This window comes from Chryseotalea sanaruensis (genome assembly GCF_003990915.1).
GTDB classification, from domain to species: Bacteria; Bacteroidota; Bacteroidia; order Cytophagales; family Cyclobacteriaceae; genus Chryseotalea; species Chryseotalea sanaruensis.
On sequence record NZ_BHXQ01000002.1, the window covers coordinates 346,029 to 576,714 of the forward strand.

Genomic DNA, 230,686 nt, shown 5'->3' on the forward strand with positions numbered 1-230,686 from the left:
ACACCAATTAAAAAGTTAATGGTGTGCGAAGCAATGCGTTTGTTTACATCGCTGATGGATCCCTGAAACACCAACTCACCGCCATGCGATCCTGCGTCCGGACCAATATCAATAATCTGATCGGCTGCACGCATGATTTCTTCTTCATGCTCAACAATAATTACCGTATTGCCTAAGTCGCGCAGGGACTGCAGAACCTCTACCATTCTCGCTGTGTCTTTAGGATGAAGACCAATGCTAGGTTCATCTAATACATACATAGACCCAACCAAAGCACTGCCAAGTGATGTTGCCAGTTTAATGCGTTGGTATTCTCCACCAGATAAAGTAGAAGTAACCCGATTGAGTGTTAAATATCCCAGTCCCACCTTTTCCATGTACTCAAGGCGCGAGCGAATTTCAGTCAGTATGCGGTCTGATATTTTCTGTTCGTAAACCGGAAGCTTCAATGTTTGAAACCAGGTTAATGCCTCCTCTATCGGCATCAACACAATATCAGTAATGGAAGTGTCTGCAATTTTTACATACTGGGCATCTTTACGCAAACGTGTTCCTCTGCAGTCAGGGCAGGTAGTTCTGCCACGATAGCGCGAAAGCATAACGCGATACTGAATTTTATGTGTTTTGGATTCGAGGTATTTGAAAAAACCATTAATGCCATCAAAATACTCGTTACCAGTCCAGAGCAACTCACGTTGTTTTTGTGTCAGTTCGTTGTAAGCCCTATGTATCGGAAAATCGAACTTGATTCCATTTTTCAACAAAGGTTTTTGCCATTCGCTCATCGCTTCACTTCTCCAGGGAGCAATGGCCCCCTCGTACACCGACAAAGATTTGTCAGGAATAACTAAGTCTTCATCTATACCAAGCACTTTACCAAAGCCTTCACAAGTCTGGCAGGCTCCATAAGGATTGTTGAAGCTGAAAAAATTAACGGATGGCTCCGTAAAGGTCATGCCGTCCAATTCAAAACGGTCGGTGAATTTTACTACGTTGCCACCTTCTATATACAAATGGCAATCACCTTCGCCTTCAAAAAAGGCAGTTTGCACGGAATCCGATATACGAAATACGGTGTCTTCGTCTTCTGCATTAACCGAGGCGCGATCGATCAGAATTTCAACCACCCCCGTAGGCTCACTTACCTTTTTAGGAGCGGCTTTCTTTTTTGTTTTAGTTACCTCTTCAACAGGTGCTGGTGGGTTCAGTATTTCTTCAATAAACTTCACCTCACCATTCATGAGTATACGTGCAAATCCTTTACTTAATAAAAGATTAAGTTCTTCACTCAGCTTACGACCCTTCTTAATATGTAAGGGGCAGGCCACCATTATCCGTGTGCCTTGTTTTAATTTGTTTACCTGATTAATTACTTCCGTTACTGTATCGCGCTTTACCTCCTTGCCGCTAATAGGCGAGTAAGTTGTGCCAACGCGTGCGAAAAGTAATTTCAGATAGTCATAAATTTCTGTTGTGGTGCCTACCGTTGACCGTGGGTTGCGCGTATTAACCTTCTGCTCGATGGCAATGGCTGGCGAAACTCCCTTTATATAATCCACATCGGGTTTTTCCATACGCCCCAAAAACTGGCGGGCATACGAGCTAAGGCTTTCGACATACATACGCTGGCCTTCAGCAAAAAGCGTATCGAAGGCCAAAGAAGATTTACCAGAACCTGACAAGCCGGTGATCACCACCATCTTGTTTCTGGGAATAGCTACACTGAGGTTTTTAAGGTTATTAACACGGGCTCTCTTAATAATGATAAACTCCTTAGGGTCGAGTTGGTCGATGTCCTGTTCGATGGTTAAACTTTCTTTTTTCATTGAATTCTTGAAGGCCTTTACCCGATTCAATCAAATCGGGTTTAAATCTGAGTGGCGAAGATGGTTTAAACACAAACACCATCCTTTCAGATGGTGTTCAATTTAAATCAAACTTTTAAGGAAATAAGCAAAGGAGCAGTATTAACCGCCCGAAATTGCTGGAGTGGTTTAGTCAAAGTCAGGATCGTAGCTGGCTTCTTTACCCCCACGTTTTCCTCCTTCATAATCGTCATCGTCACCGCCACCACCGGCTCCATAACTGTCATCCGTGTCGTTGCCATAGTCGTCATCGCTATCGCCTCCTCCTGGTGCATTGTCCCCAAACTCATCGTCTTCCTTCTTCTCAACATCGTACTCACCATCGCTGTTTTTTACAGCAGGAACCTTAATCAGGTAGGTGGCATCTTCTGTCTCCAGTGGGAATACAAAAATGGGTTCTTTTTTAGCATTGGTAATACGGGTAATGCTTCCCTCGTATCCTGCTGGGTATTGATCCTTCAATAATTCCTTTAGATCATCCGTTAGGTTATCTAAACTCTTAATAACGCGCTTCTTACTCGTGGCCATAGTTGGTTAAAACTGCAAATCGGGTTCAAATAGGGCGATAAAAATCCTAGTAGGCAAGATTTTTTAAAAAATTTTTTGCGCAATTTCAGAAAGTTTATACCTTTTCACTCTAATCACTCACCAAAACCCCATACTATCGAGCTACATTTCTACGTTACCTAAAAGCAAAACAGATGATTAATAAAGGATGTAGTGACAGTGAATTAGTGTCACTTTATCAGGACGGTAACGATGGGGCTTTTGAAATTCTCCTACACCGACACAAGTCACGCTTGTATACGGCCATTTATTTAATAGTAAAAGACCGTTATAGGGCTGAGGACCTATTGCAGGAAACCTTTATCAAGGCTGTAAACACTATTAAAGGTGGACGCTATAATGATGAGGGTAAGTTTTCTGCCTGGATTGGCAGAATAGCACATAACCTGGCAATAGACAGCTTCCGTAAGCAAAAACGCTATCCGGAAATTGTGTTGGAAGATGGCAGTAAGGTTTTTAACTCAATGGAATTTGCGGAAGCTTCCATGGAGGACAAACAGGTGCTACAGGAATCTAAAGCAAAACTTCGTATGCTGATAAAGGAATTGCCTGTTGAGCAAAAGCAAGTGTTGATTATGCGGCATTATTTAAACATGAGTTTCCAGGAAATTGCAGAACGTACAGACGTGAGCATAAACACGGCCTTGGGACGCATGCGTTACGCACTCATCAACCTGCGTAAGAAGATGATTAATAACAGAGCCTATGATAAAAACTTTTACCCAGAACGACCTGATCCGGTTTTTGTACCACGAGACTACGGAGAAGGAGACGGAGGAAATTAAGCACGCATTACTTTCCGATCCGGAATTGAATGAGCAATTCAATCAATTATGTTCAATGACCAAAGAGCTTGATGGAGGCTTACTAAAGCCCTCTTCAGCCACTGTGTTGAATATATTGAGTCATGTGAGAAGTGTTTCTTCAGTGAAACGCTAATAGTAATTACGCGCTCATCACTCCTTACAGGTAAGGCAGCCCTCGCTACCGAAATGTTCAGTAGCGAAGGTTTTCATTGCCTGATGTAAAATTTATTGCTTTTAATCCGTGTATTGAAGCTCCCAATGGATTAGCCCCTCATCGCGGCTTACCTCCTTAAATCCATTTTTCTCCAAAACCCGATGTGAGCCCCAGTGTTCCAACGGTGTGTCTGCTGTTATTGCTTCTAAATCCGGATTTTTAAATGCCCAATCTACCATAGCTTTAAGCGCTTCAGTGGCATAATTCTTTCCGAAATAAAAACTATTTAACCCATAGCCAACCATCACCTTACCCTCTTGTGGTAAGCCTGTAAAGCCAATACCACCAATAGCTATTGATTCTTGTTTAATAATAATCAGCCAGTTGGTGTACCAGGCAAAATGCTGAGGGTGTTTTCGTGTACTTTCAATCCAGAATTCTATTGCCTCTTCCAAATGAGGTAGTGTTTCCGGATCATCATGTGGTTCAATAGCATTGATACTAAGATCCTTTGCTAAAATCTGTCGTTGATTCTTATAGAGGTGTAGTTGCTCATGCGATAAAGGCAAAAGCACTAGTCGTGCTGTTTCTAACATGGTAAGATTTAGTTAATGAAAAATAAAAAAACATGGCGCTAAGATTAAAGCGCAATAGGTGTCAAAGTGATTTGACGTTTAGGCCGGAACAATTCCAGGCTTGATAGGATGTATTTTATTCTTTTTCAGAGGCGTTTGCTCTTTACAAAGGTATAGAAAAAAATGAGTGTACGCAGCTATGGTGAACTTTCAAAAGTTCGCTGCTATTTTGCATCGTGAAAATTCTCCTTGTCCACCAGCACTTTAATACTCCCGAAAAGGGTGGAGCCCTGCGCTCCTATTTTCTGGCTTCGGCATTGGTGGAGCATGGCCATAATGTTGTAGTCATTACAGGTCACAATCAAAGCACATCACTACATGAGATTCATAAGGGCATCTCTATTCATTATTTACCTGTGCCATATGATAATGCCTTTGGTTTTTATAAAAGGATCCGCTCTTTCCTCACGTTTATACTATTAGCATGCAAAACTGCCGTTGCGCAACAACAGGTGGAGCGGTGTTATGTAATGTCTACACCCTTAACCGTTGGGTTGGTGGGTATTTGGCTGAAGTGGCGAAGAAGGGTGCCTTTCATTTTTGAGGTCGGTGATCTGTGGCCAGAGGCGCCCATACAACTTGGCTTTATTAAAAATCCAATTCTTAAATTTTTATTAAGAAGACTGGAGTATTTTATCTACAAGCAGAGCCATGCAGTGGTGGCCTTGTCAGTGCCGATGAAAAAAATTATTGAACAACAAATGCGCGGCAAAACAGTGTATTTATTGCCCAACATGGCCGATCTGGATTTTTTCAGGCCTGAGCATAAAAAGGAAGCACTTGAGCTAAAATTTGGCGTGCAAAATCGTTTTGTTATGTCTTACATCGGCTCGATTGGTTTTGCGAATGGCTTGGAGTTCATGTTAGACTGCGCCAGAATCACAGAACAATCAAACTTACCAGTAACGTTTTTATTTTGCGGAGATGGCGCTGTGCTGGAATCGCTTAAGTCTACCACAAAAAATTTAGCAGTTAATAATGTAGTCTTTGTCCCCTTCTCTAATCGTGAAGGTGTTAGGGAAGTGATGAACGTAACTGATGCCGTATTTATTTCTTATCGTAATAAACCGGTTTTAGAAACTGGTTCACCAAATAAATATTTTGATGGTCTGGCGGCTGGCAAATTGGTTATTACAAATTTCAATGGCTGGATTAAAGAAGACATTGAAGCACACAATTGTGGTTTTGTTATTGATTACAAAAGGCCTGAAGATCTTGTGAAGCATTTATGGCCTTATCTCAATGACAAAAATATTTTGCGTAGAGCACAAGAAAATGCACACGAACTATCAAAGAAATACAGCAGGAAAAAATTGGGAGAGGAGTATGTTGAGCTGATGGTTAAGTAGGTAGTGTGATTTAAACTATCGCTAACCAACGCTCCCTAAATACTCAGTAAGTTTTTCCGTATCCGAAAACTGTACTACTTCAAATCCTTCTGCCACCTGGCTTGATCTTCCCTTGATGTTGTTTCCTGATACTTTTGACAATATTTCTGATGGATCAACTACTTGTGCGTGATAAAGCATCTTACCATTTAAATGTTTTACCATGCCCGGAAGCAAATTGGCAACTACCCAATTCTGCGAGGCAACACTGATGATGCCCATCTTGCGAATATCAGCTACAAACTTCTGGGTATTCAATTTTGTAAAGGCTGCCAACACGGCAGTGTTGATGGTAATAAATTGCTGGTCGTTTTGAACCTTGCCCGTGTAAACCAAAAAGAGTGTGTTCAACGCTGCATCATAATACACCTGCGCGCTTTTGTCTTTAAAAAACTCCTGCATACCTAAACTTGTCTGTCAATCAGGTCTTCGGCAAAAGTGCGTAATGCTGTTTTGGCTTTTACATTTCCTTTTACGGCATCCAGACTTTTAAAGCCCTTGTTAAAGTAGCTATTAATTTTTTTATTGGCCAGCGCAGGAATGCTTAAATCGCCATACACTTTCTTAACAGCCTCAACTTTTTCGTTTTTATTGAATTTTGTAAGCGATAGCCAATGCGCTAATGTTTGCTTCTGCTGCTCATTAGCCTTTTCAAAAGCCTTGATCAACAAATATGTTTTTTTGTTTGCAATAATATCTCCTCCTACCTGCTTACCAAATTTATCAGGATCTGCGTAAGCATCTAATAAATCATCTTTTAACTGAAAGCCTATGCCGATGTTGACACCGAAATCGCGTAAAGCCTTTTGTTGCTTTTCATTGGCATTCGCCAAAATAGCTCCCAACTCTAAGGCAAAGCCCAACAGTACTGCTGTTTTCAACTTTATCATGTTGATGTATTCTTCCTCGGTTACACCATCACGTTTTTCGAAGTCCATGTCGAGTTGCTGACCTTCGCACACCTCTGCTGCACACTTATTAAAAGCCTTTAAAACCTTCTTTAACTTTGTATCTGGTAAGGTCATGAACATATCATAGACCTTTACCAACATCACATCTCCGGAGAGAATAGCTGTGTTAACATCCCACTTTTTATGAACAGTAGCCTTACCCCTTCGTAAGGGAGCCTTATCCATAATGTCATCATGCATTAGGGTGAAATTGTGAAATGCCTCAACCGCCAATGCGTAGGTAGTGATGGATTTCACATCCTTTTTATAAAGTGAATAAGCCAGCAGAGTGAGTAGCGGACGCATCCGTTTGCCACCAATGCTCATGATATAGCGAATGGGTTCGTAAAGAGACTCCGGATTTTTACCAAACTTCTGTTTGGTCGCTTCTTTTTCTATTAGTTCAAAAAAATTCACAAGTCGTATTTAAGGAATATTGTTTAACAAGCACTTTTAAAAAATGTTTAGCTGAGTATATGTAGTTTATTTGCCACAGACGCGCCTACCGGACGGGCAGGTTACACAAATTTTCGCAGATAAAAGTACAGCATCTATTTAAAATCTATAGCTGTTAAAACTTAAAACAGTATTACCGGGGTCACCTTTTCTTCTTCTTCCTGTTTGCCAATGATTCTGGGAAGTCAAGATCATCACCAGCCTCAGTATACTTTCTAGGTGCTGGTGCTTTATTTGAAAGAAGCTGTGTATCTGCAAAAACCAAATCAATCAGTCGCTTATCAATATCTGTCTTTTTCACACGTACCATTAATTTATCGCCTAGTGTAAAGCGCTTATGGTTTCTACGGCCCACTATGCAATAATTTCTTTCATCAAACTCGTAATAATCATCATCCATGTCCGACATGCGGATCATACCCTCACATTTCGTTTCGATGATTTCTATATACAAGCCCCACTCGGTTACACCTGAGATAATGCCTTCGTAGTCACGCTTCTCAGCGGAAGCCATAAACTCAACTTGCTTGTATTTAATCGAAGCACGTTCAGCGTCAGCGGCACGCTTCTCACGTTCCGATGAATGCAAGCATTTTTTCTCAAACTCTGTCTGATCGACAGAAGCCTTACCATCCAGATAATGTTGCAGCAAACGATGCACCATCATATCGGGATATCTTCGAATGGGTGATGTAAAGTGTGAGTAATGCTCGAAAGCCAAACCAAAGTGCCCTTTAGCTGCTGTGGTGTACTTGGCCTTGGCCATAGCACGCACTGCTAAACTCTGTAAAACATTTTGCTCAGGCTTACCTTCAATTTCATCCATTAAACTATTCAATGATTTAGAAATTGATTTTTCCTCCACATCCATAGCATGACCAAATTGCTTTGCGAAAGTGGCAAAGGTTTGGATTTTTTCTGGATCTGGGTAATCGTGTGTACGGTAAACAAAGGTATTTTTCTGCTCACCCTTTTTCATTTCGTAAACAAAAGTGGCCACGCGCTTATTGGCCAGTAGCATAAACTCTTCAATCAACTTATGTGCATCCTTTCTAACCTTAGGAATAACGGCCAGTGGCTTACCTTTTTCATCCAGCTTAAATTTTACCTCTGTGGTTTCAAAATTTACTGCTCCTTTTTTAAAGCGCTCTTTTCTTAATTTGTGTGCGTAATCATTTAGCAGTGTTAGCTCTTCAGCGAAATCGCCCTGCTTCGTCTCTAGCACAGTTTGCGCTTCTTCATAAGAGAAACGTCTGTCGGAGTGAATAATGGTTCTTCCAAACCATTCTTTAACAATTTGCGCCTGCGCACACATTTCAAACACTGCGGCAAAGGTAAGTTTGTCTTCGTTAGGCCTGAGCGAACAAAGTTCATTACTCAGTCTTTCTGGTAACATCGGAATCGTTCTGTCAACCAGGTAAACAGAAGTGGCTCTTTCAAAAGCTTCATCCTCCAACAGACATTTCTCTTCAATGTAGTGTGTTACATCGGCAATGTGTACACCTATTTCATAATTGCCGTTCTCGAGTTTGCGAATAGAAAGTGCATCATCAAAATCCTTAGCATCTTCCGGATCTATGGTGAATGTTGTGATTTCTCTGAAGTCTTTTCGCTTCTTAATTTCGTCCTGTGTAATGCCCTCCTCAATCTTTTTAGCTTCTTTAATCAGTTGTGGTTGAAACTCGAAGGGCAAACCAAACTCTGCCATGATGGAGTGAATCTCAGCTTCATTCTCACCAGCTTTACCAAGTACATCGGTTACTTTTGCTTCAGGACTTTTCTCTGGTGAACCCCAAGCCACAATTTCTACTACTACTTTATCATTTGTTCTAGCTCCGTTGAGGTTGTCAGGATAAACAAAGAAATCTTGATGCATCTTTCGATAATCAGGTACCACAAAGGCATAGTTTTTGGAAACCTCAATGCGTCCGACATAACGTGTTCTGCCTCTTTTAATTATTTCTACCACCTTGCCTTCAGGATGTTCACCATGTCGTGTTTTAAAAACACTGACTGCTACTGTGTCGCTATCGAGTGCCGAACCAAGGTCTTTGGATTTTACATAAATATCTGGTTGATCTTCACCTATGCGGATATAAGCAAAGCGTGAGCTGACATGGTCAACAATGCCTGTAATGGCATTCAAGCTTCCAACTGCTGCATAGTTTCCGTCACTGATTTCTTTTATCTGACCTTGCAATTCAAGTTCATAAATGAAATTAGCAACAAGCTTCAGCTCATCTTTCTTTTTTACCTGCGCTTTACGTGCAATTTGTTTGATACTATATCCTTTTCCAGGATTTTCTGAAAAAACCGAAAGGATAATTGCTTTAATACGTGAAAAGGAATCATTCCCTTTCGTTGTTTTTGTTTTCTTATTTTTTGACATTCTTAAGTCGTAATAACATTCTCGTCTTTCACTAATGGAAGACTTTTCATTTTTAAAAATAGCTGTGCTAACACCAAAACATCAGCTGTACAATAATTTTTTATCTTCTCCAGATCGCCCAGTTGGTAGTAAACACTATTCACTTTACTCCCGTCAATATCACTTTTGCTTGAAGCAATATTAAAGATTGAGGCAAGGAGATCTAAAGAAGTATAGTGTTTATAATCGCCAAACTTCCACATCTCCATGGTGTCCATGTGTTCTACTTGCCAGGATTTTTTACCTGCCAGATTTAAAGAGGCTGGTAAAGCGATATTATTCACCAGCATTCTCCTGCACATATAAGGAAAGTCGAACTCTTTACCGTTATGTGCACAAAGCTTTACGTTATCGCCCAGTTTCACAAGCATTTCTTTAAACTCCTCTAGCAAAGTCGCTTCGTTATGGCCGTAGAAAGCTTTTGTTTTTAAGCCTAACTCACCACTTTCATGATCGAAAAGTTTACCAACAGAAATACAGATTATCTTACCAAACTCTGCATAAATACCGGCACGCTCATGAAAAAGTTCCTCATCACTTTGATCGTCACCGCGCTTCAGAAAAGAGGCTTTCCTCGACCATTGAACTTTTAATCTTTCATCAAGGGATTGAAAGTTGTTAGTTATGGCAACTGTTTCAATGTCCAGAAATAGTATGTCGCGTAATTCAGGAATCATTTTCTCTACAATTCTCCTTCAAAATACGCAAATTCCTGTTGTTAATGGCAATCTCATCTCAGGAGTGTAGTACAGCCTCCATACCAAGCTCTTTTACGAAAGTCAGATTGCCCTCACTGATGCTTTCAGGAACGAACACAAAACGTTTATCGTAGATTTTGCTGCCAATGTAATAGCTTACCCAGTATTCATTATTCAGGTGAAAAACACCTTTATCAATTGGCTCAATTAACGCTGAGCCTTTTGCGGGTACTGTCTGTAGGTAATGACGTAAAATAGAAGTCTTTTGTTGTTCTCCATCTTTCTCTCCATATCCATTACTGGCTACAAGTGTATTCTCTATTGGAAACTCATTGTTGTTCAATAAATACACGAGCCACTCATCGCTTTCTCCTATCGTTTTCTTACAGGCTACGGCAATAGTAACATTAACAACCGTAGGTATTTCTAAGTCCTTCTTCATTTTTATTGCTGACTAAACCATTCTCTCATGACTACTTCTGCGGCTTTACCCTGTGGTGTAAAATCAATAAGTGCATTTCTTCTTGCACCTTGTGGATACCACTTCCAAAAATACACACCTTCCATCCAACTTTTGTTCCAACATTGTTTAAAGAATGCTTCATAGGCGTTAGCTTGTGTTGCATCTGAAATTCTTTCGTGATGTTCTGTATCTGGCCACGTCCAAGGTTCTATCGTTGCATCATGCGTGCTTTTGTATCCCAGCTCTGTAAAAATAACAGGCTTTCGGATTTTCCCATGCAATGCTTCAATTTGTTTCAATGGCTGCTCCCATCCCGCAGCAACTTCTGCAACAGTTGGGTGTGAATTTTTTGTTAAGGGGAAATAACCTTGTATACCAATAAAATCTAACAGTGCCCAAAAGGGTATTTGCTCAAACTCATTAAAATTAGCAGCATAAGTAAGTCTGCCTGTATAAACACTTCTTACATTTTTTATTACTTCAAACCACTCAGGTCGATGAATCGTTTTTTGTAATTCCGTTCCTATGCAGAGTATTTCAATTTGTTCTTGTTGCGCCAGTTCAGCATAACTCATAATAAAGTCATTGTAATGCTTAAACCATTTCTTCCAGCCCTCTTCACTAGCCATTTCTATTTCTCCGGGCCACGATTGCCTTAACCAGATGTGCGGCTTTAGTATTGTTTTAATGTTTGCAGCTTTTGCCAGTCGAGTGGTTGCGGCAATACCTTCAAACGATTCTCCCCACCATGGTTTGCGCTGCGTGTTTTTCTCAAATAATAAACTTGTATCACCAGGTAGTTGTTGCCAGCCAAATGGTGTTTGAGAAATCCAGGTGACACCAACTAATTTTAGTTTGTCAATATCTTCCTGAACCACGGGTTGCCGTGTGCCTACCCAACAAACGCCCTTCTGTCTTTCGCGTTTACTGTCAGTTGCTTCTTTATTGATCAGGAATACTGACAGAAGTAAGATTGGAAGCGCTATGATGGTAAACAGTTTCATATGTTCCTATTCATACTCGAACTAGTTGCATACCAAATAATGAAGTCAGGTGTTTCTTCATGTGCTGTTTTACTTCTTCCATGTCTATAGGCCTGCCAAGTTCCTGTTGTAAAGAGGTTACAGCTTTATCATCTATGCCGCAGGGCACTATGTGATTAAAATAACTCAGGTCTGTATTTACATTGAAAGCCAAACCGTGCATGGTAACCCAACGGCTTGTCTTTACACCCAGAGCAGAAATTTTTCGCTCATTTTCATTAGCAGCATCTCCTAACCACACACCAGTAAGTCCGGCAATTCTTCCACTCTCTACACCATACGTCTGACAAGTAAGGATAACAGCCTCTTCCAGTAAACGCATGTATTTGTGTATGTCAGTAAAGAAATTCTCCATATCAATTACCGGATAAACGATTAGTTGCCCCGGGCCGTGGTAAGTAATATCTCCTCCACGGTTAATATGGTAATAGCTGGCATTTACTTGTTTCAGTGCAGTCTGATCCAACAACAAATTTTTTTCATCACCACTTTTACCTAAGGTATATACATGCGGATGCTCGCAGAATAGCAGGAAGTTCTTTGTTATAGCTTGTTCTTCTTCGGGCAAATTTCTGTTGCTACTCTTGATAGCTAAAATATCGTTGAACAAAGAAGCCTGGTAATCCCAGGCCTCTTTGTAATCAATTAATCCAAGATCAGTAAATGTGGTGGCACTATTTGTTTTCGCGTTCACTTGATTTTTTCCAGTTCTGATTTCAAATAAACAATGGGCTCAATTGTATCCGGATCTACTCCGTTTTCTTTCGCCAGGTAAAACGAAATCCAGTCGGTAAGGTGAATGAGGTAATAGTATTGCTCTAGTAAAGAAGCACCTTCTCCAATCATGTCGATGATCGGATTTGATTTTTTCTCTAATAGATCGCGGCAAATTTCCATGCGCTTTTCTACCCTTTCATGATCATGATCTGAATACATGTAAATGGGTTGAAGCATAGGCATCAGTGGCTCAGGAAATTTCCAGCCTACCAATTCATTATGATTCATCTCCGGAAAGGTATTAACGTGTGCGAACTGTTTTGAGTTCTCGTTAATCTGCTGTTGAAAGCGTAATGCCATTGCATGCAAACGCTGATCACAATAAATAATGGGTAATCTGCCTTTAAGTTTTTTAGCAATCAGTTCTGCTTCTGATTGAATCCCCTTCTCTCCACGATTTAGAAACTCAATAGCATTTTCAGTTTCTTTAATAAAAGCAGAGCCAATCAGGTTGGTGTGGTATAACAATGATAAAAGTGCAATCATATTATACCCCAACATTGCCCTGGGGCTATCAGAGCCGGCCGGAAGCTGAATGTAAAAAAGATTATACTCGCGTGCTATGTCCAGAATTTTTCCGCCTGAGGCAATTACTATACAATGGGCCCTCTTTAACAATGCTTTGTTAAGGGCAGCAATGGTTTCTTCTGTATTACCGCTGTATGAACTTGCAACAAAAAGCGTATGAGGACTAACAAACTGAGGAATATTGTAGCTCTTTACCACCGTCATCGGAATAGGAATGCGGCCAAAAGTAAGTGAGTCTACCAGGTTTGCACCAATTCCAGAACCACCCATGCCTGCTATAACGATATTGCGTATATCGCTGCCTGGTCTCACCAAATCAAGACCTTCTCCTATCTTCAAAGCTTCCGCAAGCTGGCGGGTAAATCCTTCAATGTATTTTTTTGTTGTTGACACAGTCGTAAATTTTGGCTTCAAAGGTAGAACATTTGCATGAGCGATAAAATTAAAACAGGGAACAAAGGTGAAGAACTGGCTGCTAATTTTTTAGTTGCCAAGGGTTATGAGATCGTAGCCAAAAACTATCGCTATAAGCATGCAGAAATTGACCTGATTGTCAGCAAGGATAAGTGGCTGATATTTGTTGAAGTGAAGACCCGCCACTCGGCTGCATTTGGTGAGCCTGAAAGCTTTGTCACAAATAAAAAGGCGGCTAAGGTTATTGAGGGAGCAGAGCAGTTTGTGTTTGAACAGCAATGGGATGGGCCTATTCGTTTTGATATTGTTAGTATAAAATTGGGGAAGAACCTGGAGATTGAACATTTTGAAGATGCATTCTATTAATAAATCTAGTCGAATTATTATCCGGTTTTTTTCTTGATAATTCTATAATCTTGAGATAACTGTGATTCAATTGAAAGCCACTAATTTCGGTTCATAACCTAACCCCCAAACTATGAAAAATTTTAGCAAGCTGCTGCTCGCTTTTGTGCTGCTCTTTGCAGTCATTTCCTGTTCCGATGATGAATCGATTAAACCCTTTAGCCCGAGAGCTGATGATGCTTATGTTCCACAAGAGGACATTGCCAATGGAAGAAGTTCTGGAGAGAATTTAACGATGGGAAATCCGAGTGGAGCCGTTGCCAACAGTTCAAACTATTGGAATTATCTGGTTACAAAATACCAATTTGCTATGTCGTACCACCGCGACAGAGGTACACCAAACTGGGTAAGCTGGCATGTAGATAACACATGGTTGGGAAGTGCCCCTCGTCAAGATGATTTTCGCGCTGACACCTCTTTACCTAGCGGTTGGTATCGTGTAAGCAATACTGATTATTCAGGAAGTGGTTTTGACAGAGGCCATAATTGCCCTTCAGCAGATCGCACTTACTCCGTTAGCGATAACTCTGCAACCTTCTTTATGACAAATATGATTCCACAAGCGCCCACTAATAACCAACAGACATGGGCAAGATTAGAGAGCTATTGCAGAACACTAATTAACCAAGGAAATGAATTATATGTAATTATGGGCAGCTATGGAACAGGAGGAACAGGTAGCAACGGTTACAAAACAAAAATTGCTAATGGAAAAGTGACTGTGCCAAATCGCGTTTGGAAAGTAATACTTGTTATGCCTAAAGGCACCAATGATGTTTCGAGAGTTACCACTTCAACACGTATAATTGCTGTTGACATGCCGAATTCAAATAGCATCAGTACGTCATGGGGAACCTACAGAACTACAACCGATGCAATTGAATTAAGAATGGGGTATAATTTATTTTCTGCCTTACCATCTAACATTCAAAGCGCCATTGAATCAAGAGTCGACAACGGCCCAACACAATAAGCATACATAAAAACCTTCTTTAAAAGTCCCTGAACTTTAATGTGCAGGGGCTTTTTATTTTAAATGTATAAAGGCTGATCGATAAAGAATGCTTAAATTGATTCATGAAGATTCTTTTATCTACTCTAACTATAATGTCTTTTTGCCTTACATCCCTTGCACAGTCCGGTTCTGAGATTTATATCTTAGATCTTAAAGAGAAGAAAGGCAAAATCACCCTATCTAATCCACGAAACATTACTAACCGCATTGGTTACGACAACCAGCCATCCTTTCATAAAACTGAAAAAGTATTATACTTTTCATCATTCGATGAAAGTGGACGAGCTGATCTTAAAAGCTATAACCTGAAAACAAAAGAAACTAAAAATGTTACAACAACCCCAGAGCGCGAATACTCACCAACCCTAACTCCTGATGGAGATTATCTCTCATGTATTATTCAACGTGATAACGGTGCGCAAGATTTAGGAAAATATCCGGTAGAGGGAGGGGAAGCCATTGCAATTATTGATAATATGATTGTTGGTTACCATGTTTGGGCTGACAACAGTCACTTGGCACTATTTGTTTTGGGGAAAGATGGAGCTCCTAACTCACTTCATTATCTGGAACTACCTACCAGAGAAGATATGGTGTTGGCTGAAAACATTGGTCGTTCTTTACATCGTATTCCTTCTGAAGAAGCGATTAGCTATGTTGCAAAAGTTGGTGCTGATAACTGGGAGATCCGAAAATTAAACTTAGATAAATTAGATAGCGAAAAAATTGCAACTACTTTGCCAGGCAAAGAAGACATCTGCTGGACTGCAGCGGGTACTTTGCTTTCCAGCGATGGCGAGAAAATATATATGCTACAAAATGAAAAATGGATTCCATTACCAATAAAAGGATTGAAACTTCCATTGAAAGGCATTACCAGATTAGCAGTAAATGCTCAGAATACTACTTTGGCGATTGTAATAAGTGAGTAATTATCACTTATCTTTTTCTCCCAATAGATGTGCCTTCGCCTTTTGCAATTCCTCTTTTTGTTTTTCGCTCACAGTCGGATAGCTAAATTCAAGCTTTTCAAACTGACGGTGAATAATAGCTGCAATACTCAGGCGAGCAAACCACTTATCGTCTGCTGGTATTACAAACCATGGCGCATATTCTGTAGAAGTTGCACTCAAGGCTTCTTCATAGGCCTTTTGGTAATCATCCCAGAAGCCCCTTTCTTTTAAATCACTTAATGAAAATTTCCAGTTTTTGGTTGTGTCGTCTATGCGCTCCAAAAAACGTTTCTTCTGCTCCTTCTTTGAAACATTCAGAAAGAACTTAAGAATGATCATACCATTATCGGTAAGGTTCTTTTCGAAACGTCTAATCTGCTTGTAGCGTTGTTCCCAAAATTTTTTGTCAATGTCGTCAATAGAATCAATGCCAGGGATGTTTTCAGCCAACACATACTCAGGATGCACTTTCGTTACCAATACATTTTCGTAATGTGATCTATTATGTATGGCTATTTCTCCTCTTGCTGGTAATGCTAATTGATGTCGCCAAAAATAGTCGTGGTCTAGCTCGTGCGAATTGGGGGCTTTAAAACTATAAACCTTTACCCCTAATGGATTAAAGCCAGACATTATGTGTTTTACGGCACCATCTTTACCTGCTGCATCCATTGCTTGAAAAATAATCAAGATACTGAAGCGATTATGGGCATAAAGCTTGTCTTGCGTTTCTGATAATTGTTTTCGCCCCTTTTCCAGCAGCGCTTCTGCTTCTTTTTTATTTAACTCCTCACCCTTGTACTTTGTGTCAAAATCTTTGAGTTTGATCTTCGTTTCAGGCTTGACTAACAGGTCTTTCACACGAATAAGTTTTTCATCGCTAAGCATAACATTGGATTTTATGGATGTGAATCCAGTATAAGTTCTAAAAATTCCTTTGCCTCAGGTTACACCAATATGCACAGATAACAGCTGATTCGTGTGAATCCATATTTTCTTGGAAGCAAGGTATTTAAGACTGATACAAAGATTAATGAAACTAGTAAAGTCTAACTAAGTCCGAAATGATTTAAATCAGTTGATCAAACTTTAAGAAGGCGTACCATCACGTAGTGCTCGCCTTAAAATCTTTCCAACATTGCTCTTAGGCAACTCCGTTCTGAATTCTATATACTTAGGCCGTTTGTAGTTAACCATCTGCTCTTTGCAAAAGGCTTTCAATTCATCTTCTGTTAGCGATTCATCTTTTTTAATTACAAAAAGTTTCACTGCTTCTGTTGAATGTTCATCCGGTACGCCAATGGCCGCTGCTTCCAAAACTTTTGGGTGTGTTGCTACAATCGCTTCTATTTCATTTGGGTAGACGTTAAATCCCGAAACCAAAATCATATCCTTTTTACGGTCTACTATTTTAAAGAAACCATCAGGTTCCATGATGGCTACATCACCTGTTTTAAACCATTCTCCTTTATAAAACACCTCACTGTTGTCTTTCTGCCAATACCCTTTAAACACTTGTGGCCCTTTCGCGCACAGCTCACCTGGTTCACCAGCAGGGAGTGGGTTGCCATTATCATCAGCAATCATAATATCGGTACTGGGAAAGGGAACACCAATACAACTGGGTCTTTCACTTCCCAATAAATTAATGGTTAACATAGGCGATGTCTCACTCAACCCATAGCCTTGTGTTATAAACTGTCCAGTCAATTGTTTCCAACGTTCACTTACTACATCTTGTATGGCCATACCTCCACCAATAGTTGCTTTTAATGGCGTAAAATCTACTTCTTTAATTTTAGGATGATTGAGTAAGGCATTGAAAAGTGTGTTAACGCCAATCATAATGTTATATGGTTGTCTTTTCAACTCTTTAATAAATCCCGGCAGGTCTTTAGGATTTGTAATCAACACAGATTTAAAACCAAACTTCATAAAAATAAGCGTGCCATATAGTGCAGTAATATGGTATAAGGGCAATGGCACAAGCGCAGTAGCATTTTTAGGGAAGTACATTTTTAAAAATGCTTCACCTTGCATCAAATTAGCCGACAAATTTCTATGCGATAACTCTGCTCCCTTTGATAGGCCAGTAGTGCCCCCTGTATACTGAAGCAAAATCGTATCCTCTGGCTTTCCTTTTACTTCTGTATATGAAAGTGTTAAACCTTCTGCTAAAACATTATTAAAGGATAAAGCCCCCGGTAATTGATAAGGGGGAACCATTTTCTTAATACGTTTTACTACAAAGTTGACAAGGTGTTTTTTTAAACCACCTAACATATCTCCCAACTCAGTAATAATTACTGTTTTGATTTGAGTCTTTGAAAAAACTTTTTCCAGATTATAGGCAAAGTTGGCTGCTATCACTATTGCCTTTGCTCCACTATCACGAAACTGATGTTCCATTTCGCGTGGTGTATACAATGGATTTGTATTGACCACAATTAAACCTGCACGCAAGGCTCCGATAAATACGATAGGGTATTGCAAACAGTTTGGCATCTGCACAGCAATTCTGTCGCCTGGTTTCAAATCAGTTTTGTGCTGAAAGTAGGCCGCAATAGCTTTTGATTGCCGATCAAGCTCATCAAAGGTCATAATCTTACCCATATTTTCGAAGAGGGGCCTTCCCTTGTATTTTTGGAAAGATTCATCAAACATGTCTAATAAAGTAGGGTAATCTGCGGGATTGATTTCAGCAAGCATCCCCTCGGGATAACTTGAAAGCCAAGGACGGTTATTCATAGTCTTAAATTAATTAAAATAGCTAAACAACAACCGTTTGCAATGCTAATTCTTATAGTATATTGTCTTAAAATAGAACCCCGATGGCAACCAACGACCTATTAGATTTTGTTAAACTGCGCAATGCGCATGAACCTGAATTTTTACAAGCTGTAGAGGAAGTAGCACTTTCCGTTTTACCAGCGCTAGAAAAACACGCTGACCTGAGAAAACTTAAAATCATTGAGAGAATAACTGAGCCTGAAAGACTTATCTCTTTTCGTGTTACCTGGTTAGATGATAAGGGAGAAACACAAATAAATCGCGGCTACCGTGTGCAAATGAATAGCGCCATTGGCCCTTATAAAGGTGGTCTTCGTTTTCATCCGTCTGTTAATCAAAGCGTACTTAAGTTTTTAGCATTCGAACAGATTTTTAAAAATGCACTTACCGGTGTTCCCATGGGCGGTGGTAAAGGAGGTAGCGATTTCGATCCGAAAGGAAAAAGTGAAAATGAAATCATGAAATTCTGCCAGGCATTTATGAGCGAACTGGCGCGCCATATTGGCCATCGCTTAGATGTACCTGCCGGTGATATTGGTGTGGGAGGAAGAGAAATTGGTTATTTATTTGGCGCTTATAAAAAAATAAGAAATGAATTCACTGGTGTATTAACCGGAAAAGGAATTGGATGGGGCGGTAGCTTAGTTCGCCCAGAAGCTACAGGTTATGGCCTGGTTTATTTTGCTGAAAATATGTTGCAGACAAAAAAAGAATCGCTCAAAAATAAAGTTTGCCTTGTTTCCGGCTCTGGTAATGTGGCGCAATATGCTATAGAAAAACTAATTCAGCTTGGCGCAAAGGTGGTTACTGCTTCTGATTCTAACGGCTATGTTTATGATGAAGCTGGTTTTACAGTTGAAAAGCTCGCGTTCTTGATGGATTTAAAAAACAACAAACGTGGACGCATAAAAGAATATGCAGAGAAATTTAAAAATGTTGTTTACAAAGACATTGATGATAAAGCTGATCATAATCCTTTATGGAGTATAAAAGCTGATTGTGCTTTCCCTTGCGCAACACAAAACGAAGTCAATGAAAAAGATGCTAACAACCTTGTTAAAAACGGTGTAAAATTGTTAGGTGAAGGATCGAACATGCCTACTACGCCCGAGGCGATAAATGTGTTAATTGATAATGGAATCATGTACGCTCCAGGCAAAGCCAGTAATGCTGGTGGTGTTGCTACTTCGGGTTTAGAAATGACTCAAAACTTTATGGGTACCAATTGGACACGTCAGGAAGTGGACGCAAAATTGGTTGACATCATGAAAAATATTCACGAAACATGTTTAGCTGCCGCAGCTGCCTATGGCAAGCCCGGCAACTATATGCATGGTGCTAATATTGCGGGCTTCTTAAAAGTTGCAAGAGCTATGCAGGCACAGGGAGTAATTTAATTTTGGAATTATAAGATTTCAGATTCAACATTCGAAGTTTATAGATACTTCGCGAATGTTGAATCTTTTTATTGGCATCTCATTCAATCACATTCTCCACCTCATCCAACTTCTTAGTTGAAAACTTACCTGAGGTTGCGTATATAATTTTGCCTTCTTCGTCAAGTACAAAAAAGTAAGGAGTGTCTTTCTTTTCGAAATCTAGTGCTTCTTTGTATTGTTTTAACTCTCCCTTATAAAACAGAATGTTTGGCAACACTTGTGGATCAATATTTTTCAGCGCCTTCTTTTTGGCGGTTCCTGTAGCTGCTGCGTTAACTCCTGTAAACATGGGGACAAAGTAAACGTTAACATCGTAGCCCATACCATCAAACAATGAACCAGTATTCTTTCTTACAAATTTTTCAAAAACAGGAGAAAACCATGAGTTCAATTCGTCCTCTGCTTTTTTTGAGTATGCCAAACCTAAAAGTGTATACTTGCCCTTTACATCATCCGGCAGTTTCACTTTTTTGTCCTCTACTGTCTCTGCCTCCATGGCTGGAAAAGGTTTCCCTACAACCTGAGCCATAGAAAAGCCTGATACAAGCAACAAAAGATACAATACTAACGTTTTTTTCATATTGGGTAGATTAATAAGGTAAAACTGCATGAATGTTTGCGTCTTTTCAAACCTTCTTCGTCTATTAAACGGATAGATTCGACCAATCGTATATGAATAGCCTGCATCACGACCTTTATCAAAAAATTAAACGCTATGTACTCAGTCATGTGCGTGACAAACAAGATGCAGAAGATATTGTGCAGGATATTTTCATAAAAATTCAATTGCAACAACACCAGGTGCGCAACCCTGAAAAATTAATTGGCTGGATGTACCGCATTGCAAAAAATTCCATCATTGATCATTACCGGCTTAGAAAAAAAGAGCAAACAGGTATGCTTGTAGAGGTGACAGACGACAGGCACATTTTTAACGAATGCGTTGAACAATGCTTGATGGAACTAGCTAAAACCTTGCCTTCCCCTTATCAGGAAGCACTTGAGTTATCAGAGAAACAAAATATTTCGCAAACTGAATTAGCCAAGCGCTGGAATATTTCTTACTCGGGTGCCAAATCGAGGATACAACGTGCACGCCAAATGCTAAAGGGAAAATTGCAAACACTTTACCGCATTGAAACTGATGCTTACGGCAACATACTTGTTTGCGAAAATCGAGAACACTGCAGCTGCAACGCTGCGCATACTTTACAAGAAGAGTTAAATCGCATCATTTAAAAATTGTCAGGACATCAGTGATGCCCTGACAATTCGGTTTAGCAGCAGCCTCCGCCACCACAACCATCACCATCAATTGAGTGTGTTTTCATGTTCGTATAGTTTAATGTGAAACATTTTTTGTAGCAATCTTTTATTGCCTGTAGTAATGACGTGGACGTTATCAAAAGACGCAGCCTAACTCACTTTTATTTCTTGCGTCTTTTTCTTCTTGATCCGTCATCAGGATAAAAACATGAAAAAATTTTTACTCTTAACATTACTGCTGAGTGTTTTTAACTCACTAGTCTTTGGACAAACCTCATTAAATAATGATGTCGCAAGGGGGCATTATAAACAGCTCAACAACTTCTCAGGTAAGGCAAGTGGTGACCACGCCATTGACACACTTCATTTCATTTATGATGCAGCACTTGCAGAAAAAAGGCTGAGTCTGAAACCTCATTATTTAACAGCCATAACCGAAAAAGATTTTATACTGCCAGATATGCCAGCTAATAGCGCTGCAAAAACAAAAGCAGAACTCAATTACTTGATGGCTTTGCAACAACAACGCACAGAACTAGATGTGAAGACAAGCTTGTTTATGGCCAATGTTTACTTTAATCCACGAGCAAAACCAGAAGACGCTAACTATAAAGTCTACCGTGATAATTTATTCTTTATTGGCCGCTCAATAGGTACCTGGTTTAATGCACAAAACCTGCCCATGACTGCTAAACTGATGGCCACCGTATGGCAAGACGCCAGCTACTTTATCTGGACATTCAAATATAAATATGCCCGCATTCGCCCATACATTTTAGAACCTGCTCTTAACAACTTAGAGGAAACCAACTGGCCAGCGTATCCGAGTGGTCATGCAGCTAACTCATATATTAACGCTTATATCTACAGTGCTTTGGCGCCAGATTTTAGCGATGTGTTTTTAAAAGATGCATATGATATGGCCCATTCGCGCGAAATACTGGGTGTACATTATCCGAGTGATTCAGAAAGTTCACGTTTGTTGGCTCAACAATTCGTTAGTATGTTGTTTAAGAATAAAGAATTCCTAAAAGATTTTGAAAGCGTGAAAAAAGAATGGGCTGAGAAAGCCAAAGAAGATTTTACTACACCTTCATCTGTAGAAAAGACAACGGTTGAAACAGAAGCCTGTGCTAAAAAATGCGATGGATAAAAACAAAAGCAGGGGCTTACAAAATAAGCCCCTGCTGTTTATTGTAACCTGTTTGTGTTTTTTAATACCTCCATACTTTTACCTAGCTGTTCAGTTGCTTCAGGTGTACGAAGTGTGCTAACATACCACCACTCGGCTTTTGCTTTATCAGCATTGGTGTACAATAGCAAATAACCATGATCGCGAGCGTTACCGTATTTAAGATGCGGATTAGCCTTCATTAAAGTTTGCTCACCCATTTTTACAGTATCGTCACTCGTGTATTCATTCCAGTTGGATGAGGAAATACTTGGTGTACCCAATTCAATAGCATAAGCGCCCGCAGCAGTTTTTGGATTATACTTTTTAAGATCCGCTACTTCAAATGCCCAGGAGGCGTGTGTATCTCCTGTAATAAAAATGACATTCTTCAATGCCTGCTCTTGTAGGTAATCGGCAATATGTTTCTGTTCGTAAGGATAACCATCCCAACTATCAAGGTTGCGTGGTGCAGAGGGGAATGGGCCCGATTGATCTACTTCAGAAAATATAACCTGGTTGCCAATTATTTTCCAGGTTGATTTGGATTGTGCCAGTGTGGTTTTAAACCAATCCAATTGTGCTGCACCAAGCATGCTTTGTGCTTCACTCTTGTAAGCCGGATCGCTTAAACTGTCAACTGGTTTAGTTCTTCCTTCCAGTCTTTCATCCAACATAATCAGATCAGCAATATTCCCAAATGAGAATGAACGGTAATGGCTTTTACCCTCTCTTATGGGCAACCACTCATAATACGCTTGGGTAGCAGCTGCTTTTCTGGCAGCAAACTCGCCTTCATCTTCCTGATGATTCTGTGCACCTTCTTTAAAAACATTATTCGCTACTTCATGATCGTCCCAAATGGTAATGAAAGGATGTTGTCGCCTTGCTCTTTGCAATCCCTTGTCTAAGTGGTATTGCGAGTAGCGGGTGCGATAATCTTGTAGTGTTACTATTTCATGTGCAGGTAAATGCTTACGGCCTATCGTTGTATCGCCATAGCCACCCACAGGATATTCATAAATATAATCACCTAAATGGACGACTGCATCCAGTTCACGTTCAGCAATTTTTTGGTAAGCATTGAAATAACCAAACTCCCAGTTACTGCAACTTACAACAGCAAATGCAGCACTGTCAGTTTGTACTGCAGCGGTTTTTGTTCGCCCGGTCATAGATGTTGTTCCTAATGCTTTAAAGCGATAGTAATAGAATCTTCCTGGTTTAAGTCCGTCAACATCTGCTTTAACAGTGTAATCACGGGCGGGTGTTGTTGTAATAGAATCTGATTTATAAACTGAAACAAAAGCGGGGTCCTCTGCAATCTCCCACTGCACAACTACACTATTTAGAGAATCTTCAGGCGTAACTCTTGTCCAGATTATGACGCGGTCATGTAGCGGATCGCCTGAAGCAACACCATGATAAAAAGGTTTTTGTGTTGCCTCGAAAAATGGAGTGACTTCTTCAGTTAACTTTTTGCTTTTTTCGGTCTTGCTGCATCCCATTATCATTAGGAGCATCAGTATGGCGTAGCTTTGTTTCATAGGTTTAGATCATCACAATTAATAATACGAATCTAGGTTTTTCTTTCTTCGAAATTCTATTACAAATTCCTGTGCATTGTTATAAAATTGTTGTCTTTTTTATTGAATTCACCGAATAAAAATTTGGTCAAAGGTCTTAATCGAAGCACTGTAGGTTAAACACCACATTTTCAGTATCTTGCGCCACTTTTGCACCAAATGCAAGAGAAATGTGTTTTAACATTGCATAAAAACAATAAGAATCATGGGAAGACCCCCTATTTTACCAAAGAAGAAAAAAGACGGTTTTTATATAGAAATTCGCAATAAAGGCGCTAAAACTGGCACAATCATCATCCGCGACACAGAAGAAGCGATGATGCAAGCCGTTCGTCAATACCAGGCCACTAAAGACATTATCATCATGGGCGAGCACCGCAATGGTAAGAAAGTTGAAGGTGCCGCTAAGAAAGGTCGCGCTAAATCAGCTGAATAATTTATTAAGAATCGGTGTTGTTGCTTTGTAGTTAGCTTCACCGATTTTTAAATTCAATACTCCGCCAAAACTTCTTCAATTGTTTTGCCTGAGCCTACGCACTCAAGCAAACGTAGCATTACTCTGTCCACCAATGTATCAGGACAAGAAGCACCACTCGTTAACACAATTTTAAGGGGATGCTTAGCGGGCAGAAAGCCTTGTGCCACTTCTTTCTTTTTCTGTGGATAGTTATAGTGATGTATTTCTGTAGTTGATTTAATCTCCTTTTCTGAATTTATAAAATAGGTTGGAAATTTTCGCTCACACAATTCAACAATATGCGAAGTATTCGAGCTATTGTAACCTCCTACTACTATCGCTACGTCTGCATCCGTTTCTAGTAATTGATATGTTGAATCCTGGTTGTCGTTAGTTGCATAACACAAAGTATCGCGCGTGTCAGCAAAGTGTTGTTTAATATCGGCCTCTCCGTACTTCTCTATCATTACCTTTCTAAAATAATCGGCAATGGCTTGGGTCTCCGTTGCAAGCATGGTAGTCTGATTCACCACGCCAACACGCTCTAAATCTTTTGTTACATCAAATCCTTCAGAAAAACGACCTGCAAATTCCTCGGTAAACTGTACAGCATTTTTCTTTCCGGTTACGTAAGCTGCAAGCTGAACCGCCTCCTCCATATCACGCACTACTACTGATTTTGCGTTGGCGGCTGAGTGAGAAAATGTTGCCCGAGTCTCTTCGTGTTTGGGTTTTCCATGTATGATAACGGTATGGTTTTCCTTCCCCAGCTTCTCCGCTCTATTCCATACCTTCTCTACAAAAGGACAAGTAGTGTTATATTTTTGCACTTCTACACCTTTATCCAATAAGAAATTTTCAATTTCAATGGTGGTACCAAAAGCCGGAATAATCACTACATCATCTGCGTTAATTTTCTCCCAAGGAATAAACTGTGATCCATCAGTATCCATTATAAATTCTATACCACGGCTTTGCAGATCGTTGTTCACTTCCTGGTTGTGAATCATCTGACTAAGGAGGTAGACTTTTTTATCTGGATTTTCTTCGATAGCGCGGTAAGAAATTTCAATGGCGTTTTCTACACCATAACAAAAACCAAAATGACGTGCCAGTATAAATTGTACGCTGCCAAAATCAAGTATAGTAGGTGTAAAGTCTTGCTTACGCAAATCTTTAACACGTCTTGATTCTTTTATCTTGCCGGTAATGGAAGAACGGTAATAAGCGGGTATGTCGAACTTTTTGATAGCTGTAAATTTATCTACAAAGTAAACACAAAAGAGGGCTTGTGGTTCCGTAAAAAAATAAAAAGGCAACACTCCTGAGTAAATCAGGAACACTGCCTTTCCATCTTAAAAGAAAACCGGCTTATGCAGCCTTAGATAACTTATCTTCTTTTACAGTATTGGTTCTAACCTCTTTTGATTCGAGATCAAACCACTTTACTTCAACGATGTTGTTCTTAATATACCTTAACACTTCCATCACTTTGCCGTCTACCTTGTTGCGAACACGTTCGCCCTTCTTGAACAATTTCCTCATATAATACAATAACGAATTTGTTAATTTTAAACCAAAATACGAATCAAAACTTAAAAGTCAAGTGTTTGACTGGAATGCTTTTGATGACACTAATCACTTACATCCTGAAAGCGTAGTTAAATTCTCTAGGGAAGTCATCGTAAGTCCCACTTAAAATAACGAGGTCACCTGCTTTTTTGTTCTTTAATTCTTCGTTAAATTCTTTAACGGATTTAACCTCGGTATCGTTCACCCTGGTAATGATGAAGCCCTCCCTCATTTCTGTATAACGAGCCAATTTACCATTGCCCAAAGATTTTACCCTTACACCATTTTCCAAATCTAGTTGCTTCAACACCTTGGTGTCTATTTCTTCTAGCTCTATTCCTAAGGCAACAAGGCTACTTCGTTCTTCGGGTTTTATTATCTCTGTGTTACCATTACGCCCTATCAAGGTTACGGTATACTTCATCTCTTTCCCTCTTCTATTCACCGTAACTTCTACTTTGTCACCAGGACGTTTAAGTCCAATGTACTCTGTTAAAGCGGTACTGCTTTTAATTGAGGTGTTATCTAGTTTAATTACAACGTCACCTTCTTTAATCCCCGCATCCTTTGCTGCACTCTTTTCAGCAAAACCAGACACATAAGCTCCTTCAATAATATCCAGGTCGTACTGCTTTGCCAAATCCTTGTTAACACTCGCCACAGATACACCCAACCAACCACGTTGCACTACTCCAAACTTTATAATGTCTTCTACAATTTTACTCACAATACCAGAAGGTACAGCAAAACCATAACCAGAATAAGAACCTGTTGGACTCGCAATCGCTGTGTTGATGCCTAACAATCCACCATTCAAATCCACCAATGCTCCACCGCTATTTCCAGGGTTAATGGCAGCATCTGTTTGTATAAACGATTCAATGGCTGTGCTTCCTTTTTCTGTAATCCCCTCGCGATTCACAATGCCAATGTTTCTTCCTTTGGCACTAATAATTCCTGCAGTTACAGTGGAGTTCAAGTTAAAAGGATTGCCAACTGCCAACACCCACTGCCCTACCTTTGCCTGATCTGAATCTACGAAAGCCAAAAAGGGAAGATTGGTTTCTTTCACTTTTAACACAGCCAAATCTGTGTCAGGATCTATGCCAACTACCTCTGCATTAAATGATCTATTGTCATTTAGGGTCACTTCAACTATGTCAGCGTCTTTAACAACGTGATTGTTGGTCACTATATAACCATCTGCATTAATAATAACACCTGAACCGGTTGATTGACTCGGTTGACTACCGCGACCTTGTGGAGATGGTGTGCCGAAAAATTCTCGAAATGGATCAAAAGGCTGTTGGTTCTCTCTTGTGCTTTGTTTTTGTGTTGAGCGAATGTGCACCACAGCCTTCGTTACTTTTTCTGCTGTTGTTGTAAAATCTAGTGGCACTGCCTCTCCGTTTTCATTAAAGGAGTATGCTACTTTTGTAATGGGTGTGCCATTTACATATTGTGTTTTACTCACATCATCGTTACCTAACCAACGGTAAGCGGCTATCGTAAATACACTGCCAAGCACTGCGGCAAAAAAGATTGATGCAAATTGTTTCATGTGTTTATAATTTTAGTTTAATGTCACATGGAATGGCCATATAATTATTTGTGATTTGTGAGGATCATATACATGACCATTTCATAGTTCTATCTGATTTTTTAATGTCTATTTATCCTCAAAAATCAGGCAAGTCAGCAAAAAATGAAATTTTGTCAGTTTGAGAAAGTCAAAAATTCCTTCCAACGCCTTCATGCCTTCTAATTAATGCTACAACGTTTAATTAATCAAATGGGTTCTTAAATACTTAATGTGTGGCATTAGTATGCGTAATTTGCAGGATGATCATCAGCGGTATAATAGTTTTAAAAAAAGGTAAAGAAATTTCTTTACAGCGTTTCCACCCATGGCTGTTTTCTGGTGCCATTCAAAAAATGGAGGGCCTGGTTAACGATGGCGTTTGGGTAGAAGTTAGGGATGCCAATAATAAAACCCTTGGCTTCGGCCATTATCAAAACGGGAGCATTGCTGTGCGCATGCTTACCTTCGATTCAGTTACCCCTGATGAATCTTTTTACACTAAAAAATTAGCTCAAGCTTTATCGCTCAGAGCGTCCGCTTATCTACCCTCCATGCATACCAACTGCTTTCGCCTTGTACATGGTGAGGGCGATGGTTTAACAGGACTTGTTATTGATTATTATGATGGGGTCGCGATTGTACAGGCCCACTCTACAGGAATGCATGCTGATCGGGAAGCGATTACAGCGGGCTTGCAAGCAGTACTAAAAGACAAATTGAAGGCAGTTTACTATAAAAGTCAGGGAACGCTGCCCGGAAAAATACGCGATGAAAAAAGCGATGGATATTTATTCGGGATGACCAGCGTGCCTCATATAGTGAAAGAGCATGATCAAAAATTTTTAATTGATTGGGAGAGTGGGCAAAAGACCGGCTTCTTTTTAGATCAGCGTGAAAACAGAAAACTGTTGGCCGATTTCTCCAGAAATAAAAAAGTGCTCAATACTTTTTGTTACACAGGAGGCTTTTCTGTTTATGCTTTACATGCAGGTGCTGCTACAGTTCATTCTGTTGATTCTTCTGAAAAGGCTGTTGAGTTAACTAGAAAAAATATTGAACTAAACGGGTTCGATACGCAACAGCATGAATGCTTTGCGATGGATACTTTTGATTTCTTAAAAGATAAAAAAGATCAATACGATGTAATTATTCTTGATCCACCTGCCTTTGCGAAACACCGCGATGCAAAACATCAGGCAATGAAGGGTTACCAAAGACTGAATGCTGAAGCTATGAAGATGATTAAATCTGGTGGCATTATTTTTACCTTCTCATGCTCACAGGTTATTGATCGCAAACTTTTCTATGATACTGTTACTTCAGCCGCTATTCAGGCTGGCCGTGATATAAAAGTTTTGAGTCACCTATGCCAACCCGCAGATCACCCTGTTTCCATTTTCCATCCGGAAGGGGAGTATTTAAAAGGTTTAGTGCTAAGTGTGGTTTAAATTCCTAAACTTCACTTGCAATAGATTTCGCCATCATTCCAACTCCTGAAGTATAACTTGTGTCTAATGAAAAAAATAAACACATGAAAGCATTCGTATCTATACTCGCTATCAGCTTTATACTTAGTGGGTGTTCTGAAGAAAATGTAGGCACATCAACTTGTTTGACTCCAGCTACACTTCGTGATATGAGTGGTTTAGATGGATGTGGTTGGGTTTTTGAATTGAATGATGGCACAAAATTGAGTCCTTATTGGATAATGTTTTGTGGCACACCTCCCCTTCCTAAAGAAGTAACTGAAGATCCTCTTTACAATTTCGAATATGTAGATGGCAAACAGGTTATGATTAACTACGAAATCATTCCCGACATAGTCACAGCCTGTATGGCTGCTGAGGTTGTAAAAATCAAATGCATAAGCGATCGTCCTTTGCCAGGGAATGAATAAATACCACAGCTTAGGTGAGCGAGCATCATCCTGATCTGATTATTTTTATACATGATCTCCGCTTACCTAAGAACAAGATCTTTAGTCAAAGCAATTTTATTTTCTGGTTTATGTATTGGAGTCGCTGATGGTATTGCAGCGGTGCTCTCTAATTTTTTGATGAAGAGCGTTAGCCCGGATCGGGTTTTCAAATTTGTGGCCAGTGGCGTATTTGGCATGAAGGCCTTTGCTGGAAATACTGAAATGGTGGCTGCTGGCTTATTCTTTCATTTTCTAATTGCCATGTCTTTCACTGCATTTTTCTTTGTTGTAGCCACCACCTTTAAAAATTTACGCAACAATGTTTTAATAACCGGCACTGGTTATGGCTGTGGCATTTGGCTTATCATGAATTTTATTGCGATACCACTCTCCAATACCCCTCCCCTTTCCTTTGAAACCAGTTCAGTCATTGTGGGTATCATCGTTCATATTTTTATTATCGGTATCCCAATTGTATGGCTAGCCAAGCAGCACTTTAGCTCCGCTCAATCATCCGCATAAGCTTTTCTTCACTTGCAGGTACTCTTCCCAAATCTCCCTTACTATTTCTGCTGCGGGTTGAATCTTGTTAATACTTGCTGCTACCTGCCCGATTTCCAATTCTCCTTCCTCCATATCTCCTTCAAACATGCCCTTCTTTGCTCTCCGTTTGCCGAGCAAAGCCTCCATTTCCTGACTTGTTCCTCCTCTTTTCTCGAGTTCAATTACATCTTGAAAAAACTTATTTCTTAATAAACGAACTGGGGTTAACTTTTTCATGGTTAACAAAGTCTCTCCTTCACCAGCAGCCACAATTTTATTTTTAAAGTTTTGATGGGCTGAGGATTCGGCCGAGGCGGCAAATCTGCTCCCAATTTGCACTCCATCAGCCCCCAAGGCCTCAGCCGCTAACATACTTCGGCCATTAGCAACACCTCCCGCTGCAATCAATGGGATTGATATCGCTTCTCTCACCATAGGTATCAAAACGAGGGTTGTGGTTTCTTCCCTTCCATTATGCCCACCTGCCTCAAAGCCTTCCGCCACTACAGCATCAACACCCGCCAATTCTGCTTTTTTGGCAAATTTCACGCTGCTAACTACATGTACAACTGTAATTCCGTGCGCTTTTAAATGGCTTGTCCAGGTGGCAGGGTTACCAGCAGAAGTGAAAACAATTTTTACATTTTCCTGAATGATAAGGTCTATAATTTCCTTCATTTCGGGGTAAAGCATGGGCACGTTTACAGCAAATGGCTTAGTAGTGGCAGCCTTACATTTTTGTAAATGCTCCTTGAGGGTTTCGGGGTGCATAGAGCCAGCCCCAATAATACCCAAGCCTCCGGCATTGCTAACTGCAGCGGCCAATCGCCAACCACTGCACCAGATCATACCCGCCTGAATGATGGGAAACTCAATGTTGAAAAGTTGTTGAATGCGTTGGTTCATGACTAAAAATGGCTTGTATTGCGTTGAAAATCTGAAATTTAACTCAGGCGCTCCGGAAGGCCAAAAAATAGTGCTTTAGAGTTGTCCACAAACTCAAGATTTAATTTTAGGCACTTAAAATACTGTAATTCAGATGGTTAATCATTTTCAAAAGAGTCGTGTGGATAACTCCAAAAAATTGTGGAAAACTATTTCTTCTCTTTTTTGGATCATTTTCCCGTTAATCGTATACAAATAACACTCTATCACAAAAAGTAGCTCGTTGGCATAATGATTGCCAAATTGATAAACTTACAAACCGTATTTTCGTTTTCCCTATTTATGAGACGTATACTCCTTTTCAGCCTTTTATCTTTTTTATTCACAAACCTTTCTCTAGCACAAACCAAGGTTATCAAGTTTCCTGCGCTGGAAACGATGCTGCAAAAGAAAGACGGGCCAATTCAGGTTATTAATTTCTGGGCCACCTGGTGCGGTCCATGCGTTAAAGAATTACCCATGTTTGAACAGGTGAACACAAATAATACGAACGTAAAAGTTACCTTGGTTAGTCTGGATTTTGCCGATAAACTCGACAAGGTTGATGCCTTTATTGCGCGTAAAAATATGAAGAGTGCAGTGTTGCTGCTTGATGATATTGATTACAACAGCTGGATTGATAAGGTTGAAAAAAGCTGGGAAGGTGCAATTCCTGCAACACTTATCTATAATCCGACCAACGGCAAGCGCGTGTTTACACAACATGAGCTTAAAGAAGGCGAACTCGAAAAACTAATTGAATCTGTACAATAACAAACTAAATAAATAAAACCATGAAGTACTTCAAATCACTTATTGCAGCCGCTTTCGTAGCTGTTCTTTTTGTTGCAGCTAAACCGGCAGGGTATGGCGTTGGCGATACCGTTGCTGACTTTAAACTTAAAAATGTTGATGGTAAAATGATTTCTTTAGCCGATTTCAAAAGTGCTAAGGGAGCCATTGTAATTTTTGATTGCAATACCTGCCCTTACTCACAAAAATACAATGACAGAATTATTGCGCTTGCTAAAAAGTATTCAAGCACTTTCCCAGTTGTAGCCATCAACTCCAACTCTCCCGAAGTATCCCCTGGCGATTCTTTTGAAGAAATGGTAAAGTATGCAAAAACCAAAGGTTATACTTTCCCTTATTTATTTGATGAGACACAAGAAGTAGCCCACAACTATGGTGCTACCAATACACCACATGTCTATGTGCTGAAAAAGGAAGGAGCCACTTTCAAAGTAGCCTACATTGGCGCCATTGATAACAACACTAAAGATGCCGCTGCCGCAGATAAAAAATATGTTGAAGAAGCAGTTGATGCTTTGATTGCCGGAAAGGCAGTGCCCACTGACAAAACAAAAGCAATTGGTTGTACCATTAAGTGGAAGCCTGCTTAATCATTTATTGAACTGCTTTTAAAAGAGGCTGTAAAGGATCTCGGTAAATCCAAATGGGTTCACCAGGCCAATACAGCCTCTTTTTATTTCAATTCGGTTGCTGCAGTTGTTAAACCGTTTTCATGATTTCCATCATGGAAACCCAAAACAGTTTTTGTTGCGAATCTGCGTTGCGGACGACTAGATTTCACAAATTTTAACAAAGAGCAAGTTCTTAAAGGCTACACAAGAATCCATTTTTAACGAAACAGGGCTCCTTTGAACCTTTAATAGACATTGTCCTAATAGAATTCTGTCATTATTCATTAGAGCAATTTTTATTCTAAGCTGCGTATTTTCAAAAAAAGGAAATTTGGAGTAGCGGGATATTTTTTGAGTTATTTTTTGTTTTGTGATGCCTACGCGTAATTTTGCGCAACTTTTTACCAAACACTCGGAATTATATGGCGAAGTCAACCAAAAAGGCGAGCCCTAAAAAAGCAGCTAAAAAACCCACAGCTAAGCCTGGAGCAAAGAAACCTGTAAAAGCAGCCAAAAAAGCTGCACCTAAAAAGGCAACCAAACCAGTAGCTAAAACGGCTAAATCCGCGAAAAAAGTAGCGGCTAAAAAAGCTGTAGCACCTAAAAAAGTGGCTAAACCAGCGCCAAAAGCAGCTGTAAAACCAGCAAAAACACCGACTCAACCAGTAAAAGCAGCTCCGGTTAGTGCCCCACCAGCTCCTAAGCCATCGCTTGCACATACTGTTTTCCCTAACGTTACGCAACAAAGACCTGTGGCACATCGCCCTGCCAATGCTGCTGCCTCCTCTGCCTCAGATAACAGAACACGTTATTCTGAAGAAGAATTGAAGGAATTTGAAACACTTATCAATACAAAACTTGATAAGGCACGCAGCGAATACAAAATTTTGAAAGACACCCTCAACCGCAATAATGACGAGGGTACCGATGCAACCTCAGGCGGCAATACCAAAGTTTTGGAAGATGGCGCTGAAACCGCTGAAAAAGAGAATATGAGCCAATTGGCTGCTCGTCAGCAAAAGTATGTTACCAACCTTGAAAATGCCTTGGTTCGCATTAAAAATGGCACTTATGGCATTTGTTCTGTAACAGGTAAACTTATTTCTAAAGAACGTTTAATGGCTGTTCCGCATACAACTCAATCTATTGAGGCTAAAATGCAGCAACAGGACTAATTGTATTTTCTAAACCTATCCTATAAAGACCCCGTTTACGGGGTTTTTTCTTTTATACAGAGACTTAATAAAAACGTACCTTTGTGGAAAATAGTAATACCGTGGATTTCCTACAAAACCATATCGAAGCACTCATCTTCTGTGCGCCTCACCCAGTAAAAGTAGCTGATATACATGCTTGCCTTTCAGAGATGTTTGGAGCAGATGTGCCCGAAGATGATATCAAAGGCGCAATTGAACGTATTGAACAAAAATTTTCTGCTGAAGAGTTTTCCTTCCAGCTCAATAAGGCTGCCGGTGGCTACCAGTTTTTAACCAAACCAGCTTATCAAGCCAGCATCGGCATTTTGCTAAAACAACAGTCGAAAAAGCGTCTTTCCACAGCAGCAATGGAAACACTTTCCATTATTGCTTACAAGCAACCTATTTCCAAAACCGAAGTGGAAAATATTCGTGGTGTAAACTGTGATTATGCCGTTCAGAAATTAATGGATAAGGGACTTATTGAAATAAAAGGAAAAAGCGAAAGTGTAGGCCGCCCCATGCTTTATGGCACAACCACAAAGTTTATGGAGTATTTCGGCATTAACGATTTAACTGAAATGCCTGTTCCTAAAGACTTCACGCAGGAAGTAATTAGCACCATAGGAGAAAGCACAGACTCAAAAGAAACAACAATAAACAACAATACAGAAACAGATGGCCAAGCGTAAATTATCGCGTACTGATCCGCGCACAAGCGGAAGCGATGCAGGCCGCAGATCTTCTAAAGGCACAAGTAAAAAAAGCGCTTCAAGAAGTTCTTCTAACTCCCGTAGTGAGAGAACATCTGCCCCGCGCAAAGTTTCAGATAAACCTAGCGACAAAAGACGTTCTTCCCGTTCAGGAGAAGAAAGTCGTGAAGAAAGACCCAGAAGAGGTTCTTCTACCAGAAGTGCACCACGCGCTGAAGGAAGAGGTGAAAGATCTTTCGATAAAAAAAGAACAGGTGGAAGACCTGAACGTGGAGGTAGCAGACCTTTTAATGCAGATGCAAAACCAAGAAGAGGTTTTCCTGAAGGCTTTAAACGAGATGATGATGAAAGACCCAGACGTACATCAAGACCAGATGGCGAACGTCCCTCTTTTCGTCAACGTAGCGATTCCCCTGAAAAACCATTTAGAGGCAAAACCGATAATCCCTTTCCCCGCAAACGCGAATTCGATAAAGACGAAAATCCTGAAAGGAGAAGTAGTGCTGGCAGAAGTAGACGTGATGATAGTGAAAGACCTGCTCGAAGAACTTTTTCAAAAGATGAAACTGCTGGTCGCTCCGACAATCCTTTTACGCGTAAACGTAATGCCGATGAGACAGAGCGTCCTGTAAGAAGGGATGAGGATAGTAGCGATAGAAGCAGTGATGAAGAGAGACCTGCTCGTAGAACTTTTTCGAGAGAAGAGCCTACAGGAAGATCAGATAATCCATTTACGCGCAAGCGAAGAGCGGAGGAAGATGAGAGACCTGCAAGAAGAGATGATGATTCAAGGGACAGTCGCGATAGAGATGACACTGAAAGAAAACCTTTCGGTAAAAGGAAGCCTTTTGAGAGTCGTGAGGTAAAAAATGAACGTGGTGAAAGAAGACCACGCAAATCTTTTACAGAAGGAAAAACAATTTCATCCAGAGGTTTCAAGGACAGAGGAGATGCTGTTGAAGAAAAGCCTGAGAAAATGCGCTTGAATCGTTACATCGCCAACAGTGGTGTAAGTTCACGCAGAGAAGCTGATGAAATTATTAAAATGGGTTTGGTTACCGTTAATGGTAAAACCATAACAGAAATGGGTTATCAGGTTCAGCCTGGTGATGTTGTTAAGCATGAAGGCAAAATGCTTCGTGCCGAAAAGCATGTTTATGTTTTAATGAATAAACCCAAGGGCTATCTAACTACCACTCGCGATCCTGATGATCGTATGACAGTAATGCAGTTAGTGGCTTCTCATATAAAGGAAAGAATTTATCCGGTAGGCAGATTAGACAGGAACACCACGGGCCTTCTACTTTTAACCAATGATGGCGCATTAGCCGAACAGCTTTCACATCCTTCTTATAATGTAAAGAAGATTTACAAAGTAGAACTTGACAGACCTTTGGCAAGACAAGATTTTGAAAAGATCGGACAAGGTGTACAGTTGGAAGAGGGTCGTGCTATGGTCGATGACATCGCGATGGTATCAGACGATGGCAAAACCGTTGGTCTTGAAATTCATATTGGATGGAACAGAGTAGTTCGCAGAATTTTTGAATCTCTTGAATACCAGGTGATGAAACTCGATAGAACAATTTATGCAGGTCTCGATAAAAAAGATTTGCCAAGAGGTAATTGGAGACATTTGAGAGAAGAGGAAGTTATTCGCCTTAAACATCTTAAGAAAGGTACCTGAGATGTGGTATAAAAGTTAAACAAAAAAAGATGGTGCCATTCGGTGTCATCTTTTTTTGTTTTTATTCACCAATGAAAATACCAAAGTTTAGGTATTGCGCAACGTAGTGTCTACGGGATACATTGCAGAAAATAGTTGGTATGAAATATTTAGTAAAAATTCCAAGATTTATTTCTGTCTTAATTCTATTGGTCTCATTGATGGCCAGCACGTGCGAGCCGGATATTCCTGAACCTCCTGTAACTAGTGGAAATGGAGGAAACGGAGGAGGAGGAAGTGCGGTATGTTCCGGTAGTTACAGAAGTCCTGTTAGCGATGTACAGCTTGATTCATTTTGTGGTACTGCTTATGCTTACCGTTGCTTAAGTGGTTTACCGTTAAACTCTACTGAAGTTCAAAGTGTCTGCTCCATTTATAATAGTCTTAAAGAACCGGGCACACCCAATTGCCCTTACTGTCAATAACATTTCAAATAACGGATATGTATATGAAATCATTCAAAAGGTTATATTTCGTTTCAATATTTTTAATGATCTCTTCTGCAGCGATTGCACAAGACTTGATTATTAAAAAAGATGGCTCTGAAATCAGTGCCAAGGTTGTGGAGGTTGAAGATTTAAAAGTAAGGTATAGAAGATTTGATCAGGGTACTACTGGTCCTATATACTCCCTTGCCAAGGCCGACATTTTTATGATTCGTTATGAAGATGGAACCAAAGATGTTTTTGGTGCGTCTCAAACAGGTATAACAAGTCCTACTCAAACACCTGCTCCTGCTAACACAGCAGAGCAGCCAGTAAAGACAGCTCCAGTTCAAACAAATACTACTTCTGTATTAAGTGCGATGCCTCAAAATACTTATTCACCAGCCAGTAGTAGTGGTGCAACCTCATCGCGCTTTTTTGTCAGCTATGCGCCCGGCACCTTTGCTGATCTCGGTATTAGCATGGGTACTTTATCAGACAAGGGAGCGCTTTATTTTACGGGGCGCTTTTCGAGTAATTCTTTTGGTGAAGTTTCCATCTATGAAATGACCGATGCCGATGGGATAGATGATGACTTTTGGATCTGGGACTATACAGGCAACTATGAATATAGGCGTGGATCATTCTTAGTTGGTTATATGGCTAATATGGGAGGTAACCTGGATGGCACAAGCATTCATGGATACTTTGGTGTTGGCTACGGATATGCCAACTATATGTATGAATATGAACAGATCGGTTCTTCTGGTACTTCTTATGGCTATGAATTGATCAAATACACCGATGTAAGCAAGTCTTCTGTTGAGGCTGAATTTGGTATGCTGGTTGATTTTAATGGCTTTAACCTTAGCATTGGATATTCAACACTTGCCTTTTCTGAGGGTATGCTGACTTTTGGCGTTGGGTTGTCTTTTAAGCGCTAATCGCTGAGAAAAGATTTTCTAGTTAAAGATTGGCTGATGGCCTAAAAGCAAAAAAGGTGTCTTTTCAGACACCTTTTTTTGTGGTGATGGAGGGAATTGAACCCCCGACACAAGGATTTTCAGTCCTTTGCTCTACCAACTGAGCTACATCACCTTAAAACCACCCAAATAACGGGTAGCGGGGCACAAAAGTAGATAAATTTACTTTCCGACCAAAAATGCTATCAGAAATATTCTTCTTTTATCAATCTCACAAGCTTCTTTCTAAAACTCATTCTAAATTGTTTACAAAATTGGAATTATAACGATTGAAGCTTAACCTCGTGGTATGATTCAGCAAATTGCATTTGTCATTACACTCGGCATTGCCGCCTTCTTAATCCGTAAGCGTACTTTACGTATTCGCGATAACATTAAGCTTGGTAAACCTAACAACATTAAGGACAGGCCATCTGAGCGCCTCCAGAATATGCTGTTGGTAGCTTTTGGCCAGAAAAAAATGTTTAAAAAAGTAATACCTGCTCTACTGCATTTCTTCATCTATGTTGGCTTTTTGGTAATTAACCTTGAAGTACTCGAATTTGTGGTTGATGGTGTGTTGGGAACGCATCGTGTGTTTGCTCCTTTTCTGGGATCCTTCTATGGCGTTCTCATGAATGTTTTTGAATTTCTGGCAGTAGCTGTTTTGTTGGCATGTGTGTTTTTCCTGCTCCGAAGAAATGTGATGAGCATCCCTCGGTTTCAGTCTGCTGAGTTAAATAAGTGGCCCCGCCTTGATGCCAATCTGATTTTGATTACAGAGATTGTTTTAATGACGGCCATCCTTAGCATGAATGCGGCCGACCAGCTTTTGCAAGGTCGTGATGAGCATTATGTGGCAACCGGAAATTTATTCTTTAGCTCTTTTCTCATTCCACTTTTTGAAAACCTGAGCACTTCTACATTAATTCTTGTTGAGCGTTTTGCGTGGTGGTTCCATATTATTGGTATTCTTGGCTTTGCTGTTTATGTAACGTACTCCAAACACCTTCATATTTTTCTTGCTTTCCCTAACACTTATTATGGAAAGTTGGAAGCCAAGGGTCATATCAATAACATGCCTGTGGTTACCAATGAAGTAAAATCAATGTTGGGTATTGGTACTGACGCACCGGCCACTCCTGCTGAGCCCGGCCGTTTTGGAGCAAAAGACATAAACGATTTAAGCTGGAATAGTTTAATGGCTGCTTATTCATGTACAGAGTGTGGTCGTTGCACAGCAGAATGTCCTGCAAATCTTACCGGCAAAAAATTATCGCCTCGTAAAATTATGATGGATACCCGCGACCGGATGGAGGATGTAGGCAACAGTATAGCTGTAGGTGGTGCCGGCTTAAATGATGGTAAGTCATTACTTGGCGATTACATTACAAAAGAAGAAATCAATGCTTGCACCAGCTGTAATGCGTGCGTGGAAGCTTGTCCGGTTCTGATTAATCCATTAGAAATTATTGTAGAGTTGAGACGTTACGTTTCTATGGAGGAATCTGGTGCACCAGCGTCATGGAACAACATGTACCAAAACATTGAAACAAATTTTGCTCCGTGGAAATTTTCACCCAGCGACCGATTTAATTGGTCGAAGGAGGGATAGTGTGCCTGCGAAAAATTGAAGTTTGCTAACAACTTACCTATTTACTATGGGGTATTTTGAGATCAAAAAAAGAAGGGATGGCCAGATACTGCTTAATTTGAAATCAAGTAACAGTATGACGATACTGACTACCGAAGGTTACAACAGTGCCGAGGACTATGCTGAAAGCATGGAGGCCATAAAAAAAAATGCGATCAATGATGCTTGCTATGTCATTAAAGAAACAGCAGACCGAAAGTTCTACTTTGATCTTAAGGCAGCCAATGGTAGCGTTATTGGTAAAAGTGGGATTTACATGACTAAAGCTGCAGCGGGCCGGGGGGTTGATGCTGTAAAAAGAAATGCCCCTGATGCACACTTAAAAGAATGACCTTGAGTTTAAATTATATTTTCTAAAATTATGAATATACCTGTTGTTGCCGATTTAGCCGCCAAAGGAGAAAGTCCGGAAGTATTGTTTTGGGTTGGCTGTGCGGGATCGTATGACGATCGCTACAAGCGAGTAACCAAAGCATTTGTTAAAATCATGAATGCTGTGGGTACAAATTTCGCAGTATTGGGCACCGAAGAAAGTTGCACAGGCGATCCTGCACGAAGAGCCGGAAACGAATTCCTGTTTCAGATGCAGGCAATGTCGAACATACAGGTACTAAATGGTTACGGCATAAAAAAAATTGTAACTGCTTGTCCGCATTGTTTCAACACTATTAAAAATGAATACCCGGAACTTGGCGGAAACTATGAAGTGATTCATCACTCCACTTTTTTGCAACAGTTAATTAACGATGGGAAAATTAAACTGGAAGGTGGTGGTTCATTTAAGGGTAAAAAAATTACTTATCACGACTCATGTTATTTAGGCCGCGCTAATAATATTTATGAAGCCCCTCGTCAGGTACTTGAAGCACTTGATGCTGATTTGGTTGAAATGAAACGCTGCCGCACTACTGGATTATGCTGTGGAGCAGGTGGAGCACAGATGTTCAAAGATGCTGAAAAAGGTAAAAAAGAAATAAATGTTGAGCGTGCTGAAGAGGCATTGTCAACAGGAGCTAAAACCATTGCTGTGGCTTGCCCCTTCTGTATGACTATGATGACAGATGGTGTTAAAAACAAAGAGAAAGAAGCCGAAGTTTCAGTAAAAGATTTAGCGGAACTGATTGTAGAGGCAAAAGGTTTATAATCTTACGTTGTAAACCAATACACAGCTAATTTTTATGATTGTACCATTTGACGCTTTACCAGAAACAGCAAGGGTTTGGATATACCAAAGCGACAGGTCCCTACAGCCTGGTGAGTCAGACATAATTAAAAGTCGAATCTCCGGATTTTTGGAGAAATGGACTGCACACGGCAACACGCTCCACGCTGGGGTTGACATTGTACATGCTCATTTTATTATCATTGGCCTTGACGAATCTTTATCTGGTGCAAGTGGTTGTTCAATTGACAGTTTATTCCGCGACCTGAGTGCATTAGGTAAGGAGCTAAACGTTGATTTTTTCAATCGTGAACTCATTGCTTTTTTTGTAAATAATAAGGTTAAGTTGATACGAAGAGGAGACCTTAAAACGTTCTTTACTGAGGTAAATGCAGAGGTGTTAACTTTCAATAATCTTGTGTCTACCAAAGGAGCACTGGAGCAAACCTGGTTGCAGGCTGCTAAATTCGGCTGGCTAAAGCGGTACATGCCCACGGTTACGGTATAAAAGACTGCCTGCTTTTTTGTAGTTTTCGAAATTAGTCATAAAATATGCGTTATCTATCCTTCATTCTTGTACTATTATTGGCGGTGTCATGCAGCGTGGAGAAAAAAGCTATGAAGGCTTTTAATCGTGGTGAGTACCAGAACGCAATAGGTCTCTACCAAAAAACACTTTCAAAAAACCCAGGTAAAGCAAATTACTTTATTGCAGAAAGTTACCGTTTGTCGAACCGCATTAAAGAGGCTGAACCATTTTATGCCAATGCCAAGGGGATAGGAATAGATAAGGATACTGTTCAATTTTACTATGCACAGTCGTTAAAAGCCAATGGTAAGTACAATGAAGCCCTTACACAATTAAATAGCCTGGCCGAAAATGCTAGCAGCGACAAGCTAAAACGTCTTGCAAACGCACAGGTTAGTGGCATTCAGGAATTAGAAACAATTAAACAAAACAAAAGCTACTACCGTGTTAGAAATCTCGATGCACTAAATACCCCTTCAGCAGAATACTCTCCAGTATTTCTCAATAATGAACTGTATTTTACTTCAAATCGTGGCTCAGGCAAAATCTATGAAGCTGAGGGCAAACCCTTCTCAAATATTTATAAGGTTGCCTCGCGAGGAGCCAATGTCGATTTAAATACACTAGCACCCTTACCCTCCTCTATTAACACCGAAGGAATTAATGACGGTTGTGTTACATTTTCTCCTGATGGAAAAGTAATGGTCTTTGCAAAAGGTAATACCGGTAAGAAAAAAGGTGCTGAAGATGTAGATCTGTATATTGCCCGTTTTAGAAATGGCGAGTGGACTGCTGCTCAGCGTATAACAGGTAGCGTAAACACTCCTGGTCATTGGGAGTCAACTCCATCTTTCAGCCCTGACGGCAGAACTTTGTATTTCTCTTCCTCACGTCCGGGGGGCCAGGGTGGTTTAGATATTTACTCTGCACGTATGGATTCACGCGGTCGCTTTTCTCAGATAAAAAATCTTGGATCTGAAATCAATACTCCTGGGGATGAGTATTTTCCTCATATGGCAGAAGATGGTAAACTATACTTTGCTTCTGACGGACATGCTGGCTTTGGTATGCTGGATATTTTTGTAGTTAACCGTGTTAATGGACGCAACATCATACAAAACCTGGGTGAGCCTGTAAACTCAAATGCTGATGATTTCGGTATGTTTCTTTTTAAACCTGATCGTGGGTTCTTCACTTCCAATAGAGCAGAAGGAAAGGGAGATGATGATGTTTATACGTTTGTAAATGAAGATCCCAATCTCAAAATCATCAATTACTATTTAGAAGGCATTGTTTACTCACCTGATAAAGAAGGTAAACTTCAGTTATTACCTAATACCAAAGTTAGTTTGCTCGATAACAAAAGAGAGAGCATGACTGACTACGTAACTGGCAATGATGGTAAGTTCTTATTCCGAGTTTATGGTGATGAGGACTATGAATTATTTGGAGAGTTGGATGGCTATTTAACAAAACGTCAACCCTACACTACGAAAGGAAAATCCGTTGATCCGGCCACTTTAAAAGAACTCGTTACCAATATTACACTAGACACCATTATGGTGATGGATCGTATTGAGCTCAATAAAATTTTTGTGCTGGAAAATATCTATTTCGACTTTGCTAAATCCGATATTACACCTACAGCTGCAAAAGAACTAAACAAATTAGTAGAGATCCTTAAGGATAATCCTGAGATCAAAATTGAAATGGGCTCGCATACCGATAGTGTAGATACTTATGAGTACAATCTTTTGCTTTCTCAGCGCAGGGCTGAGTCTACAGTTAAATATTTAGTAAATAATGGTATCTCACAACAAAGACTAACAGCTAAAGGTTATGGTGAAACTACACCTATTGCCCGCAATACCAATCCAGATGGTAGCGATAATCCGGTAGGACGTGCCCGCAACCGCAGAACGGAGTTCAAGATCGTTGAAATCGGTGATGTGGTGAGACCTGTAAGTGAGGAGGCTGAATTTGATGAAGACAAATATTTTAAGGGAGATGGGAATTAATCGTGTAATACCTTTTAAAAAAATAATCTGATAAATTTCTCTCAAATATTTACCTTCATCGCTTACTTCCATAGCGATGAAAGCCACTAGAAATATTCAGCAGTCTCTGTTTTGTCTAACGCTAATTCTAGCATTTGCTTTTAATGCACATGCACAACAAAAAATCAACTTCGATAACGATTGGCGTTTTCATTTTGGGCATGCAAATGATCCTGAAAAGGATTTCAATTATAGCTTATCCACTATTTTTTCGAAATCCGGAAGTGCTGTTGGCACTGCTATTGACCCTAAATATAACGACAGCCTGTGGCGTAAACTAAATGTACCACACGATTGGGCTGTAGAGCTCCCTTTTGTTAACAAAGACAACTTTGATGTTCAATCACATGGATACAAACCTGTTGGTGGTTTCTTTCCTGAAACCAGCATAGGTTGGTACCGCAAGCATTTCAATATAGATAAGTCAGATTCTGGCAGTCGATTTCAACTACAGTTTGATGGTATTTTTCGCAATGCCAGTGTGTGGGTAAATGGTTTCTATCTCGGTACAAATGATAGTGGCTATGTTGGCGTTACTTACGACATAACTGACTACATCTATTTCAAAAAAGAAAATGTTGTAGTGGTGCGAGTTGATGCCACTCAATACGAAGGCTGGTTTTATGAAGGTGCTGGCATTTATCGTCATATATGGCTTAATAAATTGAATAACCTGCATTTTGCAACAGGGGGAGTATTCGCTTACTCAACGGTTCAGGATAAGAATGCTACCATCTCGATTGAAACAACTATTGAGAATCAAAATCTAGCTCCGGCCAATTGCACTGTTTTTTCTTACTTAACTGACCGTACTGGTAGAAAGCTTGCACAAACAAAAGAGCAGACGCTTAACCTGGCCGTTAATGCACAAGGCAAACTCATACAAAAAATTACAGTTAACAACCCAAGGCTATGGTCTTTGGAAGATCCTTATCTCTATAAACTGGTATCAGTTATTAAAAGCAATGGTAGCATTGTACACACCAACAAAGAGCGAATCGGTATTCGCACAATAAAGATTGATGCCAAGGAAGGTTTTTTTCTAAATGGAAAGCATATCAAATTATTAGGAACAAATAACCATCAAGATCATGCGGGGTTAGGTAGTGCCCTACCTGACTATTTACAATTCTACCGTATTCGTCTCCTAAAAAATATGGGTTCAAATGCATATCGTGCAAGTCACCATGCACCTACACCGGAGTTATTAGATGCCTGCGACAGTTTAGGTATGCTTGTGATGAACGAACAGCGCTTATTGAACAGCAGTCCGGAGTATATGGATCAGTTTACTAGGTTAATCCTGCGAGACAGAAATCATCCTTCAGTATTTATGTGGTCTATTGGCAACGAAGAAGGATGGATACAAACTAACTCAGTAGGTAAACGTATTGCCCAAACCTTGTTAGCTAAACAAAAAGAACTTGATCCTACACGAACCAGTATCTATGCTGCAGATCTTGCCAACGTTTTTAATGGTGTAAATGAAGTAAGTCCTGTCAGAGGTTTCAACTATCGTCAGTTTGCAGTAGCAGACTATCATCGCGATCATCCAACACAGCCTATTATTGGCACTGAGATGGGCAGCACCGTAACTACGCGTGGCATTTATCATAAAGACAGCATTCGTGCTTATGTGCCCGATCAGGATATAACAGCACCGTGGTGGGCTAGTAAAGCTGAAGATTGGTGGACACTGGCAGCTAATTCTAAATTTTGGTTAGGTGGTTTTATCTGGACAGGGCTGGATTATCGTGGAGAGCCAACACCTTATAAGTGGCCTAATATTAATTCGCATTTTGGTGTAATGGATGTATGTGGATTTCCAAAGAACATTTATTACTACTATCAAAGTTGGTGGACTAATCATGACATTCTTCACATCTCTCCACATTGGAATTGGCCTAATAAAAGAGGTGAGACTATCGATGTTTGGGTTAATTCAAATGCTGACGAAGTAGAGCTTTTCCTAAATGGAAAAACATTAGGTAAAAAAGTAATGCCGCGTAATAGTCATTTAAAATGGCCGGTTGTTTACGAGCAAGGTAAATTAGAAGCTATAGGTTATAAAAAAGGAAAAGTTTTAAAAACAAAAGTTGAAACAACCTGGCAACCATTTGAAGTGGTGTTAACACCTTACAAAACAACCATGCTGGCCGATGGAAAAGATGCTACTGTTATCAACATTTCTATTATCGATAACCAAGGACGTGAAGTGCCTACGGCTGATAACATGGTTCGCTTTGAAATAAGTGGTGATGCAAAAATTATTGGTGTTGGAAACGGAGACCCTAGCAGTCATGAGCCCGATAAATGTGAAGAAGGGCGTTGGCAACGCAGTGCTTTTAATGGCAAATGTCAGGTAATAATACAGGCCGGCACTAAGCCTGGTATTATCAGGTTTGAAGCAAAAGCAGCCGGGCTTTGGTCAGGTGCTACCGATATCATCACTGTGTCACCAGGAAGTGTTGCCTCAATAACACGAGATAAAACTTATGACCTGAGCGGTGAATCGGCCAAGGGTCGCGAAGTAACAAAAATGATGGGAGCAGACATTTCTTTTTTGCCTGAGTTAGAAGCACGAGGTATCAAATTTTCAGACAAGGGTGTTGAAAAAGATGCCATTCAGATCTTGAAAGATCATGGTTTTAATTATGTACGCCTGCGCATCTTTAATAATCCTGCTCATGAAAAGGGTTATTCACCAGACAAAGGCTTTTGTGATTTGCAAAACACTTTAGTTATGGCAAAGCGCGTAAAGGCAGCGGGCATGAAGTTGCTATTGGATTTTCATTATAGTGATTATTGGGCTGATCCAGGCAAACAATATAAACCTGAGGCCTGGAAAGATTTAGGGTTTACCGATTTGAAAAAATCTGTTTACAGTTACACCAAAGAAGTAATGACCGCCTTGAAGGAACAGGGCACAACACCTGACATGGTGCAGGTAGGTAATGAAATTAATCACGGAATTATCTGGCCCGAAGGAAGTGTAAGTCATTTGGATAGTTTGGCACAACTCATACGTGCAGGAACCGCAGCCGTAAAAGCTGTTGATCCGACTGTAGTTATGATGCTACATGTTGCATTGGGCGGACAACATGATGAGTCTGCATTCTTTATTGATAACATGGTGGCACGTGGTGTACAGTTTGATGTAATTGGCGAATCATACTATCCTAAATGGCATGGTACCTTAGATGATCTACGTGATAATTTAAATGATTTAGTGAAGCGGTATAATAAAGATGTGATTGTTGTAGAGTATTCCCATCGTAAAGAAGAGGTAAATAAAATTGCTTTTGAGGTAGAAGGTGGACGAGGAAAAGGTACTTGCATTTGGGAACCTCTTAGTACATGGGAATCTATCTTTGATAAAGAGGGAAAATCAAACGAGCTTATTGAACTCTACGATGTCATGAGTAAGGCTTATTTAAAAAAATAGAAATACTTTAGAAGCTAACTTTTATCAACATTTATACCTGAACTCATGGATCAGCTCTTACAGACCAGCGACTATATTGTTTTCCTTATCTATTTTGTTCTTGTTTCCTCCTACGGCCTGTGGGTTTACAATAGAAAAAAATCGGCTGAATCGTCCACCAAAGATTACTTTTTGGCAGAGGGTTCACTAACCTGGTGGGCAATTGGCGCTTCTTTAATTGCTTCAAACATTTCTGCTGAACAATTCATAGGCATGAGTGGTGAAGGTTTCTTCGCTGGCATTGCCGTTGCTGCTTACGAATGGATAGCCGCCATTGCGTTAATCATTATTGCTGTGTGGTTTATTCCTGTTTATCTCAAAAACAAAATATACACCATGCCTCAGTTTTTGAAGCAGCGTTATAATGAAACAGTGGCCATTGTAATGGCTGTGTTTTGGTTGTTCTTATATGTTTTTGTAAACCTTACCTCCATACTTTATTTAGGTGCTATGGCCATTAGTGGTCTGGCTGGTGCTGAGTATTTTTATGCTATTGTGTTAGGGCTTGCTGCCTTTGCTTTTGTTATTACCATTGGGGGTATGAAAGTAATCGGTTATACCGATGTTATTCAGGTAGCAGTTCTTATACTAGGTGGTTTTGTAGCCGTCTATCTTGCGCTTTATACTGTTGATGAAGCCTTGAATCAGGGCAGTAGTGCCTTTAACGGATTCTTAACCCTCATGAAAAAAGCACCAGATCATTTCCATATGATTTTTGATAAACCAACAGCCAGCAGCAGTGGTGATTATGTCAGTAAATACATCGCTCTTCCAGGTATCACCATGTATTTTGCCGGTCAGTGGATTGCTAATTTAAATTATTGGGGTTGCAATCAGTACATTACACAACGCGCGCTTGGGGCAGATTTAAAAACAGCACGCAACGGTATCCTATTCGCAGGTTTTCTAAAGTTATTCATGCCTGTAATCGTTATGCTGCCTGGTATTGCTGCATATGTTTTATACCAACATGGTTATTTCGATGGAGCGGTTTTTGATGGTAAAAAAGATGGAGCGTATTCTGCTATTTTAAGCTTACTGCCCGCAGGCATGAAAGGCCTTTCAGCTGCTGCTTTAACAGCCGCCATTGTTGCCTCACTGGCCGGTAAAGCCAATAGTATTTCAACCATTTTCACACTGGATATCTACCACAATTACTTTAACAAAACGGCTAGTGAAAAACAATTGGTTTGGGTGGGTCGTGTTACTGTATTAGTAGCCATGCTTATTGCTATTTTCTGCACCTGGGATGATCTGTTGGGCATTGGTGGCGAGGGCGGATTCACCTTTATCCAAAAGTACACTGGCTTTATCAGCCCCGGTGTTTTTGCCATGTTTATACTTGGCATGTTTTGGAAAAGAACAACTGGCACCGCAGCCATTGTTGGTGTGTTGTCAGGCTTTTTACTCTCTGTTTTTTTCAACAACTATGCACCCTCCGTTTTAGGTAACGAAACATTACTGTATACAGCCTATCCTGACGGTAAAGGTGGATTTGAGATACCCTTCCTCATCAACATGGGATGGTCATTTTTCTTTACGATGATATTAATGGTAGTGATCAGCTTGGCGGGGCCTAAGGTTAACCCCAAAGCTTTTGCGCTTGATAAAGCCATGTTTAAAGTAAGTCCATCCAACACCGTTTGGATCACTATTATTTTAATGGTTGTTATAGCCTTGTATGCTAAGTTTTGGTAGCTCATTTAACACATAAGTATTAACCAAATTCTATACTTTTGCCATCATCTAAAATTTAAAACACTATGAGTTTCCGCATCGAGAAAGATACCATGGGCGAAGTACAAGTACCCTCCGATAAATATTGGGGTGCACAAACTGAACGCTCTCGCAATAATTTTAAAATTGGCCCTGAGGCCAGTATGCCTAAAGAAATTATTTACGCATTTGCCTACCTCAAAAATGCTGCAGCTCAGGCCAACCATGAACTCGGTGTGCTAGCCGCAGATAAAAAGGATCTTATCGCAAAAGTTTGTGATGAAATATTAGCGGGCAAACTCGATGGTGAATTCCCATTGGTAATCTGGCAGACCGGTTCTGGTACACAAAGCAATATGAATGTAAACGAAGTTATCGCTTACCGTGCCCATGTGCTAAGTGGTGGTAAACTGACTGACGATAAAAAGGTGCTACACCCTAATGATGATGTAAATAAATCACAGTCCTCTAACGATACCTTTCCAACAGCCATGCACATTGCAGCTTATAAGCAAGTGATGGAGGTTACCCTGCCGGGAATGGAAAAACTTCGCGATACTTTAGCCAAGAAAGCAACTGAATACAACAACATCGTAAAGACTGGCCGTACCCACTTCATGGATGCTACACCGCTAACTTTAGGTCAGGAGTTTTCAGGGTATGTTCAGCAGATTACTAACAGCATTCGTACCATTAAAAATGCACTAGAGATTGTATGTGAATTAGCGCTTGGTGGTACTGCTGTAGGCACAGGTTTAAATACACCAAAAGGCTACGATGTATTAGTGGCTAAAAAAATTGCTGATCTTACTGGCTATCCCTTTATAACTGCTCCTAATAAATTTGAAGCCCTTGCCGCACATGATGGCATGGTGGAATTATCAGGTGCATTAAAGCGTGCAGCAGTGGCTTTAATGAAAGTTGCCAACGATATCCGCATGTTAAGCTCTGGTCCTCGCAGTGGTATTGGTGAAATTATCATTCCTGATAATGAACCGGGTTCATCTATAATGCCTGGCAAAGTAAATCCTACACAGCCCGAAGCACTTACTATGGTTTGTGCACAAGTAATGGGAAATGATGTAGCTGTTTCCATAGGCGGCTCAATGGGGCATTTCGAATTAAATGTATTTAAGCCAGTAATTGCTGCCAACGTATTACAATCTGCCCGCTTGATTGGTGATGCCTGTGTTTCCTTTAATGATAAATGTGCAGTTGGTATTGAGCCTAACCTGGCCATCATCAAGCAGCACATGGAAAACTCTTTGATGTTAGTAACGGCTCTAAACACGCACATTGGATACGAAAATGCTGCCAAAATTGCCAAGACTGCCCACAAAGAAAACAAGACCTTGCGTCAAGCTGCAGTTGACCTAGGTTTGGTAACAAATGAACAATTTGACCAATGGGTAAGACCTGAAAAAATGGTGGGTAGCCTAGATAAATAAGATCAAATTAATGTGCCGGTTTTACGCAAGACCTACTCACTAAAAGGTCTGATGTACGGCCGGTACTTAGTATTTAAAAATATTTTGTACTTTTATTACTGATTAAACCAAACGCACAATGAAAAACAGACTAGTATTATTTTTTTGTCTGGCGTTAATGGCGGCCTCCACAGCCAGCTTCGCGCAACTATCCAAGAAGGAAAAGAAGGAGTGGAAAAAGAAAGCCAAAGAATACGCTAAGAATCCCGAGGTTCTTAAAACGCTTACTGAGGACAAGCAGGTTGCTGATAATTCAGTAGGTGACTTAACCAATCAGGTAAAGTCTCTTCAAAGCCAGTTGGCTCCAAAAGATGCTAGAATAACAGAATTGGAAGATGAGCTTTCACGCGCCAACAGCCAACTGTCTGCCACGCGTGCAGAATTAGCTCAAATGAAATCTTCTCCGGCCGCTCCAGCACCTATGGATTTCTCAAAAGGTGTGGTTTTCAAGGTTCAGATCGGAGCCTTCAAAAACAAAGATTTATCAAAGTACTTCGAGAACAACCCGAACTTTGGTGGTGAAGCTGCTAAAGGTGAGGCTGATCCTCAGAAGTTAACCATCGGTGTTTTCCGCGATTATTGGGAAGCTGATACTTTTAAAAAATACATGCGCGAAATGGGTGTGAAGGATGCCTGGATCGTTCCTTACAGAGATGGTCAGCGCGTTGAAATTAAAGACGTACTTGAGGGCGTAACTACAGATAAACCTGCAGAAGCCACCAATTAATAATCTACTCGACAAAAGAAATGGCGGTGTCACAAAATGACACCGCTATTTTTTTATACTTGTACCAGCATTCCACTAAACTGGTTCTCTCCTAAATACTTGTCATGCAAAAACGCTGGGTTAAAAAAGCTGCACCATCAGAAGATCAGGTAAAAGCATTAAGCCAGACGCTTAACATTAACCCACTGTTAGCAAGTATTCTAATTCAAAGAGATATTGATACTTATGAAAAGGCAAAGGCGTTCTTCAGACCAACGCTAGATGATCTTCATAATCCATTCCTCATGCAGGATATGGAAAAAGCCATTGAGCGTTTACACAAAGCCATCAGAGCAGAAGAAAAAATTCTGATTTATGGTGATTATGATGTTGACGGCACTACAGCTGTTGCTGTGGTTTTTAGTTATTTGTTTAGTTTTTACAAGCACTGCGAATATTATGTACCTGACCGCTACAGTGAAGGTTATGGCGTTTCACAAGCAGGTATTGAATATGCGGCTGCAAACGGTATGACACTTATTATTACGCTTGATTGTGGAATTAAAGCTTCTGATAAAGTAACACTGGCAGATTCGCATGGTATTGATTTCATTATCTGCGATCATCACTTGCCCGATGCCAATATACCAACTGCTATTGCAGTACTCGATCCTAAACGTGAAGACTGCACCTATCCTTACACAGAATTAAGTGGTTGTGGCCTTGGTTTTAAGTTCATACAAGCTTATGCACAAAAGCATCGTGACGAGGAAGAGGTTTTTCAATACCTCGATATGGTTGCCGTTAGCATTGCCTCTGATATTGTACCCATTACCGGAGAAAATCGGGTGTTAACTGTTTTTGGTTTAAAGAAACTAAACGAAAATCCTTCACCAGGGCTAAAGGCTTTGAAAGAGATTTCAGCCATTCGTAATGAGCTTGATGTTTCCGGTATTGTATTCACCATTGGCCCTCGCATAAATGCTGCCGGTCGTATTGCACATGCTACAGGTGCTGTTAAACTTTTAATTGCTTCAACCGAACAAGAGGCACTTGATCTCGCCTTTGCGATTAATGAAAAAAATGATCAACGCAGGGTTGTAGACCTCGATATAACTGGCGAAGCATTGGCCATGATTGAAGCGGATGAAAGAATAAAAAATGCGAACTCAACTGTTTTATATAAGAGCACCTGGAGCAAAGGTGTAATTGGCATTGTCGCCTCGCGTTGTATTGAAAAATATTACAGACCTACTATTATTCTAACTGAATCCAATGATAAAATAACAGGCTCAGCCAGAAGTGTGCATGGCTTTGACTTATATGAAGCTATAGAAGCATGTGGTGACTTACTCGATAAGTTTGGTGGCCACCGCCATGCGGCAGGATTAACTTTAGATCATGAAAATTTAGATGCTTTTATTCAGCGTTTTGAAGAAGTGGTTAGTGCAAGAGTAACTGACGAAATGAAAAGCCCTGTGATAGATATAGACGCTGAAATACAACTCGATACTATTACCCCCAAATTTTTAAACATACTAAAACAAATGGCTCCCTTCGGGCCAGAAAATCTAAACCCTGTTTTTGAAGCGCATCATTTACATATTGCGCACTCACTTTCCGCCTTTAAAGATAGACACATACGCTTTTTTGTTAAGCAAGAAAACACCAGTAACGTGTTGGCCGTTGTTGGTTTTGATATGATTAAACATTACGAAAGCTTAGTTAGTGGTAAACATTTTAGCATGGCTTTTACTGTTGAAGAGAACGTCTTCAATGGAAACACCAGCATTCAATTGAAAATCAAAGATCTGTTGGTTAACGACTAATGCTACTCCTGTCTTAGTGAACTCACGGGATTAGCAATGGCCGCTCTAATTGTTTGCGTACTTACAATTAATAAAGTTAGTAGTAGTGCAATAGCGGAAGTATACATGAAAATAAGAGGATTCATCTCCATTCTATAAGCAAAGCCTTGTAACCATTCTTGCGCAAAGTACCATACTATTGGTACTGCAAGGCCATTAGCCAGTAACACAAGCAATAAAAACTCCTTAGATAACATGCTTGTGATGCTCATTACATTTGCACCCAACACCTTTCTGATGCCTATTTCTTTGGTACGTGTTACTACCATAAATGAAACAAGACCTAATAAGCCAATGGTAGCAATAATCAATGTAATGGTTGAGAACATACCCAAAACTTTCGCCAGCCGTTGCTCCGCCTGATATTGTTTCTCAAAGCTTTCATTCAAAAAGAAATAGTTGAAATCGTAACCTTCAAATTTTGTCTTCCATAAACTCGATATCGCTTCAATAACTTGTTGTGTTTCTTTAGTTTGATAGCGCACTGCAAAGAGATAACTATACTCTGGCGCATAGTCCATAGTGATGGGCCTAACCTTGCGCTGCAAACCTGACTGATGGTAATCTTTAACTACTCCAATAACTTCTCCTTCCGGTGTGCTCGAGGGTGATGTGATTGTTTTGCCAAGCGCTTGTTCTGGAGAGCCCCAACCAAATTGTTTTACCGCAGTTTCATTCAGAATCAATCCGTTTGCCAATTCCTGCGTGCGGCTTTTATCAAAATTACGTCCTGCAATTAGTTCAAGATCAAGCGCACTAATGTATTTCTCATCTACAGCCATGTACTCTACACTAACAGTTTCATCCCCATCCTTTCCTTCAGGGTATGCAATTTGTCCTACCCACCCAGGGGTACCAGGTAATGCATTGGTATAACTTACAGCACTAACAAAGGCAAGGTTCTCAAGTTCTGTTTTAAGTGCTTCGAAAGCATTGGGTTCGCTTGCGTTTACTCTGGCACTGTTAATCACAAGCACTTGGTCTTTTGAAAAGCCTAGTGCTTTTTCTTGCATAAAATTAAGTTGCTGAATAACCACAAAGGTTCCTGTAAGAAATACAACAGAAATAACAAATTGAAAAACAACTAATGCTCTTCTTAAATGAGTTCCTTGTTTATTGTTTTGCAGTTTACCTTTAAGAATAGTCGCTGGCTTCATTCCCGACATAATAATAGCAGGGTAATACCCGGCAAGTAATGTTATCAACAACACAAGTATTGTAACTCCGATTATAATGTTGCTATTCAAAAGCGCAGTCAGGTTGTACGCTTTTGCTAATAATGAATTAAACAAAGGCATAAATACGCCTAGCAATCCCAAGGCAATAAATAATGCCATGGCAGTCAGTACAAATGATTCACTTAAAAATTGTACAACAAGGCCACCCCGTGTAGAGCCAACTACTTTTCTTAATCCAACCTCCTTTGCTCTGTAAACAGAACGTGCTGTTGCGAGATTAACAAAATTGATACAAGCAAGCAGAATAACAAAAGCTGCGATACCAATTAGCATATACACTCTTTTGATACTTCCTAAAGTACCCATGCCATTGCCGGCTTCACTTTTAAGATAGATATCACGCATGGCCTCAAACTCTACATAAGCAGTAGTGCCCCAGCTTTTCATCATGTCACCTACCCGATCCATGTAAATGCTTTTAGCCTTGGTAAAAAATGCTTGTTCCTCAACTCCCTCCTTTAGCAACACATAGTTTCTCATGTTAATATTGCCCCAGCCCTCATCGAAAGAAAATGATTCGAGTTTTTGATAGGTCGCAAATGATACAAGCATGTCAGCCTGAATATGTGAGTTATTCGGAATATTCTCCATTACACCCGTAACAACAAACTGTAAGGTGTCGGCCATTACCAATGTCTTATTAAGTGCCTGACCATTTGGGAAATATTTTTCCTGCATTGCTTTTGATATAACAACGCTGTAAGGATCATTAAGCGCATTGTTACTATTGCCTTCAATAAGAGGGAAGGAAAATAATTTAAAAAATTCTGGTGTAGCGTAATGCAGTGACTGACGAATACGTTTATCGTTATAATTAATGGTTAAATAGGAAGCGCTTCTTGTATAGAGCACTGCCTCTACCTCCGGAAATTCCTTTTCTAAAACTTTACCAACAGGCCATCCGTTGGTTTCATTGGCTGAGCCTTTTGTGGCACCCAGATCATAAAAGCTTGTGTTAACCCGATATATCCTGTCTCCCTTTACGTGAAAATTATCGTAAGACAGTTCATCTACTACAAAAAGCATGATGAAAATTCCAACCATCAGACCCAGTGATAAGCCTGCAAGGTTTATGGTCGCGTAAGCTTTGTGTTTTAATAAACTGCGAAAGGCGATTTTAAAATAATTGCTCAGCATCAGGTTTTTTTCCTTAGACTATTGAAAAACTATGCCAATCAAAAATCCGCAAATACAGGGCGCAAAAGCTATTTCAAATTTTGGAGGTTGATTAATTACGAACAATCTTGTTCGTTCACGGACACCCACGTAACTACTTTTGCGTGAGGTTGGAAGTCTGTTGAGGCAGCGGCACAAACTCTGTTTCGCCAGGCACAGGAATAAAGCTTTGGTTAAGCCAGCGCTGTTTTGCCTCTTCAATTTTCTCTTTGCTGCTGGCTACAAAATTCCAATAGATAAATCGTTCTTCTGGAAAAGTTTCGCCACCAAAAATGTATAGTGTTGTGTTTGCACTGATATCAAATTCACATAACGTGCTGTCTTTACTCACCAAAATATGCTTGGGTTCGTACACATGACCTTCGCTTTGTATGCTGCCTTCTAAAATGTAAAGGGCAGATTCTCCATACAGCTGATTACCAATAGATATTCGTTGGGCTGTTGTGCTTTTTATCTCAATAAAATATAGCGTGCTGTAAACAGGCACTGGCGATTTTCTGCCAAAGGCTTCGCCTGCAATCAGCTTATACGATACCCCATGCTCTTGCCAAGATGGAATGTCTTGTTCATCTACATGATGAAAAGCCGGATGCATATTCTCTAAATGCTTCGGTAACGCCACCCAGATTTGCAAGCCATGTACTTTCTTCTCTTTGCCGCGCAGACGTTGGGGCGTTCTTTCGGAGTGTACTATACCGCTGCCGGCTGTCATCCAGTTTACCTGACCAGGATTAATTTCAACCTCAGTCCCTAGACTGTCTTTGTGCATGATGCTGCCTTCAAACAAAAAGGTTAACGTGGATAGGCCTATGTGCGGATGAGGCGGAACATCCATATTTTCTTCAGCACCTAAAGTAGCTGGGCCCATATGATCGATAAAGGCAAATGGCCCCACCATTCTTTTCTCACGAAAAGGAAGCAGTCTGCCAACCATAAAATTACCAATGTTGCGGGGGCGCTCTTCAATAATTAAACTGATGTTCGACATACATTCTCATTTTACTAGTTCAATTTCTTTTGGTAAAGCTTCCTTATTCATCCTCTCCTTGGGAGAGGACTGCAATTGAGGCCAATAAAAAAGGCTTAACTAAACATCATTGCTTTACGAATATACAAAATGCCTGATTTATTATTGCCCTACAATTGTTCTGAAAGTAAGATTGATGCGAGGGCGTTTTACTTTGGTAGTGGGCGGCAGACGATGTAACCAGTAGTCCTGCGTTGCGCCTTTCATAATCAACAAGCTCCCGTGTTCTAATAGCAACGAAATAGTTTCGGCTGTCTTTTTATGTTTAAAGGCAAATTTTCTCTCTGCTCCAAAGCTAAAGGAAGCGATAGCACCATGTTTCTTTAATGTTTTCTCGCCATCACTGTGCCAAGCCATTCCCTCCTCGCCTGTATGATAAAGATTTAGTAGACAGGAGTTATATGTTTCTCCTGAGAGCTTCTCCGCTAATGTTTTTAATGATTGGAGTTCTTCCGTCCAAGGCAAAGCTTCTTTAGTTGTGTTTGAATAAGAATAGGAAAACGGTTTGTCTCCATACCAAGCAACCTTTCTTTTAGTCACATAATGCTTACCATAGATAACAGCCTCATCATTTCGCCATTCAATTGTGCTAAACAGGCGATTGAAAAAAATCAGCGCTTCAGCATCACTCATGATCTTACCAAAATAATTAACCACACCATCAGCAGGTAAAAGGTTGGTGGAAATATCGTTGTTGAAAAGATTCATTTGAATTTTATGTCAACAACAGTCACTAATTGTTTTTGTTTTATCATTCCCTTCTAATCGCCTCCACCGGATCAAGACGTGAGGCCCGAATGGCTGGGTAGGTGCCAAAGATAATACCTACAAGCAAAGAAATTACACCTATCACTAACATAGTGTTAACAGTGTAGGCTGCTTGAAAAGGCATTTCTGTAATTGCTCTCACAATTGGAATGAAGGCCATGGTGCCTAACACTCCAAGGGTTAAACCTATTAAACTTCCAAAAGTTGAAACCGTAACTGACTCAGATAAAAATTGCAGCATGATATCGGTTCTGTTAGCGCCAACAGCCTTTCTTATACCAATCTCGACCGTTCTTTCTGTTACCGAAATCAATAATACATTCATAACACCAATACCTCCAACCAAAACTGAGATGCCAACAATCATACCCATGATGATTCTGAAAAGTAGGAAGCCTTGTGAAGCTTGCTTCACACGCATCTCGTTTGTTTGTATGGAAAAATCCTTTGTTGAACCATATTTTGTCTTCAAAAAAGTCATTACCTCTTCTTTTAAAAGCACTACATCTTCTACACTTTCTGCCTCAATGATCAGCTCTGGAGCATTTGCTTTTAACTCAGCCTCTGTCAACAAGGTTATGGGTACTAAAAGATGAGGAGACGTTGAGCGATCATTTTCTAAAACGCCATGAACAGTTAATTGGTGTGTGCCTACTTGCAGTGTTTTACCTAATAGTGTGTTGAGGGAATCCTTTGGCCAGGCTTTTTTGGCAAAGTGTTCGTTAATCAAAACTATTTTATTTTCTTCTTTTAAATCCTTAGCAGAAAAAAGCCTGCCATGTAGTGCCTTTATACGAGGATGTGTTTTTTCTCCTGTTGCCCAAATGTTAGTTCCTATTGTACTGTCGCCCACCGCAATAGCATCCACCGAAACTCTGGTCAAATAATAATGGGCGGGTTTAGAAAGATTGAGTTCTGCCAAATCAGCTGAGTGAAGAATTGAAAAGCTGTCTTTCCTTATTCGCACATTATTAATGGTCTCATAAGCATTGCTTCTTACAGCAATCGCCTTCAAAGAAGTTGTTTGTGTAATTTGCTGATTGGCATATTCTTCCATACCATCAATAAGGGAAAGAATTGCTACTAAAGACGCTACACCAATAACAATCCCTAATACTGACAGAAGTGTATGAAAAAAGTGCGAGCGAATGTTTTGAATAGCTAGTAAGAAAGAGCTGCTGATCTTTTTTAGCATATGAAGTTTTTTGTTGAAAGACTTTTAGGATGATATTTTGTTACAATCATCGTACTAAAATAAACCATCATTGTGCCTACTTACTGAAATAGTGCTAATCAGTATTCAATTTCTGCAGCAAAACCAATTGACCTAGGTGATAGCTTTGGTGATTGGTTCGGTTTATCAACACATTCAGCTTGTTTCGGTGCGGCTCTTTTACAAAAATCTCATCACTTACAGAGGTGTGTTTTAAAAACCATGCTTCTGGTTCCATCTTTCCAAAGTTACTGGCGAGTGCTTCATTTACCTGTCTCCAATATTTTTTTAATTGCTCTAAAGATGGAAACTCATGACCTGATTTATCAGGGGTACGGATAAACATGTGCTCCCATTCAGGATGCAAGCGGTCACTGAACTCAAACAACGAAAGCATGTAATCATTTACTGCCGCGAGGTGACCCAAAATATAAATACCTCTGTTTTTACCGGGCGCTATTTCGCTCATCCATTGCTCGTCAGTAAAGCTTTCTATTAATTTATCCATTTGTTTCACCTGAGAATCCCAGGCACTGATAGCCATTTTTACAAAAAGTGCGGGGGTCGCTTGAACTGTTGTCATTGTTTCGGTTTTAAAGTCTTATCTACAAATGATTTCTGTAGGCCAATGGTTCCTTACTTTAGAATTAAAAACTAATTCTTATTTCTAATCATTTCCGCTGCCTTCTCTGCTATCATAATTACAGGTGCATTTGTATTACCGCTACAGATCACTGGCATTATGGAAGCATCAACCACACGTAAATTTTCCATGCCTATTACTTTTAGTTGCGGGTCGACTACAGCCATCTCATCAACACCCATTTTACATGTACCCACCGGATGGTACACGCATTCGGCACTGCGTTGGATGTGCTCTAGTATTTCATCATCTGAAGTGCGTTTTTCCGGAACGTGGTTGCGAATTCTGTAAGTATCAAAAGCATTTTGGTCCAAGGTTTCAAGCGCATGTCTTGCGGCCTTCACCATAACCTCTCTGTCTTTTTCATTACTTAAATACTTCGGATCAATAAGCGGTGCTGCATTCGGATCGTTTGAAGAAAGGGATACTTGTCCGCGACTTTCTGGCCTTACTTGCGTTGGTAAAATTGTATAGCCATTCTCGGTTGGAAAAGTATCGAGGTTAAAAATGTCATAACTATAGTTATCACCGGGTTGTGTTGGTGTAAACTGAAATTGAATATCCGGTCTTGTTTGTGCTGCATCTGATTTCAAAAATGCCACTGCCTCCAGTGGGCCGATGGATAATGGCCCGCTTCCAGATATAAAGTATTTACCCAATGCTACAGCGCGCATGTGCATAGGCACATAATGATTATTGGTATTAACATTACTCAAACTACTAACGGCATAAAATAAATGGTCTTGAAGATTTTTGCCAACGCCTTCTAATTCATGTTGCATCGCTATCCCATGTTTTTGCAAGTCATCTTTTGAGCCAATGCCCGACAGCATTAAAATCTTGGGTGATTCAAATGCACCTGCTGTTACGATTACTTCATTTTTTGCTCTGGCGGTTAATGTACTACTACTTTTTGTCATGAAATCAACACCGATTACCCGGGTGTGTTGCAACACTAGTTTTTTACAGACTGCTCCCGTTATTATAGTCAGGTTGCTTCGTTTCATTATTGGGTGAAGAAATGCCTTGGCTGTGCTTTGTCGCTTCGATTGCTTCATCGTGTACTGCAACCAGCCTGCACCGTCTTGTGTGGCACCGTTAATATCCTGGTTAAGTGGTAACCCCTTCTGAACACATGCTTGTATAAAAGCTTCACCAACTTTTGTATGGTACCAGGTGGCTTGTGTTACATTCAGTAGGCCGCCTTTACTGTGGTATTCGTTTTCGTATTGTTCGTTATGCTCAGATTTTTTAAAGTAAGGCAATACATCCTGATACGACCAACCCTTACAACCTAAAGCGGACCAGTTGTCATAATCTTCGCGCTGTCCTCTTACATAAGCCATGGCATTAGTTGAGCTTGATCCTCCTAATACTTTACCACGTGGGTGATAGATTTTTCTGTTCTGTAAAAAAGGTTGAGGTGTGGTGTAATAACAATTCCAATCTACTTTACTGTGATGCAACATAGAATAACCACCAGGAATATGAATGAAGGGATGAGAGTCCTTCCCTCCCGCTTCCAGCAGTAATACACTTGTATTCGGATTTTCCGAGAGACGATTTGCCAGCACACATCCGGCAGAACCAGCCCCAATAATGATGTAGTCGTAAGTCATAAAAGAATGTACGACCTAAGGTAGAAGATTTAATATTAAAAATAACCTCCATTAACCACCGAGGTCTGTTTGCTGTCGCAAACAGACCTCGGTGGATTGGTGGTGGTGTAAAAAATCCTTTTTACTGAACCATCTTCGCGATTTTATCTACCGGGATGGTGTTGGCCCATTTCAATACTTCGGTCTCGTTGCTTTTGTCTGCATACAAGGTTAAAAGTGTTGAATTCATCGGAATTTGTAATGTGTAGTTTTCAACATTAGTTTCGCTGTCCACACTTTTCTGTAGTATGCTTTTGTATCCGCCAATTTTTACCACTTTTTGTGAGCCATCTCCTGAGTTACCCATAAAAGGCATGGCCAAAATTGCATTTAGCGAAGCAACAAGTGGTGAGTTACTCATGATTTCAATTCTTGCCTCTTTTTCCTGTGAGCCATATTCACGATGAATAAGACAACCTGCTAAGCCTGTATTAGCCGTCACATTATCATTGATAATATTGGCGTTCAGTGCATCCATTTTAGTTGGCAAAAGTGCTAATACCTCCTTACCAATTTGCACATCAAGTTCTGTCATTAATTGTTGCATGGCAAAGCGTGATGCTTCCAGATTGCCTTTGGCGTATTCAGCTTTTGCGGTGGCTAAATGGGTATCAAACTGCGCAAATACAGTAGTTGCACAGGTCAAAAGTATAAGTGTTAATAATTTTTTCATGTTCATCAGTTTTTTCAGATGGAATCTTTTTCCGCTGGCTTATTGTTCGCCTAGCTTGTTTTTAATGGCATCTATATCAAAAGCTTCTGCTGCCTTAGTTATCTCTTGTTCGTTGGCAAAATTTATACCCTCCCAAACAATAATAGAAGATTGGCCTATACCAACGCTTATTTTATAGCCACTTGATTCACTGTATTCAATTACACCTCTATAGCCTTTTACTTTTATTTGCTTGAACTGTTGTTCGCCACCAGTTGTTTGCCCGTAGCCAGCATTAGTCATATACATATTATAGGAAGCCATCCAAACAGAATTATTCGCCACAGTAACTGTCAATTGTTTATCGTCCTTTAAATATTCTCTGTGTATGGTTAGTCCTACCCATCCATAGCCTGTGCTGGTAACCTGGTCTGCACTTTCTTCTTTAGGTAAACCAGAAACAGACTCAGGTAAGGATTTTAAAATGTCATTGCCAATTTCCATTTCTACACCAAGCATAGCCTGCTGAACCGCGTAACGTGCCTCACCATAGTTTTTGGTTTTATAGGAGACTTCTGCATCACTCAGGTTCTGGCTAACATCCGGAGGCGTGCTGATTAGTCCACCACCACCCTTATTATTAGGGTTACTGCTATTATTTGAAGGATTGTTGTTGCCGTTATTAGCATTGTCTCCTGTGTTTTTTGTGCCTTGCTTTCCACTCAGTTTCTTGTCAATGGCTCTATCGGCTGCTTGTTCTGCTTTTTGTTTAAGCTTGTTAAGCACCGCTTGACCGTTCGATTGGATGGCAAACAGGCTCACAAAAAGAATAATAATGAAGGGCTGTTTCATTTTATTGGATTTGGATTGTTATTTGAGTTCTAATTTAATAATTCTCATTAAAACGGAGACACATGATTCATGCCGAAGATATAGTTCAGGCTCATTTGCGCATTAAACCCTTTATTCATCGTACGCCAATTCTCACGTCAGAACGCATTAACCAGCAAACAGGTTGCCAACTTTTTTTCAAATGTGAGAATTTTCAAAAGGTGGGTGCATTTAAAGCAAGAGGTGCCATGAATGCTGCCTTACAAGTACCTGCAAGTCAGCTAGCCAACGGACTGGCTACGCACTCTTCTGGCAATCATGCTGCTGCGCTGGCACGTGCTGCCTCTATTGTGGGCACTGAAGCATTTATTGTAATGCCTAAAACAGCGCCAGCCATAAAGAAAAAAGCTGTGCTTGGATATGGAGGAAAAATTTTTGAATGTGAACCTACTTTGGCTGCACGCGAGGAAACGCTGCGAGAAGTTGTGTTGAAAACGAAAGCCACGGAGATACATCCGTTTAATAACGAACATGTAATAACAGGCCAGGCAAGTGTGGCCAAGGAATTACTGGAAGACATACCTAAGCTTGACGCACTCATTGCCCCAGTGGGGGGAGGTGGATTATTAAGTGGCACTTTATTATCAGCACACTATTTTTCACCGAGTACTTTGGTTTATGCCGGTGAACCTGAAGGTGCTGATGATACATTTCGCTCACTCAAATCCGGAAAAATAGAAAGCTCACAAGCCAACACAATCGCTGATGGATTGTTAACTTCCTTGGGCGATAAAACCTTTCCCATCATTCAGCAACATATTAAAGAGGTATTAGTTGTAAACGATATGGAGATTATTGAAGCCATGCGGATCGTTTGGGAAACAATGAAGATAATTATTGAGCCTTCTTGTGCTGTGCCTTTTGCGGCAGTCATAAAAAATAAAGATAAGTTTGCAGGAAAACGGGTGGGTATCATCTTATCCGGAGGGAATGTTGATTTAGAAAAAGTTTTAAAATTATTTGCTGCTTAAGTCATGTTATTAGAAAACGGTAGGTATACCATTCAAGGTCTTTCAGTTGAGGAAATCGCAAAGCAATTCGGTACACCGTTATATGTGTACGATGCCTCAAAAATCATTACACAAATTAAAACCCTGCGTTCAGCCTTTACTGGGGTAGACCTGCGCATTAAATATGCAGCGAAGGCGCTTACCAATGTTAATATTTTGCGGGTGATGAAGCAGCAAGGCATTGGTGTGGATGTTGTTTCTGTAAATGAAGCCAGACTAGCCATGCATGCTGGCTTTACTTCTGCCGATATTATGTTCACACCGAGTTGTGTTGATTTTGAGGAAATAAAAGAAGCCGTTGACCTTGGCTTTGCCATCAACCTTGACAGCTTGCCTGCATTGGAGAAATTCGGACAAACGTATGGCCATTCGAAGCCTTGTGCCATTCGGATTAATCCTGGTGTAATGGCAGGTGGTAATTATAAGATTTCAACAGGTCACATTCATTCAAAGTTTGGTATTTCAATTCAGCAGTTACCGCAGATTCTTGAGGTGGTTAATAAATACAATATTCACATCAACGGGCTACATGTACATACCGGTAGCGAGGTTGTTGATGTAGATGTGTTCTTAAAAGTTGCAGATATTTTATTTCAAACTGCTTTACATTTTAAAGCTTTAGACTTCATTGATTTTGGTGGTGGCTTTAAAGTAGCTTATAAAGAAGGTGACAAAATCACTGACATTGCAGCATTAGGTAAAGCCATCTCCAATGCGCTTCAAAATTTTTCCAAAACATACGGAAAGCCGCTACAGGCTTGGATAGAGCCAGGAAAATTTTTGGTTAGTGAAGCGGGTGTCTTGTTGGTTAAGAGTACAGTTGTAAAAGAAACTCCAAACCTAACTTTTATTGGTGTAAACAGTGGCTTGAATCACCTGATCAGGCCAATGATGTACGATGCCTACCATGATGTCAGCAATGTTTCCAATCAACTTGCTGCAACGAAACAATACAATGTTGTTGGTTACATCTGCGAGACTGACACCCTGGCTGCTGAGCGGGATTTGCCTGAGGTGCGTGAGGGTGATATTTTGGCAATACACAATGCAGGTGCTTACGGTTACTCTATGGCTTCTAATTATAATGCCAGATTCAAACCTGCCGAAGTGCTCGTTGAAGATGGAAAGGCCAGGTTGATTCGTAAGCAGGAAAGCCTTGAGGATTTACTGCGAGGTCAGATACTTTAACAATTACTACATCTTTATACAAACGGTCTTTTCCTATTCAGGATAAAGGTTGATTTTTATTATCCTTATGAAGGCATGCACTTTCTTTTAAAGAAAGGTAGCGTGTCATAATCATTCGATTCTTTAATAGAAAACTATCATCACATGAAAAAAATTATTTCCCTTCTATTATTACTTCTTTTTACTGCAAGCTTCAGCTTCGCACAAAAAAAGAAAAGTACACCTGTTGTCAAAAAACCACTCACCCCCGATGTATACGATGGATGGAGGGATATTAATTACAAAGCATTAACACCAGATGGAAATTATGCAGCCCTTTTAATCAACCCGCAAGACGGTGATGGCAGAGCTGTTTTCTATAACCTTAGCAGTTTCAAGGAAGGCTCGGTGCAGCGGGCGGCTGAGCTAACACTTACATTCGATAGTAAGCAGGCTGTTTTTAAAATCAAGCCGCAAAAAGAAAAGGTAAAAGAATTGCGCAGACAGAAAAAGAAAAAGGAAGATTTACCGAAAGATTCATTAGGCATTTTCAACTTTAGCAGCAGAGCCGTAGAAAAAATAGCGGATGTGAAATCCTTTAAGGTTCCCGAGAAGGCTGGCAACTGGCTCGCTTATACGCTGGAGGCTAAAAAGGAAGAAAAGAAAACAGCTGATAAGACAGACACCACAAAGAAAAAAGAAAGTGTAAAGCCTGTTAAAAAAGCAAAAAAGAATGGCGATGATAATGGCTACACCCTTGTACTAAGAAGACTCAGTGATAAACAAGAAGTAACATTTTCTTACGTGAAAGATTATGCTTTCGCAAAATTTGGACAAGGGATTGTATTCACCTCGACTGGTAACGATACCACACAAAAGGCTGGTGTGTATTGGTACGATTTGCAGAAGTCGTCACTTCAGCAAATTCATGAAGGTCATAAGAAATTTAAGTACAAAGGATTAAGTATAAATGAGGATGGAAATCAGCTAGCCTTCTTATTAGATAGTGATACTACCAAGGCTTTGCTACGTCAATTTTCCCTATACCATTGGCAAACATCACAAGATAAAGCTAAAGAACTTATCAGCACTCAAACATCAGGAGTACCAAGTGAGTGGTTGGTGAGTGAGCATTACACCCCGCTTTTTTCACAAAACAGTAAGACACTTTTTGTTGGCCTTGCGCCAAGACCCCTATTACCCGACACAACCAAGCTTGATGAAGAAATAATTAAGGTAGATATCTGGAACTGGCGCGACAGTGTTTTGCAAACACAACAAGCCAGACAGTTAGAAAATGAAAAGAAACGCAGCTACCTGGCTGCCTATAATTTGCAAAACAATACGCTTAAGGCTTTGAGTAATGAGCATCTGCCAAGTATTACTTTAACTGACGAAGGCAATGCTTTATATGCCTTGGCCATAAGCGACAAACCTTATCGTTGGAGTAACTTTTACGATATCAATACACCACAAGATGCCTATGTCATAAACATTCAATCCGGAGAACAGAAGCAAATTGGCAAGGCCTTGAAAGGAGATACCTTTATTTCTCCAAAAGGAAATTACATCTACTGGTACAGTCAGATCGATACAGCATGGTTCTCTTTTTCTATAAACAGTAGCCAAATACACAGTCTTACAAAGTCTCTCCCTGTAGCTTTTGCTGACGAAGAAGATGATCATCCGGATTATCCTTCCGCTTATGGGCGCCTTGGTTGGACAGAAGGCGACCAGCAGTTTCTGGTTTACGATCGTTATGATATCTGGTCGCTTGATCCTGAAAACAAACGCGCTGCTATCAACCTGACAAAAGTAGGCCGCAGTCAGAAAATTGTCTTCCGCTATATTAAATTAGATCCTGAAGAAAAATTTATAAAAGCTGACGCTCAACTATTGCTTTCGGCCTTTAATGAAGTAACAAAAGCATCAGGTTACTACAGCTTAAACCTGAAGACGAATGAACTCAAAAAGTTATTGTCTAGTGACAATCGCTATGCCGGTACCGTAAAAGCCATGCAAAGTGATAAGATTTTATTTACCCGCGAATCATTCACGGAGTTCCCTGATGTTTGGGTAAGCAATCTTTCATTTCAATCTCCAAAAAAATTAACCAACGCTAACCCACAAATGAAAAATTACAAATGGGGAAGTGTTGAGCTGGTAAAGTTTACATCGTTGGATAACGTGCCCCTAGAGGGATTGCTTTATAAACCTGAAAACTTTGATCCGACAAAGAAGTACCCAATGCTGGTCTACTTCTACGAAAAAAGTAGTGAACAATTGTATAGCCACTTTAAGCCACAACCTGCATGGTCAATTATTCAACGCGTTATGTGTGTAAGCAACGATTACCTGGTGTTCATACCCGATATTGTTTATAAAATTGGATTGCCTGGAGAAAGTGCTTACAACAGCATTATGCCCGGTGTTACCAGTATGATTGCGAAGGGTTTTGTGGATGAAAAAAACATTGGCATACAGGGACAAAGCTGGGGCGGTTATCAAACAGCGTACATAATAACACGCACAAATTTATTTAAAGCTGCAGGGGCCGGGGCAGCCGTTGTTAACATGACCAGTGCCTATGGTGGAATTCGTTGGGGAAGTGGTTTAAGCCGAATGTTTCAATATGAACAATCGCAAAGTCGTATAGGTGGTACGTTGTGGGATAAGCCACTCTACTACCTGGAGAATTCTCCATTATTTACTGCTGATAAAATTCAGACCCCTGTGCTGATTATGCAAAACGATAAAGATGACGCTGTACCGTGGTACCAGGGAATAGAGTTTTATATGGCTTTGCGCAGGTTACAAAAACCTGTTTGGATGTTGGTTTATAATGACGAAGTACATAATCTTCAACAAAGGCAAAACAGAAAAGATTACGATATAAGATTGATGCAGTTTTTTGACTACTATCTAAAAGGTGCAGAAGAGCCGCTTTGGATGAAACAGGGTATAAAAGCAACTGAAAAAGGAATCTTAAAAGGTTTTTAATGAAGATTAAACAAATAAAAGAAACCTGTATTTACACACAGGATTTAGAGACAGCTAGGCTTTTCTACTGTGAAAAGCTTCGCTTACCTCTTATCAGCTACTTACCTGATAAGCATTTGTTTGTAAGGGTAGGAAATTCAGTGTTGCTTTGTTTCAATCCGCAGGATTCGCAGCAAAAAAAAACGCCACCCGGTCATTATGCTCAAGGCAAAATTCATTTTGCTTTTGAGGTAGATGCCGATGACTACCAAAAAACAAAACAGGAGATAATTGAAATGGGGATAACGATTAGTGATGAAGTAACCTGGGAAAATGGTCAACAATCCTTCTATTTTGAAGATCCGTCAGGCAATGTGTTAGAAGTTGTGCCTGTTGGTATTTGGATAGCCTAAAGTTTGTTAACCAATAACTGGCTAACAGGATGGCTTTGTTGCCTAACCTCTTCACTCATTTTTGGTATGCGCAAGGAATTATACCACAACTCATATTGGCTATACTGAAGGCAGGGGCCAACTACTTTATCTTCAATGAGTATTTTAATATAATCAGCTTCTTTATAGTGAGACAATAATAATTGCTGCTCCTGTGGCAAATCTTTTACCTCCACGTACTCTATTTCTCTAAAATATTTTGCTTTAACCTTCATACCTCACTAGCTCTCCTTTATTACAAATCATTTACCTAAGTAACCCTACATTTCTGGTTTAAAACCCCGAACAGTGTTAATTTTCCACACAAATTACAATTAACATACGAAGCGCGCGGTTATGGCGGATTTTTTTAGCACTTCTATTGAATATTTAAAAGGCGTGGGACCGCAGCGCGCTGCATTACTCAATAAAGAATTGAGTGTTTTTACTTATGCCGATCTGTTACAACACTATCCATTTCGGTACGAAGATCGCACCAAATTTTATAAGATCAACGAAATAGTTGATGAAATGCCCTATGTACAGCTTAGGGGTATTATTAAGAGCAAAGAGCTTGTTGGCACTGGCTTTAAAAAGCGACTTACAGCCCATTTTGAAGATGGTACTGGTAGTCTTGAGTTAGTATGGTTTCAAGGTATCAACTGGGCAACGGAGAAGATAAAAACCAATACAGAGTACGTTGTGTTTGGGAAACCGGCTCGCTTTGGAAGTAAATTCTCAATTGCACATCCTGAATTCGATGTTTTTACTGAAGCGACAACACGAACACAAACTTTACGCCCTGTTTACCCACTAACCGAAAAACTTAAAAGTAAACATCTTGATAATAAGGTTATTTCGCGATTACAACAGGAAATTTTAATTGGTGGGAAGGACTCTATTCGCGAAACACTACCGGTTGATTTATTACAAACTCATTCGCTTATCAGCAAGCGAGAGGCGTTAATTAACATACACTTTCCTAAAAATCACGAAAGTTTAAGTAAAGCACAACAGCGTATTAAGTTTGAAGAGCTCTTTTATGTTCAGCTAAAGCTAATTCGTCTTAAACACGTCAGAAAAGTTTCATACAAAGGTCAGGTGTTTAACGATTCCTCGCTACTAATTGAGTTTTATAAAAATCATTTGCCTTTTGATTTAACCGATGCACAAAAGCGAGTGATTAAAGAAATTTATGCTGATATGAAAACCGGTAAGCAGATGAATCGATTGCTGCAGGGGGATGTGGGTAGTGGAAAAACGATTGTTGGTTTCATTTGCATGCTGTTGGCCATTGGTTCGGATGCTCAGTGCGCTTTAATGGCACCTACAGAAATTTTAGCACGACAACACTTTACAGGACTGCAGCGCTACGCTAATAAAATGAATCTTAGTATTGAAATCTTAACTGGTTCAACAAAAAAATCAGAGAGAAAAATAATTCATGAAAACCTGCTTTCTGGTGAGTTGAAAATATTAGTTGGAACACACGCTTTACTGGAGGATGTGGTGCAGTTTAAAAATTTAGGCTTGGCTGTTATCGATGAGCAACATCGTTTTGGTGTGGCACAACGATCTAAGCTTTGGAAAAAAAATGAGGCGGTTATGCCTCATGTGTTGGTGATGACTGCTACTCCAATTCCACGCACGTTGGCTATGACGCTTTATGGAGATCTTGATATCTCTGTTATTGACCAGCTCCCAGCGGGGCGTAAACCGATTAAAACTGTTCATCGTTTTGATTCGCATCGTTTGCAAGTAAATCAGTTTTTGCGCGAACAAATTGCTTTAGGCAGACAAGTATATGTTGTGTATCCGCTTATTGAGGAATCGGAAAAACTTGATCTAAAACATTTAATGGACGGCTATGAAAGTATGGCACGGGCTTTTCCTGATATTGCTCTCAGCATTGTTCATGGACAAATGAAAGCAGCCGATAAGGAGTACGAAATGCAACGCTTTAAAAAAGGCGAAACAAAAATTATGGTTGCCACTACTGTAATTGAGGTGGGGGTTGATGTTCCCAATGCTTCCGTAATGGTAATAGAAAATGCCGAACGCTTCGGTTTGTCTCAACTCCATCAATTAAGAGGAAGGGTTGGTCGTGGTGCAGAACAATCGTTTTGCATTTTAATGACTAACTATAAACTAAGTCAAGACTCAAAAGTGCGCATCAATACTATGGTTAAAACCAATAATGGTTTCGAAATTGCGGAGACAGATTTGAAACTTCGTGGGCCTGGTGATCTCACTGGCACACAACAAAGTGGTGTACTTGATCTTTTGTTGGCAGATTTGTCTAAAGACCAAATTCTATTGCAGCAAGCGAGGGAATCGGCCATTAGTATTTTGGAAAGCGACCCAAACCTTGAAAAAACAGAAAATGCCTGTATAAAAAATCAGGTTGTCGCTGCTAAAAGGTCTGGTTTAAGCTGGAGTAAAATCAGTTAAGACTTTAACATTCATTAACCTGATTAACTACCAATTGTCCTGCTTTTTCACCCCGCATGGATTTGCTTCAACTATCTAAAACCCAAACACTTATTTCGCGGTTCAATAAGGAGAAATATAATTACATGAAAACGCTTTTAACCTTAACACTTGCCCTGCTCTCATTTTTTAGCATGGCTCAAATTCCTCAAAGCCCTGGTGGTGGCTCGCGAAGCTCCATGCCAGTAACTACAATTGACGGCAACGGAAAAATTTCTGGTACCGTTGTAGATGAAGAAAGCAATGCGCCTGTGGAGTTTGCAACGGTAGCACTGCATGATGCAGCCACTGATAAGGTGGTTAATGGCACTGTTGCCGATGGCAAAGGTAAGTTTACCATTACCAAAATTGAAGATGGAACATACAATGTTGTAATTTCTTTTATAGGCTACGAAACACAAACCATTAGCAAATTAAAGATTGAGGGCAAAGACAACGACTTGAATGTTGGTACTATTAAATTAAGTACTGGATCAAAAGTACTGAATGAAGTAGTAGTTGAAGGTAAAAAGGATCTTATAGAGGAGCGTGTTGACAGAACAATTTATAACGCAGAAAATGATGCAACTGCAAAAGGTGGTGATGCAACAGATGTATTAAAGCGAGTACCACTATTATCAGTTGATATGGATGGAAACGTTAGTTTACGTGGTAGCAGCAACATCATGGTTTTAATTAATAACAAACCATCTACAATTATGGCCAGCTCTGTTGCTGATGCCTTAAAACAAATTCCTGCAGATCAGATTAAAACAGTTGAGGTTATTACCTCACCATCTGCCAAATACGATGCAGAGGGTTCTGGTGGTATCATTAATATCATTACAAAGAAAAATACACTAGAGGGCTTAAATTTAAATATTAATGCAGGTGCGGGCTATCGTGGTTCCAATCTTGGACTTAATGGTAATTACCGCAGAAAAAATATGGGGTTTTCCTTAGGTGGGTGGGGTCGTGCCAACTACAATATCAATGGTAACTTTGAAAATAGTCAGCTAATAAGTGGCTCCCAAGAAAGACAAACTATTCAGCGTGGGGAAAACAGGGGTAATGGACTATTCGGAAATTATTCTTTAGGCTGGGATTATGACATAAACAAAAAAAATACACTTGCTGCATCCGTGAGATACGGGGTGCGCAATAACAACAGCTATCAGGATAATCTTGAGCGCTTAACTATTGTTGATGGCGTTGCTCAGCCTTCTAACTTAAGTGATAATAAGACCCTAAATGGTTCGGGAACCGTTGATGCAAACTTTACCTACACTCATTATTTTACAAAACCACAGCAGGAATTAAGCGTGTTAGCATCCTTCAGCAGAAATGACAGGAATAATGATTTCTTTACGACTAATTATAGTGGCTCAAGTGTACTTAATCAATTTAAAAATGAAAATGATGGTATAAATGAAGAAATAACAATTCAGGCAGATTACCAAATGCCTATTGGTACTACCCAAATTTTTGAAACTGGTGTTAAGCAAATTCAAAGAGTTGTTACTAGTAATTTTACTACACTTTCAGATTTAGACGCTGACGGTTTCTACGAAACTGTTTCGTCAAATTCTAATCAATTAAACTATAATCAGGATGTAAGTTCTGCCTATGCATCTTATACTTACGCGGCAAAAAATGGATACAGTTTAAAAGGAGGAGTCCGTTATGAGTATACAACAATCAATGCCTTTACTAGAACAGAAAGCGATATTGATATTCCAGAATACAGTGTTGTTGTTCCAAGTATTAATGCTTCGCGAAGATTAAAGAACGGCAATACTGTGAAGCTCTCTTACAACAGAAGAATTCAGCGTCCGTCTATTCAATTTCTTAATCCTAATAAGCAACAGAATAATAATGCTTTGAATCAAACTATTGGTAATCCGGTTTTAGATCCAGAATTCACTGATAATTATGAGGTGGGGTATACTACTTTTATAAAGGGTGTTTCCTTAAACTTTTCTGGCTTTTATAGAAATTCTAATAATGCCATTCAAAGTTTGAGAACGTTCTCAGGTGATACCATTGTAACCCGATATGCGAATATTGGTAAAGAAGAAGCTTATGGTACGAGCCTTTTCGTTAATGTTAATCTTGGTAAGCTTACACTAAGCGGTGGTGGAGATGTTTTTTACAATGTGCTTGATAACAATGTGCCAAATCCTGATGACAGAGCAAGCAACGAGGGCTGGGTTTACAGCGGTCGCCTTTTCGGGGGATATACACTTGAAAAAGGTTGGGCATTACAAATGTTCGGATTCTACAGAGGCAAACGAGTACAGCTTCAAGGAGAGCAAGGTGGATTTGGCTTTTATAGCTTAGCTGTTCGTAAAGATTTTGCTAACAAGAAAGGAAGCATAGGTCTTGGACTAGAGAATTTCCTTGCAGAATCTATTACTATTAGAAATGAAACAAAAACAAATAGTATCACACAAACAGGATTTACAACACAAAATAATCTTGGCTTCCGTATAAACTTTAGCTACACCATTGGAAAGATGAGTTTCGACAATCAGCCTCGCAGAAGACGCTCTATCAATAATGACGATATGAAAGATGGTGGCGATGGTGGTGCTGACATGGGTAACATGGGTGGTGGAAATATGGGTGGTGGACAGCGTGGTGGTGGAATGCCTGCAGGCGTTAGACCAACAGCACCTGCAACAACAAATACCAACACACCAGCAGTTGATCCAGCCGCGGTAGTAAATGCTGAAGGTAAGTGGACTTACACTTTAGAAACACCACAAGGTGCCAGCAACGGAACCCTTACCATTATAAAAGATGGTGAGACTTATAAAGGTACTATCGTTAGCACTCGCAGTCCTAAAGAAACAGCACTTTCATCTGTTGTTCTCAATGGCAATGAGTTAACCGTTACCTATGAGGTTTCTTTCGGTGGCAATACTGCAAGTATTGAGATGAAGGGAGTTATTACGGGAGATGAAATGGAAGGGAAAATAACAATGGGTCAGTTTGGCTCCTTCCCTATGAAAGGGAAAAGAGGAGAATAATTCGTTAAACACCTATTCAAATAAAAAACCCTGACGAAATTCGTCAGGGTTTTTTGTTGCTGAGACTAAAACAATTTTATTTTTTTACTGCCTGTTGTTTACTCTTAAAAACCATAACAATAGCAACAATAAAGAGTAGGAGTAAAAAAGGGCTGACCATAAAATTAAACGGATGCATATCAAAATCGAAAAGCCCATCGAATATCCAGCCCACAAAACCAAACATGCCGCCAATCAGTCCGGCAAATAAACCAAAGGCGCCTGCAATAAGACCTATTACTAAACCGAAAGCGCCTGCAACAAGACCTATTATGCCTCCAGCTATACCAATCCAAAATGGAAAGGTTAGTATTAAAATAATAATAACAAGTGCGGTGTTGTTGGAAGAGCGTGCCATACCGAATATTTTTAATGAAATATTCAAAAATAGAGCCACTTCGCCCAAGGTTGAAACAAGGCCAAAAAGACTGCTTTTATTTTTACTTTTCTAAATTATGTTCATTCATGAACAATAGCGTTGTACGCTTTTAGTACAACCTATTATGTAGTGTCATTCATTTCTACATACGTTCTGTTACTTCAGTGAAAAGCGTCTTAGATCACGCTAATCCATTAGTTGGTGATTTGTTCTTAAAAACTGAAACAAATAATTGTGCTTTGCGTATTTAGGCTAAACTACTATTAGATGAAAGTTTATTTAGGAGAGTTGGAAGAGCTCGTGTTATTAACCATCAGCGTACTAGGCGACAATGCTTATGGTGTATCTATTCAACAAGAACTAGAGTCACGCTGCAATAGGACAATTAGTATTGGTGCGCTACACTCCACAATTACAAGGCTTGAAGAAAAGGGCTTTCTAAAATCATGGGTGGGTGGCGCAACCGCTGAAAGAGGTGGACGGAGTAAGCGCTTCTACGATATTACACAAGCCGGCAAGAAAGCGTTGACTGAAGCCAAAGATTTGCGCGATCAACTGTGGGATTTGTCTAAGATAAAACTTGCCTCGCGATGAAAATCGAACCGCCTAAACTTGCTCAAAAGCTTTTTGATTGGTACGCTGGCTTCGCCAAAGTAGATGATCTAAGGGGCGACATGGACGAATGGTTTTATCATAATGCGAAAACCAAATCCATTAGCATTGCCAGACGCATTTATTGGAAGCAGGTACTCTCCCTTATTTTTTCATATGCGCTTCGTAAAAGAAAAAGGAACTCTCAATCTGGTATTTATTCTTCTAATGCTATCTCCTTGTCTATGATCAGAAACTACATTAAAGTTGCCATGCGCAATTTGTACCAGTATCGTTACTTTACCTTACTAAATGCTTTTGGTTTAGCCATAGGCATGTCTATTAGTCTGCTGCTAATTTCTATGTACGGTTACATAAGCACTAGCGATAATTTTCATACCAATGGCGATCATATCTATACTATTATTAGTAAAAAAACAGAGGGTTTCGAAGAAGGAAATTTTGCCTCCTCGCCAATTGTACTGGCTGAAAAACTTAAAGAAGAATTTAATGACGCTAGAGAAGTTGTGCGTGTCAATGCTTCTTTTGAAGGCGAAGTTGTTCGGGAAAAAGAAAATATCCACATCCATGGTTATTTCGTTGATCAAAGTTTTCTGAGCGTCTTTACTTTCCCAATCCTCAGTGGCAATATGGAAAGCGCTTTGAGCAAACCCAATACAGTTGTGCTCACTGAAAGTGCTGCGATAAAATTTTTTGGCTCTATTGATGTGGTGGGAAAGGTTATTGAACTCAAAGAGCAAGGTAGTTACGAAATAACTGGTGTCTTAAAAGATTATTCGAAGAATACACATTTTAAATTCGAGGCACTTGTCTCTTATGCAACACTTCCCCCAACTCAAAGTTTGAGTATTGATCAGTGGACTGAATATCGGGATCAGTTCATTTATGTGTTGCTAAAGGATAGTGCCCCTATCAAGGGATTACAATCTTACCTTTCACAAATAGAAAAGAATATCTACAGTAACAGTTCAGTAAAAGTAAATTTTAGTCTGCTGGCTTTAGATGAAATCATTACAAGCGATCTTTATAATGCTTTAGGTCCTAAGTGGGAAACTTCCGGCTTTATTGTTTTCGGTGCTATTGCCTTACTCATTCTCTTGCCTGCCTGTTTCAATTACACTAACATTTCAATAGCCCGTGCACTCAAACGCTCCAAAGAAATTGGTTTGCGCAAAACAATGGGCGGTGTTAAAAGTCAGATATTCTTTCAATTTATTACTGAAACGGTTGTGATCTGTTTAATCTCGCTGGTAGGAGCCTGTGGTCTGTTTCTATTGATGCGGGATGAGTTTCAAAGCATGCTGGTAGAAGCTTCAGTACTTGACTTGAGCATAACATTAAAAACCGCCACACTCTTCGTTGCATTTGCCTTGCTAACCGGATTAATGGCCGGCTTATTCCCTGCCATGTATTTCGCAGGACTTAATCCGATTGAAGCACTTAAAAATAAGGTCTCGTCAAGAGCGTTAAGTGGTATGCGTATTCGTAAGGGCTTAACTATTTTTCAATTTGCACTTTCATTCTGTTTTATATTATCACTAATTGTTTTTGGAAGGCAGTATCGTACATTATTAAACTTTGATTTTGGATTTCAAAAAGAAAATATTGTCAACGTAAATCTTCAGGAGGTTAAACCGGAGTTATTAAAAACAGAGTTGGAAAAACTATCGGTTGTTCAATCTGTATCACTCTCCTCTGGTTCGCCTGGTCTTTCTAATTCAACCACATGGGTAAATACTACCGATAAGGATTCTGTTCAAGTTTCTCAACTCTTTATCGATAGTGATTTTCTCGAAAACTTTAAACTCAAATTGATTCTTGGTAAAAATTTTCCCGAGGCTGTCTCTGCAGATGAACGCTACTGCATTGTTAACGAACAGTTTCTGATCAACAATAAAATCGCTTTAGAAGATGGTGTTGGCAGAACGCTACTAGTTGACAGCATGGAGATTCAGATTATTGGTGTGGTAAAAAATTTCCATTATGCACCTCCTCAGATTCCTATAGGCAATTTTATTTTCAGAAATAATCCTGTTTATTACACGCAGGCTAATGTATTGGTTGATGTCTCCGATGTTTTTGGAACATTTACAATGCTTGAAAATAGTTGGCAAAAATTAAGTGATAACACTAAACTGGAAGCTGCATTTTTTAAAGATGAACTAAATGATTCTTACCAGGTTTATCGGCTATTATTAAAAATGGCCGGTTTCCTGGGCTTGCTAGCGATTAGTATTTCCATTCTTGGCTTACTAGGCATGGTTGTTTATACAGCGGAAAACAGAGTTAAAGAAGTTAGTATTAGAAAAGTGCTTGGCGCCAGTGCTTTTGGTATTACAATGTTGTTGTCCAGAGATTATCTGAAACTCATTATCTGGTCTATTGCCATTGGTATTCCATTAGCCATTGGCATCTACGAAACTGTTTTTACCCGAATACCAGATTACCATGCGAACTTAACTGTGCTTGATGTTGTGTTGGGCGCTTTTGGATTAATTAGTCTTGGTTTAATCACCATTGCATCTCAGACTTATAAAACGGCCTTATCTAATCCTGCTGACACTTTAAAAACTGAGTAATCAAATTACTATATCGCTGGATGGATTTTCTTTTCAAATCCATCCAGTGTGATTAAGCTCAAAGTGTTCCGTGTTAAACTGTTCACCAAGTGTTGAATTAATCTATACCACTAGTCTGTGTCCAGTATTTCAGTGCTAATGGTAATGATAGGATAGCGTTTGTTTGGTGGTCTGCACCTTGAGTAGTTATCATTTTCCAGTTTCGGTTCGTTGAGTCATTGCTTTCAAATTCTTGTTTGAGTTTTTCAAAGCCATGCCTCATTTTATTAGTCTCTTTTTCACCCACGCTTATAAAGATTCGTCCCCTCTGTGAACCTTGTTCTTTAATAAAGCTTGCTGTTTTGTTAATCAGTATACTGTTTTGTCGCCAAACAGGTGCACTAAAAATTAACCTTGTTTGAAATAATGTTGGGTTATTGATAAGTGAATACAGCGTAAGTAAGCCTCCACGTGAGTTACCCACCAGTGTGTTGTGCCCATTACAGCTATACTTATTTTCAATAAATGGCTTAACTTCATTTTCAATAAAAGATAGGAACACATCACCATTGCCAAACTGACTTAAAGCATCCTCCGGATCAGTTTTCATAAATGGAGGCACCAGATTCTTTGATCTGTTATCTGCAGTCATATTCGGAATACCTACCACAATACCCTCGCGCGCACAATTTGCCTTCGCTAAAACATCAAGTGTTTGATCAAGGTTTCGATCAAGAGAACTCCCATCCAAAACATAAAAGACAGGATACTTTTTTGTGGAGTCGTAATTAAATGGAAGGTGTATCAACAACTCCCTTTCTTGTTGTAAGACACTAGAGTAAAGTTTGACTTTAATTTCTCCTACGTATACATCTTCTTCAGATAGATAAGCGGTAATCAGTAGTGTAGCAATAGAGGTTACCAACACCAGCATGATATAAATGATTGCTTTTTTCATAGACTTTTCAGCAAAGGTGCTTTGCAAAGTCTGCTAATTATGCCGCTTTTAGTACGACATTTCTACGACATTTGATGAATTCGTTAAAATAACATCGGAATTGTTCTATAAACATGGTTAAGGTTGCCCGACTTTATTTGTATGCTCGTACGTATTGTCAGTACAAAATTAGGCAGTGTACATATCAGATACGCAGGGATCAAAATTGAAAAACGGCCGATCATGACAGATCCTGTAATAGCTATTTGAAGAGCTTGAATGAAAACAAGTAATAGGATTGTGGCTATTGTCCACAAAATTTGAAAGCTCAAGATTCGCTGTGCGGACTCTTTAAGATTCTGTGCTTTTATGTTTCTATAATAGAGTAAGGATACAAAAATATTTAAAGTTGGGATTAGCGCTAAAAGAGCAGATATGTTCATCTTTAAAAGGCGCTTGACTTCATCTGATGCATCGGTCTGTTGAAGTTCCTCAAACGAAACTTCCAGCACTTGTGCCAATCTCTTCAAGGTATCTGCGCGAGCAATCACATTATCCTTCTCTAATCGTTGAATAGTTCTCAGTGATACTCCAGCATGCTCCGCCAACAATTCCTGTGAAAAGCCTTTTTTCTTTCTTAGTAAAACCAATCTGTCTCCAAGGTTCATAAGTTCTTCTAAGTAAATAAAAATTTCCCTTCGTTAGCAAATCGTCCCTCTCATTATTCAACGGTTTAACAATAAAAAGCCCAGTCATAGCTGACAGGGCTTTTAGAATTAAATTATACAATCGCTTACTTAAAAAGCATATTCGCCCTTCTCAATAGCATGGTTTGCTACCTTACGTCTCGCTTCTTTTAAATTGTAGCTCTCTACTTTTGTGAATCGCTTTAAACCCATTAGCATTAAACGTTGTTCGTCACCCTCTGCAAAAGAGGTTATGGCACTCTTACCAGCTGATGCCGCTCTTTCAATTGCCGTATGCAAATAAATCAGCGCCATTTCCTTTTGTATTTCACAAGCCTTTTCTCCACGCTGTCCTATTAGTTTTTCAACACGCAATAAGGTTGACTCAGCAACATAGCCTTCAATGAGCATATCGGCTAAATTCATGAGTATCTCCTGCTCATCGCTTAGCTTCATCATAAACTTCTGAATGGCAGCACCCGCTACCATCAAGCCAGCTTTCTTTAAATTCGCCAAGGCTTTCTTTTCTTTTACAAACAAACCTTCTTCTTCCGTTGCACCGAAATCAGGAATTGACATCAGTTCTTTCTGAACGGCCATTGCAGGATTCATTAAATCCAATGAACCTTTCATCGCACGCTTTAACAACATGTCGATAGTAAGTAGTCGGTTGATTTCGTTTGTTCCTTCAAATATTCTGTTGATACGTGCATCGCGGTAAGCACGATCCATTGGCCCCTCTGCTGAAAAACCCATACCACCATAAATCTGAACACCTTCGTCTACTGTAAAGTCAAGCACTTCAGAGCCATGTACTTTTAGAATTGCACATTCTATCGCAAATTCTTCCAGAGCTTTTAAACGAGCCTTTGCAGAATCCATACCTCCCGCAACAAATGCATTATAAGCATCGTCAATGTTTTGTGAGGCACGGTAGTGTGCAGATTCTGATGCAAAAATTCTTGTTGCTGCTTCGGCAATTTTATGTTTGATCGCACCAAAAGATGAAATAGCAACACCGAACTGTTTACGTTCGTTTGAATACTTAATGGCTGTTGATAAAGCCATTTTACTTCCACCTACCGCTGCAACGCCCAATTTAATCCTGCCTACATTGAGGATATTGACGGCTATTTTAAAGCCATTCTCACGCTCACTCAATAAATTTTCTACAGGCACTTTGCAATCGTTGAAGAAAATCTGGCGGGTAGAAGATCCCTTGATACCCATTTTCTTTTCTTCTTCGTTCATAGTAACGCCTCCAAACGATTTTTCAACAATAAAAGCACTTAAGTTTTTATCATTGTCGATTTTTGCGAAAACAATATAGATGTCGGCAAAGCCACCATTGGTAATCCACATCTTTTGTCCGTTGATGACATAGTGTTTACCGTCAGCGGATAACACCGCTTTTGTTTTGCCTGAGTTAGCATCCGATCCTGAATCAGGTTCAGTTAAACAGTAGGCCGCCTTCCACTCGCCTGTAGCCAGTTTAGGAATGTATTTTTTCTTTTGTTCTTCATTTCCATAATACAAAATAGGAAGTGTGCCAATACCTGTGTGTGCAGAAAGTGCAACAGCAAAAGAATGGCCCCCACCAATTACTTCAGCCACTAACATTGAGGTGTTAAAATCCATACCAAAACCACCTAATTCTTGTGGAACGGATGTGCCTAATAATCCAAGCTCACCAGCCTTATCCATCAATGATGGCATCAACTTAGGGTCTTTCATTGAATCGATATCATCCAAACGTGGATAAATCTCTTTCACCAAAAAATCCTTGCACTGCTGCATGATCATTTTCTGCTCTTCATTGAATTCTTCAGGAATGAAGACCTCATGTGATAATGTTTCGCGAATCAGGAATTCTCCTCCTTTGATTGCTGCTTTAGATTGTGTTGTTGTTTCCATATTGTTCTAGTATTTCGTTGACCGTTGTTGGTTGTTGGTTATTCGTTTCGCTTTGATAATAATTTATAAATCCATTGAGAATTTTCTTGCACTTAATAATCTGATCAAGGGTAGAATCAAGATCCGCTTGCGATAAATAGTCAAGGTCAAATGAAACTATGACTTGGGTTTCTACCTCATACAAAGAGCCTCTGGCAATGAAAAAGAATTGAATAGAATCTTTGGCATGGTTTCTTCCACATCCCTCAGCTATGTTTGACGGAACAGAAACTACAGCTCGTCTCAGTTGATTAGTTAATCCAAATTGCTCATCTTTTGGAAAGTCTCTGGTAATCTGATAAATCCTCTTTACCAATATTCTCGAATGCTTCCAAACATCCAATTCACGATATGATAAGACCTCACTCATTCGAACAACGAACAACTATCAACCAACAACTAATTCAATAACTCATAAATCCCCGCTACACCTTGTCCTCCACCTACACAAGCTGTTACCATACCGTATTTCTTGTTTTGTCTGCGTAATTCATTAAAGAGTTGAACGGATAAGCGCGCACCCGAGGAACCCAATGGATGGCCTACTGCTATCGCTCCACCATTCACATTCAACTTGCTACGGTCAATACCTAATTCTTTTACTACAGCTAATGATTGTGCTGCAAAGGCTTCGTTCAATTCAATCAAATCGATGTCTTGCAGTTTTAATCCGGCAATTTTTAATGCTTTTGGAATAGCTGCTACCGGACCTATACCCATAATGCGTGGATCAACACCCGCTGTGGCATAGCTCACCATACGTGCAATTGGTTTTAGATTCAATTGCTTCACCATGCGCTCGCTCATTACGGCAACAAAAGCTGCTCCATCTGAAGTTTGTGAAGAGTTACCCGCGGTTACCGTTCCGCCAGCAGCAAACACAGGTTTTAGTTTTGAAAGACCTTCAAGTGTAGTGTCGGCACGAATACCTTCATCTTGTTTTACCACAAACTCCCTTGTTTTCTTTTTCATGTTCTCATCCACATACACTTCTTTTACAGTGATGGGAACAACTTCGTCTGTAAACTTACCTGCCTTCCAGGCAGCTGCAGCCTTTTGGTGCGACTCCACAGAAAACTGATCTTGCTCTTCGCGGGAAACACCATATTGCTTCGATACTTCTTCTGCTGTTAAACCCATGCTTGTATAGTAAGTAGGGTTTTTGGTAGCTATCTCGTAATTCAATACGGTTTTAATACCCATTACTGGTACTAAGGACATTGACTCTGTGCCTCCGGCAATAATCACATCGGCCTGACCCGCTTGTATGCGTTGACTCGCTATCGCGATGGTTTCCACACCTGATCCACAGTAACGATTTACAATCATGCCCGGTGTATCTATACCTAATGCCAGCAGGGAAATTATTCTTCCCATCTGCATGCCTTGCTCTGCTTCTGGCACGGCATTACCGACAATCAAATCATCCACCATCTTAGCATCAAGACCTGGGATTGATTTTACTAAATGTTTAATTACATCTGCCGCCAAATCATCGGGGCGAACGAAACGAAAGCCTCCTTTTTTTGCTTTGCCTACGGCTGTTCTATATCCTGCAACAATGTATGCGTCCATATTTTTTGTTGTTAGTTGTTGGTTATTAGTTATTCGTGTTGGTTCTCGATTAAGGAACAACCATCAACGAAAAACGATTAATTAATTTCTAAGTGGTTTCCCTCCAGTTAAAATGCTTTGTATTCTTTCCAATGTTTTCTTTTCACCGCAAAGCGATACAAAGGCTTCGCGTTCTAAGTCAAGCAAGTATTGTTCGCTTACTTCTTGTGGAGAGGTTAAATCACCACCACACATCACGTTCGCAATCTTCATGGCAATTTTCATGTCATGCTCAGAGATGTAGCGACCCATTTTCATACCATTGACACCAGCAGCAAACAATGCCAGACCTGCTCTGCCTTGTACTTTAATATTGTTGGCTTGCACCGGCATGGTATAACCAGCATCGGCTAATTCTATTACCGCTGCTTTCGCATCCAGAATTTGCCTGTCTTTGTTAATGGTTATTCTGTCTTGTGGACGAAGTATGCCCATGTCTCTTGCATCTTCTGCTGACAGGGCCACTTTCGCAGTAGCGATGTTCATGAAGGCATTCTGCAAAGCATTTAACTCCGCATCACCTTCTTGCATGCGATCACTCACGCGCTTTGTAAATTCTTTTGTTCCTCCTCCACCAGGGATCAGGCCAACACCGACTTCTACTAAACCAATATAAGTTTCTGCAGCTGCTAACGCAACGTCTGCATGCATGGTCATTTCGCAACCTCCTCCTAATGTGCGGCCTTGTGGTGCAACTACAACCGGCACAGATGAATAGCGGAGACGCATTACCGAGTTCTGGAAGGCACGGACCATGAAATCAATCTCATCATAATCCTGATCGATGGCATACATAAACACCAGACCAAGGTTAGCACCTAAGGAGAAATCAGAGCCTTGATGGCCTACCACTAAACCTCTTGCTTGTTTTTCAGAAAGTTCAATGGCTTTGTTCATGCCTTCAATCACTGAGCTGCCAAGTGTATAACTCTTGCTGCTCCATGAGAAGTTGTACACGCCATCTCCAATGTCGGTAATTTTTGAATCAGCATTTTTCCAAACCGTTTTATCACCTAGGTTTTCTAAAATGATAAAGCCTTCGCGACCAGGAATAGATTTGTATGATTTTGCTGGAATGTCGTAGTACTTACGCTCTCCTCCTTCTACTTTATAAAAAGTTTTGTTGCCACCCGCCAGCATGTCGTAAACCCATTGGTTGGGCTTTACACCAGCAGCTTCCATGGCTTGCACTGTTTTCTCAACGCCTACAGCATCCCATGTTTCGAAGGGGCCAAGTTCCCAACCGAAACCAGCACACACGGCATCATCAATTCTGAAAAGCTCATCACTAATTTCAGGAATGCGATTGGAGGCGTATTGGAATAATCCGAAGAAAGAGTCGCGGTAGAAATCACCAGCCTTGTCTTTACCCGCTAACAATACTTTAAAACGATCCTTTAAATTATCAATCGTCTTTGTTGTTTCAAGCGTGGCAAATTTTGCTTTTGCTTTAGTCTTGTATTCGAGGGTGTTCAGATCAAGCGTAAGAATTTCGGTTTTACCAGAGGCATCTTTACTCTTCTTATAAAAACCTTGTCCTGTTTTATCGCCCAACCAATTATTTTTTTCCAGTTTGGCAACAGCTTCAGGTAGTTTAAACATTTCGCGGCCCTCATCATTGGGTAAGCCTGCGTATAAGTTGTTGGCTACTTTAACCAATGTATCTAAACCAACTAGATCTGAAGTTCTGAAGGTTGCAGATTTAGGACGTCCGATAACCGGGCCAGTCAGTTTATCAATTTCATCTACATTCAACTCATATTTACGCATGGAGTCAATTACTTTTAGTAAGCTCCAAACGCCAACGCGGTTACCAATAAATGCTGGAGTGTCTTTACACAACACCGATGTTTTCCCCAAATACAAATCCCCGTAGTGTAATAAGAACTTAGTGATTTCTGGATCTGTGTGTGGTGTAGGTATTACCTCAAATAATTTTAAGTAACGAGGCGGGTTGAAGAAGTGTGTACCTGCAAAATGTTTTTTGAAATCTTCGCTTCTTCCTTCCGCCATCAGGTGGATAGGAATACCCGATGTGTTTGACGTTACCAGTGTTCCTGGTGTTCTGTGTTTTTCAACTTGCTCGTATACTTTCTTTTTAATGTCCAGGTTTTCAACCACGACTTCTATAATCCAGTCGTAGTTTTTAATCTTGGCCAAATCATCATCAAAATTTCCAAGAGAAACACGCGAAACAAAGCGTTTGGAATAAATAGGGCCGGGGCTTGACTTAATACTGCGGTCGAAAGAGCTGGCAACAATACGGTTCTTCACCAATTTGTTATCCAGCGTAAGTCCTTTAGCTTTTTCTTCTTCTGTAAGTTCTTTTGGCGCTATGTCCATAAGCAACACCTGACAGCCAATGTTGGCAAAGTGGCAGGCAATGGCTGAACCCATCACACCGGAACCGAGTACAGCTACTTTTTTTATAGATCTATTCATACTGAAATTGGTTGTTCGTTGCTCGTTGCTCGTTGTTGGTTGCACGATCAACCAACAACGAATAACTATCAACGAATTTAGTTATATGCTTTTACGTTAATGTTATCCTTTTCCACTACTTGTTGTATGCTTTGAATTACTTCAAAAAACACATTGAGCTTCTCTTCAGAAATCTCTTTTCGAATGGCATTATTAAAATTCAGAACAGTTTCTTTTGCTCTGTCTCGTTTTTGCTTACCCTCCTCGGTAAGATAAACCCGAACAGAGCGCTTATCTAAAGCATCGGTTTTTCTTACGATTACGCCTCTCTCCTCCATTGTGTTTAGCAAACGTGTAAGACTTCTTGCTTCTAAACCCATTAAAGGTGCTATCTTAGTTGCGGGCGTTCCCTCCTCAGCATTGATCGTTAGGAGTACAAAGCCCATGGCCATTGTTGCATCATAAGCAGCTGCCTGCTGGTTATACATGCGGGAAATTGCATGCCAGGCTGCTTTAATGTGGTGGTCAACTGTTTCTTCTCTCCGCATACGTTTTCGCTAAGCGAATTCGAAGGTATAAAATTTTTGGTATGCATGCAGAGCAATTTGATTTTTTTTGGCGTTTTATAGTAAAATCTTGTCTTTTTTAATGTTTTAAGACGTTTTGCCCATTAAAATTTTGAACTATTGATACTTTGGGTCTGATTAAAATTGCACCATCTACTGCTTTTCATCAGGCATTTTATGTTCACTAATAGCTTGTTTAGTACCCAAAACCAGTAACATTATGAATTTGCTTGTGCCAACCGATTTTTCTCCTTGCGCTGACCACGCCCTTAATTACGCGGCCTTACTGAGTCGTAGAACAGGGCATGACCTACGTTTGATACATGTTTATGCTCCAGTTGATTTGGCTAATACCGCTATGATTAGTTACATAGAGCAAGAAGTGGAACAAGCTCAGAAAGACATTAAAGAGAAATTACATAAGATTTGCATGGCTACAGCCGAGAAAAACAACATTAGCTGCAGCCACAATGTGCGTATCGGTGCGCTCACCGAAAATATTCTATTGGAGGCCGAAGAAGTAGATTGTAAACTTATTGTTATGGGTACAGAAGGTGCGAGAGGCTTGACTAAACTGTTGTTCGGAAGTAGAACCAGTAGTGTTATTGAAAACGCTGACTTTCCAGTACTGGCTGTTCCTCCTCAGTCGACCTTGAACCTACCAAAGAAAATTGTTTTCGCCACTAATTTTTTCGATAGCGATCTCGATACCTTAAAACAATTGCTTGAATTAGTGAAAGGATGGAAGCCTGAAATTTATTTACTACATGTCTCCCATGATAACCTTCGGTCTGAGCGTGATTACATTGAAAATTTTTCGAAGGCGGTGGTGAAAGAAACTGATTATAAGCACCTTTATTATTATGTTCTGCCTCATGAAAATAATGAACGGGGCATAGAGCTATTTATAAAATCTGTTGGGGGTGAAATGCTCGTGCTTTCTACCCGTAAAAGATCTTTTCTCGAAAGAGTTTTTAATGCAAGCCTTACAAAACAAATCGCTTACCACTTAACGGTGCCTTTATTAGCATATCATACGCGGCTGACTGATAACTAAATATTAAACAATTATCTCATGAAATTGCTTGTTCCTACTGATTTCTCACGGCCCTCTAAAACAGCATTACTATATGCTGCGCAAATGGCAAAAAAACTGCAAGGAGAAATTATCATACTATGGTTCAACAGTATACAGTCAAGTAAAAAAACATTGAGTAAATGGAAAAAGCTTGAAGCTGAGATGATCGCTATTGCACAAGAAGATGCCAAGCACTTAGTAGAGGAAGTGCGCACAGAAGTGAAGGGTAATCTCCCTTTCACATATCACTTCACTTCAGGGTCATCATTTGCAGAAAGTGTGGATACTTATGCTGTAAAAAATGATGTAGACATGATTATCATGGGTACTAAGGGAGCCTCTGGAGTAAAAAAATTAATCATGGGCAGTCATGCTGCGTCAATGATTGATCATAGTCGTATCCCCGTTTTGGTGATTCCAGAAAAAGCCAGCTTCAAACCTTTAAAAAAGATTGTATATGCCTCTAATCTGTATGAGTGGGATCAGGAAATACGAACCATTGCTGCTCTTGCAGCCATTTATAAGGCCAGTGTACATGTACTACACATTAGTCCTGTTTCTTCTAAAAGTAAGATCGATAAAAACCTGCTTCCAGAGATGATTAAAACTGCAGGTTATCAGAAAATTGTTTATCAAGATGTAAAGAGTGATAATATTGCAAAGGCTATTGATGATTATATAATTGCTAATGATGCCGACATGCTGGCAATGTTCACCCACAAGCTTGATAACTATGAAAAACTATTCGGTAGAAGCGTAACGCGTCAGCTCGCTTTTCATGCTCATGTGCCCTTGCTCACCTTTAACAAGACGCTATTAATCTGATAGTGGTGCAGACCTTGGAGCTATTTTGCACGACAAGTTGAAATGCGCGTGCTGATATAATCAGGAATTTTTCTTATAAGTATTTCGTTAACTTTACTAACCCTAAAAAATTTAAATATGGTAAAGAAAATACTCATTGGTGCTGCTGTTGTGGTTGTTCTGCTAGCTGCTACCGTTGCTTACATGATGAATCGTAGTCGCACACTAAGCCCTTCAGGCGAAGCTGCGTTAACAAATGCAGGTCTGACTGTATCAGTGAAATATAGTCGCCCTTCAGTTCGGGGTCGTTTAATCTTTGGAACAAAGGAGCAAGGGGCTTTACAACCTTATGGTGCCTATTGGCGATTGGGGGCTAATGAAGCCACTGAAATTACTTTTAACAAGAACGTAAATTTCAATGGGCAGCCTGTCGATGCTGGTACTTATGCTATGTATGCCATTCCTGAAGAAGGTGGCTTTGAAATTATACTCAATTCTGAAACAGGATATTGGGGTGCTTTTGAGCCTGACCATAGCAAGGATTTTCTTAAAACAAAGGTGCAGTCGCAAGCCGGTGCTAGCGCTGTTGAGCAATACACTATTAGTACTTTGCCTATGGAGCAGGGTGTTAATGTTTTGTTTGAGTGGTCTGATATCCGTTGGAGCATTCCTGTTACGGTACAATAATTTACTTTTAACTAAAGGGGTTGTGGTAATACCATAACCCCTTCTATTTAATTTTTATCATGCGTTTTCCATTTCTTCTCTTTTTTACTTCCTTCAGTCTCCTAGCATCTGCTCAAACTAATCATAAGCAGGATGTTAAAAATTTTCAAGTCGAACTAAACGCGGAATATAAAGATTCAAAGAAGTCACCCCTTGATGCTAAAAGTAGAAAGAAGTTTAAGAAGCACGATTTCTTCCCTATCGATTCTGTTTATAGAGTTACAGCTGCACTTAACATTACCGAAAACACACCATTTTTTAAAATGCCTACAACTGGCGACCGCTTGCCACAATACAGAAAGTATGGGGATATTGTTTTTACATTAAAAGGAAACAGCTATACACTACCTGTTTACCAGTCGTATGATTTAATGCGTCTGCCTGCTTACAAAGATTATCTCTTTCTTCCTTTTACCGATTTAACCAACGGCAACACCTCTTACGAAGGCGGGCGTTACATTGAGTTACGTTTACCCAAAACTGGAAATACGATAGTAGTAGATTTTAACAAAGCCTATAATCCTTATTGTGCCTATAATCTTACCTACTCATGTCCTATTGTACCAGCTGAAAATCATCTTGATTTACATATTGATTCAGGGGTGCGTTATCTTAAAAAGAAAAACTAAGTACCCACTGCTAAATTTAAACCTCTTACTCTACTGGCTTCTTCGTGGTTAGCATCTGGTTTTGTTTCTTTTTATACCGTCTATCCCCAATTGCTTGTAAAATAAATATTAAAATAAAGACATATCGACTTGTGAAAGGAGCAAACGGAGCCAATACAATGGCAAATATGAATACAGCCGGAACAATTAGTGCTCTGTGTTTTGTCCATTTAACAGTAGCCTCTCCTAGCAAATTTTTCAGGTCTTCTGTTTTAATAACGTGACTCATTAGCAAATAATTAAAGAAGCCAATCACGGCAATGTTCAAGCAGTAAAAGCTAAATGCGATATTGTCCATAAAACCATAGTTCGCATAGAGAGCCGTTGTAAAGGGCATTACCACCACAAAGAACAATAGCCAGATATTGTTCCACACAAAACGATTACTCACCGTTTTAACATAAATACAGGTTGCCATGTGGGCCTTCCAAAATAAAGCCGTAACAATAAAACTGATGGCAAAACAGATAAAGTTTGGAATACGATTTAGTAATATTTCATCTATACCCAGGCTTTTTGCTTCGGCAAGAGAGGGCAGTTTTATTTCCAATACCAAAAGAGTCATGGCAATGGCAAATACTGCATCACTGAAGAAAATGGTTCTTTCGGGGGGAAATTTGTTGATAAACATTTATTCTTAAAAAATTACTAGCCCTTAAGTTATAGAAGTGTGTGATAAGTCTCAACAGCTACCTGAATTATTCTTGTGGCTTTAACTATATTCGTAAACCGCTATACAATGCTTCATTTTTCCATTCGCCATAAGCTGCTCATTTATTCACTCCTGATCCTTACATGGATAAATGCTCAGTCTCAAGTATCCAACCAAAAGGAAGAAGCAGCTACCCTTTTCGCTGCTGGGGAAAATGCTATGGATAACCATAATTGGAAAGAAGCACTAAGAACATTAAACCACTGTCTTGAAATCGATCCTGCTTTTGCTGATGCATACTATGCTCGTGGACTGGTTAAGGAGCACTTTGAGCTATGGAATGAGGCTCTTACTGATTTCTCAATTCATTTAAGCTTTAAGCCTGATCATAACGAGGCAGTTTTTAAAAGAGCACAACTTCACTATCGACTTAAACATTATTCATTGGCCAAAGAAGACTTCCTGAATCTTCTATCACTTCCTGTTGGTGAAACCTCTACAGTTTTCTTTGAGCAAGGAAGTTTTAAAGGAGGAGTCAACCAGATTTTCACTGCACAGGGAGGTAATAAGAAACGTATTTATAATTGGTTAGGCTTAACCGAGACTGCTCTTCATGAATATACTCGGGCACTAATATTCTTCGATTCTGCCATTCGTCTATCACCAAACGACCCTGATCTTTATGTAAATAAAGGAATTGCTCATGAAAAGAATGGTGAGTTTAATAAAGCGAATTCTGCTTATGCTAAAGCATTGGAAATAAACCCAACACATGGACTAGCCTATTTTAATCTGCAGACACTTAGCTCAAAGCTTAATCAAACACCATCAACCAATTTACTTGACTCTGCTATTGCTCATAATTCAAACCTGCCTTATCCGTATGCCGAAAGGGGATATTTGTATTTAAAGAATGGAGAATATCGCCAAGCTTTGGTTGATTACAACCGTGCCATAGAGCTCAATCCCAAAGAAGCAGATTACTATTTAAACCGGGGAATCATTCATGAAAAACTCAAACAATTTAAAGAAGCGTACAATGACTATTCCTTTGTAATTAAATTAGATGAAAGTTTGTCTTCTGCATGGTTAAACAGAGGTAATGTATTACTCAGGTTAAATAAAGAGAAGCTTGCTATTGAAGATTATAGTGCGGCAATAGCTTTTGAAAACGATTATGCTGCGGCCTACTACAATAGAGGCATTGCTTATTATCAATTGAAGCAATATGCAGAAGCTTGTAGTGATTTACGAATGGCAAAGCGCTTAGGCCAAGCGTTGTCTGAAGCACTTGAAAGAACGGTGTGTAGTGATAAGCCTTAATTTTTTATTAAGCCCCAAAAAGCTTTCTGCTGATTCATTCTGTCTTGTTAACACAGGTCTGATTCGTCTGGATAGACGCTTTTAGTGTGTGCGGTTGTGTTGGTCAGGTTTTTTCATGACAAAGATCATGTTGTTCACTAAGTAGCATCAATCTATGCTACTTAGGACTGGCGTAATCTTGTCATGCAATTACACACAAACACACACAATATGAGAACACAAACTAATTTTTTCGCAAAAGCACGCACGACCGCGACTTTCGCTTTGCTGCTCTCTCTGGTCGTTTCCGGATTCGCACAAGATGTTTACAAAACACAGAAAGCAAGTGTCTCCATTAAAGGCACTTCTACCATGCACGATTGGGAAATGAAGAGTGAAGCATTCAGCTGTCAATCATCTTTCACACTCGATAACAATAAAGTAAGCGGTGTAAAGTCTTTATCACTTTCCATTCCTGTTCAAACCTTAAAAAGCGGCAAGGGTGCAATGGATAAAAATGCATACTCTGCTTTAAAGGCCGAAAGCCATAAGCAAATATCTTACACCATCAGCTCTACAAAGCTGGTTAGCGACAAATTGATTTGCACTGGTAATCTTACCATAGCTGGTGTAACTAAACCCATGGATGTTGAGACTATCTGTTCTGTAAATGCGGACAACACGATAGCATGCAAAACAATCAAGAGTTTTAAAATGAGTGAATTCAAAGTTGAACCTCCCTCATTTATGTTCGGCTCCGTTACAACGGGCGATGAAATCACCCTTGAATTCAACCTTACCTTCAAAAAAATATAATCTTCAATTAAACTTTAACCTTAATTATTTATGAAAACTATGATTTCCCGACTAAGCTCAATCATGATGATGGGTTTACTTTTTCTGGCGGGTACTGCCTTTGCGCAACAATCTGCCATACAATACTGGCGCCCCTACGACCAACGTGGTGTCAATATGTTCGAAACTTCTAAAAATGATACTGTCGTTTTTGAAGGTCTTAAAGTAAGATTTGGTGCTGGCTTTACCCAAGGCTATCAGAGCATGAAGCACAGCAACAGTGCGCGAGCTATCCTTAACGCAACAGGTGCTCCTACGTATACCGAAACTGCACCAGGTTCCGGCATATTCAACAATCCCGCGAACATTACTATTGCCAAAAACCCCAATGTTTCCGGGGGTTACATTGTCACTAATACTACAACCAGTGCAACAACTGCTTATGTCAACGCCAATCAATTGTATGCAATGAGTGGTGGTTTTCCACTTGCTCAAGCAAATCTTAATATTGATGTTCAGCTGGCTGATGGCATAAGTCTAAACCTTGTTTCTTATATGTCTTCTCACCACCACAATGAGTTTTGGGTTAAAGGTGGTTATTTAAAAATCGATAAGGTTGGTTTCTTAAACAGTGAATTCTTCGACAACATCTGGAAGAACCTTACTTTGAAAGTAGGTCACATGGAAGTGAACTATGGTGATGCGCACTTCCGTAGAAGTGATGGCGGTCATACACTTCAAAATCCTTGGATAGAAAACAACATCATGGATGCGTTTACTACTGAGATTGGTGCTGAGCTATACTGGCAGAAAAATGGCATACTCTTAATGGGTGCTTTCACTGATGGTGAAATACAAGGTAACATTTCAGATCCTCCACTACCAGGTGCAAAACGCAAACCATCACTTTATGGCAAAGTTGGTTACGACAAACAAATAAATGATGATCTACGTGTACGTTTAACTGGTTCCATATACACAACAAAATCTTCTGCTAGTAACACTATCTTCGGTGGTGACCGCACAGGCTCTAACTACTTATTTGTAACAGACAACACTGCTGCAACCATTACTACAGCTTATACATCTGGTCGCTTTAACCCTGGTTACCGCGATAATGTAACGGCCTACATGTTCAACCCCTTTGTAAAATTCGGTGGCCTTGAGTTCTTCGGTACTTATGAATACGCCTTCGGTAAAAATGCACTTGAAAATGGTGAAGGTTCTGCATGGGGATCTGAGGACTATGACAACCGTCAAACTCATCAAACTGCAGCCGAATTACTTTACCGCTTTGGTAAAAACGAAAATTTGTACATCGGTGGTCGTTACATCAAAGTAAGCTCTGTTCTACCTTTCGGACAATCTGCTGGTAACGCTGGAACACGCACACCAATTACAATCGACCGTACCTCTATCGGTGCTGGCTGGTTTATCACACGCAACGTGTTGGTGAAAGGTGAGTATGTAAATCAAAACTATGATGGCTACCCTACTACCGAAAGATTGTCTGGTGCTAACTTCAAAGGTTTTGTAGTACAAGGAGCTATCTCCTTCTAAGTTCAAGTAAACTCAAAATAATAAAGTTCCGGTTGATAGTATCAACCGGAACTTTTCATTTTTAAGAAGTTGTTCTACCTTAGTGATTATGCAACGCCTTATCTTCATTGCCTTTCTTTTTTTGTTTGCCTCATTCCGCAATGACGAACCCACGCCTTATCTAATCCATAAGCTCATTGTTCAGCCCAGCAGTACACTTACTATCGATGGCAAAACCAATGTTAACTCCTTTCGTTGTGCCATAACACAATATACAGGACGCGATACGCTTATAATACACGAGGGAAGCCCATTGCGTAAACCCCTTTTTGTTAAGGGCAAGGTTTCCTTGCAAGCCTCTCGTTTTGACTGCGGTATGCAAATGATGACGAATGATTTTAATACCACGCTTAAATCAAAACAATATCCTTACATCGTTATTGATTTTAAATCTTTTGAACACCTGCCCGATTACAGTAAAACAGAAGATAAATTCACTGGTACCATGACCATCTCTTTGGGTGGTGTTACTAAAGTTGTGGATGTGTTGTGTTCTATACAAACCAAATCAACAGGCCACATTCACCTAAGTGGCGGTAGACCTTTTCTGTTTTCAGATTTTAACCTGGAACCTCCGGATAAAATGATGGGCTTAATCAAAATTCAGCAAGAACTAATGGTTCAATTTAATCTGGTTTTATTATTGGACAACCATGGTTAGCTAAAAACATCAAAAGCAAAACGCACAATCGTTGCGCAAACAATCAATAAGAAAAATATTCTGATAAACTGGTTGCCTTTGAGCAATGCAAAACGAGTGCCCACAAAACCTCCCAGCATATTACAAGCCGCCATTGGAATAGCTAGTTCAATTAAGAAATGACCAGTGAAGGCAAAGTATAGAATAGAGGCTGCGTTAGTGGCAAGGTTAACAGATTTAGCATGAGCGCTGGCATGCATAAAGTCAAAACCCAATACACTGATAAACATCAACACTAAAAAACTGCCTGTACCGGGACCTATAAAACCATCATAAAAGCCTATGACTATTCCTGCTGTAATCCCACGAAAGAGCGAGTTTGAAAAACTTAAATCTTTTTCCTCATGCTGACCAAAATTCTTTTTTGTATAGGTGTAGATGGCCACGGCAATCAGTGCCAATAGAATAATGGGTTTAAAAGCTTCGTTGCTTATTTCTGTTACAAGCCTTAAGCCCAGCATGGCCGCACAAAAAGCGGATATGGCAATCCAAAGCAGCAGTTTCCATTTAATCTCAACATGCTTTGCATATTGATACAAAGAAACAGCAGTGCCCGAAAAAGATGGCAGCTTAGTCGTGCCCAACAAAGTGGCGACAGGATAATTCGGAAAAACCATAAATAATACAGGCGTTTGAATTAATCCTCCACCTCCTACAATAGCATCGATAAAACCAGCAGCAAAAGAAGCGAAACAGACAATGATAACAGCTCCCGTTTCATCTATTAATAGATCCATCCTATTTACTTAAATATGAATCTACTTTAGTAGAAGGAAACCTTGTAGGTTACTAATTTTTCTATCAGTTGTGTCTTTCTCATAATTTATCTGACGAATAATTAGTTTAGCTTGTTGACTATTCTGATTGATATTAATCGTAAGTTGATCTGTATCCATTTTGTTTCGAGTTTCAGCTTCTTCCAGCACCTCTATATTTTTAAAAACATTTAATAAGTCGATTTCATATAGGGTGTCGCCTATTTGAATCCTCACCATATCACCATCTTGTTCAATTGTTGATCCCCCAATTCTTGAATTATACCAGCTGATCGAAAACATCCTTGAGTAGCCTTCAATTAAAAAATCACTTGCTCCTGTTGATGCTTGGTAGTACTCAGTAAAATTATTCTTGTTTCTTGAATAGTACGACTTTAAACCCAGTTCTCTTCTCAACAATTCGGTGCCCGCATATCGTTTTGTGTATCTATTTTTAATGGTGTCTCGCTTTGCAATCGAGTCGTTCAACGATTGAGGCAGTATAGTTCGTAATGAAGCTGCTCCATAGCGCTCTGTCATAAAACGTAACTGAGTAATTGTTTCATTGCCTATACTATCCGGAATACTACTTGGCATGGGCTCAAGTTTATCGTCCTTCCAGCTACCCTGATCTTTAAAAAGATTAATCAGCCTATTGCGTTGTGAGTTTTCGGAAACGGAAGATGCGCTTTGTGGCCCCCATGCACTTAACAATGCTAAAACAGCTAGTGAAAAGGGTATAATTTTTATATTCTGCTGTTTTGAAAATAAAAAGTATAGCGTAATTCCTGTTAACCATGCTGCTAACACAAGTACAACATAGCGAAGCTCTGTTATGCCATAACTTTGAATGCGTACTACAATAGCCAAACATAATAATGGCAAGAGTGGCACCATTAAAATATAAAACAAACGACTATAGTTCTTAATCCAATTGTTGCCTTCACTGTGTCTTACGGGGTGCACCAGAAGAATTGATAATATCCCATAAACTGCATATCCTAATATTAACCAAGAGATAACGCCTTTAGGCAATGACCATTCAAGTAGTACTTTTCCCTCGTATAATAAAATAATGCAGAGGTAAATGGTCGCGAGCGGTATTAAAACGTACTGTGTGAAAATCTTTAATCCCTTAGGATAATCTTGTTGTAAATTTTCAAAATGGGTTGGAACACCCGCTAAAAAGAACACTGTATTGAAGAGACCTGCAATGACAACAAATAAGCGCAGGTAAATTTTTGAATCGAGATCTAAATCAAACAGAAAGTCGGTACTGCCAATGGCTATACATAAACCAATGTATAATACTCCGGAATACAAGCCCGCTGTAAGTATCCTTATAAATAATTGCTTATTGTATTCCCAAAAAGCTTCTATGCTGGTTTTAGGTGCAAAGGATACAAGTAAGTGAAATGCCACAATTAAAAAGCTATATCGAATTATACTTGTTTCTGCTTCTATTGGTGCTAGTATAAACCAACATAATACCAGCAATAATGCACCAAGGGTTTGTGTAATGGCACGCTTAGCTCTGGTGAAAGAATAACTCTCTGCCATTACGGTTAGCGATAAGAAAAGTGCTAAACCCAATACAGCGCATAAAATGAGGCGAAGCACCTGATCATCTGCATTGTCCTGCTCTATCTGCCACAGCAGAAGGCTTGTTCCAATTAATGCACAAAAAATTTCTAATGGGAAACGAAATATTGTTTGAGTGGTCGCTTCTTTAATTCGGGTTAATGATGGCCATTTCATTTTCGGTCAGTTTTTAATAAAGCTAATCTGGTTAAGATTCATTTTAAAGGTATGCTTTTACTATCTCTGTTAGAAATACTTTTTATCTTTCATGACTAATCCATAAACCTATGCGTAAAATTTTTCCTTTCCTGTTCATTTGTTTCGGTCTTGTGTTTTCTCTTGAGGCGCAGCGCACCAAGAATGCAACAGCAGCCAAAACAACTACTGTTGATAATACCGCAAACCTTAATGACTATTTAAAACCCGTTAAGTGGAGAAACATCGGTCCATTCAGAGGAGGGCGATCTGTTGCCGCTACAGGAGTTGTGGGTGATAATAATACCTACTACATGGGCACAACCGGTGGTGGTTTGTGGAAAACGGAAGATATGGGTGTGCAGTGGAAAAATATTTCTGACGGTTTCTTTAAAACAGGTTCTGTTGGCGCTGTTGCTGTTGCCGAAAGCGATGCTAACGTAGTTTACGTAGGTATGGGTGAACATGCAGTGCGCGGAGTTATGACACATCATGGCGATGGTGTTTATAAATCTACTGATGCTGGCATGACATGGAAAAAAATGGGGCTTGATTTAACACAGCATATTGCTCGTATCGTAATTGATCCTAAAAACCCTAACATTGTTTTGGTTGCTGCGCAAGGTCCTCTCTATGGCAATTCACCCGACAGAGGTGTTTATAAAACTACTGATGGTGGTGAGACATGGAAGAAAGTTTTATATGTAGATGATAAAAGTGGTTGTGTAGAACTCTCCATGGATGCCAGCAATTCTCGCATTTTATATGCTGCTATGAATGAATATGGTCGCTTACCATGGAAAGTAATCAGTGGTGGTAAAGGAAGTGGTTTGTACAAATCAACTGATGGTGGAGAAACCTGGAATAAAATACAAAAAGGTTTACCGGAGGAGTTGGGTAAAATGGCTGTAGCGGTAGCTCCTTCCAATTCAGAATTGGTTTATGTTCTGCTGGAGAGTAATACAGAAAAGCGATCCGGGGGACTTTTTGTTTCCCGTAATGGAGGTGAAAGCTGGAGTCGTGTTTCTTCAGATGCCCGGTTAACGCAGCGTGCTTGGTACTACATCGAATTATTTGTAGATCCCAATGATGAATATATGCTTTATGTTATGAGTGCTCCTGCTTTGCGGTCTATTGATGGCGGTAAAACATGGGAAGATATTTCTAACACCCATGGTGACTATCACAACCTGTGGATCAATCCGAAAAATTCAAAGAATATGATTGTAGCGGATGACGGTGGTGCTGCCATTACTTTTAATCGCGGACAGACCTGGTCGTCACAAAATATTTTTCCTACAGCACAATTCTATCGTATCAATGTCGATAATATGTTCCCCTATAATATTTACGCTGGTCAGCAAGATAATTCCAGTGTGCGCATAGCCAGTCGTGAGTTGGGTAGCGGTGGTATTACCACTGCCAGCTGGACTTACTCCGCAGGTGGTGAGAGTGCTTTCCTTGCCTTCGACCCAAATGATCCTCGCTATGTACTTGGTGGAAGCTACCAAGGCACGATAGAAGTACTAGATACTAAAGCCAGTGCCGCCACTAACATTATGGCGGCACCGCACCAATACCTGGGCATGGATGCTAAAGACATCAAGTATCGTTTCAATTGGAATGCACCAATCATCTGGTCGAAGCACGAGGCCAATACTTATTATCATGGTGCTCAGTATTTGTTAAAAACCAGCGACATGGGTTTAACCTGGAGAGAGGTTTCGCCTGATTTAACAAGAAATGAAAAAGTCAAGCAAGGAAAAGGTGGTGGCCCATACACAAATGAAGCTGTTGGTGCAGAAAATTATGGAACCTTGAGTTACGTAATCGAATCTCCCCAGGAAAAGGGAGTGATCTGGACTGGTAGTGATGATGGTTATGTACACATTACGCGTGATGGTGGTGCCAGCTGGCAAAATGTAACCCCTGTTGGTCTGCAAGAATGTCTAATCAATGCTATAGAAGTTTCTCCGCACAATCCCGCTACGGCATACATTGCCACCACGCGCTACAAGTTTAATGACCACACGCCTGGTTTGTATAAAACTACAGACTATGGTAAAAGCTGGACGAAGATTTCCAACGGCATTCCGACAAATGCATTTACACGTGTTGTTCGTGAAGACGATGTTCGCAAAGATCTTCTCTTTGCTGGTACTGAAATTGGTGTGTTCGTTTCTTACAATGGAGGTACCAGCTGGTCTCCTTTCCAATTGAATTTGCCTATTACACCGATCACGGATTTGCGCATTCATCAAAACGATTTGATTGCCGCCACTTCTGGTCGCTCGTTTTGGATTTTGGATGATCTCAGTCTTGTGCGTCAATATAATGTTAATAGTTCAGGTTTAGTCGTTTACAAACCTGAGTCTGCTGTATTGGCTAACGGTGGTAGTGAGTTAGATAAAACTAACCTTGACTTCAATGGCATGAATCCATACCGCGGTGTAAACCCCGCCAATGGTATTGTTATATATTATAACTTACCTGAGATTAAAGAAAAAGCCATTGTTAATCTGGAGATTAAAGATGCTTCAGGAAATATTGTGCGTTCCTTCTCGTCAATTCCAGATTCAACTTATCAGGAATATGACAGCGCGCCTCCTGCTGATCCGGTATTACCAAAAAATAAAGGACTAAACCGTTTTGTTTGGAACATGCGCTATCCTACTATGACCGGTATTCCTAACGTCTATATTGAGAGCAGTTTCAGAGGACACAAAGCTGTACCCGGAAAATATACCGTAACCATTAAGGCGGGTGAGTCAACTGCTAATGCTGAGTTTGAGATTTTAGCTAATCCACTTTATAATATTGATGCACGCACCTATCAGCAGTATCATACGGTAATGAGTGAAATGGAAAGTGAGTTGAATAAAATGCATAAGATGGTTAATACACTTTATAATAAACAAGTGCAGATTAATAAGCTATTGGCTTCCGTTAACCTTAGTGCTGAACTTAAAAAAGATGGTTTGGCTTTAGTAGAAAAAATAAAGGCGTGGGATGAGGAAATGATTCAACGCAAATCGCTTGCTTATGATGACGTTGAGAACTTCCCTAATAAATTCACTGCAAATTATCTGTTTATGATTAACCTAACCGAAAGTGATTTGCCGCGTGTTAATCAACCTTCTCTCGACAGACAAAAAGAATTGAATGCACAATGGAAGGTTCTTCAAAGTACTGGTACCGATTTGTTAGAAAAAGAGATTCCTGCTTTAAATGAAAAACTTTGGAAAGCAGGGATTGGAAGTATCTGGGAAAAATAAAATGATTTAGATTTTAATAAAGGCATTTGCTGAAGAAATTTCATTCCGCAAATGCCTTTATTTTTTTAGGGTCTTGAATAAAAAATTGAGATAATAATCATAGATAAAGTGAAATTTCAAATAACCTTACACCACAAATCTTCTTAACTTAAGATGGTTATTTCGAGAACTCCAATGAATCCATTTTTCCAACTGTCTAACGGCTCGAAGCTAGTAGCTCGAAACTAACAAACTTATTCCACAATACGTATTAATGTTCCGTTTTACCTGAATGCGTCTCGCGGATCAGCTTCACAGACATAAAGCCAAGCAGGGCCACAACTAAAATAATGGCCACCCAGATAATCATTCGATTCGTAAAAATTGTTGTGCTGGTTTGAGCCCCTTCCTTATTGAAAACTTTAAACTCTCCCAGATTTATTTGTGCTAGTTGTTTTGGAATTTCTCCTTGAAAATTAGCAAGGTCGTAGCTTGGCGATTTCATACTTGCCACCCCCATTTTTAACACATAATCTTCACCCTTTTTTAGCCATGCCACTAAATAGCGGCTGCGTTGTAGAAGTTGTGCCGATTCTAATTGCAAAGGTGGATTATCCTGATTGTCAATGATAATCATCAATTCACTTGAGCGCAACTCGTTCACATTAAGTATGGTGATCTGTTTAGAGCTTAGCTCCAAGTCATATTCCCACTGTAAAAAACTTTCTGGCTCGCCTTTCCTGTTTTTACTGTATTGCAAACTGTACAGGGATCCCCGTCTCACAAAATAAGGTTGTCCCGTCATTTCAATTTTTATTCTGTCAATTGTTCTGGTAGTATCAAGGCTTATCTTTATAAAGGTTTGCTTGCGCAGTACCGAGTCTGTAGCCTCTATTCTCAAATTCGGTATTGCTGTGAATTTGGCCTCCTCCGATTGTTGTTCGTAATAACCCGCACTTAGAATATTAAGGGGCGCACTACTCGAGTCGTCTATTTCAAGTTTATAAAATGTGTAGTTACTCAAAGGGAAGTCTACTATTTTAACCACCGTAGTATTATCCGGATTATTGATGGTATGCAGCGTAAATTGTTGTTTCAATGCAAACCAGTTCTCCTGATCATCACTGCCCAGTAAAGTAGCTTGTTTGCTTACTTCGGCATTTTTAATAGAGAGGCTGATGTTGTTAATGGGAAGGCTATCTGGATTTTTTAAAATAATTTCAGTGCAGCATTTTCTTACCTGCTTCTTCTCAACTATCTCGTAGGGTTTAAATTCTGCTGAGTAGTATTGAAGCGCTTCTTGCTGAAACAAATAAGGTACTTCGGTCTTCTGCTGAGTGTATATTCTGATATTGGAAAAGCCTGCATTAGTATAAGCACTTAATGCCGGACTAATATCAATTCTGTAAAAGCCATCCGTCTCAACAGATTGCAGTTTTGCTTCTGCGGTAAAATCCTGACCATATATTGAACCTGATGCAATCAGAATTGTAAAAAAAACCATTTTCAACTTCATATCTGATTCTTATTTTCTATTTGATCTGGAGCGGGCTCATCCATTAGAAGCATTTTCTTTAAGCGTTGATACATAAAGGAAACTACCAAGAGCAAAAGACCCAATGATATAAAGGCTGCTATTTTTCCACCTTCAGATATTCCCCGAATATCCACCACAAAGAGTTTAATGATGGTAATCAGAAATAGTGTTAGTGAAATTATTCTCAAATGTCGCTTCTTACGCTTTAGTCCGATCGCTATAAGTATAAATGAACTTAGCCCCCAAAGTATAGGATAGCCAATTTTATGATTCTGTATCAATATATGTTCCTGGTTATTGAAATCTGTTCCGGATAGCAATACAACGATGTGATCTAACTCTGCACTGGCTAGAAAAACAAAAAAGAAAACGTAGAACCAGGCATAAACATCCTTAGTTGTGTAATTAAACGCAGTCAGATTCCGCATCTTCTTTAAAGTTACTGCCGCTATGCCAATCAGTAAAGCAATTAGTATATAATGAAAATAGAAACCAGTACCGGGTAATGCTGTAAATAAGTAATCATGGCGTGCTGCCAATATATAGTCGTGATAATAAAATAGATATGCCAGCATAGCAAATATGCCCCAAAATGAAAAAGCTTCTTTTACTTTTTCTTGTGTTATCCATTTTCGTTCGAAAAGTAAAAGACATAAGATAAAGAACATGTTGTAAGTGCCTATCATTACATTTTGGGCTGCGTAACTAACCTCATAAAAAAAGAACTGATAGCGCATTTCCAGCAGTTGCGATATGTAAACAATTACACACAAAGCCACTTGTAATGCCGATCTATATGCGCTTACCCGTGTCTGGTTTTCCTCCTTCTCAAAACGTAATAGTAATAACGTGGCAATTATTGAGCCTATAGAAAATAAGCTAGTTATATATCCTTTGTTTAAAATAATGCTTAATCCTTCGCCACTATAATTGTTATAAATCAGCTCCCAATCCATAAATAAGCTGATTAACATAAGTCCCATTACAATAACAGAACCCAGTTTCATTAAACGGATACCAGATTTCTGCGATAGCCAAAGTAAAAGAACCGCTTCTGCTGCCCAGAAAAGTGTAATGTAGTTTCCTTCCAATTGCACCGGTGCGGCCAAACTGATAAAGGTGAGCACAAGCGCAATCAATAGATAAACAAGATTTTTATCCGCTTTAATTTTCTTATATAGTGTGTAGGCAAATACAAAGTTGAATAATGCGAGCAGCACCGTAAACAAGCCTCTATAATCAGTGCCCGTTTCATTGTCTAACAATGCCATACCCGCAGCATAATATAAAAAGGTATTACTTAAAAGTATCGTTATCTCAATTCCTTTAAAAGGTAAACGCTCTTTAAGGTTATTGATAATGTTCATTGCAAAGAATACCAGATAGAAAGCTGTAGCAAATAATAGTGCACCAAAAATCATCGATCCCTGCGCACTGTCGAACCTTGAACTAAGCCAGGAACCATAGAGCAAAACAGTAAGTGCGTAACAAATAATATTAACCAAATTCCACTTTTTGAAATATGCCAACACCAGCATGCCTACATCAAGAATTAGGATGTAAGTAAATAACACCACATAATTACCTTCTCCCGTACTAACCATAAAGGGTGAAGAAAATCCACCAAGTATTGCGAGCACAGCTAACTCAATACGGTTATAACCCAAAGAAAGTGCCACAGCAAAACCTGTTATACCCACCATGAGTGCGAAAGCAGCCGTTTGATTAAAAATATTGTACTCGTGAAATGCAATAGCGATAGTCAAATAAAGTACCGCTATTCCACCACCCACCAAAACAGAGCTGAAAGCAACAAAGGTTTGTCGTAAACGGTGGGCAACGCCTATCAATGCACCTCCGCAAAGAATGCCAATAAATACACGACCGATTTCATTGATCCAATCCTGATCGATAGCGTACTTAACAAAGAAACCTATACCTAAAACAAGTATGGCTATACCAATTTTGTTAGCCAGGTTTTCACCAATGAATTTTTCTAAGTCAGGGTTGCGTTCAAAGAAGTTTGGCTTTGGGGTCTTGGTAATTGGCACTGCAATTTCTTCAGCTAATTCTTTATCCTCTAACTCTTCAAATACAGGTTTAAGCTTTGGAAAAGCCTGTTCAATTTTTTCTTCGATTATCTCTTCCTTAGGTTTAGGTTCCGTAGGAATGATTGGAGGTACACGATGTTCCTCTGTCTTCTTTTCTGCAACAGCCTTCTTTTCTACTGATCTCTCTTTGTTGGTTGCCAACGATTCTATTTCAGTTTTCAGTCCATCAATCTTGTAATGGAGGGAACGCATTTCTGACGAAATCTTGCCATTAGTTTTGAAAACGACAATCAGAATGATAATCAGAGAAACGACAATCAGGAATTCCATAAATAAGGGATACTATTATAAATCATGACTAGCTTACAATATACAGCGGAAATGGCTTAGGTCAAGGTTTTTGGCCGTCCGTGCAACCTTTTGGTCTTTTCGAACGTCTAATGCCTAAGACTATTATGTATTAGGCTTCTATGCATTCACCAGAACTATTAAAAGGCACCCTTCAGACTATCGTATTAAAAGTGCTTAAGGATCATGGCCGTATGTACGGCTATGAAATTACGCAGCGTGTAAAAGAATTATCGGATGAAAGAATTTTGCTGACTGAAGGTGCGCTTTATCCAGCACTTCATAAACTGGAAGCTGAAGGCATTTTAAAAACTGAAACAGAAAACATTGGAAAGCGGATACGCAAGTATTACACCCTTACACCTCAGGGTAAAAGTCTGGTGAAAGAGCGTGTAGCCGAACTGACTGATTTTATTAAAACGATGTCTAACGTTTTACAAGTCAAACTAGCTTGATGCAGCTAACCAATGACCATATTGATTATATTATTAAAGACCTGAATTATCGGGGCATTGTGCATGATGATTTGCAGCATGAATTTGTCGATCATATTTGCTCTGCGGTAGAAGAAAAAATGCAGGGAAATGTTCGTTTCCTAGATGCCTATCATGCAGTACTTCAGCAGTTCGGTCATACTACCGGCCTGCGGCAAACGCAACTTCAAACCATTAGCCAACAAAACACTCAAATAAAAATCATGTTACGCAGCTACTTCACCATTGCCTTGCGAAACCTCCGCAAGCATAGTTTCTATTCATTTATTAATGTGGCTGGTTTGTCGGTTGGCATTAGTATCTGTCTGGTCATTCTTCTTTTCGTGCTCAATGAATTACGATATGATCGTCATCATGAAAGGGTTGATAGAATTTACAGAATCCATGCCGAAATTGATTTTGCTGGTAATCATTATGACATGACGTATGCACCAGCGCCAATGGCAGCAACCTTGGCTAGTGATTATCCGGAAGTTGAGGCGGCTGTTCGTTTTCGTGAGCAAGGTTCGTATTTGATTAAACGCGAAGCCGATAACATTAAAGAGAGTAAGGTCATCTGGACTGACAAAGACTTCTTTAAAATCTTCACAGTTCCGCTTATTGCAGGTAATCCTGAAACAGCCCTGGCTGAGCCCAAATCAATTGCTATCAGCAAAGAAATTGCCGATAAGTTTTTTCCTAATGAAGAGGCTATTGGACAAACGCTTATTCTTGATAATAACATGACTATGAAAGTTACTGCTGTGTATCAGGATATGCCTGCTACCAGTCATTTTCATTTTAATGTACTTATTGCTATGGCTGGCTTGGATGAAGCAAAAAGCCCGGTTTGGTTCAGCAATAATTTTCAAACCTATTTTTTACTTCGCGATGGTGCCAACGTTAAAAATCTTGAAGAGAAATTTCCTGATTTGATTACCAAGCATGTGATGCCTCAAATGAAGGAAGTATTAGATGATTTCACACCTGAGAAATTCGCTGAGGCTGGAAACAAATTAGTATACACAACGCAAGCTCTGTCTGATATTCATTTGTACAGTTCACTTCAAGGTGAATTCGAACCAAATTTTGATATCACTTATATTTATTTGTTTGTTGCCATCGCTTTGTTCATTTTAATAATTGCCAGCATCAATTTCATGAATTTATCAACAGCGCGATCTGCCAATCGTGCAAAAGAAGTTGGTGTGCGAAAAGTAATGGGCTCGCTACGCTCTCATTTAATGCGACAGTTTTTAATGGAGTCGCTACTGCTCAGTCTTTTTTCGTTTATTCTGGCAATTGGTCTTGCCTATTTGTTACTTCCTCTATTTAATAATCTTGCAGCACGTGAATTAAGCTTGCCTCTTACTCAGCCTTTCTTCTATTTATTTATTCTTACTGGTGCTATTGTTGTCGGATTTTTGGCTGGTGTTTATCCTTCATTCTTTTTATCAGCTTTTAAACCAGTTAATGTTTTAAAGGGTAATGTTGCACTTGGTATGAAAAGTGGTTTCATTCGAAGCTCTCTGGTTGTATTCCAGTTTATGATTTCGATTTTTCTGGTTATTGCAACAGCTGTCGTTTACATGCAGCTGGATTATATCCAAACCAAAAAGCTTGGTTTTAATAAAGATCAGGTAATTATGGTAGATGACATCTATGCTTTAGGTAATCAGCGTTTAACCTACAAGGAGGAAATCATGCGCCATAGTTTCATAGAGAATGCCTCCATTGCAGGGTACTTACCTGTTGCTGGAAGCAACCGAAGTGATACACCATGGTGGATAGAGGGAAAAGAAGCGAATCAGGAAAATATGGTAAGCTTACAAAATTGGCAAGTCGATCACGATTACATAAAAACCTTTGGTATGAGTATTAAAGAGGGTCGCGATTTTTCGCACATCTTCCCATCAGATTCAAACGCGGTTATTCTAAATGAATCCGCTGCTAAAGCACTCTCTTTTAACGAAAGCATTATTGGAAAACGTGTAAATACTTTTGGTGATGATAGCAATGGTGATTTGAATAAGGGCAATCTGCGTGTACTTACCGTAATTGGTGTTGTCGAGGATTTTCATTTTGAATCATTAAAACAAAGTGTTACACCCCTTATGATGTTCCTCTCCAAAAGACCAAGTGGATATTTATCTGTTCGTTTTCAATCAGCCAATGCAGAAGAAGTTATTAGTATGCTGGAGAAAGAATGGAAAGAAATGGCTCCTGGCCAACCTTTCACGTATCAATTTTTAGACGATAGTTTTGGTAAGATGTATGCTGCTGAAAGCAGGTTGGGCTCAATTTTCGGAATTTTCTCAAGTGTTGCTATAATCATAGCTTGCTTAGGTTTATTTGCGCTAACCGCCTTTACTGCGGAACAATGCACTAAAGAAATTGGCATCAGAAAGGTATTAGGTGCCAGCGTGAGCAGTATTGTAATTATGCTCTCCAAAGATTATGGAAAACTGGTTCTAATTGCTTTTGTGTTGGCCACACCTTTTGCATGGTGGGGTGTAAACGAATGGTTACAATCTTATGAGTATAAAGTGAATGTTGCCTGGTGGGTATATATGTTGGCTGGTGTAGTGGCTTTTGGCATCGCCTGGATAACCATGAGTTACCAATCCATACGTGCAGCCCTATCTAACCCGGTTAACTCGTTAAGAAGTGAATAATCAGTTAAGTGAAATTTCATGCAGCGACAATTTAGACTTGAGTGTTTTTATCTCACGTTCAAGTTCTCTTCTTTGTCGCTGCATTTCTTCTTGAGTGGCCAATAGTTCTTCTGCATTTTGTCTCATCTCCTCCTCGCGCTGCGCGAGTTCTTGTTCCCGTTGTCTGGCTTCTTCAAGTAAGCGCTTTGTATGGTCAGCAATTTGTCGGCTCACTAAAATACTGGCAATACTCTCTGACATTTTCTTAACAAAATCAATTTCATGCTTTTCAAAAACATTAAAAGAGGCTAGCTCAATTAAGCCTACTACCTTTTCGCGCGCTTTTAAAGGTGTTATTAATATATTTGTTGGTGCTGCTTCACCAAGGCCGGAAGTTATTTTTATAAAATCTACTGGAACTTCTTTTAAATAAATACTTTCCTTCTCCTGATAGCACTGACCTAATAGACCATCTTCTATTGAAAGTTTCTCGCCAATAATTTTTTTCCTTCCATAAGCATAAGTTGCTATTCTATCAAGGCTATTATCGTTTTCATCAACCAAATACATAGCACCCTGATTTGCCTTTAAATAGTTAATTAGTTGTCTCAATATAGTATCACTTAGCATAGTCACTTCAACATTTTCGTTTTTAATAATCTCATTAAATTGAGCTGCCCCCTCATTTGTCCAATTTATTTTTGCTTGCACCCTTTCTGTTTCATTTAATTTTTGCTGCATAGCAATAATGGACTTTGCCAGTACATCGTTTTTATAGGCATCATCATATTCTTGATGTAGTTGACCATTGCCCAGGTTTTCTGCAAACTTACTGGCTACTTTTAAACGATCCAGCATTTGGTTGAAAGCTGTTTTGGTCTGACCAATTTCTTCTTTTGTTCGAACAAGCAACGGTGCAGGAAATCTTCCATCAGCTAATGTTGCCATAGCCGATCGCAACTCCTTTATAACTGCCGTTATTACATTTGCATAACTGATTGAAAGTACAGTGGCTAGAAGTAGTTGGATGATAAAAATAATGATAAGAAGAAGTCTTGAATGTGCAATTTGATTTTCTGATTGTGCGGCTACACTTTTCTGAATCAGTTCTACGTCTTCTTTTATTTTCTTAAGCGTATTAAAATAATTTCCCTTTTTACCCTCCTTCGAGGAAAGGCCTATTTGCTTTTCAATTTCCACTACCTCGTTAAACCGATTTTGATAATTGAGCAGAAGTCTAGCCAAGATTGTGTCATTTTGATTTACAAGCGTTTCTTCAAATTCTTTAGCCGAGGTATTAAAGTCATTTTGATATTTGAGTTCTTTGCGTAAAAAGAAATCCTTCTCATGTCTCCGCAACGTTAGCATCAATGCTTTATCAAAATCATGATCTGATTTTTCCACGCTATGTATTGACTCGCGCAATTGGCCTTCTAAACCAAAATCCTTAAAGCCGCGAATCTTTAATAATTCGATCATCTCTTGAAAGCCTTCACTAAGCTGATTAGAGTTGGCTATTTCATCAATCTTTCTTTTTAACTCAGGATTGGTTAGTAGTTCACTGACTGACAACAATTGGAGGTTTTCATTAGTCTGCGCCAACGACTTATTAAAAGCATCGATATGTTCATTCTTTGAAAACTCCTGAAAATATTTTTCCTTGTAACCTTCTGTTATAAACTCTTTAGAGGCTAATTCAATGCGTACCAGATTTGTTGAAAGATTTTCAGCCTCACTTGCCAGAGACTTAATCTTCAAAATATCTTTAATGGCTACAATGGCGTAGACCGTTAGCAAAACGGATAATAGTATTATCGATCCAAAGGCAGCTAAAAGCTTTGCCCTGATTTTAAGGCGTTTAAAAAATTCTAACATCTGGGGACTATTAGTGCTCAAATGTATAGATAGAAGTATTGCTGTTGATTATGCTAAGATTAAGTTTTGACTTAAACCACGTTAGCTTATCGTTTTACTTTCGGCTTACCTATTCGGCCCAAATATTTAAATGCATCAACCATCAGAATAGTACCGGTGATACCTGTTACGCCTCCAGTCACCAATAAAACTTTACCTAGGTCATCATTTTTTCTACCCAGCATTAAACCTCCGGCAATAGTTACAGTATAACCAATTGTTGCTGTGGCTATACCGCGCTTAAATTTTTTCTCTGATAGATTGAGATTTAACTTTATATCATTCACATCAGTTTGTAAAGCAAGAATCTGTTCCTCTATTGATAGTTGATTCATTGTATCCTGAGCTTTTACCCGATGGATGTAGAATACCAGGGCAAGAAGGAAAAAAAGCTTTTTCATTTATACTATTTGATTGGTGGTTGTGCTTATTGATCAAGCCATTGCTTGAATTGTGCTGCACGTTCTCTGCTAACTGTCAATTCCATGTCAGTAGTTACAGAAGGCTTAACTTCCATGTTTGCTACATTCCCTTTCACTTCACTAATCGCTGATGCTGCTACAATAAATTTTCTGCTAATTCTAAAAAATAAAAGTGGGTCTAACAAATTTTCCACTTCATCCAGTGTTGAATCCAGGAGGAGCTTTTTTCCATCAGTCTTTGCCACAGCATAAACCATCTTGCCCTCTACATAAAAGAATGCCACCTGTGTGGATTCAATAAACACCAACTTATTTCCTGCTTTTGCTACAAAACGATACTTGTACTTCTTGTTTAGATCGTCTAATGTTTTCTTCAGCGACAAAATATCTATTGAAGCATTAGTTTTCGATTCCTTAGTTCTCCTAAACTTTTCCAGCGCTGCCTTTAGTTCACTTTGTTGAATTGGTTTTAACAAATAATCAATGCTATGAAATTTAAAAGCCTTTAGCGCGTATTCATCAAAGGCTGTAGTAAAAATAATGGGAATGTCCGTTTTAGTTTGCTCTAGTATACTAAAACTCTTTCCGTCAGCTAACTGTATATCTAACAACAATAAGTCAGGGTCGTTACCCTCATTCAAAAAAGATACTGTTTCTGAAACACTATCCGTTTGGGCTAAAATCGTAAAATCATCAGCGCATAAATGCAATAGTCTGACAAGTCTTTCGCTTGCCAGAGGCTCATCTTCTGCAATTAATATTTTCATATTCTTTCCACCTCCAATAAGGGAAGTTTCACCGTAAATGAATCCTCAGTTTTAATCACCTCTACCGGATCACTTGTTAAAAACATATAACGGCTCTTTATGTTTTTCAATCCAACCTGTGTTGAAGGTTCTTTATCCAGCTTTTCCTGAAGATTATTTGTTATAATTAATTGGTTTCCATTAGTTATAATACTTAACCTGAGTATTTCCTTTTTAGAAAGCACATTATGTTTAATGGCGTTTTCTACCAATAATTGAAGCGAGGATGGTGCTACAAACAACTTATTTTTCTCTTCTTCAATGCTAATATTCACTTGTAGGCTTTCTCCAAAACGAATATGTAATAAATATAGGTACGCATCAATAAACGTAATCTCTTCTTCGAGCAAAACCAGTTTTTTATTTTGACTGCTCAGCAAGTACCGATAAACAGAAGATAGCTGATCAATAAATTTTGCTGATTTGTCTACATCTTTATAAATCAAAGACGATAGCACGTTAAAACTGTTAAATAGAAAATGTGGATTAATCTGATTACGCAATGCCTCGAACTTTGCTTCAGTGCTTTGCTGTTTTAACTCAGCCGCTTCAACTTGTGCGCGCTTCAGTTTTTCCATGAAGTAAACAATGGCATTTACACAGTTAAGAAAAAGGTTAACTCGGAAACCGAATGCTAGTAAAAGTGTAATGTGTGTTGTGTTAATTATAAATGGCATTCCCAATGCCAGATACAATAAATAAAGAGAGAGTAAGGCTATAAAAGCAACATTAATAAGGCTGATTAAAAAAAGTGAAATCAGTGGGTGAATTTTCTGACCTTGTCCTTTCTTCTCAATTTTTTCGCTTGCCCAACGGTTAGTCTCCCACACGCCCAATACCACAACAAATAAAACTGCAAAAAGGTAAGGGCTTTCCAGTTTAAAGTCGAAAAACTGATTACCTACCGTAAACAGGATGTTAAAGAAAGAATATCCTGCTAGCAGTAGTATGTAGAGTAGGCGATGGCGAACTGAAAACACAGTCTTAATACTTTCAATGAATATATGAAACAAATATAATATGAAAAGCCCGCCCGAAGGCTAAGGCTTTTCACAACCAAACAACCGTGATTATAGCTCAGGTACCAATACTGTATCAATTACATGAACAACACCATTGGTTGCCAAAATATTGAGCGATGCTGCTACTAAACCAGCCTCATTGGCACTTCCAGATGCCCCTGTAATTGTTAACGTTGATACGTTAACATTTACTGATTGCTCCAGGGTTGCTAAAGATCCTGATTGAAGGTCTGTTGAGAAAGCACGTGCTCCAACTATGTGATGTTTGAGTACTTTTTCCAAACCATCCTGGCCAATAGCATTTACAACACCGTCTAAATCTTCAACACTTAATGTTGTATATAATGCTTCAAAAGCGGCATCGGTTGGTGCAAACACAGTTAAGTTAGCCGACTCATCAGAAGCGGCATCCACCAATGATGGTACCAATTGTAAAGCCGCCAATAATTGGGTGAATTGAGGCTCCGCTGCTCCAGCACTAGCAATAACTATCTGAGCAATATTTTGCGTTGGTGGCAACAATGTTCTATTGATTACATGTACTACACCGTTGCTTGCCTGAATATCTGTAGCAATTACTTCTGTTTTACCATTGATGAAAACACCAGCTGTACCATTGTTGCTCAGATAGAAATCTTTTTCTAAGAGCGTTTCAATGTTCGCACTACCTGTTGGTAATCCTGCAGCAAGTACTTCTGTTCCTAAAACATGGTATAACAATATGTCCGCTAAATCATTATTGTCTGTTGGCAAGGTTGTGATGCCAGCTGCTTCAAAAGCTGCATTGTTAGGTGCAAATACAGTAAGATTAGCGGCAGGATCTATCAATGCATTTAATAAACCAGCTTGCACGACTGCAGCAGTTAGCGTAGAAAAATCTTTGTTGAAGTATGCTGGTTCTACTACCGTATTTACAATTGGTAAAATAGAAGGATTAACCAATACTGCGTTAACAACGTGCACTATTCCATTGGTTGCCTCAATGTCGGCAGTAGTAACAGTTGAGTTTCCATTTAATACAACTCCACTGCTAACGTTAACTTGAATTAATTCCTGGCTTACTGTATTTACAGTACCATTTGTTAAGTCAGTTGAAGCAACTGCTGCACTAGCAACTACGTGGTATTCTAAAATCTTTCTTAATACCGACTCAGGAATAACATCCAATGAAGGTTGACCAATAACTGTCAAAAGATTTGCGAAAGCTTCGTTAGTTGGAGCAAACACAGTAAAAGCACCGTTACCACTTAGCGTAGTTACTAAATCAGGAAATTTTGTAAGCGCAGCAACTAAAGTTGAAAGACTAGGTGTAGCCTGAGCCAATTGAACGATGTTTTGTGTTGGTGCTGTCAGTATTTCAAGCACTGCTGCAGGCACTAAGACTGCGTCTATCACGTGAACAACACCATTAGATGCATCAACATTTGCTGTAGTTACGTTAGTAGAGCCATTTAGGACAACGCCATTGGCGCTCACAACAACAGCAACCGACTCTCCATTTACAGTTGCATAACTTTGTGATTGTAATTGACTTGAGTTTAATTTAGCTGAAGCAATCACGTGGTATTCCAAAACATCTCTTAAGATATCTTGTGGAATTTCGTCAATGCTCTCTAATTCTAAAAAAGTAAGCAGGTCATCAAAGGCAGCATTGTCGGGAGCAAATACTGTAAAGTTGCCAGATGTGCTTAAGGTTGTAACCAGATCAGGAAACCTTGTAAGCGCCTGCACAAGCGAACTTAAATTCGAGTTTCCTTGTGCTAATTGCACAATGTTTTGTCTGTTGACTTCATCATCGTCATCGCAACTAATGGCAGTAAAAGCCATGAGTAACGTAAGAACAATAATTCGCCCCATGAATAAGGTGCGTGATAAATAGTTGTTGTGTGTCATAACTTTTTGTTTAGTTAAAATCACACGTACAACGGGCTCTTTAGGGGTATTTTAGTCAGGAACTCGCAGGTTGATCATTTTTGTGCCTGAAAAGTTAAATAGTGGGTACGAACCGTAGCCTTTTTGAAAACTATAATTTGGGTTCTTCCTGCTTAAAGTCACCGCGTAGCTCGCGAAATCTTTTTCTCGCCTCAGCAACATATACGCTGCCTGGATACTGCGCCAACATTTTTTGATATTGATCCATCGCTTTATCCTTATCATTCAAATGACGTTCATAAATTTCGCCTATTGTAAAAAAGGCATCGTCAGCAAGTATATCTTCAGGGTATTCTTCTAAAATTTTTTGTAGTAATTTTTGTGCTTCCTCAGGTTTATTTTGTCGAAGCTTAATTTGTGCTTCCAGCCAGTAACAGTCGTCCTTAATGGCATAGTTTGTAAAAGTAACATAGACAGTATCGCTTGGATCTATGTTTCTTAAAAACTTATCTTCTTTATCTAAATCTCTTACCAAGCTATGTCCTTCCTGAATTGATGAAAGTCTTGCCAAAGCTTCTTCCATTTTGTTTTGCTTTAAGAGTAATTCTACTTTCGCAAATTCTCGTAAAGCAAGTCCGGCCGAGTCAATCGCAATATTTTCTTTGATGCGCATGCTCAGGTCCATAGCATCATTGGCTATTTCGCGCGTGGTTGCTTCCTTCAAAATATCAAGGTGCTCTTGGGCTAACATAAAATCACCTCGATAGTATGATAGTTTGGCATTTTTAAGTTTGGCCTCGTAGGCAAGTGTAGTTTCCTTATGCGTTTTTTCAACCTGAGCATAAAGCAAGGCTGCTTCCCAAGGCTCCTCCTTAAAAATATAAATATCAGCGAGATCTAATTTCGCGCGTGATTTAATCTGAAGAGGTGTGTAAGCATCAGCTATTAATTTGGTCAATATTGCAATAGCTGTATCTGTTTCTTGCAAATATTCAGCCTTCATCACGCCAATGTTTCGCAAGGCATCGAGCGCTACAGGTTGTTTTGGATTTTGTTTTATGAAATCCCAATAAGCAGTAATTAACGTTTCAACAGAATCTTTTTGGATGGGATAACTATCACGCAACCTGGCTTCGCGTGAACGGATGTAACCGAGCTGTGCCTCCTGTTGATTCTCGTTATTTTTAAAAGCATCTTTTACAAACCGAAATATTCTGCTAGCATTTTCATAATCTTTATTGTTAAGGGCAACCTCAGCAATTTCAAGACTTCTCGTTCCACCTGTTTTGTAACGTCTGTCATAAGCCCTTGCTTGAACAAATGCACCATAGAAATTTTTTTGTTGCAGCATTACCCAAATTAACAAATCTGTATAGACTTGTTGTTCTGGATCTTCTTGCACCTTTCTGTACAATAGTGCTTCAAGCACTTCCAGTTCTTCGGGCTTAGTTAACAATACTTGTAAAACGTTTTTTATGTACTGACTGTTGCCTACATTTTGTGTAGCATAATTCAAGTACTCTTCTGTCATTTTTTCCTTCTCGCCCTTAATGCGGTACAGTGTGGCTAGCTCAAGGCAATACATGGCAGGGTTACCCAGCTCATCTCTGCTTTCCAAAAGTGCAATAATGGCATAATCAAATAACGAACGCGCCATAAAGTAGTCGTTCATTATTTTTATTCTGCCTAAACTTTGTTTGCTCTCTTGTATCAAATCCTTAAAATATTTATCAGCCTTTTGTACTTCGCCCGACCGCATCATTACGCGACCAACATCAAGTTTAAATAGTAATTGTTCCGGCTCACGTTTTAATAATTTTTTTAGATAGTCTTGCGCCTCATTAAATTCTGCAAGATCAATCAGTGTGTTAATAAAGTTGTTGTGAATAAGTGCAGTGTTTGCAGAATTTTTTGCGAGCTCTCTGTACAGTTCAGCCGCCTTTAATTTTTCGCCCTTCAGTAAATATTCGTTGGCAAGTTGAACATCTTTTTGTTCTTGTCCTAAAACAAAAAATGGAAGTGATACGAGAACACACAATGTGTATTTCCTTATTATCTTTATTATATATATATATATGTAATTATAATAGGTCATGTGTTTTTGTGGATAAAGTACCTTCGTCTATTATTTGTATGCTTTGTTTTTATTATGTGGATTACAAGGATCTAATTTTGAATAAGTTAAGTGTTTTATCAACAATAAGTTTTATTGTGTATTAGAATATCGTTGATAGGTTGCAAAGTATGATATGTTGATGAAGTACGACCTGTCCACATAGAAACGTGCTTTTTAGTGTTTGTGTTTACTTAATTGCTTTTCTCTTTCTTTGTGCCCAAGTTATTCACACCTTTTTCGGTATCTATCAACAAAGGACCATACTCCCAATTTGCTTTTATATTGAATTTAGGGCTTCCGGTATCATCGAAATAGTAGAATATTGGTTCCGGCTCTTCACTTTTAAAGTAATTACCTGCATCCCATTTTCCATTATTGTTAATGTCTTCGATTAATCGAACGCTGTATTCACCAGGCTCTATGTTGGTAAAACTAAATTTTGCTTGATTGTAAGCTGTTTGAATAACTTGTCCTTTACTATTTATCAGTTCTATAAAATAGTATAATGACTTTGAGTTACTATCAACATTAGTAATTGCTAAGTCTTCTTCAGAAAACATTTTAGGCTTTATATTAAGTCTTGCAGATGAGTCCTGGTCTACGCTAATTAGTGCACTCTTTCCTAGAATCAATTCATTCAATTTGGAAACAGTATTTCCCTTTGATGTGAGACCTTTAGTTTTAGGTATTTCGGTTTCAATGACCTCTGAGCTTTTCGCAGCTTCAAGTTGTGGTAACAGTTTTGAGATTGTAATGGTAAGCAATTGAGTATCAAGTTTTATATCAGCCTGTTCTATTGAGTATCGTGTTAAAGAGTCTACACTGAAATAAATACTGTCCAGATTTAGTTGCTTTAATGGCTTGTTAAATTTGATTAGTCCATTAAGCTGATTGTTCTTTTTTAGTATAGTAACCTGGTCTAAACTGCTTGTAAATTTGTCTAGTCTAGCTTGAGGATTTGGTGGATTAAACTTTACGTAAAGAGTAGTGTCTATTTGGTTGTTTAAGCTATCCCTGATAATGAACCTCGCATTGAGACTGTCTACATCTGTAAAGTTTTTGTAGACTTTAATTGAAGCTTTGTCTTCCCCGATCTGACTGATGTTTTTAACTTGGCCAGAGAATTGAAGGCTATAGCTTGCTATAGCCTTACTGGTTTTTACATAATAGTAATTTTGAAAAGGTTTAGCGCTGATGAATTTTATTGTTCGTGAGTCGAGCGATACTAAGGGTACTTCAATATTTTCTTCATTTTCTAGTAACGAGAATTTTCTAGTTAGGAAACCGTATTTCTCATTTCTCCCATCTACGATAAGATTCTTGTTCTTGTCTTGAAATGCGTACAAGTAGTAATTAGTTGGCTTTAGGTTTTCAATAACAAACTCACCGTTTTCATCAGCTTTAGTTACTATCTCTGCTCTATGTTTAAAAATATTAAATGTGTCATTCTGATAATGAAGGGCTATTGTCACATCCTTCATGGGTTTACCTGAAGGTAATTCATATACGTGGCCTGAAATTTTTAGCGAATCCAGGTATGTACCTGTACTAATGGCCAGCTTAACATCTTTAGCAATATTCTTTTCCGTTAAGTCTTGCACAGCTTCCCTGAAGTTTATGGTATAAGTAGTGCTGTCTCTCAACGGTGATTTAAGTTTGAGGATAACTTTGTTTCTTACAAAGCTGGTTTCGGTTTCTTTAATGTTTGGAGAAATAATAAGTTGCTCCTTTACAGCCATGAGCTGTATGGGTTCTGAAAAGGTGAGCTCAATTTGGTTTCCTTTAAAGTTTACACTTCCATTTTTAGGGTTGGACTCTAGAAGTACAGGAGGTTCTTCATCTTTAGGCCCGCCTGTTGGATTGGTTTGCTGGGCGCAGGATATTAATAGAACAACGTATAAAAGGGCTAAGACTCTGTTCATTTTTTGAAGATGTAGATTAAGCTTGAATACTGCTTATTGTTTTTAGCAAATAGATTTGAAAACAAACCAATGGCCAAGGCTTTAATGTAACGTATAATCCCCATCCCTTTATATCCTTCGCTGAGTAAGCTGACGTAGAATGAATCTAATTTCATCGGTAGTATTTGCTTTAGTTCGAAATTATTGTTTCGCAAAATTCGCTCCATAGTCTGTTGGTTAAAGTGCCAGAGGTGTCTCGGTACATCGTATCCAGCCCAGTATTTTTTATAGAGCCTTGCATCGTAACTTAGGTGATTGGGTACAGCAATCAGTAAGGTTCCGGATTGGTCTAACAAATTGTAAATGGATGAAAGTGTTTCGTTCAGGTTTGGCACATGTTCCAAGACATGCCACATGGTGATGAGCTGATATTTCTCTTTTATCTGGTCAAGTCTTTCAAAAGTCCTAATGCCTTTGGCATCTGCAAGTTCCCTGGGCTGAGTGCCAGGTTCAACTCCAGTACATTGCCAATTATCATTGAGGCAGCTTTGCAAGAAGTCACCAGTTCCACATCCTATATCTAACAGATTTCCTTTTTGTGGAACCAACTTTTGAGCCAGTTTTCTTTTTCCTTTTAAAGTAAAAGACCTGGCGATTAAATATATCGAGTTGACAAGGCTATTGCCTTTGGCGGTGTGAGAGACGTAATCCGTGCTCTCATAGTACCTACTAAGTTCCTCATCTTTAGGTCGTGGGCTGGTTGCCAACATTGTACACGTGGAACATTGTACCAGCGTAAATTGATTTTTAGAAACAGTGTAATCAGTGCATGTCAAAAAGTTTTTGAAATCATTTTGATCGCAGGCAGGACAAGAAGTAAGCGTTATCATTTGCCCATGTAAACAGTTAGTACAGAAATATCAGCCGGAGATACACCACTGATGCGTGAAGCTTGACCGATGGTTTCGGGTCTCACTTTCTTTAGTTTTTCTTTTGCTTCGGACGACAGCGCCTTTACCCTGTCGTAATCAAAGTCAACTTTAATCTTGTAGTTTTCAAGGCCTCCTATTTTGTCAGCCAGCTTTTGTTCCCGGTCTACATAGCTTTCGTACTTCAAATTGATCTCTACTTGTTCTAGAATTTCCTCATCAAATTTATTAAAGGTAACGGCCAGATCAGTGTTCAATGATTTGATCTCATTAAAACCTATGTGGGGTCTTCTTAATAAATTAGAAAGTAGCGTGCGTTCTTTTATCGTAGTGTTTCCTACTCTTTCCAAACCCTCATTAACTTCATCAGGATTGACCTTTATGTTATTCAGTTCTTGAGTCAGTTTTTGTACAGCCTCTTTCTTTTCTAAAAACTGTTGATAGCGTCCTTCCTTTGCAAGTCCAAGAGCACGACCTTTTTCTGTTAGCCTCATGTCCGCATTGTCCTGCCTTAGCAGAATTCGGTACTCAGCTCTGGAAGTAAACATGCGATATGGTTCCTGAGTGCCTTTGTTAACGAGGTCATCTATAAGCACACCGATGTAAGCCTCCGACCTTTGTAATATTAGAGGCTCTTGCTCTTTAATTTTAAGATGTGCGTTTATACCGGCCATAAGACCCTGACAGGCCGCTTCTTCATAGCCTGTAGTACCATTGATTTGACCGGCAAAGTACAGATTATCAATGAGTTGAGTCTCTAAACTCATCTTTAGTTGTGTTGGCGGAAACCAATCGTATTCAATGGCATAGCCTGGTCTGAACATGCGGGCATTTTCAAAACCCGGTATCTTAGTTAAGGCTTCATATTGAACATTTTCAGGAAGTGAAGTTGAGAATCCATTGACATAGATCTCCACGGTATTCCAGCCCTCAGGCTCCACAAATATTTGGTGTCTTTCCCTGTCGGCAAAGCGGTTAATCTTGTCTTCTATAGACGGGCAATATCTTGGGCCTAATCCCTGAATCCTTCCCTGGAACATTGGACTTTTGTCAAAGCCTTCTTTTAGTTTATCGTGAACACTTTCGTTGGTATAGGTTATCCAACAGCTCATCTGTTTAGCAGGAGCTTTGCTTTCTCTTAAATAAGAGAATTTACCAGGGATGTCATCTCCTGGTTGTTCTTCCATTTTGGAGTAATCCAGACTTCGTCCATCTACACGGGGAGGTGTTCCGGTTTTCATTCTTCCCGATTCGAAGCCCAGACTTCTTAGTTGCTCAGTTATTCCAGTGGAAGCCTTTTCTGCACTTCTACCTCCTCCAAAGTTCTTCTCCCCAATATGGATCAGGCCATTCAAGAAAGTACCGTTTGTAAGCACAACAGCCTTGCAGGGTATTTCAATACCCAGGGCTGTTCTAACACCTACCACCCTTTTATCCTTTACTACAATGCCACTAACCATTTCCTGCCAGAAATCAATATTAGGTATTGCCTCTAGGGCTAATCTCCACTCTTCTGCAAAGCGCATTCTATCATTCTGTGTTCTGGGACTCCACATGGCAGGCCCTTTAGAGCGATTAAGCATTCTGAACTGAATCATAGACTTATCACTCACAATCCCTGATAATCCTCCCAACGCGTCAATCTCCCTAACAATTTGACCCTTAGCCACACCACCCATTGCCGGATTACATGACATCTGCCCAATGGTGTTCATGTTCATGGTAACCAGCATTACTTTCGACCCCATGTTAGCTGCAGCGGCCGCAGCTTCACATCCGGCATGACCGGCCCCAACTACTACTATATCGTATTCTTTAAACATGGCATTTATATGTTTCACGTGGAACTAAGCTATTGAGCTTTGAATCCTTTGTTTCTATTCCTTAATTCTTCTGCAAAGATACCTAAGTATCGATTGTATATACAGTCACCTTATCCGTGCATTCCTACTTTAGTTAGGGATGTTTCAAGGATACTGGACTATTGTTGTTAGTTCCATAAACCAGAGACTAATTATTGGAATGAGATCAATCCTAGCATTAACAGCTCCGTAAGTCTGATGGGGTCGAAAAACTCATTGCTGTGTGAATTATTGGGCTAATTACCATGGTCACCCCCTCCTCTTTAAATTAATCCACAAATCCACAAGTTTATCCACATTGTGTTTAGTTCCACGTGGAACGGTAATATGCTTACATGAGATCAAGAATTCAGAACTACAACTTATTAATGTCAATGATTAATATTGTTAAAATGCAATAATGGGGTTTTGGATTAATTGAGTAGAAAATACCATTGAAGCTTTCGGTCTAACCGTTAGTCTTCTCATTATTTATTGCAGGGGAAGTTTTATACTAATTAGCCGTGGAGCAGGAATTAATAAAGCAGCAAGCTTCCCACTGAATTCGACATGGGATGTTTATCCAATAGTTCTTAGCCTGTAAAACGTTTCTTAAAACTGTTGGTAAGGCGTATTGGTCTAAAAAAGCTTTCTCTTTTAGGCTAGTTTGCCTCCCCCTAGTCCTGAGAGGGCTAAGCGTAACGGTTGGGCTTTAAAAACAATTAATTATGGAATCTTTCAATTCTTGGTTCTTTCCTTTTCTCCTGCTGTAAGTGAGAGTAAAATGCTTCTTAATGGTAGGGGAAAAATAAGAGTGATGATTATGCCCTTAAACTAACAATTAGGAAAGCTTCCGCTTTTTCAGGTAGTAATCCTCTTTTTCTCGCATAATGGCCTTCAGCTTGGGTTTTTTATCGCCATAGCCAACTAAGTGAAGCACCCCATGAATAATTACTCGGTGAAGCTCATCTTCGAAGGTTTTAGAGAATTTGCCTGCATTGTCTTTTACCCGGTCTATGCTAATATATATTTCACCCTCTATTAACCCCTCCCCTTCAGAAAGATCGAAAGTAATGATATCCGTTAGGGTCTTATGTTTTAGAAACTGAATGTTGCGTTCTAGCAAGGCCTCGTCTGAGCAAAAAATATAGTTAAGCTGACCTAGCTTAAAACCTTCTTTTTGCACAGTGGCTTTAATCCAGGCTTTAAGTTTTAAAGCTTGCTTTAGCTTAAAAGGAATGTTTTCGTAAAAAAAGTGGATAGCGCCCATTAGGCATTCATGTAAAAGCTGAGCTCCACTTCCCTACCCTTATCTCGGAATGCTACTTCATCAGAAAGGTGTTTCATTAAGAAGATGCCTCTTCCACCTGGTTTCTCAAGGTTTTCGGGTGAGGTTGGATCTGGCAGGCTATGGAAATCGAAACCATGACCTTCATCTTTAATGTTAAACTTGAGAAGGTTATCATCCAATGTAAGGCTCAGTAATACGTTTTTAGATGAATCGCCCATATTGCCATGCTTAATGGCATTATTAACCGCCTCAGTTACAGCAATCATAATGTTGCCATAAATGTCATCGTCTAAATGAAAGCGCTCTTTAGCATTGTCGATAAAACTTTCGATCATTCGAATGTTCTCAGTAATAGAAGGGATTTGAACACTAATGCTATTCATACTTATTGGTCGCGCAGTCGTTTAAAATATTCGTTTACTTCCTGCTTATAATATGGGTAAAGCTTAGGAGGCACGGTTTTCAGCAATTCTACTTCTTTTTCCTTGAGGCGCAAATATTCTTCGTAAGCCTTTGGCATTTCTTTATTGTAGTCCTTGGCTGTCTCTCCTTTTCGCTCCTCATCTTCTTCCTGTTCACGCATAGATTGTTCAGCCTCAAGTAAACGACTCTCAATTTCTTTCTGTCTTCTGATCAATTGCTCCGTAAGCTGCTTATTAACCAGATCCATTTCACTTTGTTCCATTTTATTTAATAGATCACCCCCAGGCATTTCTTTGCCTTGTTGCTTCATCTTTTCCTGAAACTCTTGAAGTGCCCTGCGAATGCGTTCTTGTTCTGCAGCGGTTTTGGCTAACTCTTCAGATAATTCTTTGCCAGACTTACCACCATTTTTCATTTCCTGAATGCGCTGGTTAAGCTGTTGCTGCATTTGTGATAAGCTTTGTGGTTTGCCTTTTTTCTTGCCTTTGCCCGCGCCCGGTTTAGCATTGGCCATCATCTGCATCATCATGTCGAAATGATCATCAAGCATGAGGGCAAGGTTATTAATAGAGGTCATAGAGAATTGCATTTCACTTTGTGCTGGTCCTCTTCTTCTTTCTTTGTTTGCCTCAATGGTTTTATCGAGGTGATCATTAAGCTCAGTTACTTCTTTGGTAATAAATGATCCCATCATAGCATCGCGCTTTCCAAGAGCTAACAAGCTGTCTGCCAATATCTTAGCGTCATCTTTGATCTTTATTTGTTGTTGCGCCAATGGGTTAAAACGAGGATCGCTCTGGTTCAATTCTCGGAAATTATTAATGAGGTTCTCCTGATCGAAGGAAAGCTTTATTAAACCGTGAATGATCTGACGAAGGCTTTCGAGGTTGGCCATTTCCATTTCCATGCTCATAGCACTTTGCATGCTTTCCAACTTCTCCTTCATTTGTTGCATTTGCTGAATAGCCTTTTGTTGGGCATCTTTTGATTTGCCCGGCTTGCCTTGCTCTAGCGACTCTTTACTCTGTTGTTGTTGTTGTTCCACGTTTTCCTGTTGTTCCTCACTTGGCAGATCCAGATTGGTACCTGAAACCTCTTTATCCAGTTCTTTAATTTCCTCTAACTGATCCCCTAATTGTTTGGACTCTTCAGCAAGTTTTTCCTGCTCTTGCGCCAGGGCCTCATTACTTTTACTTTCCGCTTCTTTACCCTTATTGCTCTTTTCGCTTTGTTCTGTTTTCTCCAACAGCTGTTTTTGCTCTTCAATATTTTTATTGAGCTGCTCTGTAGCCTGCTCTACTTTACTATCTAGTTGAAGTTGTTTAAAGAGTTCAAGGGTTCGTTCTAATTCCTTCTCCAGGTTGCCGGAATTCTTCTGCATCTTATCCAGCAACTTCTCCATTTGCCGTGGGTCAGCATTTTCTTTCATCAGTTTTTCAAGCTCTTCAAATAATTTCTTGGTCTCGTCATCTAGCAATTCCTCCATCAATTTTTGAATCTGCTCGGCTTTCTCTTTAATTCTTTCACTCTCTTCAGTAAAAGCATCCTTCTTATCGAGTAAGTCTTTATTTTCTTGTTTGAGTTCGTCCAGTAGCTTTTCAAGTTCTTTTTTCTGTTGCAGAATATCCTCGAGTTTCTTTTTGTCCTGCCAGTTCATACTCTGGGTCGACTTTAATTGTTTGCTCGCCTCTTCAAGTTTCTTTTGCAATTCGGCAGCACGCGCCTGACTTTGAGAGATTTTTTGCTGAGTTGCCTTTTCTGACTGACGAATATTTTCAGTCAACGCCTCTTTTGTGGGTAGGGCAAAAGTGTAGGTGGCTGATCGTGTAGACTTACTTCCGTTTACACCGTCATTATCCCAAACCTCTATGTAATAATTTATACGATCACCCGCTTCGAGCTTAAGTGTGTCAAGCTGCCATAAGAAGAAAAAGTTTTGCTGAGAGAGATTGTTAACAATCGGAATGGCTATTTCACGTGAAGCTTTCTTAGTGTTTTCATCTAGTACGACAAGATTCAGTCTTTTTATTCCATAATCGTCACTCAAGGCACCACTTAAGCTGATGTATTGATAGAGGACAGAATCTTTAGAAGAAAGCACTGACAATTCCGGATGCTTGTCTTTCACTACATCCAATTGATAGCGGATTAAATCTTTGTTCGATCCGTTTTCATTGCTAAGACCCAACTCGTAAGTTGTGCTGTTGCGAAAGTTTTTGCTGAAGGTAAAAAGATTTTCTTCGGGGTTAGTTAAAGGGTATGGTGAGTTAGGATCGTTTGCAAAGCTTAGTGAAACACTTTTGCTGTTGTTAGTTCCAATGCGCCAGGTGATGCGTGTGCCCTCAGGTATTTCAAGGTTACCGGCATTTTTAATTTCTTCTTTCTTGCGTTGAATATAATTAGGGTACTCAATCAACAAATTATAATCACTGAGCTCAGGTCTGCTAACCACCGTTATGGTGTAAGCATCAGAGTAAAAGCCAGCTGCTTCTAATTGAAAAGTAAGATCCTCTTGTAGTCTGTCGAATTGGTAAGTGAAACTATTGTCTTTTTCGTTGACGAGCTTCATTCGCTGATCACCCCGCACCAGATATACATCACTGGGAATGGCAGTTCCTTCTAAACTTACTTTAAGCAGAAAATCTTCATTAGCAAAAGCTTGTGCGCTGCTATTATTGATGATAAATTTAAAAGGAGCTTCAGGTGAGAACTTTTGATTGAAGTGAAGGATGCGGGCAGAGCTCTTGGTCAAAACGCTGCTGTTGAATACTAAAATGATTAAAGCCGCCACAAGTGGTATCGATAAGTACTTCAAATAGCGGAGGTTCTCTTTTAGGTTAATTACGCCCTCAAAAGAAAAAGGTTCGAACTCTATAGCTTTTTGACGAACGCTCGCTGCACCGAGCATAGAATTTTCTGCCTGTGCAGAAAGCTGGAAAAAATTGATTAGTCTGTCTTTTACGGTGGGAATTTGTTCACCAATTAGTCTCGCACTTTGTTCATCATCCAAACCTTTATTAGCTACCCAGAAACGAAGGGGATCTTTCAAGAAACGATAAAGACAAAAGGCGATGAGTCCGAGAAACAAACCAAATAGAAGCAAGCGAATGGACGAGTCGAGCCACAAGGCGTGCTCCAACAAAGCAGCCAGTAAGAAATAAGCCAGCACGATGGCTGCACTTAACAAAGAGCCTTTTAGAAAAATACTGAGATAATATTTTCTTCTAAAGGCAGATACCTTTTCCTGTACTCGCTTTACTTCATCCCCCATTTTACGTGTCCTTCAATAGATAAACGAAAAACTACTTGTTCAAGTTTACAACTATTAAAAATAGGGACTAATTCTGCGAAGTCAAGCTTTTTATGGGGAAGGGTACAATCGCTCTTTTATCAGTGTAATTCCAGAAGTACCGGGCAATGATCGGAGTGTTTGGCCTCAGGTAAATGAACACATCTTTTTAGCCGTGATATCATTTCCTCACTCACCACTTGATAATCTATTCGCCAACCAAGATTTTTTCTGCGCGCCCCTGCCCTGTACGACCACCATGAATAATGGTGTGGATCTTTAGTGAAATGCCGGAACGTGTCGATATAACCCAAGTTTAAAAAAGAACTGAACCAGGCACGTTCTTCGGGTGTGAAGCCGGGCGTGTTTCTGTTGGCAATAGGGTTGTGAATATCAATGGCCTGATGGCAGACATTGAAGTCACCGTTAATGACAAGGTTGCTAAAATCCTTTTGCACTTTTTCAGCATAGTCGGAAAAGAATTCTAACCAACCCAGTTTAAAAAATTGTCTTTCTTCACTACTCGATCCGGAAGGCATATAAGTAGTGAGGACGGATAAATCAGCAAAATCGATGCGCAACATTCGCCCCTCCTCATCATACTTACTTTCCCCGCATCCATGTTCCACGTGTACAGGCTTTTGTTTGCTAAGAATCGCGACACCGCTATAACCCTTTCTTTGTGCAGCATGCCAATAAATATGGTAGCCCAAATCTTCCAGAGCGCTCAAGTCTACCTGATCGGTATTCGCTTTTACCTCCTGAAGGCAAAGTATATCGGCCTTAGTAGATTTAACCCAACCCAAAAAATCTTTCTGAAAGGCAGCGCGAATGCCGTTGATATTATAAGTGATGATCTTCACAACACAAATTATTATTCCGGAGATTCTTCTTTAGGTTTTAGCGAGTCAGGTAATTCGTATACCCAACCGTACTCTTTCTCGAAAAACTCCACAACATGCATTTTTAATAAAGTCTCCTGCGATAATAAATCCACGTGTGGTAATTTTTTGACAAGTTTCCAATGTGGCCAGCCTTGTTCGTCCTGGCCCTCCAGCTCGTAGTAGCCAGACAAACTCAGCACTTTGCAAATGGCAATGTGCAGCAGATCTTGTTTTTCTTCCTTAGAAAAGTATAGCGCTCCCCTACCAAGTTCTTGTATGCCGATAAGAAAGAGCACGCTATTTAAATCTTTCGGGCGTTTGCCTACGGTTTGTTGCAGGTGCTTCATTAAACCTGCCCACTTTCTGTCAAAATCAAGATCGCGCTTAAACATTTTTGCTCAGCTCATCCCAATATTCAAAAGCCCTGCGTAAATGAGGTACTACAATGGTTCCGCCAATTAACGTAGATATACCCATCGCTTCCTGCACTTCATCAGTAGTAAGCCCCACTTCTTTACACTTACCTAAATGATATCGTACGCAATCATCGCATCGCAAAACCAAAGAGCAAGTTAGACCTATTAACTCCTTAGACTTTACATCCAATGCTCCGGGAGCATAGGCGTTGGTATCCAGGTTAAAAATGCGCTTAATAATCAGGCTATCGGAAGCCATGATGCGCTCATTCATTTTGGTGCGATAGCCATTAAAATCTTCAACTAATCCCATTTTGTTGTAACTTAATTTCAGCAAATATATCGTTTCGTTGTGAAGTTAGCTGTTCAAGATATTTTTCTCGATTTTCTCTCCCTCTTTTATCCGCGTTATTGCCTTGCGTGCTCAGGTTCTTTGTTGAAGGGGGAAGAAATTATCTGTACAGAATGCCTGTTGGAAATGCCAAAAACAAACTTTCACAAACAAGCATTTAATCCTTTATATGATCGGCTTTCATTGCGCATGCCACTGAAACATGCTTTTGCTTATTATCATTTTAAAAAGGGAAGTCGCGTGCAACAATTATTGCACCAGCTGAAATATAAAAACCATCCTGAGATCGGAGTTAAACTCGGGAAAGTACTTGCCCAGGAATTATTGGTTTCTGGCTATGATCAAACCTATCACTTGGTTGTACCAGTTCCGCTACACCCAAGTCGCAAGCGTAGCCGCGGATATAACCAAAGTGAAGAATTTGCCAAAGGTGTATCAGAGGGTTTAAATATTCCATACACAGATAGTTTCGTAAAGCGTAAGGTAAAGACGCAAACGCAAACCAGAAAATCAAAGCTTAACCGATGGCGAAATGTGAGTGAGGTATTTGAAATGAAAGATGCTACAGTGGTAAAGGGCAAACACATTTTGCTAGTTGATGATGTGGTTACAACAGGTGCCACCCTAGAGGCTTGCGCCAATGCCTTGTTGCAATCGGGTTGCTCGCAGGTATCAATTGCTTGTATAGCAGTAGCATAAAAAAACCCGAGACGAGCTCGGGTCTTTTTTATATTATAAAAGTCTTTGTTTAATAATTAGAACCTGCGCGAATCATCGCACAACGGAAGCCTACTGTAGCAGTAGCAGAATCCTGATCTAAATATCTGCGTGTACCTGGCGACATCCAATAAGCGACATCTTTCCACGATCCACCTTTATACACACGAGCTTTATCTGTAACTAAAGAGAAGAAAGACTCTGGGTTTTTCTCAATGTTGTTATAACCATTGTCAGCAGTATTACCACTTGCATTATCAAGGAAGCCATCTCTACGGATTGGGTTCAAATCATCAAAGTCTTGATAAGACATAGGACGGTAAACATCTTGTACCCACTCACTAACATTACCGGCCATGTTGTATAAACCGTAATCATTAGGAGGGAATTCGTAAATGTAAGAAGTGATAAGGGCACCATCATTTAAACGACCAGCTATACCAGCATAATCACCACGACCACGCTTAAAGTTAGCAAGCATAAAACCCATTTGTGCACCATAAGGATTACGAACAGCGTGACCATCCCAAGGATAAATCTTTTGGTGAGTTTGCATTTCTTCTACCCACTGAGTTCCGATTTGTGCCATGGCAGCATATTCCCACTCTGCTTCTGTAGGCAGGCGGTAAGCGGGGATAACTATACCTGATTCCAATGGAATACGACCATCAGTTTCTGCATATTCTTCACCTGCATTTGCAGCTAAAGCTTTGTTAACGGCCAACGTTCTCCAAACAGCGTAAGCACTGGCTTGTGACCAGCTAACACCCACCACAGGGAAATAACGGAAACCAGGGTAACGCAAGTAATGATCTACGTAAGGATCGTTGAAGGCGAGACGGCTTTTCCAAACAAGTGTATCGGGCAAGGCGCGCTGATAAGCCTCTTGGGTAGAGTCTTTGCCAAGTACGTGTAAATATTCAAGCCAGTGGATATTGGCAATTTCTGTCTCATCCATGTAGAAAGAAGCCACAGAAACAGTTCTCTCAATGTTATCACGAGACGCCATAACATCTTCTTCAAAAGAGCCCATAACTGCGCGGCCTCCTTCAATGAAAACCATGTTTGGTGCATCAGGCTGACCTTCAAAAGGACTAACCATGAAGCCACCTTCGTCTTCGTTATTGTATGCAAGGCCGGTTGCCGTGCTTAATTGTCCGGGGTTCTGCGCAGTAGGCTTGCCGCCACCTCCGCCAAAAAGTGAACACCCTGTAAGTGCTGCTGAAGCACCCACTGTTGCAAAAAGGACTCTGAAAGAGTATTTCATTTGAGTTTTATTTTAAAAAGAAATGCTAATATAAAGATATATGCAAAAGTTTTCCAAACCTGCGGTGCCTTAATTAAAACTTCATGTACAACATGTGAAACGGCCTAATGCTCAGTCTATTGTTTTGAGAATGTTCTTTCTCTTTTTGGGAAGATTATGCGTTCGATAAACGGTATAAATAGCCGTTAATCTGTATTAAAAGCCATTTTCAACATTGGCACACTATTGCCTAGATACTGGGTTGTAAATGACTGTTATGCATACAATAACCGACTTTCGTCTGATGCCCTTCCACAAAAAGTGCGATGTAATTACCTTCAACGGTACTTACATTCTACAACGCACTTTGGCTGACTGTAAAGTTTTCTTGTATGATACTGGTTCTTTTTTCGCTGAGGTATTCTATTCTCCAAAATATCAGCGTGTGTTGATGATCAATGCCTTTGATAAGGTTGTAGGTCTTGACCCTTACCTTGATGAAATCTCTTTGGAAGATTTGAATTCAAAAACATGCATGTGATTAAGTAGCTCGATGGCCTGATCTACATGCTTGATATTTTCTATCACCAAAATGGCCTTACCTGCTTGGTCCTTAATCTTGCACTGACGAGGATTTTGCTGAATATAGGCTAGGATTTTTCCAAAAACCTCCGATTTAAAATAAGAGTCTTTATTGCTAGTAAAGTAAGCCCTCAACCTCTCGTTTTTCAGAGACAACTTTTCAAAGCCTAGCTTTTCACCCAACCACCTTAACCTTACGGTATTGATTAACTCTTCAACAGGAGTTGGCAAGGGTCCGAATCGGTCTTTCAATTCTCTTCCGATTTTTTCCAATTGCTCCTCATCCTTAATGCTATCCAGTCTTGAGTATAGCCCTAGTCGCTCACTGATGTTGCCAACATAACTATCGGGAATCAGGATTTCAAGATCAGTTTCAATAACGCAATCCTGAACAATCAGCTTCGCTTTCTCAGCAAGTTCAGAGGCAAAGAGTTCTTTAAACTCTGTCTCTTTTAATTCCTGAACGGCATCATCCAGAATTTTGTGATAGGTTTCATAACCAAGGTCGTTGATGAAACCACTTTGCTCGGCACCTAATAAATTTCCTGCCCCGCGTATATCTAAATCGCGCATCGCTACTTTAATGCCATCGCCCAATTCGGTAAACTCTTCCAAGGCAGCAAGACGCTTACGCGAATCGGCAGTGAGAACAGAGGTGGGTTGCGTAAGCAAATAACAATAAGCTTTTTTGTTTGATCGGCCTACCCGACCGCGCATCTGGTGCAAATCAGACAAACCAAACATGTGTGCCTGATTGATGATAATGGTGTTGGCATTTGGAATGTCGAGGCCAGACTCGATAATGTTGGTGGACACAAGTACATCGTACTCACCCTCAACAAATTTAAGCATAGCCTTCTCTAACTGATGACCTTCCATTTGTCCGTGCGCAATAGTTATGCGGCAATCGGGTACTAGCTTATAAATAATATTAGCAATCGACTCAATATCACTTACCCTGTTGTGTACAAAGAAAACCTGACCTCCGCGTTTTAGTTCGTAGCTAACCGCATCGCGAATAATGGTTTCGTTAAAAGTATGCAACTCTGTAGTAACCGGTTGGCGGTTAGGAGGAGGTGTAGCAATAATACTCAGGTCGCGTGCCCCCATCAACGAGAAGTGAAGTGTTCTGGGAATTGGTGTTGCAGAGAGCGTGAGCACATCTACGTTCACTTTCATTTCCTTCAACTTGTCTTTAGTTTTTACACCAAACTTTTGCTCTTCATCAATAATGAGCAAGCCTAGATTTTTAAACTGGATATCCTTGCTTACAACCCTGTGTGTACCAATTAAAATATCAACCAGACCTTCTTTTACTCGCTTAAGTGTTTCTTTAATTTCTTTTTCACTTCTGAAACGCGATACGTATTCAACGCGTGCTGGTAAATTTGAAAGTCGTTCGCTGAAAGTTCTGTAATGCTGAAAAGCTAAAATTGTAGTGGGCACCAGTATAGCCACTTGCTTACTGTCAGTTACTGCTTTGAAAGCTGCGCGAATAGCCACCTCTGTTTTTCCAAAACCAACATCGCCACATACCAACCTATCCATAGGATGTGCTTCTTGCATGTCGCGTTTTACATCTTCTGTTGCTTTGGCCTGATCAGGAGTGTCTTCATAAATGAAAGAAGATTCAAGTTCAGCCTGTAGATAACTATCGGGAGAAAAAGGAAAACCAGGTGCACCTTTACGCTTTGCATATAAAGCAATAAGTTCTTTGGCAATGTCTTTAACCTGTTTTTTAACTTTTGCCTTTTTGTTTTCCCACTCTTGAGAACCAAGCTTGTTCATTACAGGTGGTGTTCCCTCCTTCCCAGTATACTTGGAAATTTTATGTAAGGCGTGAATGCTTAGGTAGAGCAAATCATCATCGCGATAAATGAGGCGGATGGCTTCTTGCTCATGACCATTCACTTCCTTTTTTTCCAGTCCGGCAAATTTTGCTATACCATAATCGATGTGCGTAACGAAATCACCCGGTTGTAGGGTATATAGCTCGCGAAGCGTAAGGGCTTTTGACTTGGAGTATTTCTCTCTTGCCCTGTAGCGATGGAAACGTTCAAAAATCTGATGGTCTGTATAACAAACAATTTTAAGACTCTGATCGACAAATCCTGCGCGTAGTGAAAACTCTAAGGGTTGAAATTTTACCTGTTGGTTGATTTCAGAAAAGATACCAGTAAGTCTTTCTAATTGTTTTGGCGTGTCGGATGCGATAAAGTTGCCATAACCTTTGTCTTGCTCTTCCACCAGATTAGTAGCCAGCAACTCGAAATTTTTATTGAATGAGGGTTGACCCGCAGCCTGGTAATCAAAATTCTTGGGCTCTTTTAAATAAGATCGACTGCCAAATTCTACTCGCGTAAAGTTTTGTGATTTCGACAAGAAGTTTTGGGCGTTGTCGAATATTTCCTCTGGCGGCAAAACTAAAGTAGTCTTGCCTCCTTTGGTAGTATGATTATAGGCTTGAACGGCCTTATCAAAAGTTTTTCCAACTACATCTAAAACAAGCTCTACATCTTTAAACCAAATTCTTGTTGATGGCGTAATAAAATCGAAAATCGATTGTCTTTCTTCTTTCACTAAAGAACTTTGCAAATTAGGCACCAGGTTTACAAAATCTACTGATTCCACCGAAAGCTGTGAACCTGGTTCAAAAGAACGAATACTATCTACTTCATCACCGAACAATTCTATACGATAAGGCAACTCGTGTGAAAAAGAGTAAACATCTACAATACCGCCTCTTACTGCGAACTGCCCAGCCTCGTATACGAAGTCGGTTTTCTCAAAATCGGCATCGTGAAGAAACTCTTCAAGAAAAGCTACATCTAACTTTTCACTCTTTTTAATTGTAAAAGTCTTGGCAGTAAGTGAACGCCTTGTAATTACTTTCTCACCTAAGGCTTCAGGGTAAGTGATTACTATTTCAGGCTTGGTTTTATTAGCCAGCTTATTTAGTGTTTCGGTTCGTTGTAGAATGTTGGCATTCTCCACCTCATCGTATTCATAAGGTCGCTTGTATGAAAGGGGAAAGAAAAGGATGTCACGACTTAAAAGATTTTGTAAGTCATTTTGAAAATAAAAGGCTTCATCACGATCCTGGAGAACCACCCAATAATCCTGCGGATGGAGTTTAAATGCTGCCGCCACTATTATGGCATCCAGACTACCTTGTAATCCCTTTATTTTGATATTGGCCGGATCGGACGCTTTGATTCCTGCAGCAACAGTCTTGATAAAACCATCTGCGGTGTATATGCTTAAAAAATCATTCGCCTTCACGTGTAAATCAACAAGGGGCACAAAGATATAAGCCTGAAGCGAATGCACTACAAAAGCTTTCTTAATTTTCTGTTACTTTACAGCTGTGGACTTTCTTAAGTTGTTAATACGTTTTACCTCTTATACAGCATGCCTTCTATTATTGTTGGGACTGTATAAGCCTTGGGTAGTGCTGTGGTGGGAACACAGACAGAATAGGAAAAAGGTAATATTGTTGTATGGTCTCTTGGCAATTGTACTCTATCTGCTGCAACTTTTCTTATGATTTACTGTATTCTGGTGCAAAGGGTTACATACTTTTGTCTACTCGATGAAAATGCAAGTACGTAATGATTACCTCCATCATTGAGCTTTAGCTTCTTTTTCAGGCCTTCAGCACTTAGGGGATAGTTGCGTGTAATCACATTGGCCTTTTTATCATGAATTAAGCTATGAACAAGCTTTGGCTCAGGTTTAGTGATGTGATCTATTTTGAAAATCCTACCTGGAAAATCGGCTACTAATACATCTGCGGTGTACAAATGTGTGCTTACTGCCAGTTTAGCTACACCAAAACTTTGGGCAATAGATTTAAAGCCTCCCGATTTTAAAATGGAAGCATTAGGCTCATATAAATAAGCTGCGGGCTCGGCATAAGTAAGCTTAATATCTTGCTCTTGTGACTGTTTAAATGAAAACGATGCATACTCTTTTCTCTGGATGTTTACGGCATTAATAATAGGCTCTTCAACAAAAACATGCTCGCAAATAAAGAGTAACTCCTTGCACTCATTATCAACCGAAATTACAATGACTTTTTTCACAAAAGGTAGACCTTTTATACCCGCACTTATATCCAACAGTGGAGCCGCTTTTAGTATAAGAAACTTGGAGTGTTCAAAGATTTTGTTTTGTAATGAGGGTATGTTTGGCTCACAATCGGTTAGTGCAAAAACTTTTCGATTTTCTATTCTTCGAGAAGGATCTACGTAAGCAACATCAAAACTTTCTTCAGGAGCAACTAAAAAGGCTTCAGCTGTTTTATTAACATATAAGATGTTATCAGTGCCTAGTGCTTTATGGTTATGCTGTGCAATTTCCTGCAAACCATCATTGGGCTCTACATGAATAACTCTTTTAAAAACCTTACTGAAAAAAAAAGTATCTATTCCGAAACCTCCACTTAAATCAGCAATTGTCTTGTCTTTCGTAATACCTAATTCTTTTAAAATAGCTGCTTTAAACCTTGCCGTAGTCTCTGATGAACTTTGCTCCAGATTTAAAGAAGGAGGATAGATAATAGTATCTAACGCATAATAGGTTTGAATCTTGTTCTTGGCTTTTTGACGACCCGCAATCTGCGCTGCTAATTCTGAACTATTAATTCCTGAAACCTTATTAGATAGAAGAGCAATAGTTCGCGGATCATCTCGCTCATGCTGGCGAATGAATGAACGAACTTCCTCTTTAAGTAGATTGGGATTAATCATTAGACAAAAATAAGGCTCACATATTAGTGTGAGCCTTATTTTTATTAAAATACCTGTTGATTATGTGTTTAGAAGTAGAACGATAACAGTAATAAAAGTGGCAATCATAAAAAAGACACGTTTAGCCATTTTTATGCTATCCTTCACATATTTAAAGTAAGCCCTGAAGGCAAGTCCTTGAATAAATAAGCAAACGGATAAACAACCGGCAGTCAATATGATGCTGGGAAGCGAGAACAGAGCCAAAAGAACAGAAACAGCACAGACAATGTCTAAGGCTGTTATGCGTCTTTGAATAGATAAAGAAATAGCTGGACTCATAATTTTGTATAAAGAGGGTTTGGTCTTGAATGCTAAAATTAGACCAAAGTAACCCCGCAATGGTTGGAAGTTATTTGCAAAAACTTTTAATTATCTGAAAAACAATTAGTTAGAATCTTTAACTTAAGTAAAAACCCCTAATTACGTTTAGACTGCTTCGAGCTGTCTTTTAGACCAAGTACGCAATTTCGGAGGTATACCACTAACCCCATACCCTGTGATACAATAAGCACAGGATCGCTTTTTTGGTAACCATAGAAGACTACAATTAATGAAGCAACGGCACTGATAACCCAAAAACCAAAAGGTAAAACAGACTCTTTTTCCTTTTCAGATCTATACCATTGATAAAGGTATCTAAGGTTTAGCATAAGCATGCCGCAGGTGCCTAATATAGCCCAGAAAGAAAGCATGTTTGAAGCGCTGAATGCTTGTTGGAGACTATCGGGCTTATTTAAAATCCATAGCCATGCAGTAATGGGTAAAATAAAAATGATGAGCCTTACAAACCATTTCAATGTTTGCCAGGCACCCTTTAACTGAAGATTTCTTATGTAAATCAGGTAGGAGAGACTTTGACCAATAATGATAACAGCATCTTCTCGAATTACACCATAGGTTAAAAATAGAAAGGAGGCGAGTAAGCTAATTTGCCAGAAAATAGTTGGGGAAACAGATTTGCCGGCCTTTTCGGAAAGAAACAATTGTATAAGTAAACGTAGACCAAAGAGGCCTTGTGCAAAAAAACCTAATCCAAACAACCAATACTTACTAATGAACTCCATAAAGTTTGCAAAGCAACAAAATAGATTTATCATTCTGTATTTTTTAGTTTTAGCTTTCTGCCATGTTTGATCTTGTTATAATAGGAGGAGGAGCAGCCGGCTTTTATGGAGCGATACAAGCTGCGGAGATGAACCCCAACTTGCGAATTGCTATTCTTGAAAAAACAAATAAGCTCTTGTCAAAAGTAAGGGTATCTGGTGGTGGAAGGTGTAATGTCACTCATTATTGCTTCGAAGCCAAAAAGCTTTCAAAACATTATCCTCGAGGAGAAAAAACATTGAGAGAATTATTTAAAAGTTATCAGGCTAAAGATGTTGTTGCTTGGTTTGAAAGTAAGGGTGTAAAACTCAAAGCAGAAGCTGATGGCAGAATGTTTCCAATAACGGATGACTCGCAGACAATTATCAATCTGTTTCTCAGAGAAAGCGATCGATATAAAATAACAATCCATATAAGCACAGCCGTAAAAAAGATTGATAAAAACAAAGACCAGTTTATTATTGAAACAGAAAATGGAGAAAAAGTTAACACAAAAAAAATTTTAATTGCAATAGGCGGTCATCCAAGTGAGCAAGCATATAACTGGATAAAAGATTTGGGGCACACGATAAATAAACCCATCCCCTCTCTTTTTACTTTCAATGTAGCAGATAAGCGCTTTGTAGAATTAATGGGGGTCGCAGTTAAAAAAGCCTATGTAAAAATCGAGGGAACAAAACTTTCGCAGGAGGGACCTTTGTTAATAACACATTGGGGCTTAAGCGGACCTGCCGTTATAAAGTTATCTGCATGGGCTGCAGAGTATTTATATATTGAACAATATAAGTTTAATATTTTGGTGAGCTGGGTTGGAGAAAAAAAAGAGGATGATTTGCGTTCAGATTTATTGGCCTATAAAACCAAGTATCCCAAGCAACGCGTTGCGGGCAATACACTATTTGAACTACCACAACGTTTATGGATAAAGCTTTGTGAATTAGCAGGAATAGAGGAGAATAAAATATGGGGTGAGCTTTCGTTAAAGGCCCTTAATAAACTCTTGGAAAATATTTTGCGATGCCGTTTTGAAATTAAAGGGAAGACAACTTTTAAGGAAGAATTTGTTACCTGTGGTGGTGTACCGTTGGAGGAAATTGATAGCGAAACAATGCAGAGTAAAAAAGTAGAGAACCTGTTTTTTGCTGGTGAAGTACTAAACATTGATGGAGAAACAGGCGGTTTTAACTTTCAAGCTGCCTGGACAACAGCTTATATGGCTGCTCAGACGATAACAGGCGCTCAAAAACATAATAAGGCTTTGATGTGAAAGTCAAGCTTCTATCTTCGCAGTGACTAATAACCCCATTTGACATGAGAATAGTATTTATTTTTCTAGGCCTGCTTCTCGCCACCGAGGGCTTTGCACAAAAGTATAAAGGAGATTCGTGGGCAAAAGTAAAAGCAAGTGGAGGCACACTAACCGTTATTTATTACGAACAACCAGGTCTTATTTATAAAGATGCGGCCACAGGAAAAATAAAGGGTGTGTGCGCAGACATTTTGGATGACTTTACAAAGTTTGTTCAGGAAAAGTATGGTAAGAAGTTAACGATTAACTACGCGGGACAAGAGCAGATTTTTCCTGAGTTTTTGTCGATAACACAAAACACTCCAAACATTTTGGGAGTAACGAATGTGACCATTACAGACGAACGAAAAAAAATTCTAAAATTCACTCCGTCTTTTATGTCTAACCCTGTAGTTATGCTATCGCACAAGGACGCACCAAGCATCTCTAGCGTAACGGAAATTGGAACTACTTTGAAAGATTATAGCGCAAAAGTAATTACAGGAAGCACACACGTTAAAGTGATTGAAAAGATCAAGAAGGAAAACGCTCCAGCATTAAAAGTGAGCTACGCTAATTCCGGGGGAGAAATATTGAAGGAGATTTCGGAAGGACCTAAGTTTTTCACAATACTCGATTTTACAGAATATATAGATGCCACACGCAGACAATTACCTGTTAAAAGACAAAGCATAAACTTTGGCGCTGCTGAAGAGCTAGCCTTTATTATGGCCAAGCAGACAGATTGGGATCAACCTTGGAACGAATTTTTAACACCTGAATATAAAAAAGGAGTTCGCTACAGAAAAATAATAGTAGATAATCTAGGTGCTACCTTCTTAGGCATTCTTAAATGACTTTGCAAAGCCGGAAAAAAAAAGGAAGTCTAATGACTTCCTTTTTTTTATTTTACCAAGTTAAGCTGGTTATGCATTTACCAAACGATGCTCAAGTATATACTCTGCAATTTGCACAGCATTTGTAGCAGCACCTTTGCGTAAGTTGTCTGCCACCACCCACATGTTTAATGTGTTCGGTTGAGACTCATCTCTGCGCAATCGCCCAACAAAAACCTCATCTTTTCCCTTGCTGTATAAAGGCATAGGATAAATATTATTCTTAGGATCATCCTGAACAATAACACCAGCCGTATTGCTTAGAATGTTTTTTACTTCAGCCAAATCAAAATCAGTATAGAACTCAGCATTTATAGCTTCGCTGTGGCCACCAATGGTTGGTACACGCACAGTGGTTGATGTAACCCCAATATTCTCATCGCCTAGTATCTTCCTGGTTTCATTCACCATTTTCATTTCCTCTTTGGTGTACCCATTATCCTGAAACACATCTATATGAGGTAAGGCATTCATATCAATAGGATGAGGGTAAACCTTTGCACCATTAATGCCGGCACGCTCATCCATCATTTGTTGAACAGCATCTTTACCAGTACCTGTTACAGATTGGTAGGTAGAAACCACAACACGCTTCAGTTTGTATCTGGCATGTAAAGGCGCCAGTGCCAATACCATTTGAATTGTTGAACAATTTGGGTTAGCAATGATCTTATTCTCTTCTTTTATTTCTTTTCCATTGATCTCTGGGACAACCAACTTTTTGGTTGGATCCATGCGCCATGCAGAAGAGTTATCAATTACGATAGTTCCTTTCTCTGCAAACTTGGGCGCCCACTCTAAAGAAGTTCCGCCACCTGCAGAAAAAATAGCAACATCAGGAATAAGATTACAAACTTCTTCAAGACCTTTAATACTATATTCTTTACCCTTATAAGATATTTTTTGACCCACTGACTTAGGGGAAGCAACTAAATAAAGATCTGTGAAAGGAAAATTCCTTTCTTCTAACACTTTCAACACTTCTTGACCAACAAGGCCGGTGGCACCTACAACTGCGAGTTTCATATTGAGTTTATAAATTGAGTTGCAAAATTATTAGATTTGATCAAGACACTCGTTGTGTATGAAGAAAATCTTTTGGCTTTTTGTGGCTATGATCCCCCAGGTAGGGATAGCCCAAGTAACAGACACCTTTAGTGATGGAGACTTTACTGCAAATGCACTTTGGCAGGGTACCACCGCTAAGTTTATAGTTAATGGCACAGGCCAATTGCAGCTAAATGATAATGTCGCAAGCGGTGCTTATTTGACAACACCATTTACTGCAAACAACATCGACAATTATGAATGGCGCTTTTATATTAAAATGACATTTTCGCCTTCCGGCAGTAATTATGGTCGTGTATACCTGACGAGTGATAATGAAGATTTAACTGGGCCGCTCAATGGGTATTACTTACAATTTGGTGAAGGAGGTTCCAATGATGCTGTTCAACTATTCAGACAAAGTGGTTTAGTGAGTGTTTCTATTTGCAGAGCAGCCGAAGGTCAAATAGCCAGTTCCTTTGAATTATGGATTAAGGTTACAAGAGACGAAACCGCTAATTGGCAACTTTTAATAGCCACAAGTCAAGATGCCGATTACGTGCTTGAGGCTTCTGGCAATGATGCAACCTTTACCAGCTCAGCATTTATGGGCGTAAGATGTACATACACAGCAAGTAATGCCAATAAGTTTTTCTTTGATGATTTCTTTGCAGGAGATCCACTATTTGACAACACACCACCCGAACTAATGCAAGTAACCCCAACATCGGAAAACACGCTTCAATTAACCTTTTCAGAAAAACTAACAGCAATTAGTGCAAGTACCCTAACTCATTACTTATTAAATGATTTACTTCAACCCACTACTGCAAGCCTACTGACTGATGAAAAGGAGGTTGAATTAAACTTTGAACAAACATTTGATAATGCCAGCACGAATACATTAACAGTTCAGGGTATTCTCGATTTGGCAGGAAACGAAATGATTGAAAAAGAGACTGAATTTTTCTTTTTTCAGCAAGAAGAAATACAAAGCAAGGATCTAATTTTTTCGGAGATAATGGCGGACCCCAGCCCCCCACAAACATTACCTGAAGCAGAGTTCATTGAAATTTTTAATAGAAGTGATAAGGTTATTAACCTTAACAATGTAAAACTTATTGATTCAAGTATAGAGATTGTGTTGCCTGAGTATTTTCTTTTTCCAGATGCTTATGTTGTATTAACCAGCAATGCTTCTACGCAATTTTTCAGCAATATCGAAAATGTAATAAGTGTTAATGCATTTCCAACATTGACAAATGGAGGTGAATTACTTTTATTAAAGAATTTAGATAACCAAACAATAGACTCCTTGTATTATGAAGATGATTGGTATAAAGATGATGATAAAAAAAATGGAGGCTTTACATTAGAACGGATTAACCAGCACAACTTTTGTGTTGAGGAGGTAGAAAATTGGCAAGCAGCACTTTCTCAAGAAGGAGGAACTCCCGGAGAACAGAATTCAGTATTAAACAATACACCTGATAACGAACCTCCTTATGTAACCGTTATTACTGTAAAGTCTAGCAATGCTATAAGTATCTATTTTTCGGAAAAACTACATGAAGAGTTGATAAGCATATCACAATTGCAGATTCAACCAACGTTAACAATTGAAAACTTGCTTTTCATTGATGATAAGAGAAACACCATTGACGTTTACTTTGAGGAAGAATTGCAACCAAGTATTATTTATAATTTGAAAACTACTGCTATAAAGGATTGCTCAGGAAATTTTAGTGCTTCATTTCTTGATGTAGGCTCATTTGTTTTGGCTGAGCAAGCTTCGTTTCAGGATGTGATTATTACAGAGCTATTACCAGACTCAGGCCCGATAGTTGGTTTACCGGAAGTAGAGTTTTTGGAACTATATAACCGAAGTGGCAAAACCATTAATTTGAAAAAGTTTACAATAACCGATGGAAGTTCTGCTGGCATTATACCTGATTATTTGCTTTCTCCCAATCAATATGTGCTACTCTTGCCTGAAACAGCAATTAGTCAATACAGTGGAAACATTCTAAACAAAGTTGGTGTCAAAAATTTTCCAACATTGAATAATTCTGGTGAGACTATTTCATTAATAGATTCATTAGGTCAAAAGATTGATTCAATAAGTTACAAGCTAGATTGGTATCACGATGAAGACAAGCAATCGGGTGGTTGGAGTCTTGAACGATTGGATTTAAACAATTTTTGTTTTGAAAGGGAGAACTGGAGAGCCTCAATAGCTGCTACTGGTGGAACACCAGGTTTTCAAAACTCAGTCTATACAACAATGTTAGATAATATGGCACCAATACTAGCCACTGTTTTTGTTGAAAGTGATAATACCTTACTACTTGAGTTTAACGAAAGACTTCATCACAATAACCTTTCTGAATTACAACTGGCTATTGAACCAAATCGTGAGATAGAATCGATTAACTTCAACTTAAATAATCTGGATGAAATTAGATTGGTGTTATCTCAACCTTTAATGCCGGGTGAAGTTTATCGGTTGAGTTTGCAAGACGCACGCGACTGCACAGGAAACATAATGACTGCAGAAAAAATTTCACAGCCGTTTGGTATATCATCACAAGCAATCTGGAAGGATGTAATTATTAATGAGGTAATGGCAGATCCAAGCCCTGCACGGACATTACCTGAAGGGGAGTACATTGAAATACTTAACAGAAGTGACAAACTTATTAACCTTCATAATTGGAGCATTAAGGACAATGGTGCTGCTATTAACTTGGGGTCTAAGATTATTCTACCAGATAGCTTTTTAATACTATGTTCAACACAGTATATGCATGTTTTTAGTGAATATGGTGAAACGCTTATGCTTAGTAGTTTTCCATCATTATCTAATAATGGCGAATCGATAACGATAAGAAATGCAGAAGGGATTTTAATAGATTCCATTAATTATAAGGACACCTGGTATTTAGATACGGATAAAAAAGATGGAGGATGGTCTTTAGAATTGATCGATGAGCAAAATATTTGCGCTGAAGAAACAAACTGGGCGGCAACTGAAAATGAATCAGGCGGTACACCAGGAAAAGAGAATTCAATTGCTGGAGCAAAGCCTGATTTAATGGGGCCTATGCTAGTTGATGCTTATCTGATAGGCACTGAAAAGCTTCACTTGAAATTTAATGAGAAACTAAATCAGACACTACCTGCAGGAAACTCTTTTATTATTAATCCGGAACTAACCATTTCGGGTATTGAGTTTACCGATAATTCGCTATCCACATTAGCCATAGATTTTTCATCTCCTGCTATTGAGAACACTCTGTATCACCTTGAGGCCGCACAAGTGTATGATTGTGTGGGTAATGCTATACAAGAAGATTTTAATCAAATATCGTTTGTGTTGCCACAACAAGCGATAACGGGTGATTTAATCATTAATGAGATACTATTTAACCCTTTATCTGGCGGTGTAGATTTTGTCGAAGTGTTAAATGTTTCGAATAAGTATATCAATTTAAAAAACTGGAAACTGGCAAACCTCGAGAATGATGAAATAATAAATGAACGAAATATAGTATCGGCAAACACAGTGCTTCACCCCAACAGCTATCTGGTATTTACTTCAGATAAAGAACAATTACTTAATCACTATCCGCAGGGTAAGGGAGCCACATTTCTAGAAACAAACTTGCCAAGTCTACCCGATGATGAAGGATCTATTGCCATTGTAGACTCTTTATATAATATTTTAGACCATTTTATTTATACAGAGAATATGCATAGCAAGCTTTTACAGAGTGTTGAGGGGGTGTCGCTTGAGAGAATTTCGCTAACAGGTACTACAAATGATCAAGCAATGTGGATATCTGGCGTGATTAGCACTGGATTCGCTAGTCCAGGTTATAAAAATGCTAACCTAAAAGAGACCTTTACCCTTACCGATGAAATAAAAGTAGAACCAGAAATTTTTGAACCTGTTTATGGTCAGCCGAATTATACAAGCATAAACTATAAGTTTGAAAAAGGAGGCTATGCAGCCAACGCAAAGATTTATGATGCTCAGGGCCGATTGATAAAAAGCCTTGCAAACAATGAAGTTTTAGCAATTGAAGGCTTTCTTACTTGGGATGGAGCCCAAGAGGATGGCACAAAAGCAAATATTGGCTACTATACTGTTTGGTTAGAGGTATTTGATAACACAGGATTTGTTAAGACCTTTAGAAAACGGGTGGTAGTTGCTACCCGCTTCTAAACCTGTGGTATATGGTTCGCGATATTTTTAGAAAGAGCATAGGCATGAATACCGACTTCCGTTATAGGGGAACGGAATCTGGCCGATTAGAAAACTTTAGCGATGCTGTGTTTGCCTTAGCCATAACGCTGCTGCTGATCTCAACATCGCCTCCTAGTACTTTTGAACAGATCATAAAATTTACTTTCGATCTGCTTCCATTTATGATGTGCATAACACTCATCATTTTAATCTGGCACGGGCATTTTGTGTTTTACTATAGATATGGTTTACGCGACAATAAGGTGATTGTGTTAAATACACTCTTTTTAATCATCATGCTGTTCTATGTTTACCCACTCAAGTTTTTGACAAAATTATCACTGTTCGTTATTGCACTTCCATTCAATATAGAGTGGCTCCAAAATGATTTAAGAGCAATGTTAAGAGGAGGTAGTATGGGTGATCTTATGATTATCTATGGTGTGGGTGCGGCCAGTGTTTTTTTTGTGTTAATGTTACTTTACAGATATGCACTTACTAAATCTGAAAACTTAGAATTAAATGAAATTGAAATATTTGACACGAAGGTTAGTATGCGAACAAATCTTTTGCTCGGCCTTATACCGTTTGTTTCAGTTATTATTGCTTTTATTTTCTACAACTCAAAATATGTAGGAGCTTATTCAGGTTTCTCTTATTTTTTCTACGGCCCAGTTATGGCCTGGCATGGCTATAGAACAGACAGGCAACGCAAGGCTATTCTATTGAAGAAACAGGAAGCTGAAATTGATACAATTGAGTAAAACAATAATCCGGAAAAAATGAAAACCAACATTGCTGAAAAATTTGAAAAGATAGCAGAACACTGGCATCCTTACATTATTGGAGAACTTAATGACAACTACGTTAAACTGGCTAAACTAAAAGGCGACTTTGTTTGGCACAACCATCAGGATGAAGACGAACTTTTTGTTGTTGTAAAAGGGACACTATTTATGGAGTACAGAGATGGAAGAATTCTGCAGACAAAACCTGGTGAAATTTTAATTGTACCTAAAGGCGTAGACCATAAGCCTTATACAAATGGAGAAGAGGTTCAGGTAATGCTGATTGAGCCGAAAGCCACCAAACACACAGGAGATGTAAAGGTGGAGCAAACGGTTGAAAACCTTGAGTGGATATAAGTCAATTGAGATTTAAGATGCAAACCACTTAGGTGTGTTGCATCTTAATCCATTATAATAAAAACTTTATCTCACTAAAACTGGTATGCTTGAGGCTAGCGCAACCAACTCATTATCTCCGATTTGTTTTTTCTCATCAGCAAGAATCAAGAAGTTTTCGTAAACATTGTTTAGCTCATCACCTTCAATTTTAAAACCAAGAATTTCTAATCTGTGTTTCAGTGCTGCCCGACCACTGCGCGCAGTGAGTAGAATAGAAGAACAGCCCACGCCCACATCTGCAGGATTTATAATCTCATAGTTTTCAGCATGTTTTAAAAAACCATCCTGATGAATACCGGACGAATGAGAAAATGCATTTTTACCAACGATGGCTTTATTAGGCTGTATAGGCATGCGCATCATGTTACTAACAAGCTGACTGATGCCATAGATGCGTTCGGTCTTTATGTTGGTATATAAACCTAAATCCTGATGAGTTTTAATTGTCATGACTACCTCTTCCAATGAAGTATTTCCGGCACGCTCTCCTATTCCATTGATAGTAACCTCTGCTTGCCGTGCACCATGTATGATACCTTCCATAGTATTGGCTGTAGCCATGCCTAAATCATTATGACAATGAACAGAGATTCTTGCTTTGTCGATATTGCTTACATAATCGTACAAGTATTGAATACGTTTTCCGTATAGATGTGGCAGGCAGTAACCAGTTGTATCCGGAATATTGACTACATCTGCACCGGCACTGATTACAGCCTGCGTCATTTGTACAAGAAAATCAAGATCGGCCCTACCGGCATCTTCTGCATAAAATTCTACTTCGAAACCTTTGGCCTTAGCATATTTAACGGCTGCGACACCCTGCTCTAATACCTGTTCGCGTGTGCTGCGAAACTTATGTTTGATATGAACATCTGAAGAACCAATGCCAGTGTGTATACGACCACGCTTTGCATAACGTAGCGCTTCAGCGGCTACATCAATATCTTCTTCTTTAGCACGTGTTAACCCGCAAACAATAACATCACGAACAGCTCTGGAAATACCAATTACAGAAAGAAAATCTCCAGGACTTGATATGGGGAAGCCCGCTTCAATTACATCCACACCAAGAAGCTCCAGCTCGCGGGCAATAGTAATTTTTTCTTCTGTTGATAATTGGCAGCCTGGCACCTGTTCACCATCGCGAAGGGTGGTGTCGAATATTTCTACTTTATTGTTCATAGTCATTTCTTATTAAGCAATGGAAACATTAATGGCCGACAGTTCTTTTACAATTAAATCGCCCATCATCTGGGTATTCAACATTTTATCTTTGGGTGTAGTCGCATCTGCAATATCTACTGTTCTGAAGCCTGCTCTCAGTACACCTTCAACCGCTTGGATGATGGCCGTAGCTTCTTCTTTTAAACCAAAGGAGATATCCAATAAAAGAGAAGCAGAAAGAATAGAGGCCAAGGGATTGGCAATTCCTTTTCCGGTAATGTCATGGGCACTTCCATGAATGGGTTCGTAAAGACCGACCGTATCTCCAATGGATGCAGAAGCCAACATGCCCATTGAACCGGCTATCTGAGAAGCTTCGTCTGTAAGAATATCTCCAAATAAATTTCCGGTAAGCACTACATCAAAGCTTCGTGGATTTTGAATCAACTTCATGGCAGCGCTGTCTATAAACTGATGTTCTACTGTTACATCAGGATATTCCTTTGCCACCTGCTGGACAACCTCACGCCATAAGCGTGAACTTTCTAACACATTTGCTTTGTCAACAGAGGTAACTTTTTTCCTTCGGCTTTGCGCTGCTTTAAAAGCTTTGTGTGCAATTCGTTCGATCTCATATCGATGGTAGATCATTAGATCATAAGCAGTATTGTCATTGTTTTTTCTACCCTTTTCTCCAAAGTACACATCGCCTGTAAGTTCACGGAAGAATAATATGTCTGCACCTTTTAATATTTCCGGTTTAATGCTTGATGCGTGTAATAGTTCATCGAATAATTTGATGGGACGAAGGTTGGCATACAGACCAAGTTCCTTCCTCATCTTTAACAAGCCCTGTTCTGGTCTTACTTTTAGCGTGGGATCGTTGTCATACTTTGGATGTCCGACTGCGCCAAATAAAATGGCATCAGTGCTTTTTAATTTGCTTAGTGTCTCATCAGGAAGCGGATTATTAGTTGCTTCAATAGCATCATGTCCAATAGCAGCATAGTCAAAAGTAAATTCATGACCGAACAACTCGGCAATTTTTTGTAATACGCGTTTACCCTCGGTGGTTACTTCTTTTCCGATGCCATCACCGGGGAGAATGGTTATTTTTTTTTTCATTGTTATTTTTAGCTTCAAGCCATAAGCTACACGCTACAAGCCTGATGCTTGAAGCGTGTAGCCTGAGGCTATTTGTGTAATAGATCAAACTTTTTTATTTCTGGTCTTAAGTCCAACAAATAATCAATGTCATCGTACCCGTTAATCAGACAGGTTTTTTTATAAGCATTTATATCGAAGTGTTCTGATGAATGGCCGATGCTTACTTTTTGATTTTCTAAATCAATTGTAATACTGGTGTTTGGATCACTTTCAATTTTATTGAATATTTCAAGTAAGAATGCATCACTTACCTGAATAGGAAGCAAAGCATTATTCAAGGCGTTGTTTTTAAAAATGTCAGCAAAGAAGCTGGAAATGATTACTCGAAAACCGTAATCGTATAAAGCCCAGGCGGCATGTTCACGACTGCTGCCACAGCCAAAGTTTTTTCCAGCCACCAAAATTTTGCCTGAATAGCGATTGTCATTTAAAACAAAACTGGCTTTAGGGTTTTCAGCGGCATCGTAGCGCCAGTCGCGAAAGAGGTTGTTACCAAAACCCTCGCGTGTTGTTGCTTTTAAAAAACGCGCAGGTATAATCTGATCTGTATCGATGTTCTCAATAGAAAGCGGAACAGCTGTAGATATAAGTGTTGTGAATTTTTCTTTCATGCCTCACCCTAACCCTCTCCAAAGGAGAGGGAATTAAATTAATTAGTTAAAATTTGCTTTTGCTCAATTATCAATTATTAAATCAATGTCGTTTACTTAAGCTTTCTTTTTATTTGGCCTCACCCTTCCCTCTCCTAAAGAGAGGATGAATGGAGCTTAAGTAAACAACATTGATAGTTAAGTATCCATTAGGTCTCTTACATCGGTAACTTTTCCTGTAATGGCAGCAGCAGCAGCACTCAGTGGACTTGCCAAAAATGTTCTTGACTTAGGTCCTTGTCTGCCTTCAAAATTTCTGTTAGATGTACTGATGCAATATTTTCCTGCGGGTACTTTATCCTCATTCATGCCTAGGCAGGCAGAACAACCAGGACTTCTCAATTCAAAACCAGCAGCCTCAAAAATTTTATCAAGGCCTTCTTTTCTTGCCTGCTCTTCTACTTGTTTTGATCCGGGTACAATCCACACCTCTACATGTTCGGCTTTCTTCTTACCTTTTACCATATCGGCCACCAGACGTAAATCTTCCATGCGTGCATTGGTACAACTACCAATAAAAACGTAGTCGATAGCTTTACCCAAAATTGAAGAACCCCCTTCAAGGCCCATGTATTCCAGCGATTTATTGAAGGACGCGTACTCACCGATTTCTTTTAACTCGCGTGTGTTAGGTATGCGGTCTGTAATTTTTATACCCATGCCAGGATTTGTTCCGTAGGTAATCATGGGAGCAATGTCAGCAGCATCAAATTTTACTATAAGGTCGTAAGCAGCACCATCGTCTGTTTTTAGCTTGCGCCAGTCTTCAACTTTTCTTTCAAAGTCTTCACCTTGAGGCGCGAATTTTCTTCCTCTCATATAGTTGAAAGTAGTTTCATCCGGAGCGATCAAACCACCGCGTGCACCCATTTCAATACTCATATTACAAATAGTCATGCGCGCTTCCATCGAAAGACTTTCGATAGTGCTACCAGCGTATTCAATAAAATAACCCGTTGCACCGCTGGCCGAAAGTTTGGCTATTATATAGAGTATGATGTCTTTTGCTAAAACCCCTTTACCAAGCGAACCATTTATTTCAATTTTCATGGTCTTGGGTTTGTGTTGCAACACACATTGTGTCGCCAACACTTGTTCAACCTCACTGGTACCAATACCAAAAGCAATATTGCCAAAGGCTCCGTGTGTGGAAGTGTGGCTATCGCCACAAACTATAGTCATACCTGGCTGGGTAAGACCCAACTCCGGACCAATAATGTGCACTATACCCTGAAAAGGATGGCCGAGATCGTACAGCTCTATGCCAAAAGCTTCACAGTTTTTTCTAAGTGTTTCTACCTGATGGCGTGACAGTGCTTCTTTAATAGGCAGGTGTTGATCCTTAGTGGGTACGTTGTGATCGGCAGTGGCAGAAGTTCGCGCTGTGTTAAATACACCGATGCCACGTTTACGCAAGCCATCAAAAGCTTGGGGGCTGGTAACTTCATGAATGAAGTGACGATCGATAAATAGTGCGTCAGGGTGACCTTCTTGTCTTTTAACAACGTGAGCATCCCAGATTTTTTCAAAAAGTGTTTTCGCTTTTGTCATGAACAACTGTTAGTTCGTATACCTCCCATATAAAACAACACCGCCCCGATGCGAATAGCATCGGGGCGGGTTATTGATTGTGAAGAATTTTACTTCGCTAATATGGCGTAACATTTCAGTAACATCAACAAAAATCATTTAAAGTTTTAGCTGACGAGTGTTTGGTAGTTTTATGCAAACAAAAACATTTCTCCCTTTTTCTTCACTTATCTCAACATATCAAACAGAATTTTTTTCAATGATTTAAAATCAGTTGAGTATAGTTACCTCCTAATTTCAAAACCTTTATAAAAGAGTAAAGAATATTAAAGGTAAGTAAATGTTTTGTTGCATCTCCTTGAGAACAAAACAGATTCGGAGAAGAAAATCAAATCATGTATTCGAATAAATTTTCATGGTGATTCACAAGTGTATAATTCAGTGTAAATAGATCCATGCGCTCAATCAGAGACACAAAATCATTTTTTGATTTTACTTCAATCCCGATAAGAGCAGGGCCACTTTCTTTATTGTGCTTTTGGATGAATTCAAAACGGACAATGTCGTCCGTTGGCCCAAGTATATTGTTAACAAATTCTTTTAGTGCTCCCGGGCGTTGAGCAAACCGGACAATAAAATAGTGTTTGAGTCCTTCATATAGCAGTGATCGTTCTTTAATCTCTTGCATGCGATCAATGTCATTATTGCCACCACTGATCAGGCAAACCACTTTTTTACCCTTGATTTGCGTTGCATACTGTTCAAGCGATGCAATAGCAAGTGCTCCTGCCGGCTCTGCAACAATGGCATCCTCATTGTAAAGTCGAAGAATGGTTGAGCTTACTTTCCCTTCCGGTACAAGTAACAAATCACTCAGCACCTCCTTGCAAAATGGGAAGGTAATTTCGCCTACTTTTTTAACAGCAGCGCCATCAACAAATTTCTGTATTGTTTCCAACATCACAGGCTTATTGGCTACTAATGCGGCCTGCATGGAGGGAGCACCAGTTGGTTCTACACCAATTATTTTAGTGTTTGGAGAATAAGTTTTAAAATATTGACCTAAGCCCGCACATAATCCGCCTCCACCAATCGGTACAAATAGAAGATCAATGTTCGATTGTTCTTGTAGAATTTCCTTTCCAACCGTTCCCTGTCCTTCTATAACTTTTAAATGGTCGAAAGGAGGAATAAAAACTCCGCGATGTTCTTCACAATAGCGCAAAGCGTGGGTCTGACATTCATCGAAAGTATCGCCAATCAAGATAATACGAACGTAATCACCACCAAACATGACAACCTGATTAATTTTTTGTTTGGGTGTGATGGCAGGCATGTAAATGACACCTTGTATGCTGAGTGCTTTGCATGCGTATGCAACCCCTTGTGCATGGTTGCCCGCACTGGCACACACAACACCCTGCTGACGTTGCGCTTCGCTTAAACTTTGAATAAGGTTGTAGGCCCCACGAATTTTATAAGAACGTACAACCTGTAAGTCTTCACGTTTTAAATACACTTCAGCACCAAAAAGCTCCGATAACTTACGATGAAACTGTAAAGGTGTTTTCAATACAACACTTTTCAGCACTTCATATGCAGCATTGATATCGATTTGATAAGATTCTACAGTAGCAGACATTTATTTTAATTGACAGTTGATAATTAACATTTGACAAAGGCAGTTGACTCAATGAACTAAGCATTGTCAACTACCTATTGCCTATTGTTAAGTGATTAATTGATCATGCTGGCCTCCACCTGTTGTTTTTCCGGACGCAACGCGCGCACGGCAGCACCTGCCTGCCACAACTCACTTTCGCGAAGTTCTTTTAATTCTTCTGCCAGTTTTTCACGATAGTCTGGTTTACTACAGGTTTCAATGGTGCGCTGTGCTTCTTTGCCTGAAGCAACACTTTCATAAAGTTCCTGAAACACGGGAAGTGTAGCTGCTTTAAACTTTCGCTTCCAATCGAGTGCACCACGCTGTGCTGTTGTTGAGCAGTTGGCATACATCCAATCCATACCGTTCTCTGCTACCAATGGCATCAGGCTTTGTGTTAGTTCTTCAACTGTTTCATTGAAAGCTTCAGAAGGCGAGTGACCTTTCGATCGTAACACTTCATATTGTGCTTCAAAAATACCGGCAATAGCACCCATCAATGTTCCACGCTCTCCTGATAAATCGGAGTACACTTCTTTTTTGAAATCGGTCTCAAACAAATAGCCAGAGCCTACACCGATACCAAGGGCAATTGCTTTTTCGCGTGCTTCACCACTTGCGTTTTGAAATACCGCAAAGCTTGAATTAATACCCTTGCCTTGAAGGAATAATCGCCTAACAGATGTACCTGAACCTTTGGGTGCAGCAAGGACAACATCAACATCAGCAGGAGGCACAATACCGGTTTGTTCTTTAAACGTTATACCAAAGCCGTGTGAAAAGTAAAGTGTTTTGCTCTTAGTTAATAAAGGTTTGATGGTTGGCCATGCAGCAATTTGTCCGGCATCAGAAAGTAAAAATTGTATAATGGTTCCACGCCTGGCTGCTTCTTCAATATCGAATAAGGTTTCACCCGGAATCCAGCCATGTTCAACAGCTTTATTGTATGTTTTGCCTTTGCGCTGGCCGATAATTACGTTGAATCCATTATCGCGGAGGTTAAGGGCTTGTGCAGGACCTTGCACACCGTAACCAATAATGGCAATGGTTTCGTTTTGTAAAAATGCCAATGCTTTTTCCATTGGAAACTCTTCGCGTGTAACTACTTCTTCTATTGTTCCGCCAAAATTAATTTGTGCCATTTTTAAAATTTTAAGTTAGGTGTTAATATTTATTAATAAGATTTGCTAATACCCTGATGAATAAAACTGTTAGAATTAAAGAGAGATTCCGGTTGAAGTGCATCTGCTTCATAGTAAATAGCACTTTCCACCTCAATTAGTTTCTCTAGCTGCTGCTTTACTTTTTCAATCATTTCAGGTGTTGTGTGTAAAAGCATGGTGGCGCCACCTTTCCTGAAATTTTCTTCGTGCTCATGAGCAATCAGTTTTTTAATGCGAACACGTCTGCGGTTCAATACATTGATCATACGGTTAAGCACTGAAAAATTATTATCAGCCAATACTTCTATGATAAAATCGTTACGCATAGTTATTTTTTAAATTGTTCTAATATGATTTCGGCTACCCCGGCACCGGTGGGTACCATTGGAAAAACATTTTCTTCTTTTTCAACCACTACTTCTAAAAAATATGCATTGGGGGAGTCAAGCATTTCCTTCACAGCCTGGCGTAGGTCCTTTCGTTCAGTAATTTTCATTGCTTCTATGTTATATGCCTCCGAGAGCGCAATAAAATTAGGGTTCTTCATTTCTGTAAATGAATAGCGCTTATCAAAAAACAGTTGCTGCCACTGACGCACCATACCCAGAAAACTATTGTTGAGCACAACAATTTTTACAGGAACCTGATACTGCATGATAGTTCCTAACTCTTGCAGTGTCATTTGAAAACCGCCATCACCAATAACCGCCACCACTTGTTTATCGGATTGGCCAAGTTTTGCACCAATGGCGCCTGGTAAAGCAAAGCCCATTGTTCCCGCACCACCAGATGTGATGTTGGTACGCGGATTTTTAAATTGAAAATAGCGTGCTGCTACCATCTGATGCTGCCCAACATCAGTTACCAGAATGGCTTCACCTTTTGTCTGATCCGTTATCTCTTTAATCACTTCAGCCATGTGCAATGATTTACTGAGTGGATGAAAGGCGAATTGAATTACTTTTTCATGCTCCAGACGATTTGCTTCGTGAAAACGCTTCAGCCAATCACTATGTGTGTTTTTGTTAACAAGAGTAATCAATGTGTGAAGCGCCTGTTTTACGTCTGCATGCACTGCCACCTCTGCTTTAATAATTTTATTAAGTTCTGCCTGATCTATATCGATGTGTATAACCTTTGCTTGTTTGGCATACTTACTAACATTACCAGTTACACGGTCGTCAAAGCGCATACCTAAGGCAATTAACACATCACATTCGTTGGTTAATATGTTAGCACCATAGTTACCATGCATACCCAGGTAGCCTGCATATAAAGGGTGTGAGGTTGATATACAAGACTGGCCTAATAAAGTAGTCGCCACAGGAATTCCTGTTTTTTCCACAAAGGCGCGTAGTTCTTCCGTTGCTTCACCCAACAGAATGCCTTGCCCAGCTAAAATATAAGGTCGTTTGGCCTGGTTAATCAATACAGCGGCCTGTTCTAGTTTGTTTTGATCGGGTTCAGGTTTTGGGTTATAGGTGCGAACCTTTGTACAGGCTTTGTATTCAAAGGCATCGATCATTTCGAATTGTGCATTCTTGGTAATGTCAATCAGAACAGGTCCCGGACGACCACTTCGTGCAATGAAAAAAGCTTTCGCTACTTGCTCAGCTATTGTGGAGGCTTCTGTAATTTGAACATTCCATTTCGTAACCGGTAGTGTGGTGTTGATCACATCCATTTCCTGGAAAGCATCTGTACCCAGTAAATGTGCTGCCACCTGCCCGGTGATGCAAACGAGTGGTGTTGAGTCGATAGAGGCATCACCTAAACCAGTAACCAGGTTGGCAGCACCAGGTCCCGATGTGGCAATAACAACACCAACTTTCCCGGTAGCCCTTGCAAAACCTTGTGCTGCATGAATGGCGCCTTGCTCATGACGAACTAAAATATGATTGAGTCTATCACTGAATGAATACAAAGCATCATATACAGGCATGATGGCTCCACCGGGATAACCGAAAAGAACATTCACACCTTCCGCAACCAGACATTGTAACAAAGCTTCTGATCCGGAAATTTGTTTTGCCGTATTGGCTAGATTCAATTGATCTTCAATCTTCGTCAGTAACGCATCCATCAGCAGCGGTTTTTACTTGTTGAGCATATTTTTTTAAAATCCCTTTTGTTGCACGAAGCGCTGGTTGCTTCCACGCCTTTTTTCTTTCCGCAATAACAGATGCATCCACCAGCAAATTGATTTCATGTTTTTGCACATCAATCTCAATTATGTCTTCATCTTCAACCAGTGCGATAAGGCCACCATCGAAGGCCTCTGGTGTAATGTGACCAATAACGAATCCATGAGAACCACCAGAGAATCTTCCATCAGTAATCAAGGCAACAGATTTTCCAAGACCCGAACCCATGATTAAACTTGTTGGTTTGAGCATCTCGGGCATGCCTGGTGCACCACGAGGACCTACATATCGGATGACAACAACATCTCCTGCTTTGATTTTACCGGAACGGATGCCATCTGTTAATTCAAACTCACCATTAAACACGCGTGCAGTTCCTTTAAAGCGCTCACCTTCTTTACCTGTTATTTTTGCAACCGAACCTTTCTCCGCCAGGTTGCCGTACAGTATCTGTAAGTGGCCTGTTGTTTTGATTGGTCTTTCGATAGGATGAATAATGTCTTGTTTTTCAAAATCAAGTGCAGCAACCTTGTTGAGATTTTCTGCAATTGTTTTTCCAGTAACTGTGAGACAATCACCATGCAGAAAACCTTTATCTAAAAGATATTTCATTACTAAAGGCGTTCCACCAATCTTGTGCAGATCGCCCATGAGATATTTTCCACTTGGTTTTAAATCAGCAAGCAAAGGGGTCTTATCAGAAATGCGTTGAAAATCTTCTTGAGTAATTTCAACACCCACGGTTTTAGCCATGGCAATCAGGTGTAGCACTGCATTGGTAGAACCACCCAACACCATAACCAGGGTTATAGCATTTTCAAAAGCTTTGAATGTCATGATATCAGATGGCTTAATATCTTGTTCAAGTAAGTTGAGAATGTGTTTACCTGCTGCTGCACACTCGGCAGATTTCTCTTTGCTCAATGCCGGATTGGATGATGAGTAAGGCAAGGCCATCCCAAGTGCTTCAATAGCGGAAGCCATCGTGTTGGCAGTATACATACCACCGCAGGCTCCAGCACCCGGGCATGAGTTTTGAATTATGCCTTTGAAATCTTCATCAGAAAGTTTGTTGGCAATTTTTTCTCCCAGCGCTTCGAAGGATGATACGATGTTCAGTTCTTTTCCCTTCCAATGACCACCGGCAATAGTGCCTCCGTATACCATAATGGCAGGACGATTTAAACGACCCATGGCCATAATGGAGCCGGGCATATTCTTATCACAACCCACAACAGCAATGAGTGCATCATAATATTGAGCACCACATACAGTTTCTATTGAGTCGGCAATAACTTCCCGGCTAACCAAGGAATAACGCATGCCTTCTGTACCGTTGGCAATGCCATCGCTTACACCAATAGTGTGAAATATCAGTCCGACTAAATCATTATCCCAAACTGCAGTTTTTACTTCTTGTGCAAGCGCATTTAAATGCATGTTGCAAGTGTTACCGTCAAAGCCAGTGCTTACGATACCAACTTGTGCTTTTTTTAAATCGTTTTCAGTAAGTCCTATACCATATAGCATGGCTTGCGAAGCCGGTAAGGAAGGATCTTGAGTGATGGTACGACTGTATTTATTCATAAGCTTCATGCCCCAAGCAGTACGCCCCAAGCCCGAAGCTTGTAGCGCGTGTCTTGAAGCCTTTTATACGATTATATATGAGGAATAGCTTTTCTCTAACACCAGACTTTTATAAGCCTCCTGAATAATTGCACCAAGTGTATTTTTCCAGTGCTTGTTAAACGTATGCCCTTCAATAGATTCAATGCCGGCAACTTCTGCAGCAGTGCCACAATAGAAGGCACCATCTGCTTCGAACAATTCTTCAGGATTTATCTTTTTCTCAACTACAGGAATGTCCAGCTCTTTACAGATTTGCAATACCGTGTGGCGCGTTATCCCAGGAAGTATATGTCCTAATGAAGGAGTAAATAACGCGCCATCTTTTTCATAGAAGAAATTTGCACCAGGCCCTTCGGCAACATTTCCTTCCATGTCCAGCATTAGGGCTTCATCAAAGCCACGTTGCTTGGCTTCTGAAGTAGCCAGAATAGAATTTACGTAATGCCCGGATACTTTAGCCTCAATGCGAATTGATTTTGGATTAGGACGCTGATAAGAAGAAATACTTAAGCGCAATAGCTGATCACCTAAATACTTGCCCCACTCCCAGGCACAAATCATTAAGGATACTTCTTTGGGCGATGTGAGCGACATATTAGGGCCGCAGTATACAAGCGGGCGTATGTAGGCATCAGCAAAGTTATTTCTTCGTAATACCTGATAGGTAATTTGTTCTAACTCCTCGACAGTATAACTGAAAGGAATGTTAACCAATTCGCAACTCTTTTTTAATCGTTTGTAGTGTTCTTCCGATTTAAAAATCTTTACACCATTAACAGTTTGGTAAGCGCGTATGCCTTCGAAGACACCGTAACCATAGTGTAGTGTCTGTGAATATAAATCCGTTGATGCTTCACTGGCCTTTACATATTTGCCATTAAGAAAGAGAATGCTTTCGCTATTGTAGTACATAAAATTTAAACAATCGTTAGTTTGTATAGGTATATATAAAATGAAACCGTCCCGCTTGTGGCGGGACGGCTTCAGTATAATTTCATTTATAAAGTCGCATTACCCGCCTGATGGTTGGAGAATAATAATGACCAACACAATCACAAGACGCGTAACAAACGTTAGGTTGCTTGTTTGCATTAATTTTGTAATTGTTAAAAATGTGTTCATACTATTTTGTCTGCTTCACAATTGTGAACATTTAATTTTTAAAATTCAAGTTAAGGCAAAATTATTTTCTTTAGAGAATCTTTAACAAGCGTTAGTTAAGCTAGTTAAAAAAAGCTACAGCAAACACCTGGATGGACAGTTAAAACACGTGTGCTGATTGAATTTATTTAAAGAATAGACGGAATGACAAAGTGTTAACAACAACAAATTTCATTTGTAAAACGATGCGCAAAGTAAGGTGGTGGTAGTACTCACCACTGCGAGTTGAAGAACCCTACAACCTTTTAGTTGTGATATAAGTTAAGGTTCTTTTTTTCAGATTGAAGCAAAAATGATTAATGAGCATAAAAAAACCCTGACGAGCAGGGTTTTTATTTTTTGCAGTTATGTTAAGCAGTTAACTGAATCTCCTCCCCCTCTTTATTGAGGAATTTAAATTCAGTCATACCCATAGAGGAATCTTTTTCCATTCTTACCCAGCTCTTGTACTTGAAGAACCATTTCACACGTTGTGAGAAAACTCCTTTAGTAAAATAAGCATGTAAATAAGGATGAAGTGCTAACACCAGATTTTTTTCATTCTGTTTGCTAAGCAAATCTTCTAAGGTTTTTTCAATAAGATCAGATACTAAAATTGAAGCAGTGATCTTACCGGTACCGTTACAAGTAGGGCACAGCTCTTTTGTAACAATATTCATCTGTGGCCTTACACGCTCGCGTGTAATTTGCATAATGCCGAATTTAGATAAAGGCAACACTGTGTGTTTCGCTTTATCATCTTTCATGGCATCTTTCATAGCCTGGTAGATCATGCGCTTATGCTCTGGGTTGCGCATATCGATAAAATCGATTACGATAATACCACCCATATCGCGTAAGCGAAGCTGACGAGCAATTTCTTTCGCTGCTTCTACATTTACAGAGATGGCAGTGTTTTCCTGACTCTCCTCGCGATTACTTTTGTTACCGCTGTTAACGTCAACAACATGCAAAGCTTCGGTGTGCTCTACAATTAAGTAGCCACCACCCTTTAAGCTTACAGTAGTGCCAAAAGCAGATTTGATTTGCTTCTCAATACCGTAGTGTTCAAATATCTTTGCACGACCAGTATAGAGCTTTACAATATTTTCAAGATCAGGAGAAATATTGCGTACGTAAGCACGTATTTCATCATAGAGCTTCTTATCATCAACATGAATGTTGTCGAAAGACTCGTTTAACAGATCACGAAGTATAGAGGATGTTTTATTGAGTTCACCAATTAGCTTATCTGCAGTTTGTGCTTCTGCTAATTTGGCAATACCGTCTTCCCAGGTTTTAACCAGGTTGCGCAGGTCTTTGTCTAATTCTGCAACTTCCACACCTTCAGCAACGGTACGAATAATGACACCGAAGTTGGCGGGTTTAATAGACGTGATGAGGCGTTGAAGGCGTTTACGCTCTTCGCTGCTTGTAATTTTTTTAGATACACTTACCGTATTACTAAACGGTACCATTACCAGGTATCGCCCGGCAAGGGATAACTCGCACGAAAGCCGTGGCCCTTTTGTTGAGATGGGTTCTTTTACAATTTGAACTGGTATTATCTGGCCTTTGGTAAGTTGCGTTGCAATCTTGCCATGCTTGTCAATGTCCTGTTCAAGTGTGAATTTCTCCAGCTTACCAAAGATCTTTTTAGCACGCACAAGTTTCGTAAACTTAGTTAACGAACCAAATTGCGGCCCCAGATCGAGGTAATGAAGGAAGGCATCTTTATCATAACCAAGTTCTATGAAGGCTGCATTAAGACCTTGTACCACTTTTTTAACAGTGCCAAGGTAAATGTCGCCCACAACAAACTTGCTACCCTCTTCTTCGTTGTGAAATTCTACAAGAGTTTTGTCTCTTAGAAGGGCTATACGACTTCCGTCCTGAGTCGCGCTGATGATTAGCTCGTTGCTCAAAACAATGAAGTTTAAATGTTAAAAAATAAGTTGTATAGCAATAATCGATAGTTATTCCCGGTATTACCCTTTTCCATTGTATGCCTTTGGAGGGTCAGCCAGTATCCCCTAATAATAGGGGGTACCGGAACGAGTCCGGTACTACCTAAAAATTACTTCTTCTTATGACGGTTCTTTCTCAAGCGCTTCTTGCGCTTGTGAGTAGCCATCTTATGCTTTTTTCTTTTCTTTCCGCTTGGCATAGAAATGATTTGGTTTTGGGTAGTCCTTTGCGATGGGGGCAATCCGGATTTTAGATTACTTCATCACGCTTTCGCGCTACTCGCCAAGGCTTCCCCTGTTAAACAATTATTTTAAATCCTTCAGGTAAGAATCTACTGTGGCCTGCACAGCTGGATCCTTATCCATATCTTTTACTTTTTCAAACTGGCTCTTCGCTTTCGCGTTGTTGCCTGTTTGCATGTAAGCCACTCCTAATAATAGCTGCGCCTGAATATGCTGTGGGTTTATGCCTACTAGCGTATTAAGTCTCTCAATCGCGTTTTCATATTGGCCGGATTGTACCGACAACATGCCCAGATTGAAGAGCGCAGTTTCATTTTTTGCATCGACCGTCAACACCTCGCGCAACATTAAAATACCCTGCATAGGGTTGTTAGACGAGAGATAAGTCATGGCCAGGTTATTTTTTACCTCAAGGTCGTTCGCTTTTACGCTTAAAACCTTGTTGTAAAACTCCTGGGCTTTAGAGGCCAATGCCTGTTGCTTGTTGGCATCCAGAGCAAAAGTGTAAGCCTGATAATAGTTATCACCAGCCTTCCTCCAACTTTCCACAGTGTTAAAGAACGAAGCAGCATCTTCAAAAAACCACGCAGAACTGTCAAAAATGCCAGCATTTGCGTACCAGGTTCCCAAAGAGTCGGCAAAGATAGCCTTTTTTTCTTTTTCCGCAGTTTCCCGCCAGAAAGTCCGGTGCTGACCAATTTTTCCCTTTAACTCAGCTGGTGCAGCCATGTGAGGCTCATTGGCTTTGTCGGGAGTATTTGTCTGTTCTTGGTTCCTGGTTAGCTCATCTTCATTACTTACCACAGACTTTGGTAGCTGAAATAAGAGCAACACCAAAAGGGCGCAAACCGCCACTAGTATGATTCTGGTCTTTAGCATAAGTACAGGGTGGTAAAATAAGGAACTAGGAAGGGTGCTTATGATTCAGCCTTTTCGGCCATCATTTTAACCTTTTCGCTGTTTTTAATTTTGTTTACGAAAATTTTGGCAGGTTTAAAGGCAGGAATGTAGTGCTCGTCAATAACAATAGCCGTGTTGCGAGAGATGTTACGGGCAATCTTCTTCTTTCTTTTTTTGTTAATAAAGCTTCCAAAACCTCTGATATAGATGTTTTGACCGGATGCCATGTTGTTTTTTACAACACTTAAAAAGGCTTCTACCGTGGCGTTTACATCGGCCTTATCTACACCTGTTTTTTCTGCAATTTCGTTAATGATGTCTGCTTTTGTCACGACTGTAATGGTTTAATACTCAGGAACAAGGCTCAAAGTTAAGCGAGCGAACTATAATCGCAAACTATGATTAGCTGATTATCAATTTTTTATGATAAAGCTTGCACGTTCAGACTTTTAAGGCATATTCGCGCGATGAGCAAATCCCTCCCCAAAAACTTTGCCTCCGAGCTCATAAGCTGGTATAGTGAAAATAAGAGAGAGCTTCCCTGGCGAAGAAATCCTAAACCCTACAACGTTTGGCTATCCGAAATCATTCTACAACAAACCCGGGTAAACCAAGGCTTGCCATACTATTATCGTTTCATTGAACATTTTTCCACAGTAAAAGATTTAGCTGCGGCATCAGAACAAGAAGTCTTACGTCTTTGGCAAGGGCTGGGTTATTATAGTCGTGCCCGAAACCTGCACAAATGTGCCAAACAGGTATGTGAATTTCATAAAGGAGTATTCCCTCAAAATTTCGAAGCGCTTAAAAAACTTCCAGGCATTGGTGATTATACGGCAGCAGCTATTGCCTCTATCTGTTATAAAGAGCCTGTAGCGGTGGTCGATGGAAACGTGTATCGGGTAATGGCGCGTGTGTTTGGCATAGACACACCGATTAATAGTCCAAAAGCTAAACCGGAGTTTTTCGATTTGGGCAATAAATTAATCGACACACAACGACCTGATGAATATAACCAGGGAATAATGGAGTTTGGTGCACTGCACTGCACACCCCGAAACCCTAAGTGCGATGTTTGTCCCTTGAGCAAGTTATGTATAGCAAAACAAAAGGGTTTGCAAGGTGTACTTCCTGTTAAAGAGAAAAAGCTTAAAGTTCGTAAGAGATACTTTTATTATTTAGTAAGACGAAATGCGCAGTCGCTGGCTATGAAAAAGCGCGAAGAAAAAGACATCTGGCAAGGCCTGTATGATTTTGAATTGGTGGAAAGCACTGATCCTTTAGATGGGGCCACACTTGCAAAGCGGGTGGGTGTAAAAAAAATACTGTGGTCGGAGGAATACAAACACATATTAACACATCAAATAATTTTTGCTCGTTTTGCCGTGCTGGAGTCAAAAAACAAGGATCATAATTATTTTTCGTATAAGAAGATAGCGGCTTTACCCAAACCGGTTTTAATCAGTAAATTTTTAAGCGATAAGGGTTTTTTGAAATAAAACCTGAGCAAGATCCGACATAGATTGTCGTTGAGAAAAGCGATATTTGTCTAAGTAATTGATCGTGTAATTTAAAACAGCAGATATATGGCAGGCGTAAACAAAGTAATTCTGATTGGTCGTTTAGGAAAAGACCCTGAAATAAGAAATTTCGATAATGGTGGTATGATCGCCAACTTTACCATGGCAACTTCTGAAGTATATAAGGACAAAACTACAGGAGAGAAAAAGGAAATAACAGATTGGCACAATGTGGTAGCACGTATACCTCAGCAAGCAGACATTATACAGAAGTATGTAAAGAAGGGAGACATGTTGTACGTAGAGGGAAAGTTGCGCACACGTTCCTGGGAAAAAGACGGAGTGACCCGCTACACCACAGAAGTGATTGTAGATAATTTCACCATGCTTACACCGAAAGGAAACAGCCAAGGTGGAAATACTGGCAATTATGGATCGGCCCCTGCATCACAAGCAGCACCTATTAATATGGATGCTGGTAGCGATGATCTTCCATTCTAAAGAAAAGCACTTGAAGTATAATATTATAAAATTTCAAAAAGGCCTGATGCTATTATTAAGCACCGGGCTTTTTTTGTTTTCATGCGAGCGCGATTACTTACCAAAATCACTGGGTTATAATAGAATTGCTTTACCAGCTCAGGAGTATGTGAACTTACCGGACACCCTGCCGTACTTTTTCCAATATTCTAAGCATGCACAATTACTAAAAGATACTTCATGGATTAGAGAGCGCTATTGGGTTGAGATTTATTATCCAACACTCAAGGCTAATATTCATGTAACATACAAAGAGATTAATAATGATGAAAAATTGTTGCGAGAATACCTGAATGATGCTTACGTGCTAACCGCCAAACATCAATTAAAGGCAAATGCAATAGATGAAGTAATTATTAAGACTCCTAAAGGTTATACAGCGGTAATTGCAGAACTACAAGGAGAAGTGCCTAGTCAGTTTCAGTTTACGATAACAGATTCTAGTAAAAACTTTATGAGGGGTGCGCTTTATTTCAACACACAAATAAATAATGATTCCCTGCAACCTTCTATTGAGTTTATGAAGAAGGAGATAATGCACCTTATTAATACAATGGAGTGGAGAGAAAATACCTCTAATTAGGTATTTTGAAATTGAGCAGATTTTACCAGATTTACGGTCTGTTAATTATCAAGGTGGTAAAGAAATTTGAAACTGTGCAGCCTTTGATCTAATGAAGAGAACAAATCCTGTGATTTGCGGTATTGGCTATTTACAGTAGAAAAATGTTAACAACAAACCAATCATATGAACAAACCAGCAAGTAAAATAGTATCGATGTTGTTTAGCGCCACCGTATTGGCTGTCGCTTTTTTAACAACCTCGTGTGACGATGAAAACTCAGACACCAGCATTATCCCGGATATTGAGATTCCGGAAAACTTTAGTGACAGAACAGATGAGCAAAATAAGGCCGCTCTGGAAGAAAATGGATTAGAGTTAGTCAATAGCATGACGGCACTTCAGAATACGGCCGGTGTGCAGACATCTATTTCTTTTGTGAATTTCTTATCGGATGCTTCTTTGCCAGAAAATACCAGAGAATCTATAGGTAAGAATAAGCTGATCATGCTTATGCGTTCTTTATCCAAAGTTGGGCAAGGTACCGAAACAGCCTCCACTCTTTTGAAAAACCTCCGAACTCAGGAAGATCCTGAAACACTGGGTGAGTTATTCGATCAAAATGAAGGGACATTCACCTATAATAACTCAACTGAGGAATGGGACTTTACTGAAAAGCCTGGCACTGGAAAAATTGAATTCAAATTTCCTTCCACAGAGACAGGACAGAGCAATAATGCAACTTTTGCTATTCATAGCTACACTAGTGTAGATGTGAATAACCAAGAGGCAGAATACGAAGGTGAACTGCCAACAGGCCTGAGAGCAGATTTAACGGTAGGATCAACTAAACAGATTGATTATGTTCTGACAGCAGCCTATAAGCCAAATGGTGAGCCTACATCTGTGGAGACATCTTTAACTATAGGTACGTTTAAGTTGTCTTTTAAGGTTAAAAATACAACTGACGAGGCGAGCGTTGACTACGCATTGACTCAGAATGGAAACAATATGCTGGCATTTGGTGCAGGAGCAACAGGAAACTTCACTACCAAAGGGAGTGAAGAGGCTGAGGCTGGCGATATCGTAACTACAGCAAGCGCTTACTTTCAGATTATTGATATTAAGTTTGCTGGAGAAGTAGATGTTAAGTCACTGGATGAGGCAATGCAGGCCGCCAACAATATTGACGATGAAGTTGAGGCATGGAATGATCACACCACATTCGTAGTATTCTATGCAGAAGAGAATGCGAAAATAGCGAATATTGAGTTTTATGGATCAGAACGCGAAGAAGAGTACTGCTATTGGGATTGGGAAAACGAAATTGATATTTGCGAAACAGAAATAGAAGAAGCGATAGATGTACGTTTAGTATTTTCAGATGATTCAAAATCAGACCTCGCTACCTACACAGAAGTTGGTTTCGCAGATTTGGAAGAAGCCCTCGAAGATTTCTTTAATAACCTTGAAGAAGATATAGAAGGTTAATAGAAGTAATCAAAGCATGTAGGAAGAGAGCTGGTGAATTTCACCGGCTCTTTTGTTTTACCGTTCCTTGGCTTTTATTGTATAGAACTTCACACCGTAGCCACCCCAAACGCCAATAGCCTTCTTGCCTTTGATGTTGGAAATTATTTCGTTGCCCGCAGAAGAAAACGGATTTCCCACAACATACAATTCACGCTCAAGGGTGCGCCAGAAATCGAAGTGAGCTTTATCCATCGTACAAAATTTAATCCGGACAGAATCACCAACGGTAAAATAGAGATCATCGGCTACATCAGTGAAGTTATCCGGGCCTCGAAGCAAGGAAAAAGTAAATGTTTTTCCATTGAAGGACTGATCACCAATAGCAGATAGGTATACAGGAATGTACCGGGAATCTTTTCCTATACGCTGCGTAAATATTCTATAATAATTATCGGTGTCAGGGTTATCTGTAAATTTTCCATAAATAAAACCCAATGTATCCTTACCGGGCAACACCTCATACCAAAGATCCTCGAAAGAGGCGGCAGGAGGGATGGTGGTGGAGGAGGTATAAACTTCACCCCGTAGTTCAATTTTCAAAGTATAGGTTTTTCCAGCCTCGCCTTTTAGATCAGTACCTGAGTAAATATAGGGAGGAAAATAATTTTCATCTTTCTTAAGAGTAAGCACTTCGGACTCTACACCATCGCTTACTGTTATTTTGGCTTTGGTTTCTACCAACTGGCGCACTGTTGCCGAGTCAATATCATCAAAATAGGAGTAACTCTTGCTCAAAATAACTTTAGGAAAGTTCCCGGCCTCTATCCATCCGTCCACTACCAACTTAGGTTCATAAAGTGTATAGTCTATGGTTGGGCCTGTATCACATTGGAGGTAGCAAAATACAATAGGCAACAAAAAAATATTTTTTATGGAAATCTTCACTTCATATCAAAATTTAAATCTATAAGTTACCGAAGGTAAAACTGGAAAGAGTGACACCTGCCGGATACTAGTTTCTAATTTATACTCTTTGAGATCCCCCTTTGTTTCAAAGTAGATGTAATACGGATTACGTCTGTTATAGAGATTGTATACAGAAAAAATCCATGCTGATTCAAATCGTTCAGATTTGCGCGCGATGTAAGTAGCAGCAAGATCTAACCGATGGTAGGCTGGCATGCGAAATGAATTACGTTCTCCATACTCATTTACAATACTGCCCTGTATAATATAGCGTGCTACCGGCAGATTAAGGGCGTTGCCGGTGCCGTATACAAACACTCCTGAAAAGGTCCATTTGTTAGATTGCTTGTAATTACACATCAAGGATATGTCATGGAGCCTATCGTATTTAGCAGGAAATGGATTACCCTGGTTAAGGTCTTCAAATTCACGCATTGTTCGTGAGAGAGTATAAGCAGCAGTTCCGGTAACCTTGCCTGTATTTTTTTTGATCAGGACTTCAGCTCCGTACGAAATACCCTTACCAAAGACAAACGCATCGTCATAGTTAAAACCCCTGCTATAACCAACAATTACTCCATCCTTATATTCTAACTGGTTATGCATCACTTTATAATAAAGGACTAATGAGCTTTCGAACATATTTTCATTAAAATTTCTAAAGTATCCGGTTGAAAATTGGTCACCGTATTGCGGCTTTACTTTGGTGGAGCTTGTAACCCATACATCCATGGGTAACGAAGCAGAAGAAAGTGGAGCCATATGCATGTATTGATAGCCTCTGTCATATGCAGCTTTAAGCGAGGAAACCTGGTTGAGATTGAAGCGAACAGATAGTCGTGGTTCGGGATTAACATAGTGTACAACACGTTCATTTTTTCTATAGACAACCGTGTCAAGAAGTTGCAAATTGTCGTCTACCGCGTAGCGAGTAAAAGGACCAAATTGTGAGTAGTATGTATAGCGGATACCTGCATTGATTTCAAGTTTTTCGGTAAGTGTAATCTTATCATTCAAAAACAGGGAGGCTTCATGTGCAAAGAGTTGTTCGTTGTTACCAAACTCCAGTGACACATCGTCACTTGTTGCGCCTACGTTATTAGGACGCAATTTATGATGAGTATAGGTTGTGCCGAACACAAGGTGATGTTTACGCTTTTGCAAATCTAAAAGATACTGAAACCCATTGTCCCGAATATCGGATACAATGTTAAATTGATAGGTGTTGATGGAGGCACCAAAATCCATATCATAGAGCACAGTACTCAGTGAAAGCTCACCGGTTAAGTTATCAGTGAAAATGTGAGACCAACGCAAGGATGCAGTACCATTACCCCAGCGAATAGTGTTTGCAAAATTATTGTCTTTGTTAAAGTAAAAATCATCCTTTCCCAAATAAGCCCGAAAACTCAGTTGATTTCGCTCATTAATCCGATAGTCCGCATTTATGTTTAGATCGTAGAAATAGTAATCAATTTTTTCAGGTACTGAAAAAAGTTCTCGAATAGGATCAATAAATAAATCAATATATGTTCTTCTGCCGGCCACTAAAAAAGATCCTTTGTTTTTTTTGATGGGACCTTCCAAAAGAAGGTTGCTGGAGAGAATCCCAATGCCTCCTTCTCCTTTTACTTTCTGGTCATTGCCTTTTCGTGTGGTGATTTTTGTAAAGGAGGAAAGTCTTCCACCGTAGTAAGAGGGGATGCCACCTTTATGCATTTCAAGATCGTTAATGGTACTTCCATTGAAAACAGAGAAGAATCCAAACAGATGGCTCGGGTTATATACAATAGAATTATCCAGCACCATGAGATTTTGATCGACTGCTCCACCACGCACGTAAAAACCTGTATTGCCTTCACCAGCAGTCTGTACACCTGGCATTAATTGAAGAATACGTATGGGATCCATTTCACCTAACAAGTATGGAAGTGTTTCAAGTTCTTTTTTTGATAAGGTGATGGAGCCTATCTCTGTTTTGCTAATATTTTCTTCTGCTTTGTTATCCGTAATCATGACTTCGTCAAGATTGGAAACTGTAGGGCTAAGTGAAACATTTAACGATATAGAGCGATCAACAATCACTTCGAGCTCCTTTTGGCCAAAGCCAATGAAGGAAAACACTAATGTATGAGCTCCGGGTGACAACCATATTTGGTACGCTGCGCTGTCACCGGCAATTACACCTTTCGTTGAGTTTTTCACAGACACATTTGCCCCAACCAACGCCTTGCCACTTTCTGCATCGATGACAATACCGGAGATTTTGAATTTACCTTGTGCGTAGGTTTGCCACGAGATTATAGTTAAGAAAGATAGAAGAAGGGAAGTGGTTTTTAACATTGAACGCACCTTGTCGGCTGATGGCAAATATACCAAAAACGCTTTTGGTTCTTACGGGCACGAAACCTCATTTTTTATACCCAAAATTGGTTATACATTTAGAGAAAGATAATTTGTTATGAATCAAGCTGCCTCCAACGAAGTTGTTATCAGAAAATTTTATACGGCATTTGCATCAAAAGATGCCTCAACGATGGCCTCATGCTATCACCAGGAAGTGGTATTTGAAGATCCCGCCTTTGGGAAATTGAACGGAGTAGAAGCATCGAAGATGTGGGAGATGTTGCTGACCCGCAGCAAAGATCTTGCGGTGGTCTTTTCGAATGTGCAGACAACGGAGAAGCAGGGCGCTGCAGATTGGGTAGCTACCTATACTTTTTCACGCACGGGAAATAAAGTGATAAACAGCATCCATGCGATATTTGAATTTAAAGATGGTAAAATCATAAAGCATACCGATAGCTTTAATCTTAGTAAGTGGTTTGTTAGTGCCTTTGGTTGGAAGGGGTTATTGTTTGCCTATATTCCATTTCTCAAAAACAAATTCAAGCAACAAGCGAAAAAAACACTTACTGATTATATTGCTAAGAATCAGTAGTTGTTTTTAAACGCAGTATCTTTGAAACAGGGTGGTTTGGTGGATCTTACTATTGGTTGAAAATTTTGTTGTTTCCAACTAAGGGATATCTAAACAGTTAGCAGTTTCTTCTTTAACTTTATTATAACCTTAAGCTTAACCTAAAAATATGAGGCTATTCATCGCAATGGTTTTCATTTGTGCTAACACTTTTGCACAAGAGAATACAGATTTGATTTTTGTGTTTTTAAATAAACGCACAGACCTGCCCACAATGCCCAAACCAGAGCTTGATAAAATTATGGAGGGACATATGGCTAACATCACGGCAATGGCAAAAGATGGCCGCTTGCTGGTAGCTGGTCCCTTTGATGGTGGTGGAGGTATTTTTATACTAAAGACAAATTCAGTGGATACGGTAAAGCAATGGCTTGCTAATGATCCGGGTGTAAAAGCTGAACGATGGAACCTAGAATATTTGCCTGTAGTTTTTAGAACAGGTAAAGCGTGTGTTGCTAAGGAGCCCTATGAAATGGTTAATTATCATTTTATTCGATACGGACTTACACTTGCTAAGCACAATGTACAACAGGCTCCTGCAACGTTGCGCAAACACGAACAATATATGAAGGAGTTGAATAAAACAGGAAACGTAATAGCTGAAGCTGATTTCGGAGGTAACGAGGGAAGCATATTGATTATGAAGGGAGAACTTGATCAGCGTGTAGTGGAGGCAAGTCCTGCGGTTAAAGAATTACTTTTCGATATTGATATAAAGAGATTGTGGGTAGCAAAGGGATCTTTTTGTGAATAAGCACCACATAAAGGTTATTAAAATAAAACAGGCCAGTTTCTACTGGCCTGTTTTATTTTGTATCATCTATGCTTCTTGTTTTAGTTGACTTTTTAAGCGTTTGTTTTCTTCCTGAAGTTCGCGCTGCGTTTTTTCTGCTTCTTTTAATTGCCGCTCCATTTGCTCCTGAACAGCACTCAGTTCTTCCATGTTTTGTCGCATCTCTTCTTCTTGAGTACGCAATTCTTCACTGCGTTGTTGGGAATCTTCTAACAGAAGTTTTACGCGCTCAGTTGTTTTAGAATTTATAATGGCTGAAGCAACAGCCTCGCTCGCCTTCTTTAAAAACTCAAGATGACCATTATTGTATTTCTCGAAAGCGGCTAGTTCAAGAACCCCTGTTATTTGTTCGTTCGAAATAAGCGGTACAAGGATTATACATGATGGATTAGCTTGTCCAAGTCCTGAGGTAATCTGAACATAATCCTGAGGAACGTTGGTCATCATGATTATATCTTTCTCTACAAAACATTGCCCTACCAACGACTCACCAATCTCAATGCGTTTGTCAATATATTTTTTCCTATCATAGGCATAACAGGCGGTAAGCTTCAAATACTCCTCACCACTTTGATCTTTCTCCAACAAAAACAAACTACCCTGATTTGATTCAGTATATTTTACCACCTCACGAATTAATTCGTTAGAAAGCTGCTCAGTATTGTCTGCATACTTTCGAAGAATATCGCCCACAGTTGCTGAGCCCTGCGTAATATACTTTTCTTGTTGTTCGCGATCAGCCGAGATCAACAGATTTTCACGCATCTTTAATAGTGCCTTACCAAGCTCATCTCCATTATTATTAAGGGAGTATTCAATCTTTAAGTTACCCTTACTGATCTCTTCTGCAAAAGCTATATTGTTGGTAACATTAGTGAGCTGACCTTGCAGCGCTTCTTTAGTAATGGCCTCTTCTTTGGTTTTCTTTTCAAGATTGTAAGCCCACATACCATTGATAAACATGATAGTGGCAACAACAGTAGCATGAATAATAAATGTTTGAAGATCCATGTATTCCAATTGCGTGAAGTAGATCTCTTTCATGCCGGTGTATTGGAGATATGCAAAAGAGCCATGGTGAATAACGATGTAAGCCAGTAGAGGCAATTGAAGTCTCCAGTTCTGGTAAGTAATTAGTAAAGCTGAACCAACAAGAAACATAAAATGCATTTCGAACATGCCATGCATTTGGTAGATGTATTGGGCTGAGAACACACCAAAAATGATGGACAGAACGTACTGGTATAGTTTACTTTTTGGCAAAAGTGTTTTTGTGGTATAGTAGGCGACAAGCGAAAGGCCACCAATACCGACTGCGATTAAATATGTGTCGTAAAAGAAAGACCATAAAAAACCAACAGCGAAATAGATCCAAATCGCAACGTTCATTATTCTATTGGATCGCTTTGTGATTTCCTGAAAAATAATCAGGTTGTGCTCTTTGTTTGTGGGCGTCATTGAAATTTAAGTTTAAAGGTCATTAGGTAATTCACAACCGTAGGATTGTGTCGCGAATGCATTGAAAACAGGAGGCTTCTGCCCCTTTACTAATGCTGTCAGGGCTATTTCAGCATAATTGCTTTCTTTTAAAGTACAGTATCTGGTGCGGTTATAATTGCCTCGGTAAAAAAGTTTTCTTTGGCTGTCTATAACGACTGCTTGCGGAGTAGCATAAACACCACAAGCATTTGCCAGCGCATCATCTGTGTCCTGGATAACAATGATACTTTCATCGTCAAGCATTTCTTTTGCATATTCAAAATCTGCATAAGCAGGTATTACTGCATATATTTTAACTTGGGTTTCAAACTGTTTTTTAAGAGTCTTAAAATGTTTGAGATTAAAGCGTGAACAAGGACAGTCAGGATTAAAAAAATGGAAGTAAAGCGCCTGATTATTTGGAAAACTGTTAGTCGTGGGTAAAGAAACAACGGCCTCAGGAAGTTTTGCCGAATAACCAATGGGTACAGGCGTTGGTAATACATATTTCATTTCTTGTTGCCAAAACAAGAAACCCATACAAGTAAAACAAATCAATAAAACCCCAATGACAATAATCTGTCTCATAGATACTCCTCTAAAGAGCCATTACATACGAACCAACCGGGGTCGTTGGATTTAAAACATTGAACTTAATAAATAGTTTTTTTAAGCGCAACTTGAGCATGCTTTTCCCATACGCTTCCGTTGTGTTTTAGTAGATAAATGGATTCGACCAGCCAATTTGCCTTGTATTCCCTATTTTTAAATTCATTCCAGGCCTGACCGAATGTTTCTTTTTTAAGATCACGAAAAGCCAGCGTTAGGTGTGGGCGAAAAGGTTGATCGAGTCGGTTTGCATTAAATAGTTGAAAGCTTCTTTTGCAAAACCGTTCCAGTTCTTTTTGAAGGACAACCAATTGGCTATTGGTTTCGACATCCAAGTAGATAACCCTGGGAGGAAAAGCGTTGAAACGATGAAGACTTAGCTGAAAAGCAGCCTGCAACTGGCCGAAATCTTTTAATTTTTCAATAAGTATTAACTCTTTCTTTTCTTTCCATCGAAAAGGCATATGAAGCGTAATGTGTGGAGGGGAGTTAAGGGACGCTTTACTTCCAAAAGTATTTTTGAAGTATTCTTTAAGTACTTGGGCCTCGCTGTAAACAGGCTCGGGAGGAATAATGGCTAGGAAGTAGCGTTGAAAGTCAGAACTGCTTTGCATAGTAAAGCTGCTAAGATTTGCATCTTGGTGGTTCAGTTACCAACAAGATGCAATCCAGCAGAAGATTATTTTAGAGATTTTCTAAAACGTAGTTCAGCATTTGAGTGTACAAATGCTGACGGGTTTTACTTCCTTGAATACCGTGGTGTTTATCCACATAATAGAAGGAGTCGAACTGAATGCCGGCATTCACCAAAGCCTCTTGCAGAACAACAGAATTTTGAAAGTGTACATTGTCATCGCCAGTTCCATGAATTAACAAGAAGTTGCCTTTAAGCTTAGCTGCATGTGTAGAGGGTGAGTTATCATCATATCCACTAGCATTTTCCTGGGGAGTTTGTAAGTAGCGCTCAGTGTAAACAGTATCGTAATAGCGCCAGTTAGTTACAGGAGCAACAGCTATACCCATTTTAAATACACCACCACCGTTAGTCATGGCTAGGGATGACATATAACCACCATAGCTCCAACCCCAAATACCTATACGACCACCATCAACATAACTAAGGGTTGAAAGATATTTTGCAGCAGTTACATGATCTTCCAACTCATATTTGCCTAGTTGTTTGTATGTCATCTTTTTAAAGGCCTCTCCACGGAAACCAGTACCACGTGTATCAACTATGGCAACAATGTATCCCTTTTGCACTAACATTTGGTGAAAATAGAAATGACCTCCCCCCCATGAGTTGCTTACGTTTTGCGAACCAGGGCCACTATATTGGTAGATAAGTACAGGATATTTTTTATTTGAATCGAAATCTTTTGGTTTCATAAACAAACCATTCAATGCTTGTCCATCAACTGTATTGAAAGTAAAAAACTCTTTTGCAACAATCCCATATTCAGCAACAGTCTTTTGCAACGTTTCGTTTTTCTCCAAAACCTTAATAAGCTTGTTGCCTTTAGTTGCATAAAGACTTACGGTATTAGGCTGGGAAGCACTGTTGAAATATTTGATGTAAAACTGAAAGTCGTTACTCATATTAGCAGTATGCATACCCGCCTCTGTTGTTAGCTTAACTTTCTTTTTTCCGTCTAATGATACTGAATAAAGGTGTCTTTCTAAAGGAGAGACTTCAGTAGATTGGTAGTATACTGTTTTTGTTTTTTCATCAAGACCAATAAAAGAAGTTACTTCCCAATTTCCATTTGTTATTTGACGCACCAATTTACCGTCAACAGTGTATAAGTAAATATGATTGTAACCACTCATTTCGCTTACATGAATAAAATGCTTTTTATCATTCAGGTAAGTTAAATCATCATTGATATCAACATAAGCATTGTTTTTTTCTGTTAATACTGTTGAAATTGCCCCCGAGAGTGTATTGAGGTGCATAATCTCTAATTGATTCTGCAGACGATTCATTCTACGGATAGATAACGTGTTTGCATCCTGAGTCCACTTAACACGTGGTATATATATATCAGTATTGCTGCCTAAGTCGGCTTTCATTTTTTGCTGTGTACCAAGATCATATACATAAATTTCTATAACAGAATTGGCCTCTCCTGCTTTCGGATATTTAAACTTATAGTCCTGTGGATAGGTAGCACCCTGATTCCACTTTTGCATATTGTATTCCTTCACCCTAGATTCATCAAAGCGGTAGTAAGCCAGCTTATTATTATCGGGCGACCAAAAGAATGCGGTTGTAAAGCCAAATTCTTCCTCATACACCCAATCAGTGCTACCGTTAATAATTTCATTGAACTTACCATCCGTTGTAACCTGAGTTTCTTTCATATCGCTTAGCGAGACATAAAAAAGATTATTGCCACGTACAAAAGCCACCTTGCTGCCATCAGGTGAAAACGAAGCGTACGATTGCTTTCCATTAGCGGAGAGTTTCTTTATGGTTTTTGTGGTAAGGTCGTAAATGAAATAATCGGCACGGAATGACCAACGGTAGATTTGCTCAAAACCAGTACTGATTAACAGCTGTTTTTCATCAGCGCTAAAAGTGTAATCATTGATGTTAATTGTCGGAGAAAGTGCACTTCCATCAACTAAGGTTTCTACGGCTTCACCTGTGGTAACATTGAACTTAACAACTTTGTTGTTTTGCAGAGACGAATAGAATTTTCCGTCTTTCATCCAGTTTATACCACCAACACTTCGGGCACCAAATGTCGGGCGGGCAGTGAAGTCATCAATTGTGATTGATTTTTGTGCAAATGAGGCTGTAGCAATAAACAGCATCAGTAATAGTAAAAGCTTCTTCATGGAGTTAAATTTGAATCTCCTAAACTACTAAACCTATGGCATTAGAAAAAAGCTTTTTATGCTATAGGTACAGAAGGTGATCGGAGTGATTTTTTTGATAGAACAGACTTAGAAAAATAAGTGCTGGGTGGCTACTATTGGAAGCCTTATTTAAGGCAAAAAACTGATCGATATCTTCAAAGCCACTGATTTTACGGGCAGAGGCAACATCCAGTGACTTAAAGCCCATTGACCAATTCTTGAAGTTTCGTTCTGCAATGGTGCCTTCTAACAACACATTTAAATCTCCATGACGTAGATCTCTGCTAATTTTATAGAATAGGTTGTGAACATCTTCTTTTTTACCTTCTAACACTTGCAGAAACTTGCCATTACAATACAGCAGCATACCCGTTAAATTTAAATCAGCATTTTGTAGCTGACTTGTTTGCAGGATATCTCGCAAATCGTCTTCAGATAAACCGCTAGAAGCAACACTGCTATACACCAAGTAGTACATTCTTCAACTTACTAAAAAGGATGACGAATATCAAATCGTACCTTCTGTTTTGTTTTGATTAAAAGGTGAAATGCTCTGATGAAGGCGGATTGCTTTTTTAGATAAAACAATTCCTACAATCAGAGAGACTATTGCTCCAATCCAAACGCCAGGGATATAGTTAATGAACCAGAAGTAATCATAAGCACCATGAAAAAGCGTTGCTACAAACAACGCTACGAAAGCAAAGTACAATTCACGCTTATGCGTAAACTTAGCAATACCCAAAAAGTATCCCATAAGCACTCCAAAAGTAGCATGCGCTGGTACTGCAGTAAACATTCTTAAAATGCCTGTAGTTACCCCGTATTCAAAAGTGTAAAGTATATTTTCCAGGGTAGCAAAACCCATGCTTACCATAAGCGCATAAACAATACCATCGAAGGGCTCATTAAAATTTTTGTTGTTATAAAGAATAAAACGCACGAATAAAAACTTGCTGAATTCTTCAACCAATGCTACCAGAAAAAAAGCGTTGAGAAACTGATCAGTAACACTATTTTCATTAATACTAACATTGGCAGTAAGTGGCCAACTGATTAATAGGGTAATTACTGTGCTAATGGCACCATAGAAAAAGCTCATTAATAAAAGGCCAATGGGTTCTCGTTCATGGTGATCTTTCAGATAGATATAAAGACCAATGGCAATGCCAGGCGCAACGGCCAAAGAAAGCAGGGTTAAAAAGCTCATTGCGAAATTTACAATTTTGACTTATGATTTACGAATAAGGAAACGCAAAATCTAAAAACGTACTTTGTAAATCGTACCTTGCAGCATGATTGATGAAGAAATCCAGGACGAGTCGGACGATATACTTTTTGAGCATGAGCGCTTTGTGGTCGACCCAGGCCAAAGTCTTTTGCGAATTGATAAATTTTTGCATGGTAAAATGCAGGGCGTAACCCGTTCTAAAATTCAAACCGGTATTGAAGCAGGTTTTGTAAAGGTTAATGAGCTACCCGTAAAATCTAATTATAAGGTTCATCCGGCAGATGTAATTACTATAAGTCTACCGAAGCCGCCCCGGGATACCGATGTAAAGCCAGAAAACATTCCTTTGAATATTGTTTTCGAGGACGACTATTTACTAATTATTAATAAACCTGCAGGTATGGTAGTACATCCTGCATATCAAAACTGGTCAGGCACATTAGTAAATGCTTTAACCTACCATTTTCAACAATTACCAACTATGCCGGGCAATGATGGTCGGCCGGGCTTAGTGCATAGAATTGATAAGGACACTTCAGGATTATTGGTTATAGCCAAAGACGAAAATACCCTTGCGCACCTTGCCAGACAGTTTTACGATCACAGTATTGAACGCAAGTACTGGGCTTTGGTATGGGGAGAGCCCGTGCCCGCGGAGGGAACCATCAATGTAAACGTAGGAAGAAGCCTAAAAGACAGGCGTGTAACAGCAGCGTTTCCAGATGGCGATTTTGGTAGAACAGCCATAACACATTATAAAACCCTGCAGACACTCCGTTATGTAACCTTAATAGAATGTCAATTAGAAACGGGCAGAACCCACCAGATCAGGGCGCACATGAAGCATATGGGACATCCGCTTTTTAATGATGCTACCTACGGAGGTGACCAGGTTATGAAGGGAACGGTATTTACCAAGTATAAACAGTTTGTTGACAACTGTTTTGAGATTATGCCACGACAAGCCTTACATGCTAAAACTTTGGGCTTTGTACATCCACACAGTAATAAATTTGTTAAATTCGAGAGTGAGCTTCCAGAAGATTTTAAGAACCTTCTTGCCAAGTGGGAGCATTATGTGAAGTACACCTAAATAGTACACAAGTGAAGTAAGACTAGGATAAGCAGATACAACTAAAAGAGTATATGCTTACTTTGTAGTATGAAAAAAGCCCTGTCTATTGTGGCGCTGTTATGCAGCGCGATGTTTGTCTATGCTCAGGAGGAGCAAGTCAAGCAAGAAGATTACTACGAATTATCATTAGAGGATTTGATGAACATACCCATCAACTCTGCATCTAAGAAAGATGAAACCCTGTTTGATGCCCCCTTATCAAGCTACACGATTACTAAATCAGATATAGAAAAATCTGGTGCTACTTCCATCATGGAAGCTTTGCGCTTGGCACCTGGTGTTATTGTGCGTGAACAGGCCAATGGCATGTACGACATACACATTCGCGGTTTAGAAAATTTAACGAGAACGAATGGTTCCTTCTTAAAAACAAATTCCTACACCCTTGTAATGATTGACAACAGACCAGTGTTCAATCATGGATTAGGGGGTACCAACTGGGAATCTCTTCCTATTGATTTAAATGATGTAGAACGTATTGAAATTGTTCGCGGGCCATCATCACCATTGTTTGGACCAAATGCTGTAACAGGTGTTATAAACATAATTACAAAACGATTAACAGACACGAGCATGTTAGCAAACGTTAATGTGCAAGCAGGTACACTGGGTACAACCATTGCTAATGCGAGTGTTGGTAAAAAATTTAATGATCAGTTAAGTCTTATTGTATCTGGAAATTTTCAAGATCGTGATCGCGTTGATGAAGAGTATTACAATGCCACTACAGGTACTTATGTGCCATTAACCACACTTTTCCCCGATCAAACAACTCGTGACGAACGCTACCCTGATCCAAGCAGATCATTAAATAAGTGGGGCGTCAATGCCTTCATAACATACAAAGCATCAGAAAATATCTCTGCTGATCTTTCCGTATCACATCAACAAGCGGAGTTTCAAAAAATATTTGTCTCCAACCCTTTAAGTGATGGAAAGACTGATAACACCGCTTTTAATCTTACATTAGGTATCCATGATTTAAAAATTCGTACTTCCTACTTATCAGGATATGCTCTTGACCTTCGCACAACTGTACCACGATCTGAAAATGACTACACTGTAGCGGATGTAAATGCTGAATACGATATTAAACTAAACGACAAGTATACACTTACACCAGGCTTAAGTTATCAAACAGTAACCTTTGATGACCGTGACTATGTTAACCCTGGTGCTGGTGTGATTGGCTTATTTAATGCAGAAAACACAATTAATACTTTAGCCGGTTTTCTTCGTAGCGATTTAAATTTCACGGATAAATTGAGAGTATTGGCAGCTATTCGCATTGATAAATTTTCTACACCTGACGAAGCATACCTGGCCTATGAATTAGCCGCTACGTATGATATTAACGAAAAGAATTTAATACGAGCCGCTATCACGCGTTCCAACAGTGGTTCATTTATGGGTTACAATTATCTGGACATTGCAGGAGCTCAAGTAGGTGATGATAATTTAGATTTAATTACGGTTGATATGATTGAATTGGGCTTCCGTTCAAAAATCACTAAGAATGTTCAACTTGATGTTGATGTGTTTGTTCAAGATGTAAAAGGACTGACAGCCATTTTACAAGCGTCACCTACCCAGCAAAAGTTTTTTAACGTACCAACAACAGCTCAACAGATCGGTACAACAATCTCGTTAAACTTTGTACCTAACGATAAGATACAATTCAAGCCTTTTGTAACACTGCAAAAAACTGAAACATCAGATTTGCCATCAATATATTTAGACCCGGCACTTCCAAGTCCTCCCTTTCCTCCTGTTACCTATAACAACAGCACACATAAGTATACACCAGGTACTTATGGAGGGTTTTATTTCAACTACAGACCATCTACAAAAGCGAATGTGAATATAAGCGCTTACTATTTAGGTGAGCAAACGCAATACGATGCTTCATATGACGATACAGACTCAAGCACGCCACAATATGCCAATGGGCAGATAGATGGAAAGTTTATTATGAGTGCAAAAGCCTCATATGAAGTTGTTAAAAACTTGAACGTATTTCTAAATGCACGCAATTTTTTAGGTGCTGATACCAGAGAGTTTTATGCAGCGGACAGAACAGCCGGACTTTATACAGGAGGTATTTCATATAACCTGAAATAATGCACATATAGTATTCTAGTAAAAGAAAGAGGTTGTCTACTCAGACAACCTCTTTCTTTTTAAAATAGATTAACCATCAAAACAAACTTAAATTGCCTCTTCTTCTAAATGCTGTTAAATTGTAAGCAGGCATAGTCCTCTCTGAAAAATATTTTCGTTTAGAATTTCTAAAGAGCTGATGAATCATGTCAGCGTACACACCCTCGCCACCCATTCGTCTACCAAACTGTGAATCATTTACCTGCCCGCCATGCATATCACATATCTGATTCCATACTTTATCAAACCGATCTGGAAAATTCTTGCGCAACCAGTCTTCGAAAATTTTTCCAATAGAACCATTTAATCGTACAACCGTCATGCCCGCAGCACTTGCACCATGGTCTGCAGCTGCTCTAAGAATTGTAGGGATCTCCTCCTGATTGAGTCCGGGTATGATAGGCGCATTCATAATACCTACCGGAATGTTTGCTTTTGCAAGTTGTTCAATTACTTGTAAACGCTTTTTGCCACTCACTGTCCGCGGTTCCATCAACCTTCTTAAGTCTTCATTAAGCGTTGTGATGGAAATGTAAATGTGTACGAGATTATCTTTAGCCAAATCCTGAAGCAGATCAATATCGCGTAGCACCAAGGCATTCTTTGTAATCATACCTACCGGATGCCTGTACTGCCCAAATACTTTAAGAAGCTTTCTCGTTATTTCTAACGTACGCTCTATGGGCTGATAACAATCAGTATTGCCTGAAAGGCTGATAGGCGTAGCTTGCCAATCGGGATGCAATAAGAATTTTTCTAACAGTGAAGGCGCATTTTTCTTCACAATAATTTTGCTTTCAAAATCTAGACCTGCACTAAAGCCCCAGTACTCATGACTATTTCTGGCATAACAATAAATACAACCATGCTCGCAACCCTGGTAAGGATTGAGCGAATACATCATACTTAAATCAGGGCTGGTAATTTTATTGACAATTTTTTTAGACTGCTCATAAAAAATTTGAGTACGCTGACTCAACTCCATTTGTTCATCAATGCCCTCGATATGCTGAGCGACATATTCCTGTTTTAAAAATCTATTGGCAGTTTTAATTTGAGCGCCACGTCCTTTAATGTATTCGTCATCCTTCAAAGCCTCTTCCATGCCACTAAAGTAGTTGATGACTAAATTTGAAAACGGGGTATTTTAGTTGCGGGACACAAGTTGTCAGATTATTTGACTCATTTTAAAATCTGATGCATTCATTTCAAGGCCGCATTTACCTACGCAATACCCATGTTCACCTACTTTCTACCCGTCTGCACCTATTCACAATGGCCTATTTAAGCAATCGGGCGTTGATTTGAGTATAAATTCAACAATTATGGAAGCATATGACAAGGGCGTAAAGCCCACACCCAGTACCCCGAATCAGAATAATAATGGCAGAATTTGGGGAGGCTTAATAGTAGTAGTTATTGGTGTAGTGCTACTGGCCAGAGAGATGAACCTTGACTTGCCTGAATGGCTCTTCACATGGAAGATGTTGGTAATAGGTATCGGTTTGTATGTAGGCGCTAAAAATTCTTTTAAGCCTGGTGGTTGGATGATTGCTGTTCTTGTGGGTATAGTCTTTATAGTGGATGATTATGTTTATGATGTTAATTTAAGACCTTACTTAATCCCTGCTATTGTAATAGGCATTGGTCTATACTTAATCTTTAAGCCGAAAAGCCGTGCAGGACAATATTGGAATGAGCATACACAGACTCATAGCGGCACCGATGGTAACTGGGAATCCGTTTCAATCTTTGGTGGTAATAAAAATATAATATCGAAAGACTTTAAGGGCGGTGAGATGGTGACCATATTTGGTGGCAGTGAGGTAAACATGAGCCAAGCAGATATTAGCGGAGTGGTTACTTTAGAGGTGGTGCAGATCTTTGGAGGCACTAAATTAATTGTGCCTGCAAACTGGAAGGTGCAAACTTCTGAAGTGGTTTCCATACTTGGTGGAATTGATGACAAAAGACCTGCACCAACCAATGTGGATGAAACAAAAGTGTTAAATATAAGAGGCACTTCAGTTTTCGGAGGTATTGACATACGCAGCTATTAATAGTAAAAACATGAATTGGTACATCGCAAAAATAGTTTTCAGAATAAGCACAGAAACGAAAACAGGCAAAGACCAATTTGACGAGCACCTGCGCCTTGTTGCAGCCAATACACACGAGGAGGCTGTACTTAAGGCACGGGTACTCGGCCTTAAGGAAGAGGATTATTTTCTAAACAATAATGATCAACTTGTTAAATGGGAATTTGTAAACGTAGTTGATGTACAATTGATTGAGGCGCTCAATGATGGCATTGAACTTTACTCTAAAATTTTTGAGATGGAGAAAAGTGATGATTATATTCAATATGTACATTTACGCGCAGCAGCTCTTCAAACCACCTAAAAATATATATGAGTTTTACAGGCAAAGCAAAAATTTTTACACTCTACCTTAGTTGGTGGTTATTATGGATTTTTGTACAGACTCTGGTAATTGTTCAAGCAGGATTTGGTTGGGAGATTGCTATTACGGATGCTGCAATCACGCAGCTTGTAATAGCCATTGCAGGTTATGCCATTAATACTTCCATGCATTCGTATCAACCAAGTGCTAAAAATTCAATTTATGTTTTAATCTGGAGCCTTGCCCTTACTTTTTTGAGTTTGGCACTTCAACGTTGGCTACTTATACAATTTTTAGAAAATAATTTAGCTTTTATTAGTTTTCTGGATGCCAGCTTAACGGTGAGAGGAGGCTTTACGCTGCTCATGATTATGCTAATAGCGGTGCTTACTTGGTTCTGGGTTTATTTTAGTGATAAACAAGAGAGTGAGAAGAGAAAACAGGATAGTGAAAGATTGGCAAGAGAGGCAGAACTCTCAAGTCTCAGGCTACAATTACAACCTCACTTTTTATTTAATAGTCTAAACTCTATTAATGCCCTGGTAGTAGTTGAGCCTGAACGCGCCCGAACGATGATTCACCAGCTCTCGGATTTTTTGAGAGGAACCATTCGAAAGGACACTACACTTATAAAGCTGAAGGAGGAATTAGACCACCTTCAACTTTATCTGGAAATTGAAAAAGTTCGCTTTGGTCATCGCCTGCAAACCAAAATTGAAAAGAGTGAAGAAAGTCTCACTGCAGAGATTCCGGCTTTGTTGTTACAACCAGTAGTAGAGAATGCAATTAAATTTGGCTTGTACGATACAATTGGGGAGACAATAATTTCTATTGAAGCAAGCAGGATAGGAAAAGACTTGCTCATTGAAGTAAAAAACCCTTATGATCCGGAAACAGCACAAGCAAAAAAGGGAACAGGGTTTGGATTAACAGCAGTACAACGCAGGCTCTATCTGCATTATGCACAAAATAATTTAGTTCAAACAAAACAGGAAGCAGGTATTTTTACTACAACCCTTCGAATACCACAAATATGATTAAAGTATTGATTATAGATGATGAACCACTGGCCAGAAGTCTGGTGAAAGAATGCCTGAAGCCTTTTCAGGATATTGAAATAGCGCAAGAGTGTAATGATGGGTTTGAAGGCGTAAAGGCAATTGCTCAACATCAACCTGATTTAATTTTTCTAGACATACAAATGCCTAAGATAAATGGATTTGAGATGCTGGAATTGATCGAAACACCACCAGCTGTAATTTTCACCACAGCATTTGATGAATATGCCATGAAGGCATTTGAAACACATGCAGTTGATTATCTGCTCAAGCCATTTAGTAAGGACAGATTCGAGAAGGCTTTACAAAAATGGATGAGTCAAAAGAATGCAAAAGAGGTTCAATCGCCACAGGATTTTATTGATAAAAGAAATCCACAGCCAGAAGAGCATAGCCGCGTTGTTGTAAAGAAAGGTAGTAACATCATAATCATTCCGGTTAATCAAATTCACTACTTTGAAGCGTATGATGATTATGTAAAAATTCATACAAAAGATGGAATGCACTTGAAGAAGAAAACAATGACTTACTTTGAAGGCATGCTGGACGTAACGCAATTTGTGCGTGTGCATCGGTCTTACATGATAAATCTGCAAGAGCTCACACGGATTGAGCTTATGGAAAAGGACAATCACATTGCATTATTAAAAAACGGAGTGCAGATTCCATTAAGTCAGACAGGTTACGCTAAGCTTAAAACAGTGTTAGGCATTTGAAATAACTATGATAAGAAAAATGATTTCGGAGCGTTTTGCAGGTCTTGCATTGATAGTGATATTTTCACTGACTATACTTTTTCATCTTGCAGTAATAGCTGGCCTTGTTCCTATGGATATGATTTGGGGTGGCCGATTAAAAACACAAGGGGAGTTGTATGTTTTCGAATCAATTTCTATTGTGCTTAACGCGTTTATGCTTTGGATTGTAACAATCAGAATGAATTATTTTAAGTTTTCTGTTAACCCAAAGGTTATTCGTGTGGTGCTTTGGCTAATGTTTTTATTATTCTTGGTAAATACTTTAAGTAATTTAATGGCCTTCAATAATTTGGAAACTTACATTTTTACACCCATCACTTTTATTTTGGCATTATTGAGTTTTCGACTGGCTATTAAAGGTTAAGCAAAGTTCAATTAAGTAATTACTTACTGTAAAAGAGTTCACCAATTTCCTCTACATCAAATGCTGCGGCCTCTTGTCCATTTGCCAATAGTGCAATTACGATACCATCATCGGGGTAGATATAAAGGTGTGAGCTACTGCTTAGTTGATCACCAGAATGATACCAAACGCGGTGTCCATTAGTATCCAAACCCGTATACCAACCCATGCCGTAATTCGTAGCCTCTCCGTTTTCGGTGTACTGCGTTTTAAAAAGCTCAGCTTTTAACAGTTCATCAAAAAACTGGCCGTATAGCAATTCATTACCAAAAGTGACTAAATCAGTTGTAGTGGATAATAAACCACCACCCGGATATTTGTAACTGATATCGCCAAAATCATTCTCATCACCTAATGCATCATAGAATTTACTGCGATTATAAATTGTCTCGGTAATGTCATCACCACATGTATTTTTCATTTTTAAGTGATGCCAAATACTTGATTTCATATAATCAAGATAGTTCATACCCGAAGCAGCTTCTATCACTGCGCCAATAATGTTCCATCCAAATGTAGAATAATGAAATTTGCTTCCCGGCTTTGCAGTTAAACTATCAAATTGAAAAACCTCTAGTGCATCAATGGTGGAGAGATAATGTTTAGTCCTGACTAAATCACTCAAATTATCTTGATGATAATCACGAATCCCTCCTAAGTGACCGCTCAACTGTCGTGTGGTAATTGGAAACTCTTTTTCAGGAAAATCAGGTAAATACTTTTTAATAGGGGCATCTAAATCAAGCTTTCCATCACTCGCTAACTTTATAAGCGCTGCGGAGGTCAGCGATTTGGAGATACTATTAATTCGAAAAAGGGTTGAGTCATTAACTGGTGTAAATAAGTCGCTGTTAGAATAACCAAGGTTAGCAGAGAAAACAGTTTTGCCTTTTACACTAACACGTAGTTGCATTCCTGTAAGTCCAGACTCATCCAGAAAATCAGTACATATATTTTGAACTGTACACGCAATGGTTTTTTCCTGGCAGTCTGGTGATGAAACTACTCCTTTATCAGAATTATTTAATGGTTGATTACTCAGTGTTACAGTTGCCGTTAGTGTGCCTTGCACCTTTTCCCACTCGCCAAAACTTGTGTTACGCGAGTAAGAGCTGAATTTTTCGCGCGCATTTTCTGTAGTGGAAATACCAATAAATGTTCCTGGCAAATCAATTCCTCCACCTGTAAATCGCTCCCGTATTAAAGGCTTACCCTCAAATTCAATCGTATCAATTTTTACCTTCGAGGGATATTGTTTTTTAAACATACGATAACCCTCAGCTATCAACATTCTATCTCTGCTAGTAAGAATTCTCTCAAAGACTATAAAGAAAGGCCTTTCTATTTTTAGCTGTAAGTGAGACAGATCAAAAGCTAACCATCCCTTTCGAATAGTGGATTCAACAATAACATCGTGGTGCAATAAATCCGTGCCTGGTTTACCGGTAGCGGTGTCCACATCAAGAACACGAATGCGGATTTTAAACGAATTTAAATTATTCCTAAATATTTTTAATCGCGCCCGTTGCAAATACATGGGATACTCTATTTGCTTTTGTGCTTTATTATCAATTAATAAAGCTTCCGATGCACCTGCATATGTAGTATCGGTTTCCAATGTGCCTCCTCTACATCGATTATTACCAAGCTCAACAATTTTATTCTTTACTGCCTTATCGGTAATGGTAATCCCTTCTAACAAGACACTTCGTTCGCTAAGAAATATCGTAATTGGTTGAGGCTGTTGAATTAGCCATTTAATAGAAATGTGTTTAGGGGCGAAACCCAAAGAAGAAAAATAAAGTGTGTCGTTGCGATATTTTTCAGGGATAATGAGTGTGAAACTACCATCGACATTAGATAATGTACCTATTGAAACATATCTAATTCCAATATTGGCATAGCTTATTGCTTCCTTTGATTTTTTGTTAATAACGAGTCCATGAATTTTAAACTGCGCGTGAAGTGTACCAAACCATATGAAAAGGAATAAAAATGATAAACCCCTTAGCATGGTTTCTAACAAGAAATCTTATCAACTCGCTTTTCGTGCCTGCCGCCTTCGAATGGTATAGATAAAAATGTTTCTGTAATTTTTTTTGCCATGTCTTCAGAAACAAAACGTGCCGGAATGCAAACAATGTTAGCATTGTTATGCTGGCGAGCTAATGAAGCGATTTCATCTGTCCAGCAAAGTGCTGCCCGTATACCCTGGTGTTTATTGGCTGTAATTGCCACGCCATTAGCACTTCCACAAAGTAAAATGCCTAGATCAAACTCTTGCTTTTCTACAGCACTGGCTACCGGGTGCGCAAAGTCAGGATAGTCAACAGAATCGAGACTATGTGTACCAAAGTCTTTTACTATATGGCCATTATCACTCAACCATTTTTTTAAAACTTCTTTGAATTCGTAACCGGCATGGTCACTGCCAATGGCTAATGTTTGTTTCATACACGCGATGATTTAAGTTCCTCTTCCATTTCCTCACGCAGCTTACGTTTGTATACGCGTTCTGAAATGTAAATACTAATCTCAAACAATATGTAGAGTGGTATTGCAATAATGGTTTGACTGAAAGGATCTGGCGGTGTTACAATGGCTGCAATAATCAGAATGATAACAATAGAGTGCTTTCTGTATTTGCGCAAAAATTGAGGCGTAACAAGTCCAACCTTCGTTAGAAAATAAATGATGACGGGCAGTTGGAACAACGCACCACTACCAAAAACAAGGGTTACAACTGTGGAAACATACGAGGTGATATCAAACTCGTTTACAACTATGTCGCTGATTGAATAAGTGCTTAAGAAATAAACCGTCATTGGTGTTACTACATAATACCCAAATGCGATACCCACCAGAAAGAGAAATGAAACAATGCTGACAACACCCGTTGATTTTTTTTGCTCTTTACTATGCAGACCGGGTCTTATGAATTTCCATAATTCATAACACAGATAAGGGAAACCAATGATAAGACCAATCACAAACGATGCTGTTAGTTGCATCATAAACTGCCCAGTCATTAATCGGCTTTGAACTTTAAAGGGGATGGATTCAATACATAGAGAATCTTTTAATCCCACCCAATGACTTATGTCGCACAGAAAGCGAAACGTAATGAAATCAGCTTGAGCAGGAGCAAATACTATGTTTGAAAAGATCCATTCTGCGCTGGCAAAAGCGGCAATCATAAAAACAAAAATCACTGCAAAAGAGCGCATTAAGTGCCAGCGCAATTCTTCCAGGTGATCTAAAAACGTCATTTCTTTCTCCTCGCTCATATTACTAAAACAAGATGCCCCTGTTATGGGGCATCCCCTTATGTTTGAAACATTATCTTAACCTTAACAGACCTTAGTTAGTACAAAGGAAATTTATCCATTAAGCGATTTACTTTTTTCTTAACTGCCTTCAGGTGTTTGTCGTCTGCTGGCTTTTGTAAAGCCTCGTCAATTAACTCAACAACCTTAACGACATCTTTTTCCATTAGGCCGCGCGTTGTAATGGCTGGTGTACCAATACGCATACCAGAAGTTACCATGGGCGATTGTGTATCGAAAGGCACCATGTTTTTATTGATGGTTATATCGGCTTTGATCAGTGATTCCTCAGCAATTTTACCTGTAAGATTTTTAGAACGCAGGTCAATCAGCATTAAGTGATTGTCGGTACCACCTGAAATGATTTTATAACCATGCTCGACAAAAGCATTGGCCATGGCTGCTGCATTTTTCTTAACCTGCATGATGTATTCAAAATACTCATCAGACAAGGCCTCCTGGAAAGCGATAGCCTTTCCAGCAATAACATGTTCTAATGGTCCACCCTGAGTACCTGGAAAAACACCAGAGTCAAGTACTGAGCCCAACTTTCTGATTTCACCTTTAGGTGTTTTTAAACCAAACGGGTTGTCAATGTTTTTGCCCACCATAATCAAACCACCGCGGGGTCCGCGTAAAGTTTTGTGTGTTGTTGTGGTTACAATATGGCAATGCTCCATAGGGTCGTTTAACAACCCACGGGCAATTAAACCTGCTGGATGAGAAATATCTGCAAGTAAAACGGCCCCTACAGCATCAGCTGCCTCACGAAGTTTTTTATAATCCCAATCGCGGCTATAAGCTGAAGCACCACAGATAATCATTTTAGGTTTTTCCCGCTTAGCAGTTTCTAATACTTTATCGAAGTTAATAAGACCCGTCTCCTGCTCTACACCATAGAAGCTTGGCTGGTATAGTTTACCCGAAAAATTTACCGGTGAGCCGTGTGTAAGGTGACCACCATGTGATAGATCGAAACCAAGTATTTTATCGCCAGGTTTCAGACAAGCCAACATAACAGCTGCATTGGCTTGTGCGCCAGAGTGAGGCTGCACGTTAGCCCATTCAGCGCCAAAAAGTTCTTTAGCTCTGTCAATAGCCAGTTGCTCGATTTCATCAACCACTTCGCAACCGCCATAATAACGCTTGCCGGGAAGGCCTTCAGCATATTTATTGGTCAGTACTGAGCCTTGTGCCTTCATTACCTGTGGTGAGGTAAAATTTTCGGAGGCAATTAGTTCGATGCCGTGTTGTTGGCGATCCTGCTCTTTTTGAATAAGGTCGAAGATAATCTTGTCGCGTTTCATCTGTTTATCGTGCTGTATAGGTGCTCCCAAAAATACAGCAGAACAGGCAGATGACATAATTTAGCTACGAGCTTTTAGCAATGAGCCGTGAGTTTTCATAAATATCAACTCTTAGCTTATGGCTCATAGCTGCTAATTATCTTCCTCTGTTTTAGCGAGCTCTTCATCAATAATCTTTTCGATCACTGCCCTTTGCCTTTCATCAATTTTTTGATCGGTTTTGGCCTGCTTTTTCATGAAACGGAGCATGGCGTTTTTCTTGATTTCGTAGGCTATGAAAACGGTGTATTCATTCTTTTTTTCATCCAGATATTTCTTCTCCCCTATTTTGCGAAGATCTGCCATGTCTGTATTCATTACCTGCCTTACCAGGCTTTGAAATTTGTCGGCAACATCGGCTGCTTCGGCATTTTCGGTTTGTCCTAAATACTGGTCAGTCACTTGTTTCATAGTAGTGTTAATCTGGCCGGCAAGCTGGGCTTTAGCATCAATATCAGCTTTGCCACGGGCAATATTGTCTTGCGAACTTTGACCTTTACCCGAAGCGCGCCAAAAACGACTGTTAGATTCATATGTGGCACCGGTAAAAGGTTCTTTTACTTTTTTACCAAAGCTAGATGCACAGCCGATGGCTACAAATGCACCGAACAGGATGATGATGGTTGCTTTCATACTAGAAATTTAAGGAATACTCTTTAAAAACTATGCCAATTATGGTTGTTAGTTGCTGGTATTTGGTTGCTCGATTGAAGTATTGCCGATTAATAACGAATAACGAATAACGAATAACGAATAACGAATAACGAATAACGAATAACGAATAACGAATAACGAATAACGAATAAAACTAACCAATAACAATCTGCCATCGAAAAGCCCACATCCAACGCATTTTATAATTCTGAATGCCTGCCCGCTCAAGAATGTTTATCCAGTCGTTTTTACGAAAAGATCTGGCTACCGATAGGGGTGCATCATTTTTTACCATAGGGGATTTAGAGAATAAAGCTGTAAGCCATTTGATGGAATAGTAAGCAAGCCATTGGCGATGTAAATCATTAATAACAATACCTATAGTGGTTTGGCTGCGCAATTGACTTAAAAAATCTGCAAGCTGATCAGAAGTAAAATGGTGAAAGAAAAGTGTGCTGACTACGATGTCAAACTTTTGTGCTTTAAATTCTTCCGAAAAGATGTTAACCGATTGATAACTGATGTTTTTCTGATGCGTGTGCTTGCGTGCAAAATCAATAATGTTTGGGTTAGCATCAAAACCGATTAGCTCAGCGTTGATTTCTTTTTTCTCAAGCCAATTACTAATAAGCCTGAGTATGTCACCACCACCGCATCCTAAATCGGCAATGCGCAAAGTTCCCTTTAGTGCCTTTCCATTAATTAACCGATCTAAACCATTAAGCGTAACATAGTTACCACCCAACAAAGTGTTAATGGTTTCTAATTCTTGCAAAGTTTGGCTGATGACAGGCCCCGAGGAGGCTAAATCATCCATTATTTCTTCCGTTGAGGAGCGTTGCGATAGATCAACCATGGTGGTATTGGAATAACATACTCTCTAACGTAAGTCCCGGGCCAAAGGCGAAACTGATGAGGTTTTCTTTATCGTTTTCTTCGCCCAGGCGATCAAAGATTTCTTTTAAAACAAAAAGCACTGTTGGGCTTGACATGTTGCCATAGTTTTTAAGCACATGATATGCCCATTTGTTTTGCTCTTTTGAAAGCCCCAACTCTTGTTCTATCGTCTCCAATATTTTTTTGCCACCAGGATGTATGGCATAATGGCTGATGTTTCCTTGCGAAAGGTCTAGTACACTTAGTAGTCTATTTGTTAATGATTTAATACCGCTTCGAATAACATCGGGCACGTAGCTAGACAATTTCATTTCAAAACCCCAATCACCAATGGCCCAGGCCATTTCTTTACTTCCTTGCGGGGCCAACTCGCTGTATGCTCCTGTAAGTTGAAGCGATTTTTTCGAAGAACTTGCTTCAACAATGAGTGCCGCAGAGCCATCAGCAAATAAAGCGTTGGCCAGTAAATTGTCTTCGGTATTCTGTTTTTGAAAGTGGAGGGTACAGAGTTCTGTGCAAACAATAAGTACTTTAACAGATGAGTTCATTTTGCAAAAAGCATCAGCCACCTTTATGGCGTTAAATGCTGCATAACAACCCATAAAATGAATGTTGGTACGTTGCACAGATAAGGGTAGTTGTAATGATTCTACCAAATCAATGTCAAGGCCGGGGGCGTACGATCCTGTACACGAAACAGTAATGAGGTGTGTAATTTGTTTGGCTTCTATACCACTTTGCTGCAGTGCCTTACTGGCTGCTGCAGTACTTAATAGCGGTGCGTATTGCTGATATGCTTCATTTCGCTTCTTAGTAGAGGGAAATGGCTCGAATGAATCTAGGTTGCTGAAGAATGTAAAATCACCACTTTTCCCATAATCCTCCAACATACTATAACGTGTTTCAATGCCGCTTGCCTTGAATAAAACATTAAGCTTGCGCGAATCCTGCTCATTCAATTGCATGGAACTTAGCATAAAAGCGGCAATATCTTGCTGCCTGAACAAATGCGGAGGATTGGCTGTTGCGATGGTGGTTATAAAGCTCATGTGTTTACTTATCAACTGAAAAAAACCTAATTTAGATCATTATGTTTTCAAAATCTTCCTGGTTACACTTACGCATACCCTTTTCTTACTTCCTATTACCCGTATTTTTATTCTCACTTAGTGTTTCACCTAACATCAGTGAACAGCCCTTATTGTGGACATTCCTGATTATTCACCTCCTACTTTACCCTGCCAGCAATGGTTTTAACAGTTATTTTGATAAGGATGAAAAAAGTATTGGGGGCTTAAAAAATCCTCCACCGGTTAATAGAGGTTTGTACTATCTGGCGTTGGTATTTGATGTAGCAGCCATTGTCTTGGCTATTTGGAAAGTGTCATTTGACTTCGCTCTTATGCTTTTTGTATATAGTGCTGTTTCACGAGCATACAGTCATCCGTGGATTCGCCTAAAGAAATATGCTTTTGCAAGCTGGTTTATTGCAGGGTTGTTTCAGGGAGCATTTACTTTTATGATGTGCTATATGGGTGTAAATAAGTACGAGTTTATGCAAACTATGAAGCCCACCATTCTTATCCCGGCATTTTTAAGCAGTGCATTGTTATGGGGCAGTTATCCGATGACGCAGGTTTACCAACACGAGGAGGATGCTAAGCGAGGAGATAAGACACTTAGTCTTAGCTTAGGCATTAAAGGAACGTTCTGGTTTGTAATGGTAATGTTTAGTTTGGCCTCTTTGGGTTATACACTCTACTTCTACCATTACTTTTCATGGCTTTATGCACAGACCTTCCTGCTTGCCATGAGCCCGGTTGTTTTGTTTTTTCTGTTTTGGTTTTATCAGGTAAGTAAAGATGAAAACAAAGCCGATTACAAAAGAACGATGTGGTTAAATTTTATTTCTGCAACATGCCTGAATGCATTTTTTATTTACTTGTTTCTAAGCTCATCACACATTTTAGATGCATTGTAACTTATAGAGCGTATGGTTAAAAAACTTTGCCATGTGTGCCTTTTACAATTTGCTGAGCCAGCGGTTTGGAGTAAAGTAATAAATTGATAGCAAAGTTAGACGCAACCTTACTACCAAAAAGTTGTTGTACCTGCCTGCCAAACCAAAGCCTGTTGGCAAAAGTTTGTTTCCATTGTTTTGTATAATCAGCTTCAAGCTGTGCTCGCGAATACTTACTGCTATTGATAAATTTTTCGACTAATTCACTTGCTATTTTTGAAGCGTGAATAGCAATTGCCATCCCGTTACCACAAAGGGGTGTTATCATACCAGCTGCGTCTCCTGCCATTAATATGTGATTTAACACAGGCTCTTTTGTTTCGAAAGAGATTTCATTGATGGTCTCTGGTTTATCAAACAGAAACTCACTGTTACTGAAGATTTCTTTTAAGTGTGGGTTTTGAAGAAGAACATTTTTTTCAAGCGCCTCAATATTACCATGCTTTTTTAAAACATTGCGATGAACAAGGTAACACAAATTAGTTTTATTGTCTTCCACATTACTTACACCACAATAACCACCCTCGAAATTATGAAGCGCAACTAAGTCGTTTGGAAATTCAGATCGTACATGGTACTTAACACCTACATAAGGAGAGCGCTTGTTAATAAAACTTCTTTTTAGGGAGACATCAAGCTTAGAGCGTTTACCGAAACTTCCTATTACAATACGAGCCTTTAAACTTTCGAAAGCAAAGCTTACTTCGAACATATCTTCCTTAAAAACAACCTCGCTAACTTCAGTATTTAGCATAAATGTTGCACCACTTTGTAAAGCCTTTTCATATAAAAAATAATCAAAAGCATATCGACTAATACCAAACCCGCCAAGATCAAGCGGAAGGAAGGAACTTTTTCCATTGATAGCCGATAACTGAAAGCGGTTTATTTTGGAAGGTGTCAATGCTTCAGGAAAAGCATCGATGGATTTTAAATAGGGTACTACTTCATTAGAGATATACTCACCGCAAACACGGTGAAATGGGTAGCTTTTCTTTTCGATAAGGCATACCGAAATTCCGGTACTTGAGAGTTTTATTGCGGATAATAAGCCCGCTAAGCCTCCGCCTATGATAACAACATCTACTATTTTAGCGTTATTTCGCATTGTGGACAAGTTGTGTAAAAATTACAATAAAGAAAGAGCCAATTTTGACATCCGAAGAGGCTCTAATATTCGTAAAATAGAGTAAGCTTTAATAAATAATATTTTTTATGGGGATGCGTGTAGAAACGGAACAAGATGTAAAACAACTAAACCTTCTTGTTGTTGGGAATAATCCATTGGAATTGAGCTCAATCCTTGAGAAAATAAAACGCCTTCCAGGCAGCGTTATTAACATGGAAACAGCTTTTGATGCGAAAAGTATATTAGATCGACTTATAAAATTCCGACCTACTTTTATTCTGATCGATGATAATATCGGAGCTGCTGAGCTTAATGTGGCTGTGCAAACACTTGCTCAAAATCGTAAAACCAAAAACGTTCCAATTACAGTTCTTAAAAATTCCAATTACCACGAGTCCAATAGCTCTCAACGTATTTTGGACTATATTTTGAAAACGACCTTAACTGCAGAAGGACTTTACGCCAGTATAAAAAACAGCATTAAGGTTAGAAGAACTCAGCTTTATTTGTATAAGGCCTACAAAAAGCGTAAGAGAATGATGTTGTCGTTTGTCAGGAGGGATTAATGTCTAAAAGTTATTCTCTAAGACCATCCTAGTCGAAAATAATTCATTATTACGCTTTACGGAAACAATCACTTTTTTGCCGGGGCGCATATTCAGGTAACCATTTAATTGATTAAGATCAAGGTCTGAAGCACTCAGGCCATTAACACTTATTATCTGATCACCAATTTGCAAACCCGCTTTATCTGAAGATGAGAATTTTCGAATGTCTGTAATTTCGAATGTGTTAAGTCTGTTGCCCTTTGCGCGAACCGTAAGTCCGCTAAGGTTGTAGTAAAATCCTTTTTTAAAATCAGAATTCTTTTTTAAGTATATTTTTTCTTTAGAGAAATCGTATATAACAGTAAAACGACTTAACACTTCGCCACCCAGTGTTCCATTTCTGAAAGTAGTACCAAGCTTAAGCGTGTCCATGTAACTGTTTGGATCTGGAAAATTGGCAATTACGTTTTGCATTTTATAATGACCAATCTCTAGCTCTTTTATGCGTCCGGTTTTTCCCCGAATGGCTCCACCTAACCCTCTTCCCACCACACAACTTACAGAGTTAACGGGTATATCTAGTGTAGAATCTGATTTAGGTTCTATCAGCAAGCTATGACTTGCTCCAGAATCAACCAGAAATTTCATGTTCTTCTTTACACCATTAACCTGTGTAAGACCAACATTGATGTATGGCTTTGTGTCTTCGATTGAAATAGGGATGCTTTCATATTTTCTTCCTAGCCTTAACTTCTCAGGCAGCATAAGTGTAAGTGTTTTTTGGCGGTAATTTACTTTAACAACGAAGCGACTAAACAACTCATAACCCAATACGCCATGTACATCGGTGCCTAAGTTGTTGCGAAGTTCAAGGTAATCTTCTTGAAGCACCAACAACGCATGACCGCGTCCATTTACACCGGGGAGTTGTAATTCTACACCATTAGTAACATAAGCTTCAATAATGTTTTCTCCGCCAGGGCCAGCAATTGTATACTTTCTTGAGTAAGATAAATTAAGAATATCTGTATAGGTTTTCTCTGTGAGTATAGCGGTCCGAACACCAGTATCTACAATGAATTTAAGAGGTAACATCCCGTTCAAAAGTACAGGTACAACTATAAGATTGTTGTGTATTTCAATAGGGATTTCAACACGCTTACGACCTTCGGCTATTGTAAAACCAAGGGTTTGCGAGTTGCCCACCAAGTGGCAAAACAGAAAAAACGATATAAAAAATAAGCGCGCGAGCATGTTCACAATACGTTATGTAAGATACGTGAAAAAGCACGTTATGGTGCCTCACCCTGCTTACGGTATCATTGAAAATAACTGCTGCGGGCTGTTGGCAATGACTACTGAATCAAGGTTTTCTTGTCTTAAAAAGCCTTCTTTCACCATAAAACGCATTTGATCCAACAATGGATCAAAAAAGTTGTTGGAATTTAAAATGAATAAATTTTGATTGACAAGCCCGAGTTGCTTCCAGGTAAGAATTTCGGCCATTTCATCTAGTGTGCCCCAGCCTCCGGGTAATACAACAAATGCGTTTGCTAGCTCAGCCATACGCATTTTTCTTTCGTGCATAGTGCCAACAATTTCAAGTTGGGTTAGTTGCTGATGTGCAACTTCACGCTGGGCTAAAAAAGAAGGGATAACGCCAATTACCTTACCATGATTCTCTAATACGATATCGGCAATGACGCCCATAAGGCCAATGTTGCCACCACCATAAACAAGAGAATGGCCTCCCTCAGCCAACAACTTGCCGAATTCGGTTGCTAAACTTGCGTATAGGGGATTGTTGCCTGCAGCAGATCCACAGAAAACACAAATGTTCATGTATTAACTTAAAAATAAGTTGCTTAGAACTTATTGTCGTGCTTGTTGTCACTTACCCCTTTGTTAGGGAAAGCCCATGGCGATACGATTGCCAAAACAAAAAGTACGATTACAACGTAGAAAGGTGCCCAGGATGCGTCCATGTTTTTACAATTTAATGTGTAAAAATAGTAGCAATGACAGAATAATTTGGAATAACCAATTAAAAATTATTTAATGCATGAGCCTTTAGGAAGCACTAGCTTGCGAATGGCGTTTATTTCATTGAACAATAGCTTTTATGAGACGATTTTTAGTTTTTGTTGGTATCGGTGTAGTTGTGATAATCCTGCTTTTTGTCGGGATAGACACCATGAATACCCGCTATCAAAAATCATTTAGCCCTGAGGAAGCGGTAAATTTTGAACAGGGTAAACTTGAAATTGAAGTTCGCTACAACAGACCTTACAAAAAGGAGCGAGATATTTTCGGTGTACTCGTGCCCTATGGTAAAGTGTGGCGTACAGGGGCAAATGAGGCAACAATCTTTTCTACCAATAGGGATATAGTTATTGAAGGTAAAGTATTAGAAGCAGGTAAATATTCTCTTTGGACCATTCCTGATCAGGAATTATGGACTATCATATTTAATCGTGAACATGGGCAATGGGGAGTTAATTCAGAAGGAGAGCCCAATCGCGATCCCAAAAAGGATGTTTTAAGTGTTCAGGTTCATGCTGTGCAGCAACAACGGGAATTTGAACAATTCACAATAGAGTTTTCCAAAATGAAAGAGGATGTGGAGATGGTTCTATTGTGGGATAAAACACTTGTGGCTTTGCCCTTTCAACAAAAACCCTAGTAACATGAAAAATATTTTTTCTCCAGAGGCGCCAAAAGCCATAGGCCCTTATGCACATGCTATTCAAAGTGCTAACCTCGTTTTTTGTTCTGGCCAAACCCCTTTGAATCCGGAAACGATGTTGATTGAAGGCGCAAATGCCGGAGAACAAACTTTGCTTGTGTTGAACAATTTAGAAACAGTATTAAAAGCTGTGGGCTGCAATAGAAGTCATGTGTTGAAGACGACAGTATTCCTTAAAAACTTCGCTGATTTTGAATTAATGAATAAGAATTACGAAGCTTTTTTTGGAACTCACAAACCGGCACGCACAACTGTAGAAGTAAGTCGTTTACCTAAAGAGGCATTAGTTGAGATTGAATGTGTTGCTGAAATTGTGAAGAGCTGATTTAACATCTTCCCTCGCTACCGATTGAACGAATGCTCACAGATGAACTCCCTCACATTTAGCAGAACGATGATGCTGGCTGCTCAAATTGGAAAAAATTTATTTTTCATTCCGGTACACAACACCATCTTTCATTACAAACTTTACCCTGCGAACATCTTTAATGTCAGTTGATGGATCTCCCTCAACAATCAATAAGTCTGCTTTTAGCCCGACTTTCAAAAAACCCAACAGATCATCTAATTGAAAAGCCTTTGCATTAACACTGGTGGCAGCCTGTAATACTTGAATGGGTTTCATACCATATTCCACCATTAATTCCATCTCCAACGCATTATTACCATGTGCAAATACACCCACATCGCCTCCCATACCAATACTCACTTCAGCTTGTAGTGCGTCAGCAAAACTTTTCTTTTTGTTAATAACACTTTTGGGCTCAGGTGTAATCCCTTTTTTCCAGCCCCTGTATTGCGAGATCATGTCTACAGCTGCTAAAGTTGGATAGTAAACCACGTTATTTTCTTTCATTAGTTTAGCAATTTCCAAATCAAGAAAATCACCATGTTCAATGGTTGCAGCACCGGCCAAAACAGCTCGCCTGATGGCTTCTTTCGATTTGGCATGACAAACCATAACACGGCCACTGCTACTCGTTACTTCATTAATAGTTTTTAATTCATCCAGCGTGAATGATGGTTGATCATCACCACGTAAACCCCAACGGTAATCGGCATAAATTTTTATGAAGTCTGCTCCTTTACCGATCTGATCGCGAACTACTCTAATTAATTCATTACCGTCTGCAGGTTCTGCCCCCAACATAATTTCCTGATCATGATCATATTCCTTTGGTCCATAGGAGCCGGTTGCAACGATAGCCCTACCAGCAACAAGCAAACGAGGGCCAGGGATAATTCCTTCGTCAATAGCGCGCTTTAAAGCAACATCTGCATAACCTGCTCCCTCAGTACCTAAATCACGGGCAGTTGTAAAGCCAGCCATTAAAGTTTGCTTAGCGTGAACAGTAGCACGTGCTGTTCTATAAGCATCAGTTTCTTTTAACACTTGCGTATCCCAATCCGTAATATTGTAGGGATATAAAAACAAGTGAGAATGGCCTTCAATAAGGCCGGGCATTAAAGTGCTATTAGGAAAACTGATCACAGTAGCACCTTTTGGAATGCTTAAATCTGACTGAGCACCAGCAGCCACAATTTTATCATCTTTTACAATTACAGCCCAGGCACTTTGCATTTTCTCACCATCAAACACACGATCTGCTTTTATATAATAGGATTGTGCAAAAGCGGGAATTGTAAATAAAATTAGTACGGCTTGAAATATTATTTTTATTGTAAACATCATCTATTGTTAATTACTTATGCTCGATTAAAGTCCTATAAGACGTAGTCGTTACGATCCCGATGAAATCGGGAGAAGCAATCTGAAAAAATAGATTGCTTCGGTCGTGCCTCCCTCGCAAAGACGCGAATTATTATTTTAGGACTCTTTCCAGATACTCATATTGATAATTAATACTCCCACCTGACTTTAGCCTCAATGGGATTTCTTTTACTTTTTTGATCAAAATGTTTAGGCTTGCCGACATGTAAAAAGCCAAGCAGCTTGTCTTCCTCACCTAAACCAAAGAAGGATTTTGCTTCTGAATAAAAAGTAATACCTCCAGTACTTAAATAGCATCCGACTTTATAGGCACTTGCAGTCAAATACATGTTTTGAACAGCCATATAAACTGCACCCACCTCTTCAATTTCGGGTACAGACTTTTGTTCATCGCGCTTCATCCCTACAGCAATAATGTGGGATGATTGTAATGGTTTGCTTCTTAAACCATCATGCTTTTCAGGGTCAAAAGTGCCTTTTGCAGAACTCATTTTTTTGTAGAGGTCACTTTGAAAATCTGCAAGGCGTTGAATACCCGTTCCGGTAAAAACAACAAAACGCCAAGGTTCTGTCAGCTTGTGTGTTGGTGCCCAATTGGCATTTTCAAGCATCTGTTTTATAATGACATCATCAACACGTTCTCCTGTATATTCTTTTGGAAAAACAGACCGCCTGTTGTGCAGCAAATTATTGATAAGCCCTTCCATATTGGTCTCTGGTCTAGTTCTGAATAATTGCGTATTTTAACTATTCACTATTTTGTTAAGTAATCTCGACTAAATTATTGACTATGAAAAATCTTACCCTATTCTTTTTACTGATGGCATTCGTTGCTAATGCGCAAATGATGACCCCCGAGCAATTAGCAGAACATCAACTTCAGGGATATAATGAAAGAAACGTGACAAAATTTTTAGAAGCCTATAGCGATTCTGTAAAGGTCTACATGTTTCCAAATAAGTTGATGTATCAGGGAAAGGACAAAATGAAGACTGGCTACGAAGGAATGTTTTCGAATATGCCTGACTTGAACTGCACATTAAAAAGCAGAATGGTTTTGGGTAACACGGTTATAGATGAGGAACGTGTGTTGTTTAGCAAAGACAGACCTGTGATGGAGGCCATAGCTATTTATAAGGTAGCGGCAGGGAAAATTCAAGAAGTATACTTTATCAGCAAGGAGTAATAGATCCTTTAATCAGGTATAGTATCCACACAAATCATTTGGTGGTGTTTCTGTGAAGACGTTCTTGCCGATTTCGTTGAAAAAGAATAGGTTTCAAATTGTATTCGAATAATTTATGAAGAAAAATATTTTTATCATCCTGATCATAAGTATTAGTGCGACATGCCTGTTGGCACAAGAACGCTTGCTGCCTGCAGAATCATCAGTTACTACTAACGGACAAGTTACCATTAAGGGCAAAGTTGTGCCCTACAAAGTTACTGCAGCTACTCAACCTGTGTGGGATAAAGATGGTAAGGTGATTGCCTCGCTCTTCTACACTTACTACGAACGCACAGATGCAACAGACAAAGGCAAACGACCTTTAATCATGTCGTTTAATGGCGGTCCAGGATCAGCTTCTGTGTGGATGCATGTGGCCTACACAGGACCAAAAATGTTAAACATCGATGATGAAGGTTATCCTGTTCAGCCTTACGGTGTACGTGATAATCCACACTCTGTTTTGGATGTTGCGGATATTGTGTTTATAGACCCTGTGAATACGGGTTTCTCCCGAATACTAGACCCAAAAGCTGAACGCTCAACTTTCTTTGGTGTAAATGCAGACATTAAATATTTGGCGGAATGGTTAAATACTTTTGTGTCGCGTAACAGTCGCTGGACTTCGCCAAAATATTTAATTGGCGAGAGCTATGGTACTACACGTGTTGCAGGTCTTGCTCTTGAATTGCAAAATTCACATTGGATGTATTTGAATGGCGTGATTCTGGTGTCTCCTACAGAGATTGGTATTAAGCGAGATGGCCCTGTGAGTGATGCTTTATCATTGCCTTATTTTACAGCGACTGCCTGGTATCAAAAAGCATTACCGACTGATTTACAACAAAAGGATTTGGATAAAGTATTGGTGGAGGCAGAAACTTTTACTATTAATGAATTGATACCAGCATTGAGCAGGGGTGGTTTTATTGATGAAGCTGAGAAGAAAAAAATTGCTGCGAAAATGTCACGCTATTCCGGGCTTTCAGAAAAAATATTTTTACAGAGTAACCTGGTCGTATCACCACAGTATTTTTGGAAAGAACTCTTGCGTGAAAAAGGATTGACCATCGGGCGTTTAGACTCACGTTACTTGGGTATAGACCGGATGGAGACTGGAGATTCACCTGACTACAATGCTGAGTTAACCTCGTGGTTACATTCATTTACACCAGCCATCAATTATTATCTGCGCGATGTATTGAAGTATAAAACTGACATTAAATATAATATGTTTGGTGATGTGCGCCCTTGGGACAACAGTAATGATAGAACTGGTGAGAATTTAAGACTTGCCATGGCTGAGAATCCGTATTTGCATGTAATGTTTCAGTCGGGCTACTACGATGGTGCCACTACTTACTTCGATGCCAAGTACTCTATGTGGCAACTTGACCCTAGCGGAAAAATGAAAAACCGCTTGTCGTTTAAAGGCTACCGCAGTGGGCACATGATGTATTTACGCGCTGAAGATCTGGCAAGCTCTAACGAACATATTCGTGAGTTTATATTGAAATCTACACCAGCTAAAGGAATGCCAGCGAAGTATTAACGGATAAATTTGAACTAACCGTAGAGTACGCGGAGGTTCGCAAAGAAAAGAGCAGTACTATCTCCGTGAACCTTTGCGTCCTTTGCGGTTAAAAACTCACCGCGGAGATAGCTGAGGTTCGCAAAGAAGAAAAAGTAAGTACCGAGTTACGGAATATTCTCGCTAAAGATTAATAGCAGATTACAAGTTGTTAAGTAAAGGACAAACTCTGCGCACCTTTGCGCGTTTTGTGGTTAAAAAATTTATCCTCGTCTGGCAATAGGCGCACTCAAGCATGCTTCTGGAATTTTAAAAGCATCTGTCAGAGGTACGGCATCTTGTCTGACCTCCCAACACAATTGATTCAGTTGTTTGCGGATAGCTTTTGTTTTAACCCCTTCCATGTAACCGTTCTCTAAATACCAGCCTTTGTGCTTATCAAATTGAGATAGGGCAAAGAGTGCACATAATTTCGACAGGACTTTTTTACAGCCCTCATCTTTGGTTTGCTCAACAGCAAGTTGAAATTGCTCAAGAATAATTCTCTCCACATAAGCGAAACCAACTTCTACCAAGTGGTGCTGGCAAACATTGAAGGCATCAAAAGAATCCATACCACTGTCGAGGTGGCGCTTCAAACGCTTGGCAGCGGAGGTCAGAATATCACGTTCACGGAAACGAAAAGCGCTGATATGAAATTCCGGATCCAGTAAATGCTCATCATCTGTATTGCGGATAACAAAAGGATTCATCTCAGATAGGGATGTCTTCGCCTGATCAGCAACATAATTTAATATCCTGAAAACATTCATGTTGCTGAACTCCTGCTTGAACTCTGTCAGTCGGCTTTTGGCAACCAATTGCATCAGCACGGTATTATCTCCTTCAAAAGTTGTGTAGATGTCAGAATCGTTTTTAAGTGCATCAATTCTATTTTCTGATAAGTAACCTTTACCGCCACAACACTCACGACACTCTTGTAAAGTTTGTGTGTTTGTCCAGGTACCAAAAGCCTTTAGTCCGGCAGCAAGCGCTTCAATCTCCTGCATTTCTTCTTCCGTGCGTTTGATAAAACGATCCGTCAGGTATTGTAAAGAAAAATGCATGGCATACGCGTTAGCCAGCAAAGGCATTAAACGTCTTTGGTGTGTGCGATAATTTAGAATAGGAACCTCTTCTGCGCCTTCAGGCCCGAATTGTCTTCGCTTATCGCCATAACGTATGGCGATGGTAAGCCCTGATTTAGTAGTAGCCAAGGCAGAACGGGGAATACCAATGCGTCCACCAACCAATGTACCCAACATGGTAAAAAACCTTCGGTTATCACTGCTGATAGGACTTGAGAAATTACCTTCGTCATTTACCGAGGCAAAACGATCCAGCATATTCTCTTTTGGGATTACCACATTGTTGAAAGAAATTTTTCCATTGTCAACGCCATTCAATCCCATCTTCCTGCCGCAATCTTCAATCGTGATGCCCGGCAGTATTTTACCCTGCTTATCGCGCAGCGAAACAACGAATGCACTAACACCATAATCCTTTCCGTCAATAATAAGTTTGGCAAAAACTGTTGCCATTTCTCCGTGCAGCGCAGCATTACCAATGTATTCTTTTTGAGCGGCTACGTTTGGTGTATGAATGGCGAAGGTTTTTTGCTGGTGATTATATGTGGCTGTTGTTTCGATACCACGCACATTAGAACCGTGGTTGGTTTCTGTCATGGCAAAACAACCGGGCAGTGCCAGTGTGCCGATATCTTTCAAGTATTTTTGATGATGTTTTTCTGTGCCAAGAAAATAAACACTCATACCCCACAAGCCGAATTGTACACCAAATTTTATCACAAGACTTAAATCGTGGTAACTCAGCGTTTCCATAATGCTGAAATACGCGGCCATGTCACCACCTCCTCCATATGATTTAGGATAAGCAATAGACCCAAAACCCTGCTTGGCAAGATGTTTAGCCCATTGCAAAACTTTTTCCCGTTGTTCAGTTAAGTTATCTGTATCCAGGTAGGTAAACTCGGGATCGCAAAGGATCTTTTTTACTTTTGCAATTAAGGGTGCTTGATCACCGTCTAGTTGTTTAGCCAGTAAATCAACATCGAAATTGTGCTGCGTTACCTGGCCTTGGGTAAGACTTTTTCTGCTTTCAGGATAGAAAGTAAATACAACTTCCTGTGGAATAAGACCTAATGTTTCCTCTACACCAATTAATGCTATTTGTGCTTCTGGTCTTACAACGCGACCACTACTGGCAGCTAAAGCATTACCTACTGCTGCCAGATTTGCAGCTTGCGAAACATTTGCCTTTCGTATCTCTTTTAGCCAGCTTTTCAAATCTTCTGCTGATGGTGGATTCGAAGGGTTAAGTTGTGTAATTAAAAACTCATGCTCTTCTTCAGTTAGCCAGGTTTGTTTTTTTATTAAAGTATGCAGTGCACTGATTTCAGTGGGTGTGAGCACGTCATCAGACCAAACCGTAAATAAAAGGGGTACAAAAACGAGGAGATCAGGATTTTTTTGAAGAGGAAGGCTATGTATCATAACAAAGGAGTTAGCATCATATAAAAATAGGAAATGTGCATGAGACTTTTGAGAAGCCGATAGAATACACTACTTTCTATCCCGTTTCAGGCATCTGATATCCCGATTGGGCAATTAAACAGCTGGTATCAAAATACTTCATAGTATTTTTGAGATGCAATGACGTAATAAGGTGAAAAGGAAAGGAAGCATGAATTCAAGAAAAGTACTGATTATACTATTTGGGATAATAATTGTCCTGGCCGCTATTGCGATGGAAACTAAAGCGCAATCACACGAAGGCTTTATTTACGGAAGAGTATACACCGACCGCACCACATACACAGGTCCTATACGTTGGGGCAATGAAGAAACTTTTTGGAGCGATTTATTTAATGCAGCTAAAGTAAATAATGATTACGTGAAGCTAATACCCAAGGATAATAACGACTCAGAATGGTGGTCGAGTTATAACTGGAGTTTTAGCAGCATTTGGGAGAACAAAGAAACAGCGCATCAGTTTACTTGCCAGTTTGGAAATATTAAAGAGATTATTCCTTTAAGACAAGGGCGAATAACTGTGAAACTTAAAAATGGTGGAGAGTTGCAACTCGATGGAGAAGGATACAATGACATTGGTGCAAATGTTCAACTACTTGATGAAGAGTTGGGAACGGTTAGTGTGAGCTGGGACAAAATAAGAAGAATAGAATTTCTGCCCACACCAACAAAACTAAATCAACTTTTTGGTGCACCGCTGTATGGAACCGTGGAAGGAATGCGCAGAGAAAAGTATACGGGCTTTATTATTTGGGATAATGACGAAAGGCTGAACAATGACAAACTAGACGGTGATACAGATGATGGTGACGTAGCCATTAGATTTGCAGACATTACTTCAATTGCAAAAAGTGGCAGTGGTAGTGATGTGCGCTTAAAATCAGGCAGGCAACTTCACCTCAGTGGTTCTAACGATGTAAACAGTGGAAACAGAGGCGTTATTGTAGTAAGCCCTGAAATTGGTATAATTAAATTCTCATGGAAGGCATTCAGACAAGTAACTTTTTCTACGCCACCACATTCTGGTCAGGCGTATAATACTTTTGCCTCGCCAAAACCATTGCAAGGAACAGTAAGCTTACTTGACGATGTCAATGTAACAGGAAGAATCATTTATGATATTGATGAAGTACTCGATTTTGAAATTGTAGAAGGTAAAGAAAATGACATTGAATATTCAATACCTTTTACCAATATAAAAAAAATCACACCAAAAAACTCTGACTACTCTTTACTTGAACTGACTTCGAGTCAAACACTTTTTTTAGGCAGCATGCGCGATGTTTCGGAAGACAACAGTGGCATATTGATATTTGTAAAAGGTAAAAAGGATCCTGTGTATATAGCCTGGAGGAAAGTAAATGAGATCAGCTTTCAATAATATTTAGTAAAACGTTTTGAAGAGAATTTATAAAATTTTGATCTGGCTTGTTGCAAGCATTGCCGCCTGCATTACTTACTGGTATGTATTTCAGCCGGATATAATTTTAGTTTTCTCTGCCGTTTGGATTGTTATTATTGCCTTGCTGCTTTGGTTTGGCAACCGGCAGCTAACTATACGCCTTGATCGCATTATGCCCTGGAGTCGTTATGGCAACTGGCGTTTCTTTATTCAGATGGTATTGGGTATAGCTTACTTGTTGTTTCTCATCAATCTTATCTATTACATTATTAAAACTTCACTTACAACAACCCCTCCTGTATGGGAACAAATGATTGTGGTGAATTTCTGGGGAGCTGTCATTTTTATTCCTGTTTTCTCACTGTATTTCAGCTTGCATTTTTTAAGGCATTGGCGTACATCTGAGCTTGAGGCCGAGAAGAATCAAAAAGAAAGTATGCGATCGCAGTTGGACTCGCTTAAGAATCATCTCGATCCGCATTTTCTTTTCAACAATTTAAACATATTAGCTTCACTTATTGAAAAAGATAAAACGACTTCAAGAACATTTATACAGAAGTTTGCAGAAGTGTACAGATCATTATTGCGCACAAAGTCTGATGATTTAATACTGCTGTCAGAAGAACTGGATTTTGTTGATGCGTATATGTACTTGATTCGAGTACGATTTGAAGATCACATTCGGATAATAATAACCATTCAAAGCGCCACCAAGAATAAAATGGTGCCTCCACTAACGTTACAGATGTTGTTAGAAAATGTAATCAAACATAACTTGATAACGGAAACACAGCCGCTACAAATTGAAATTTTAGAAAGTGAAGGAAATTATCTGGTGGTGCGCAACAATCTTCATATAAAAGCAGACTACCATTCAGCTGAAGGAAGTGGACTAGAGAACATTAAAAAACGTTATGCTCATTTTACGGATCAACCCGTAACCATTGTAAAAACAGAGACGCATTTCGAGGTGAGTATACCTTTATTGGAAATAGAAAACGCATGACCATACTCCTTATAGAAGACGAAACATTAGCAGCAGATCGATTGAAAAATATGCTGTTTGAAGTTGATGCAAACGTAGAACTTGTTGCTCAGCTAAAATCAGTGGAGACCTCCGTTCAATGGCTTCAGACTAATCCTCATCCGAATCTTATACTTTCAGATATTCGGTTATTAGATGGCTTGTGCTTTGAAATTTTTGAAAGAGTTAAGGTTGATGTTCCGGTGATCTTTACAACAGCTTATGATCAATATGCCATGAAGGCTTTTGAAGTAAACAGTATTGATTATTTATTAAAACCTGTTGAGCCTGAAAAGCTGAGAATAGCGTTGGAAAAGGCGAATAGAAGAGTTGTTAAGAGCGAGGCACAGCCGACCATAAATTACACTGAACTTATAAAGCTTATCCATAACCCTCAACAACAGTATAAGTCTAGGTTTATGGTTAGGCTTGGTCAGAAAATTGTGGCTATTGCTGTCGAAAAGATCGCATACTTTTTCAGCGAAAGTAAACTAACTTATCTGGTCACAAATGATCAGAAGAAATATCCTATTGATCAGACCTTGGACGAACTTACTTCTCTCCTTGATCCGCGTATTTTCTTCCGTATCAACCGCCAGTTCATCATTACTTTTCAATCTATTGCTGAGATTCATCCTTACTTTAAGGGAAGAATGAAATTAAATCTTTTGCCTACAACTACTGAGGAGGTAATCATTAGTTCAGAGCGGACACCTGAGTTTAAAAAGTGGATTGATCAGTAAAAACTGAGACACTTTATATCCCGATTCATCCCCCACATGTTCCGTTTTGTCCTGACTCTATTCTAAAGAGCACAACTTCAGACGAGTTTAGCAGTATAATCAGCAACCATAAAAAATTATTATGAAAATAACTGCTAGCATACTCGGCTTAATTATGTTGTGCGCTTCACTTAACACAACCGCACAAGATGAGGGGTTTATCTACGGAAAAGTTTATATGCACGATGATCGTGTGTATGAAGGCCCGATTCGTTGGGGTAAGGAAGAAGTTTACTGGATTGATATTTTCAATGCTGGTAAAGAGAAAAATCCCAATTTGAAATACCTTTCTTCACGCGAGCGTGATGAACTTGAAAGAAGACAGAACGATTGGGGTTATTGGAGTGGAAGCTTTTGGACAAAATGGGTAGGCGCTGATTGGAGTAATGGAAATGGCGATTTTACGCATCAGTTTTCTTGTCAGTTTGGCGAGTTAAAAAGTATTGAGCCTGCAGGCAGAAAATATGTGGATGTTGAATTACAAAACGGTGCCAAGTTCGCTTTGCTAGGTGAGGGATATAATGATGTAGGACTTGAGATTAGAATAATGGATGCTGAAATGGGTCAGATTGAAGTGGAGTGGAATCGTATACGCAAAATTGAGTTTATAAAAACCCCGAAGCGAATTGAAAATAAGTTCGGCAATCCTTTATACGGGACGGTTGAGGCCTATGGTAAAAAATTTACCGGTTACATTCAATGGGATCACGATGAAAGAATTTCAACGGATCGTTTAGATGGAGATTCAGAAGATGGTGATTTGTCAATTGAAATGGGCAAAATAAGATCTATTGAGAGAATAGGTAATCGTAGCCTTGTGGTATTAAAATCAGGCAGAGAATTGCGCATGGATGGCAGTAATGATGTAAGTAGTGGGCACAGGGGAGTGATTATCATGAATAAAGATTTTCCGGCAATCGATATACCGTGGAATGAGTTTGATAAAGTAACGTTTAATGAATTTATCGGTTCGCCTGCTGTGATCTATTCTGATTTCAATAAGCAAAAATCTTTGACGGGAACCGTTACAACCCAAGAGGGTAAAACCCTTAGCGGGAAAATTGTGTATGACCTGGATGAGGAGTTTGAGTTTGAACTATTGCAAGGGAAAAACAATGACTTTGAGTACACTATTCCCTTTCATAAAATAAAAAGAATGGAGTTGACCAGTTCGTATCGTTGTATGGTTGAACTAAAAACAGGAGAGAAAATTTCACTTGAAGATGCGCAGGATGTTAACGAAAAGAATCAAGGCTTACTTGTTTTCACGTCAGCCAATTCAGATCCTGAATATATTCGATGGGAAGATGTTAAGTCAATTGACTTTAAGTAACACGATTGCTAATTGGTTTAGGTTTCTGTTACTTAATCCTGCCTCGTGAGAGGCAGGATTTTTTTATGCAGTTACTTACGAAGTTATTTAGGAAACATACTTTTATCGATGCCAGGTAATATGCGTAGAGCATTTTTATAATAAATTTTCTTCAACACATCATCTGGTAAATCCAAACCATACATACGCCAAAAGGCATGATAGCGTTTGTGGTAAGGGAAATATTCATCAGCACTTTCTAATACACGGAAGTATGTCTCGTATTCGGCAGGCACCCAACTATCCTTGCCAAACAATACACGGTCCTGATACTTAACCATAAACTCACGTGCAGCACGGGGTTGACGACCTAACTCTGCAATTACAGCGCCTATCTCTACCACAACGTTGGGCATTTCATCCAGTAATGAACCTAGTTTTTTTAAATCATTCGGAAACCATGCCATGTGTGCAGCTATGAAGGTTGTCTTCTTATGTTTTTTAAAAATATTATGCTGCTCATTAATAATGGTTTCCCAAGGTGCAGGATCATTATCACCCCGCTGGCGACCTTCATGGGTTTTCAACTCAAGCCAACGTTCATTATTGGCATCCATTGGTTGCCAGAATTGCTTAGGATCGGCAGAGTGAATTAGAACGGGAATACCTAACTCACCACACTTAGCCCAGATCGGATCAATGCGTGGGTCGTCAATGCGAATACGATTTCCTTTGCTGTCTTTAGCTGTCATACCAAGGTTTTTATAAATCTTCAAACCCTGTGCACCCTTTTTCACATCCTCTTCTAGCTGTTTTAACATGCGCGACTGCCATTCTGCATCATCAATCGCACTGAAATCCATATTAGTAAATACAACGAAGCGCTTTGGAAAATTTTCTTTTACATTTTTCAGAGAACCTTCAAGGTGCTCTGTGCTCCCTCTACCTCGGCCACTTAGATTCACCATCACCGCCATATTGAGTTTATCCATTTCGGCAGTAAGGTTAGCCAGGTTTTGGCTGGGCATGTTGAATTGATGATTATGAATATCTATAAAAGGAAAACGAGCTTTAGCGATCCTTGTTTCCTTCACAACCAGCGTTGAAGGTGGGTCGTAGGCTTCAAAATCCATGTTCTGACTAAAGGCAGTACTCAAACTGATGATAAATAAGGAGGTAAGCAGTGCTTTCATAAAGGATATTTCGACTAAGAACGTTAAAATTCAGGAATCGGTTTTCCAATATTTTGTTAACGGTAATAGCTTATTAAAATAGTTAAGATTGTGTGTGAAAGTATTTTCCTAAATTCGAAGTCAAATTGCAGACATGAAGAATCTTATCCTTGTTTTATTGATATTAGTAAGCGCTGTGGCTGTAGCGCAGGATGTTGAAGCTTTAAAGAAAAAGCTTCAAGCAGGGGATTATGCTGCTGTAAAAGCAGAGGCTAGTAAAATGGTTGACACAAATCCTAAAAATAAAGCTGTATTGGTGTTGCGGGCACAGGCGCGCATGGGCTTGCAGGATTTTTATGGAGCTATAGGCGACCTGACTTTTGCGGTTGAGCAGGATTCCACATTTGCAGAAGCCTACAGTTTTAGAGGTGAAGCCAAAATGATGTTGGGTGATGATGATGGTGCTATTACCGATTTGGATAAGTCTATCAGACTTAATCCAAAGAACGCAATTGCTTATACTAATCGTGGTCTGGCTAAATACAACATTGAAGATTTACAAGGCGCTTATTTCGATTTCTCCAAAGCGCTTGAAATTGGACCAACAGATGCCGATAAATATTTTAACAGGGCCGTTGTAAAAGCTGAGTTAGGTGAATTCATCAGCGCGATAGATGATTACAACAAAGCCATAGAATTAGATAAGGCTGATGCGAATTTATTAAACTACCGTGGTGTTGCTTACTATAATATTGGAGAATTTGATAAGGCGATAGCCGACTACGATGCTGCCATTAAGTTAGATACCAAAGACGCATTAAAGTATGAAAACCGTGCACTATCTAAGAGCGCGAAAGAAGACTACAAAGGCGCGTTAGAAGACTACGATAAAGCCATTGAGTTATTTAATGAAGATCCTGAAACGTTTAACCTACGAGGTGTAATTAAATATACACTTGATGACAACGATGGGGCTATTGCTGATTACGACCAGGCTATTGCTTTAGACCCGCTTAATCCTATGTATTATGATAATCGCGCACTCAGCAAAACTGAGAAGGAAGATTATGTTGGTGCCATTGAAGATTATTCTATCTCTATCGATCTCTATCCATCCGACCCAGAAGCCTATTATCAACGGGCAATGGTTAAAATATTAGCTGGAAATAAATACGATGCTTGTCTTGACTTAAAAAAAGCAGACGAATTAGGATCGCCAGAAGCAAAAGCTGAAATAAAAAAGAATTGTAAGTAAGCTAAGACTTACTTAATCCGTATTGAATGCTCACTTATTCAAATACCCCTGTTCAAACACTACAACATCCTCTTTTTGATGAGCACAATCTGCAAGTGCTCATCAAGCGTGAAGATTTAAACCATCCCTTTGTAAGTGGTAATAAATGGTGGAAGCTGAATTATAATCTGGAGGAAGCAAAGAAGCTTGGGTACACTACACTTCTTACTTTTGGTGGAGCACATTCAAACCATATTTATGCAACGGCAGCTGCTGCCAAAGAAGTTGGATTAAAAGCTATTGGTATTATTAGGGGTGATGAATTGTCTGTGCAGAACAATGCAACCCTACGCTTTGCACATGAACAAGGTATGGACTTGCATTTTGTTTCAAGAGAAGATTATAGAAAAAGGAATGAGCAGAACTTTACAAATACTTTAATTAATAAGTTTGGTAAGGCGTATATCATTCCGGAAGGAGGCACAAATAATTTAGCTGTACAAGGTGTAGCATTATTTAGCGCCAAGCTCCATCAAGAAATTGATTTTGATTATTTATGTTGTGCAGTTGGTACCGGAGGAACTTTAGCAGGATTGATTAAGGGATTACCGCATAAGAAGCTACTTGGCTTTTCTTCCTTAAAAGGAAATTTTATGGAAGCCGAAGTAAAAAAAGTATTACAATCTGACGCAACCAATTGGACTATAAATAGCGACTATCATTTTGGAGGTTATGGGAAGTACAATCAAGTGTTGCTTGACTTTATTAACAAAGCTGAAAAGGATTTTAACATTCCGCTGGAACAAGTATACACTGGAAAAATGTTTTTCGGAGTACTTGATTTAATAAGCAGAAACTTTTTTCCTGAGAAAAGTAAAATTTTGCTTCTACACACGGGTGGCATGCAGGGTAAAATTCAAGGTTAAGAAATCACTTTTGATTCATGCGTATTTTTAGAAACATCAATATTGTCAGCTAACCAATGTCTTACATATTTGCCTTTCGGATCATATTTTCTTATCTGACTTTCTGTATTAAAGTAACGGTCTTCTCTGGGATCATTACCTACCCCTGCAACATAGGCCCAGTTAAGCCAATTGCTTGATACATCATAATCGACTAACTGACTTTCAAACCAGGCTGCGCCCCAAGTCCAGTTTACTTTGTAGTCTTTGGCAAGGTAGCTTGCCACATTTTGTCTTCCCCGATTACTCATGAATCCGGTATGCAGTAATTCCCTCATGTTTGCATCAATGAAATCTACTCCTATTTCACCAAGACGCCATTTTTCGAATAATACAGCATCATTCGTACTTACAAATGCTTTATTTCTGATGCCCTTGCGCTGAAAAATTTTGACTCCGAATTTCTTGGCTGCAAAGCGGAAGTAATCACGCCACAACAATTCGAAAATAAGCCAATATGTAGAATCATTTTTTACACGTTCTTGCTCATAGCGCTTCACCTCGTTATAAATTGTACGAGGAGAAATACAACCTAAAGCAAGCCAAGCTGAAAACTTCGAAGAGTAATCGGAGCCTAGTAATTCATTTCGAGTTTCTTTGTAAGTACGCAGCAGATCCTTTTCCCAGAAATATTCCTGCAAGCGCTCCTGAGCATTTTGCTCACCACCTCTAAATTCAATGGCACAGCGATTATCTTTTAATGCAGGAGTAAAACCAAAATCTTGAATTGTTGGAATGTTAGTAGATTCAATCTCTTGTTGGTACGCTATTTCAGCAATGGAAAAGATTTTTCTAACACTTGATTCTTGTTCTATCTCTTTTCTGAAATTGGTAAAAGTATCTGGTAACCTATTGATAGGCCACGGAATATCATCTGCATGATATAAAGTGTTTTGCCAGTATAATTCGATGGGCACACCAAATTTTTCCAACTGTAATTCAATAGCATACTGTGTGGCTAACTCTTCACTCCCAACTTCTTGCGAAGCATAGACAGCAGTGATTTTAAGTTCCTTTACAAGTTGTGGTATAATATCTTCTGCACGACCAACGAACACATGTAAGTCTGCATTGAGCTTTTGTAATGAAGATTTAAGCGCTGTAAGACTTTCAAGTAGAAATTGTGTTCTGAAATATCCGGTTTTAGGAAACCCCAATTTGCCAGGTTGAAATTGTGCCGGATCAATAATGTAGACTGGTAAAACAAAAGATGCCTTGGCCGAAGCTCGAAACAATATTTCATTGTCGAGCAAACGCAATTCGTTTTTAAACCAAAGCAGACTTCTCTTCTCCTTCATGATTTAATTAACCATGAAGAAGAAAAGAAGTTTTATAAAAATGATTATTTGTATTGGATAGGAATTAATTACTGCCCTCTGCCATTTTTTCAGCACTATCGGCAATGCGCAATTGTTCAATAAAATCATCGATGTCGCCATTCATCACAGCCGGCAGGTTATGGGTTGTAAATCCAATGCGATGGTCAGTAACCCTGCTCTGTGGATAGTTGTAGGTTCTTATTTTTTCGGAGCGGTCTCCACTGCGAACTAGTGATCTTCGTGCTGCGCCAACCTCACTATGCTGTTTCTCTACTTCCATTTCGTACAGTTTGGTCTTCAGCATTTGCATAGCCCTTTCGCGGTTACCATGCTGCGAGCGTTCTACCTGACAGGTAATAACGATACCGGTAGGTTTGTGGGTCATTTGTACTTTGGTTTCTACCTTGTTTACGTTCTGCCCACCTGCACCACCTGAACGGGAAGTTTGTACCTCAATATCGGCAGGGTTAATTTCTACAGCCCCCACTTCATCTACCTCGGGTAAAGCCACAACAGAAGCAGCAGAAGTATGCACACGACCCTGAGTTTCAGTAGCGGGCACACGTTGTACACGATGTACGCCTGATTCAAACTTGAGTAAACCATAAGCGCCATCGCCACTAACGCTGCAAATAATTTCTTTGTAACCTCCGGCAGTACCATCAGTAAAATCGAGGGCGGTCATTTTTAAACCTCGCTTGTCACAAAAACGCTGATACATTCGCCACAAATCACCAGCAAAAATGGAAGCCTCATCACCACCCGTTCCGGCACGAATTTCCAGCAATACATTTTTGTCGTCATTGGGATCTTTTGGGATCAGCATGTCGCGCAACTCAAGGTCTTGTGCTTCAGCTTTAGGCTGTAGCTCTTCAATTTCCATCTTGGCCATCTCGCGCAGCTCCTGATCTTTCTCCTTTTCGAGTACCTCTTTAGCTTGTTTTAAATGGGCAAGCGTTTTAGCGTATTGATCGTATTTTTCAACAATTTTCCCCAAATCACGGTACTCCTTCCCTAGTTGAGAGGACTTTTTGGCATTATTAACGATGTCTGGCTGAACCATTAGTTGTCCAACCTCCTCAAAACGCAACTTTATTTCTTCTAATTTCTCAATCATAACCTAAAACAGGCGCAAAAATAATGAAAAAGTAACCAGTGGACAGTATAGAGTAGGCAGGCGTTTACCTTGTTTGTATTTTGCAGTCAAAAGCTGAGGATTATGAAAAAAATTAGATTTGGATGCTTGGTAATATTAAGTGTTGTGGCGATTTCTTGTGGAGGTGGGTTAACCGATGAACAACGCAAGAAAATTAAGAACGAGATGGAGACCAATCAAATTAAGAAAATCAGTGAAGCTGAAATAACAGAGGCCACCATGACCAATGGCCGTAGACTAGCAGAAATATTGAAGACCTCAGTCAGGGCTGACTCATTGGCCCAAGCGGAAAATGTAAAAATTAAATGGTTGCAAGCCGGGCAGGAAGACGTTACAGACATGGAACGCCAGCTAATTGAAGCTTACCTGACACAACTTACGGGTGGAAGTATGGATAACGTTCAAAAAATAGGAACAGATTCACTCCTTTATACGGTTCCTGTTATTGTAAAAAGAGAAGATGGCGTTGATGAGGTGAAAGGAATCTGGAGCATTTACTTTACAAGAAAACAGATAGTATTGGGTATTTAAATAATCCTCTTAGACACACCTAGTTTAAAAACGACAAGTTTAATTGAAAGGGACAATCCGTCTGACCGCTGTTTATTTCAGCATACAGCGGTCTGACGGATTTTAGGCAAAGACGTGGCTTCGCGATTTACATAATTACCTAGAACCAACGTATGCGCTATCTTCTAAGAATTTTTTAAAATCTTGTATCGTAAGTATGTCAACAATAGCCTTAGATTTATTCTCTGCTTTATCGTAATAAGCCTTTGTGATTTTGTAACCCATCCAGTAACCTAAGTCGTTTGGTCTGGATTTATCACGTTGATAATAGAGCCAGCCACTCCAGCTGTTTTCAAACATACGCTCTTTAAATTCTTTCCACAATTCAGCTTCGTGGGCATTGCCATATTCATAAATTATTTGATTTGAATGTGTACCAGTAACCAGTTCACAAAGGAAATCAGCAGAGCCCTCACGGATACTTTGTGCTAAAAGGGATCTATTCAAAACATAATTTTGTTGGAAGTGGACTAACTCATGAATAACAACATCATCAATCAAATCAATATCAACTCTTGGGGCAATTTTATTTTCAATTTCTCCAAACACTTCTGCCCCGACAATGAGACCGTTCTTAAACGCAGTGCCACCAGAATTTTTAGCACCAATAACGAAGTAAACATCAGGAAACACAGCGCCAGGATAGAGCTGCTGAAACTTTTTAAAATGAGTTAAAATCAGTTCCTTTTTAGAAATTATAGATAAAGAACTTTCATGAATAGATTTATAATACTCGCGGTTGTGCTTGATGATTTTATTAAGATGCTTACCACTTTCAATACGGTTAGGGATAAAAGCCTTTAATCCCTCACTACCTTTTTGGAGATATTCAGATTCTAAAATGCCTGCATTGAGTGACGGATTTTTATCAAAGAGGTTCCAGAATAAAGTAATATCCTCAGTATGAAGCACTGCAGAGTCTGGATTAGTAGAAAACAATTGCTGACCGTAAAGTTGATGGACAACGAGTAGAAATGAAATTACAATTGATGTTCGAATCATAATTGTATGTAATTACTGTCTATGTTTAATGCATGCTGGTAAAATTTAACTAAGGCTTATAAACCGTTTTATACCGCCAGCAACTTACCAGATGATCGTTCACCAAACCACAAGCCTGCATGTGGGCGTAAATAACTGTGCTGCCAACAAATTTAAATCCGCGCTTGATTAAATCTTTACTAAGTGCGTCTGATTCTTTAGTAGTGGCAGGTGCTTCTGCAAGCGATTTCCATTTATTAACAATGGGTTTATTGTTGACGAAGCCCCAAATATATTTATCGAATGATCCAAATTCTTTTTGTATTTCTAAAAATCGTTTGGCGTTGTTCACTGCTGCATATACTTTAAGTCGATTGCGAATGATGCCAGGATCCAGAAGGATTTTCTCTAATCGCGCATCTGTAAAGCGTGCTACCTTCTGTGGATCGAAATTAGCAAAGGCTTCACGGTAACCTTCTCGTTTTTTAAGAATGGTGCTCCAGCTTAAACCAGCCTGTGCTCCTTCTAATATTAGAAATTCGAAGTGTATTTGGTCATCATGTACAGGTACACCCCACTCTTCATCATGGTATTGTATGTATTGATCGAACTTTAAACACCACGCACAACGCACTTTTTCTTTTTTAGCCATAAGTTTTCCTAACTTGTATCAAGGTAAAAAATTGCACAGTTCAATACAAGTAGCGAAGCTTATGGATAGGTGGACAACACAAATTGACAAAACCACGCATGACTTCAAAAGTACATTTGGGGTGCTACCAAAAGAATCACTTAACTATAAACCATCACCACAAGTTTGGAGCATAGCCCAAAACATGCATCATTTAATTGTGATCAATGAAACCTATTTTCCCGTATTGGAAAGCCTCCAAAGAAAGGATTACAACTTACCATGGATTGGCAAGATCGATTTTCTGGTTAATTTCTTTGGTAAAGTGATCCTTAAGTCAGTAAGTCCCGACAGAAGAAAGAAAATGAAAACATTTCCTATATGGCAACCCGCTAGCAGTGATTTCGATTTAACCATCTTCAACGACTTTATTAATCATCAGAACAAACTCAAAGAATATATTATTGCCAGTAACGATTTAATTGAGAGAGGTGTTGTTATCTCTTCACCAGCCAATAGAAACATTGTGTATAAAATTGACAAAGCTTTTGATATTATTGTAACACATGAGCAAAGACATTTTGAACAAGCCAAGGAATTACTTTTACTACTTAAATAAAAGAATCATGAAAAAACTTATTTTACTACCACTTCTCTTTTTTGTAATTACTTGTACAGCACAAGTAGATGCCGAAAAAAAACTGAAAGAATTAGGTATTGAATTGATCACACCCACAAGGCCAATCGCTAATTATGTTAAAGCTGTTCGTGCCGGCAACTTTGTTTTTTTATCAGGACATGGACCAAGCAAAGCGGATGGTACGTTAATAACAGGTAAAGTCGGTAAAGAACTTAGTACAGAACAGGGAGCGGAAGCAGCGCGCCTAACAGCTATCTCACTCTTGTCAACTTTAAAAGCTGAGATTGGTGATTTGAGCAAAGTAAAACGTATAGTAAAAGTATTGGGAATGGTTAACTGTACTGAAAGTTTCACCGATCAACCTAAAGTTATCAATGGCTTTAGCGATTTAATGGTGCAGGTATTTGGTGAGAAAGGTAAGCATGCCAGATCAGCAGTAGGTATGTTCGCACTGCCTTCTAATATGGCTGTTGAGATTGAAATGATAGTGGAAGTAGAATGATGATTCGTTGATGATTGATTCGTTGATGTGCTGATGGGATGTGGAGTAGTTAACAAACTAGATTATTGCTTAATAAATGAGGAATGCGTCCAGTCAATGTTCTTTTCAACACTAAACATTGTTCATACGCATTATTGCCAATATTCAATCAACACTGCTAAGTGAATCATCACATCAACGAATCAATCATTAGCACATCAGCACATCAACCCAACGCTTGTTTGATATCATCAATTAAATCTTCTGCCTCTTCTATACCCACAGAGAAGCGTAATAGATTATCCGACACACCAATGGCAGCTCTTTCAGCAGCCGTCATTTTTGAATGTGAAGTTTTTAATGGAGAACAAATAGTAGACTCCACTCCACCTAAGCTTAACGCCCGCTTAATCAATTTTAATTTGTTGGTAAAAGCCAGGGCATCATTTTTTACTTCAAAGCTTAGCATGCCACCAAAGCCGCCTGGCATCTGAGTCTTCGCTGTTGCATAGTTCGGATGATCTTCCAAACCCGGGTAGAAAACATTCCCTATTCTTGAATCTGTTTTTAAAAAGTTGGCTATTGCTAAAGCATTTTCATTTTGCTGGCGAACGCGCAGTACTATTGTTTTTAAACTTCGTTCTACTAGCCATGCAGTATTGGCATCTGGCGAGCCGCCCCAGTTAATAGCTTTGCTCAGAATTTTTTCCATTAGGGCATGCGTTGTAACCAGAAAGCCACAACACAAATCACTATGCCCGCCTATATATTTAGTCCCACTATGGGCAACAATGTCTATACCGAGATTAATCGGGTTTTGGTTTACAGGAGAAGCAAAAGTATTGTCAATCATGGTAATGATGCCCTTTGCCTTAGCAATATCCGCCACAGCCTTAATGTCGGTTATTTTTAATGTGGGGTTTGAGGGAGTCTCTATATAGATAACCTTGGTTTCCGGTTTAATGGCCTTGGCAAAATTTTGTGAATCACTGGCATCCACAATGGTGTAACTGATACCCAGTCTAGGCAACTCTGTGATTACCGAATAGTAAGTGCCGCCATATAGATCACTTTGGAAAATAACATGATCGCCTTCTTTTAAGAAGGTGATAAGGCCAGTAACAATGGCCGACATGCCTGAACTGAACATAAGTCCGGCCTCGCCATGCTCAAGTGCCGCCACTTTTACAGCAGCAGCCTTCAGGTTTGGGGTATTATAGTACCGTGGGTAAAGTATGGCTTGCCCCTCATAATCATAAGCCGAAGACGGGTAGAGGGGAGTAACCGCTCCCTTATATTGGGGATCACCATGTGACCCGGAATGAACGCTGAGTGTAAGTTTAGAATCTTTCATAGAATAGGATCTGGAACAAATATAGTGTCTACCAACTTGATAAAAATCCCATTCAAAAAATTCCAGTATTTTAGGGCTTATTATATAACCCCCTATAGTTATGGCAAAAGGAGAAAAAATCAGTAAGTTAAAAGCCCGCAAATGGGTAAACAACTACAAGAAGAAACATGGAAAAGATAAGAACTTCCTGTCATCTATGCTTTTTGATAAGCACATTGTACTAAAAATGTTGCATGAAGATAAATGCGAAGGGCTTCGTATTTATAATGCATTAGATGATGAAGGGAAAATTCATTTTGTGTTGGTAGGAACAGATGCGAATGGTAACAATATTATGCCCCCAAGTGAGGAGTACAGTGCGCGCACAATTGATGAGAGTCCTGATGGTGAATCAATATTAATTAATAATGGACTGCCTTGCCCGTTTGCATGTCCAGATGATGATTTATGAGTGTAAATGAACTTGCTTATCTGTCAGCCTATTTACAATGGGCTGGCAGTTTGTTAATTGTTTTGGTTTGTTTAAAATATTTTAAACTGCTTACAAATGAATTGAAGGCAATTGGCATCTATGGATTAGCAAGCTTCTTTTTTCAATTGCTTCAATTCATTGGTTATTTCTTTTTTAAAGGAAAATCAACAAATATTGTTGCAAATATTTACTTACCAATTGAGTTACTTACCTTATTATCTGTTTATTATTTCGCGTTTAACAGACAAATGCTTAAGAAGGCACTCTTTGTATTCTCAGTATTCTATTTAATTTTTTATAGATCACAATACATCTCTCAACTTGAAACTCTAAACTCAACAGCAGAGGCTATAAGAGACTTTACAATAATTACCTGCTCTATACTATATTTTTTTATTTTAATAAGAGATTTGCCAGAAGGAAATATTACATCACTTCCAATGTTCTGGATTAATGCTGCTGCACTATTTTTCTTTTCGTGTACTTTTATGCTTTCACTTTCAGTTACCTACATTGCTGAAGTTTTAAGAGAGGACTTCGCTATTTTTTGGGCTGTTAGAAACTTTTTAAGAGTTATTTTTTGCCTCCTTATTTGTTTTGGTATTTGGCAAATTCGCACCACTCACAAAAGCAAATTTCCATTAAACCAATTATGACGAGTTCAAATTTATTATCAGTGTCAAACTACCTTCAATGGTTTGGTAGTTTTCTTATTGTGGTTTTTGTTTTTGCTAAACGAAGGGGTATGCAAAAGCAAATATTTATTATTGGCATTTATGCTATTAACAGTGTAGTATTTCAGTGCATTCAAACAGGATCCTATGTAATTGCTAAGGTTCATCCCAATCCTATTGGTAATTTTTATGTCTTGATTGAAACCATTATTCTACTTTGGTTCTTTGCTAGTGCCTTTAATAAATTAACTTTTGTCAGGGTAATGTTATTGGTAGGAGTCTTGTATACGATTATATTTGTTTGCTTTGCTTTACCTGACCTTTATACGATTCATTCCAGCACAAGAGCTGTAAGAGATTTGGTAATGATTATATGCTCATCGCTCTATTTCTTTTTACTGCTAAAAAATTTACCAGGAGAGGATCTGTACACCTTACCTATGTTTTGGATAAGTGCCGCCATTCTGTTCTTTTTTTCCTGTACCTTTATTCTTTCACTATCAACAACTTATTTGATTAAGACATTTCGTGATCAGTATGTATACTTCGCAAGTTTTCGAAATTTGCTAAGAGCGCTCTTTTGCTTGATAATCTGTTTGGGTATATGGAAATCACAACCTTTCGGCAATATTAAGGCTGGTAACTCACATTAATAAGTAATTTAAAGCACTATTTTTTATGATCTAGCTTGACTATGTTACTAAAATAGCCTTGCATTTAAATATCCACCCAGCAACCTTTGACACTCCTTGAGTTTTAAGAAATTTCCAATCATTTAAGGCCTTTGGTAGATTATTACTTGCATTGGTTTCAGTCTTAGCTATTAAACATTATAAATCAATGCAGTTAAGACTCATACAGGTTTATGGTTTCATGATCGTACTTTTTCGCATTACTGAAGAACCTTTGGTGGCTGTAGCATTGTAATATTAGTGGCTGCTACCGAAAAACCTTCAAAAAGAATAATCCACAAAATGCTTAATTTTAACTTATGGAGCCCCGCCAATTAGACTTTGTTATCATGTTTTCAATAGCTACTGCTGTTATGCTTTTACTGGCCTTCAGTATTATTCTATTTGTGATCTTTTATCAAAAAAGAATATTGTCTGAACAGTTAAAGCTTAAATTGTTAGAGGCTGAATACCAGCAAAAAATGTTACAAGCTGCGCTCGAATCGCAAGAAAAAGAGCGAAGCCGGTTGGCAAGCGATCTGCACGACAGTGTTGGCGCTATGTTGTCAACCATACGACTTTCTCTTCATCCAGTAGTAAAGGCCGGAAATGGTCAGCCATTAGATCAGACCAAACAATTGTTAGATGAAACCATTGAAACGGTTCGTAGAATTAGTCGGGATCTGTTGCCAACAGGTTTAGAAAAATTTGGGTTAACACACGCTGTCCGTGAAATGTGCGAGCGCATTAGTTCTTCAGGTATTATTGAAGTGCAGGTTACTGAGGCTGGTGAACGAATAGAGATGGATAAAAAGAGAGAAGTGTTAGTATATAGAATTGTACAAGAAATAGTCAACAACGCGATCCGTCATTCAAAAGCATCATTATTAAAAGTAACATTAGTCTGGAGCCAAACATTGGAACTAATCATTCAAGATAACGGAGAAGGCTTCGACTATGAAGGCTTTAAGAACCATCAAGGCAAGTCCGGACTTGGTTTGTATAACATTGAAACAAGGGCTTCTCTGCTAGGAGCCAAGTTAGATTTTGATACAGTATTTCCTAAAGGAAGTCAGTTTACACTTAAGATACCAACTGCCGCATGAGTATAAAACCTGATCTAAAAGTATATATCGCTGACGACCATACCATCTTCAGAAAAGCAATGGTTAGTCTGTTGCAATCTTTTGAGCGTGTTGCCAGTGTTAAAGATGCCGAGAACGGGAAAGAATTGCTAGCACTTGTAAAAGAGAGTCAGCCAGATATAGTATTGCTGGATTTGCAGATGCCTGTAATGGATGGCTCTGAAACTTGCGAACAGTTATATAATAAGTATCCAGATGTTAGGGTAATTGTATTGTCTATGCATGATAGCGAACGCTATGTGCTACACATGATGGATTTGGGGGCACGTGCGTTTTTATTTAAGAACGTTGAACCAGATGAATTGGAAGCAGCTATTTATTCCGTGGCAGATAAAGATTTTTATCACAACGAATTTATTGCATCAATACTTAGAAAGAGTCTTCGCGAAAAGCATAATTTAAAACGACCTGACTTTAATCCAGGGTTGAGCGAACGCGAACTGGAAGTTCTTCGTCTTATCTGTGAAGAATATTCAACAAAAGAAATAAGCAGCAGACTTTCGCTGAGTGATCGCACTGTAGAAAATCACAGAGCCAGAATAATGGAAAAAATTGGCGTTAAAAACATAGTAGGAGTGGTGCGTTATGCCTACGAAAGTGGTTTGCTCACCTAAAACTCATTCTTAATCGCATAGGTATTTCTACCTAATTTGTCTGAGTTTATCTACCTACTATGAGTGAGCGATTAAAAGGCTCATTCCAATGCGCTGTTTGTAACTGTGTGTATTTCAAAACCTTGTAATCCGATTAAAACTACCTTATCAGGTATGGTAGACAGTCACCTTTTGTCCTTAAAATCACTAAGTATTGAATCACCATCTTTCGAAAAAACAACGGTTTAGTTCGTTTAGATGATTATGAAGATTCTGGTGATCAACAGGCAGAAAGAGGTTATTGGTCAAATCGCAGCAGTACTTGCATCGGTAGAACCAGTCATACGATATTATGATTCAGGTCTGGATGGGCTCCTGGCCGCACGAATCGAATCTTTTGACCTTATTGTTTGCAGTACTGACCTGCCTGTGATCACCGGTTTTGAGCTTGTCCGCTCATTAAGAAACTCTTCTATCAACAAAAGCACGCCAGTGATTTTCTTGGCCGATGAGCTTAACCATAAGACAACTTATTTAAGTCATATTTTAGGTGCAGCTGCAACCGTAAAGTTGAACGATGAACAACTTGAAGGAGCACTGCAGAAGCAAAAAGTATATTTTGAATCGAAAGGACCCTCTCAATTTCAAGATATTTTCCCCGGCTATAGCCTCAACTGAACTCTCGTTGACGGTTAGCTATAGTCAAACACGCTGTTAACCCTACCTGCTGCCGATTGGGCCGGTGCAGGAGGGAACAGCAAATAACCATAGCTTAACATTTATACTCCACTTGTTAATTCACGATTAGCTAAGTGTGCCTTTTTTGTTAAGAATTGTATGCTGGTAACATTCGCTTGGTTAATTCGTTTAACTTGATGTCAACCACTACAATTATGAAAAACATAAATCAACGAAGCCAGATTTTGGAGACGCTTGATGAGTTGGATCAGCAGCAGGCTGAAAAGGTGCTTGCCTTTATGAAGAGCTTCCTTCAGCAAGATCCACACAAAATTCAGTACAAGCGATTCAAAAGAGAAGCCATGCGCGAAATCCGTCAGGCACTTACACAAGACAGGATTATGAATAGCAGAGGCTAGGTTACTGGCGAGGTGCTATTAGAAAGCACAGATTACAAATTTTTCAATATTCAAACGAGCCGAACTCGCTCGTTAAGGTTACTTTACTCTTTTCTGCGTCCTCTACTCGACCAATTATTTGAGCTTGCACCCCAAAGCTTGCTGAGATATCAATCACTTGTTGCGCATATTTTTCAGGCAAGTAAATCTCCAGTCGGTGTCCCATATTAAACACCTTATACATCTCTTTCCAATCCGTTTTACTCTGCGATTGAATCATTTTAAAAAGTGGAGGTACTGGCAATAAGTTATTCTTAATTATATGAAGCTTATCTACAAAATGTAAAACTTTAGTTTGCGCACCACCACTGCAATGCACCATCCCATGAATTGCACCCCTTAACTCTTGCAACAACTGCACAACAATTGGCGCGTATGTACGTGTTGGTGCCAGTACTAGTTTGCCAGCATCTACAGGCACACCATCTACTTTATCGGTAAGTTGGTATTCACCCGAATATACTAAATCGCTGGGCACGGCACTGTCGAATGACTCTGGATATTGTTGCGCGTATTTTTTATAAAACACATCATGACGCGCAGAAGTTAAGCCGTTACTGCCCATGCCACCATTGTACTCACTTTCATAGGTAGCCTGACCGTAAGAAGCAAGCCCCACGATTACATCGCCTGGTTGTATGTTGGCGTTGTCAATTACATCGCTTCGTTTCATGCGTGCAATTACAGTGCTGTCTACAATTATTGTTCGCACTAAATCTCCTAAATCAGCGGTTTCTCCACCTGTACTTACAATATTTAGTCCGTGCGAACGAAGCATTTCCAGCACTTCTTCAGTCCCATTAATAATGGCCGCAATCACTTCACCGGGAATTAAATTTTTATTTCTTCCGATAGTGGAAGACAAAAGCATATTGCCTGTGGCACCCACACATAATAAATCGTCAATGTTCATGACAATAGCATCTTGCGCTATGCCTTTCCAAACAGATAAGTCCCCGGTCTCTTTCCAATATAAATAAGCCAATGAAGATTTAGTGCCTGCACCATCAGCATGCATAACAGAGCAGTAGGCAGGATCGCCAGTTAAATGATCTTCAGTAATTTTACAAAAGGCTTTAGGGTACAAACCCTTATCAAGTTTGCTAATGGCCTTATGCACATCTTCTTTGCTTGCGGAAACACCGCGTTGGTTATAACGATCGGAATTCACTTTCTTAATTTTGAACTACAAAGTTGCTTATTTTTTCTACAATGCCAGCTGTCTATAAAAATGCCACAAAATTATTCCGGCACACACCGATACGTTGAGCGAATGTTTAGTACCACTTTGGGGAATCTCAAGAGCAATTGTCGCCATTTTTAAAACTTCGTCACTTACGCCATCAACCTCATTCCCAAAAATCAAACAATACTTTTTTTCAGCACTCGGTATAAAAGTTTCTAACGATTGACTACCGGTAGTCTGCTCTACTACAACAGCTTCATACCCCTCTTTTTTTAATTGCGCAACAATTTCGCCTACATTTTCATGATACGACCATGGAACGGATTCTGTGGCACCTAAAGCAGATTTGTGTATTTCTCGATGTGGCGGTGTACCTGTTATACCTGTTAAATAAAGATGTGAAACAGCAAAGGCATCGGAAGTGCGAAACAGAGAACCAACATTGTGTAAACTGCGAACATTGTCCAGCACAACCACAAGACTAGGCTGAGTACGCGCTTTATATTCCTGCGCAGATACGCGGCCAAGCTCTTCCATGCTTAACTTTCTAATTGGCTCCATTTACCTCATTAATGTAGTAAACATTTCCTTTTTTATGGTATTGCTTTTCAAGCTCAGGCAAATGCCTGAAGAAAGCAGCAAATAAATTATTTGGATCAATGATAACTTCAGGTTTTTCTAAAGCAAATTGATTATTGACAATAAGAATATTTTCATAATAGTCGGGCTCCTCAAATACTTTTTTGTAAATGGCCCATTCACTAAAGCCAGTAGCCAGCTGATTTTTCATATATGGAGAATAATCATCGCCAAGAATTAAAATACGCTTATCAACAAGTGTCGGAGAACTTTCCTTTACAATCATACCTGAATAGCCTGCCTCGAAAAAAAAGTTATTGCGCACTAAATAAGAAGTAAGCAAAATACCAATTGTAAATACCCAAATATGAATTTCGGCAAAACGCTTTCGGTTAATTGATAAAAGAAAGTGAGTAAGCAGAAAACTTAATGGAGGAAATAGGGGAAGCAAACTCTGCGGGCGTAAAGATCTTGTAAAAAACAAATGAACAACCCCTGCCAGAAGCCAAATGAACATAGCTTGTAGTAATTGCGATTGATAATTAGTAAGCCTAGTTGCTCTATTCAAGGAAAAAAATGAAATAGCGAAGTATGCTATGGGTACACTGCTTAAAATCAGTAATGTCTTAGTGTTCTGAAAAACACGCTCATCGGCAAACAAGTTTGCTTTATAAAAATAATTCAGCAAGTCACTTTGTTGATCCAGTAAATAATAGTAGCTCAATAAAAGTGCGTGAGGAAGTGAAAAACCAATAACAAATAAAAACTGTCTTCTGAGTGATGATCGTGTGAAAAACGCAAGAATAAGTATGGCGGCAAAAAAGAAGATGACATAAGAGAAAACAGCAAGCGATGCAAGCCCCAAGTAAACACCGGATTTAACCAGAGAGCTATCGTTTGGTTCACGAAACTCAATCTCCCTGAAAATACTATTGACGGCCAGCAATAAAAAGCCAGAGGCTAGCAAAGTGCCTGTTATTGAAATAACATCAAAAGAGACGCAGCACAATAAGCAGAAAAGGACAGATGGAATATAGGTGGTTTCTGTGTAGGCTTTTCGATTAATAAAGACCAGACCAATATAACCAGCTTGAAAAAAGAGTATAAGAAGTGCCAGACTATGCCGCAGTGTAATATTTTGACCACTAATCCAATTGAAAGCACCATACATCCATTGGGTGAGTAATGGGGTTGAGTCTATTAGCTCAACGTATGGTCTTAGCCCCTGATTAATTTTCTCGCCAACAATAAAACTGTTGAGTTCCTGCCAAGTAGGGCCGGGACTAAACAGGAATACAGGCAAAGAGACAATAAAAAATAAAATAAGTAAGCCCAACAGCCTGTAGGGATCATTTATGCGAAAGAAACTTAGCAAGTCGTTAAATTTTGCTCGAAAATACTCAAATGTAGTCAGCGTTGGAGTCCGAAACAGAAAAAACCATATGTTATTAATCGAATAACATGAGCATTGCTGTAACTTGCAGCCCTATGACAGGGAGCACCAGACAACAGAGAGTAGCCAAACTCATTCAAAAGGAAATGAGCGATATTTTTCAGCGCGATCGAAGGGGGCTTTTAGACAATGCTTTTTTAAGTATAGCTGAGGTAAGGGTTAGTCCTGATCTAAGCGTAGCTAAACTATATATCAGCATGATGCTGGTAAAAGATAAACAAGCCTTGTTAGCTAAAATTAATGACCACAAAAAGGAATTTAGAAAGCTACTTGGCGATAAAGTGGGTAAGCAATTGCGCATTGTGCCTGAAATTGTTTTTTATGTAGATGAGGTGGAAGAAAATGCCCAAAAACTGGATGATATTATTAACAACCTCAACATTCCGCCAACGGAGTAGCTGACGGTATAACTAAATCAGAACTGACTTATCAGCCAATTAAATTTTGAACCTCCCCTTTTTTATAGCGAAGCGGTACCTATTCTCTAAAAGAAAGAAGAACTTTATTAACATTATTTCCTGGCTATCAGTGGTTGTAGTAGCTTTTATTACCGCAGCATTGGTAATTGTACTTTCTGTCTTTAATGGTTTAGGAGATTTGCTTAGGGCGCTCAATAATTCTTTTGATCCTGAAATAAAAATTGAAGCGGTTGAAGGCAAAACCTTTGCCATGACCGACAGCTTGCTTCAAAAAATAAAAGCTGTTGAAGGTGTCGAAATAGTTACAGAGGTGCTGGAAGATTATGCATACTTGCGCTACAGAGATGCCAACCAGATTATAACCCTGAAAGGTGTTAGCGAAAATTTCATTGATCAGCAGCGTATCAACAATTCTATTGTAGCTGGGAAATTGGCACTACATGAGAATAATGTAGACTATGCACTTATAGGAAGAGGTATAGAATATAATTTATCTATAGTTGTAAATGACCCATTATTCCCACTACAACTTTATTACATCAAAAGTGCAAAGCTGACCGGGCTTGATCCATCCAAACTTTATAACAAACGCAATATTATACCGGGAGCAGTTTTCTCTATCGTTCAAAATTTTGACGACAACTATGTAGTAGTACCGCTAGCATTTGCACAGGACTTGATGGATACCGGAGACAAACGCACCTCGCTTGAAATAAAAACGAAGGCAGCTGTAAATCTAAATCAGGTTCAAGAGAATTTAAAACAAACGCTGGGCAATAACTTTTCTGTACTTAGTCACGAAGAGCAACACCAGGATTTGTATAGACTATTAAATATGGAAAAGCTCTTTACCTTTCTTGCCTTTACGTTATTATTGGGCATTGGTGCCATCAATATTTTTTTTAGTCTAATGATGCTCGCTTTAGACAAGAAGAAAGATATTTCCGTGCTTATGGCAATGGGTGCTGATGGCAAACTCATTCAAAAAATATTTCTAAGCGAGGGATTATTTATTGCTATGTTGGGTACCTCATGTGGTCTATTGCTTGGGGGAGCTTTGGTTTGGCTGCAAATGCAGTTTAGTTTTGTTTCCATGGGCATGGAGAGCGCAATTACTGATGGCTACCCGATCAAGCCTGTGCTTTCAGACTTTCTACTTACCCTAACAGTAGTTGCCGTAATAACAATGCTGATCTCACTCAGGCCGGCACACCTTGCGGCCCGTTCTGCTACTGTGGAGCACTTGTAAGTTTGATGTACTTTCCTCACAAAAATTTTCCGAATAGGCTCAAATACTTTTAGTACCTTTCAGGTTCCCGTAGCTATGGAAAGCTCTTTTTCGGGTGTTTTTAATACTTTTTTGGATGTTTTGGGTTTGAGAGGCGAGAATATAAATCGCTCATACCTTGACAGATTTTAGACTATTATGAAAGTTTCTGCTGCACAGCCTTTCCAAATTGTGTACTCGGTTTTTCAGCACGAGTACCTTGGCTATGTGTTTGAGTCGTATATCGTGCACCTGGACGACCGCGGTAAACTAACTTATCAACATCAGAATATATCCCATAAAAATGCCCGTGAGTTTACCAAGGGCCTTGACGACCGTGACTTCAAATTGATTGAACTCATGGATGCCATGCAGCAGGATGTTATTGTTAAAAAGTATTCTGCCAAGCAGATGAAACCTGAAGAGTTTTTTTCCAAGACTTTTGATAAAGTAAAAGGCAATGAACTGATTCAGGAGCAGATTGAGGATTACATGGAGAAAAGGCGAGCACAAGTGCTCGAACTCCTAAAGGGAAAAATGGTTTTTGAAATGGGTAACGATGGTGAACCCACCTGGCGCAAACTTGAGGTGCTTGAAAAACGTGCTAGTGTGCAATTCCATTTTATGCGCACTGCTGAGAACACACAATATTTTCCTACCATTTCGTACGAAGGAAAAAAAGTTGATCTGCCCAATCCTGCGGCTTTCTTAGTTTGCAAACATCCGGCATGGTTAGTTTTAAATAGCAAACTCTATGGCTTTGAAAAGGGTGTAGATGGGAAAAAACTTATTCCTTTTTTAACTAAGAAATCAGTTACCATCCCAAAGAATCTTGAAGAAACCTATTACAATCGTTTTATCGCTCCGCTCATTGCATCATTCGATGAAATTGAAGCACAAGGCTTTGAAATACAAAAACATGATCATGACCCGCATCCGGTACTGACTCTTTCAGAATTACACACTGCTCAATCAACACAGGCAGCTACTCTTTTTGATTCAAGTCCCGCACAGAAAGAAGACAGAACAGATGAAAGCGGTAAACTCGTTTTTGATCTTTCATTTAAATATGGCAAGTATCGTTTCAGAGGTGATGCCAGCGGATCGGTAAATGTTACTGTTGAGAAACAAGAAGAGCAATATGTTTTTCACAGGGTAACTCGTAAACCTGACTTAGAAAAAAAGTTTTTGCAGACCCTGCAAAAACTTGGGCTGCCATTTAAAGATTTCAGAGTAGCGGTACCGAAAGCAGAGGCCTTTTCTTGGTTAAATGAAAACAGAGTAAACCTGCTTAACCTGGGCTTTGAAGTAAGCCAGCCTGAGAGCCGCGATAAAAAATATTTTGTAGGCAAAGCGGTAATTGAAGTAGAGGTTAAGGAGAATATAGATTGGTTTGATATTCACGCAAAAATCCGTTTCGGTGATTTTGATATTCCTTTTAAGGAGTTGAGAAAACTCATCATGCGAAAAAAGGTGGAGTTCAAATTACCAAATGGTGAGATCGCCATTATACCAGAAGCCTGGCTTACAAAATATTCAGACTTATTTGCCTTAAGTGAAACTGAGGGCAAGAATGAAAAACCAGTTTTACGCAAACATCATTTAGCACTAGTTAAAGAACTGGAAGAGGGCAATTTGGCTAAAGTACATATTAGCGAACGCCTACGCAGCCTGAGCTCATTTACAGGAATTAAAAATTACGATTTACCTAAAGGCTTTGGTGGTGAACTCAGGCCATATCAGAAAGCTGGCTACAACTGGCTCAGATTTTTAAATGAATATCGTTTAGGAGGAGTGTTGGCCGATGACATGGGTCTTGGTAAAACTGTACAAACCTTAACGCTACTTCAATCAGAAAAAGAAGCAAGTCATGGCACATCATTACTTGTTATGCCTACCTCGCTGGTTTATAACTGGGAAATGGAGGCTAATAAGTTTACGCCTGAGTTAAAAATTTTAACCTATACAGGCACACAAAGAAATAAAGATGTAAAGCGTTTTGATCAATATGATCTGATTATTACATCATATGGCATTACGCGTTTAGATGTCGAGTTATTTAAGAATTTTTATTTCAACTACATTATACTTGACGAATCGCAGGTAATTAAAAATCCTACTTCAAATATTGCGCAGGCAGTTCGTGAATTAAAATCTCGACAGAAACTAGCGTTAACAGGTACTCCATTAGAAAATACAACACTCGATTTGTGGTCGCAAATGACTTTTATAAATCCAGGGTTACTTGGGCCACAAACTTATTTTAAAAACGAGTTTTTAAATCCTATCGAAAAGAAAGGTGATGAAGTTCGCTCTAAGCGTCTGCACACCATTATTAAACCATTCATGCTTCGTAGGCATAAATCGCAAGTAGCAACAGAACTACCCGAAAAGGTAGAGAATGTGCAGTATGCGGAGATGAGTGTAGCTCAAGAAGAGAAGTACGAGGAGGCAAAGGCATTTTATAGAAGCAAAATTCTTGATCAGATTGATAAGGAAGGTTTGGGAAGCAGCCGTTTTATGATTTTGGAAGGCTTGACAAAATTGCGACAGCTTGCTAATCACCCTAAAATGATAGACCCAAATTACACGGGAGATTCAGGAAAATTTGAAGACATAACACACATGCTTGCTAATGCATTAGCCGAAGACCATAAGGTATTAGTGTTTAGCCAGTATGTCAAACACCTTGATCTGGTAAGGAATTACCTTAAAGAACAAAAGATTGATTTTGCCTACTTAGATGGAAGTAGTAGTGATCGTAAAGAGCAGGTTGAACGCTTCAATAAAGATCCTAAACTAAAGTTGTTTTTGATTTCGATTAAGGCTGGTGGACTTGGTCTTAATTTAACAGAGGCAGATTACGTTTTTATTCTTGATCCATGGTGGAACCCTGCTGTAGAGGCACAAGCGGTAGACAGAGCACATAGAATTGGGCAAAAGAAAAAGGTATTTACCTACAAGTTTATTACACGTAATACAGTAGAAGAAAAAATATTGCAGCTTCAACAGCGTAAATTAAAACTCACCACAGATTTGATTACCACAGAAGAGAGCATCATGAAGCAACTCACGCGCGAAGACATTGCACAAATGCTTTCTTAAAGTGAATTTTATCCCGCTCCTTGGGGCATTTATCATCTCGGAATTTTATTGATCTTTCCTAAAATCTTCATTTATGAAAGTATTGTTAAGTCCAGCTAAATCGCTTTTAGCCTTGCGTATCATGATATCCATTTGCATGATAGCCCATGCTTCGCAACGCTTTTACCATAACTCCATAAATGGATTTGGAGATTTTCTTAACACAAAAGGTTTCTTGATTGGTGTACCAATAGCGTGGGGCATAACATTATTCGAGTTAATTGGAGGCTTAGCGCTACTATTAAATTATTTTACAAAATGGATTTCATTGGTATGGGCGTTGCAATTGTTAATGGGAATAATTCTAGTACATGCACAACATGGCTGGTTTGTAGTTGGTCCTTCAAATGGTGGAGTAGAATATAGTTTACTATTGATTGTATCACTACTTGTTTTGCATGCCCATTCAGAAAAAACAGCTAACAAAACCTAATTCCTTTGTCCACTCCTTCTCCTCCTAACGAATGAGTAAGTGTTAAATCAGTATAGCTTCGAAATGTTGATAGTATCGAGGGAAAGACTATTTGCTTGAAGTAAGCGTATCATCCAGATGTCTTTTTTTCCAACGGTTATGTGACCATAGCCAACCTTCGGGCTGGTGGTAAATCGATTGCTCTAGTGCTGTAGCGTAATTATCAATAACAAACGTATCACTTTTGCTATATGGAGGTTCGCCTACCAGCACAAGTCGACATGTGTAATAGCCTCTCTTAACCTTCTCAACAACTGCGTATAAGACAGGTGCTTGTATTAAGCTTGCCATTTGCTGACTCCCGTAAAAGAAAACCGTATCCTGTCCTAAAAAATTAGTTTGATGGCGTTTATCATTGCCATGACCCGGATACTGATCGGCCACCACGGCTATGCCTCTTATGATAGATTTACGTTTTATCAATTCTCGGGCAAGCTCATTTCTTTTTACTGCATAAGCACCAAAGCGTGATCGAGCTTTTAAAATAAAAGAATCAAAAAAGGAATTTTTAACTGGCTGGTAGACAAAATCGACAGGGGCAGGTAATGAAATACTGCCCGCTACTAAAAGCCATTCCCAATTAAAGGTGTGTGATGATAGCAGAACAACTGACTGACCATTAGCAGTAAATTTTTCCATTAACTCTGGATTAATATACCTTATGCGCTTTTGTAACTCATCCTTTGAGATGCCAATTAATTTAATGGTCTCAACTGCATAGTCGCATAAGTTTTGATAAAATCTGCGCTCAACATTAAGTATTTCCTGTTCGCTTAGGTGAGTAAGCGAATTTCTTATATTTTGCCTTACCAGCTTCTTCCTATAGCCAACAATCCTATAACTTATAAAGAATAAGAAGTCAGAAAACAGGTATAGCACAAAAAAAGGCAAACGAGCTAGTAATTTCAACAGCCACATGGCAACAAATCTTTACGAAGCAAGTTAAGCAAGTATTAGTATTTTTGGGTAAACTCAGTACAGACGTAAAAGGTTGTCTGGGATTTAGCGTATGGAAAATAAGGTTGTTATTATAACTGGTGCCACTTCCGGAATTGGTAAAGCCCTCGCTTTTGAGTTTGGCAAAAAGGGATCGCTGTTGGCTATAACCGGCCGCAGAGGCGAGGAATTGCAGGCTGTAGCAAACGAACTAATAAATAATGGGGTTAGTGTGTTAACCCTTCAGGGTGATGTTAGTAATGAAGCTGATGCAAAAAGGATAACAGATGAAACCATTAAACGCTTTGGTAAAATAGATGTACTCATTAATAATGCAGGTATCTCAATGCGAGCCTTGTTTGAAAATGTACAACTAGAAGTGTTTAAAAAAGTAATAGATATTAACTTTTTTGGCACCGTTTATTGCACCAAATACGCAATGCCCTATATTTTGGAATCCAAGGGATCTATAGTTGGCATATCATCGATTAATGGAAAAAGAGCCACACCGGCACGAACAGCTTATTCAGCCTCTAAGTATGCCATGGAAGGGTTTCTCGAAGCTTTGCGTATGGAGGTAATGAAAAGGGGTGTACATGTGTTATCAGTTTGTCCTGGCTTCACCACATCAAATATTAGAAACGTAGCTTTAACAGCCGATGGTCACCCGCAGGGCGAATCACCCAGAGATGAGAGTAAAATGATGTCGGCTGAAGAAACTGCTGAACATATCTACTACGCAATTCTGAAACGCAAGCGTGATTTAGTTTTAACAACGCAGGGTAAATTGGCAGTTTGGTTAACTAAATTATTTCCGTTACTGATGGATAAAATCACCTACTATTTCATGGCGAGGGAAGAAGACTCTCCATTCAAATAGTGCATTGCTCAGGTTTTACTGAGCAATACAATTTTGATGTTATCGGATTTATTAAGGCTTTTATAGAAATCCGTTAGCTCCTGATAGGTTGATGCGGGGTACTCTCCCTCCTTCATTTTGATTTTACGAATATATAGCAAACCATTTTCATCCATTTGAAAACTTGACTCATACTCACCGAAACGGGACGTGTGCTTCTGTGTATCGGGTAAAAATTCGGGGTAAACATTGTCAGGGAGTTTATAACGTATAGTATCAATATCCAGATAGCCGGTTTTGATTACGATATCTGTTTTTCTCTCAGCCAGTTTTTCAGGAATAAAGTTTGAGCGGTTCATTAGGTTGGGTGTAAAAAAGAACCGCTTCCCTGAAACTGATGCAAACCTGTTTAGTTTTAGGGCTAACGAAACACCAATTTCAGGCGTCTCTTCATTAAGCATGTTAAGTTTGAAATTTACAATATCGAAGGCTGGTATAGCAGTACTGTTTTGCACCCACTTCTTCTGATCGTCAGCAGATTTGGTTAAATAGCTATCTAGTCCATCATTTTCAATTTGAAGTCCTGAATAAATGGTTTGAATTTGAGCCTGAGCATTACCATTAACATCAAGTATAACTTCAGCTGATCTTAACTGTTGATTATTCTCACCTTTATAAACCGGAGTTTTAATTAACCTTGCGCCATCTTCTGTCACCATCATGGCAGAACGATTGCCTGTAAAATTGCCTAAGTAACCGAATGGATTTTGCTGACTTGTACACTCAAGCCAAACAGTATCTTTTTCAAGGGGGACTGTAACGATTACGTGA

At 39.4% G+C, this 230,686-nt stretch carries 203 protein-coding genes and 1 tRNA gene (2 of these 204 only partly in view); 95 read left to right on the forward strand and 109 right to left on the reverse strand.

What is annotated here, in order from left to right; translation table 11 throughout:
* Both uvrA and SanaruYs_RS05925 read right to left on the reverse strand, forming a co-directional pair.
* Positions 1-1,826, reverse strand: the 5' portion of a protein-coding gene (uvrA, locus tag SanaruYs_RS05920; RefSeq protein WP_127121609.1) for an excinuclease ABC subunit UvrA. It extends 1,039 nt beyond the left edge of the window; the window shows 1,826 of its 2,865 coding nt (coding positions 1-1,826); it begins with the start codon at positions 1,824-1,826; the stop codon falls past the left edge of the window.
* Between the two features lie 168 nt (positions 1,827-1,994).
* Complete coding sequence (locus SanaruYs_RS05925) at positions 1,995-2,393, reverse strand: hypothetical protein (RefSeq protein ID WP_127121610.1); 399 nt, start codon at positions 2,391-2,393, stop codon at positions 1,995-1,997.
* 173 nt (positions 2,394-2,566) lie between these two features.
* Here SanaruYs_RS05925 and SanaruYs_RS05930 point away from each other — a divergent pair, with 173 nt between their 5' ends.
* On the forward strand, positions 2,567-3,217 hold the full coding sequence (locus SanaruYs_RS05930; RefSeq protein ID WP_127121611.1) for an RNA polymerase sigma factor: 651 nt from the start codon (positions 2,567-2,569) through the stop codon (positions 3,215-3,217).
* Between the two features lie 255 nt (positions 3,218-3,472).
* Here the strand turns inward: SanaruYs_RS05930 and SanaruYs_RS05935 are convergent, their stop codons facing one another.
* A complete protein-coding gene (locus SanaruYs_RS05935) occupies positions 3,473-3,988 on the reverse strand; it encodes a GNAT family N-acetyltransferase (RefSeq protein WP_127121612.1) in 516 nt (171 codons plus the stop codon).
* A 215-nt stretch (positions 3,989-4,203) separates the two neighbouring features.
* Here SanaruYs_RS05935 and SanaruYs_RS05940 point away from each other — a divergent pair, with 215 nt between their 5' ends.
* Entirely contained in the window at positions 4,204-5,376 is a 1,173-nt protein-coding gene (locus SanaruYs_RS05940) for a glycosyltransferase family 4 protein (RefSeq protein WP_127121613.1), read from the forward strand.
* A gap of 21 nt (positions 5,377-5,397) precedes the next feature.
* Here the strand turns inward: SanaruYs_RS05940 and SanaruYs_RS05945 are convergent, their stop codons facing one another.
* The 8 genes from SanaruYs_RS05945 to SanaruYs_RS05980 form a co-directional block, all read right to left on the reverse strand.
* Entirely contained in the window at positions 5,398-5,817 is a 420-nt protein-coding gene (locus SanaruYs_RS05945) for a hypothetical protein (RefSeq protein ID WP_127121614.1), read from the reverse strand.
* A 2-nt stretch (positions 5,818-5,819) separates the two neighbouring features.
* The gene (locus SanaruYs_RS05950) at positions 5,820-6,782 is read right to left on the reverse strand and encodes a polyprenyl synthetase family protein (RefSeq protein ID WP_246011856.1); all 963 of its coding nucleotides are present in this window, start codon (positions 6,780-6,782) and stop codon (positions 5,820-5,822) included.
* Positions 6,783-6,963: 181 nt separating this feature from the next.
* Positions 6,964-9,210: a ribonuclease R gene (gene rnr, locus SanaruYs_RS05955; RefSeq protein WP_127121615.1), complete on the reverse strand. Its 2,247-nt coding sequence runs from the start codon at positions 9,208-9,210 to the stop codon at positions 6,964-6,966.
* 2 nt (positions 9,211-9,212) lie between these two features.
* Positions 9,213-9,926, reverse strand: a complete 714-nt coding sequence (locus tag SanaruYs_RS05960; RefSeq protein ID WP_127121616.1) for a 3'-5' exonuclease — start codon at positions 9,924-9,926, stop codon at positions 9,213-9,215.
* A 58-nt stretch (positions 9,927-9,984) separates the two neighbouring features.
* Complete coding sequence (locus SanaruYs_RS05965; protein WP_127121617.1) at positions 9,985-10,389, reverse strand: hypothetical protein; 405 nt, start codon at positions 10,387-10,389, stop codon at positions 9,985-9,987.
* A 2-nt stretch (positions 10,390-10,391) separates the two neighbouring features.
* The gene (locus tag SanaruYs_RS05970; protein WP_246011857.1) at positions 10,392-11,414 is read right to left on the reverse strand and encodes a glycoside hydrolase family 113; all 1,023 of its coding nucleotides are present in this window, start codon (positions 11,412-11,414) and stop codon (positions 10,392-10,394) included.
* A gap of 10 nt (positions 11,415-11,424) precedes the next feature.
* Positions 11,425-12,147 (reverse strand): lipoyl(octanoyl) transferase LipB, encoded by a 723-nt coding sequence (lipB, locus tag SanaruYs_RS05975; protein ID WP_127121618.1) that lies wholly within the window; start codon positions 12,145-12,147, stop codon positions 11,425-11,427.
* On the reverse strand, positions 12,144-13,151 hold the full coding sequence (locus SanaruYs_RS05980) for a bifunctional phosphoglucose/phosphomannose isomerase (RefSeq protein ID WP_127121619.1): 1,008 nt from the start codon (positions 13,149-13,151) through the stop codon (positions 12,144-12,146). Before SanaruYs_RS05980 ends, lipB begins: the two co-directional genes overlap by 4 nt.
* Positions 13,152-13,187: 36 nt before the next feature.
* On the opposite strand from SanaruYs_RS05980, the gene SanaruYs_RS05985 reads away from it, so the two are divergent.
* The 3 genes from SanaruYs_RS05985 to SanaruYs_RS05995 all read left to right on the forward strand — a co-directional run bounded on the left by SanaruYs_RS05985 (position 13,188) and on the right by SanaruYs_RS05995 (position 15,524).
* The gene (locus SanaruYs_RS05985) at positions 13,188-13,538 is read left to right on the forward strand and encodes a YraN family protein (RefSeq protein ID WP_127121620.1); all 351 of its coding nucleotides are present in this window, start codon (positions 13,188-13,190) and stop codon (positions 13,536-13,538) included.
* A gap of 112 nt (positions 13,539-13,650) precedes the next feature.
* Complete coding sequence (locus SanaruYs_RS05990) at positions 13,651-14,550, forward strand: DNA/RNA non-specific endonuclease (RefSeq protein WP_127121621.1); 900 nt, start codon at positions 13,651-13,653, stop codon at positions 14,548-14,550.
* 104 nt (positions 14,551-14,654) lie between these two features.
* Complete coding sequence (locus SanaruYs_RS05995; RefSeq protein ID WP_127121622.1) at positions 14,655-15,524, forward strand: TolB family protein; 870 nt, start codon at positions 14,655-14,657, stop codon at positions 15,522-15,524.
* A 3-nt stretch (positions 15,525-15,527) separates the two neighbouring features.
* Here the strand turns inward: SanaruYs_RS05995 and SanaruYs_RS06000 are convergent, their stop codons facing one another.
* Both SanaruYs_RS06000 and SanaruYs_RS06005 read right to left on the reverse strand, forming a co-directional pair.
* Entirely contained in the window at positions 15,528-16,433 is a 906-nt protein-coding gene (locus SanaruYs_RS06000) for a polyphosphate kinase 2 family protein (protein ID WP_127121623.1), read from the reverse strand.
* A 201-nt stretch (positions 16,434-16,634) separates the two neighbouring features.
* Positions 16,635-18,293: an AMP-binding protein gene (locus tag SanaruYs_RS06005; protein ID WP_127121624.1), complete on the reverse strand. Its 1,659-nt coding sequence runs from the start codon at positions 18,291-18,293 to the stop codon at positions 16,635-16,637.
* Between the two features lie 83 nt (positions 18,294-18,376).
* Between SanaruYs_RS06005 and gdhA the strand changes: the two genes are divergently transcribed.
* Entirely contained in the window at positions 18,377-19,732 is a 1,356-nt protein-coding gene (gdhA, locus tag SanaruYs_RS06010; protein WP_127121625.1) for an NADP-specific glutamate dehydrogenase, read from the forward strand.
* Between the two features lie 79 nt (positions 19,733-19,811).
* Here gdhA and SanaruYs_RS06015 read toward each other — a convergent pair whose 3' ends face one another.
* Positions 19,812-20,354: a TlpA family protein disulfide reductase gene (locus SanaruYs_RS06015; RefSeq protein WP_127121626.1), complete on the reverse strand. Its 543-nt coding sequence runs from the start codon at positions 20,352-20,354 to the stop codon at positions 19,812-19,814.
* 92 nt (positions 20,355-20,446) lie between these two features.
* On the opposite strand from SanaruYs_RS06015, the gene SanaruYs_RS06020 reads away from it, so the two are divergent.
* Together SanaruYs_RS06020 and SanaruYs_RS06025 are read left to right on the forward strand one after the other, a co-directional pair.
* Complete coding sequence (locus SanaruYs_RS06020; protein WP_127121627.1) at positions 20,447-21,013, forward strand: sigma-70 family RNA polymerase sigma factor; 567 nt, start codon at positions 20,447-20,449, stop codon at positions 21,011-21,013.
* A 235-nt stretch (positions 21,014-21,248) separates the two neighbouring features.
* Positions 21,249-22,193 (forward strand): phosphatase PAP2 family protein, encoded by a 945-nt coding sequence (locus SanaruYs_RS06025; protein ID WP_127121628.1) that lies wholly within the window; start codon positions 21,249-21,251, stop codon positions 22,191-22,193.
* A 38-nt stretch (positions 22,194-22,231) separates the two neighbouring features.
* On the opposite strand, the gene SanaruYs_RS06030 is transcribed toward SanaruYs_RS06025, so the two are convergent.
* Complete coding sequence (locus SanaruYs_RS06030) at positions 22,232-23,758, reverse strand: alkaline phosphatase D family protein (protein WP_127121629.1); 1,527 nt, start codon at positions 23,756-23,758, stop codon at positions 22,232-22,234.
* Positions 23,759-24,002: 244 nt separating this feature from the next.
* On the opposite strand from SanaruYs_RS06030, the gene SanaruYs_RS06035 reads away from it, so the two are divergent.
* Positions 24,003-24,233: a hypothetical protein gene (locus tag SanaruYs_RS06035; RefSeq protein WP_127121630.1), complete on the forward strand. Its 231-nt coding sequence runs from the start codon at positions 24,003-24,005 to the stop codon at positions 24,231-24,233.
* Positions 24,234-24,286: 53 nt separating this feature from the next.
* Here SanaruYs_RS06035 and SanaruYs_RS06040 read toward each other — a convergent pair whose 3' ends face one another.
* The 3 genes from SanaruYs_RS06040 to SanaruYs_RS06045 all read right to left on the reverse strand — a co-directional run bounded on the left by SanaruYs_RS06040 (position 24,287) and on the right by SanaruYs_RS06045 (position 27,387).
* A complete protein-coding gene (locus SanaruYs_RS06040) occupies positions 24,287-25,504 on the reverse strand; it encodes a 4-hydroxy-3-methylbut-2-enyl diphosphate reductase (RefSeq protein ID WP_127121983.1) in 1,218 nt (405 codons plus the stop codon).
* Positions 25,505-25,625: 121 nt separating this feature from the next.
* A complete protein-coding gene (locus SanaruYs_RS20075; RefSeq protein ID WP_160118596.1) occupies positions 25,626-25,799 on the reverse strand; it encodes a hypothetical protein in 174 nt (57 codons plus the stop codon).
* Positions 25,800-25,896: 97 nt separating this feature from the next.
* Positions 25,897-27,387: a Do family serine endopeptidase gene (locus SanaruYs_RS06045; RefSeq protein WP_127121631.1), complete on the reverse strand. Its 1,491-nt coding sequence runs from the start codon at positions 27,385-27,387 to the stop codon at positions 25,897-25,899.
* 254 nt (positions 27,388-27,641) lie between these two features.
* Between SanaruYs_RS06045 and SanaruYs_RS06050 the strand changes: the two genes are divergently transcribed.
* The 3 genes from SanaruYs_RS06050 to SanaruYs_RS06060 all read left to right on the forward strand — a co-directional run bounded on the left by SanaruYs_RS06050 (position 27,642) and on the right by SanaruYs_RS06060 (position 29,848).
* Entirely contained in the window at positions 27,642-28,856 is a 1,215-nt protein-coding gene (locus SanaruYs_RS06050) for a class I SAM-dependent rRNA methyltransferase (protein ID WP_306307925.1), read from the forward strand.
* Between the two features lie 83 nt (positions 28,857-28,939).
* Positions 28,940-29,305 (forward strand): hypothetical protein, encoded by a 366-nt coding sequence (locus tag SanaruYs_RS06055; protein ID WP_127121632.1) that lies wholly within the window; start codon positions 28,940-28,942, stop codon positions 29,303-29,305.
* 51 nt (positions 29,306-29,356) lie between these two features.
* Positions 29,357-29,848, forward strand: a complete 492-nt coding sequence (locus tag SanaruYs_RS06060) for a hypothetical protein (protein WP_127121633.1) — start codon at positions 29,357-29,359, stop codon at positions 29,846-29,848.
* Here the strand turns inward: SanaruYs_RS06060 and SanaruYs_RS06065 are convergent.
* The gene (locus SanaruYs_RS06065) at positions 29,837-30,775 is read right to left on the reverse strand and encodes an NAD(P)H-dependent flavin oxidoreductase (RefSeq protein WP_127121634.1); all 939 of its coding nucleotides are present in this window, start codon (positions 30,773-30,775) and stop codon (positions 29,837-29,839) included. The two genes, SanaruYs_RS06060 and SanaruYs_RS06065, sit on opposite strands and share 12 nt — an antisense overlap.
* Before the next feature lie 321 nt (positions 30,776-31,096).
* Between SanaruYs_RS06065 and SanaruYs_RS06070 the strand changes: the two genes are divergently transcribed.
* The 7 genes from SanaruYs_RS06070 to SanaruYs_RS06100 all read left to right on the forward strand — a co-directional run bounded on the left by SanaruYs_RS06070 (position 31,097) and on the right by SanaruYs_RS06100 (position 37,221).
* Complete coding sequence (locus SanaruYs_RS06070) at positions 31,097-31,567, forward strand: TlpA family protein disulfide reductase (protein ID WP_246011858.1); 471 nt, start codon at positions 31,097-31,099, stop codon at positions 31,565-31,567.
* A 20-nt stretch (positions 31,568-31,587) separates the two neighbouring features.
* Positions 31,588-32,196 carry a thioredoxin family protein gene (locus SanaruYs_RS06075; RefSeq protein WP_127121636.1) on the forward strand — a complete coding sequence of 203 codons (609 nt, stop codon included), beginning with the start codon at positions 31,588-31,590 and terminating at the stop codon, positions 32,194-32,196.
* Positions 32,197-32,969: 773 nt separating this feature from the next.
* The gene (locus SanaruYs_RS06080) at positions 32,970-33,392 is read left to right on the forward strand and encodes a TraR/DksA family transcriptional regulator (RefSeq protein ID WP_127121985.1); all 423 of its coding nucleotides are present in this window, start codon (positions 32,970-32,972) and stop codon (positions 33,390-33,392) included.
* Between the two features lie 83 nt (positions 33,393-33,475).
* Positions 33,476-34,105 (forward strand): SMC-Scp complex subunit ScpB, encoded by a 630-nt coding sequence (gene scpB / locus SanaruYs_RS06085; protein ID WP_306307926.1) that lies wholly within the window; start codon positions 33,476-33,478, stop codon positions 34,103-34,105.
* Complete coding sequence (locus SanaruYs_RS06090; RefSeq protein ID WP_127121637.1) at positions 34,092-35,813, forward strand: pseudouridine synthase; 1,722 nt, start codon at positions 34,092-34,094, stop codon at positions 35,811-35,813. Before scpB ends, SanaruYs_RS06090 begins: the two co-directional genes overlap by 14 nt.
* A 140-nt stretch (positions 35,814-35,953) precedes the next feature.
* Positions 35,954-36,277 carry a hypothetical protein gene (locus SanaruYs_RS06095; RefSeq protein WP_127121638.1) on the forward strand — a complete coding sequence of 108 codons (324 nt, stop codon included), beginning with the start codon at positions 35,954-35,956 and terminating at the stop codon, positions 36,275-36,277.
* A 23-nt stretch (positions 36,278-36,300) separates the two neighbouring features.
* Positions 36,301-37,221, forward strand: a complete 921-nt coding sequence (locus tag SanaruYs_RS06100; RefSeq protein WP_127121639.1) for a hypothetical protein — start codon at positions 36,301-36,303, stop codon at positions 37,219-37,221.
* An 81-nt stretch (positions 37,222-37,302) separates the two neighbouring features.
* On the opposite strand, the gene SanaruYs_RS06105 is transcribed toward SanaruYs_RS06100, so the two are convergent.
* Positions 37,303-37,375: transfer RNA gene (locus SanaruYs_RS06105), tRNA-Phe, on the reverse strand.
* A gap of 174 nt (positions 37,376-37,549) precedes the next feature.
* On the opposite strand from SanaruYs_RS06105, the gene SanaruYs_RS06110 reads away from it, so the two are divergent.
* The 10 genes from SanaruYs_RS06110 (at position 37,550) to recJ (ending at position 51,863) form a co-directional block, all read left to right on the forward strand.
* Positions 37,550-38,854: a 4Fe-4S dicluster domain-containing protein gene (locus SanaruYs_RS06110; RefSeq protein ID WP_127121640.1), complete on the forward strand. Its 1,305-nt coding sequence runs from the start codon at positions 37,550-37,552 to the stop codon at positions 38,852-38,854.
* A 46-nt stretch (positions 38,855-38,900) separates the two neighbouring features.
* Positions 38,901-39,224, forward strand: a complete 324-nt coding sequence (locus SanaruYs_RS06115; protein WP_127121641.1) for a YegP family protein — start codon at positions 38,901-38,903, stop codon at positions 39,222-39,224.
* Between the two features lie 30 nt (positions 39,225-39,254).
* Positions 39,255-40,037: a (Fe-S)-binding protein gene (locus tag SanaruYs_RS06120; RefSeq protein ID WP_127121642.1), complete on the forward strand. Its 783-nt coding sequence runs from the start codon at positions 39,255-39,257 to the stop codon at positions 40,035-40,037.
* 34 nt (positions 40,038-40,071) lie between these two features.
* Entirely contained in the window at positions 40,072-40,563 is a 492-nt protein-coding gene (locus SanaruYs_RS06125) for a hypothetical protein (RefSeq protein ID WP_127121643.1), read from the forward strand.
* 44 nt (positions 40,564-40,607) lie between these two features.
* The gene (locus SanaruYs_RS06130; RefSeq protein WP_127121644.1) at positions 40,608-42,602 is read left to right on the forward strand and encodes a CHU_0125 family OmpA-like outer membrane integrity protein; all 1,995 of its coding nucleotides are present in this window, start codon (positions 40,608-40,610) and stop codon (positions 42,600-42,602) included.
* Between the two features lie 76 nt (positions 42,603-42,678).
* Complete coding sequence (gene galA, locus SanaruYs_RS06135; protein WP_127121645.1) at positions 42,679-46,086, forward strand: beta-galactosidase GalA; 3,408 nt, start codon at positions 42,679-42,681, stop codon at positions 46,084-46,086.
* A gap of 45 nt (positions 46,087-46,131) precedes the next feature.
* Positions 46,132-47,823 carry a sodium:solute symporter family transporter gene (locus tag SanaruYs_RS06140; RefSeq protein ID WP_127121646.1) on the forward strand — a complete coding sequence of 564 codons (1,692 nt, stop codon included), beginning with the start codon at positions 46,132-46,134 and terminating at the stop codon, positions 47,821-47,823.
* A 65-nt stretch (positions 47,824-47,888) separates the two neighbouring features.
* Positions 47,889-49,289 (forward strand): class II fumarate hydratase, encoded by a 1,401-nt coding sequence (fumC, locus tag SanaruYs_RS06145; protein ID WP_127121647.1) that lies wholly within the window; start codon positions 47,889-47,891, stop codon positions 49,287-49,289.
* A gap of 118 nt (positions 49,290-49,407) precedes the next feature.
* Positions 49,408-50,055 (forward strand): coiled-coil domain-containing protein, encoded by a 648-nt coding sequence (locus tag SanaruYs_RS06150; protein WP_127121648.1) that lies wholly within the window; start codon positions 49,408-49,410, stop codon positions 50,053-50,055.
* Positions 50,056-50,159: 104 nt separating this feature from the next.
* On the forward strand, positions 50,160-51,863 hold the full coding sequence (recJ, locus tag SanaruYs_RS06155; RefSeq protein WP_127121649.1) for a single-stranded-DNA-specific exonuclease RecJ: 1,704 nt from the start codon (positions 50,160-50,162) through the stop codon (positions 51,861-51,863).
* A 2-nt stretch (positions 51,864-51,865) separates the two neighbouring features.
* Here recJ and SanaruYs_RS06160 read toward each other — a convergent pair whose 3' ends face one another.
* The 8 genes from SanaruYs_RS06160 to SanaruYs_RS06195 all read right to left on the reverse strand — a co-directional run bounded on the left by SanaruYs_RS06160 (position 51,866) and on the right by SanaruYs_RS06195 (position 61,129).
* On the reverse strand, positions 51,866-54,277 hold the full coding sequence (locus tag SanaruYs_RS06160) for an ABC transporter permease (protein ID WP_127121650.1): 2,412 nt from the start codon (positions 54,275-54,277) through the stop codon (positions 51,866-51,868).
* A 133-nt stretch (positions 54,278-54,410) separates the two neighbouring features.
* The gene (locus tag SanaruYs_RS06165; RefSeq protein WP_127121651.1) at positions 54,411-55,304 is read right to left on the reverse strand and encodes a pirin family protein; all 894 of its coding nucleotides are present in this window, start codon (positions 55,302-55,304) and stop codon (positions 54,411-54,413) included.
* Positions 55,305-55,445: 141 nt separating this feature from the next.
* Positions 55,446-56,051, reverse strand: coding sequence for an alpha-ketoglutarate-dependent dioxygenase AlkB family protein (locus tag SanaruYs_RS06170; RefSeq protein WP_127121652.1), 606 nt, complete (start codon positions 56,049-56,051; stop codon positions 55,446-55,448).
* Between the two features lie 43 nt (positions 56,052-56,094).
* Complete coding sequence (locus SanaruYs_RS06175; protein ID WP_127121653.1) at positions 56,095-57,306, reverse strand: ABC transporter permease; 1,212 nt, start codon at positions 57,304-57,306, stop codon at positions 56,095-56,097.
* Positions 57,307-57,400: 94 nt separating this feature from the next.
* Positions 57,401-57,907: a DinB family protein gene (locus SanaruYs_RS06180; RefSeq protein WP_127121654.1), complete on the reverse strand. Its 507-nt coding sequence runs from the start codon at positions 57,905-57,907 to the stop codon at positions 57,401-57,403.
* Between the two features lie 71 nt (positions 57,908-57,978).
* Complete coding sequence (locus SanaruYs_RS06185; RefSeq protein ID WP_127121655.1) at positions 57,979-59,586, reverse strand: GMC family oxidoreductase; 1,608 nt, start codon at positions 59,584-59,586, stop codon at positions 57,979-57,981.
* Between the two features lie 121 nt (positions 59,587-59,707).
* Positions 59,708-60,298: a hypothetical protein gene (locus tag SanaruYs_RS06190; RefSeq protein WP_127121656.1), complete on the reverse strand. Its 591-nt coding sequence runs from the start codon at positions 60,296-60,298 to the stop codon at positions 59,708-59,710.
* Between the two features lie 39 nt (positions 60,299-60,337).
* Positions 60,338-61,129 (reverse strand): hypothetical protein, encoded by a 792-nt coding sequence (locus SanaruYs_RS06195; protein WP_127121657.1) that lies wholly within the window; start codon positions 61,127-61,129, stop codon positions 60,338-60,340.
* A gap of 62 nt (positions 61,130-61,191) precedes the next feature.
* Between SanaruYs_RS06195 and SanaruYs_RS06200 the strand changes: the two genes are divergently transcribed.
* From SanaruYs_RS06200 to SanaruYs_RS06215, 4 genes are all read left to right on the forward strand, one after another.
* Positions 61,192-62,139, forward strand: coding sequence for a pyridoxal-phosphate dependent enzyme (locus SanaruYs_RS06200; RefSeq protein WP_127121658.1), 948 nt, complete (start codon positions 61,192-61,194; stop codon positions 62,137-62,139).
* Between the two features lie 3 nt (positions 62,140-62,142).
* Positions 62,143-63,366, forward strand: a complete 1,224-nt coding sequence (lysA, locus tag SanaruYs_RS06205; RefSeq protein WP_127121659.1) for a diaminopimelate decarboxylase — start codon at positions 62,143-62,145, stop codon at positions 63,364-63,366.
* A 144-nt stretch (positions 63,367-63,510) separates the two neighbouring features.
* Positions 63,511-66,345 (forward strand): S9 family peptidase, encoded by a 2,835-nt coding sequence (locus SanaruYs_RS06210; protein WP_127121660.1) that lies wholly within the window; start codon positions 63,511-63,513, stop codon positions 66,343-66,345.
* On the forward strand, positions 66,345-66,737 hold the full coding sequence (locus SanaruYs_RS06215) for a VOC family protein (RefSeq protein ID WP_127121661.1): 393 nt from the start codon (positions 66,345-66,347) through the stop codon (positions 66,735-66,737). The genes SanaruYs_RS06210 and SanaruYs_RS06215 overlap by 1 nt, the downstream gene beginning before the upstream one ends.
* Here SanaruYs_RS06215 and SanaruYs_RS06220 read toward each other — a convergent pair.
* Positions 66,734-66,991 carry a hypothetical protein gene (locus tag SanaruYs_RS06220; protein ID WP_127121662.1) on the reverse strand — a complete coding sequence of 86 codons (258 nt, stop codon included), beginning with the start codon at positions 66,989-66,991 and terminating at the stop codon, positions 66,734-66,736. The genes SanaruYs_RS06215 and SanaruYs_RS06220 overlap by 4 nt on opposite strands.
* Positions 66,992-67,112: 121 nt before the next feature.
* Between SanaruYs_RS06220 and recG the strand changes: the two genes are divergently transcribed.
* Entirely contained in the window at positions 67,113-69,206 is a 2,094-nt protein-coding gene (recG, locus tag SanaruYs_RS06225) for an ATP-dependent DNA helicase RecG (protein ID WP_127121663.1), read from the forward strand.
* A 125-nt stretch (positions 69,207-69,331) separates the two neighbouring features.
* Complete coding sequence (locus tag SanaruYs_RS06230) at positions 69,332-72,256, forward strand: TonB-dependent receptor (protein ID WP_127121664.1); 2,925 nt, start codon at positions 69,332-69,334, stop codon at positions 72,254-72,256.
* Between the two features lie 76 nt (positions 72,257-72,332).
* On the opposite strand, the gene SanaruYs_RS06235 is transcribed toward SanaruYs_RS06230, so the two are convergent.
* On the reverse strand, positions 72,333-72,653 hold the full coding sequence (locus SanaruYs_RS06235) for a hypothetical protein (protein WP_127121665.1): 321 nt from the start codon (positions 72,651-72,653) through the stop codon (positions 72,333-72,335).
* 288 nt (positions 72,654-72,941) lie between these two features.
* Here SanaruYs_RS06235 and SanaruYs_RS06240 point away from each other — a divergent pair, with 288 nt between their 5' ends.
* Positions 72,942-73,268 carry a PadR family transcriptional regulator gene (locus tag SanaruYs_RS06240; RefSeq protein ID WP_127121666.1) on the forward strand — a complete coding sequence of 109 codons (327 nt, stop codon included), beginning with the start codon at positions 72,942-72,944 and terminating at the stop codon, positions 73,266-73,268.
* Positions 73,265-75,865, forward strand: coding sequence for an ABC transporter permease (locus SanaruYs_RS06245; RefSeq protein WP_127121667.1), 2,601 nt, complete (start codon positions 73,265-73,267; stop codon positions 75,863-75,865). Before SanaruYs_RS06240 ends, SanaruYs_RS06245 begins: the two co-directional genes overlap by 4 nt.
* Before the next feature lie 97 nt (positions 75,866-75,962).
* Here SanaruYs_RS06245 and SanaruYs_RS06250 read toward each other — a convergent pair whose 3' ends face one another.
* The 7 genes from SanaruYs_RS06250 to SanaruYs_RS06280 form a co-directional block, all read right to left on the reverse strand.
* Positions 75,963-76,802 carry an alpha/beta hydrolase gene (locus SanaruYs_RS06250; RefSeq protein WP_127121668.1) on the reverse strand — a complete coding sequence of 280 codons (840 nt, stop codon included), beginning with the start codon at positions 76,800-76,802 and terminating at the stop codon, positions 75,963-75,965.
* A gap of 83 nt (positions 76,803-76,885) precedes the next feature.
* Positions 76,886-77,449, reverse strand: a complete 564-nt coding sequence (locus SanaruYs_RS06255) for a helix-turn-helix domain-containing protein (RefSeq protein ID WP_127121669.1) — start codon at positions 77,447-77,449, stop codon at positions 76,886-76,888.
* A gap of 129 nt (positions 77,450-77,578) precedes the next feature.
* Complete coding sequence (locus SanaruYs_RS06260) at positions 77,579-79,381, reverse strand: acyl-CoA dehydrogenase FadE (protein ID WP_127121670.1); 1,803 nt, start codon at positions 79,379-79,381, stop codon at positions 77,579-77,581.
* Complete coding sequence (locus tag SanaruYs_RS06265) at positions 79,359-79,790, reverse strand: four helix bundle protein (protein WP_127121671.1); 432 nt, start codon at positions 79,788-79,790, stop codon at positions 79,359-79,361. The genes SanaruYs_RS06260 and SanaruYs_RS06265 overlap by 23 nt, the downstream gene beginning before the upstream one ends.
* Before the next feature lie 29 nt (positions 79,791-79,819).
* On the reverse strand, positions 79,820-80,995 hold the full coding sequence (locus tag SanaruYs_RS06270) for an acetyl-CoA C-acyltransferase (RefSeq protein WP_127121672.1): 1,176 nt from the start codon (positions 80,993-80,995) through the stop codon (positions 79,820-79,822).
* Positions 80,996-81,076: 81 nt separating this feature from the next.
* Positions 81,077-83,476 carry a 3-hydroxyacyl-CoA dehydrogenase/enoyl-CoA hydratase family protein gene (locus tag SanaruYs_RS06275; RefSeq protein ID WP_127121673.1) on the reverse strand — a complete coding sequence of 800 codons (2,400 nt, stop codon included), beginning with the start codon at positions 83,474-83,476 and terminating at the stop codon, positions 81,077-81,079.
* Between the two features lie 77 nt (positions 83,477-83,553).
* Complete coding sequence (locus tag SanaruYs_RS06280) at positions 83,554-84,003, reverse strand: MarR family winged helix-turn-helix transcriptional regulator (protein ID WP_127121674.1); 450 nt, start codon at positions 84,001-84,003, stop codon at positions 83,554-83,556.
* A 238-nt stretch (positions 84,004-84,241) separates the two neighbouring features.
* Here SanaruYs_RS06280 and SanaruYs_RS06285 point away from each other — a divergent pair, with 238 nt between their 5' ends.
* The 4 genes from SanaruYs_RS06285 (at position 84,242) to SanaruYs_RS06300 (ending at position 87,258) form a co-directional block, all read left to right on the forward strand.
* The gene (locus SanaruYs_RS06285) at positions 84,242-85,078 is read left to right on the forward strand and encodes a universal stress protein (RefSeq protein WP_127121675.1); all 837 of its coding nucleotides are present in this window, start codon (positions 84,242-84,244) and stop codon (positions 85,076-85,078) included.
* Positions 85,079-85,096: 18 nt separating this feature from the next.
* Entirely contained in the window at positions 85,097-85,924 is an 828-nt protein-coding gene (locus SanaruYs_RS06290; protein WP_127121676.1) for a universal stress protein, read from the forward strand.
* A 117-nt stretch (positions 85,925-86,041) separates the two neighbouring features.
* Positions 86,042-86,590 (forward strand): DUF2911 domain-containing protein, encoded by a 549-nt coding sequence (locus tag SanaruYs_RS06295; RefSeq protein WP_127121677.1) that lies wholly within the window; start codon positions 86,042-86,044, stop codon positions 86,588-86,590.
* A 59-nt stretch (positions 86,591-86,649) separates the two neighbouring features.
* Positions 86,650-87,258: a DUF1684 domain-containing protein gene (locus SanaruYs_RS06300; protein ID WP_127121678.1), complete on the forward strand. Its 609-nt coding sequence runs from the start codon at positions 86,650-86,652 to the stop codon at positions 87,256-87,258.
* Positions 87,259-87,283: 25 nt separating this feature from the next.
* Here SanaruYs_RS06300 and SanaruYs_RS06305 read toward each other — a convergent pair whose 3' ends face one another.
* Entirely contained in the window at positions 87,284-87,928 is a 645-nt protein-coding gene (locus SanaruYs_RS06305) for a TMEM175 family protein (protein ID WP_127121679.1), read from the reverse strand.
* 108 nt (positions 87,929-88,036) lie between these two features.
* On the opposite strand from SanaruYs_RS06305, the gene SanaruYs_RS06310 reads away from it, so the two are divergent.
* The 4 genes from SanaruYs_RS06310 to SanaruYs_RS06325 all read left to right on the forward strand — a co-directional run bounded on the left by SanaruYs_RS06310 (position 88,037) and on the right by SanaruYs_RS06325 (position 92,306).
* Positions 88,037-89,272 carry a tetratricopeptide repeat protein gene (locus SanaruYs_RS06310; RefSeq protein WP_127121680.1) on the forward strand — a complete coding sequence of 412 codons (1,236 nt, stop codon included), beginning with the start codon at positions 88,037-88,039 and terminating at the stop codon, positions 89,270-89,272.
* Between the two features lie 210 nt (positions 89,273-89,482).
* The gene (locus SanaruYs_RS06315; protein WP_160118597.1) at positions 89,483-90,067 is read left to right on the forward strand and encodes a YceI family protein; all 585 of its coding nucleotides are present in this window, start codon (positions 89,483-89,485) and stop codon (positions 90,065-90,067) included.
* Positions 90,068-90,097: 30 nt separating this feature from the next.
* Positions 90,098-91,606 (forward strand): hypothetical protein, encoded by a 1,509-nt coding sequence (locus SanaruYs_RS06320; protein WP_127121682.1) that lies wholly within the window; start codon positions 90,098-90,100, stop codon positions 91,604-91,606.
* Positions 91,607-91,694: 88 nt separating this feature from the next.
* A complete protein-coding gene (locus SanaruYs_RS06325; protein ID WP_127121683.1) occupies positions 91,695-92,306 on the forward strand; it encodes a YceI family protein in 612 nt (203 codons plus the stop codon).
* On the opposite strand, the gene SanaruYs_RS06330 is transcribed toward SanaruYs_RS06325, so the two are convergent.
* Both SanaruYs_RS06330 and SanaruYs_RS06335 read right to left on the reverse strand, forming a co-directional pair.
* The gene (locus tag SanaruYs_RS06330; RefSeq protein WP_127121684.1) at positions 92,303-93,082 is read right to left on the reverse strand and encodes a sulfite exporter TauE/SafE family protein; all 780 of its coding nucleotides are present in this window, start codon (positions 93,080-93,082) and stop codon (positions 92,303-92,305) included. The two genes, SanaruYs_RS06325 and SanaruYs_RS06330, sit on opposite strands and share 4 nt — an antisense overlap.
* Before the next feature lie 21 nt (positions 93,083-93,103).
* Complete coding sequence (locus tag SanaruYs_RS06335; RefSeq protein WP_127121685.1) at positions 93,104-94,858, reverse strand: DUF4153 domain-containing protein; 1,755 nt, start codon at positions 94,856-94,858, stop codon at positions 93,104-93,106.
* Positions 94,859-94,968: 110 nt separating this feature from the next.
* Between SanaruYs_RS06335 and SanaruYs_RS06340 the strand changes: the two genes are divergently transcribed.
* Positions 94,969-98,151, forward strand: a complete 3,183-nt coding sequence (locus SanaruYs_RS06340) for a WD40/YVTN/BNR-like repeat-containing protein (RefSeq protein WP_127121686.1) — start codon at positions 94,969-94,971, stop codon at positions 98,149-98,151.
* 250 nt (positions 98,152-98,401) lie between these two features.
* Here the strand turns inward: SanaruYs_RS06340 and SanaruYs_RS06345 are convergent, their stop codons facing one another.
* Both SanaruYs_RS06345 and SanaruYs_RS06350 read right to left on the reverse strand, forming a co-directional pair.
* Positions 98,402-99,646, reverse strand: a complete 1,245-nt coding sequence (locus SanaruYs_RS06345; protein ID WP_127121687.1) for a hypothetical protein — start codon at positions 99,644-99,646, stop codon at positions 98,402-98,404.
* Complete coding sequence (locus tag SanaruYs_RS06350) at positions 99,643-102,048, reverse strand: DUF2339 domain-containing protein (protein WP_127121688.1); 2,406 nt, start codon at positions 102,046-102,048, stop codon at positions 99,643-99,645. Before SanaruYs_RS06350 ends, SanaruYs_RS06345 begins: the two co-directional genes overlap by 4 nt.
* Before the next feature lie 140 nt (positions 102,049-102,188).
* Between SanaruYs_RS06350 and SanaruYs_RS06355 the strand changes: the two genes are divergently transcribed.
* Complete coding sequence (locus SanaruYs_RS06355; protein ID WP_127121689.1) at positions 102,189-102,521, forward strand: PadR family transcriptional regulator; 333 nt, start codon at positions 102,189-102,191, stop codon at positions 102,519-102,521.
* Complete coding sequence (locus SanaruYs_RS06360) at positions 102,521-105,214, forward strand: ABC transporter permease (protein ID WP_218022383.1); 2,694 nt, start codon at positions 102,521-102,523, stop codon at positions 105,212-105,214. The genes SanaruYs_RS06355 and SanaruYs_RS06360 overlap by 1 nt, the downstream gene beginning before the upstream one ends.
* On the opposite strand, the gene SanaruYs_RS06365 is transcribed toward SanaruYs_RS06360, so the two are convergent.
* The 15 genes from SanaruYs_RS06365 to SanaruYs_RS06435 form a co-directional block, all read right to left on the reverse strand.
* Positions 105,215-107,068 carry a GAF domain-containing protein gene (locus tag SanaruYs_RS06365; RefSeq protein WP_127121690.1) on the reverse strand — a complete coding sequence of 618 codons (1,854 nt, stop codon included), beginning with the start codon at positions 107,066-107,068 and terminating at the stop codon, positions 105,215-105,217.
* A gap of 86 nt (positions 107,069-107,154) precedes the next feature.
* A complete protein-coding gene (locus tag SanaruYs_RS06370; protein WP_127121691.1) occupies positions 107,155-107,508 on the reverse strand; it encodes a hypothetical protein in 354 nt (117 codons plus the stop codon).
* Positions 107,509-107,534: 26 nt separating this feature from the next.
* Complete coding sequence (locus SanaruYs_RS06375; RefSeq protein ID WP_127121692.1) at positions 107,535-108,296, reverse strand: LytR/AlgR family response regulator transcription factor; 762 nt, start codon at positions 108,294-108,296, stop codon at positions 107,535-107,537.
* Positions 108,293-109,315 carry a sensor histidine kinase gene (locus SanaruYs_RS06380; RefSeq protein ID WP_127121693.1) on the reverse strand — a complete coding sequence of 341 codons (1,023 nt, stop codon included), beginning with the start codon at positions 109,313-109,315 and terminating at the stop codon, positions 108,293-108,295. The genes SanaruYs_RS06375 and SanaruYs_RS06380 overlap by 4 nt, the downstream gene beginning before the upstream one ends.
* A 90-nt stretch (positions 109,316-109,405) precedes the next feature.
* Entirely contained in the window at positions 109,406-111,250 is a 1,845-nt protein-coding gene (locus SanaruYs_RS20450; RefSeq protein WP_127121694.1) for a fasciclin domain-containing protein, read from the reverse strand.
* A gap of 130 nt (positions 111,251-111,380) precedes the next feature.
* Positions 111,381-113,267 (reverse strand): tetratricopeptide repeat protein, encoded by a 1,887-nt coding sequence (locus tag SanaruYs_RS06390; protein WP_160118598.1) that lies wholly within the window; start codon positions 113,265-113,267, stop codon positions 111,381-111,383.
* Between the two features lie 269 nt (positions 113,268-113,536).
* On the reverse strand, positions 113,537-115,267 hold the full coding sequence (locus SanaruYs_RS06395; RefSeq protein WP_127121696.1) for an Ig-like domain-containing protein: 1,731 nt from the start codon (positions 115,265-115,267) through the stop codon (positions 113,537-113,539).
* Positions 115,264-116,016 carry a class I SAM-dependent methyltransferase gene (locus SanaruYs_RS06400; RefSeq protein WP_160118599.1) on the reverse strand — a complete coding sequence of 251 codons (753 nt, stop codon included), beginning with the start codon at positions 116,014-116,016 and terminating at the stop codon, positions 115,264-115,266. The genes SanaruYs_RS06395 and SanaruYs_RS06400 overlap by 4 nt, the downstream gene beginning before the upstream one ends.
* A gap of 116 nt (positions 116,017-116,132) precedes the next feature.
* Positions 116,133-117,998, reverse strand: a complete 1,866-nt coding sequence (gene mnmG / locus SanaruYs_RS06405) for a tRNA uridine-5-carboxymethylaminomethyl(34) synthesis enzyme MnmG (RefSeq protein WP_127121988.1) — start codon at positions 117,996-117,998, stop codon at positions 116,133-116,135.
* An 859-nt stretch (positions 117,999-118,857) separates the two neighbouring features.
* Positions 118,858-119,286: an rRNA maturation RNase YbeY gene (ybeY, locus tag SanaruYs_RS06410; protein WP_127121698.1), complete on the reverse strand. Its 429-nt coding sequence runs from the start codon at positions 119,284-119,286 to the stop codon at positions 118,858-118,860.
* A complete protein-coding gene (locus SanaruYs_RS06415; protein WP_127121699.1) occupies positions 119,286-119,690 on the reverse strand; it encodes an ATP-binding protein in 405 nt (134 codons plus the stop codon). Before SanaruYs_RS06415 ends, ybeY begins: the two co-directional genes overlap by 1 nt.
* A 2-nt stretch (positions 119,691-119,692) precedes the next feature.
* Positions 119,693-123,001, reverse strand: a complete 3,309-nt coding sequence (locus SanaruYs_RS06420; RefSeq protein ID WP_127121700.1) for a DUF4175 family protein — start codon at positions 122,999-123,001, stop codon at positions 119,693-119,695.
* Between the two features lie 119 nt (positions 123,002-123,120).
* On the reverse strand, positions 123,121-123,882 hold the full coding sequence (locus SanaruYs_RS06425) for an exodeoxyribonuclease III (protein ID WP_127121701.1): 762 nt from the start codon (positions 123,880-123,882) through the stop codon (positions 123,121-123,123).
* Positions 123,883-123,893: 11 nt separating this feature from the next.
* Positions 123,894-124,295 (reverse strand): hypothetical protein, encoded by a 402-nt coding sequence (locus tag SanaruYs_RS06430; RefSeq protein ID WP_127121702.1) that lies wholly within the window; start codon positions 124,293-124,295, stop codon positions 123,894-123,896.
* Positions 124,288-124,632: a carboxymuconolactone decarboxylase family protein gene (locus SanaruYs_RS06435; RefSeq protein ID WP_127121703.1), complete on the reverse strand. Its 345-nt coding sequence runs from the start codon at positions 124,630-124,632 to the stop codon at positions 124,288-124,290. The genes SanaruYs_RS06430 and SanaruYs_RS06435 overlap by 8 nt, the downstream gene beginning before the upstream one ends.
* Before the next feature lie 39 nt (positions 124,633-124,671).
* On the opposite strand from SanaruYs_RS06435, the gene SanaruYs_RS06440 reads away from it, so the two are divergent.
* Positions 124,672-125,370, forward strand: coding sequence for a ComF family protein (locus SanaruYs_RS06440; RefSeq protein ID WP_246011859.1), 699 nt, complete (start codon positions 124,672-124,674; stop codon positions 125,368-125,370).
* 49 nt (positions 125,371-125,419) lie between these two features.
* Here SanaruYs_RS06440 and gldJ read toward each other — a convergent pair whose 3' ends face one another.
* Entirely contained in the window at positions 125,420-126,655 is a 1,236-nt protein-coding gene (gene gldJ, locus SanaruYs_RS06445; RefSeq protein WP_127121704.1) for a gliding motility lipoprotein GldJ, read from the reverse strand.
* A 256-nt stretch (positions 126,656-126,911) separates the two neighbouring features.
* Between gldJ and SanaruYs_RS06450 the strand changes: the two genes are divergently transcribed.
* Positions 126,912-127,175 carry a hypothetical protein gene (locus SanaruYs_RS06450; RefSeq protein ID WP_127121705.1) on the forward strand — a complete coding sequence of 88 codons (264 nt, stop codon included), beginning with the start codon at positions 126,912-126,914 and terminating at the stop codon, positions 127,173-127,175.
* Here SanaruYs_RS06450 and mfd read toward each other — a convergent pair.
* The 4 genes from mfd to SanaruYs_RS06475 form a co-directional block, all read right to left on the reverse strand.
* Positions 127,124-130,498, reverse strand: a complete 3,375-nt coding sequence (gene mfd, locus SanaruYs_RS06455) for a transcription-repair coupling factor (RefSeq protein ID WP_127121990.1) — start codon at positions 130,496-130,498, stop codon at positions 127,124-127,126. The genes SanaruYs_RS06450 and mfd overlap by 52 nt on opposite strands.
* Positions 130,499-130,764: 266 nt before the next feature.
* Complete coding sequence (locus SanaruYs_RS06465) at positions 130,765-131,967, reverse strand: THUMP-like domain-containing protein (protein WP_127121707.1); 1,203 nt, start codon at positions 131,965-131,967, stop codon at positions 130,765-130,767.
* A 60-nt stretch (positions 131,968-132,027) separates the two neighbouring features.
* Complete coding sequence (locus tag SanaruYs_RS06470) at positions 132,028-132,288, reverse strand: hypothetical protein (protein ID WP_127121708.1); 261 nt, start codon at positions 132,286-132,288, stop codon at positions 132,028-132,030.
* Positions 132,289-132,425: 137 nt separating this feature from the next.
* Complete coding sequence (locus SanaruYs_RS06475) at positions 132,426-133,073, reverse strand: lipid-A-disaccharide synthase N-terminal domain-containing protein (protein WP_160118600.1); 648 nt, start codon at positions 133,071-133,073, stop codon at positions 132,426-132,428.
* Positions 133,074-133,135: 62 nt separating this feature from the next.
* Here SanaruYs_RS06475 and SanaruYs_RS06480 point away from each other — a divergent pair, with 62 nt between their 5' ends.
* Together SanaruYs_RS06480 and SanaruYs_RS06485 are read left to right on the forward strand one after the other, a co-directional pair.
* Complete coding sequence (locus tag SanaruYs_RS06480; RefSeq protein WP_127121710.1) at positions 133,136-134,380, forward strand: BaiN/RdsA family NAD(P)/FAD-dependent oxidoreductase; 1,245 nt, start codon at positions 133,136-133,138, stop codon at positions 134,378-134,380.
* A gap of 44 nt (positions 134,381-134,424) precedes the next feature.
* Complete coding sequence (locus tag SanaruYs_RS06485; protein WP_127121711.1) at positions 134,425-135,258, forward strand: substrate-binding periplasmic protein; 834 nt, start codon at positions 134,425-134,427, stop codon at positions 135,256-135,258.
* 69 nt (positions 135,259-135,327) lie between these two features.
* On the opposite strand, the gene SanaruYs_RS06490 is transcribed toward SanaruYs_RS06485, so the two are convergent.
* On the reverse strand, positions 135,328-136,323 hold the full coding sequence (locus tag SanaruYs_RS06490) for an aspartate-semialdehyde dehydrogenase (RefSeq protein WP_127121712.1): 996 nt from the start codon (positions 136,321-136,323) through the stop codon (positions 135,328-135,330).
* A 58-nt stretch (positions 136,324-136,381) separates the two neighbouring features.
* Here SanaruYs_RS06490 and SanaruYs_RS06495 point away from each other — a divergent pair, with 58 nt between their 5' ends.
* Genes SanaruYs_RS06495 through SanaruYs_RS06505 form a run of 3 tightly spaced genes read left to right on the forward strand, consistent with a single transcriptional unit; the run spans position 136,382 to position 141,738 of the window.
* A complete protein-coding gene (locus SanaruYs_RS06495) occupies positions 136,382-140,572 on the forward strand; it encodes a lamin tail domain-containing protein (protein ID WP_127121713.1) in 4,191 nt (1,396 codons plus the stop codon).
* Positions 140,573-140,583: 11 nt separating this feature from the next.
* The gene (locus SanaruYs_RS06500; protein WP_127121714.1) at positions 140,584-141,357 is read left to right on the forward strand and encodes a TMEM175 family protein; all 774 of its coding nucleotides are present in this window, start codon (positions 140,584-140,586) and stop codon (positions 141,355-141,357) included.
* 18 nt (positions 141,358-141,375) lie between these two features.
* Positions 141,376-141,738 carry a cupin domain-containing protein gene (locus tag SanaruYs_RS06505; protein ID WP_127121715.1) on the forward strand — a complete coding sequence of 121 codons (363 nt, stop codon included), beginning with the start codon at positions 141,376-141,378 and terminating at the stop codon, positions 141,736-141,738.
* A gap of 66 nt (positions 141,739-141,804) precedes the next feature.
* Here the strand turns inward: SanaruYs_RS06505 and SanaruYs_RS06510 are convergent, their stop codons facing one another.
* The 13 genes from SanaruYs_RS06510 to SanaruYs_RS06570 form a co-directional block, all read right to left on the reverse strand.
* Positions 141,805-142,965, reverse strand: coding sequence for a 2-isopropylmalate synthase (locus SanaruYs_RS06510; protein ID WP_127121716.1), 1,161 nt, complete (start codon positions 142,963-142,965; stop codon positions 141,805-141,807).
* 12 nt (positions 142,966-142,977) lie between these two features.
* Entirely contained in the window at positions 142,978-144,072 is a 1,095-nt protein-coding gene (gene leuB / locus SanaruYs_RS06515) for a 3-isopropylmalate dehydrogenase (RefSeq protein WP_127121717.1), read from the reverse strand.
* Positions 144,073-144,140: 68 nt separating this feature from the next.
* The gene (leuD, locus tag SanaruYs_RS06520) at positions 144,141-144,725 is read right to left on the reverse strand and encodes a 3-isopropylmalate dehydratase small subunit (RefSeq protein ID WP_127121718.1); all 585 of its coding nucleotides are present in this window, start codon (positions 144,723-144,725) and stop codon (positions 144,141-144,143) included.
* 177 nt (positions 144,726-144,902) lie between these two features.
* Positions 144,903-146,315, reverse strand: a complete 1,413-nt coding sequence (leuC, locus tag SanaruYs_RS06525; protein WP_127121719.1) for a 3-isopropylmalate dehydratase large subunit — start codon at positions 146,313-146,315, stop codon at positions 144,903-144,905.
* 367 nt (positions 146,316-146,682) lie between these two features.
* Positions 146,683-147,936: a threonine ammonia-lyase IlvA gene (gene ilvA / locus SanaruYs_RS06530; RefSeq protein ID WP_127121720.1), complete on the reverse strand. Its 1,254-nt coding sequence runs from the start codon at positions 147,934-147,936 to the stop codon at positions 146,683-146,685.
* Positions 147,937-148,031: 95 nt separating this feature from the next.
* Positions 148,032-149,099 carry a ketol-acid reductoisomerase gene (gene ilvC, locus SanaruYs_RS06535; RefSeq protein ID WP_127121721.1) on the reverse strand — a complete coding sequence of 356 codons (1,068 nt, stop codon included), beginning with the start codon at positions 149,097-149,099 and terminating at the stop codon, positions 148,032-148,034.
* 32 nt (positions 149,100-149,131) lie between these two features.
* Entirely contained in the window at positions 149,132-149,446 is a 315-nt protein-coding gene (locus SanaruYs_RS06540) for an ACT domain-containing protein (protein WP_127121722.1), read from the reverse strand.
* 2 nt (positions 149,447-149,448) lie between these two features.
* Complete coding sequence (gene ilvB / locus SanaruYs_RS06545; RefSeq protein ID WP_127121723.1) at positions 149,449-151,203, reverse strand: biosynthetic-type acetolactate synthase large subunit; 1,755 nt, start codon at positions 151,201-151,203, stop codon at positions 149,449-149,451.
* Positions 151,178-152,860 (reverse strand): dihydroxy-acid dehydratase, encoded by a 1,683-nt coding sequence (ilvD, locus tag SanaruYs_RS06550; protein WP_127121991.1) that lies wholly within the window; start codon positions 152,858-152,860, stop codon positions 151,178-151,180. Before ilvD ends, ilvB begins: the two co-directional genes overlap by 26 nt.
* A gap of 54 nt (positions 152,861-152,914) precedes the next feature.
* Positions 152,915-153,805, reverse strand: a complete 891-nt coding sequence (locus SanaruYs_RS06555) for a branched-chain amino acid transaminase (RefSeq protein ID WP_127121724.1) — start codon at positions 153,803-153,805, stop codon at positions 152,915-152,917.
* 599 nt (positions 153,806-154,404) lie between these two features.
* Positions 154,405-155,958, reverse strand: a complete 1,554-nt coding sequence (locus SanaruYs_RS06560; protein WP_127121725.1) for an Rne/Rng family ribonuclease — start codon at positions 155,956-155,958, stop codon at positions 154,405-154,407.
* A 348-nt stretch (positions 155,959-156,306) separates the two neighbouring features.
* The gene (locus SanaruYs_RS06565) at positions 156,307-157,122 is read right to left on the reverse strand and encodes a tetratricopeptide repeat protein (protein WP_127121726.1); all 816 of its coding nucleotides are present in this window, start codon (positions 157,120-157,122) and stop codon (positions 156,307-156,309) included.
* Positions 157,123-157,160: 38 nt separating this feature from the next.
* The gene (locus SanaruYs_RS06570; protein ID WP_127121727.1) at positions 157,161-157,475 is read right to left on the reverse strand and encodes an HU family DNA-binding protein; all 315 of its coding nucleotides are present in this window, start codon (positions 157,473-157,475) and stop codon (positions 157,161-157,163) included.
* Positions 157,476-157,610: 135 nt separating this feature from the next.
* Here SanaruYs_RS06570 and mutY point away from each other — a divergent pair, with 135 nt between their 5' ends.
* From mutY to SanaruYs_RS06590, 4 genes are all read left to right on the forward strand, one after another.
* On the forward strand, positions 157,611-158,642 hold the full coding sequence (gene mutY / locus SanaruYs_RS06575) for an A/G-specific adenine glycosylase (protein ID WP_127121728.1): 1,032 nt from the start codon (positions 157,611-157,613) through the stop codon (positions 158,640-158,642).
* 87 nt (positions 158,643-158,729) lie between these two features.
* Positions 158,730-159,164, forward strand: coding sequence for a single-stranded DNA-binding protein (locus SanaruYs_RS06580; protein ID WP_127121729.1), 435 nt, complete (start codon positions 158,730-158,732; stop codon positions 159,162-159,164).
* A gap of 46 nt (positions 159,165-159,210) precedes the next feature.
* On the forward strand, positions 159,211-159,786 hold the full coding sequence (gene gldD / locus SanaruYs_RS06585; protein WP_174842763.1) for a gliding motility lipoprotein GldD: 576 nt from the start codon (positions 159,211-159,213) through the stop codon (positions 159,784-159,786).
* A gap of 165 nt (positions 159,787-159,951) precedes the next feature.
* On the forward strand, positions 159,952-161,256 hold the full coding sequence (locus SanaruYs_RS06590; RefSeq protein WP_127121730.1) for a hypothetical protein: 1,305 nt from the start codon (positions 159,952-159,954) through the stop codon (positions 161,254-161,256).
* A 57-nt stretch (positions 161,257-161,313) separates the two neighbouring features.
* Here the strand turns inward: SanaruYs_RS06590 and SanaruYs_RS06595 are convergent, their stop codons facing one another.
* Positions 161,314-162,183, reverse strand: a complete 870-nt coding sequence (locus SanaruYs_RS06595) for a DUF4249 domain-containing protein (RefSeq protein WP_127121731.1) — start codon at positions 162,181-162,183, stop codon at positions 161,314-161,316.
* 6 nt (positions 162,184-162,189) lie between these two features.
* A complete protein-coding gene (locus SanaruYs_RS06600; protein ID WP_127121732.1) occupies positions 162,190-164,547 on the reverse strand; it encodes a TonB-dependent receptor in 2,358 nt (785 codons plus the stop codon).
* A 118-nt stretch (positions 164,548-164,665) separates the two neighbouring features.
* Here SanaruYs_RS06600 and SanaruYs_RS06605 point away from each other — a divergent pair, with 118 nt between their 5' ends.
* Together SanaruYs_RS06605 and SanaruYs_RS06610 are read left to right on the forward strand one after the other, a co-directional pair.
* Positions 164,666-165,145, forward strand: a complete 480-nt coding sequence (locus tag SanaruYs_RS06605; RefSeq protein WP_127121733.1) for a nuclear transport factor 2 family protein — start codon at positions 164,666-164,668, stop codon at positions 165,143-165,145.
* A gap of 148 nt (positions 165,146-165,293) precedes the next feature.
* Positions 165,294-165,938 (forward strand): YciI family protein, encoded by a 645-nt coding sequence (locus SanaruYs_RS06610; RefSeq protein ID WP_127121734.1) that lies wholly within the window; start codon positions 165,294-165,296, stop codon positions 165,936-165,938.
* Between the two features lie 66 nt (positions 165,939-166,004).
* Here SanaruYs_RS06610 and SanaruYs_RS06615 read toward each other — a convergent pair whose 3' ends face one another.
* The 6 genes from SanaruYs_RS06615 to SanaruYs_RS06640 all read right to left on the reverse strand — a co-directional run bounded on the left by SanaruYs_RS06615 (position 166,005) and on the right by SanaruYs_RS06640 (position 172,140).
* Positions 166,005-167,435: a GAF domain-containing protein gene (locus SanaruYs_RS06615; protein ID WP_127121735.1), complete on the reverse strand. Its 1,431-nt coding sequence runs from the start codon at positions 167,433-167,435 to the stop codon at positions 166,005-166,007.
* A gap of 12 nt (positions 167,436-167,447) precedes the next feature.
* Positions 167,448-168,044, reverse strand: coding sequence for a DUF6436 domain-containing protein (locus SanaruYs_RS06620; protein ID WP_127121736.1), 597 nt, complete (start codon positions 168,042-168,044; stop codon positions 167,448-167,450).
* Positions 168,045-168,109: 65 nt separating this feature from the next.
* On the reverse strand, positions 168,110-168,679 hold the full coding sequence (locus SanaruYs_RS06625; RefSeq protein WP_127121737.1) for a 2'-5' RNA ligase family protein: 570 nt from the start codon (positions 168,677-168,679) through the stop codon (positions 168,110-168,112).
* Between the two features lie 70 nt (positions 168,680-168,749).
* Positions 168,750-170,909 carry a S9 family peptidase gene (locus SanaruYs_RS06630; RefSeq protein ID WP_127121738.1) on the reverse strand — a complete coding sequence of 720 codons (2,160 nt, stop codon included), beginning with the start codon at positions 170,907-170,909 and terminating at the stop codon, positions 168,750-168,752.
* A 61-nt stretch (positions 170,910-170,970) separates the two neighbouring features.
* Entirely contained in the window at positions 170,971-171,408 is a 438-nt protein-coding gene (locus tag SanaruYs_RS06635) for a BLUF domain-containing protein (protein ID WP_127121739.1), read from the reverse strand.
* A 30-nt stretch (positions 171,409-171,438) separates the two neighbouring features.
* Complete coding sequence (locus tag SanaruYs_RS06640; protein ID WP_127121740.1) at positions 171,439-172,140, reverse strand: PrsW family glutamic-type intramembrane protease; 702 nt, start codon at positions 172,138-172,140, stop codon at positions 171,439-171,441.
* A gap of 85 nt (positions 172,141-172,225) precedes the next feature.
* Here SanaruYs_RS06640 and SanaruYs_RS06645 point away from each other — a divergent pair, with 85 nt between their 5' ends.
* Positions 172,226-173,254, forward strand: coding sequence for an RluA family pseudouridine synthase (locus tag SanaruYs_RS06645; protein ID WP_127121741.1), 1,029 nt, complete (start codon positions 172,226-172,228; stop codon positions 173,252-173,254).
* Between the two features lie 69 nt (positions 173,255-173,323).
* Positions 173,324-175,417, forward strand: a complete 2,094-nt coding sequence (locus SanaruYs_RS06650; RefSeq protein ID WP_127121742.1) for a TonB-dependent receptor plug domain-containing protein — start codon at positions 173,324-173,326, stop codon at positions 175,415-175,417.
* Positions 175,418-175,493: 76 nt separating this feature from the next.
* On the opposite strand, the gene SanaruYs_RS06655 is transcribed toward SanaruYs_RS06650, so the two are convergent.
* Complete coding sequence (locus SanaruYs_RS06655; RefSeq protein WP_127121743.1) at positions 175,494-176,561, reverse strand: PA0069 family radical SAM protein; 1,068 nt, start codon at positions 176,559-176,561, stop codon at positions 175,494-175,496.
* Positions 176,562-176,781: 220 nt separating this feature from the next.
* On the opposite strand from SanaruYs_RS06655, the gene SanaruYs_RS06660 reads away from it, so the two are divergent.
* From SanaruYs_RS06660 to SanaruYs_RS06680, 5 genes are read left to right on the forward strand one after another with little or no spacing between them, the layout of a single operon-like run.
* Positions 176,782-177,516 (forward strand): LiaF transmembrane domain-containing protein, encoded by a 735-nt coding sequence (locus tag SanaruYs_RS06660; protein ID WP_127121744.1) that lies wholly within the window; start codon positions 176,782-176,784, stop codon positions 177,514-177,516.
* 10 nt (positions 177,517-177,526) lie between these two features.
* A complete protein-coding gene (locus tag SanaruYs_RS06665; RefSeq protein ID WP_127121745.1) occupies positions 177,527-177,859 on the forward strand; it encodes a DUF4288 domain-containing protein in 333 nt (110 codons plus the stop codon).
* Positions 177,860-177,867: 8 nt separating this feature from the next.
* A complete protein-coding gene (locus SanaruYs_RS06670; RefSeq protein ID WP_127121746.1) occupies positions 177,868-178,896 on the forward strand; it encodes a sensor histidine kinase in 1,029 nt (342 codons plus the stop codon).
* Entirely contained in the window at positions 178,893-179,633 is a 741-nt protein-coding gene (locus SanaruYs_RS06675) for a LytR/AlgR family response regulator transcription factor (RefSeq protein ID WP_127121747.1), read from the forward strand. Before SanaruYs_RS06670 ends, SanaruYs_RS06675 begins: the two co-directional genes overlap by 4 nt.
* Before the next feature lie 7 nt (positions 179,634-179,640).
* A complete protein-coding gene (locus tag SanaruYs_RS06680; RefSeq protein ID WP_127121748.1) occupies positions 179,641-180,039 on the forward strand; it encodes a hypothetical protein in 399 nt (132 codons plus the stop codon).
* Between the two features lie 19 nt (positions 180,040-180,058).
* Here the strand turns inward: SanaruYs_RS06680 and SanaruYs_RS06685 are convergent, their stop codons facing one another.
* The 7 genes from SanaruYs_RS06685 to SanaruYs_RS06715 all read right to left on the reverse strand — a co-directional run bounded on the left by SanaruYs_RS06685 (position 180,059) and on the right by SanaruYs_RS06715 (position 187,350).
* On the reverse strand, positions 180,059-182,092 hold the full coding sequence (locus tag SanaruYs_RS06685; RefSeq protein ID WP_127121749.1) for a serine hydrolase: 2,034 nt from the start codon (positions 182,090-182,092) through the stop codon (positions 180,059-180,061).
* A 5-nt stretch (positions 182,093-182,097) separates the two neighbouring features.
* Entirely contained in the window at positions 182,098-182,532 is a 435-nt protein-coding gene (rpiB, locus tag SanaruYs_RS06690; protein ID WP_127121750.1) for a ribose 5-phosphate isomerase B, read from the reverse strand.
* Complete coding sequence (tatC, locus tag SanaruYs_RS06695) at positions 182,529-183,365, reverse strand: twin-arginine translocase subunit TatC (protein ID WP_127121751.1); 837 nt, start codon at positions 183,363-183,365, stop codon at positions 182,529-182,531. Before tatC ends, rpiB begins: the two co-directional genes overlap by 4 nt.
* 77 nt (positions 183,366-183,442) lie before the next feature.
* The gene (gene glyA / locus SanaruYs_RS06700; protein ID WP_127121993.1) at positions 183,443-184,711 is read right to left on the reverse strand and encodes a serine hydroxymethyltransferase; all 1,269 of its coding nucleotides are present in this window, start codon (positions 184,709-184,711) and stop codon (positions 183,443-183,445) included.
* A 132-nt stretch (positions 184,712-184,843) separates the two neighbouring features.
* A complete protein-coding gene (locus tag SanaruYs_RS06705; RefSeq protein ID WP_127121752.1) occupies positions 184,844-185,383 on the reverse strand; it encodes a hypothetical protein in 540 nt (179 codons plus the stop codon).
* A gap of 175 nt (positions 185,384-185,558) precedes the next feature.
* The gene (locus SanaruYs_RS06710) at positions 185,559-186,260 is read right to left on the reverse strand and encodes a methyltransferase domain-containing protein (protein WP_127121753.1); all 702 of its coding nucleotides are present in this window, start codon (positions 186,258-186,260) and stop codon (positions 185,559-185,561) included.
* Complete coding sequence (locus SanaruYs_RS06715; RefSeq protein WP_127121754.1) at positions 186,253-187,350, reverse strand: type III polyketide synthase; 1,098 nt, start codon at positions 187,348-187,350, stop codon at positions 186,253-186,255. The genes SanaruYs_RS06710 and SanaruYs_RS06715 overlap by 8 nt, the downstream gene beginning before the upstream one ends.
* Positions 187,351-187,391: 41 nt before the next feature.
* On the opposite strand from SanaruYs_RS06715, the gene SanaruYs_RS06720 reads away from it, so the two are divergent.
* A complete protein-coding gene (locus SanaruYs_RS06720; protein WP_127121755.1) occupies positions 187,392-188,282 on the forward strand; it encodes a UbiA family prenyltransferase in 891 nt (296 codons plus the stop codon).
* A 16-nt stretch (positions 188,283-188,298) separates the two neighbouring features.
* Here the strand turns inward: SanaruYs_RS06720 and SanaruYs_RS06725 are convergent, their stop codons facing one another.
* Positions 188,299-189,429 (reverse strand): NAD(P)/FAD-dependent oxidoreductase, encoded by a 1,131-nt coding sequence (locus SanaruYs_RS06725; RefSeq protein WP_127121756.1) that lies wholly within the window; start codon positions 189,427-189,429, stop codon positions 188,299-188,301.
* 107 nt (positions 189,430-189,536) lie between these two features.
* Here SanaruYs_RS06725 and SanaruYs_RS06730 point away from each other — a divergent pair, with 107 nt between their 5' ends.
* Positions 189,537-190,016: a hypothetical protein gene (locus SanaruYs_RS06730; RefSeq protein WP_127121757.1), complete on the forward strand. Its 480-nt coding sequence runs from the start codon at positions 189,537-189,539 to the stop codon at positions 190,014-190,016.
* 3 nt (positions 190,017-190,019) lie between these two features.
* On the opposite strand, the gene SanaruYs_RS06735 is transcribed toward SanaruYs_RS06730, so the two are convergent.
* Together SanaruYs_RS06735 and SanaruYs_RS06740 are read right to left on the reverse strand one after the other, a co-directional pair.
* Entirely contained in the window at positions 190,020-191,252 is a 1,233-nt protein-coding gene (locus tag SanaruYs_RS06735; protein ID WP_127121758.1) for an aspartyl protease family protein, read from the reverse strand.
* Positions 191,253-191,309: 57 nt separating this feature from the next.
* Positions 191,310-191,840 (reverse strand): LOG family protein, encoded by a 531-nt coding sequence (locus SanaruYs_RS06740; RefSeq protein WP_127121759.1) that lies wholly within the window; start codon positions 191,838-191,840, stop codon positions 191,310-191,312.
* Positions 191,841-192,120: 280 nt separating this feature from the next.
* Between SanaruYs_RS06740 and SanaruYs_RS06745 the strand changes: the two genes are divergently transcribed.
* The gene (locus SanaruYs_RS06745; protein WP_127121760.1) at positions 192,121-192,681 is read left to right on the forward strand and encodes a DUF2911 domain-containing protein; all 561 of its coding nucleotides are present in this window, start codon (positions 192,121-192,123) and stop codon (positions 192,679-192,681) included.
* A 4-nt stretch (positions 192,682-192,685) separates the two neighbouring features.
* Positions 192,686-193,069, forward strand: coding sequence for a RidA family protein (locus tag SanaruYs_RS06750; protein ID WP_127121761.1), 384 nt, complete (start codon positions 192,686-192,688; stop codon positions 193,067-193,069).
* 99 nt (positions 193,070-193,168) lie between these two features.
* On the opposite strand, the gene SanaruYs_RS06755 is transcribed toward SanaruYs_RS06750, so the two are convergent.
* Both SanaruYs_RS06755 and SanaruYs_RS06760 read right to left on the reverse strand, forming a co-directional pair.
* Positions 193,169-194,437 (reverse strand): metal-dependent hydrolase family protein, encoded by a 1,269-nt coding sequence (locus SanaruYs_RS06755; protein WP_246011860.1) that lies wholly within the window; start codon positions 194,435-194,437, stop codon positions 193,169-193,171.
* A 167-nt stretch (positions 194,438-194,604) separates the two neighbouring features.
* Positions 194,605-195,183 carry a nitroreductase family protein gene (locus SanaruYs_RS06760; protein ID WP_127121762.1) on the reverse strand — a complete coding sequence of 193 codons (579 nt, stop codon included), beginning with the start codon at positions 195,181-195,183 and terminating at the stop codon, positions 194,605-194,607.
* A gap of 83 nt (positions 195,184-195,266) precedes the next feature.
* Between SanaruYs_RS06760 and SanaruYs_RS06765 the strand changes: the two genes are divergently transcribed.
* Positions 195,267-195,662, forward strand: a complete 396-nt coding sequence (locus SanaruYs_RS06765) for a nuclear transport factor 2 family protein (protein WP_246011861.1) — start codon at positions 195,267-195,269, stop codon at positions 195,660-195,662.
* A 115-nt stretch (positions 195,663-195,777) separates the two neighbouring features.
* Complete coding sequence (locus SanaruYs_RS06770) at positions 195,778-197,256, forward strand: S10 family peptidase (RefSeq protein ID WP_127121763.1); 1,479 nt, start codon at positions 195,778-195,780, stop codon at positions 197,254-197,256.
* 242 nt (positions 197,257-197,498) lie between these two features.
* On the opposite strand, the gene SanaruYs_RS06775 is transcribed toward SanaruYs_RS06770, so the two are convergent.
* Positions 197,499-199,787: an acyl-CoA dehydrogenase family protein gene (locus SanaruYs_RS06775; RefSeq protein WP_127121764.1), complete on the reverse strand. Its 2,289-nt coding sequence runs from the start codon at positions 199,785-199,787 to the stop codon at positions 197,499-197,501.
* Between the two features lie 190 nt (positions 199,788-199,977).
* Between SanaruYs_RS06775 and SanaruYs_RS06780 the strand changes: the two genes are divergently transcribed.
* From SanaruYs_RS06780 to SanaruYs_RS06795, 4 genes are all read left to right on the forward strand, one after another.
* Complete coding sequence (locus SanaruYs_RS06780; RefSeq protein ID WP_127121765.1) at positions 199,978-201,207, forward strand: hypothetical protein; 1,230 nt, start codon at positions 199,978-199,980, stop codon at positions 201,205-201,207.
* A gap of 37 nt (positions 201,208-201,244) precedes the next feature.
* Entirely contained in the window at positions 201,245-202,234 is a 990-nt protein-coding gene (locus SanaruYs_RS06785; RefSeq protein WP_127121766.1) for a sensor histidine kinase, read from the forward strand.
* Positions 202,231-202,995, forward strand: coding sequence for a LytR/AlgR family response regulator transcription factor (locus SanaruYs_RS06790; RefSeq protein ID WP_127121767.1), 765 nt, complete (start codon positions 202,231-202,233; stop codon positions 202,993-202,995). Before SanaruYs_RS06785 ends, SanaruYs_RS06790 begins: the two co-directional genes overlap by 4 nt.
* Positions 202,996-203,116: 121 nt before the next feature.
* Positions 203,117-204,367, forward strand: a complete 1,251-nt coding sequence (locus SanaruYs_RS06795; protein WP_127121768.1) for a hypothetical protein — start codon at positions 203,117-203,119, stop codon at positions 204,365-204,367.
* 83 nt (positions 204,368-204,450) lie between these two features.
* Here SanaruYs_RS06795 and SanaruYs_RS06800 read toward each other — a convergent pair whose 3' ends face one another.
* Positions 204,451-205,539 (reverse strand): amidohydrolase family protein, encoded by a 1,089-nt coding sequence (locus SanaruYs_RS06800; protein ID WP_127121769.1) that lies wholly within the window; start codon positions 205,537-205,539, stop codon positions 204,451-204,453.
* A 133-nt stretch (positions 205,540-205,672) separates the two neighbouring features.
* On the opposite strand from SanaruYs_RS06800, the gene SanaruYs_RS06805 reads away from it, so the two are divergent.
* Positions 205,673-206,773 carry a tetratricopeptide repeat protein gene (locus SanaruYs_RS06805; RefSeq protein WP_127121770.1) on the forward strand — a complete coding sequence of 367 codons (1,101 nt, stop codon included), beginning with the start codon at positions 205,673-205,675 and terminating at the stop codon, positions 206,771-206,773.
* A 26-nt stretch (positions 206,774-206,799) separates the two neighbouring features.
* Positions 206,800-207,678: a 1-aminocyclopropane-1-carboxylate deaminase/D-cysteine desulfhydrase gene (locus SanaruYs_RS06810; RefSeq protein WP_127121771.1), complete on the forward strand. Its 879-nt coding sequence runs from the start codon at positions 206,800-206,802 to the stop codon at positions 207,676-207,678.
* On the opposite strand, the gene SanaruYs_RS06815 is transcribed toward SanaruYs_RS06810, so the two are convergent.
* Both SanaruYs_RS06815 and prfA read right to left on the reverse strand, forming a co-directional pair.
* Positions 207,675-209,015, reverse strand: coding sequence for a DASH family cryptochrome (locus SanaruYs_RS06815; RefSeq protein ID WP_127121772.1), 1,341 nt, complete (start codon positions 209,013-209,015; stop codon positions 207,675-207,677). The two genes, SanaruYs_RS06810 and SanaruYs_RS06815, sit on opposite strands and share 4 nt — an antisense overlap.
* Before the next feature lie 64 nt (positions 209,016-209,079).
* A complete protein-coding gene (gene prfA / locus SanaruYs_RS06820; RefSeq protein WP_127121773.1) occupies positions 209,080-210,153 on the reverse strand; it encodes a peptide chain release factor 1 in 1,074 nt (357 codons plus the stop codon).
* 102 nt (positions 210,154-210,255) lie between these two features.
* Here prfA and SanaruYs_RS06825 point away from each other — a divergent pair, with 102 nt between their 5' ends.
* Complete coding sequence (locus SanaruYs_RS06825; RefSeq protein WP_127121774.1) at positions 210,256-210,723, forward strand: hypothetical protein; 468 nt, start codon at positions 210,256-210,258, stop codon at positions 210,721-210,723.
* Positions 210,724-210,858: 135 nt separating this feature from the next.
* On the opposite strand, the gene SanaruYs_RS06830 is transcribed toward SanaruYs_RS06825, so the two are convergent.
* Positions 210,859-211,764, reverse strand: a complete 906-nt coding sequence (locus SanaruYs_RS06830; RefSeq protein WP_127121775.1) for a gliding motility protein GldB-related protein — start codon at positions 211,762-211,764, stop codon at positions 210,859-210,861.
* Between the two features lie 49 nt (positions 211,765-211,813).
* Positions 211,814-212,395, reverse strand: coding sequence for a DNA-3-methyladenine glycosylase I (locus SanaruYs_RS06835; RefSeq protein ID WP_127121776.1), 582 nt, complete (start codon positions 212,393-212,395; stop codon positions 211,814-211,816).
* A gap of 61 nt (positions 212,396-212,456) precedes the next feature.
* Between SanaruYs_RS06835 and SanaruYs_RS06840 the strand changes: the two genes are divergently transcribed.
* Both SanaruYs_RS06840 and SanaruYs_RS06845 read left to right on the forward strand, forming a co-directional pair.
* Positions 212,457-212,993 carry a DinB family protein gene (locus SanaruYs_RS06840; RefSeq protein ID WP_127121777.1) on the forward strand — a complete coding sequence of 179 codons (537 nt, stop codon included), beginning with the start codon at positions 212,457-212,459 and terminating at the stop codon, positions 212,991-212,993.
* Positions 212,994-213,000: 7 nt separating this feature from the next.
* Positions 213,001-213,516: a RidA family protein gene (locus SanaruYs_RS06845; RefSeq protein WP_127121778.1), complete on the forward strand. Its 516-nt coding sequence runs from the start codon at positions 213,001-213,003 to the stop codon at positions 213,514-213,516.
* 205 nt (positions 213,517-213,721) lie between these two features.
* Here SanaruYs_RS06845 and SanaruYs_RS06850 read toward each other — a convergent pair whose 3' ends face one another.
* Positions 213,722-214,849: a trans-sulfuration enzyme family protein gene (locus SanaruYs_RS06850; protein WP_127121779.1), complete on the reverse strand. Its 1,128-nt coding sequence runs from the start codon at positions 214,847-214,849 to the stop codon at positions 213,722-213,724.
* A 100-nt stretch (positions 214,850-214,949) separates the two neighbouring features.
* Here SanaruYs_RS06850 and SanaruYs_RS06855 point away from each other — a divergent pair, with 100 nt between their 5' ends.
* From SanaruYs_RS06855 to SanaruYs_RS06885, 7 genes are all read left to right on the forward strand, one after another.
* Positions 214,950-215,300 carry a hypothetical protein gene (locus SanaruYs_RS06855; RefSeq protein WP_127121780.1) on the forward strand — a complete coding sequence of 117 codons (351 nt, stop codon included), beginning with the start codon at positions 214,950-214,952 and terminating at the stop codon, positions 215,298-215,300.
* Positions 215,297-215,977: a hypothetical protein gene (locus SanaruYs_RS06860; RefSeq protein WP_127121781.1), complete on the forward strand. Its 681-nt coding sequence runs from the start codon at positions 215,297-215,299 to the stop codon at positions 215,975-215,977. Before SanaruYs_RS06855 ends, SanaruYs_RS06860 begins: the two co-directional genes overlap by 4 nt.
* An 89-nt stretch (positions 215,978-216,066) precedes the next feature.
* The gene (locus SanaruYs_RS06865) at positions 216,067-216,648 is read left to right on the forward strand and encodes a hypothetical protein (protein WP_127121782.1); all 582 of its coding nucleotides are present in this window, start codon (positions 216,067-216,069) and stop codon (positions 216,646-216,648) included.
* 338 nt (positions 216,649-216,986) lie between these two features.
* On the forward strand, positions 216,987-217,772 hold the full coding sequence (locus SanaruYs_RS06870) for a sensor histidine kinase (protein ID WP_127121783.1): 786 nt from the start codon (positions 216,987-216,989) through the stop codon (positions 217,770-217,772).
* Positions 217,769-218,425, forward strand: a complete 657-nt coding sequence (locus tag SanaruYs_RS06875; RefSeq protein ID WP_127121784.1) for a response regulator transcription factor — start codon at positions 217,769-217,771, stop codon at positions 218,423-218,425. The genes SanaruYs_RS06870 and SanaruYs_RS06875 overlap by 4 nt, the downstream gene beginning before the upstream one ends.
* Positions 218,426-218,668: 243 nt before the next feature.
* Positions 218,669-219,082 carry a response regulator gene (locus SanaruYs_RS06880; protein ID WP_160118601.1) on the forward strand — a complete coding sequence of 138 codons (414 nt, stop codon included), beginning with the start codon at positions 218,669-218,671 and terminating at the stop codon, positions 219,080-219,082.
* Between the two features lie 215 nt (positions 219,083-219,297).
* Entirely contained in the window at positions 219,298-219,501 is a 204-nt protein-coding gene (locus SanaruYs_RS06885) for a hypothetical protein (RefSeq protein ID WP_127121786.1), read from the forward strand.
* A gap of 43 nt (positions 219,502-219,544) precedes the next feature.
* Here the strand turns inward: SanaruYs_RS06885 and SanaruYs_RS06890 are convergent, their stop codons facing one another.
* Genes SanaruYs_RS06890 through SanaruYs_RS06900 form a run of 3 tightly spaced genes read right to left on the reverse strand, consistent with a single transcriptional unit; the run spans position 219,545 to position 222,680 of the window.
* Positions 219,545-220,711, reverse strand: a complete 1,167-nt coding sequence (locus SanaruYs_RS06890; protein ID WP_127121787.1) for an AIR synthase-related protein — start codon at positions 220,709-220,711, stop codon at positions 219,545-219,547.
* Positions 220,712-220,747: 36 nt separating this feature from the next.
* Positions 220,748-221,263 carry an RNA methyltransferase gene (locus SanaruYs_RS06895; RefSeq protein WP_246011862.1) on the reverse strand — a complete coding sequence of 172 codons (516 nt, stop codon included), beginning with the start codon at positions 221,261-221,263 and terminating at the stop codon, positions 220,748-220,750.
* Between the two features lie 10 nt (positions 221,264-221,273).
* Positions 221,274-222,680, reverse strand: a complete 1,407-nt coding sequence (locus SanaruYs_RS06900) for a hypothetical protein (protein WP_127121789.1) — start codon at positions 222,678-222,680, stop codon at positions 221,274-221,276.
* An 86-nt stretch (positions 222,681-222,766) separates the two neighbouring features.
* On the opposite strand from SanaruYs_RS06900, the gene rbfA reads away from it, so the two are divergent.
* The 4 genes from rbfA (at position 222,767) to SanaruYs_RS06920 (ending at position 228,021) form a co-directional block, all read left to right on the forward strand.
* Complete coding sequence (rbfA, locus tag SanaruYs_RS06905) at positions 222,767-223,156, forward strand: 30S ribosome-binding factor RbfA (RefSeq protein WP_246011863.1); 390 nt, start codon at positions 222,767-222,769, stop codon at positions 223,154-223,156.
* A 46-nt stretch (positions 223,157-223,202) separates the two neighbouring features.
* A complete protein-coding gene (locus SanaruYs_RS06910) occupies positions 223,203-224,426 on the forward strand; it encodes an ABC transporter permease (protein WP_246011864.1) in 1,224 nt (407 codons plus the stop codon).
* A 177-nt stretch (positions 224,427-224,603) separates the two neighbouring features.
* On the forward strand, positions 224,604-227,549 hold the full coding sequence (locus SanaruYs_RS06915) for a DEAD/DEAH box helicase (protein WP_127121790.1): 2,946 nt from the start codon (positions 224,604-224,606) through the stop codon (positions 227,547-227,549).
* Positions 227,550-227,622: 73 nt separating this feature from the next.
* Positions 227,623-228,021, forward strand: a complete 399-nt coding sequence (locus SanaruYs_RS06920) for a DoxX family protein (protein WP_127121791.1) — start codon at positions 227,623-227,625, stop codon at positions 228,019-228,021.
* 87 nt (positions 228,022-228,108) lie between these two features.
* On the opposite strand, the gene SanaruYs_RS06925 is transcribed toward SanaruYs_RS06920, so the two are convergent.
* Positions 228,109-228,978 carry a lysophospholipid acyltransferase family protein gene (locus SanaruYs_RS06925; RefSeq protein ID WP_127121792.1) on the reverse strand — a complete coding sequence of 290 codons (870 nt, stop codon included), beginning with the start codon at positions 228,976-228,978 and terminating at the stop codon, positions 228,109-228,111.
* Between the two features lie 91 nt (positions 228,979-229,069).
* Between SanaruYs_RS06925 and SanaruYs_RS06930 the strand changes: the two genes are divergently transcribed.
* On the forward strand, positions 229,070-229,876 hold the full coding sequence (locus tag SanaruYs_RS06930; RefSeq protein ID WP_127121793.1) for an SDR family oxidoreductase: 807 nt from the start codon (positions 229,070-229,072) through the stop codon (positions 229,874-229,876).
* 8 nt (positions 229,877-229,884) lie between these two features.
* Here the strand turns inward: SanaruYs_RS06930 and SanaruYs_RS06935 are convergent, their stop codons facing one another.
* Positions 229,885-230,686: the 3' end of a DUF3857 domain-containing protein gene (locus SanaruYs_RS06935; RefSeq protein ID WP_127121794.1), read on the reverse strand. Its footprint extends 1,103 nt past the window's final position; the window shows 802 of its 1,905 coding nt (coding positions 1,104-1,905); its start codon lies beyond the right edge, outside the window — the gene reads right to left on this strand; the stop codon is at positions 229,885-229,887.

Bases quoted from the DNA above. Each gene is read 5' to 3' on its own strand.
- SanaruYs_RS05925 (WP_127121610.1), bottom strand. From the start codon at position 2,393: ATGGCCACGAGTAAGAAGCGCGTTATTAAGAGTTTAGATAACCTAACG.
- SanaruYs_RS05930 (WP_127121611.1), top strand. From the start codon at position 2,567: ATGATTAATAAAGGATGTAGTGACAGTGAATTAGTGTCACTTTATCAG.
- SanaruYs_RS05935 (WP_127121612.1), bottom strand. From the start codon at position 3,988: ATGTTAGAAACAGCACGACTAGTGCTTTTGCCTTTATCGCATGAGCAA.
- SanaruYs_RS05945 (WP_127121614.1), bottom strand. From the start codon at position 5,817: ATGCAGGAGTTTTTTAAAGACAAAAGCGCGCAGGTGTATTATGATGCA.
- rnr (WP_127121615.1), bottom strand. From the start codon at position 9,210: ATGTCAAAAAATAAGAAAACAAAAACAACGAAAGGGAATGATTCCTTT.
- SanaruYs_RS05960 (WP_127121616.1), bottom strand. From the start codon at position 9,926: ATGATTCCTGAATTACGCGACATACTATTTCTGGACATTGAAACAGTT.
- SanaruYs_RS05965 (WP_127121617.1), bottom strand. From the start codon at position 10,389: ATGAAGAAGGACTTAGAAATACCTACGGTTGTTAATGTTACTATTGCC.
- SanaruYs_RS05970 (WP_246011857.1), bottom strand. From the start codon at position 11,414: ATGAAACTGTTTACCATCATAGCGCTTCCAATCTTACTTCTGTCAGTA.
- SanaruYs_RS05985 (WP_127121620.1), top strand. From the start codon at position 13,188: ATGAGCGATAAAATTAAAACAGGGAACAAAGGTGAAGAACTGGCTGCT.
- SanaruYs_RS05990 (WP_127121621.1), top strand. From the start codon at position 13,651: ATGAAAAATTTTAGCAAGCTGCTGCTCGCTTTTGTGCTGCTCTTTGCA.
- SanaruYs_RS05995 (WP_127121622.1), top strand. From the start codon at position 14,655: ATGAAGATTCTTTTATCTACTCTAACTATAATGTCTTTTTGCCTTACA.
- SanaruYs_RS06000 (WP_127121623.1), bottom strand. From the start codon at position 16,433: ATGCTTAGCGATGAAAAACTTATTCGTGTGAAAGACCTGTTAGTCAAG.
- SanaruYs_RS06005 (WP_127121624.1), bottom strand. From the start codon at position 18,293: ATGAATAACCGTCCTTGGCTTTCAAGTTATCCCGAGGGGATGCTTGCT.
- gdhA (WP_127121625.1), top strand. From the start codon at position 18,377: ATGGCAACCAACGACCTATTAGATTTTGTTAAACTGCGCAATGCGCAT.
- SanaruYs_RS06015 (WP_127121626.1), bottom strand. From the start codon at position 20,354: ATGAAAAAAACGTTAGTATTGTATCTTTTGTTGCTTGTATCAGGCTTT.
- SanaruYs_RS06020 (WP_127121627.1), top strand. From the start codon at position 20,447: ATGAATAGCCTGCATCACGACCTTTATCAAAAAATTAAACGCTATGTA.
- SanaruYs_RS06025 (WP_127121628.1), top strand. From the start codon at position 21,249: ATGAAAAAATTTTTACTCTTAACATTACTGCTGAGTGTTTTTAACTCA.
- SanaruYs_RS06030 (WP_127121629.1), bottom strand. From the start codon at position 23,758: ATGAAACAAAGCTACGCCATACTGATGCTCCTAATGATAATGGGATGC.
- SanaruYs_RS06035 (WP_127121630.1), top strand. From the start codon at position 24,003: ATGGGAAGACCCCCTATTTTACCAAAGAAGAAAAAAGACGGTTTTTAT.
- SanaruYs_RS20075 (WP_160118596.1), bottom strand. From the start codon at position 25,799: ATGAGGAAATTGTTCAAGAAGGGCGAACGTGTTCGCAACAAGGTAGAC.
- SanaruYs_RS06045 (WP_127121631.1), bottom strand. From the start codon at position 27,387: ATGAAACAATTTGCATCAATCTTTTTTGCCGCAGTGCTTGGCAGTGTA.
- SanaruYs_RS06055 (WP_127121632.1), top strand. From the start codon at position 28,940: ATGAAAGCATTCGTATCTATACTCGCTATCAGCTTTATACTTAGTGGG.
- SanaruYs_RS06060 (WP_127121633.1), top strand. From the start codon at position 29,357: ATGATCTCCGCTTACCTAAGAACAAGATCTTTAGTCAAAGCAATTTTA.
- SanaruYs_RS06065 (WP_127121634.1), bottom strand. From the start codon at position 30,775: ATGAACCAACGCATTCAACAACTTTTCAACATTGAGTTTCCCATCATT.
- SanaruYs_RS06070 (WP_246011858.1), top strand. From the start codon at position 31,097: ATGAGACGTATACTCCTTTTCAGCCTTTTATCTTTTTTATTCACAAAC.
- SanaruYs_RS06075 (WP_127121636.1), top strand. From the start codon at position 31,588: ATGAAGTACTTCAAATCACTTATTGCAGCCGCTTTCGTAGCTGTTCTT.
- SanaruYs_RS06090 (WP_127121637.1), top strand. From the start codon at position 34,092: ATGGCCAAGCGTAAATTATCGCGTACTGATCCGCGCACAAGCGGAAGC.
- SanaruYs_RS06095 (WP_127121638.1), top strand. From the start codon at position 35,954: ATGAAATATTTAGTAAAAATTCCAAGATTTATTTCTGTCTTAATTCTA.
- SanaruYs_RS06100 (WP_127121639.1), top strand. From the start codon at position 36,301: ATGAAATCATTCAAAAGGTTATATTTCGTTTCAATATTTTTAATGATC.
- SanaruYs_RS06110 (WP_127121640.1), top strand. From the start codon at position 37,550: ATGATTCAGCAAATTGCATTTGTCATTACACTCGGCATTGCCGCCTTC.
- SanaruYs_RS06115 (WP_127121641.1), top strand. From the start codon at position 38,901: ATGGGGTATTTTGAGATCAAAAAAAGAAGGGATGGCCAGATACTGCTT.
- SanaruYs_RS06120 (WP_127121642.1), top strand. From the start codon at position 39,255: ATGAATATACCTGTTGTTGCCGATTTAGCCGCCAAAGGAGAAAGTCCG.
- SanaruYs_RS06125 (WP_127121643.1), top strand. From the start codon at position 40,072: ATGATTGTACCATTTGACGCTTTACCAGAAACAGCAAGGGTTTGGATA.
- SanaruYs_RS06130 (WP_127121644.1), top strand. From the start codon at position 40,608: ATGCGTTATCTATCCTTCATTCTTGTACTATTATTGGCGGTGTCATGC.
- galA (WP_127121645.1), top strand. From the start codon at position 42,679: ATGAAAGCCACTAGAAATATTCAGCAGTCTCTGTTTTGTCTAACGCTA.
- SanaruYs_RS06140 (WP_127121646.1), top strand. From the start codon at position 46,132: ATGGATCAGCTCTTACAGACCAGCGACTATATTGTTTTCCTTATCTAT.
- fumC (WP_127121647.1), top strand. From the start codon at position 47,889: ATGAGTTTCCGCATCGAGAAAGATACCATGGGCGAAGTACAAGTACCC.
- SanaruYs_RS06150 (WP_127121648.1), top strand. From the start codon at position 49,408: ATGAAAAACAGACTAGTATTATTTTTTTGTCTGGCGTTAATGGCGGCC.
- recJ (WP_127121649.1), top strand. From the start codon at position 50,160: ATGCAAAAACGCTGGGTTAAAAAAGCTGCACCATCAGAAGATCAGGTA.
- SanaruYs_RS06160 (WP_127121650.1), bottom strand. From the start codon at position 54,277: ATGCTGAGCAATTATTTTAAAATCGCCTTTCGCAGTTTATTAAAACAC.
- SanaruYs_RS06165 (WP_127121651.1), bottom strand. From the start codon at position 55,304: ATGTCGAACATCAGTTTAATTATTGAAGAGCGCCCCCGCAACATTGGT.
- SanaruYs_RS06170 (WP_127121652.1), bottom strand. From the start codon at position 56,051: ATGAATCTTTTCAACAACGATATTTCCACCAACCTTTTACCTGCTGAT.
- SanaruYs_RS06175 (WP_127121653.1), bottom strand. From the start codon at position 57,306: ATGCTAAAAAAGATCAGCAGCTCTTTCTTACTAGCTATTCAAAACATT.
- SanaruYs_RS06180 (WP_127121654.1), bottom strand. From the start codon at position 57,907: ATGACAACAGTTCAAGCGACCCCCGCACTTTTTGTAAAAATGGCTATC.
- SanaruYs_RS06185 (WP_127121655.1), bottom strand. From the start codon at position 59,586: ATGACTTACGACTACATCATTATTGGGGCTGGTTCTGCCGGATGTGTG.
- SanaruYs_RS06190 (WP_127121656.1), bottom strand. From the start codon at position 60,298: ATGAAAAAATTATTAACACTTATACTTTTGACCTGTGCAACTACTGTA.
- SanaruYs_RS06195 (WP_127121657.1), bottom strand. From the start codon at position 61,129: ATGAAACAGCCCTTCATTATTATTCTTTTTGTGAGCCTGTTTGCCATC.
- SanaruYs_RS06200 (WP_127121658.1), top strand. From the start codon at position 61,192: ATGATTCATGCCGAAGATATAGTTCAGGCTCATTTGCGCATTAAACCC.
- lysA (WP_127121659.1), top strand. From the start codon at position 62,143: ATGTTATTAGAAAACGGTAGGTATACCATTCAAGGTCTTTCAGTTGAG.
- SanaruYs_RS06210 (WP_127121660.1), top strand. From the start codon at position 63,511: ATGAAAAAAATTATTTCCCTTCTATTATTACTTCTTTTTACTGCAAGC.
- SanaruYs_RS06215 (WP_127121661.1), top strand. From the start codon at position 66,345: ATGAAGATTAAACAAATAAAAGAAACCTGTATTTACACACAGGATTTA.
- SanaruYs_RS06220 (WP_127121662.1), bottom strand. From the start codon at position 66,991: ATGAAGGTTAAAGCAAAATATTTTAGAGAAATAGAGTACGTGGAGGTA.
- recG (WP_127121663.1), top strand. From the start codon at position 67,113: ATGGCGGATTTTTTTAGCACTTCTATTGAATATTTAAAAGGCGTGGGA.
- SanaruYs_RS06230 (WP_127121664.1), top strand. From the start codon at position 69,332: ATGAAAACGCTTTTAACCTTAACACTTGCCCTGCTCTCATTTTTTAGC.
- SanaruYs_RS06235 (WP_127121665.1), bottom strand. From the start codon at position 72,653: ATGGCACGCTCTTCCAACAACACCGCACTTGTTATTATTATTTTAATA.
- SanaruYs_RS06240 (WP_127121666.1), top strand. From the start codon at position 72,942: ATGAAAGTTTATTTAGGAGAGTTGGAAGAGCTCGTGTTATTAACCATC.
- SanaruYs_RS06245 (WP_127121667.1), top strand. From the start codon at position 73,265: ATGAAAATCGAACCGCCTAAACTTGCTCAAAAGCTTTTTGATTGGTAC.
- SanaruYs_RS06250 (WP_127121668.1), bottom strand. From the start codon at position 76,802: ATGAAAAAAGCAATCATTTATATCATGCTGGTGTTGGTAACCTCTATT.
- SanaruYs_RS06255 (WP_127121669.1), bottom strand. From the start codon at position 77,449: ATGAACCTTGGAGACAGATTGGTTTTACTAAGAAAGAAAAAAGGCTTT.
- SanaruYs_RS06260 (WP_127121670.1), bottom strand. From the start codon at position 79,381: ATGGAAACAACAACACAATCTAAAGCAGCAATCAAAGGAGGAGAATTC.
- SanaruYs_RS06265 (WP_127121671.1), bottom strand. From the start codon at position 79,790: ATGAGTGAGGTCTTATCATATCGTGAATTGGATGTTTGGAAGCATTCG.
- SanaruYs_RS06270 (WP_127121672.1), bottom strand. From the start codon at position 80,995: ATGGACGCATACATTGTTGCAGGATATAGAACAGCCGTAGGCAAAGCA.
- SanaruYs_RS06275 (WP_127121673.1), bottom strand. From the start codon at position 83,476: ATGAATAGATCTATAAAAAAAGTAGCTGTACTCGGTTCCGGTGTGATG.
- SanaruYs_RS06280 (WP_127121674.1), bottom strand. From the start codon at position 84,003: ATGCGGAGAGAAGAAACAGTTGACCACCACATTAAAGCAGCCTGGCAT.
- SanaruYs_RS06285 (WP_127121675.1), top strand. From the start codon at position 84,242: ATGAATTTGCTTGTGCCAACCGATTTTTCTCCTTGCGCTGACCACGCC.
- SanaruYs_RS06290 (WP_127121676.1), top strand. From the start codon at position 85,097: ATGAAATTGCTTGTTCCTACTGATTTCTCACGGCCCTCTAAAACAGCA.
- SanaruYs_RS06295 (WP_127121677.1), top strand. From the start codon at position 86,042: ATGGTAAAGAAAATACTCATTGGTGCTGCTGTTGTGGTTGTTCTGCTA.
- SanaruYs_RS06300 (WP_127121678.1), top strand. From the start codon at position 86,650: ATGCGTTTTCCATTTCTTCTCTTTTTTACTTCCTTCAGTCTCCTAGCA.
- SanaruYs_RS06305 (WP_127121679.1), bottom strand. From the start codon at position 87,928: ATGTTTATCAACAAATTTCCCCCCGAAAGAACCATTTTCTTCAGTGAT.
- SanaruYs_RS06310 (WP_127121680.1), top strand. From the start codon at position 88,037: ATGCTTCATTTTTCCATTCGCCATAAGCTGCTCATTTATTCACTCCTG.
- SanaruYs_RS06315 (WP_160118597.1), top strand. From the start codon at position 89,483: ATGAGAACACAAACTAATTTTTTCGCAAAAGCACGCACGACCGCGACT.
- SanaruYs_RS06320 (WP_127121682.1), top strand. From the start codon at position 90,098: ATGAAAACTATGATTTCCCGACTAAGCTCAATCATGATGATGGGTTTA.
- SanaruYs_RS06325 (WP_127121683.1), top strand. From the start codon at position 91,695: ATGCAACGCCTTATCTTCATTGCCTTTCTTTTTTTGTTTGCCTCATTC.
- SanaruYs_RS06330 (WP_127121684.1), bottom strand. From the start codon at position 93,082: ATGGATCTATTAATAGATGAAACGGGAGCTGTTATCATTGTCTGTTTC.
- SanaruYs_RS06335 (WP_127121685.1), bottom strand. From the start codon at position 94,858: ATGAAATGGCCATCATTAACCCGAATTAAAGAAGCGACCACTCAAACA.
- SanaruYs_RS06340 (WP_127121686.1), top strand. From the start codon at position 94,969: ATGCGTAAAATTTTTCCTTTCCTGTTCATTTGTTTCGGTCTTGTGTTT.
- SanaruYs_RS06345 (WP_127121687.1), bottom strand. From the start codon at position 99,646: ATGAAGTTGAAAATGGTTTTTTTTACAATTCTGATTGCATCAGGTTCA.
- SanaruYs_RS06350 (WP_127121688.1), bottom strand. From the start codon at position 102,048: ATGGAATTCCTGATTGTCGTTTCTCTGATTATCATTCTGATTGTCGTT.
- SanaruYs_RS06355 (WP_127121689.1), top strand. From the start codon at position 102,189: ATGCATTCACCAGAACTATTAAAAGGCACCCTTCAGACTATCGTATTA.
- SanaruYs_RS06360 (WP_218022383.1), top strand. From the start codon at position 102,521: ATGCAGCTAACCAATGACCATATTGATTATATTATTAAAGACCTGAAT.
- SanaruYs_RS06365 (WP_127121690.1), bottom strand. From the start codon at position 107,068: ATGTTAGAATTTTTTAAACGCCTTAAAATCAGGGCAAAGCTTTTAGCT.
- SanaruYs_RS06370 (WP_127121691.1), bottom strand. From the start codon at position 107,508: ATGAAAAAGCTTTTTTTCCTTCTTGCCCTGGTATTCTACATCCATCGG.
- SanaruYs_RS06375 (WP_127121692.1), bottom strand. From the start codon at position 108,296: ATGAAAATATTAATTGCAGAAGATGAGCCTCTGGCAAGCGAAAGACTT.
- SanaruYs_RS20450 (WP_127121694.1), bottom strand. From the start codon at position 111,250: ATGACACACAACAACTATTTATCACGCACCTTATTCATGGGGCGAATT.
- SanaruYs_RS06395 (WP_127121696.1), bottom strand. From the start codon at position 115,267: ATGAACAGAGTCTTAGCCCTTTTATACGTTGTTCTATTAATATCCTGC.
- SanaruYs_RS06400 (WP_160118599.1), bottom strand. From the start codon at position 116,016: ATGTTGGCAACCAGCCCACGACCTAAAGATGAGGAACTTAGTAGGTAC.
- mnmG (WP_127121988.1), bottom strand. From the start codon at position 117,998: ATGTTTAAAGAATACGATATAGTAGTAGTTGGGGCCGGTCATGCCGGA.
- ybeY (WP_127121698.1), bottom strand. From the start codon at position 119,286: ATGGGCGCTATCCACTTTTTTTACGAAAACATTCCTTTTAAGCTAAAG.
- SanaruYs_RS06415 (WP_127121699.1), bottom strand. From the start codon at position 119,690: ATGAATAGCATTAGTGTTCAAATCCCTTCTATTACTGAGAACATTCGA.
- SanaruYs_RS06420 (WP_127121700.1), bottom strand. From the start codon at position 123,001: ATGGGGGATGAAGTAAAGCGAGTACAGGAAAAGGTATCTGCCTTTAGA.
- SanaruYs_RS06430 (WP_127121702.1), bottom strand. From the start codon at position 124,295: ATGTTTAAGCGCGATCTTGATTTTGACAGAAAGTGGGCAGGTTTAATG.
- SanaruYs_RS06435 (WP_127121703.1), bottom strand. From the start codon at position 124,632: ATGGGATTAGTTGAAGATTTTAATGGCTATCGCACCAAAATGAATGAG.
- gldJ (WP_127121704.1), bottom strand. From the start codon at position 126,655: ATGAAATACTCTTTCAGAGTCCTTTTTGCAACAGTGGGTGCTTCAGCA.
- SanaruYs_RS06450 (WP_127121705.1), top strand. From the start codon at position 126,912: ATGCATACAATAACCGACTTTCGTCTGATGCCCTTCCACAAAAAGTGC.
- SanaruYs_RS06465 (WP_127121707.1), bottom strand. From the start codon at position 131,967: ATGATTAATCCCAATCTACTTAAAGAGGAAGTTCGTTCATTCATTCGC.
- SanaruYs_RS06470 (WP_127121708.1), bottom strand. From the start codon at position 132,288: ATGAGTCCAGCTATTTCTTTATCTATTCAAAGACGCATAACAGCCTTA.
- SanaruYs_RS06475 (WP_160118600.1), bottom strand. From the start codon at position 133,073: ATGGAGTTCATTAGTAAGTATTGGTTGTTTGGATTAGGTTTTTTTGCA.
- SanaruYs_RS06480 (WP_127121710.1), top strand. From the start codon at position 133,136: ATGTTTGATCTTGTTATAATAGGAGGAGGAGCAGCCGGCTTTTATGGA.
- SanaruYs_RS06485 (WP_127121711.1), top strand. From the start codon at position 134,425: ATGAGAATAGTATTTATTTTTCTAGGCCTGCTTCTCGCCACCGAGGGC.
- SanaruYs_RS06490 (WP_127121712.1), bottom strand. From the start codon at position 136,323: ATGAAACTCGCAGTTGTAGGTGCCACCGGCCTTGTTGGTCAAGAAGTG.
- SanaruYs_RS06495 (WP_127121713.1), top strand. From the start codon at position 136,382: ATGAAGAAAATCTTTTGGCTTTTTGTGGCTATGATCCCCCAGGTAGGG.
- SanaruYs_RS06500 (WP_127121714.1), top strand. From the start codon at position 140,584: ATGGTTCGCGATATTTTTAGAAAGAGCATAGGCATGAATACCGACTTC.
- SanaruYs_RS06505 (WP_127121715.1), top strand. From the start codon at position 141,376: ATGAAAACCAACATTGCTGAAAAATTTGAAAAGATAGCAGAACACTGG.
- SanaruYs_RS06510 (WP_127121716.1), bottom strand. From the start codon at position 142,965: ATGAACAATAAAGTAGAAATATTCGACACCACCCTTCGCGATGGTGAA.
- leuB (WP_127121717.1), bottom strand. From the start codon at position 144,072: ATGAAAAAAAAAATAACCATTCTCCCCGGTGATGGCATCGGAAAAGAA.
- leuD (WP_127121718.1), bottom strand. From the start codon at position 144,725: ATGAAAGAAAAATTCACAACACTTATATCTACAGCTGTTCCGCTTTCT.
- leuC (WP_127121719.1), bottom strand. From the start codon at position 146,315: ATGACAAAAGCGAAAACACTTTTTGAAAAAATCTGGGATGCTCACGTT.
- ilvA (WP_127121720.1), bottom strand. From the start codon at position 147,936: ATGTCTGCTACTGTAGAATCTTATCAAATCGATATCAATGCTGCATAT.
- ilvC (WP_127121721.1), bottom strand. From the start codon at position 149,099: ATGGCACAAATTAATTTTGGCGGAACAATAGAAGAAGTAGTTACACGC.
- SanaruYs_RS06540 (WP_127121722.1), bottom strand. From the start codon at position 149,446: ATGCGTAACGATTTTATCATAGAAGTATTGGCTGATAATAATTTTTCA.
- ilvB (WP_127121723.1), bottom strand. From the start codon at position 151,203: ATGGATGCGTTACTGACGAAGATTGAAGATCAATTGAATCTAGCCAAT.
- ilvD (WP_127121991.1), bottom strand. From the start codon at position 152,860: ATGAAGCTTATGAATAAATACAGTCGTACCATCACTCAAGATCCTTCC.
- SanaruYs_RS06555 (WP_127121724.1), bottom strand. From the start codon at position 153,805: ATGTACTACAATAGCGAAAGCATTCTCTTTCTTAATGGCAAATATGTA.
- SanaruYs_RS06565 (WP_127121726.1), bottom strand. From the start codon at position 157,122: ATGCTAAAGACCAGAATCATACTAGTGGCGGTTTGCGCCCTTTTGGTG.
- mutY (WP_127121728.1), top strand. From the start codon at position 157,611: ATGAGCAAATCCCTCCCCAAAAACTTTGCCTCCGAGCTCATAAGCTGG.
- SanaruYs_RS06580 (WP_127121729.1), top strand. From the start codon at position 158,730: ATGGCAGGCGTAAACAAAGTAATTCTGATTGGTCGTTTAGGAAAAGAC.
- gldD (WP_174842763.1), top strand. From the start codon at position 159,211: ATGCTATTATTAAGCACCGGGCTTTTTTTGTTTTCATGCGAGCGCGAT.
- SanaruYs_RS06590 (WP_127121730.1), top strand. From the start codon at position 159,952: ATGAACAAACCAGCAAGTAAAATAGTATCGATGTTGTTTAGCGCCACC.
- SanaruYs_RS06600 (WP_127121732.1), bottom strand. From the start codon at position 164,547: ATGTTAAAAACCACTTCCCTTCTTCTATCTTTCTTAACTATAATCTCG.
- SanaruYs_RS06605 (WP_127121733.1), top strand. From the start codon at position 164,666: ATGAATCAAGCTGCCTCCAACGAAGTTGTTATCAGAAAATTTTATACG.
- SanaruYs_RS06610 (WP_127121734.1), top strand. From the start codon at position 165,294: ATGAGGCTATTCATCGCAATGGTTTTCATTTGTGCTAACACTTTTGCA.
- SanaruYs_RS06615 (WP_127121735.1), bottom strand. From the start codon at position 167,435: ATGACGCCCACAAACAAAGAGCACAACCTGATTATTTTTCAGGAAATC.
- SanaruYs_RS06620 (WP_127121736.1), bottom strand. From the start codon at position 168,044: ATGAGACAGATTATTGTCATTGGGGTTTTATTGATTTGTTTTACTTGT.
- SanaruYs_RS06625 (WP_127121737.1), bottom strand. From the start codon at position 168,679: ATGCAAAGCAGTTCTGACTTTCAACGCTACTTCCTAGCCATTATTCCT.
- SanaruYs_RS06630 (WP_127121738.1), bottom strand. From the start codon at position 170,909: ATGAAGAAGCTTTTACTATTACTGATGCTGTTTATTGCTACAGCCTCA.
- SanaruYs_RS06635 (WP_127121739.1), bottom strand. From the start codon at position 171,408: ATGTACTACTTGGTGTATAGCAGTGTTGCTTCTAGCGGTTTATCTGAA.
- SanaruYs_RS06640 (WP_127121740.1), bottom strand. From the start codon at position 172,140: ATGAGCTTTTTAACCCTGCTTTCTTTGGCCGTTGCGCCTGGCATTGCC.
- SanaruYs_RS06645 (WP_127121741.1), top strand. From the start codon at position 172,226: ATGATTGATGAAGAAATCCAGGACGAGTCGGACGATATACTTTTTGAG.
- SanaruYs_RS06650 (WP_127121742.1), top strand. From the start codon at position 173,324: ATGAAAAAAGCCCTGTCTATTGTGGCGCTGTTATGCAGCGCGATGTTT.
- SanaruYs_RS06655 (WP_127121743.1), bottom strand. From the start codon at position 176,561: ATGGAAGAGGCTTTGAAGGATGACGAATACATTAAAGGACGTGGCGCT.
- SanaruYs_RS06660 (WP_127121744.1), top strand. From the start codon at position 176,782: ATGGAAGCATATGACAAGGGCGTAAAGCCCACACCCAGTACCCCGAAT.
- SanaruYs_RS06665 (WP_127121745.1), top strand. From the start codon at position 177,527: ATGAATTGGTACATCGCAAAAATAGTTTTCAGAATAAGCACAGAAACG.
- SanaruYs_RS06670 (WP_127121746.1), top strand. From the start codon at position 177,868: ATGAGTTTTACAGGCAAAGCAAAAATTTTTACACTCTACCTTAGTTGG.
- SanaruYs_RS06675 (WP_127121747.1), top strand. From the start codon at position 178,893: ATGATTAAAGTATTGATTATAGATGATGAACCACTGGCCAGAAGTCTG.
- SanaruYs_RS06680 (WP_127121748.1), top strand. From the start codon at position 179,641: ATGATAAGAAAAATGATTTCGGAGCGTTTTGCAGGTCTTGCATTGATA.
- SanaruYs_RS06685 (WP_127121749.1), bottom strand. From the start codon at position 182,092: ATGCTAAGGGGTTTATCATTTTTATTCCTTTTCATATGGTTTGGTACA.
- rpiB (WP_127121750.1), bottom strand. From the start codon at position 182,532: ATGAAACAAACATTAGCCATTGGCAGTGACCATGCCGGTTACGAATTC.
- tatC (WP_127121751.1), bottom strand. From the start codon at position 183,365: ATGAGCGAGGAGAAAGAAATGACGTTTTTAGATCACCTGGAAGAATTG.
- glyA (WP_127121993.1), bottom strand. From the start codon at position 184,711: ATGAAACGCGACAAGATTATCTTCGACCTTATTCAAAAAGAGCAGGAT.
- SanaruYs_RS06705 (WP_127121752.1), bottom strand. From the start codon at position 185,383: ATGAAAGCAACCATCATCATCCTGTTCGGTGCATTTGTAGCCATCGGC.
- SanaruYs_RS06710 (WP_127121753.1), bottom strand. From the start codon at position 186,260: ATGGTTGATCTATCGCAACGCTCCTCAACGGAAGAAATAATGGATGAT.
- SanaruYs_RS06715 (WP_127121754.1), bottom strand. From the start codon at position 187,350: ATGAGCTTTATAACCACCATCGCAACAGCCAATCCTCCGCATTTGTTC.
- SanaruYs_RS06720 (WP_127121755.1), top strand. From the start codon at position 187,392: ATGTTTTCAAAATCTTCCTGGTTACACTTACGCATACCCTTTTCTTAC.
- SanaruYs_RS06725 (WP_127121756.1), bottom strand. From the start codon at position 189,429: ATGCGAAATAACGCTAAAATAGTAGATGTTGTTATCATAGGCGGAGGC.
- SanaruYs_RS06730 (WP_127121757.1), top strand. From the start codon at position 189,537: ATGGGGATGCGTGTAGAAACGGAACAAGATGTAAAACAACTAAACCTT.
- SanaruYs_RS06735 (WP_127121758.1), bottom strand. From the start codon at position 191,252: ATGCTCGCGCGCTTATTTTTTATATCGTTTTTTCTGTTTTGCCACTTG.
- SanaruYs_RS06740 (WP_127121759.1), bottom strand. From the start codon at position 191,840: ATGAACATTTGTGTTTTCTGTGGATCTGCTGCAGGCAACAATCCCCTA.
- SanaruYs_RS06745 (WP_127121760.1), top strand. From the start codon at position 192,121: ATGAGACGATTTTTAGTTTTTGTTGGTATCGGTGTAGTTGTGATAATC.
- SanaruYs_RS06750 (WP_127121761.1), top strand. From the start codon at position 192,686: ATGAAAAATATTTTTTCTCCAGAGGCGCCAAAAGCCATAGGCCCTTAT.
- SanaruYs_RS06755 (WP_246011860.1), bottom strand. From the start codon at position 194,437: ATGATGTTTACAATAAAAATAATATTTCAAGCCGTACTAATTTTATTT.
- SanaruYs_RS06760 (WP_127121762.1), bottom strand. From the start codon at position 195,183: ATGGAAGGGCTTATCAATAATTTGCTGCACAACAGGCGGTCTGTTTTT.
- SanaruYs_RS06765 (WP_246011861.1), top strand. From the start codon at position 195,267: ATGAAAAATCTTACCCTATTCTTTTTACTGATGGCATTCGTTGCTAAT.
- SanaruYs_RS06770 (WP_127121763.1), top strand. From the start codon at position 195,778: ATGAAGAAAAATATTTTTATCATCCTGATCATAAGTATTAGTGCGACA.
- SanaruYs_RS06775 (WP_127121764.1), bottom strand. From the start codon at position 199,787: ATGATACATAGCCTTCCTCTTCAAAAAAATCCTGATCTCCTCGTTTTT.
- SanaruYs_RS06780 (WP_127121765.1), top strand. From the start codon at position 199,978: ATGAATTCAAGAAAAGTACTGATTATACTATTTGGGATAATAATTGTC.
- SanaruYs_RS06790 (WP_127121767.1), top strand. From the start codon at position 202,231: ATGACCATACTCCTTATAGAAGACGAAACATTAGCAGCAGATCGATTG.
- SanaruYs_RS06795 (WP_127121768.1), top strand. From the start codon at position 203,117: ATGAAAATAACTGCTAGCATACTCGGCTTAATTATGTTGTGCGCTTCA.
- SanaruYs_RS06800 (WP_127121769.1), bottom strand. From the start codon at position 205,539: ATGAAAGCACTGCTTACCTCCTTATTTATCATCAGTTTGAGTACTGCC.
- SanaruYs_RS06805 (WP_127121770.1), top strand. From the start codon at position 205,673: ATGAAGAATCTTATCCTTGTTTTATTGATATTAGTAAGCGCTGTGGCT.
- SanaruYs_RS06810 (WP_127121771.1), top strand. From the start codon at position 206,800: ATGCTCACTTATTCAAATACCCCTGTTCAAACACTACAACATCCTCTT.
- SanaruYs_RS06815 (WP_127121772.1), bottom strand. From the start codon at position 209,015: ATGAAGGAGAAGAGAAGTCTGCTTTGGTTTAAAAACGAATTGCGTTTG.
- prfA (WP_127121773.1), bottom strand. From the start codon at position 210,153: ATGATTGAGAAATTAGAAGAAATAAAGTTGCGTTTTGAGGAGGTTGGA.
- SanaruYs_RS06825 (WP_127121774.1), top strand. From the start codon at position 210,256: ATGAAAAAAATTAGATTTGGATGCTTGGTAATATTAAGTGTTGTGGCG.
- SanaruYs_RS06830 (WP_127121775.1), bottom strand. From the start codon at position 211,764: ATGATTCGAACATCAATTGTAATTTCATTTCTACTCGTTGTCCATCAA.
- SanaruYs_RS06835 (WP_127121776.1), bottom strand. From the start codon at position 212,395: ATGGCTAAAAAAGAAAAAGTGCGTTGTGCGTGGTGTTTAAAGTTCGAT.
- SanaruYs_RS06840 (WP_127121777.1), top strand. From the start codon at position 212,457: ATGGATAGGTGGACAACACAAATTGACAAAACCACGCATGACTTCAAA.
- SanaruYs_RS06845 (WP_127121778.1), top strand. From the start codon at position 213,001: ATGAAAAAACTTATTTTACTACCACTTCTCTTTTTTGTAATTACTTGT.
- SanaruYs_RS06850 (WP_127121779.1), bottom strand. From the start codon at position 214,849: ATGAAAGATTCTAAACTTACACTCAGCGTTCATTCCGGGTCACATGGT.
- SanaruYs_RS06855 (WP_127121780.1), top strand. From the start codon at position 214,950: ATGGCAAAAGGAGAAAAAATCAGTAAGTTAAAAGCCCGCAAATGGGTA.
- SanaruYs_RS06860 (WP_127121781.1), top strand. From the start codon at position 215,297: ATGAGTGTAAATGAACTTGCTTATCTGTCAGCCTATTTACAATGGGCT.
- SanaruYs_RS06865 (WP_127121782.1), top strand. From the start codon at position 216,067: ATGCAAAAGCAAATATTTATTATTGGCATTTATGCTATTAACAGTGTA.
- SanaruYs_RS06870 (WP_127121783.1), top strand. From the start codon at position 216,987: ATGGAGCCCCGCCAATTAGACTTTGTTATCATGTTTTCAATAGCTACT.
- SanaruYs_RS06875 (WP_127121784.1), top strand. From the start codon at position 217,769: ATGAGTATAAAACCTGATCTAAAAGTATATATCGCTGACGACCATACC.
- SanaruYs_RS06880 (WP_160118601.1), top strand. From the start codon at position 218,669: ATGAAGATTCTGGTGATCAACAGGCAGAAAGAGGTTATTGGTCAAATC.
- SanaruYs_RS06885 (WP_127121786.1), top strand. From the start codon at position 219,298: ATGAAAAACATAAATCAACGAAGCCAGATTTTGGAGACGCTTGATGAG.
- SanaruYs_RS06895 (WP_246011862.1), bottom strand. From the start codon at position 221,263: ATGGAAGAGCTTGGCCGCGTATCTGCGCAGGAATATAAAGCGCGTACT.
- rbfA (WP_246011863.1), top strand. From the start codon at position 222,767: ATGAGCATTGCTGTAACTTGCAGCCCTATGACAGGGAGCACCAGACAA.
- SanaruYs_RS06915 (WP_127121790.1), top strand. From the start codon at position 224,604: ATGAAAGTTTCTGCTGCACAGCCTTTCCAAATTGTGTACTCGGTTTTT.
- SanaruYs_RS06920 (WP_127121791.1), top strand. From the start codon at position 227,623: ATGAAAGTATTGTTAAGTCCAGCTAAATCGCTTTTAGCCTTGCGTATC.
- SanaruYs_RS06925 (WP_127121792.1), bottom strand. From the start codon at position 228,978: ATGTGGCTGTTGAAATTACTAGCTCGTTTGCCTTTTTTTGTGCTATAC.
- SanaruYs_RS06930 (WP_127121793.1), top strand. From the start codon at position 229,070: ATGGAAAATAAGGTTGTTATTATAACTGGTGCCACTTCCGGAATTGGT.